General features: G+C 47.4%; 206 protein-coding genes, 7 tRNA genes, 2 rRNA genes, 1 riboswitch and 1 other annotated feature (1 of these 217 cut by a window edge). Of the genes, 114 read left to right on the top strand and 101 right to left on the bottom strand.

The features are described 5' to 3' along the window. A protein-coding gene (locus VJ579_01615; protein HXK37742.1) for a hypothetical protein crosses the window boundary here: on the bottom strand, positions 1-288 show its 5' portion. The gene continues 273 nt to the left of window position 1, outside the view; only the first 288 of its 561 coding nucleotides appear in the window; the start codon lies at positions 286-288; the stop codon falls past the left edge of the window. A 101-nt stretch (positions 289-389) separates the two neighbouring features. Further along, positions 390-743 carry a hypothetical protein gene (locus tag VJ579_01620; protein ID HXK37743.1) on the bottom strand — a complete coding sequence of 118 codons (354 nt, stop codon included), beginning with the start codon at positions 741-743 and terminating at the stop codon, positions 390-392. Positions 744-892: 149 nt separating this feature from the next. Here VJ579_01620 and VJ579_01625 point away from each other — a divergent pair. After that, positions 893-964: transfer RNA gene (locus tag VJ579_01625), tRNA-Arg, on the top strand. Between the two features lie 373 nt (positions 965-1,337). Then, the gene (locus VJ579_01630) at positions 1,338-2,090 is read left to right on the top strand and encodes a pseudouridine synthase (protein HXK37744.1); all 753 of its coding nucleotides are present in this window, start codon (positions 1,338-1,340) and stop codon (positions 2,088-2,090) included. A 36-nt stretch (positions 2,091-2,126) separates the two neighbouring features. On the opposite strand, the gene rpsT is transcribed toward VJ579_01630, so the two are convergent. Continuing rightward, on the bottom strand, positions 2,127-2,429 hold the full coding sequence (rpsT, locus tag VJ579_01635; protein ID HXK37745.1) for a 30S ribosomal protein S20: 303 nt from the start codon (positions 2,427-2,429) through the stop codon (positions 2,127-2,129). 174 nt (positions 2,430-2,603) lie between these two features. Between rpsT and ruvA the strand changes: the two genes are divergently transcribed. Both ruvA and murE read left to right on the top strand, forming a co-directional pair. After that, entirely contained in the window at positions 2,604-3,182 is a 579-nt protein-coding gene (gene ruvA / locus VJ579_01640; protein HXK37746.1) for a Holliday junction branch migration protein RuvA, read from the top strand. Position 3,183: 1 nt separating this feature from the next. Further along, positions 3,184-4,470, top strand: a complete 1,287-nt coding sequence (gene murE / locus VJ579_01645) for a UDP-N-acetylmuramyl-tripeptide synthetase (protein ID HXK37747.1) — start codon at positions 3,184-3,186, stop codon at positions 4,468-4,470. A 10-nt stretch (positions 4,471-4,480) separates the two neighbouring features. Here murE and VJ579_01650 read toward each other — a convergent pair whose 3' ends face one another. From VJ579_01650 to VJ579_01660, 3 genes are read right to left on the bottom strand one after another with little or no spacing between them, the layout of a single operon-like run. Next, the gene (locus VJ579_01650) at positions 4,481-5,062 is read right to left on the bottom strand and encodes a ribonuclease HII (GenBank protein HXK37748.1); all 582 of its coding nucleotides are present in this window, start codon (positions 5,060-5,062) and stop codon (positions 4,481-4,483) included. Between the two features lies 1 nt (position 5,063). Then, positions 5,064-5,546 (bottom strand): TrmH family RNA methyltransferase, encoded by a 483-nt coding sequence (locus tag VJ579_01655; protein ID HXK37749.1) that lies wholly within the window; start codon positions 5,544-5,546, stop codon positions 5,064-5,066. A gap of 60 nt (positions 5,547-5,606) precedes the next feature. Continuing rightward, entirely contained in the window at positions 5,607-5,924 is a 318-nt protein-coding gene (locus VJ579_01660) for a hypothetical protein (protein ID HXK37750.1), read from the bottom strand. Between the two features lie 257 nt (positions 5,925-6,181). Between VJ579_01660 and VJ579_01665 the strand changes: the two genes are divergently transcribed. Then, positions 6,182-6,254 (top strand) — tRNA-Lys (locus VJ579_01665). Positions 6,255-6,618: 364 nt separating this feature from the next. Here the strand turns inward: VJ579_01665 and VJ579_01670 are convergent. After that, complete coding sequence (locus VJ579_01670; protein ID HXK37751.1) at positions 6,619-8,271, bottom strand: tRNA uridine(34) 5-carboxymethylaminomethyl modification radical SAM/GNAT enzyme Elp3; 1,653 nt, start codon at positions 8,269-8,271, stop codon at positions 6,619-6,621. Between the two features lie 615 nt (positions 8,272-8,886). Continuing rightward, positions 8,887-9,597, bottom strand: coding sequence for a hypothetical protein (locus tag VJ579_01675; protein HXK37752.1), 711 nt, complete (start codon positions 9,595-9,597; stop codon positions 8,887-8,889). Between the two features lie 105 nt (positions 9,598-9,702). Here VJ579_01675 and VJ579_01680 point away from each other — a divergent pair, with 105 nt between their 5' ends. Then, positions 9,703-10,149: a hypothetical protein gene (locus tag VJ579_01680; protein ID HXK37753.1), complete on the top strand. Its 447-nt coding sequence runs from the start codon at positions 9,703-9,705 to the stop codon at positions 10,147-10,149. 23 nt (positions 10,150-10,172) lie between these two features. Here the strand turns inward: VJ579_01680 and VJ579_01685 are convergent, their stop codons facing one another. Continuing rightward, the gene (locus tag VJ579_01685; protein HXK37754.1) at positions 10,173-11,321 is read right to left on the bottom strand and encodes a glycosyl hydrolase family 18 protein; all 1,149 of its coding nucleotides are present in this window, start codon (positions 11,319-11,321) and stop codon (positions 10,173-10,175) included. Between the two features lie 57 nt (positions 11,322-11,378). Then, positions 11,379-11,921: a hypothetical protein gene (locus VJ579_01690; GenBank protein HXK37755.1), complete on the bottom strand. Its 543-nt coding sequence runs from the start codon at positions 11,919-11,921 to the stop codon at positions 11,379-11,381. A 149-nt stretch (positions 11,922-12,070) separates the two neighbouring features. Between VJ579_01690 and VJ579_01695 the strand changes: the two genes are divergently transcribed. Next, positions 12,071-13,168, top strand: coding sequence for a glycosyl hydrolase family 18 protein (locus tag VJ579_01695; protein HXK37756.1), 1,098 nt, complete (start codon positions 12,071-12,073; stop codon positions 13,166-13,168). 101 nt (positions 13,169-13,269) lie between these two features. Here VJ579_01695 and VJ579_01700 read toward each other — a convergent pair whose 3' ends face one another. After that, positions 13,270-13,857: a hypothetical protein gene (locus VJ579_01700; protein ID HXK37757.1), complete on the bottom strand. Its 588-nt coding sequence runs from the start codon at positions 13,855-13,857 to the stop codon at positions 13,270-13,272. Between the two features lie 365 nt (positions 13,858-14,222). Between VJ579_01700 and VJ579_01705 the strand changes: the two genes are divergently transcribed. Further along, positions 14,223-14,381 carry a hypothetical protein gene (locus VJ579_01705; GenBank protein HXK37758.1) on the top strand — a complete coding sequence of 53 codons (159 nt, stop codon included), beginning with the start codon at positions 14,223-14,225 and terminating at the stop codon, positions 14,379-14,381. Between the two features lie 223 nt (positions 14,382-14,604). Here the strand turns inward: VJ579_01705 and VJ579_01710 are convergent, their stop codons facing one another. Further along, on the bottom strand, positions 14,605-17,001 hold the full coding sequence (locus tag VJ579_01710) for a DNA polymerase (protein ID HXK37759.1): 2,397 nt from the start codon (positions 16,999-17,001) through the stop codon (positions 14,605-14,607). 115 nt (positions 17,002-17,116) lie between these two features. On the opposite strand from VJ579_01710, the gene VJ579_01715 reads away from it, so the two are divergent. After that, positions 17,117-17,620, top strand: coding sequence for a tRNA (adenosine(37)-N6)-threonylcarbamoyltransferase complex ATPase subunit type 1 TsaE (locus tag VJ579_01715; GenBank protein ID HXK37760.1), 504 nt, complete (start codon positions 17,117-17,119; stop codon positions 17,618-17,620). Positions 17,621-17,654: 34 nt separating this feature from the next. On the opposite strand, the gene VJ579_01720 is transcribed toward VJ579_01715, so the two are convergent. From VJ579_01720 to tyrS, 8 genes are all read right to left on the bottom strand, one after another. Next, positions 17,655-19,271 (bottom strand): fibronectin type III domain-containing protein, encoded by a 1,617-nt coding sequence (locus VJ579_01720; GenBank protein ID HXK37761.1) that lies wholly within the window; start codon positions 19,269-19,271, stop codon positions 17,655-17,657. Between the two features lie 324 nt (positions 19,272-19,595). Then, positions 19,596-21,254, bottom strand: a complete 1,659-nt coding sequence (locus VJ579_01725; GenBank protein ID HXK37762.1) for a GspE/PulE family protein — start codon at positions 21,252-21,254, stop codon at positions 19,596-19,598. Positions 21,255-21,348: 94 nt separating this feature from the next. Continuing rightward, complete coding sequence (locus VJ579_01730; GenBank protein ID HXK37763.1) at positions 21,349-21,960, bottom strand: AAA family ATPase; 612 nt, start codon at positions 21,958-21,960, stop codon at positions 21,349-21,351. A 143-nt stretch (positions 21,961-22,103) separates the two neighbouring features. Then, positions 22,104-23,105, bottom strand: a complete 1,002-nt coding sequence (gene ruvB, locus VJ579_01735; protein HXK37764.1) for a Holliday junction branch migration DNA helicase RuvB — start codon at positions 23,103-23,105, stop codon at positions 22,104-22,106. 637 nt (positions 23,106-23,742) lie between these two features. Next, a complete protein-coding gene (locus VJ579_01740; GenBank protein ID HXK37765.1) occupies positions 23,743-24,057 on the bottom strand; it encodes a hypothetical protein in 315 nt (104 codons plus the stop codon). Between the two features lie 99 nt (positions 24,058-24,156). After that, positions 24,157-24,660, bottom strand: a complete 504-nt coding sequence (locus VJ579_01745; GenBank protein ID HXK37766.1) for a crossover junction endodeoxyribonuclease RuvC — start codon at positions 24,658-24,660, stop codon at positions 24,157-24,159. A 301-nt stretch (positions 24,661-24,961) separates the two neighbouring features. Then, the gene (locus VJ579_01750) at positions 24,962-25,495 is read right to left on the bottom strand and encodes a YebC/PmpR family DNA-binding transcriptional regulator (GenBank protein HXK37767.1); all 534 of its coding nucleotides are present in this window, start codon (positions 25,493-25,495) and stop codon (positions 24,962-24,964) included. A gap of 19 nt (positions 25,496-25,514) precedes the next feature. Continuing rightward, a complete protein-coding gene (gene tyrS, locus VJ579_01755) occupies positions 25,515-26,918 on the bottom strand; it encodes a tyrosine--tRNA ligase (protein HXK37768.1) in 1,404 nt (467 codons plus the stop codon). Positions 26,919-26,991: 73 nt separating this feature from the next. On the opposite strand from tyrS, the gene VJ579_01760 reads away from it, so the two are divergent. Beyond that, positions 26,992-27,258, top strand: coding sequence for a hypothetical protein (locus VJ579_01760; protein HXK37769.1), 267 nt, complete (start codon positions 26,992-26,994; stop codon positions 27,256-27,258). A 36-nt stretch (positions 27,259-27,294) separates the two neighbouring features. Here VJ579_01760 and VJ579_01765 read toward each other — a convergent pair whose 3' ends face one another. The 6 genes from VJ579_01765 to rpmH form a co-directional block, all read right to left on the bottom strand. Next, complete coding sequence (locus VJ579_01765; protein HXK37770.1) at positions 27,295-29,727, bottom strand: PBP1A family penicillin-binding protein; 2,433 nt, start codon at positions 29,725-29,727, stop codon at positions 27,295-27,297. 262 nt (positions 29,728-29,989) lie between these two features. Beyond that, on the bottom strand, positions 29,990-31,093 hold the full coding sequence (dnaN, locus tag VJ579_01770) for a DNA polymerase III subunit beta (protein HXK37771.1): 1,104 nt from the start codon (positions 31,091-31,093) through the stop codon (positions 29,990-29,992). A gap of 480 nt (positions 31,094-31,573) precedes the next feature. Next, complete coding sequence (gene dnaA / locus VJ579_01775) at positions 31,574-32,953, bottom strand: chromosomal replication initiator protein DnaA (GenBank protein HXK37772.1); 1,380 nt, start codon at positions 32,951-32,953, stop codon at positions 31,574-31,576. A 287-nt stretch (positions 32,954-33,240) separates the two neighbouring features. Beyond that, positions 33,241-33,459, bottom strand: a complete 219-nt coding sequence (yidD, locus tag VJ579_01780) for a membrane protein insertion efficiency factor YidD (GenBank protein HXK37773.1) — start codon at positions 33,457-33,459, stop codon at positions 33,241-33,243. Beyond that, on the bottom strand, positions 33,449-33,799 hold the full coding sequence (locus tag VJ579_01785) for a hypothetical protein (protein HXK37774.1): 351 nt from the start codon (positions 33,797-33,799) through the stop codon (positions 33,449-33,451). The genes yidD and VJ579_01785 overlap by 11 nt, the downstream gene beginning before the upstream one ends. Before the next feature lie 59 nt (positions 33,800-33,858). Next, complete coding sequence (rpmH, locus tag VJ579_01790) at positions 33,859-33,996, bottom strand: 50S ribosomal protein L34 (GenBank protein ID HXK37775.1); 138 nt, start codon at positions 33,994-33,996, stop codon at positions 33,859-33,861. A 182-nt stretch (positions 33,997-34,178) separates the two neighbouring features. Here rpmH and VJ579_01795 point away from each other — a divergent pair, with 182 nt between their 5' ends. Beyond that, positions 34,179-34,916: a YidC/Oxa1 family membrane protein insertase gene (locus VJ579_01795; GenBank protein ID HXK37776.1), complete on the top strand. Its 738-nt coding sequence runs from the start codon at positions 34,179-34,181 to the stop codon at positions 34,914-34,916. A 22-nt stretch (positions 34,917-34,938) separates the two neighbouring features. Further along, complete coding sequence (locus VJ579_01800) at positions 34,939-35,397, top strand: R3H domain-containing nucleic acid-binding protein (protein HXK37777.1); 459 nt, start codon at positions 34,939-34,941, stop codon at positions 35,395-35,397. Between the two features lie 27 nt (positions 35,398-35,424). Here the strand turns inward: VJ579_01800 and VJ579_01805 are convergent, their stop codons facing one another. The 8 genes from VJ579_01805 to VJ579_01840 all read right to left on the bottom strand — a co-directional run bounded on the left by VJ579_01805 (position 35,425) and on the right by VJ579_01840 (position 43,526). Beyond that, complete coding sequence (locus VJ579_01805) at positions 35,425-36,840, bottom strand: hypothetical protein (protein ID HXK37778.1); 1,416 nt, start codon at positions 36,838-36,840, stop codon at positions 35,425-35,427. A gap of 2 nt (positions 36,841-36,842) precedes the next feature. Next, positions 36,843-38,150 (bottom strand): hypothetical protein, encoded by a 1,308-nt coding sequence (locus tag VJ579_01810; protein HXK37779.1) that lies wholly within the window; start codon positions 38,148-38,150, stop codon positions 36,843-36,845. Positions 38,151-38,153: 3 nt separating this feature from the next. Then, the gene (locus VJ579_01815) at positions 38,154-39,113 is read right to left on the bottom strand and encodes a hypothetical protein (protein ID HXK37780.1); all 960 of its coding nucleotides are present in this window, start codon (positions 39,111-39,113) and stop codon (positions 38,154-38,156) included. 7 nt (positions 39,114-39,120) lie between these two features. Then, the gene (locus tag VJ579_01820; GenBank protein HXK37781.1) at positions 39,121-39,903 is read right to left on the bottom strand and encodes a hypothetical protein; all 783 of its coding nucleotides are present in this window, start codon (positions 39,901-39,903) and stop codon (positions 39,121-39,123) included. Between the two features lie 72 nt (positions 39,904-39,975). Next, positions 39,976-41,739, bottom strand: coding sequence for a DUF87 domain-containing protein (locus tag VJ579_01825; GenBank protein HXK37782.1), 1,764 nt, complete (start codon positions 41,737-41,739; stop codon positions 39,976-39,978). Between the two features lie 10 nt (positions 41,740-41,749). Beyond that, a complete protein-coding gene (locus VJ579_01830; protein HXK37783.1) occupies positions 41,750-42,361 on the bottom strand; it encodes a hypothetical protein in 612 nt (203 codons plus the stop codon). 70 nt (positions 42,362-42,431) lie between these two features. Next, positions 42,432-42,839 (bottom strand): PrgI family protein, encoded by a 408-nt coding sequence (locus tag VJ579_01835; GenBank protein ID HXK37784.1) that lies wholly within the window; start codon positions 42,837-42,839, stop codon positions 42,432-42,434. A 30-nt stretch (positions 42,840-42,869) separates the two neighbouring features. Beyond that, on the bottom strand, positions 42,870-43,526 hold the full coding sequence (locus VJ579_01840) for a hypothetical protein (protein HXK37785.1): 657 nt from the start codon (positions 43,524-43,526) through the stop codon (positions 42,870-42,872). A gap of 102 nt (positions 43,527-43,628) precedes the next feature. Here VJ579_01840 and VJ579_01845 point away from each other — a divergent pair, with 102 nt between their 5' ends. Next, positions 43,629-44,189: a hypothetical protein gene (locus VJ579_01845; GenBank protein ID HXK37786.1), complete on the top strand. Its 561-nt coding sequence runs from the start codon at positions 43,629-43,631 to the stop codon at positions 44,187-44,189. 86 nt (positions 44,190-44,275) lie between these two features. On the opposite strand, the gene VJ579_01850 is transcribed toward VJ579_01845, so the two are convergent. The 4 genes from VJ579_01850 to VJ579_01865 form a co-directional block, all read right to left on the bottom strand. Further along, the gene (locus VJ579_01850; protein HXK37787.1) at positions 44,276-46,876 is read right to left on the bottom strand and encodes a hypothetical protein; all 2,601 of its coding nucleotides are present in this window, start codon (positions 46,874-46,876) and stop codon (positions 44,276-44,278) included. Positions 46,877-47,016: 140 nt separating this feature from the next. Beyond that, on the bottom strand, positions 47,017-48,642 hold the full coding sequence (locus tag VJ579_01855; protein ID HXK37788.1) for a hypothetical protein: 1,626 nt from the start codon (positions 48,640-48,642) through the stop codon (positions 47,017-47,019). A 65-nt stretch (positions 48,643-48,707) separates the two neighbouring features. Next, positions 48,708-49,580, bottom strand: a complete 873-nt coding sequence (locus tag VJ579_01860) for a hypothetical protein (protein HXK37789.1) — start codon at positions 49,578-49,580, stop codon at positions 48,708-48,710. A gap of 12 nt (positions 49,581-49,592) precedes the next feature. Beyond that, complete coding sequence (locus VJ579_01865; protein ID HXK37790.1) at positions 49,593-50,576, bottom strand: hypothetical protein; 984 nt, start codon at positions 50,574-50,576, stop codon at positions 49,593-49,595. Positions 50,577-50,677: 101 nt separating this feature from the next. Between VJ579_01865 and VJ579_01870 the strand changes: the two genes are divergently transcribed. The 4 genes from VJ579_01870 (at position 50,678) to VJ579_01885 (ending at position 56,218) form a co-directional block, all read left to right on the top strand. Then, entirely contained in the window at positions 50,678-51,901 is a 1,224-nt protein-coding gene (locus VJ579_01870; protein ID HXK37791.1) for an IPT/TIG domain-containing protein, read from the top strand. 68 nt (positions 51,902-51,969) lie between these two features. After that, positions 51,970-54,672: an IPT/TIG domain-containing protein gene (locus VJ579_01875; protein ID HXK37792.1), complete on the top strand. Its 2,703-nt coding sequence runs from the start codon at positions 51,970-51,972 to the stop codon at positions 54,670-54,672. Between the two features lie 59 nt (positions 54,673-54,731). Beyond that, complete coding sequence (locus tag VJ579_01880) at positions 54,732-55,850, top strand: IPT/TIG domain-containing protein (GenBank protein HXK37793.1); 1,119 nt, start codon at positions 54,732-54,734, stop codon at positions 55,848-55,850. 2 nt (positions 55,851-55,852) lie between these two features. Then, positions 55,853-56,218, top strand: coding sequence for a hypothetical protein (locus VJ579_01885; GenBank protein HXK37794.1), 366 nt, complete (start codon positions 55,853-55,855; stop codon positions 56,216-56,218). A 34-nt stretch (positions 56,219-56,252) separates the two neighbouring features. Here the strand turns inward: VJ579_01885 and rsmA are convergent, their stop codons facing one another. From rsmA to VJ579_01900, 3 genes are all read right to left on the bottom strand, one after another. Further along, the gene (gene rsmA, locus VJ579_01890; GenBank protein ID HXK37795.1) at positions 56,253-57,080 is read right to left on the bottom strand and encodes a 16S rRNA (adenine(1518)-N(6)/adenine(1519)-N(6))-dimethyltransferase RsmA; all 828 of its coding nucleotides are present in this window, start codon (positions 57,078-57,080) and stop codon (positions 56,253-56,255) included. A 77-nt stretch (positions 57,081-57,157) separates the two neighbouring features. Next, positions 57,158-57,673 carry a type II secretion system protein gene (locus VJ579_01895; GenBank protein ID HXK37796.1) on the bottom strand — a complete coding sequence of 172 codons (516 nt, stop codon included), beginning with the start codon at positions 57,671-57,673 and terminating at the stop codon, positions 57,158-57,160. Between the two features lie 18 nt (positions 57,674-57,691). Further along, positions 57,692-59,665: a UvrD-helicase domain-containing protein gene (locus VJ579_01900; GenBank protein ID HXK37797.1), complete on the bottom strand. Its 1,974-nt coding sequence runs from the start codon at positions 59,663-59,665 to the stop codon at positions 57,692-57,694. Positions 59,666-60,060: 395 nt separating this feature from the next. Here VJ579_01900 and VJ579_01905 point away from each other — a divergent pair, with 395 nt between their 5' ends. Continuing rightward, on the top strand, positions 60,061-61,029 hold the full coding sequence (locus VJ579_01905; GenBank protein ID HXK37798.1) for a M23 family metallopeptidase: 969 nt from the start codon (positions 60,061-60,063) through the stop codon (positions 61,027-61,029). Positions 61,030-61,059: 30 nt separating this feature from the next. Here the strand turns inward: VJ579_01905 and VJ579_01910 are convergent, their stop codons facing one another. The 5 genes from VJ579_01910 to VJ579_01930 form a co-directional block, all read right to left on the bottom strand. Further along, on the bottom strand, positions 61,060-62,397 hold the full coding sequence (locus VJ579_01910) for a type II secretion system protein (GenBank protein HXK37799.1): 1,338 nt from the start codon (positions 62,395-62,397) through the stop codon (positions 61,060-61,062). Between the two features lie 87 nt (positions 62,398-62,484). After that, positions 62,485-63,210 carry a ZIP family metal transporter gene (locus VJ579_01915; GenBank protein ID HXK37800.1) on the bottom strand — a complete coding sequence of 242 codons (726 nt, stop codon included), beginning with the start codon at positions 63,208-63,210 and terminating at the stop codon, positions 62,485-62,487. A 43-nt stretch (positions 63,211-63,253) separates the two neighbouring features. Then, positions 63,254-64,789: a YifB family Mg chelatase-like AAA ATPase gene (locus tag VJ579_01920; GenBank protein ID HXK37801.1), complete on the bottom strand. Its 1,536-nt coding sequence runs from the start codon at positions 64,787-64,789 to the stop codon at positions 63,254-63,256. Then, the gene (locus tag VJ579_01925) at positions 64,786-65,172 is read right to left on the bottom strand and encodes a TraR/DksA family transcriptional regulator (protein ID HXK37802.1); all 387 of its coding nucleotides are present in this window, start codon (positions 65,170-65,172) and stop codon (positions 64,786-64,788) included. Before VJ579_01925 ends, VJ579_01920 begins: the two co-directional genes overlap by 4 nt. A gap of 73 nt (positions 65,173-65,245) precedes the next feature. After that, positions 65,246-65,989, bottom strand: coding sequence for a hypothetical protein (locus VJ579_01930; GenBank protein HXK37803.1), 744 nt, complete (start codon positions 65,987-65,989; stop codon positions 65,246-65,248). Between the two features lie 118 nt (positions 65,990-66,107). Between VJ579_01930 and VJ579_01935 the strand changes: the two genes are divergently transcribed. Beyond that, positions 66,108-66,587 (top strand): hypothetical protein, encoded by a 480-nt coding sequence (locus tag VJ579_01935; GenBank protein HXK37804.1) that lies wholly within the window; start codon positions 66,108-66,110, stop codon positions 66,585-66,587. A 61-nt stretch (positions 66,588-66,648) separates the two neighbouring features. Here the strand turns inward: VJ579_01935 and VJ579_01940 are convergent, their stop codons facing one another. The 8 genes from VJ579_01940 to VJ579_01975 all read right to left on the bottom strand — a co-directional run bounded on the left by VJ579_01940 (position 66,649) and on the right by VJ579_01975 (position 73,317). Then, on the bottom strand, positions 66,649-68,811 hold the full coding sequence (locus VJ579_01940) for a polyribonucleotide nucleotidyltransferase (protein HXK37805.1): 2,163 nt from the start codon (positions 68,809-68,811) through the stop codon (positions 66,649-66,651). 306 nt (positions 68,812-69,117) lie between these two features. Further along, positions 69,118-69,420: a hypothetical protein gene (locus VJ579_01945; protein HXK37806.1), complete on the bottom strand. Its 303-nt coding sequence runs from the start codon at positions 69,418-69,420 to the stop codon at positions 69,118-69,120. 101 nt (positions 69,421-69,521) lie between these two features. Then, positions 69,522-70,820 (bottom strand): hypothetical protein, encoded by a 1,299-nt coding sequence (locus VJ579_01950; GenBank protein ID HXK37807.1) that lies wholly within the window; start codon positions 70,818-70,820, stop codon positions 69,522-69,524. Positions 70,821-70,933: 113 nt separating this feature from the next. Beyond that, positions 70,934-71,485, bottom strand: a complete 552-nt coding sequence (locus tag VJ579_01955) for a WG repeat-containing protein (GenBank protein ID HXK37808.1) — start codon at positions 71,483-71,485, stop codon at positions 70,934-70,936. 91 nt (positions 71,486-71,576) lie between these two features. Next, a complete protein-coding gene (locus VJ579_01960; GenBank protein HXK37809.1) occupies positions 71,577-72,191 on the bottom strand; it encodes an NYN domain-containing protein in 615 nt (204 codons plus the stop codon). Between the two features lie 205 nt (positions 72,192-72,396). Next, a complete protein-coding gene (gene rpsO, locus VJ579_01965) occupies positions 72,397-72,657 on the bottom strand; it encodes a 30S ribosomal protein S15 (protein HXK37810.1) in 261 nt (86 codons plus the stop codon). Between the two features lie 144 nt (positions 72,658-72,801). Next, complete coding sequence (locus VJ579_01970) at positions 72,802-73,017, bottom strand: hypothetical protein (protein HXK37811.1); 216 nt, start codon at positions 73,015-73,017, stop codon at positions 72,802-72,804. Positions 73,018-73,020: 3 nt separating this feature from the next. Beyond that, positions 73,021-73,317 carry a hypothetical protein gene (locus VJ579_01975; protein HXK37812.1) on the bottom strand — a complete coding sequence of 99 codons (297 nt, stop codon included), beginning with the start codon at positions 73,315-73,317 and terminating at the stop codon, positions 73,021-73,023. Positions 73,318-73,358: 41 nt separating this feature from the next. Here VJ579_01975 and xerA point away from each other — a divergent pair, with 41 nt between their 5' ends. Together xerA and VJ579_01985 are read left to right on the top strand one after the other, a co-directional pair. Further along, positions 73,359-74,297 (top strand): site-specific tyrosine recombinase/integron integrase, encoded by a 939-nt coding sequence (gene xerA / locus VJ579_01980; protein ID HXK37813.1) that lies wholly within the window; start codon positions 73,359-73,361, stop codon positions 74,295-74,297. Positions 74,298-74,460: 163 nt separating this feature from the next. Further along, on the top strand, positions 74,461-75,246 hold the full coding sequence (locus VJ579_01985; protein ID HXK37814.1) for an exodeoxyribonuclease III: 786 nt from the start codon (positions 74,461-74,463) through the stop codon (positions 75,244-75,246). 82 nt (positions 75,247-75,328) lie between these two features. Here VJ579_01985 and VJ579_01990 read toward each other — a convergent pair whose 3' ends face one another. Continuing rightward, a complete protein-coding gene (locus tag VJ579_01990; GenBank protein HXK37815.1) occupies positions 75,329-76,060 on the bottom strand; it encodes a hypothetical protein in 732 nt (243 codons plus the stop codon). 151 nt (positions 76,061-76,211) lie between these two features. Between VJ579_01990 and VJ579_01995 the strand changes: the two genes are divergently transcribed. Further along, positions 76,212-76,868: a hypothetical protein gene (locus VJ579_01995; protein ID HXK37816.1), complete on the top strand. Its 657-nt coding sequence runs from the start codon at positions 76,212-76,214 to the stop codon at positions 76,866-76,868. A gap of 382 nt (positions 76,869-77,250) precedes the next feature. After that, positions 77,251-77,583: a hypothetical protein gene (locus VJ579_02000; protein ID HXK37817.1), complete on the top strand. Its 333-nt coding sequence runs from the start codon at positions 77,251-77,253 to the stop codon at positions 77,581-77,583. Between the two features lie 67 nt (positions 77,584-77,650). On the opposite strand, the gene VJ579_02005 is transcribed toward VJ579_02000, so the two are convergent. From VJ579_02005 to VJ579_02015, 3 genes are all read right to left on the bottom strand, one after another. Next, positions 77,651-78,184, bottom strand: a complete 534-nt coding sequence (locus VJ579_02005) for a hypothetical protein (protein HXK37818.1) — start codon at positions 78,182-78,184, stop codon at positions 77,651-77,653. Positions 78,185-78,332: 148 nt separating this feature from the next. Then, the gene (locus VJ579_02010) at positions 78,333-79,817 is read right to left on the bottom strand and encodes a CCA tRNA nucleotidyltransferase (GenBank protein ID HXK37819.1); all 1,485 of its coding nucleotides are present in this window, start codon (positions 79,815-79,817) and stop codon (positions 78,333-78,335) included. A 369-nt stretch (positions 79,818-80,186) separates the two neighbouring features. Then, positions 80,187-80,258, bottom strand: a tRNA-Arg gene (locus tag VJ579_02015). 320 nt (positions 80,259-80,578) lie between these two features. On the opposite strand from VJ579_02015, the gene VJ579_02020 reads away from it, so the two are divergent. The 4 genes from VJ579_02020 to VJ579_02035 all read left to right on the top strand — a co-directional run bounded on the left by VJ579_02020 (position 80,579) and on the right by VJ579_02035 (position 84,172). Continuing rightward, a tRNA-Gly gene (locus tag VJ579_02020) sits at positions 80,579-80,649 on the top strand. 949 nt (positions 80,650-81,598) lie between these two features. Next, entirely contained in the window at positions 81,599-81,988 is a 390-nt protein-coding gene (locus VJ579_02025; protein HXK37820.1) for a YraN family protein, read from the top strand. Positions 81,989-82,823: 835 nt separating this feature from the next. Continuing rightward, on the top strand, positions 82,824-83,141 hold the full coding sequence (locus VJ579_02030; protein ID HXK37821.1) for a hypothetical protein: 318 nt from the start codon (positions 82,824-82,826) through the stop codon (positions 83,139-83,141). A gap of 11 nt (positions 83,142-83,152) precedes the next feature. Beyond that, positions 83,153-84,172, top strand: coding sequence for a hypothetical protein (locus VJ579_02035; protein HXK37822.1), 1,020 nt, complete (start codon positions 83,153-83,155; stop codon positions 84,170-84,172). Between the two features lie 18 nt (positions 84,173-84,190). Here the strand turns inward: VJ579_02035 and VJ579_02040 are convergent, their stop codons facing one another. Next, a complete protein-coding gene (locus VJ579_02040) occupies positions 84,191-84,532 on the bottom strand; it encodes a nucleoside triphosphate pyrophosphohydrolase (protein HXK37823.1) in 342 nt (113 codons plus the stop codon). A gap of 358 nt (positions 84,533-84,890) precedes the next feature. Beyond that, positions 84,891-84,963 (bottom strand) — tRNA-Pro (locus VJ579_02045). A gap of 209 nt (positions 84,964-85,172) precedes the next feature. Between VJ579_02045 and VJ579_02050 the strand changes: the two genes are divergently transcribed. Further along, the gene (locus VJ579_02050; protein HXK37824.1) at positions 85,173-85,628 is read left to right on the top strand and encodes a hypothetical protein; all 456 of its coding nucleotides are present in this window, start codon (positions 85,173-85,175) and stop codon (positions 85,626-85,628) included. Positions 85,629-85,632: 4 nt separating this feature from the next. Then, the gene (nth, locus tag VJ579_02055) at positions 85,633-86,274 is read left to right on the top strand and encodes an endonuclease III (protein HXK37825.1); all 642 of its coding nucleotides are present in this window, start codon (positions 85,633-85,635) and stop codon (positions 86,272-86,274) included. A gap of 281 nt (positions 86,275-86,555) precedes the next feature. On the opposite strand, the gene VJ579_02060 is transcribed toward nth, so the two are convergent. Continuing rightward, on the bottom strand, positions 86,556-86,984 hold the full coding sequence (locus tag VJ579_02060) for a hypothetical protein (protein ID HXK37826.1): 429 nt from the start codon (positions 86,982-86,984) through the stop codon (positions 86,556-86,558). A gap of 342 nt (positions 86,985-87,326) precedes the next feature. Here VJ579_02060 and VJ579_02065 point away from each other — a divergent pair. Then, a tRNA-Gly gene (locus tag VJ579_02065) sits at positions 87,327-87,397 on the top strand. 420 nt (positions 87,398-87,817) lie between these two features. Beyond that, entirely contained in the window at positions 87,818-88,144 is a 327-nt protein-coding gene (locus VJ579_02070) for a TfoX/Sxy family protein (protein HXK37827.1), read from the top strand. Positions 88,145-88,385: 241 nt separating this feature from the next. Here the strand turns inward: VJ579_02070 and VJ579_02075 are convergent, their stop codons facing one another. Together VJ579_02075 and rny are read right to left on the bottom strand one after the other, a co-directional pair. Further along, complete coding sequence (locus VJ579_02075) at positions 88,386-88,658, bottom strand: HU family DNA-binding protein (GenBank protein ID HXK37828.1); 273 nt, start codon at positions 88,656-88,658, stop codon at positions 88,386-88,388. A 264-nt stretch (positions 88,659-88,922) separates the two neighbouring features. Next, positions 88,923-90,455, bottom strand: a complete 1,533-nt coding sequence (rny, locus tag VJ579_02080; GenBank protein ID HXK37829.1) for a ribonuclease Y — start codon at positions 90,453-90,455, stop codon at positions 88,923-88,925. 274 nt (positions 90,456-90,729) lie between these two features. On the opposite strand from rny, the gene VJ579_02085 reads away from it, so the two are divergent. Next, on the top strand, positions 90,730-91,860 hold the full coding sequence (locus VJ579_02085; protein ID HXK37830.1) for an AAA family ATPase: 1,131 nt from the start codon (positions 90,730-90,732) through the stop codon (positions 91,858-91,860). 186 nt (positions 91,861-92,046) lie between these two features. Here VJ579_02085 and clpP read toward each other — a convergent pair whose 3' ends face one another. After that, on the bottom strand, positions 92,047-92,637 hold the full coding sequence (gene clpP / locus VJ579_02090) for an ATP-dependent Clp endopeptidase proteolytic subunit ClpP (GenBank protein ID HXK37831.1): 591 nt from the start codon (positions 92,635-92,637) through the stop codon (positions 92,047-92,049). A 143-nt stretch (positions 92,638-92,780) separates the two neighbouring features. On the opposite strand from clpP, the gene VJ579_02095 reads away from it, so the two are divergent. Beyond that, entirely contained in the window at positions 92,781-93,371 is a 591-nt protein-coding gene (locus tag VJ579_02095; protein ID HXK37832.1) for a hypothetical protein, read from the top strand. A gap of 46 nt (positions 93,372-93,417) precedes the next feature. Here VJ579_02095 and VJ579_02100 read toward each other — a convergent pair whose 3' ends face one another. The 4 genes from VJ579_02100 to VJ579_02115 all read right to left on the bottom strand — a co-directional run bounded on the left by VJ579_02100 (position 93,418) and on the right by VJ579_02115 (position 96,616). Beyond that, the gene (locus tag VJ579_02100) at positions 93,418-94,482 is read right to left on the bottom strand and encodes a quinone-dependent dihydroorotate dehydrogenase (protein ID HXK37833.1); all 1,065 of its coding nucleotides are present in this window, start codon (positions 94,480-94,482) and stop codon (positions 93,418-93,420) included. A gap of 71 nt (positions 94,483-94,553) precedes the next feature. Next, entirely contained in the window at positions 94,554-95,639 is a 1,086-nt protein-coding gene (locus tag VJ579_02105; GenBank protein HXK37834.1) for a trigger factor, read from the bottom strand. A gap of 103 nt (positions 95,640-95,742) precedes the next feature. After that, positions 95,743-96,057 carry a hypothetical protein gene (locus VJ579_02110; protein ID HXK37835.1) on the bottom strand — a complete coding sequence of 105 codons (315 nt, stop codon included), beginning with the start codon at positions 96,055-96,057 and terminating at the stop codon, positions 95,743-95,745. 25 nt (positions 96,058-96,082) lie between these two features. Next, positions 96,083-96,616 carry a hypothetical protein gene (locus tag VJ579_02115; protein HXK37836.1) on the bottom strand — a complete coding sequence of 178 codons (534 nt, stop codon included), beginning with the start codon at positions 96,614-96,616 and terminating at the stop codon, positions 96,083-96,085. A gap of 248 nt (positions 96,617-96,864) precedes the next feature. Between VJ579_02115 and nusA the strand changes: the two genes are divergently transcribed. The 4 genes from nusA to VJ579_02135 all read left to right on the top strand — a co-directional run bounded on the left by nusA (position 96,865) and on the right by VJ579_02135 (position 102,138). Next, a complete protein-coding gene (gene nusA, locus VJ579_02120; protein ID HXK37837.1) occupies positions 96,865-98,223 on the top strand; it encodes a transcription termination factor NusA in 1,359 nt (452 codons plus the stop codon). Positions 98,224-98,320: 97 nt separating this feature from the next. Beyond that, positions 98,321-98,851 (top strand): inorganic diphosphatase, encoded by a 531-nt coding sequence (locus VJ579_02125; GenBank protein ID HXK37838.1) that lies wholly within the window; start codon positions 98,321-98,323, stop codon positions 98,849-98,851. Positions 98,852-98,927: 76 nt separating this feature from the next. Next, positions 98,928-100,682 carry a GspE/PulE family protein gene (locus tag VJ579_02130; protein ID HXK37839.1) on the top strand — a complete coding sequence of 585 codons (1,755 nt, stop codon included), beginning with the start codon at positions 98,928-98,930 and terminating at the stop codon, positions 100,680-100,682. Between the two features lie 235 nt (positions 100,683-100,917). Further along, the gene (locus VJ579_02135; protein HXK37840.1) at positions 100,918-102,138 is read left to right on the top strand and encodes a type II secretion system F family protein; all 1,221 of its coding nucleotides are present in this window, start codon (positions 100,918-100,920) and stop codon (positions 102,136-102,138) included. A gap of 36 nt (positions 102,139-102,174) precedes the next feature. On the opposite strand, the gene VJ579_02140 is transcribed toward VJ579_02135, so the two are convergent. After that, entirely contained in the window at positions 102,175-102,339 is a 165-nt protein-coding gene (locus VJ579_02140) for a hypothetical protein (GenBank protein ID HXK37841.1), read from the bottom strand. Positions 102,340-102,510: 171 nt separating this feature from the next. Between VJ579_02140 and VJ579_02145 the strand changes: the two genes are divergently transcribed. From VJ579_02145 to VJ579_02155, 3 genes are read left to right on the top strand one after another with little or no spacing between them, the layout of a single operon-like run. Next, positions 102,511-103,272, top strand: coding sequence for a triose-phosphate isomerase (locus VJ579_02145; GenBank protein ID HXK37842.1), 762 nt, complete (start codon positions 102,511-102,513; stop codon positions 103,270-103,272). Continuing rightward, positions 103,265-104,413, top strand: a complete 1,149-nt coding sequence (locus VJ579_02150; GenBank protein ID HXK37843.1) for a phosphoglycerate kinase — start codon at positions 103,265-103,267, stop codon at positions 104,411-104,413. Before VJ579_02145 ends, VJ579_02150 begins: the two co-directional genes overlap by 8 nt. A gap of 43 nt (positions 104,414-104,456) precedes the next feature. After that, positions 104,457-106,115 carry an FAD-binding oxidoreductase gene (locus VJ579_02155; GenBank protein HXK37844.1) on the top strand — a complete coding sequence of 553 codons (1,659 nt, stop codon included), beginning with the start codon at positions 104,457-104,459 and terminating at the stop codon, positions 106,113-106,115. A gap of 174 nt (positions 106,116-106,289) precedes the next feature. On the opposite strand, the gene VJ579_02160 is transcribed toward VJ579_02155, so the two are convergent. The 3 genes from VJ579_02160 to VJ579_02170 all read right to left on the bottom strand — a co-directional run bounded on the left by VJ579_02160 (position 106,290) and on the right by VJ579_02170 (position 109,972). Continuing rightward, positions 106,290-108,575 (bottom strand): ATP cone domain-containing protein, encoded by a 2,286-nt coding sequence (locus VJ579_02160; GenBank protein ID HXK37845.1) that lies wholly within the window; start codon positions 108,573-108,575, stop codon positions 106,290-106,292. Positions 108,576-108,849: 274 nt separating this feature from the next. Then, positions 108,850-109,548, bottom strand: a complete 699-nt coding sequence (locus VJ579_02165) for an RsmE family RNA methyltransferase (GenBank protein HXK37846.1) — start codon at positions 109,546-109,548, stop codon at positions 108,850-108,852. A 10-nt stretch (positions 109,549-109,558) separates the two neighbouring features. Further along, positions 109,559-109,972, bottom strand: coding sequence for an HIT family protein (locus VJ579_02170; GenBank protein HXK37847.1), 414 nt, complete (start codon positions 109,970-109,972; stop codon positions 109,559-109,561). A gap of 41 nt (positions 109,973-110,013) precedes the next feature. Here VJ579_02170 and VJ579_02175 point away from each other — a divergent pair, with 41 nt between their 5' ends. Both VJ579_02175 and recJ read left to right on the top strand, forming a co-directional pair. Beyond that, the gene (locus tag VJ579_02175) at positions 110,014-110,679 is read left to right on the top strand and encodes a PHP domain-containing protein (GenBank protein ID HXK37848.1); all 666 of its coding nucleotides are present in this window, start codon (positions 110,014-110,016) and stop codon (positions 110,677-110,679) included. Between the two features lie 59 nt (positions 110,680-110,738). Next, positions 110,739-112,400 carry a single-stranded-DNA-specific exonuclease RecJ gene (gene recJ / locus VJ579_02180; protein ID HXK37849.1) on the top strand — a complete coding sequence of 554 codons (1,662 nt, stop codon included), beginning with the start codon at positions 110,739-110,741 and terminating at the stop codon, positions 112,398-112,400. A 20-nt stretch (positions 112,401-112,420) separates the two neighbouring features. Here recJ and VJ579_02185 read toward each other — a convergent pair whose 3' ends face one another. Next, the gene (locus tag VJ579_02185; GenBank protein HXK37850.1) at positions 112,421-113,152 is read right to left on the bottom strand and encodes a ribonuclease H; all 732 of its coding nucleotides are present in this window, start codon (positions 113,150-113,152) and stop codon (positions 112,421-112,423) included. 91 nt (positions 113,153-113,243) lie between these two features. On the opposite strand from VJ579_02185, the gene VJ579_02190 reads away from it, so the two are divergent. Continuing rightward, complete coding sequence (locus VJ579_02190; GenBank protein HXK37851.1) at positions 113,244-114,905, top strand: ComEC/Rec2 family competence protein; 1,662 nt, start codon at positions 113,244-113,246, stop codon at positions 114,903-114,905. Between the two features lie 2 nt (positions 114,906-114,907). Here VJ579_02190 and VJ579_02195 read toward each other — a convergent pair whose 3' ends face one another. Further along, positions 114,908-115,474, bottom strand: a complete 567-nt coding sequence (locus VJ579_02195; protein ID HXK37852.1) for a DedA family protein — start codon at positions 115,472-115,474, stop codon at positions 114,908-114,910. A 140-nt stretch (positions 115,475-115,614) separates the two neighbouring features. Here VJ579_02195 and VJ579_02200 point away from each other — a divergent pair, with 140 nt between their 5' ends. The 8 genes from VJ579_02200 (at position 115,615) to VJ579_02235 (ending at position 125,603) form a co-directional block, all read left to right on the top strand. Further along, on the top strand, positions 115,615-118,842 hold the full coding sequence (locus tag VJ579_02200; GenBank protein ID HXK37853.1) for an ATP-dependent DNA helicase: 3,228 nt from the start codon (positions 115,615-115,617) through the stop codon (positions 118,840-118,842). Between the two features lie 78 nt (positions 118,843-118,920). After that, positions 118,921-120,717 carry a prepilin-type N-terminal cleavage/methylation domain-containing protein gene (locus tag VJ579_02205; protein HXK37854.1) on the top strand — a complete coding sequence of 599 codons (1,797 nt, stop codon included), beginning with the start codon at positions 118,921-118,923 and terminating at the stop codon, positions 120,715-120,717. Between the two features lie 61 nt (positions 120,718-120,778). Then, positions 120,779-121,414, top strand: coding sequence for a prepilin-type N-terminal cleavage/methylation domain-containing protein (locus VJ579_02210; protein ID HXK37855.1), 636 nt, complete (start codon positions 120,779-120,781; stop codon positions 121,412-121,414). A gap of 1 nt (position 121,415) precedes the next feature. Further along, a complete protein-coding gene (locus tag VJ579_02215) occupies positions 121,416-122,864 on the top strand; it encodes a hypothetical protein (protein HXK37856.1) in 1,449 nt (482 codons plus the stop codon). Positions 122,865-122,961: 97 nt separating this feature from the next. Then, on the top strand, positions 122,962-123,522 hold the full coding sequence (locus VJ579_02220) for a hypothetical protein (GenBank protein HXK37857.1): 561 nt from the start codon (positions 122,962-122,964) through the stop codon (positions 123,520-123,522). Positions 123,523-123,655: 133 nt separating this feature from the next. Further along, a complete protein-coding gene (locus tag VJ579_02225) occupies positions 123,656-124,159 on the top strand; it encodes a hypothetical protein (GenBank protein HXK37858.1) in 504 nt (167 codons plus the stop codon). Between the two features lie 114 nt (positions 124,160-124,273). Beyond that, on the top strand, positions 124,274-124,654 hold the full coding sequence (locus VJ579_02230; GenBank protein ID HXK37859.1) for a hypothetical protein: 381 nt from the start codon (positions 124,274-124,276) through the stop codon (positions 124,652-124,654). Positions 124,655-124,721: 67 nt separating this feature from the next. Further along, positions 124,722-125,603: an MBL fold metallo-hydrolase gene (locus tag VJ579_02235; GenBank protein ID HXK37860.1), complete on the top strand. Its 882-nt coding sequence runs from the start codon at positions 124,722-124,724 to the stop codon at positions 125,601-125,603. Between the two features lie 27 nt (positions 125,604-125,630). Here the strand turns inward: VJ579_02235 and VJ579_02240 are convergent, their stop codons facing one another. Then, positions 125,631-127,028 (bottom strand): nitronate monooxygenase, encoded by a 1,398-nt coding sequence (locus tag VJ579_02240; GenBank protein HXK37861.1) that lies wholly within the window; start codon positions 127,026-127,028, stop codon positions 125,631-125,633. Positions 127,029-127,148: 120 nt separating this feature from the next. After that, on the bottom strand, positions 127,149-127,760 hold the full coding sequence (locus VJ579_02245) for a site-2 protease family protein (GenBank protein HXK37862.1): 612 nt from the start codon (positions 127,758-127,760) through the stop codon (positions 127,149-127,151). Positions 127,761-128,006: 246 nt separating this feature from the next. Here VJ579_02245 and VJ579_02250 point away from each other — a divergent pair, with 246 nt between their 5' ends. After that, positions 128,007-128,225, top strand: coding sequence for a hypothetical protein (locus tag VJ579_02250; protein HXK37863.1), 219 nt, complete (start codon positions 128,007-128,009; stop codon positions 128,223-128,225). 417 nt (positions 128,226-128,642) lie between these two features. On the opposite strand, the gene VJ579_02255 is transcribed toward VJ579_02250, so the two are convergent. Beyond that, on the bottom strand, positions 128,643-130,016 hold the full coding sequence (locus VJ579_02255) for an APC family permease (GenBank protein HXK37864.1): 1,374 nt from the start codon (positions 130,014-130,016) through the stop codon (positions 128,643-128,645). 112 nt (positions 130,017-130,128) lie between these two features. Here VJ579_02255 and VJ579_02260 point away from each other — a divergent pair, with 112 nt between their 5' ends. From VJ579_02260 to rpsG, 3 genes are all read left to right on the top strand, one after another. Beyond that, complete coding sequence (locus tag VJ579_02260; GenBank protein HXK37865.1) at positions 130,129-133,008, top strand: glycosyl hydrolase family 18 protein; 2,880 nt, start codon at positions 130,129-130,131, stop codon at positions 133,006-133,008. A gap of 189 nt (positions 133,009-133,197) precedes the next feature. Further along, complete coding sequence (rpsL, locus tag VJ579_02265; GenBank protein ID HXK37866.1) at positions 133,198-133,614, top strand: 30S ribosomal protein S12; 417 nt, start codon at positions 133,198-133,200, stop codon at positions 133,612-133,614. 30 nt (positions 133,615-133,644) lie between these two features. Beyond that, the gene (gene rpsG / locus VJ579_02270; GenBank protein ID HXK37867.1) at positions 133,645-134,115 is read left to right on the top strand and encodes a 30S ribosomal protein S7; all 471 of its coding nucleotides are present in this window, start codon (positions 133,645-133,647) and stop codon (positions 134,113-134,115) included. 13 nt (positions 134,116-134,128) lie between these two features. On the opposite strand, the gene VJ579_02275 is transcribed toward rpsG, so the two are convergent. Then, positions 134,129-134,257, bottom strand: a complete 129-nt coding sequence (locus VJ579_02275) for a hypothetical protein (GenBank protein ID HXK37868.1) — start codon at positions 134,255-134,257, stop codon at positions 134,129-134,131. Between the two features lie 167 nt (positions 134,258-134,424). Here VJ579_02275 and VJ579_02280 point away from each other — a divergent pair, with 167 nt between their 5' ends. From VJ579_02280 to fusA, 6 genes are all read left to right on the top strand, one after another. After that, positions 134,425-136,023 carry a prepilin-type N-terminal cleavage/methylation domain-containing protein gene (locus VJ579_02280; protein ID HXK37869.1) on the top strand — a complete coding sequence of 533 codons (1,599 nt, stop codon included), beginning with the start codon at positions 134,425-134,427 and terminating at the stop codon, positions 136,021-136,023. A 39-nt stretch (positions 136,024-136,062) separates the two neighbouring features. Next, complete coding sequence (locus VJ579_02285) at positions 136,063-136,524, top strand: response regulator (GenBank protein HXK37870.1); 462 nt, start codon at positions 136,063-136,065, stop codon at positions 136,522-136,524. 269 nt (positions 136,525-136,793) lie between these two features. Next, positions 136,794-137,825 (top strand): hypothetical protein, encoded by a 1,032-nt coding sequence (locus VJ579_02290; protein ID HXK37871.1) that lies wholly within the window; start codon positions 136,794-136,796, stop codon positions 137,823-137,825. A gap of 87 nt (positions 137,826-137,912) precedes the next feature. Then, positions 137,913-138,284 carry a hypothetical protein gene (locus VJ579_02295; protein HXK37872.1) on the top strand — a complete coding sequence of 124 codons (372 nt, stop codon included), beginning with the start codon at positions 137,913-137,915 and terminating at the stop codon, positions 138,282-138,284. 124 nt (positions 138,285-138,408) lie between these two features. Further along, the gene (locus VJ579_02300) at positions 138,409-139,194 is read left to right on the top strand and encodes a hypothetical protein (protein ID HXK37873.1); all 786 of its coding nucleotides are present in this window, start codon (positions 138,409-138,411) and stop codon (positions 139,192-139,194) included. 166 nt (positions 139,195-139,360) lie between these two features. Then, positions 139,361-141,508 (top strand): elongation factor G, encoded by a 2,148-nt coding sequence (gene fusA / locus VJ579_02305; GenBank protein HXK37874.1) that lies wholly within the window; start codon positions 139,361-139,363, stop codon positions 141,506-141,508. 480 nt (positions 141,509-141,988) lie between these two features. Here the strand turns inward: fusA and VJ579_02310 are convergent, their stop codons facing one another. Further along, the gene (locus VJ579_02310) at positions 141,989-142,510 is read right to left on the bottom strand and encodes a type II secretion system protein (GenBank protein HXK37875.1); all 522 of its coding nucleotides are present in this window, start codon (positions 142,508-142,510) and stop codon (positions 141,989-141,991) included. A 110-nt stretch (positions 142,511-142,620) separates the two neighbouring features. Continuing rightward, complete coding sequence (locus tag VJ579_02315) at positions 142,621-143,121, bottom strand: hypothetical protein (GenBank protein ID HXK37876.1); 501 nt, start codon at positions 143,119-143,121, stop codon at positions 142,621-142,623. 79 nt (positions 143,122-143,200) lie between these two features. Continuing rightward, positions 143,201-143,284, bottom strand: a riboswitch (cyclic di-GMP riboswitch). 170 nt (positions 143,285-143,454) lie between these two features. Here VJ579_02315 and VJ579_02320 point away from each other — a divergent pair. The 3 genes from VJ579_02320 (at position 143,455) to VJ579_02330 (ending at position 146,107) form a co-directional block, all read left to right on the top strand. Then, the gene (locus tag VJ579_02320) at positions 143,455-144,483 is read left to right on the top strand and encodes a hypothetical protein (protein HXK37877.1); all 1,029 of its coding nucleotides are present in this window, start codon (positions 143,455-143,457) and stop codon (positions 144,481-144,483) included. Between the two features lie 117 nt (positions 144,484-144,600). Beyond that, entirely contained in the window at positions 144,601-145,023 is a 423-nt protein-coding gene (locus tag VJ579_02325) for a hypothetical protein (protein HXK37878.1), read from the top strand. Positions 145,024-145,084: 61 nt separating this feature from the next. Beyond that, on the top strand, positions 145,085-146,107 hold the full coding sequence (locus VJ579_02330; GenBank protein ID HXK37879.1) for a PHP domain-containing protein: 1,023 nt from the start codon (positions 145,085-145,087) through the stop codon (positions 146,105-146,107). A 30-nt stretch (positions 146,108-146,137) separates the two neighbouring features. On the opposite strand, the gene VJ579_02335 is transcribed toward VJ579_02330, so the two are convergent. Together VJ579_02335 and VJ579_02340 are read right to left on the bottom strand one after the other, a co-directional pair. Beyond that, positions 146,138-147,151 carry a FlgO family outer membrane protein gene (locus tag VJ579_02335; protein HXK37880.1) on the bottom strand — a complete coding sequence of 338 codons (1,014 nt, stop codon included), beginning with the start codon at positions 147,149-147,151 and terminating at the stop codon, positions 146,138-146,140. 118 nt (positions 147,152-147,269) lie between these two features. Next, complete coding sequence (locus VJ579_02340) at positions 147,270-148,259, bottom strand: FlgO family outer membrane protein (GenBank protein ID HXK37881.1); 990 nt, start codon at positions 148,257-148,259, stop codon at positions 147,270-147,272. Between the two features lie 173 nt (positions 148,260-148,432). On the opposite strand from VJ579_02340, the gene VJ579_02345 reads away from it, so the two are divergent. From VJ579_02345 to rplB, 9 genes are all read left to right on the top strand, one after another. Beyond that, positions 148,433-148,765, top strand: coding sequence for a hypothetical protein (locus VJ579_02345; GenBank protein ID HXK37882.1), 333 nt, complete (start codon positions 148,433-148,435; stop codon positions 148,763-148,765). Positions 148,766-148,776: 11 nt separating this feature from the next. After that, on the top strand, positions 148,777-149,622 hold the full coding sequence (locus VJ579_02350) for a hypothetical protein (protein ID HXK37883.1): 846 nt from the start codon (positions 148,777-148,779) through the stop codon (positions 149,620-149,622). Positions 149,623-149,685: 63 nt separating this feature from the next. Then, entirely contained in the window at positions 149,686-150,204 is a 519-nt protein-coding gene (locus VJ579_02355) for a hypothetical protein (protein ID HXK37884.1), read from the top strand. Between the two features lie 325 nt (positions 150,205-150,529). Next, positions 150,530-151,723 carry an elongation factor Tu gene (tuf, locus tag VJ579_02360; GenBank protein HXK37885.1) on the top strand — a complete coding sequence of 398 codons (1,194 nt, stop codon included), beginning with the start codon at positions 150,530-150,532 and terminating at the stop codon, positions 151,721-151,723. Positions 151,724-152,001: 278 nt separating this feature from the next. Then, positions 152,002-152,301, top strand: a complete 300-nt coding sequence (gene rpsJ, locus VJ579_02365) for a 30S ribosomal protein S10 (GenBank protein HXK37886.1) — start codon at positions 152,002-152,004, stop codon at positions 152,299-152,301. Between the two features lie 262 nt (positions 152,302-152,563). Further along, the gene (gene rplC, locus VJ579_02370) at positions 152,564-153,178 is read left to right on the top strand and encodes a 50S ribosomal protein L3 (GenBank protein HXK37887.1); all 615 of its coding nucleotides are present in this window, start codon (positions 152,564-152,566) and stop codon (positions 153,176-153,178) included. A 1-nt stretch (position 153,179) separates the two neighbouring features. Beyond that, positions 153,180-153,866 (top strand): 50S ribosomal protein L4, encoded by a 687-nt coding sequence (rplD, locus tag VJ579_02375; GenBank protein HXK37888.1) that lies wholly within the window; start codon positions 153,180-153,182, stop codon positions 153,864-153,866. 4 nt (positions 153,867-153,870) lie between these two features. Further along, positions 153,871-154,239 carry a 50S ribosomal protein L23 gene (locus tag VJ579_02380; GenBank protein HXK37889.1) on the top strand — a complete coding sequence of 123 codons (369 nt, stop codon included), beginning with the start codon at positions 153,871-153,873 and terminating at the stop codon, positions 154,237-154,239. Between the two features lie 27 nt (positions 154,240-154,266). Then, positions 154,267-155,115: a 50S ribosomal protein L2 gene (gene rplB / locus VJ579_02385; GenBank protein ID HXK37890.1), complete on the top strand. Its 849-nt coding sequence runs from the start codon at positions 154,267-154,269 to the stop codon at positions 155,113-155,115. A gap of 646 nt (positions 155,116-155,761) precedes the next feature. On the opposite strand, the gene VJ579_02390 is transcribed toward rplB, so the two are convergent. Further along, positions 155,762-156,337, bottom strand: coding sequence for a hypothetical protein (locus VJ579_02390; GenBank protein HXK37891.1), 576 nt, complete (start codon positions 156,335-156,337; stop codon positions 155,762-155,764). 83 nt (positions 156,338-156,420) lie between these two features. Between VJ579_02390 and VJ579_02395 the strand changes: the two genes are divergently transcribed. Further along, entirely contained in the window at positions 156,421-156,696 is a 276-nt protein-coding gene (locus VJ579_02395) for a hypothetical protein (protein HXK37892.1), read from the top strand. Between the two features lie 80 nt (positions 156,697-156,776). Here the strand turns inward: VJ579_02395 and VJ579_02400 are convergent, their stop codons facing one another. Beyond that, the gene (locus VJ579_02400; GenBank protein HXK37893.1) at positions 156,777-157,274 is read right to left on the bottom strand and encodes a hypothetical protein; all 498 of its coding nucleotides are present in this window, start codon (positions 157,272-157,274) and stop codon (positions 156,777-156,779) included. Between the two features lie 131 nt (positions 157,275-157,405). On the opposite strand from VJ579_02400, the gene VJ579_02405 reads away from it, so the two are divergent. Continuing rightward, a complete protein-coding gene (locus tag VJ579_02405) occupies positions 157,406-157,669 on the top strand; it encodes an alkylphosphonate utilization protein (protein HXK37894.1) in 264 nt (87 codons plus the stop codon). 26 nt (positions 157,670-157,695) lie between these two features. On the opposite strand, the gene VJ579_02410 is transcribed toward VJ579_02405, so the two are convergent. Continuing rightward, positions 157,696-158,226 (bottom strand): cob(I)yrinic acid a,c-diamide adenosyltransferase, encoded by a 531-nt coding sequence (locus VJ579_02410; protein HXK37895.1) that lies wholly within the window; start codon positions 158,224-158,226, stop codon positions 157,696-157,698. Positions 158,227-158,248: 22 nt separating this feature from the next. On the opposite strand from VJ579_02410, the gene VJ579_02415 reads away from it, so the two are divergent. Then, complete coding sequence (locus VJ579_02415; protein HXK37896.1) at positions 158,249-159,559, top strand: HAD family hydrolase; 1,311 nt, start codon at positions 158,249-158,251, stop codon at positions 159,557-159,559. 43 nt (positions 159,560-159,602) lie between these two features. Here the strand turns inward: VJ579_02415 and VJ579_02420 are convergent, their stop codons facing one another. Next, a complete protein-coding gene (locus tag VJ579_02420) occupies positions 159,603-160,259 on the bottom strand; it encodes a hypothetical protein (protein ID HXK37897.1) in 657 nt (218 codons plus the stop codon). A 2-nt stretch (positions 160,260-160,261) separates the two neighbouring features. Beyond that, positions 160,262-161,737 (bottom strand): hypothetical protein, encoded by a 1,476-nt coding sequence (locus tag VJ579_02425; GenBank protein HXK37898.1) that lies wholly within the window; start codon positions 161,735-161,737, stop codon positions 160,262-160,264. Positions 161,738-161,929: 192 nt separating this feature from the next. Between VJ579_02425 and VJ579_02430 the strand changes: the two genes are divergently transcribed. Both VJ579_02430 and VJ579_02435 read left to right on the top strand, forming a co-directional pair. Further along, positions 161,930-162,496, top strand: coding sequence for a hypothetical protein (locus VJ579_02430; protein ID HXK37899.1), 567 nt, complete (start codon positions 161,930-161,932; stop codon positions 162,494-162,496). A gap of 104 nt (positions 162,497-162,600) precedes the next feature. Next, on the top strand, positions 162,601-163,140 hold the full coding sequence (locus tag VJ579_02435) for a hypothetical protein (protein ID HXK37900.1): 540 nt from the start codon (positions 162,601-162,603) through the stop codon (positions 163,138-163,140). A gap of 41 nt (positions 163,141-163,181) precedes the next feature. Here VJ579_02435 and VJ579_02440 read toward each other — a convergent pair whose 3' ends face one another. Then, positions 163,182-163,733 carry a prepilin-type N-terminal cleavage/methylation domain-containing protein gene (locus tag VJ579_02440; GenBank protein ID HXK37901.1) on the bottom strand — a complete coding sequence of 184 codons (552 nt, stop codon included), beginning with the start codon at positions 163,731-163,733 and terminating at the stop codon, positions 163,182-163,184. Between the two features lie 36 nt (positions 163,734-163,769). Then, a complete protein-coding gene (locus VJ579_02445; protein HXK37902.1) occupies positions 163,770-164,396 on the bottom strand; it encodes a type II secretion system protein in 627 nt (208 codons plus the stop codon). A gap of 95 nt (positions 164,397-164,491) precedes the next feature. Between VJ579_02445 and VJ579_02450 the strand changes: the two genes are divergently transcribed. After that, positions 164,492-165,097: an alternative oxidase gene (locus VJ579_02450; GenBank protein HXK37903.1), complete on the top strand. Its 606-nt coding sequence runs from the start codon at positions 164,492-164,494 to the stop codon at positions 165,095-165,097. A gap of 63 nt (positions 165,098-165,160) precedes the next feature. Here VJ579_02450 and VJ579_02455 read toward each other — a convergent pair whose 3' ends face one another. Together VJ579_02455 and VJ579_02460 are read right to left on the bottom strand one after the other, a co-directional pair. Continuing rightward, complete coding sequence (locus VJ579_02455; protein ID HXK37904.1) at positions 165,161-166,582, bottom strand: hypothetical protein; 1,422 nt, start codon at positions 166,580-166,582, stop codon at positions 165,161-165,163. A gap of 154 nt (positions 166,583-166,736) precedes the next feature. Continuing rightward, positions 166,737-167,867, bottom strand: a complete 1,131-nt coding sequence (locus VJ579_02460) for a CapA family protein (protein HXK37905.1) — start codon at positions 167,865-167,867, stop codon at positions 166,737-166,739. 79 nt (positions 167,868-167,946) lie between these two features. Here VJ579_02460 and queA point away from each other — a divergent pair, with 79 nt between their 5' ends. Next, positions 167,947-169,026 (top strand): tRNA preQ1(34) S-adenosylmethionine ribosyltransferase-isomerase QueA, encoded by a 1,080-nt coding sequence (queA, locus tag VJ579_02465; protein HXK37906.1) that lies wholly within the window; start codon positions 167,947-167,949, stop codon positions 169,024-169,026. Positions 169,027-169,072: 46 nt separating this feature from the next. Here queA and VJ579_02470 read toward each other — a convergent pair whose 3' ends face one another. Next, a complete protein-coding gene (locus VJ579_02470) occupies positions 169,073-170,794 on the bottom strand; it encodes an FG-GAP-like repeat-containing protein (protein HXK37907.1) in 1,722 nt (573 codons plus the stop codon). A 69-nt stretch (positions 170,795-170,863) separates the two neighbouring features. On the opposite strand from VJ579_02470, the gene VJ579_02475 reads away from it, so the two are divergent. From VJ579_02475 to VJ579_02525, 11 genes are all read left to right on the top strand, one after another. Further along, complete coding sequence (locus VJ579_02475; protein ID HXK37908.1) at positions 170,864-171,550, top strand: hypothetical protein; 687 nt, start codon at positions 170,864-170,866, stop codon at positions 171,548-171,550. Between the two features lie 506 nt (positions 171,551-172,056). Then, on the top strand, positions 172,057-172,401 hold the full coding sequence (gene rpsS, locus VJ579_02480) for a 30S ribosomal protein S19 (protein HXK37909.1): 345 nt from the start codon (positions 172,057-172,059) through the stop codon (positions 172,399-172,401). Continuing rightward, a complete protein-coding gene (rplV, locus tag VJ579_02485; GenBank protein HXK37910.1) occupies positions 172,401-172,874 on the top strand; it encodes a 50S ribosomal protein L22 in 474 nt (157 codons plus the stop codon). Before rpsS ends, rplV begins: the two co-directional genes overlap by 1 nt. A gap of 1 nt (position 172,875) precedes the next feature. Further along, positions 172,876-173,706 (top strand): 30S ribosomal protein S3, encoded by an 831-nt coding sequence (gene rpsC, locus VJ579_02490; GenBank protein HXK37911.1) that lies wholly within the window; start codon positions 172,876-172,878, stop codon positions 173,704-173,706. 8 nt (positions 173,707-173,714) lie between these two features. After that, positions 173,715-174,137, top strand: coding sequence for a 50S ribosomal protein L16 (gene rplP, locus VJ579_02495; protein ID HXK37912.1), 423 nt, complete (start codon positions 173,715-173,717; stop codon positions 174,135-174,137). Between the two features lie 7 nt (positions 174,138-174,144). Then, a complete protein-coding gene (gene rpmC / locus VJ579_02500; protein HXK37913.1) occupies positions 174,145-174,333 on the top strand; it encodes a 50S ribosomal protein L29 in 189 nt (62 codons plus the stop codon). A 1-nt stretch (position 174,334) separates the two neighbouring features. Further along, positions 174,335-174,628, top strand: a complete 294-nt coding sequence (gene rpsQ, locus VJ579_02505) for a 30S ribosomal protein S17 (protein HXK37914.1) — start codon at positions 174,335-174,337, stop codon at positions 174,626-174,628. 27 nt (positions 174,629-174,655) lie between these two features. Next, positions 174,656-175,024, top strand: a complete 369-nt coding sequence (rplN, locus tag VJ579_02510) for a 50S ribosomal protein L14 (protein ID HXK37915.1) — start codon at positions 174,656-174,658, stop codon at positions 175,022-175,024. Positions 175,025-175,044: 20 nt separating this feature from the next. Beyond that, the gene (gene rplX, locus VJ579_02515) at positions 175,045-175,266 is read left to right on the top strand and encodes a 50S ribosomal protein L24 (GenBank protein ID HXK37916.1); all 222 of its coding nucleotides are present in this window, start codon (positions 175,045-175,047) and stop codon (positions 175,264-175,266) included. Between the two features lie 78 nt (positions 175,267-175,344). After that, positions 175,345-175,977, top strand: a complete 633-nt coding sequence (rplE, locus tag VJ579_02520; GenBank protein ID HXK37917.1) for a 50S ribosomal protein L5 — start codon at positions 175,345-175,347, stop codon at positions 175,975-175,977. Between the two features lie 72 nt (positions 175,978-176,049). After that, a complete protein-coding gene (locus VJ579_02525; GenBank protein ID HXK37918.1) occupies positions 176,050-176,586 on the top strand; it encodes a type II secretion system protein in 537 nt (178 codons plus the stop codon). Positions 176,587-176,612: 26 nt separating this feature from the next. Here the strand turns inward: VJ579_02525 and VJ579_02530 are convergent, their stop codons facing one another. Beyond that, positions 176,613-177,161 carry a hypothetical protein gene (locus VJ579_02530; GenBank protein ID HXK37919.1) on the bottom strand — a complete coding sequence of 183 codons (549 nt, stop codon included), beginning with the start codon at positions 177,159-177,161 and terminating at the stop codon, positions 176,613-176,615. 455 nt (positions 177,162-177,616) lie between these two features. Here VJ579_02530 and VJ579_02535 point away from each other — a divergent pair, with 455 nt between their 5' ends. The 7 genes from VJ579_02535 to secY are packed head-to-tail and all read left to right on the top strand — an operon-like array spanning position 177,617 to position 181,567. Beyond that, the gene (locus tag VJ579_02535) at positions 177,617-177,802 is read left to right on the top strand and encodes a type Z 30S ribosomal protein S14 (GenBank protein ID HXK37920.1); all 186 of its coding nucleotides are present in this window, start codon (positions 177,617-177,619) and stop codon (positions 177,800-177,802) included. Continuing rightward, the gene (gene rpsH, locus VJ579_02540; GenBank protein ID HXK37921.1) at positions 177,796-178,203 is read left to right on the top strand and encodes a 30S ribosomal protein S8; all 408 of its coding nucleotides are present in this window, start codon (positions 177,796-177,798) and stop codon (positions 178,201-178,203) included. Before VJ579_02535 ends, rpsH begins: the two co-directional genes overlap by 7 nt. Before the next feature lies 1 nt (position 178,204). Further along, on the top strand, positions 178,205-178,738 hold the full coding sequence (gene rplF / locus VJ579_02545) for a 50S ribosomal protein L6 (protein ID HXK37922.1): 534 nt from the start codon (positions 178,205-178,207) through the stop codon (positions 178,736-178,738). 25 nt (positions 178,739-178,763) lie between these two features. Beyond that, the gene (gene rplR, locus VJ579_02550; GenBank protein HXK37923.1) at positions 178,764-179,117 is read left to right on the top strand and encodes a 50S ribosomal protein L18; all 354 of its coding nucleotides are present in this window, start codon (positions 178,764-178,766) and stop codon (positions 179,115-179,117) included. 14 nt (positions 179,118-179,131) lie between these two features. Next, complete coding sequence (locus VJ579_02555; GenBank protein HXK37924.1) at positions 179,132-179,824, top strand: 30S ribosomal protein S5; 693 nt, start codon at positions 179,132-179,134, stop codon at positions 179,822-179,824. Positions 179,825-179,829: 5 nt separating this feature from the next. Further along, positions 179,830-180,273, top strand: a complete 444-nt coding sequence (gene rplO / locus VJ579_02560) for a 50S ribosomal protein L15 (GenBank protein HXK37925.1) — start codon at positions 179,830-179,832, stop codon at positions 180,271-180,273. A gap of 22 nt (positions 180,274-180,295) precedes the next feature. Then, positions 180,296-181,567, top strand: coding sequence for a preprotein translocase subunit SecY (gene secY, locus VJ579_02565; protein HXK37926.1), 1,272 nt, complete (start codon positions 180,296-180,298; stop codon positions 181,565-181,567). 268 nt (positions 181,568-181,835) lie between these two features. Here the strand turns inward: secY and VJ579_02570 are convergent, their stop codons facing one another. From VJ579_02570 to VJ579_02590, 5 genes are all read right to left on the bottom strand, one after another. After that, the gene (locus VJ579_02570) at positions 181,836-182,456 is read right to left on the bottom strand and encodes a hypothetical protein (protein HXK37927.1); all 621 of its coding nucleotides are present in this window, start codon (positions 182,454-182,456) and stop codon (positions 181,836-181,838) included. A gap of 144 nt (positions 182,457-182,600) precedes the next feature. Next, a complete protein-coding gene (locus VJ579_02575; GenBank protein ID HXK37928.1) occupies positions 182,601-183,245 on the bottom strand; it encodes a hypothetical protein in 645 nt (214 codons plus the stop codon). A 150-nt stretch (positions 183,246-183,395) separates the two neighbouring features. Further along, a complete protein-coding gene (locus VJ579_02580) occupies positions 183,396-184,022 on the bottom strand; it encodes a hypothetical protein (GenBank protein ID HXK37929.1) in 627 nt (208 codons plus the stop codon). 96 nt (positions 184,023-184,118) lie between these two features. After that, positions 184,119-184,739 carry a nucleoside monophosphate kinase gene (locus tag VJ579_02585; protein HXK37930.1) on the bottom strand — a complete coding sequence of 207 codons (621 nt, stop codon included), beginning with the start codon at positions 184,737-184,739 and terminating at the stop codon, positions 184,119-184,121. Between the two features lie 89 nt (positions 184,740-184,828). After that, a complete protein-coding gene (locus VJ579_02590; GenBank protein ID HXK37931.1) occupies positions 184,829-185,425 on the bottom strand; it encodes a type II secretion system protein in 597 nt (198 codons plus the stop codon). A gap of 109 nt (positions 185,426-185,534) precedes the next feature. Here VJ579_02590 and VJ579_02595 point away from each other — a divergent pair, with 109 nt between their 5' ends. The 4 genes from VJ579_02595 to VJ579_02610 all read left to right on the top strand — a co-directional run bounded on the left by VJ579_02595 (position 185,535) and on the right by VJ579_02610 (position 189,412). Continuing rightward, a complete protein-coding gene (locus VJ579_02595; GenBank protein ID HXK37932.1) occupies positions 185,535-186,023 on the top strand; it encodes a prepilin-type N-terminal cleavage/methylation domain-containing protein in 489 nt (162 codons plus the stop codon). Between the two features lie 83 nt (positions 186,024-186,106). Beyond that, positions 186,107-186,874, top strand: a complete 768-nt coding sequence (gene map / locus VJ579_02600; protein HXK37933.1) for a type I methionyl aminopeptidase — start codon at positions 186,107-186,109, stop codon at positions 186,872-186,874. A gap of 116 nt (positions 186,875-186,990) precedes the next feature. Then, positions 186,991-189,054 (top strand): peptidoglycan-binding protein, encoded by a 2,064-nt coding sequence (locus VJ579_02605; GenBank protein HXK37934.1) that lies wholly within the window; start codon positions 186,991-186,993, stop codon positions 189,052-189,054. 58 nt (positions 189,055-189,112) lie between these two features. After that, positions 189,113-189,412: a rhodanese-like domain-containing protein gene (locus VJ579_02610; GenBank protein HXK37935.1), complete on the top strand. Its 300-nt coding sequence runs from the start codon at positions 189,113-189,115 to the stop codon at positions 189,410-189,412. Between the two features lie 66 nt (positions 189,413-189,478). On the opposite strand, the gene VJ579_02615 is transcribed toward VJ579_02610, so the two are convergent. After that, the gene (locus VJ579_02615) at positions 189,479-189,838 is read right to left on the bottom strand and encodes a hypothetical protein (protein ID HXK37936.1); all 360 of its coding nucleotides are present in this window, start codon (positions 189,836-189,838) and stop codon (positions 189,479-189,481) included. 179 nt (positions 189,839-190,017) lie between these two features. Here VJ579_02615 and VJ579_02620 point away from each other — a divergent pair, with 179 nt between their 5' ends. From VJ579_02620 to rplL, 8 genes are all read left to right on the top strand, one after another. Beyond that, the gene (locus tag VJ579_02620) at positions 190,018-190,602 is read left to right on the top strand and encodes a YdcF family protein (GenBank protein HXK37937.1); all 585 of its coding nucleotides are present in this window, start codon (positions 190,018-190,020) and stop codon (positions 190,600-190,602) included. Between the two features lie 730 nt (positions 190,603-191,332). Then, positions 191,333-194,299 (top strand): 23S ribosomal RNA (locus tag VJ579_02625). 138 nt (positions 194,300-194,437) lie between these two features. Next, positions 194,438-194,548, top strand: a 5S ribosomal RNA gene (gene rrf, locus VJ579_02630). A gap of 602 nt (positions 194,549-195,150) precedes the next feature. Then, positions 195,151-195,220 (top strand) — tRNA-OTHER (locus VJ579_02635). A 129-nt stretch (positions 195,221-195,349) separates the two neighbouring features. Beyond that, entirely contained in the window at positions 195,350-195,760 is a 411-nt protein-coding gene (locus tag VJ579_02640) for a hypothetical protein (GenBank protein HXK37938.1), read from the top strand. Positions 195,761-195,871: 111 nt separating this feature from the next. Next, the gene (locus tag VJ579_02645) at positions 195,872-196,186 is read left to right on the top strand and encodes a hypothetical protein (protein ID HXK37939.1); all 315 of its coding nucleotides are present in this window, start codon (positions 195,872-195,874) and stop codon (positions 196,184-196,186) included. A 106-nt stretch (positions 196,187-196,292) separates the two neighbouring features. Next, positions 196,293-196,425 (top strand) — a sequence feature (ribosomal protein L10 leader region). Positions 196,426-196,481: 56 nt separating this feature from the next. Further along, positions 196,482-196,970, top strand: a complete 489-nt coding sequence (gene rplJ, locus VJ579_02650) for a 50S ribosomal protein L10 (GenBank protein ID HXK37940.1) — start codon at positions 196,482-196,484, stop codon at positions 196,968-196,970. 73 nt (positions 196,971-197,043) lie between these two features. Beyond that, complete coding sequence (gene rplL / locus VJ579_02655) at positions 197,044-197,436, top strand: 50S ribosomal protein L7/L12 (GenBank protein HXK37941.1); 393 nt, start codon at positions 197,044-197,046, stop codon at positions 197,434-197,436. 84 nt (positions 197,437-197,520) lie between these two features. Here the strand turns inward: rplL and VJ579_02660 are convergent, their stop codons facing one another. Beyond that, a complete protein-coding gene (locus tag VJ579_02660) occupies positions 197,521-198,081 on the bottom strand; it encodes a hypothetical protein (protein HXK37942.1) in 561 nt (186 codons plus the stop codon). A gap of 125 nt (positions 198,082-198,206) precedes the next feature. On the opposite strand from VJ579_02660, the gene VJ579_02665 reads away from it, so the two are divergent. The 4 genes from VJ579_02665 (at position 198,207) to VJ579_02680 (ending at position 201,119) form a co-directional block, all read left to right on the top strand. Then, positions 198,207-199,661 (top strand): methionine--tRNA ligase, encoded by a 1,455-nt coding sequence (locus VJ579_02665; GenBank protein ID HXK37943.1) that lies wholly within the window; start codon positions 198,207-198,209, stop codon positions 199,659-199,661. A 29-nt stretch (positions 199,662-199,690) separates the two neighbouring features. Next, positions 199,691-200,011, top strand: a complete 321-nt coding sequence (locus VJ579_02670) for a hypothetical protein (GenBank protein HXK37944.1) — start codon at positions 199,691-199,693, stop codon at positions 200,009-200,011. 268 nt (positions 200,012-200,279) lie between these two features. Beyond that, complete coding sequence (locus VJ579_02675) at positions 200,280-200,654, top strand: hypothetical protein (GenBank protein ID HXK37945.1); 375 nt, start codon at positions 200,280-200,282, stop codon at positions 200,652-200,654. Between the two features lie 93 nt (positions 200,655-200,747). Further along, positions 200,748-201,119: a hypothetical protein gene (locus tag VJ579_02680; protein ID HXK37946.1), complete on the top strand. Its 372-nt coding sequence runs from the start codon at positions 200,748-200,750 to the stop codon at positions 201,117-201,119. Positions 201,120-201,152: 33 nt separating this feature from the next. Here the strand turns inward: VJ579_02680 and VJ579_02685 are convergent, their stop codons facing one another. After that, positions 201,153-201,770, bottom strand: coding sequence for a hypothetical protein (locus VJ579_02685; protein HXK37947.1), 618 nt, complete (start codon positions 201,768-201,770; stop codon positions 201,153-201,155). Between the last annotated feature and the right edge of the window lie 73 nt (positions 201,771-201,843).

Consider the following 201,843-nt stretch of genomic DNA (forward strand, 5'->3'; position numbering starts at 1 on the left):
TGTGGTAGGCAGATCAGCAAGCTTCTCCGCCTGGGTTGTGTAGTGATAGATGAAAGAAATGACCGGCTCCATCTCCAGAGGAGGACCTACAAGTGTCAACACTGTGTGGCAGCCCCCTTCTTGCCCTTCGAGGATCACTGCGTTCTCCTTCACTTCGGTGAAGTATGCGCCGAGGGGGAGAAATGATGTTGCGAGCGCAGCAATCGCCTCGAATGGATGTTCTGCAACGAGCGGTTCGGGTTCAAAATGCTCATCGCCTTCTTGTGAGAAGTTACTGATGATTATCATGAGGACTCCTTATGTGTTCTACTGAAAGGCTAACAAGGAAGAAACAAAAATGCAATGACCAAATAAAAAACAGAGCCTGAGCTCTGTTTGAAGCTACTTCACTACTCTCGTACTGCAACTGCAAGCAGTACATTCTCGAAACTTTTCTCGGGAGTGCGCACAAGGGAAGCAATGTTCGCAAGGACAATCTTCTTGCCCAAAGCAAACGTCATTCCGAAGTCAAAGAATGAACCCTTTGAGGCAGCATTCCACCAAACATGAACCTCATCCGCAAGCTCGATCGCACGGCGATTGTCCTCGCAGATACGAAATCCAATGGGATCATTCTGGTCAGTGTCCCGAAGCGGCCAGTGGACGATTTGACCAGCTAATTCAAGGTCACTTACATATCTTTCAATGGCAATTTTTTCTTCGTCGGTGATGTTACGGACGGGGCAGATAAGGAAGATGCGCATGAGGGCTCCAAGCCAACATAAGTATTCTAAAATGAGACTATACGCTGCCAGAAGTAGTGTCAAGAATGCAAACAAATACAAATTTCTTCAAATAGTTCACGGCTGGACAAATAGGGCAATATCTGTTAATCTATTTCCACACCAATGACGTCCTCGTCGTTCAATGGATAGGACAAGAGTTTGCGGAACTCTAAATGTAGGTTCGATTCCTACCGAGGGCACAAAATAGCAAAACCAGCGCGAAAGCGCTGGTTTTGCTATTTGCCCTCGGCAGGAATCGAACAGGAAGGGGTCGGGAAACGGGAGTTTCCCGTCTAGGAGAGCAGGTCTTCCTTTTCCTAAAGGAAGACCGTCGAGAACCGTGGGTTCTCGAAGAACTTTGCCGCGCGAGGCTCCTCCGGAGTGCGCGAGCAAAGTTCGCGAGATATCCTACTCAATTTCCCTATTCCCTATACCCTATTCCCTACCGGAAAAGGCGAGAGTGCAACTATCGCCTGAATTAATTCGCACGCCGGTGGGCGCTCATTGACCGGCAGGCCAGCCCGGTCCACAAGGTGGCTGGCCTATTCCCAATTTTTAGCGTATGCTCTCGATATGAAACCCCGAACTCCTATTACACCCGCAGCCTCAGCTCCACTCTGGCCTATGCGTATCAATAAATACCTCGCTCAAAAAGGTTATTCTACACGCCGTGGAGCCGATACCCTTATTGCGAAGGGCCAAGTAAGCATCAATGGTCGCAAGGCAGTGCTCGGCGATGTTGTGAACGAAACGGATAAGGTTATTTGCAAGAACTCTCCTACCGCACACGACTATATGTATGTCGCCTTTTATAAACCAAAGGGTATCATCACGCACTCACCACAGGGCGACGAAACAGATATTAAAGAACTCGTTTCACGCAACCGACAGCTCCGTGACCTCTTCCCTGTCGGGCGCCTCGACAAAGCATCACACGGCCTGATCATTCTCACTAATGACGGCCGCATCACTGACCGCCTCCTCAGTCCCGACAAGATCCACGAGAAGGAATATGCTGTTGAAACAGTACAGAATCTTCGTCCAAGCTTTGCGGAACACATGGAGAAGGGCGTCGAACTCGAAGACTGTGTCACAAAACCCTGCAAGGTTCACGTGAATGGTGAAAAAACTTTCCGTATCACAATCACCGAAGGAAAGAAGCATCAAATCAGGCGTATGGTTTCTGCGATGCACAATGAGGTAGCAGACATCAAACGCATTCGCATCATGAACATTAAGCTCGGTAATATGAAGCCGGGCGAGGCACGCACGATTGCAGGAAATGAGCGCAAGCAATTCCTTGAATCACTTGGACTCATCGCTTAAAAACAAAACCACCTTTAGGTGGTTTTGTTTTGCAGCTTATGCTGCCTTCTTTGTCTTTGCAGCTACCTTTGGGGCCTTTGCGGCCTTTGTGATAAATGCGTAAAGGCGAGACTTCTTGCGTGCTGCAGAGTTGTCCTTGATAACACCACGCTTTGCGGCCTTATCGATTGCCTGGTAAGCAGTTGAGAGTGCCTTCTCTGCACCCTTTGTATCTCCTGCGAGTACAAGCTTCTTGATCTCCTTCACTTCATCACGCATCGTGCTGAGGCGGCGAACATTGAAGAGGCGCTTGCGCTCTGACACGCGAATTGCGCGCTTTGCATTTGCTTTGATTGCCATAATAGAGCGATACTACACCAGAGTATACAAAATTGCAAGGATTTCATCCGTATGAAATTTCTTTGAGGGACGGAATAAACCCCTGCGAACTATGCGTAATTTCCCTATTTTACGAAGCTGTGTCACCATTTTTCATCAGCGTATCCCTCACGCTCGCTGTGCTATAATTTACAAATGATTGGCTATATTGAAGGAATCGTTATCGAAAATAGCGAGCGGGGCGTTGTCATACTCACGAAATCAGGCATTGGCTACCTTGTTTCAGTAAACCGCACGACACTCGAAAAGGCAAAAGTTGATACAGATATTGCGTTATGGATACATACTGTCGTACGTGAAGACGCACTCGACTTATATGGCTTCCATACCGAGGAAGAACTCCGGTTCTTCAAAATGCTCACTACTGTTTCAGGTATTGGACCCAAGTCCGCATGTAACATCCTTTCGCTCGCGGACCTTAAGACTATCATTCATGCGATCCAAGGTGGAGACGCGTCTTACCTCACAAAAGTTTCTGGTATAGGAAAGAAAAACGCTGAAAAGATTGTGCTTGAACTCAGAGACAAGCTTGAGAATTTCGCAATCACATTCTCAACCACCGCAAGCACCTCCACTGAGTCAGAAGTCATCGACGCTCTTGAAGCACTTGGCTATGAACCACGCGCAACAAGAGAAGTTGTCCGCACTCTTGCTCGAGAGAATCTTTCAACTCAGGAAATTATTCGCGCCGCACTACAGCAATTAGGAAAATAACATGCTTTCAACTCTCAAAAAAATCATCCCCGCTCCCCTCTTTAAAATGATAGAGCCTCTGTATCACTTCATGTTCGCAATGATTGGTGCTATTCGATTCGGCTTTCCCTCAAGACAGCTTGTGGTGATTGGTATCACAGGAACAAAAGGCAAAACCTCTACAGCAGAATTCCTTGACCACATCCTTACCGCGAACGGCGCAAAAACTGCAGTGCTCGGTACACTCCATTTCAAGATTGGCGAGAAAGATACCCGAAACATGAAGAAGATGACGATGCCTGGCAGATTCTTCATCCAAAGCTTCCTGCGCGATGCAGTCAACGCAGGCTGCACTCATGCGATCATCGAGATGACGAGCGAAGGAGCACGCCAATATCGTCAGCGCTTTATTGACATGGATGCGCTCATCTTCACAAATCTCTCACCAGAGCACATTGAGCGCCATGGCTCATTCGAAAACTATCGCGATGCAAAACTTTCAATTGCGCGCACACTCGCGCGTAGCAGTAAACACCGAAAGCTTCTTGTCGTAAATGCGGATGACGATTCTGCAGAGCTCTTTCTTGCAGTACAAGGTGTCATCAGTACCACCTACGCCAAGCATAATATGCATGACATTGTAGCGGACGCAAAACACTTCTCCTTCACGTGGAACAATAATCATATTGAGGGATATCTCCCGGGATTATTCAATGCATATAATGCGCTCGCCGCAGCAACGTGTGCACACGAACTCGCAATCCCTGTGCAGTCTATTGCAGAAGGTATTGCTGCGACGAAGCTTATCCGCGGTCGCGCAGAACACATAAACTGCTGGCAGCCTTTCCCTGTTGTCGTCGACTACGCACACACTCCTGACTCGCTTATTGCGCTCTATGAGGCATTTAAGGGATACAAAATCATTGCAGTGCTTGGTAATACCGGAGGTGGGCGTGATACTTGGAAAAGGCCCGAGATGGGAAAGATCGCCGATCAATACTGCGAACATATCATTCTTTCAAATGAGGATCCTTATGATGAGGATCCGCGAGCAATTATCAATGCGATGAAGTCAGCTATCGTGATCAAGCCTTGTGAGGTCATCCTTGATCGTCGCGAGGCAATCAAAAAAGCACTCGAGCTCGCAAAAGATATTCCGTATGCTGCAGTACTCCTTACGGGAAAAGGTACCGATCCTTACATCATGGGACCAAATGGTTCAAAGATGGATTGGGACGAGGCAACGGTCGCCCGAGAAGAACTGGAAAAATTCGGCTATACTTGTAGTACTGAAAAAACGAACGCCTAGGCGTTCGTTTTTAAATATTCTTGCAAAACGACCTGCGATGTTCTTTTGAGAGTCCGTGGGTACGAATTGCGTCCATGTGTGCCTTTGTACCATAGCCCTTATGCTTTGCGAAATCGTATTCAGGATAGGACTCCGCCAGTTGCACCATGAGTCTATCTCTTGCTACCTTCGCAACCACAGATGCCATGGCAATGATCGTCTCCTTACCATCACCACCAATGATCGTCTCCTGGTTGATATATTCTTCTGGCGCATAAAGTCCACCATCAAGGAGTACCCGACACTCAGTAGGATCCACTGCAAGCTGAACGAGTCCTTCTTTGAGCGCCTTCTTTATCGCAGGAGCAATACCGATGACATCAATTTCCTCCGCAGGAACGAAGCACACTACGCTTCTCAGGCCTTCCCCGCGTGCAGCCAATATTTTGTCGTTCCATAACTCTCTTTTCTTTTCGGAAAGTTGTTTTGATTCTTTTATTTCGGTGAATGCTTGGAGCATGTCAGGGGTCGCAAGAATAGCACCGACTGCAACCGGCCCCGCAAGTGGACCCCTCCCTACCTCATCGATACCAATGATATATTTCAGCAACATATTATCGGTCAAAAAGTCGATACATAGTAATTCCAAAAGCAACTGAGACATTCAGTGATTCCTTGTCACCCTTCATGGGGAGTTCAATGAATACGTCGCATACATTACGCAGTGCCTCTTCGATACCATTCACCTCCTCACCCATAACAATAAGTGTCTTTGCTTTGGGTACATAAGTCTTATAGTCAACAGCACGAACATCTTGTTCTACACCCACGACCGTGAAACCACTTGCTTTCGCTTGCGCAACAAAATCAAGCGCTGAGTCACCCTGCTCCCAAGGAATCGAAAGCTCAGCACCTAGCGCGGTTTTCGCGATCTCCTTCACCGGGCGCTTGAAACGATCGAGTGGTGTAGGAGTGAATCCGGAAAGCAAAAAACGAGTCACCCCAATTGCGTCACCGGTGCGAAACATACTTCCCACATTATGTGCGGAACGGATGTTGTGCAAAAGCACCCATATTTCATCTTGCGCCTTCTCCATATTGCACTGTTATAGCATGCAAAGAAAAAAGGAGCCACTGGCTCCTTTTACTACAAAGACCTAAACGCTGTACACACCGACGCCACCGAAGCGCGACTTGGTATTGTACTCGACGACGACCTCTCGGCGTCCATGCGGGGTCTCCGCGACGCCCTTCACTTCCCAGTTGTCATAATCCATGCCGATGCGACGGAGGCCGTTGACCTGCATGACCATATACATGTCGCCCTTGGTCCTCTGGTCGACCATGCTGGTGAAGTGAAAGCGGACCGTACGAGCACCCATCGCACCATCAGTAAGCGAGAGCTCGAGATCCCGAAGCGACGGTCCACCATCGACGGGAATGAGATCGGGATTTTGTGCCATACAGCACCTCAAGAAAGAACACATTCTCTGATGCGGGAGAATGAAACCGCCTGACCCTCTCTCGTGAGAGCGCGACCACTCATACAAGTGGAATTGCCTCAACCCTACACCTACGTGTTCAGGAAGTAAAGCCTATTTGAATTTACAGCTTTCTGTGTTAGTATCCCTGTACATCCCCCTATAGCTCAGTCGGCAATAAGAAATAGCCAGCAACCTGGTTGTTGCACCGAATGAACAGTTATGGAAGGTGTGCGAAAACAATTAAATATCCCCCTATAGCTCAGTCGGTAGAGCAGCAACCTTTTAAGTTGACGGTCGTTGGTTCGATTCCAACTGGGGGGACAATGACATGCCCAAGACGCGAAAGCATCTTGGGCATTTGTCATTGCCTGCCCCAGTTGGAATCAAAGGGCGGAGGCCGCGAAGCCGGCCGCTGAGGCTCCCAGCCGAAGCGGCCGTGGCCGAGCCCTGGCCCTACTCGCACACAGTATTCTGCGAGCAGCGCGGAGCAGAATACTGATGTGACGAAGGGGCGATTCCAACTGGGTAGCTAAGAATGTATTCAAAAACCGCAATGCTTACACATTGTGGTTTTCTGGAAGATTACTTCTTTACTGCAGCCTTCTTTGGCTTCTTCACTTCCTTCTTGGAGCGGTTATCACCTTTTCCCATGGTCGTATGATTAATCTTTTATAAAATAATTATATCATAATTCTTTTACCATATAGGTACCTTCGAGATAATAGCCTAACTTCTCGTAGTATTTGCGTACACCTACGCCAGCAATGATTGCGAGTTTCTTTGCACCATGTTCACGTGCGATTTCTTCTGCGCGCGCAATTAACCGTCGCCCAAATCCTACATGTTGTGACTGGGTTCCCTCTGCCCCCACACGAGTATGCTGTCCATACGTATGGAGTTCACGAATGAGTGCTGCACCAAGCAGTTCAGGAAGCGGTGCACTACCGAAATCATTCGGGATACGCAGACGTGTAAACGACGCAAGCTTCCCACCCAACGGATCATCTTTTTCGAAAGAGAGAAAATACTCCTTTCCATGCGTCGTTTCAAAACCACGTTCTATTAGTTCGTAATCATCTGCGCATACTTCCGACTCGCGCACCTCGCGGCAGCGAATGCATTTGCAGTACCATCCGTGCTCATGCATATCCTGCGCGATAACCTCACGAAGGTTCGAGATCTTGCTCCCCGCTTCGATATGTCCTGCAGGAATATCACGAACCACGCGCTGTATGCGTACATAATGTGGTACAGCTTTCTTTGCACCAATGAGCACCTTCGCGAGCTCCCCATCGGTATACGGACGAAACTCTCCTCGCAGGTATTCGTCATACAGCTCGGTGGTTTTGAGTACCATGCACGGATAGATCTTCAGCATGTCAGGCTGAAAGTCCTTGCCGCTAAATAGGTCGGCAAACATTGAAACATCGCGCTCAGGGGTTGAGCCAGGAAGATTTGGCATCATATGATACACCAACTTAAAACCCGCATCACGAAGCCGCTCAGTTGCAGTGATAACACGCTCTATCTTCATATCACGTTTAGTCTTTTGAAGTACCGCATCATCAAGATGCTGTACCCCCATCTCGACTTTCGTCACTCCAAGCATGCGCATACGCGCAATCTCGAAGTCTGTAATATAATCTGGCCTCGTCTCTATCGAAAGTCCGATGACACGGGCATGCGCTGTTTCATTACGAGATTGCAATAAGGTGATATACGCACGCATATCTTCATATTGTTCGGTACGTGAATCATTTCCCGTCGCCCAATCATTGCAGGCGCGGTATGCTCCAATGAGAAATTCTTCCTGATATACCGGATGATAAAAGCTCCAGGTTCCCCCGATGACAATCATTTCAATCTTGTCGACGGGGTGCCCATTAGCAACAAGTGCAGCAAGACGTGTCGTCACTTGCCGATATGCATCAAATTCATTAGCCAAGGCCCTGGCCGCCGCAGGCTCATCCGCCAAATAGCTCTTTGGCATACGAACATCATTCGGGCAATACGTGCAACGTCCTGGACATGCATAAGGTTTAGTGAGAATTGATACGACCGCTACACCAGAATTCGACTTTGTGCGCATCTTGCGAAGCAACTGGTCCACGAGTGGATTTGCTGACTCTACCCCATCACGCACAAGATACTCATAAAGCTGCCGCAGTTCCGCAGTCGAGGGCATCATAAATGCATCAATGCGGCGCGATCCCCCTTTGGTATACAAGGCTTTCCCCCGCACCGCAGCAAGCTGTTCACGAAGCAGAGGATCACGTGCTATACGCTTCTTGAGACGCACAACATCAGCTTCTGTCTTAAGTTCTTCAAAAATCCCCATAGATAGTTTTTAAGGTAGCATAAAATGCCATACCTGTCCCTCAGATATATCTTCATTACATTGACATATTATATATTATGTTTCATAAAGAAAAAAAACAAAACTACCAGTAAAGCGCTCAACCACAATGTCCTTTATAGAATTGTCATACTCATAAAGGACATCAAATGGTTTTATCCACAGCTATCCACAAGAAGTCCTTGATGACTTTCAATATGTCCTATATACTCTATACAGATACGAATCAGCTATGTGAACAATATGAGGCCTCAAAAATTTGGCCCAAATCATCACTAAAATAGCAACAAAAAGTTCGACCCTGTTCTTTCCACAACAAAAAAATACGTTTTCCTCCAACAATTCAACCCCGAGTACGCTTTGCGACTTGGGGTTTCTCTTATCTGCGAGCGCTCTGGCTCACCATATCCCGCGTATAGCGCGCTCACGAAACAAACTAACAGCCACCAGGGTTGCCCCAACATATCGCCCCATCCACAGTCGAGGCGTTATTACGCCCCAACTAGGCCGGGAGGCCGAATCAGACTCAGGAGCTCGAACAATTTCTCTTACGGCAGTAAAGGAAAAATCGCTCAGTTGAGCGATTTTCAATGTCCTTTACAGCTGTAAGAGAAATTGTTCGAGCGAGTATTCCAGGTCGCATTCTCCTCGATGGGCACGATGATACATGTCCTTGAGATCATCGAGGCGCGTACATATTTCCGTAGGCTTATACTTCTCCATTCCCCTGAGACCACTATTGTATGAATTTGCCTTTATTCCTGACGCAAGTGCATCAGCCTTTGGAAGCGTAGCAACCGCGGTAAGCGTCTTAAATGCCCAAAAGAGCATTCCATGAAGAGCCTCCATCGCCTCACCCTTTCGCCTACTTTTTTCAAACTCTACCCAGGCTGTCTTTCGATCGCGAACCATTGCAGCGTCCGCGAGCGCAAATGCGGAAAAATCATTCTTCTTTTCTTTTTTCGGTAGGGCAAATTGTGATATTTCTCCATACTTTTCAAGCTTTGCGAGCAATGGCTTCTTTGGAGCAACTTCACGTATAAGAACGATATGGTCACTCGTAAGATCCTGTTTACTATAAAACGCTTCTCCGGCAGGATTTGAGAGGATATCATCAAATATAATGATATTCTTGGGTGCAAACAAATTTCCCTCGACGAATGACTCCAATGCGGCCTCCTCAGTGAAGTTTTGGTCGTCAAATTTTACAAAATTAGCCCCAGGAACCTCTTCCTGTAGTCGCGCAACCGCGCTACGCAACGCCGAGCGGGCTGCGAGCGTATCATCTCCAACAAATGCGAGCAACATACGGCTATTATATAGGCTTTTAAGGGTTATGGGAATACGGGGATAACTTAAATATTCTCTCAATTACTTAAGATTTTTGAGCAAACGCCATGCTATAATCAGCACATGAATGGACACCCCATCTTACGTTTCTTTGTCTATGCACTTTTCGCACTTCTCGTCATCTCGTCAGTCATGCTCGCAATGCCTGGGGCTTTTTCTCCTGCCCGTGACCACAATAAAGACACAGCAGGAATAGCGCTCCCCGAGGGTCAACACCGCTTCCGTCTTAATCAAACGGTGAGTGTTCGCGGAATTTCATTCACGCTCACTAGAGTCGAGAGCGACGACCGCTGCCCTGAAGGCACACAATGCATGGTAAGGGGAAGCGCAACTCTTGTAATGCACGTCAATACGAGCGCAACCGAGGAAGACATTCGCATCGACACCAACATTCCAACACTTTACGCTCTATTCTCTATTCGTGTAGTGAGCCTTACTCCGATCCCCACCAATGGTGATGTGGCAACTGAAGCGGTCATTGAGATTCTCGACACCTCAACCAATCAATAAAAACTCACGCATCGCGTGAGTTTTTATATGTATTGCCTTATTTCACTCCAAATACGTTGATCCATTCCTCCATCAATCTTGAAGATTGCCACACCATAAAGACCATAACGCTCAGCAAGTAACAACTTCTTTTTCACCGCAACGGCATCGGTAAAAGTAATGAAATACTGTACATTATCTTTTTTATAACCAAACTGAAGCTCACCCGCTGCATTGCGTAGTGGTGTTGTATTGTATTGTCTCGCTCGTTTTACCGCATCACCATAATTCAAGGCACCAACATGTGTATACGTTGTATGTGCTCCATTCTTTTTTGCAGAATATACATTTCCGTATGTTGGTATACCAAGAACAAGTTTCTTGCGGTCAATTTCATAAATAGCCTCCTTGATTGTTTTTTCTACCCAAGCGTTGTCTGCAACTGGTCGATAGAAAACATCTCCATTCTCAAATACAAGTGTTTGATCATCATCTCTTTGATCATATGCCATAATTCGCACCGAATCACAGTATTTATTGAGCGTAGCATAATCACTTGCGTGAGACATACCGCGAGGAAGCTGCCACAAACGATCTTCAGCAGGTGTGCGCGCCTCAACCGTACACTGCAAAATCTTCTGTTCTTTAGCGAGTGCGATAGATAACTCTTTTATGAACAAGGAATACGCATCTCGTGTGCGCAACCATTTACCTTCATAATCGATATCAATTCCATCATATTTTTCATTTTTTACTGCTGCAAGTATCATCGCAATGTGTGCCTTTCGGAGCGTGCTACTCCCGAGTGTTAGATCAATCTGCTCTGGATTAAACCAGGCAATAGTGGGCACCACCTTTATCCTTACTCCGTGGGTGCTCGTACTCAATTGCCCCCACAAGCCACGATCGCCTGAGAACCTATCAAATAATGTTCCATCTGGGTTCACCTCGAACGAAAAAGGGCTAATTGTTGTAAATGACTCGCGATGCATCTGCACCTCCTTTACACCACCTTCCTTCGCCCAGAAAGGTACCCAGCCATGCAAAGTAAGCGTACGCAAAGGAACAACCTGCGCGACTCTGCTTTCGGGCAAGGACGTGGTGATATTTAGTTGAGAAGCCAAATTTGCTCCAGGAATTCCCACAACTGCAGCAAGTAGTAGGGTGATGATCTGCGTCGTCATACTTATCATATATATAGTATACTGCACACCCTCCCCTTTGAAAATAAAAAAGCGCACTGCGCTTTTTTATACTCGTGACTTTAGACGCTCTAGGTCAGCAATCGCCATCTTAAGCATAACCTCAATCTTGTCGAGTGTAGGTTTCTCTTCTTTTTCATCATGTTCTTGGATATCGTCGATATCTTCGGAAATCTCGTCGATATCCTTTGAGATTTCGTCGATATCTTCGGAAATCTCATCAACATCCTTTGAGATCTCATCGACATCCTCGGAAATCTCGTCGATATCGTCTCCAATTTCTCGAACCTCAGCTTGGATACTATCGATATCTTCCTCAACACCCTCCAGACTTTCTGTATGGCGATTAACCGACATCTGGATAAAAATGGAGAGGTAGATTGCCTCGAGTGATACTGCGGTTGTGAGCACAAGCATTACCGTTGAGGAATTTGCCCCGAGCATGACAAAAACAAAGGAAGCACAAAAGAGGAGGGTGTGGACCACAAGTGATGCCGGTGAACCAATCCACGTTGTTGCCTTCTCGGCGATAGAACGCACGCGGGGCACCTTTTCAGTTACTATATTTATACTTTCTTTTATTTTCACCATAAATGTATTATACTCCAATTTCAAGTCACAAAACCCGATCGGTATTGTTTCTCAATAGAGCAACAACGCATCTTAACACATTCAGCCTCTTTGGTCGAATATAAAGACGCTCGCTTGGATTTTTCAGTTAAGTACTATATGCTATGACCATGAAACGCGCACTTCTTTCACTTATCATACTTTTTTCTCTCCCCTCGCTTGCTTTTGCAGCAACAACAAAGACGGCTGCACCAAAGTTTTCCTTCCAAGCATGGGTTGCCTATTGGGATAAAGCCTCGAGTACCGCACTCGCAAGCACATACGTAAATCAGCTCGACGAGTTGAGTCCTTTTAGTTTCACCGTAGAATCTGATGGAACAATCATCGATAGCATGTACCTCCTTAAGGACCCTTGGCCAGCACTCTACAAGGCAGCTGCGACATCAAAAAAGAAGACGAAAATCATTCCATCGATTGCCTGGTTCAAGGGAAACGAAATCCACGCAACACTGAATGACAGGGTGAAGCGCACTGCGCACGTCCTCGACATCATTGGACTGGTCACGCGCAACAATTTCGATGGCATCGATATTGACTATGAAGGCAAGATCCTTGAATCTCGAGACGGCTTCAGTGCCTTCGTAAAGGAGCTCGGCGTTGGACTCCATGCAAAGAAAAAACTTCTTGTGTGTACGATTGAGGCACGTACTCCTTATACCGACCGAAAACCGAATGCAACCGATAAGCCACAGTATGTGAACGATTACAAGGTCCTCGCGAAGTATTGTGATGAGGTTCGTCTTATGACCTATGACCAGCAAGACGACGACCGCACACTTGTGAGCGCGAAAAGTAAATACGCCTTCTATACACCAGTTGCAGATCCTGACTGGGTTGCAAAGGTCGTCAATCTCGCAGCAAAGGAAATCCCAAAGAATAAGCTTGTGGTCGGTATCCCCACCTACGGCACTATCTTCAAAATTTCCATAGATAAGGGCGGAAAGCAGCATATCAATAAAATGCGCTCGATCACCTATGCAGAAGCGCTCAAACTCGCTTCTGATAAAGGTATCTACCCGGCGCGTGGTTCTTCAGGAGAACGCACCTTCCATTACACTAAAGATGGAGTGGAATATTCCGCATCATTCCAAGACGCAGAGTCCATTCGCATAAAGATCGCGAATGCGAAAAAACTTGGAGTAAAAGGTGTAGCGCTTTTCAAAATAGACGGCAAAGCAGATCAAGATTTTTGGAAATATATAAAATAGTAAAAGCCCTGTATGGGGCTTTTACTTTATAGTTTTGCGCATACTGGCTACTCTATAGCATTTTCTATATAAAAAAGGGCAAGCGAACTTGCCCTTACTGCTTAGAAATATTTGACTTCGGAATTCAGAAAGACTTCACCTTTGAGCTCCTCGGGGCTCATCGTGATGAGTGCGAAGTTGAAGCCGGTCTCTTTGACATGCGACTCATCGAGCCACCAATTCGGATGCTTCGCGAGTCCCGCGAGCATGCTGCACTTCCCTTTCTGTGCGTCACTGAAACAGAACTCGACACAGGCGGAACCGCATGTCTCGACCTTCAGCGAGACACGGTCGACAGGAAGGATGGTCTCCATCTCATCACCATTGCATTCCCAGAAGAAACGCAGACGCTTTGGGTCAGGCGACCCATCAGCAAGCGGAGGATGATCGACGAAGTAGGTGTAGCTGTTGGCATCGGTTTTACGGAGGCCATGCTTCCCCACAAGGGAGAGCTCCTTGAGCCGCTCATCGCGACTTCCCGGGAACAGCACATAGAAGGCCCAGAACCCCGAGCCGAACATTCCGAAGCACACGAGCAGCATGAGCGCGAGGCGCGGATGGAGCACGGGAAGCGGAATGAAATTCGGCACCAAGAGGGCCACGAAGAAGAATCCGAACACCTTCGCGAAGAACAGCAGACGATTACGCATAGATCCTCCTCGGATCGAATGATACTGCGGTTGAACAGTCACTACCTTGCGGTATTGTCTTTCCTGTCCAAGTTATACTACAAGCGCCTGAAATAGCAAACGCATGCAACCTGGAGAGAATAAATGCAAATCACTTACATCAGGAAGTATTTAATGGCTGAACAGAGGCCTTATATATAATGTAATAAAACTTGACATTACTAACAAATCTGTTATAATGTAGATACAAGTGAATAGGTGTTTTACTTCTCGAAGAGCATGTGAGCGTTCACCAGCGCCCTCATGTCCTCCTCGAGGGGGTGGTGCGATTAGCAATCACCAAGCACGTACATTGTCTGTATGTGTCCTCCTCAAAGAAAAAAGCTATGAAAATCTTTCAGGCTCTGGGGTGGGGATTGTTCTTTCTCATCGTTAGAAACATGATGCCTGAAGTTTTTAGCAGCTTCACGCATTCCCTCACCACGTTCTTTCATGTCTTAGACATCGGTCTTGCCAATGCTCAATCACTGAACATCGGCATGTAACCATTCCAAGAAGCGCCATCCGGCGCTTCTTTTCTATTCCAAACAAAAAACAACAGAGGTCCTGTTGTTTTTTTGAATTTGTAAAAACAAAGAATTGGGATGAAATTTGCCTTTCTGGAACCGCGCGAATTCTAGCGAGCCGTATGCATAATACGGTGAGCGAATCGCGCGGCGAAGAAAGGTAAAGTTCGCCCAATTATTTGTTTTTTGTTCGCCAAATTTTTTATTTCTTAGTGAGTGAGCCCCAGCGCTGACCACTGGCACACGTAACAAGTAAAGGTATTGATGCGCCGGGGGTGTTACGATGCACTCCCTCCATCGCCTCCTTAATGATCTCCTTTGCACGCTTCACCACCTCAGGCTTATCAACGACTTCGAAGATCAGCTCGTCATGTACTTGGAGCAAGAGCTGTATCTCCTTTTCAAGCCCAGCGGCCTTAATTGCAGTATCAACAGCAATCATCGCTTTCTTCACAAGATCTGCGGCAGTACCCTGGAGTGGCGCATTCATGGCCATACGCTCCGCCATCGCTTTAACGAATGGGATCTTCGACTTCAGGTTTTGGAATGGGCGCCTTCGTCCAAACATTGTTGTGGTATACCCCAACTTCGTCGCTTCCTTGAGTACATTCTCGAGATATGCACGAATGGTTGGGAATGCTGCGAAGTACTGATCGTGAAATTCCTGTGCCTCACTGCGCGGAACACCGAGTGATGTGGCGAGTGCAGACACTCCCATGCCATAGAGGATTCCGAAGTTAATGGTCTTCGCGCGTCTGCGCTGCATATCACTCACCTTATCCTCTGGCACATTGAATACACGAGATGCAACAGCAGCATGGATGTCCGCCCCACTTTCAAATATATCGCGAAGATGTTTATCTCCAGAAAGCATCGCAAGTACACGAAGCTCAATCTGTGAGTAATCGAATGCGAGTAAGAGCTTCCCTCTTGGTGCGATGAATGCGTCGCGAATCAACTCCCCATATCCATCGCGCACGGGAATATTTTGGAGATTTGGATCAGTCGATGAGAAGCGACCAGTGACTGTTCCGTCTTGATGCAACTTCGTATGCACACGATTCTGCTCATCAGCGAGTGGTGGTAGCGCATCGATATAGGTCGTGAGTACTTTTTGGATCTCGCGATATTCAAGAATCTTCTCAATAACGGGATGTGCATCTTTCATTTTCTCAAGCTCAGATTCTTTCGTAGAGCGCGCGCCACCTCCTGCAGTCTTACGAATCCCCTTCTCGGAAATCCCGAGCTTCTCGAACAAGACAACTCCAAGCTGCTTTGGCGAATTAATATTGAACTCCTCACCCGAAAGCGTATAGATTGTCTTACGAATACGCTCAATCTTCGTGTGATATTCTTTCGATAATTTCGCTAAGTGATCCTTGTCGAGCATAATACCACGCGACTCAAGTTCTTGAATGATAGGTATAAGCGGAAGCTCTATCTCCTCATAGAGTTTTTTGAGATCGAGCTTCTTAAGCTCTATCTCAAGTTTTTCCATGGCGGCAATAAGTGATGTTGTGTTCGTGTAGCTACAGATGGTCTCCTTTGTTGCGCCACCCTTCTCAGAATCAATAAGCCAATAGGCGATTTGCGCCTTACGTAACAGTACAGCATCATGCGGCTCATCATCAAAAGGCGCCGGAATGACTATCGCCTCTTTTTCTACAGGAACCCCTTTTACCTCAGCAGCAAGCGCCTTAAGACGTGCCCCCAATGTACGAAATTCAAGTTCTTGGAAAAGTGCAAGTGCTTTGTCGACCGTAAATGCATCGATCCAGGTATCCTTAGGTAATTCATATTTGATTGGCGCATCACGACGAATTGTTGCAAGCATCTTTGAAAATACTGCATTATCCGCCCCCTCCTTGAGGAGTTTAATGGTACGCGGCTTCAGACCTTCCTTGAGCATTCCCTCTTCGTCCTTTTCAAGTCGAGCATATATATCCTCTACTGAACCAAATCGTGAAACGATATCCGACGCAGTCTTCTCACCAATACCATCAACACCGGGAATGTTATCCGATGTGTCACCACAAAATCCCTTATAGTCAGGCAAGAGTGCAGGCACAAAACCATATCGTTCTTTGACCGCAGCGGCATCATATACGACAACATCAGAGAGTCCCTTGCGTAGTGTGAATACGCGCACGCGCTCGCCATCGACGAGCTGTAATGAATCAGCATCTCCAGTTACAATAACAACTTCAAGGTCTTTGATATCTTTTGTTTGCTCGACAATCGTACCGAGCATATCATCACCCTCGAAGCCCGGTGCATCATAAATTGGGATATGGAGCGCCGCAAAAACATCTCGAGAGCGCTGAAGTTGCGCCTTGAGTTCATCGTCTGCTTTTACACGCGTGCCTTTATAATCAGCATACTCAACATGACGAAAAGTTTTACCGGGAAGATCATAACATGCGGCGATGTAATCTGGACGGTAATCACCGATTGCACGAATGAGCATCGTGAGGAGTCCATAGAGTCCCCCTGTTGGTTCTCCTTGCTTGGTCGACATATCAGGGAGTGCATGATACGCGCGATGAATAAGTGCGTGTGCGTCAAAGAGCACTAAACGCTTTTTCCCTGTTTTCTTCATGAGGACATTATACAGGGTTAACGTAATCGGCAACAGTAAGGGAAAGTATTACAGCACATAGCCATTTTATGTATATCTCCTGTCGTATATTCCATTTTCCATATATAATAACTTCATGATAAAAGGCCATGAATATACCATTGATTCACTCAATGCACTCGACGACTTTGTTGCTCATGAATTCCTCCCCTTTCTCACCCCAAGCGACGATGGCGCAACAGTAATCGCACTCACCGGAGATCTCGGCTCAGGAAAAACTGCATTCGTGAAGTCTGTTGCAAAACAATTCGGGATTACTGACCACATCGTTTCCCCCACATTCATTATCGCAAAATTCTATCCACTTCCTGGATCCGAGAAACCCGAAGAACTCTTCGAAAATGCCCAAGAAGAACGTGCGCATCCACATTTCCATGAACTCGTGCATATTGATGCCTACCGCATGGAGGATCCGAAGGAAGCAGAAGTACTCAGACTCCCTGAGCTTCTCAATGATGAACGTAAGATCATCTTCATTGAGTGGCCCGAGCAGCTTGGTGCTGAACTCCCAAAGGGAAATATCACCCTACAATTCAAGTTTGTCGATGAAACGACACGCACTATCACACAAACAAACTAAACAAAAACTCGCCCAGTGGCGAGTTTTTGTTTAATTATGAGGATACAGTATACGCTCCCGGCAAACCAAATTCTTCAACTTCTTCACCCTTCACTGAGTCGAGCTCCTGCTCGAACTGATGAATGACCGGGCTTTCGGGCTGCATCTGTGGGACTACAACCATAACGGGTGCGGTCTGCTTACTAGCGAGATCAGCCTTGATAGAAAGTGCGGCGGCCTTTGCTTTTTCCTCTGCCTCTTTAAGACGAGCCTGCGTAGCAATGTACCACTCCTTTGCACGAATTGCACCAATAACACTTGCAATCGCAACATTGAGGATGATAAGCCACATAATCATCGTAGTAGGAAATGTTCCTGATGATGTAGTCTTGTTTGAAGATGAGTTACTAAAGAGTGATCCAGACTTTGCTGCTGCAACACCGGCAACCATCTGTTCATTATTCTTTGTCGTGAAGATGAGCTTTGCATTTACTGAAGGAATACCCTTTGCATCCGCAGTTGTCATAGTGACAATACTGAATGAACGCGCATCACCCTTCTTGATTGCACCAATCGGGAGCACGTACGTACGTGAACCATCTTTTCCTTCCTTCACGAGCAACTCGTTAGCAGTAGAATCGCCGATATAAATGAGTGTGCTTGGGAGCACCACCTCAAACTGCGCCTTCTTCGCCGCATCGATGCGGTTATATGCATAGGCGAGCTTATACTCGATAGTCTGGTGTGTGCCCGCCTTGCCTACAGCCTTCACGGAGACCGTAACATCCTTCACTGTAGAGCCAACGCTACCAGAGAGATCACTACCTGAAACCTTTGTATCGGTGGTATCCTTTTTTGTTGTGTTTGTATCTGAAGATCCGCCGAATGACCCAAAAAGGCCACCATTTGATCCTGAACTTGCACTACGTGTTGCATTTGTCTTTGTATCCACTGCTCCTGCGGTCTGGTTCTTCTTCTCTTCCACGACAGGCTTTACTCCCGTGGTCTTGAAGCTCTTGATTGAACCACGTACGATTCCTCGATCATTTTCTGCAGCAATACGATAGTAATACGTAGTACCCGGGGTAAGACCGTGGAGCTCTGTCTTCACTTCACCACCATCACGATTTGCTGCGTGATCTGAAGTAAGTGCACCGACATTCTTATCTGTTCCCCACTCAAACCAATAACGTGCAGCACCATTATGAGGAGCGACATATCCGTGCATGGTCACACCAATATCCTTAAGCGAAGTCACGCCCCTTGTCTGTGCGATAACAATCGCTTCAGCCGGAACATCATATGACTTTGTAGTAAAATATATTGTCTTACCTGCAATATGGTCCTTCTGGTTCTCTGCAACAACACGATAGAAATACTGTGTTGAAGGAGCAAGGCCGCGGAGCGTATAGGTGCCCGTACGTGTATAACGTGTACCAACGGTGCGCTCAGGTGACTTAAAGACAGTGTCTTCAACACTACCCGAAACACCCCATTCAAACCAATACACATTGTCAGGAGTATCACCAGCAGTGATGTCAGCTGAAATCTGCGCACTATTGTACGTGATTTGCACTACAGGCTTCGTTTCCACAGAAAGTGAACCAGCCGCAAAGACGGTGGCAGGAAGCACGAGAGAGAATATTGAGATAAGGTAGATTATCTTTTGCATTCAAACATTCTACCATAATTATCATAATTGTCAAGCACTCAAAGGTCCATATTCCTAGCCTCCCCCTACCCTCAAACCCCTATAAATATAGCGATACTCCGGATTTTCCTCATAAATACCTCTTCAATTAACCCTATCTCTATACTTTATATATTGAAAAAGCCTTACAAATAAAGGGAATTTGAATTTCCACCCAGCAAAAAACCGCAGATTTTGGGTGCAGGTTGCCGTGCTGGAGACATGCGAACTCAAGCGAGATGGGCTCGGTGCCCATCGAGTGAGTCGCATGCCGAAGCATGGCAAGATGCGCCAAAATATACGGTTTTACCTAGAGTCTATAAGCCCCACTGCGTCAGCGACCTCGCTGAGCGCAGTAACCCCATTTATAGCCTTTACGATTCCATCCTGTCTCATAGAGAGTAGCCCCTGTGGCTTTGCGGCCTCAACAATCTCATGCTCTGATGGATTTTTTGCAATAATCGCTTCAATTGCGCGATCCATACGGATTCCTTCGTAAATCGATATGCGCCCCTTGAATCCAATACCACTGCAAACCTCACAGCCTTTTGGACGGTAGAGTTGTCCAGAATATTTTAAATCTGGACGATACTTCGTAATCTCAGGAATCTCTCGCGCAAGTGCTTCTGCTTCATAACCCTCAGGAACATACGCCTCTTTACAATTTGGGCAAAGCTTACGCACGAGACGCTGTCCAATCATAAAGTTAAGCGATGAGGGAAGAATTTTTGGATTCACTCCAATATCAATGAAGCGTGGAATAGCTCCCGCAGCAGAATTTGTATGGAGTGTCGAAAGTACGAGATGTCCCGTAAGTGCTGCCTCTACGGCTACGCTTGCGGTTTCATTGTCACGAATTTCTCCAACCATCACAACATCAGGATCTTGACGCACTGCAGCACGAAGCCCGGCTGCGAAATCGTAACCCTTACTATGATCAATCTGCGTTTGAGCGATACCGGTAACGTGATACTCGACAGGATCCTCAATTGTTATTATTTTTATCTCAGGATCAAGCAACTTCTTCAGTGTCGCATACAGCGTCGTTGTCTTACCGGAACCTGTTGGCCCAGTTGTCACGATCATACCATTAGGCTTACTGATCTCTTCAAGCATGATCTTGTAAAAGACCTCATCCATTCCAAGCGCCTCAAGCGGAACATTAATGGATTTAGGATTAAGGAGTCGCATCACGATTGACTGATTGTATGTTGAGGGCACGATTGAGACACGCACTTCAATATTGGTATCTCCGAGATGAATAGTGAATCGTCCATCTTGTGCCTCTGCAGTAACATTGAGCTTAATACCCGACATCAACTTCAATCGTGCGAGCATTTTCCTGTATGCCTCACTACTGATGTTTGCAACATCATAAAGTATGCCATCAAGTCGATAACGAATACGCACCGAAAACTCTTCGGGTTCGATATGAATATCCGATATCCCCAATGCAACAGCACAGCCCATAACAATCTCTGCGATTTGCGAAGTTGCGTGTGGACTATTCTGCTTCTTTATCTCCTCAAGCGCTCCGGTCACATCCTTGATCTGCTTGACCACACTAGAATATTTTCGGACCGTCTCTTCAGAAATACCGAGCGCTCCACCTGTTGTCGCAGTCGTATGTTGAGTTTCTTTATATACCTCAAGGGCTTTTGTAATCGCAAACTCTGAAGCAAGAAAAATTTCTGAATCAAGACCGTGGGTCTTTAAAAATGCAATAATGCCCTGGAGCTCAGGGTTATTCGGTGTCTGTGCGGCGATATGTGCTGTATGCCCATCGAGGTCAAAAATAACAACACGCGCACGACGCGCAGTCTCTTCGTCAATGAGATGAAGGGCGGTGTTCTTAATAATGATAGCGTTGAGATTCACATAGCCAAGTTTGTAGCGTTCAGCCAAAATCTGCGCGAGGTCCTCAGCTTCGCGCTCACGGTGTTCAATAATTGGATCAATACCCATAGCTACATAATAACATACACGGAAAGATAAAACCGTCACAAGAACAGTGCTGAAGGAATAAGAAAAGGGCCCAATGGGCCCTTTTGGTCTACATCTAACCCCTCGGGATGGAGTGACATCGGCGACAACGTGCCTCGTACACCTTTTTATCTGTACCCGCGTCAGCCTCAATGCGCTCCTTCGAGAAAATATTCTTCTGGGTGAAACTTGCGGGGCTTGAGCATTCAAAACAGAATGCCTTTGTCTTCACCACTTCGTTTGCAAGTGCAAGGAAAGTTGCTACTGTCGCGAATGGACGACGCATGAAATCGAGGTCGAGACCAACAACTACGACCTGAAAATCCTTATCCTTATGCTCTTCAAGAAGGTTTGTCACCTCCTCAACAAGCCATTCCCCAAAGAACTGCACCTCATCAATTGCAATGATGTGCGGATCCTGTTCATGCACCAACCGCCTGAACGTTTCCGCATCACTTACTGTGTGAGCAGGATGCTTCGCCGCAACGATGAATTTCTCGGAATCCTCTGGATCAAGGATGCGTGTCACCACATGATCCTCATAGCGCGTATCTACAGGTGACTTGATCACCAAGATGCGCTTTTTCACGATTTGCGCCCGCTTAATAAGACGCAGCAATTCCTCTGACTTGCCAGAGTACATAGGTCCTACAATTGCGGTAAGGGTTGCTTCTTGTGAGTTTTGCATGGTGTGCTCCTTTATGTCTATGTTTACGATAACATGCCTATGTACTCAAAAGTATTTACATGCCTGTGGAGGAGATGTTATAGCACAACAGTAGAGCACATATTTTTCTAAATACAAAATAACCACCCCGAATTATTGAGTGGTTATTTTAAATCAAAACCAAGATGCGTATATGCCTTCGGGGTCACGGTGCGACCTCGCGGTGTGCGCTCAATGAACCCTAGTTTAAGTAGGTATGGCTCATACACCTCCTCAATAGTTGCCATCTCCTCTGCCGTTGCAGCCGCGAGTGTGTTGAGTCCAACTGGTCCGCCATTAAATTTTTCTATCATGACCGTCAACAATTCACGGTCGGGAGTTCCAAGGCCAAGCTCGTCCACCTCAAGTAAAGCAAGTGCCTCGCGCACCACCTTCTCATCGAGTGGCACCTTGTGTACCTGTGCAAAATCTCGAGCACGCTTCAAAAAATGATTAGCGGTACGTGGTGTAAAACGAGCACGCTGCGCGATTGCGAGCGCTGCCCCCGGCTCAAGGCTCACGCCCAAGATATCCGCAGAACGCGTTACAATGCGTGCTATTTCATCGTTCGTATAGAACTCGAGACGAAACACGCCTCCACCAAAACGGGAGCGTAGTGGGGCAGATAATGCAGCAATACGTGTTGTCGCAGCAATGAGTGTAAATGCAGGGAGTTCAAGCTGAATAGTACGCGCCGATGGCCCCTTTCCAATAATGATATCAAGTACTCCTGATTCCATTGCTGGATAAAGCACCTCTTCAACCATCTTATTTAAACGGTGAATTTCATCAATAAAGAGAATATCACCGGGATTCATGTTCGTTAGGAGTGAGGCAAGGTCGCCCACCTTTTCAATTGCAGGACCTGAGGTCACCTTGAGCTGCGACTTACTTTCCGATGCAATAAGATGTGCAAGTGTGGTTTTACCAAGTCCTGGAGGTCCATAAAACAATAGGTGTTCTGGAGGATGACCACGCTCCTTTGCTGCAGTAAGAAGGATATTCAAATTCTGTTTAATATGCTCCTGCCCCACATAATCACCCCACGACGAAGGCCTGAGTTTTTGATCAAGGAAAAGAGAATCATTCTTTCCGTTCGGTAAAATATTAGAGAGTTCACTTGACATAAAATTTGTTTATGATATACTGCTTCCGGTTTAAAGTTGCACAGAAACAGGTTGTCTTGCGCACTTCTCTCACAGTATAACAGGAGAAATAGCGATGCTCCTATCGCGCTATATTCTCTTGTCCCAAGAAAGACTTGACAACTTTAAATTATCATGATATAGTTCATGAGCAAACAAGTTCGCTGTTCTCACCCTCAAACGATTAGAGCCCCACAGGCTTCCATGATGTAGCTCCAAAGACTTATTGGTTCGGCGCGCAAGCGACCGTTGCTGGCAAACTCTTCAGGAATGCATTTCACCATAGATTCCGGTCTATGGTAATCGATTGAGGGTAAGGACCACGAAAGCAAGAAAAACTCGCGCAAGCGAGTTTTTCTTTTGTATTAACACAAATATACGCCAATGAAACAGCGAGGAATTTTTCGCAAGTTGCCTTTACTGGAATGAGCACCGCAAGCGAGGTGTATGTGTTATACATTGAGCGCGGAGCGGAATGAAGCAAAGGCAAATTGTGGAAAATAACCGCTGCTGTAATATTGCAAGCGGAACGGTGCATTTGCGCAAGCGGGTGCCAGGCACCGCTTAAAATAAAATACCAACTGCGCGCAGCTGGTATTTTATTTATCGCGCAAATGCGCTAGAATCCTTCTTCGAGCGGATCCTCGTCGGCCTTAAAGTTATAACGAGCCTCATCATCCTCGTCTGTATAGAAATCTTCCTCATCATCCTCTTCCTCATCTTCACCAACTTCTGGCTTCAAGGTATCTCCGAACTCATCAGTAAGAGAACCAAACTCATCCTCCTCTACAGGGAGCACGTCTTCATGGAGTGCATCGATATCAACCTCAACCAATTCCTCGTCTTCAAGAAAATCATCGCCCGTTGGGCCGAATTTGGTTTGCTCTTCTTCAAGCTCATCATCGGGCAAAATGCCTACTGCGTCGTCACTCATGGCGTCTTAATGTATTTAATCCTAATAGATTAATTGGAATATAACACTGAAAATTGATTTTGTGCAAGCCTAAAAATAAAGCTGTGGATAACTAACGTTTTAGAGTACCCCACTTCGGATCATTGTGGCTCGATGTGCGTTTTCGGCGAGCGCAGCAAGTCCGAGTGCAATAGCATCAAACTCATCATCAAGCCTTTTTTCCATTGGTAGTTTTGTAAGTTTTTCTACCATAAACATCATCTGTGCCTTTGTCGCTTTTCCATAACCCGTCAGCGCAATCTTCGCTGCACCAGGATGCACTTCATGAATAGGAACGTGAGCTTTTGTTGCTGCGTAGAGTAATGCACCGCGCACCTCCGCCACTTGGAGTGCAGTCTTTGCATTATTTGAAAAAAATAATCCTTCAATCACAAAAAGCTCCGGCTTATGTATTTCGATCAAGTGGGCAATAGTTTCGACGACTGTCGTTAGGCGATCAACGAATGCAGATTTTGCAGGTGTTTCAATACATGTCGAGAAGCGCACCTCTGCACCCCTTCCATCACCATCTAATACTGCGACACCACATCTCCCAAACCCTGGATCAACTGCGAGGACTTTCATAAACACAGAGTACCACAGAATCGAGTGGAATAAAAAGTTGTACTTGGTAAATTTTTTTGAAACAAAAAACCACAGATTTTGGATGAAATTTGCTTTGTTGGAGGTAAATGAACTCTAAGGAGATGGGCTCGGTGCCCATCGACTGAGTCATTTACCGAAACAAAGCAAAGCTCGCCAAAATATGTCGTTTACCTGAAAAATTAAAACAGCCACGCTTTAGTGGCAGTTTTAATTGAGTTGATTTGACTCGCGGTGGCGAGACCTCTACAGGCAAGAACGCCTGGTCCCCGAAGGGGCGTTCTTACTCTACATTCGTATATACGTCCTGGACTTCTTCGCAAGACTCCAGCTCATCCACAAGCTTCTCAAGCGCCTCCAGATCCGCATCTTCAAGATCCATTGTTGAGTTTGGACTATATTCTCCATCGGGATGACGAGTGAAAGCCCAAGTTGCTGAACCCGCTGATGCAAGTGCAAAACCATTTTTTGAAAGGATGTGCTTTATTTCTTGCGCAGCCTTGTTGCGATTACTTGTAAGTGCAACAATGATCATTGCACACGCTCCTGGTCCGTATGCCTCATAAATAAGCTCTTCTGACGCAACCATATCACTCGACTGTCCTTTCTTTAGGGCGCGATCAATCGTATCCTTTGGCATATTCTCCTTCTTTGCCTTATCAATAAGCACTTTCACGCTTGCGGCATTTACATCGCCCTTCAAACGTTTCACTTCATTAGCAATAAGGGAACCATACTTTCCGAAAATTTTACTCTTCTTTGCATCCTCTGACCCTTTTTGTCTTTTGATCTGTGCCCACTTATTATGTCCTGACATGTGTTTTGAGTTTTTGCTATTAATCGACAGTGATCTTCACGAATCGATGTTTCCCCACCTTCAGCACTAACGTCTCATGAACTATTTGCTGAGAATCTGCGAGTTTATCTTCTCCATTCCTGCGTAATGCTCCCGCTTCAATAAGTCTACGAAACTCTGTTTTTGATGGAACAAACTTTTCTCGCAAGAGAATATCCACAAGAAGCTCTCCTTTCACTGCTTTTACTTCATGAATATCATCAGGGAGTCCTCCTTTTGCAAACGTTGCATCGAATTCCTGGCGCGCTGCTTCTGCTGCGGCTCGTCCATGATAAATCTCAGTAATCTGCTGTGCGAGATTCATCTTTGCTTCCTTTGGGTGAAGTTTTCCATTCTTAATCTGTAAAAGAATCTCTTTCACCTCAGTAATAGGAGTAAATGTACACAGTGTGTAGTACGACTCCATAACAGAATCAGGAATAGACATCATCTTCCCAAACATCTCAGTAGGTCCATCAATAATGCTTACATAATTATCAAGAGACTTACTCATTTTCTCTTTTCCATCGAGACCGACGAGGAGCTCAAATGAGAGCACAGCTTGGGGTTCACGGTGATTCATCTCCATCACTCGGCGTCCCATAAGAAGGTTAAATGTCTGATCAGTACCACCAACTTCAAGATCACAACTTCCATAAATACGTGCGAGCATGTCTGAGTCTATACCCTGAATGATCGGGTAAAGCATCTCGTGCATATAAAGAGATTCTCCTTCTTTGATTCGCTTCTGAAACATATCACGCTCTGAAAGCTGTGCGAGTGTGATATGTTTTACTGTCCAGAGTAAGTTTGTAAGAGAAACAGAACTAATAAGACTGTTTCCCATCTTTGCTTGCATGCGCGTTTCTTGATACGCAGCCATTTTCCCCATCAAAGAATTTGGGGTGAATGTAATGTGCTGTCCATGTTCATTAAATTCAATAACTGCATCATCAGGAAGATTAAGGTCTGTTGCGGAAAGAAACCAGTCTGAATTTCTTATCCAAGTAAACACTTCTTTATCAGTACGAAGGATTTTTCCAACCTGAGCAAGATAGGTGTGCATGTTTTCTTCAACCGCATGCTGCTCAATCTCTGGACGGACCTTACTTTTACCTGTCGGATCTCCAATTTGTGCAGTATAGTCACCAATAAGGAAAATAACCTTACAACCAAGATCCTGCATTTGCCGTAATTTTCGTAACACTACCGCGTGTCCGAGGTGAATATCGGGGCGTGTTGGATCGACACCAAACTTGATGTAAATATCCTTATCATATTTCCCCTCTGCTTTTGCAATGAGTTTTTCTCGGAATTTATTCCCTGGATCCACAAAACTACCAACTCCGCGAGTAAGCATGTCATCGACAAGACCAAGCAATTGCTCATGAGAAAGTGTCGTCATAGACCAATACTAGCAAAAATGGCTCCATTGCGCAAAATACACGAATTTTATATGTGGGTTATAATAAATACATATGACTGGTCCGATTAACCACTTTGAAGGATTGCTTGCAAAATACAAAGAGAAATTAGACACTCTCGATAATAATCGTCGAGATATCACCCAAGTAATCAAAGAAATCACCGGGGTAACAATAACTGAAAAAGAATTTGAGGTACGCGACCATACTCTTTTTCTCCACATCCATTCAGCAAAAAGACAAGTAATCTATTTCAAAAAAGAAGAACTCCTTCTCGCACTCCAACAACTTCCACAAAAACTCATCATGGATATCAAATAAAACACCGCCCAAGTGAGCGATGTTTTATTTTTTACTTTATTGTACTGATGTCTCTAATGCTGTTTGATCAATGAAGTTCTCCTCCATTGATGTTTCACCAGAAATTCCATCTGCATCAACCGCTACAACACGTATTGTGTGAATACCTGCAGAAAGTTGGTGTTCTGCTGGTGAAAATGCAAATTCATAAGGTGGTTGTCGTACTGAACCAAGAAACTGCCCATCAAGGAAGAAGTCGACACGCTCAACCGTTTTTACTGAGGTAACCTTCGTTTGCACCTTATATTTATCAAGGAGTGAAACAACCTTATCAGCGTTCGCTTCATCAATAATTATTTCGACGGATGGTCCTGTTTGTTCACGCATTGTACTATTAGCTACAGTAATAAGTGCGGAACCAGGAATACCATTCTCTTTAAGCCATTTTTGTGCTGAAAACTCCCATCGCGCAAACTGTTCATCGTTTCCAGGATTCGAGGGAACAGGTCCTGTAGGATCATCTTTGTTTACAAAAAACAGAATATCATGTGCTTCACCAACATTTGGTATCAACTTTTGTTCCCTAAACTGTACTGGAACACTCGCATCAGCAATAACCCCTGTACGTGTATCAATATCATATGGTGTTGTACTCATCCATACTCCACGGAGCGCGGGTTTTGTATTTGGGGCAATTGGATCAGGAGGTACAAAACGTTCATCTTTTGGAAAACGCTCTGGGAATTTTTTAAACACCTCATCAAGATAGTCGCGCCAAATTGGGGCCACTGCGAAACCTGCGGCCTTTTTCACCATGGGGGTATTATCATGATTTCCTGCCCACACTACAGCAACAACTGAAGGTGTGTACCCAATAACCCAATAATCTCTTGAGTCATTCGTTGTACCTGTCTTTACTGCAACTTGCCTGTCTGAAAAATGAAGTGCTGAATCTACGCCATAAGCGGGCGTACGCGCAACATTATCAGAAAGCACATCAGAAAGTAATCGTGTAACCTGAGGAGGAAGCACCTCACGTGGTTCACTAGTATACTCTTTTATGATTTTTCCATCCTTATCCTCAACACGTTCAATCATTTGCGCTGGCTGTAATACTCCTTCATGGGCAAAAGCTCCATATGCCTGCGCCATCTCAAGTGGAGAAACTTCACCGGCTCCAAGCACTAAAGAGAGTCCGAATCGGTCTGCATGATCAAGCGTAGTAATACCGAGATCTTTTGCAAGTGCGAGTGACTTCTTTATTCCTACAAGATAAAGCATTTTTACCGCTGGAACATTGAGTGATTGTGCAAGTGCATTACGAAGTGATATTGGACCGTGATATGTTCCGTCATAATTCTTTGGTCGATAACACTCGGTATTATTTTCTGGAATCTTTGTTGCATCAATATCACAACGCGTATCAAAACTTGTCTGAGCATCAAACACTACAGTACTCGGGAGATATCCCTCACGGAAGGCTTCAGAATAAATAATTGGTTTGAATGATGAACCCGGCTGGCGTCGTCCATCATTTACCACATTAAACATTCCATAACCCTTCTCACGATAATCACGAGAACCTACCAGTGCGAGCACTTGTCCTGTTTTTGGATCAAGTGAAACAAGGGCTGAATTATCAGCATTGAAGTTTGATTGTAGTGTATTACGATGTTTTGCAATAGTATCCTCAGCAATACGCTGCAAATCAAGATCAAGTGTAGTAATAACCTTTAAACCTCCATTTTTCACATACTCCTCTCCATATTCATCCTCAAGACGCTGCTTCACCTCCATAACAAAGTGTGGGGCCTCGAGACTTCCTCCGAAATCTTGAGGGGTATCAAATCTCACCACCTCTCCTCGTGCCTGCTTTTCTTGATCTGCAGTAATCATCCCTAGTTCCTTCATGCGCTTTAGAACCAAGTTTTTACGCGCATTAAGTGCTGCTACATCGCCACCATGAGGGCGAAGTCGTGTTGGGGATTGTGGAAGAGCAGCGAGATACGCTGCCTCAGCTAAATCAACAGCACTCGCATGCTTTCCAAAATACCCCATTGACGCTTCTTCAACTCCAACAATATTTCCTCCATAAGGAGCATCATTAAGATAGAGTTCAAGAATTTCATTCTTACTTTTTACTCGCTCGAGCTTTATAGCAAGAATCCACTCTTTCACTTTTCGAGTGATTGTCTTCTCTTGAGAGAGCAGTGCGTTTTTCACCACCTGTTGTGTAATTGTTGATCCTCCTTGAGCATAACCACCACTTGTAAAATTCGCATAAACTGCACGAAGAATTGCTCGTGGTTTTATCCCTGAATGCTGATAGAACTCTGCATCCTCAATAGCGATTGTCGCTTGCTGGATGTTTGTATTTATCTTATCAAGCGGCACAATTGTGCGCTGAATATCACCATAAACATCATAAAGAACATATTGTCCTGTATGATCATAAATCTTCGTTGACTGTGAACGGAACCGGGTATCCAAGAGTTGGAAATCTGGTATCTGTAAAGTGAGTGCCCAAGCAAGAAAAACACTTGTTATGAGTGTTCCAATAAGAAAAAACCATGTGAAAAAGTACTGAAACCAATACATTTTCCCTAATTTTTTCCTCCTGTGTGGTGGTATTGCAATTGGTGAGTGCATAAGTGTAGACTGTTTTACATTATATCACTTCTCATCGCAAGTCATAAATCATGAAGTAATAATAAAACCTATAATACGTTACATATTATAGGTTTAATGAGTTTTACCCTCGCATTGGCATAAGTAGATAACGGAATGAACCATCAGCTACCCCTTCAATAACGATAGGCCTTCCGGGACCTGCACACTTAAATACCACTGAATCAGTTGCAATAACACTGAGCACATCATTTAAGTAACGTGTATTTAAAAGATATTCTACAGATTCACCAGTGAGTACGGATTCGATCTGTTGCGAAGTCTCACCAACTTCATCGTTTCGGGCTTCTACTTCAAATACCCCTTCAGAAGGCATGATTTTTAGTCTAACCTGGTGTAATTTACCCGAAAAAACAGTTGTAATCTTTAATCGATCAATAAGATCTTGTTTTAATAGCGTCGCTTCCGAAGTTACCTGTTTTGGAATAATCTGATGATAATCAGGGAAAATACCATCAACAAGACGTGTTGTAAGACGGAAACGTCCACAAACAAACGTAAGCTGCGTGCGTGAGAAGTAGATATTCACCTGTTCATCAACACCTTCAAGTGCGCGACTGATCTCAGTAACATTCTTCGAAGGAATAAGCACGCGAATCTCTTCTTCAGGTACTGACTTAAGAGGAACCTTCTTTTCTGCGAGTCTCGAGGAGTCGGTCGCTACAAAATACAGCGTACCGTGCTCTATAGTCATCAACACTGATGCAAACTCGGGTTTAACGTCAGTTACCGCTGCGGCATATGAGGTGGCCTTAAAAGCGCTAATAAGGGTCTTTGCGGGCAAGGTGATATGTGTCCCCTTTTCAAGAAAGGGAAGGGTTGGAAAATCCTCATATCCATAACCCTTAATGAGTGTGGAGTAGTTCTCACCGGTGATTGTAAGATGTTCACCAACTTGCTCGAGGGTGACATTACGTTCCTGTGGGAGATTATTTAGGAATGAGCCCAATGTATCTGCGGGGATGGCAAGTACTCCTTCACGCTCAACACGTGCAGGGAGCTCGATCTCAATACCGAGATCGAGATTCGTTGCACGCAATCGCAACGACGTATTGTTTGCAATAAGAAGTACGTAGCGCAAAACAGGAAGTGTTGCTTGCTTCGCTGTGAATCGTTCAGCAGTTAAGAGTGCGTCCTTCAGATTTAGTTTTACACATTCGAGCTTCATATTCTTTATATATAAATTCATTATTATTAAGAGCACTGTGGGTATGTGTATAGAAGTGATTTAGTGAGGCTAGTTAAGCATCTTTTTCATTTCATTACTGTGGATAAACTGCCGAGCAGAATGACTTATCAACAGTAGGGAGACATACCAACAATCTCATCCCCATTACTCTTCTAGAATACCTTAAAGTTACCCACTTGGAAACACACAGGAAAACACTCACTCTCCACCATCTCTCCCCAATGTGCGTAAGTATGTTAAAAGGTGACAGCTGAAAAACCATTACATAGCAACCTCTTTTGCAAGTATTGGAGTATATTCAATGTAGTTCATTTGTACATGAAGTTACATATAAAACTAATTTGAATTATTTCATTTCTACCACTTAGAATACTAGTATCAAGAAGATATTTTTTAAGAAAGTCCTAATATATATTTATTGATACTTTCCTTCTAATTTAAAAAGCGCTTACGCGCTTTTTAAAAGAGTGCTCTGATTTGTTCAATTTCTTGAAGAAGAATACCGTCTGTTTTCACATCGTTCTTTACCTTTTCACAACTATGGATGACTGTGGTGTGGTCCCTACCACCTAGTTTTTGTCCAATTAGTGGATATGAGATATTGAAATCCTCTCGAAGGATGAACATAAGGATCTGGCGAGGGCGGACGACTTCCTTTCGGCGCGTCTTCTCGTAAATATGTTTTTCATCGATATTATAGAAACCTGAGATAACGCGAACTATATCTTTGATTGATACAGGGCGTGTTGGCTTCGTATTGTTCTTGATGAGTGATTTAATATCCATCACCGAGAGTTCACGTTGTTTCAATTGTGCCTGGCAAATAACTAGATTCAATGTTCCCTCAAGCTCACGAATGGAAGCCTGTATGGTTTCTGCAACATAACGAAGGATTTCATCACTCAAGATGACACCTTGCTGGTGTGACTTCTCTTGGAGGATAGCGAGACGTGATTCATAGTCAGGCATTGTTATTTCTACAATCATTCCTGCACCGAATCGTGATTTTAGGCGATCCTCAAGGCCATTGATGTAGTTCGGATGCCTATCTGAAGAGAAAATGATTTGCTTATTGTTTCCATGGAGTGCTTCGTAGAGATGGAAAAGCTCCTCTTGAGTCTTCTCTTTACCTGCAAAGAATTGAATATCATCCATGATGAGCACATCGTGTTTACGATAACGCTCTTTGAATTCCGCATGCTTTCCTGATTGCACCGCAGAAACATAATCATTCGCGAAACGCTCAGAACTGATGTATTGAATGCGCTTTCCTGGAAAGTTCTTCTTAATACCATTTCCTAATGCTTGTGTAAGGTGGGTCTTTCCGATACCTGTTTGTCCGTAGATGAACAGTGGGTTGTACATGATACCGGGCTTTCGGAGGACTGCTTGAGATGCGGCGAATGCAAGCTCATTGAATGGTCCCGTAATGAAGTTTTCGAAGGTATAACGAGGATTTAAGCCGTCTTCTTTGTTTACATAAGCCTCTGCAAGAGGAAGTTCCCCCGCCATACTCATTGAATTCGCACGTGCTTTCTGGGTGAACTCAGTCTTTTCGAGCTGTAGATCACGGCCGGCCTGATTTGGAGTGATATTCTTCGCAATTACGAAATCGATTGCACGGATTTCTGGAGAAATATTGCGAAGGATACGAAGAATTGTGGAATTATACTTATTTGCGAGCCAGTCGCGTGCAAACTCATTGGTTGTGCCGATAAAAGCAGTACCCTGTTCGATTCGGGTGATCTTTGTATTTTTGAACCATGTAGTGAAGTTCGCTGGTGAAACTTCGAGTTCAATATCTACAAGCGCACGTGTCCACAATTCCTTATTCTCCATGATCATAGGTATAATTGAGTTTTGGTACCCCAACATTGATTTCTAAACACCGAGTCCAATTTGATTCAGTGGTCAAAAATTTTTTGTAAGCGTACAAGGGCCGGTTAACGTGTGCACATTATAGCGGAGGGAATGCCATTTGCGCTATGGGCGCTTTTGTTCATAACCCTGTGGATAACGTGTTGATATGAAGATTACGTGAAAAGACTGCGCATAGCAAGTTGACGCTACCGATTATGTAATTTCACATAATAAAAAACAAAACAATTTTATGTTTTGTTTTTTTTCTAAGGCATATCAACGAGATTTTTTTGCCACGGATGACAGCGGGTGATACGAAGTAACCCTTTCCCTACCCCTTTCACAGCACCATGTTTTTCTATTGCAAGCTCCATGTACTCCGAACAAGTGGGGTGCATTGCACAAGTACTTCTTCCACTTGAAAAGATACTCTTATCAGGAGAAAGAAAAGTTTGATAGAAGCGAATGATGTATTTAGTGAGCATGTTGCTTGTGAAGCACCTCGAGAAACTCTTTAAGGTCGCTTGCAATCGCTGCAAAGGTGATGTCTTGTGTGTGTACAACTGGGAACACAAGGAAAAATCCAAATGGAGTAGTGTCAAGCTTAGGAAGTTCATCGCGCAAGAGGCTGAATACGCGTCGCTTGAACACATTGCGTGTTATTTTCGTGCGATAGTATTTTTTTGCTGCAATAATAGCAATGCGTGCGCGCTCTCCCCTCTTGTGGATAGCACGAACACGGAGGACTTTACCGGTCCACTGGAAGCTTGGGAGGCGTGAATCCGGGAAATCTGCTCTTTGTATACGCCTTAATGAGGAAAGCATGGGATTAGTATAACAAATTGTCCATGCCTTGCTAGACATGGACAATGAGTAGGGTTATTTTAAACCGTTACGAGGCGCTTGCGGCCGAGTGCGCGGCGACGTGCAAGGATAGCACGGCCAGTCGGGGTTGCCTTGCGAGCAAGAAAACCATGAGAACGCATACGCTTAAGCTTCTTTGGCTGGTACGTCTGAGACATAATATGGGTACTCTATAACAAATTCTGGAAAAAAGCAAGCCCTTGGCTATAAATATAGCTATTTCAGGTACTCTTTTATAAAATCGAGGCAAAACGCATTCATTTATTATCTTTTGTGCTTACGGAGGTTTCTTTGTTTAGGGCTCGCAAAACAGCTTACTATCTGATAGTATTCACCTAACATGAAAACATTTTGGATGGCCTTTGTTTATAAGCCGATCTATAACGCATTTTTCTTCCTTTTATGGCTTACACCTGGGCATTACGTTGGTATTGCCATTATTGCGCTTACCCTACTTGTACGTTTCGCTATTTATCCGCTTACGCTGAAATCTATTAAAGCGCAGCGCGCAATGAAGGAGCTTGATCCGAAAATTAAAGCTCTAAAAGAGAAGCATAAGGATGATAAAACTGCGCAGTCGATGGCAATGATGGAGCTCTACAAGCAAGAGAATGTTTCGCCAATGAGTGGGTGTTTGCCTCTCTTGATTCAGATCCCTATTATTTCTACTCTCTTTTTCGTGCTTAAGGGTATAGCGGTGGTTAACACCGACCTTATCTACAGTTTTACGCCGCATGTTGCTCAGCCAAACTTGTATTTCCTCGGACTTGATCTTGCGGGAACAAGTATTATCCTTGCACTCCTTGTTGGACTCACCCAGTTTTACTCCACACACCTTTCAATGGGTGTAAAAGCAGTAAAAGCACCACTTGCTGCGGGAGAAAAACCCTCATTTGCAGATGACTTTCAAGATTCAATGCAGATGAATATGCGCTATTTCCTTCCTGCACTCCTTGCTTTTACAGCATATAAACTCTCGGCTGCAGTTGCGTTATATTGGGTAACGAGTAATATGTTTACTATCGGACAGGAGCTTCTCGTAAAATATAAGAGCGAGAAGAAGGTTAAAGGAAGCTAATTCTACTCATATGGAGCAAACCATGAATACAATTATTCGCACGATGATCGAAAAGATGGGTGCAACTGTGACGGAAGTTCGTGAAGAACATGATGTTACTGGTGGTGTGATTTATCACGTCGATACTCCAAACAGTGCGGTGCTTATCGGTCCTGATGGCGAAACTCTTAAGGCTATCAACTTTCTTGCAAAGCGTATTGCTGAATATAAAGAACTTCCAACAACATTCCATGTTGATATTGGAGGATACGAAGAGGCTCGTCGCAAGAAGATTGCAACTGTTGCAAAAATTTATGCAGAACGTGCGCGCTACTTTAAGGCATCAGTTCCTATGGAGCCGATGAATCCTTATGATCGTCTTATTGTACATGCCACATTGCAGGAAATTTCAGATGTGACTACTTCGTCGGAAGGAGTTGGTCTCAATCGTCATGTTGTTGTATTCTATAAAGCTCCGGAAACTGAAACCGGTTTCAATTAAAAAACACAGCAAAGCTGTGTTTTTTAATTAATATAGTGGAAAACCTTGATCGGATGCTTCTGTTTTAGGAAGTACAGGTGCCTTTATTCCTTCACAAAGTAGTTGCCCAGATACATAACCACCATTTTTGCTCGTGTTCTTAATACAACGATCATCGAGTTCCGTTTTTCCATCTGAAGCAATCTTATTGCACCACCACCAACCTGGAGTTTGATTACCATTCATACAGATATGGAAGTGAGCGCCCGTATAGTGTGCAGATGCACCTGGTGTGCTCTCGTCAGTGTACCAAACATCATCATAGAGGTAACGTACATTGTTAGAGAATGAACGAGAAATGTATTCTGCTTTTGTCTTCAAGAAGAGGTCAAGATCTGGGGTTTTATTGATGTCCATCACATCAGGGTGGTTTGGTCCATGAGTGTTGTGTCCAGGCTCTGTTCCCCCATTGACGAGTACTGGGCAGCTCCACTTATTTGACTCAGTACAGTTATCTTGTTTTGTAAACTGTCTTCCGAGGTTAATAAGTTTGTTAAGGATTTCATCATTAAGTCCTGCGAGGTTGGTGCATGAGGTAGCAACAGCGTTTGGACAAGATGGTTTATTTGTGAAAATATGCTGGCTTGCGAGTCTTTCTCTAGCATCTTGTTCCGCGAATGACATTGCGGCGCCAAAAATTTGAGAGCACTCTTTTGTTTCAATTTTTAACTCCTTTGGTTCCGGTGCATCCTTAAGTGCCTTAAGTGTGTCTTCACAACTTCTCTGATCACCGAATGGTCCCCTCCAAAAATAATGCTTTTCAGTTGAGGTAAGGAAATACCAGCCCTTACCGTTAATACCCTCTCGTATTACGCGCGGGTTTGCTATTGTTCCATCGGCATTTAAGATAGGGCTTCCATCGGGATTTACTGGTGCTCCTGTTGCAGCATCAAAGAGCTGTAGCTTGAATTTTGCTTGCGCAGTAGAGGAGGCAATAAGAAGATTCTCAGTGACTAATTTAGGGTTTAGTGTGTTAAGGAAAATCCAAGATCCTGCAATAAGTCCAAGCCCCCCAACAATTGCAATCATTTCACTGCGTACTTTTGAGAATGCGTTTACTTTTTCTGCACTTGTGATGATAGTGAAGCCTACCATGACAAGTCGGACGACACCGATCACTCCTCCGATACCAATAAGGAAGCGTACCCATTTCTTCAGATAGTCCGATAGTGCATTATCGTCACGCAGGTCCACTGTGCCACTGAAGTATCCCGTGAGGGGTGCGATATACGTATAGCGACCGTTTGCCTCATCAATTTGCTCCTGAGGTGTTCCGGGATCAGAAGTCACCTGTGTCGGTGTTCCTGGTGCACCCTGAGCATGAACTACTAGTGGTGCAAGAATGGGGATGCTCAAGGTAAACAGGAGAAGTGTTGCCGCAGAAAGTTTTTTTAATATTTTCATAACTATTCGGTTATTGTTGTTTCTGCTCCTGTTTCACTACTGGTTTGGACTGCTGTGCCATTAAGTTTATACATCCAAAGGTGATCGTTTGTTCTATTTTTGAAATATACAGCCGTTTGTGTTGGAAGTAATGAAACCATGTCGATAGAAGTCTTGAAGTTTACTGGATTGACAAGGAATTTCTCCGTGTGTGTAGGGAGGTTGTAGAGCCATAGACTATCTGATGATTGAGTAATTCCTTTATACCAATCATCAGGAGTATTTTGGTAGACAATATCTGATGCCCCGCAATAGAGTATCGTTGTGTCACTCGTCCATGCACATTTTTCTGCAATTGCCGCGAATGGGAGAATGGTTGGATCACGTGATGAGTCTGGTGTCGACTCTCTTATTTCCGCAGTGAATTGATCCCCGAAGAGTGCTGCTGAGTATGCGACATCCCCCTCAGGTGAAAGAAGAGTTGTTTGACCAGTGTTTGCTTTTACACTCAGGACTAACCCGCCTTTTTCGATACGATATGTGCCACTTTTCGCATATCGAGAAGCTTTTGCAGAAAGATAGACTGTACCATTATTTGTTATGGCAGGAATCCACTCCGTGAGCGGGAGTGTTGCCTGGCGTACGAGTTTTTGTGTAGCAACGTCAAGCACGTCAATGTTTGCGCCAAGCGGGTCTTTAATTACAAGTACTACTTTTTGTTTATTTGGGCTTGCTGCATACTCAAGTATGTTATCTGCAAGCGCTATTGGTCCATTAAGTGTTAAAGGGTACTCGTTTCCCTGCTGCTCGACGATTGTATATAACCTAGTCTTAATGGTGTCACGATTATCAAGTGAACGAAGAATGAGGCTTGCATCGCTCAAGAAGATTCCGTCGTGTACTTGGAGGATTGGTTGATCGCTCATTACTTTTGCAACACCAGTATTTATGTTGATTTCAACAAGACGCCCTTTTGCTCTGTCAAACCCGCGAATCGTATATCCGTTTGGGAGTATGGTATATCCTGCAAGGGGACCGTTGTATATTTCAATTAGTTTTGGGGCTTCAACTCCAACACCAGATCCACTACCCTGCGTGGGTGATTCCCCTTTTGGTATATCGGAAGCACCTTGTTCAATTACATTTCCACCAATTGGGAAAGTTCCTCCTTCGGGCGCCACTTTTCCTTTTGTGAGAAATATATAGAGGAAATAGATTCCACCAAGTACAAGAAGGATAAGAATACTCAGTAGTAAAATATTACGTATTTTTTTCTTACGTATATCTTGCTCACTTGGAGCCTGGTTTAATTGTGGTGTAATGTCATCCATAAATTAGTTTTCTGAGAATATCCAAGCAAATGCACCTTTTGCGAGCTGCATCACGTTGACTGTGTTTTGTGCAGTGTAGTTTATTGAAATTTTACCTGATGTTTTTTTGTCTTCTGACCGCGAGAGTGTTACTCGTTCAAATGCGCGTCCGAAGCCCTCTTGGATATTCTTGCCTCCCGCTTCCCAGTTATATTGTATTTCCCCTCGATCTCGTTCACTGAGTGCGACACCATAGGGTACTGCGAGCACTGAAAGTTCTACCCCGTTGTTTTTTACTTGTCCCTGTAACGTAGACTGCGTGCGGACCCCTTCGAGTGGAGAGATTTCATAGAAAAGCGCTGAGGGAACATATGAAGTGATGCGTATGTTCTCGGATATGGTCAATTCTCCTAGTTTCGCTTCAACAGTGATGGGTGTCGCAGTTTTTTCCCAAGCGCCAAGGAACTGGGCACTTGTACGATTCACACCCTTTGCAAGTGTAATAGTACTATCTTTTTTCCAATTGAATTCCGGAAATACTCCTGTGTTGTTTTGTCCGAAAAATGGAACAGCATAGGTGCGCACAATGCTTTCATGAGAAGGAAGTGCTTTGCCGTGAAAAAATGGCGGAACACTCGTTTGCGCCTCCCAGAGTACATCAATGATCGCAGGTGTGAGTGTGAGCGCTTCTTTGTAGGCCCTATCACCTACAGTGATTGCTGCCGTCACGTTGATGGGAACACCAACAGGGCCGAGTGTGACCGTTTGGGAGGTACGACCAAGTCCTTCGCCGAGAAGTTGTCCATTCACAGACCAAATAATCTGTGCGCCCCCAAGATCAACAAAAGATGAAGCAGCGCGTACGGTTATTGTTTGGTTTGGCGCAAGATTGCCTTCACTCGTGAGATTGATGACACCCCGGGCGAAAACAGCGCTTGGAGCGAGGAGGCCGATAGTGAGTATTGTGAGAAATATGTTTTTCATATGTATATTATGCAGCTTGTTTGAGTGGGGGCGATTTTGATTCCATGCTGTTTCTTGGAGTGAATGCAATAACGTTCCGTGTTGCGCGCTGAGCATTTGCAAGTGATGCACTTTCTCCAGCGAGCATTCTTTGGCGAGCAATGGCTGCATCCTGCTCGCTCTGCCACACTGCTTCTTGTTCTTCGAGTGCCTCTATTGCTTTTTGTTTTGCTTCTTTATTTGCAAGAATGCGTACAATAATGAATGATACCGTTCCTGCAGGAAGGAATCCTGCAATAGGAAGAAATTCAATAATTGTAGAAACTGATTGGGTCATCACCTTCTGCTTGTTCATTGGAACACCATTCACATATAAGTACAATTGAGTGCTTGCAAGTACGAGCAGGTCAAGCATTGTGCTAATACACCACACGATAATACCAAGAATGATTGTAAGGTCTGCAAAGAGTTCAATAATTTCGATGATAATATCAAGAACGTCTTTTGCGATAACAAGCAAGAGGACTCCATAGAAGCCAGGACCAGACATTGGTTTTTTATAACTGAAGTTCTCGCGTGCCTTTCGCATCATTTGCTCACGCTCCCTTATCTCGTGCCCGATCCTTGTCTGCTCGCGGTAGTTTTCTCGTTGCCCTATATCAATGTTCAGACTCTGTTGCGCAAGCATTGCCCCTCTTGTGTCGGCAATGACACCCGCAGTCTTTGGCGAGACTTGTACCGACTTCCGAGCGGTAAGCCGCTTTCCCGCAAGGTCACTGGTATTCAGTTTAGCTCCTACGGGTTGTGCCATAGTCATATTATACAGCATATTTTCACGAGTTGCCCACATATTTAAGATCAAAAAACAACACCTCGTGTTGTTTTAAGTTCCGCTAATTTGTGCTTTTGCGCGCTTGATGGCGAGCATTTGTGCGGGGTCTGACGATACGATTTGGTCCTCAGTATATGATGCATATACCTTCATTGCTACATGCTTAAGACCTGCAAAGAAGATGCCTTCTCCAACTCCCGATTCTAGGAGAAGATATTTCTCTTCGTCGGTAAGGTGAAATGCACTCTGTACAGTATCAATGGTCATTGGTGACTGTTTGAGGAGAATCTGGATCGATGAATTTGTGAGAATGGGTAGTCCGTAAGGTGACTTTAGGAAGTCATTGACGTCTTGGGTGATTGTTGCAATACCAAGGTAGTATTTACGCCCTCGCTTTGCAAGACCGAAGAGGAAGGATGCAGTATCTTCTGATTTCATCATGATCCATGCCTCATCAACAATAAGCAATCGCTTGCGAAGTTCTTTGCGCACTGCGGTCCAAATATGGTGCGTAATGATGTGCATTGCGACCGTCTTAAGCTCGTCCTCCATGTTTCGGATCGAGAAGACGGTAAAGCGCTTTGTGATGTCGACGTTTGTTGGCTGATTAAGGAAGCCAGACCATGTACCACGAGTGAATTTCTCCATGCGTTGGAGCAGGTTTTCGGTACCCTCCATCCCTGAAAGTACCATCTCGAGGTCGGTTAAGAGCGGTGGCTCAATCTCTGCCCACTGTGAATTCTCATTTATATCCTTCATCGCATAGGTCTCCGAAATCGCGCGATCCATGATTCCATCTTCAACAGGAGAAAGACCTCCAAGCATAACTCGGAAAAGTCCGATAAGGAAAATGATATTTGAGCGAAGTACGTCACCAAATGATTCATCCTCTCCAGGCATAGGAAGGTCAAACGGGTTGATGTGGTGCTCTGAGGTGAGTGAGATGTTGAAGTAGCGTCCTCCGGTTGCTTCTGCAAGATAGAGATATTCTTGCTCTGGGTCGATGACGATGACATCAGCATCGAACATCAGTGTACGGATGACTTCAAGCTTTGTGGTGTATGATTTTCCTGATCCTGAACTTGCGAACATGACCGAGTTGTAGTTTGGCATCGAGAAACGGTCAAATAGGACAAGTGATGCATTGTGTCGATTGATCCCCCATAGAATTCCTTTGTCTGAGGTTAGGTCAAATGAAACAAATGGGAAGATCGAAGATAATGGTGCCGAGTTGAGCTTGTAGTGTACTTCAAGTTCATCAGTTGCAATAGGAAGCACCGAACGGAACCCCTCTTCTTGCTGGAAGATGGTTGGTTTCACATAGACCATTTTTGCATCGAGGATAGACTTCACTTCGCCTTCAACACGATCGAGATCCGCTTTGTCATTGGCATAAATGGTGATATATAGGCCGACATCAAATAGTTTTTCTGATGCTTGCTGGAGTCCATCACGCAAATCCTCGAGATCTTGATATGCAGTATCGAGCATAGGATCACGTACGAGACCTTTTGATTCTCGGTCTGATATCTGACTCTGTACCTCAGCAACTTTCTTTTGGAATGCATGAAGCGCCTCCTCCGTTGAGATAGGGTGAATATGAATCGAGATGTCGAATGCTTTGTCGAGATTAATAATTGGTGTGAACCAGTCTTGGGTGAGATTGCGCGGGTACGAGATGACGAACATTGTACGCGCCATTTTTGATCCAATGTAGAGTTCGTTTGGGGTGATCTTGACTGCAGCGGGTGCGAGAATATCCTTGAGTGAGGCATCACTTGAGCCAAGAGCATCCTGGGAGAGCATGTTTTCCATAGTATGTATGTTATTTTACAACCGCTGTTTCAAGTTCTCCGGGGTTGAATTTTTTATAAAAGATCTCGGTCACCTCTTCTGTTCCAAGCGGTGCGGTGCGAATATCACAACCCGAAAGACCTTGCTGGACTACTGCGACGCGTTGTTCGAGCTGCATGCGTGCTTCTTCAAATGAACGTGCTGAGTCCACAGGTATTGCTCCACTTGCATTCCCTTTTGCGTCCTTCTTTACACTTGATGCAAAAGGAACCACAACGAAGAAGCTCTTCGACATGATATTCGTACGATTAGTAAAATCGCGAATGAACGCAATATACTCATGCACTTGGATTTTCATTGCGTCGACAAGTTGCGCCTTTTCACGCTCCTCAAGGAGTCTTAGGTAGGGACGAATATCAAGACGTTTACTTTGAACAACGATTTGTATCGAGAAGTCGAGACTATTGAGAAAGTTTTGAAATTGGCCGAGAAGCGCAGTCTGTTCATCTGCGGATTTAAGTCCAAAATTAAGAGTTGAGGTGATGAGAATACGACGAAGCTCGCCATTTTCAAGCACGATAATACCATCGCGAATTTCGCGAATAGGAACAAAGTTTTGTGCTGGTTTTCCTGGAACTGCCATACGAATATTATAACATGCCCTCTGGGCGCCTAATAAAAACATACCCCTTGCAAGTGAAGGGGTATGTTTTTTACATATCAACTTTCCAGTTCAGTTCACCTAGTCTGCTTGAGCTTGGGGCAGAGGCCTCGGCTGCAGTGCTTTTTGTTGTCTTGTAGCGCGACATATCAACAACACGCTTTTTTTCTGCAGTCTTCTTCTGCGGGCGCCAGATGTAAAGTCTTGGTCTGATGTAGTAGAAGAATGCAGCAGCGACGATATTGATGAATGGGCGATTGTTATATTTGTAGAAAGCGAGTAGCCCACCGAAAGAAAGTAGCCCAATTGCTACAAGTACCCCTATGGCTGAGACGGGGATCGCAGTATACGCTACATAGGCAAGTGCAACTGTTCCCGCAATATAAAGAAACTGCTTTAGGGTCAGTGGTCCAACGATCTTGTCTTCAATGTCAATGAATTGTGGTACTTGGAATTGCATGGAGGTTTACTGCCTTTTTAATGAGGTAGTTTAGATGGGTTCACGATACGCATCTGCGCGCATGTTGCCGAGCTTCGCATTGAGCGGGGATTGGAGGGGTGCCTCGACAAGTGGGTGTGGAACCGGTGCTGCTGGAGGCTTTGGTGCTGCTTGAGGGAGTGGTACCTGCGCGAAGTGGGTAGTCATCGGAGACGGGACACTTCCTTCAAGAGGAACACTCTCCCTATACTGAATCGTTGCAGCAAGTTGTTCTGCTGGGGCCGGGTCTGCAGAGGGTGCGACTGTCATTTCAGGCTCACTCATTAACTGACTTTCTTCAATGATCTGTGTTTGGCGGGGCTTATGAGGTACTTTAAGCCTACGTGCGATTTTGCTATCCTCGATACGGTGCAGTGATGCGAGTTGTGGCTTTACGGCAGAAAAAATACGCTTATTGATCTCTAGGGCGAGATGGAGTGCCTCTTCTTGGTCAAGATAGAGCTCATCCATAAGGAATGGAATAAACTCCTTCGGTTCCATAACCCCAGAGAGGACACGAATGGTGGCACGTACAATTTCACCGCGCCAGCCTTCAGGAATCTCAAATTTATCGCTCACTTCGTCGATAACATAAATGACATCATCTGCTTCGATGAGGGCACGGAGCTCAACAGGGAGAGCACTCAGTCGCGAGAGTACTGGGTTCATGTGTATATTATAGCAAGAAATACGTTACTATTTGGCCTAAATACATTGACAAATTGCTTAATATATGGTATATTGTCAAAGGATATTTCCTTGGAGGATTTCATGAATCGCATGTTGCGTTTCGTATTTGGGCCCGTATTCTTTCTGTATTACATCTTCTCGACATACTCAAGTTACAAAAGATATGCAGGTGGCGGCGATTTGCGTGGGCAAGCGTTCGAGGTGGTGGGTACGGTATGGCTTGTCGCGGCCCTGCTGGTGTTCATCATCCTGCTGCGAAATTGCCTTGGGAAGACGGCATCTGCTCGGCCGAGCTATGTAAGTCTTATCACAAGTGCGCTTCTTGTATATTTTGCGACCAAATGGCTCGCCGGACTCTGGATCTGGATGTCGGTGCGTTCTACGGGGAGCCTCACTGGTTTCCTTGGAAACATTCCCCTCCTCTTTCTTTCATTTTTCTTGCTTTGTGTTGTTCCGGTATCCTTTGGGTTTTTCATCAAGGCACACGCAGCAACAAAAGAAAAGAAGGGTGCACCAAAGCCTCCAGAGTCTCCTCGCTATGTACGCGAGGAAATCGTGAAGACCAGGAGTGGCTTAAAGATGAAAAAGATAGTGAAAGCCTTCAAGGGTAAGACGGTTATCGACTATGAGCTTGCCTCGTAGTGCGACGCAGAATTAAAGCGGGCCTTTGGCCCGTTTTTTATATCAAAAAAACATCATAATGTGATGTTTTTTTGAACAAGAATTGATTATTTTTTCTTCTTCCCGCCTTTGCCAGAAAGAGCACTGAGAAGCTTCTCCTTCTGTTTTTTGTTTGTTGTGATACTGTCGATATCCGCAATCGCTTTTTCTGCTGCTGCCTCAATCGCACTATCTCCCCTATCAGACGCGCTTCTTACGTATGCTGCAAGCGCACCAGGATGGATGTTTCTTAATACGTCGGGATCGAAGACCACATTTGGAGTAAGTTCTTTGATCTCGCGTGCATCCATTGCCTTGATTGTTTCAGTGATTGCATTTTTATCTGCATCTGACCTACTTGCTCCTGCTGCGGGAAGAGATGCAGTCACGGACTGTGTGAGGTCTTCTTTGAAATCGATATTGAAACCACTTGTGCCCTTCACCGCACTATTTGCAAGATAGGTCTTTACTGCTTCGCTTCCAGTCTTTCTCAATTCTTTTGCCATGACATCGAGTTTATCAACTTGCTCTTTTGTATAAGCAGTTTGACTGAGAATTAATTTCTCTATTGCTCCAAGGTGTGCGGCGTTGAGTGCGTTGTTCTTTGCAAGGAGGTCAAGTGTTTCTACATCAAGGGTTGCAACATCATCAGTCTTTACGTTGCGTACTGCATCGATGAGTGCCTTCTGCTTCTCTTGCTGTTTCTCGATCTGCACAAGCTTTTCTTTTGCAACCTGTTTTGCTTCAGCGGTGGTAGCTCTATTGTATGCTTCCTGCGCATCCTTATGCGCATTCTTGTCATACTTTGCTGCTTCCTTAATGTGATCTTTGTTGTTAAGCAAGCCCTTTGATTCCTCTGTGCGAATCTGAGAGTTGATTTTGTCATTAATCTCCTTGAACTCTTTCTTGCCTCCCGTGTCACCAAAGATTTGTGTAAGCGCTTCTTTTTGCTTAACGGGATTATCCTTGAACTGTTTCTCGATTGCACCAACAACCGCCTTGCGTGCATCTTTACCTTCATCGCCCTCAAAGCGTGTTTTGCCCATGCCAAGTGTTGTCTGAAGCATTGCTGCTGCTGCGCGTGGATCATCTCCATAACGAGCAACGATATCTTTAACCAACTCTGCTTCACGTGCCTTGAGTGCATTCTCTGATGCAGCCTTGCCACCGCCTGCAACCTGCAGACCGCTTCCGAGTCCGGCAGCAACGCTACCAAGTTTACCTCCCTTTGCTGTGCCATAACTTGCGACACGAGCGCCTACAGCACCGACGCCAGCGAGACCACTGCCATCCTTTGCAAAGGTTCGTGATCCGGCTTTGCCTGCGCCCATGCCACCCATTTGACCTTCTGCGAATCCATATGCACGAGATGCGCGTACGTCGAATGAAGATTGCGCCGCCTTTTCTCCGCCGCGCACCAGAAGGTTTCCTGCGGTCTTACTTATGCCTCCTCTATTGATCATGTCTCTTGTGAATTGAGACTTCGAGAGTGCTCCACCTGCTGCTCCAATAGTGCTTCTTCCTGCCCAAGCAGCACCAGAAGAAATCTTCCCCATTGCGAGTCCGCTCAACTTTGAGCCATAGCTGGCTGCCTGACCTCCAACCGCTTTGGAGTATTTGAGCGCCATTACCATAAGCAAGGTAATGATGATGTAGTTGATGATGATGGAGAAGCTGCCTGATTCGGCAGTAAGCGCCTTTGCAAGTGAGGCGCCCGAGCCCTTCACTCCGAACATGTCTGAGGTGCGTACAAAGACCACCGTTACATAGGTGATGAGCAAGAATATGATTGGAAAGAGTGCTTGAGCCTGTAGTGCGTTGGTCCACTCTGACTTAATCTTATTGATTGCAGAAAAATTGAGTGTGTACGAGAGGAAATAGAGTGGCGAGGTTAGCATGAGAATCATCAAGATTCCAATGCGAACAATGAACATAAACGCAGACGCGAAGAAAATGAGTGTGGTAATCATCATGAATAGCGCTCCTCCGAGATAGATGATGACACGATTGAGTGGAGCAAGCTTCACACCATTTTGATCAAGTGCACTCTGTAGATTAAGACCATCTGCGAGTGCATGTGCGGGTCCATAGAGGATTTGTCCCGCACCTGACCCGGTTGTTGAGCTGGAGGTCGTGGTCGAAACTTTGTAGTAGAGACCACGTGCGACCATGTTTGATGCATCAATGACGACCTTCGTGAAAAAGAGGCTGAAATTGATAAGGAGTGCAGCGATGACGAGATTCTTAAGTGCTTTCTGTGTGCCACTCGTATCAATGTCAGAGAGACTGAGTAGTTGCTTGAACGCAATGGCGAGTACTGCGAAGATGAATGTGGAGTTAACGAGGTCACGTGCGAAGGTCCAGCCGATATTGATGAACTTCATTCCCGAGTAGGTACTTCCTCTTGTGGAGAAATCTATTGCGAAATCGAAGAGGTAGGCCGAGAGTGCGAAGACAAGGCCCACAACTTTGAATATAACCCATGCGAGCCCCGCAAGTATCTCACCTATTCCATCAAGGATGCCATCAGTAAGCCAGTTCGCTTCTGCGAGTGCGGGACTGACATGGTGTTGTTGTAAAACGATAGGAATCAAGAAAAGCGCAATCATGAGAGTCGCCAACGGAAAAAATCGCGCCGGTGTGCGCGCCTTTTCTAGTGTGGCTTGCATGAATTTACGTAGCATTTCCTCCATGAGAAAGATTCCCTTCCGTGGGCTTCTTTCCTTGTTATCTATTATAACAGAGATTGTGATTATTGTTCGCGGAATAATATATTCCTGTGGAGAAAAACCACGGCATTGCCGTGGTTTTATGGTGTCGTCGGTGTTGTTGTTGCAGTTGAGTCATCCTCAATGAATGTTCCGTTTCCATCAATCATTTCCTGGTTGAGCATCGTGCGATCATAGATCTTGAGCATTGCTCCTGTTGCCCAATCAACAGTTCCTGATTGAATGTCGAAGTAGCCATTCTGTATCGAATTGAAGAAATCGCCAATCAGCTTATTGATATCCTGATCAGGGACGAAGTCTTGAGTATTTACCTCTGAGAGTCCCTTATCGAAGATACTTGTTGATTGTGCCCCGTTCTTATCTGCTGCAGTCAAGTCACCCTCTGATTTTGCCTCAATAAATTGCTTGTCTTGCTGTCCAGCATATTCAGAGATGCGATCGCCAATGACCTTGGAAGCTGTGACAATCTTTGAGTAGCGAATATCACAGTTCGGATCATCAGGATCACACTTGCGGTCGGGGAGAATACCGCCACCTGCGATATAATCGGTCTTTGTCTGCTCCTTGATTTCGGCAAGTTGTCTCGATTGTGCATTTTGGAGGGCAAGGCGTGCACCAGGGCCAGTGTTCTGGTCGTTCAGCATTAAGTCCTGCCAAATCTTGAGCCCATCCTGCTGCCCCGAATTCATATCTTTGAGGTAGGTGTTGTAGTCTGATTCCTTCGCAAATAAGCCATTTTCTGGATCAGTAGGGTCTGTGAGCGTACAGCTTACTTGTTCGCCAAGTGCATCAAGTGGATCGACTGCTTCCTGGTGGCCAGCCTGCAAGAGAGCACGTGCGGCATCGTATTTTGCAGGTGCACATATTTGGAGTGAGTCTGGTGCATCAGACTTTCCAAGAATTCGTTGCTGCAAGGTGCGTGTGCGTGATTCTGCGAGTGAGTTCGCGTATTGTGTGGGTTGTCCACCAATAAGTGAGAAGTTCTCTTCTGAGATCACATTGCCTTCACTGTCCTTGATGGTGCGTGAGAGGCCCTGTTGTGCTATTTCAAGATTTGCCTTCGCAATGATACCCGAAGTACGCTGTGCAAGGCTTGTCGCCTGTGCGGACTCAATGTAATCTCGAAGCATGCTGTGGATCTGAAGGTTGAGCGCAAGCTTATTTTGCTCAACGAGCTCTTGGAGGAGACAGGAGAGCGAGGTGGAGTTGTTGACTTGAACAGTACTGTAGTCCCCTGCTGATTCGTCGATGACACCCTTCGTGTAGAGAACGTTCCATGCACTGTTTTCATCCAGTCCTGTGGCGGTATTACTGCTTGTAATGGGGCGTAGTGAACAGCCTTTTAGGGTTGGGTCCTCATTATCAGGGTCTGCGGGATCAATCATTTTACCACCAGCACTAAATGGATTTTTGCCCGGGAGAAAGAGCTCCGCGGTCTCTCCGGGTGCCGGATTGAGCGAGAGAAGTGCGCGGAGTGATCCTTGCTCGTCGTCGTGGATCAGTTTTTCAAACTTAGTCGCATAGGCATCGAATGCAGCCTTTTGACTAGCGGTATTTTGCTGAATCGAGGCAAGTGTTGCTCCCGCAGCACCATCAACAACGGGCACATAAAGTCCGAGCGCTTCTGCCTTTTCCGGAGCTCCATATGCAAAAACCAAGCCGAGAAGCAAGGTCGAAAAAAGTATTGAATGTGCGCGTGTACGCATACGTACAGTATACCACATGAGAATAAATACGATTCACCTTGCTGTGCATAGGTGAATCGTATTCATTAGCGATTTAAGCTTGTATTGATTTTGTTGATCTGCTTCTGGCACAATGCGATTTGTCGGTTCGTTTGATCTTGAAGATTCTTGAGATAGCGCTGTCGTGCTTTGATTTTTGCATCGATGGTTTTTTCGAGATTCTTGTAACGCGTCAGGATTTTCTCTAGATGCTTGATGCGTTGAATAGTGCCACCCCTAGTGAGCAAGAGCACTGTCTTGCGCAAGCCCATTGCTACCGTCTTGAGCGAAGCAGTGTCAAGCGATAGACTCATTGATGAGTAGATATTCGCTATCGCAAGGCCATCACTAACAATATCATCGGTGAGTACGAATGCGGACTCAATGACGAATTCATAGTCCTCGACGAGCTGGTCGAACATCGCAGTAATTTCATTCACTGATTTTTCTACCATAAGCGCAACCCCATCCAAGTTATTCGCCATCATGTCGAGCGTGTTTGCAGTACAAAGGAGTGAGCGGGTGAGATTATCTCCAGGACTGATGTCACGCACATAAGGCTTAATGGTCATTTCACCACGATAGGTACCCTTCGTGCCATAGTAGATTGCAGTGATTTTATAGATATTTGGCTCGAGCGCTGTACTCCCCTTCCCTGTGCGGAATGAATAGTAGGGGTAGTTTGACTCAGGGTTTACCAACTCGTCGTTGACACGCCACTCGATAGTTGCCTCATCTGCAATTTCTCCGCGCGGAATTACTAGGGAGAGAATGACGCGCTGGAATGCTGCAGGGTATGAGGGGGAAGAGCGAATGACAAGTGGCTTTGGTTCCTGCGCAAGTGCCTTCATTGGGAATGCAAAAGCAATTGGCGCTATCGTAAGCGAGGTGGTGATGAGGAATGTGATAAGTCTTTTCATAGATGTATATTGCTATTTTGCTTTCGTGCTTGTTGCTGTGGTTGCTTGTCCTGCCCAGCGGAAGTAGTAGCCTGGTTCGCTTGCAAGAAAGGTGATGTCCTTGTCATGGAGCACATTTACGATCCCCGCGTAACCCCTGATGATTGGAAGCGTTTGTGCAAGATATGTTTGCCAACCCGCTCCTCCAATAACTGGGTTCGAGAAGAGTTTTGTGGTGAGGTAGAGTGAGCGACTCATGACGTCGTACCCATTTACAATATTGAGGTGATGCTCTGCAAATATCGAAGGTGTGGGGAGTTTGAGGAGGTCATTTGTGAAATTGCGATATGCAATTGCGGAGAGCTCAAGTCGTTGTAAGTCGCTCTGCTTCTTTGTTTCAAGCGCTTTCTTCAAGATGTCCGCTTCTGCTTCGACGTCCTTGCTTGTGTATATTTGAATAATCTTCCCGAAATCATTTGCATAGGTACGTAATGTTTCTGGAGAATTGTCAGAAATGACGGCAAGGTCGCTCAGGGTGCGCCGAGGTTGTACTTGGCTCGCATCGAAACTTTTCACGAGGTCTTGCACTGTGCTCGAGCGGATCTTTTCCACTTCTTTCGAAAGAAACTCCGAATAGAATTTTTTCTTTGCTTCGTCGACATCAGTTGTCGTTGCGTTTCCGAGTGACAGTACATACAAGATATCATCAGGGCCTTTTTTGGTAGGGTTATGTCCCGTGCGTACTTCTGCTCCGTCTTGTACACCATCACCATCGGTATCAGGGTTCGTGGGATCGGTGCCATATACTGCCTCTTCCCAATCAGGGAGCCCATCATTATCAGTATCAGTTTCTTGTTGCATCAGTGCGGTGGCAGGGGCTGCTTCATCAATCTTGCCACTTGGCTTACCTGAATCTTTTGAGGGGAGCATGTAGATACCAACACCCACGATTCCTGCGGCCACAAAAGTGCTCAAAACGAGTGGAGAAGAGAGGTGCGTGCGTATGCGCTCAATCATAGGTACAATTATAACATGTATGACTGGAGGTTGTAGTGGTTTTGTGTCCCCGCGTTACTTGTGCTGTTTCCCCGCGCACTGCAATGGAGTATAATAGATCTATGCGAAACACTACATACGCAATGATTTTTTTGATAGCAATCATGGTGGGAATCATGACCTCTCCCTTGGTGGGCGATGCGGCTTGTGCTCCAATTTCTCGTACACTACGTGTGGGAATGCAGGGTGAAGATGTGCGCGCACTTCAAAAGTTTCTAAATGATGATGTCGACTCTATGATTGCCACAACAGGTGTGGGGTCACCTGGAAATGAGTCCACGGTATTCGGGCCTGCAACATTGCGTGCCGTAATGAAATTTCAAGCAGCAAATAAGGAGCAGATCCTTATTCCTGCTGGAGTGACGGAACCTACGGGTATTATCGGAAAGATGATGCGTGGCGTGGTCAATCAGTACCTTTGTGCTAATCCAAGTCTTGGAGTTGAGGGTGCAGAAGTAAGTACCTCATCAAGTAAAACGAGTAGTGATCCACTCGATACCCCACAGAACAGGAAGAGAATTGCTGAGCTTCAAGCACGCTCTGATGCGATTTTTGCAGAAAATGACAAGAAACTTACAGACGCACTCCAATCAATAAAGCAGCGTTATGCTGTTATTGACGCAAAAATGACAGAAGCCACAAAAGCAATCGATAAGGTACACAAGATGGAAGAAGTGTTTAATGCACTCAGTGATCCTTCAACGGCGATTGTTCCTGGAGTGAAAGGAGGAGTGTTTGGTCTCGCGGATCCACTCCAAATAAGTGTTATCGTTCCTAGTGTTGCATATAGGGGTGATCGCATTGGTATTATTGGTTCAGGATTCCTTGAGAACAATAAGCTTCATATTGCAGATAAGGTGATTGACATGGAAATGCCAAATAAGGAGGGTACGGTATCCTTTGCTCGCCTTCCCGCAGATCTTCCAATGGGGCGTAATACGGCATTTGTAGAAAATAGTAAGGGGAAGAGCGATCCTGTACCGTTTTTCATAGCCGAAAAACAGACTGCAGCACCAGTTATTTCGAGTTTTACTCCTGCGGCTACAGGAATAGGAAAGACAGTTACTCTTAGGGGGACGAATTTCCTTGCAAAGAATGATATCTATACTTCCCTTGGTGTGATAAACAATGTTTCTTCATCTGATGGTACAACACTGACGTTCACTGTGCAGGCAGAGCCGGCTCTTGTTGGCACTGATGGAAAGCTTATCGATAAGCTTCCATACACTGTGCTTGTCGGAAATGATAGAGGGCTCTCAGGGGTCGTGCAAATCCCTATGGAATGATATTGGGACACCACACATACTTGTGTGGTGTTTTTATTTCACTGAGCCTATTGTGTTATAATTGCAGCATGAAATATTCCGCATTTATCATCGGACTTTTATTCCCTGTATTCGCTTTTGCGAGCTGTACAGACTTTCCTCGTGATATGAAGGCAGGCATGAAGGGGTCGGATGTCTTTGCACTCCAGCGCATACTTAATAATGATGTACGCACATTAGTCGCAAAGACTGGTCCTGGTTCTCCGGGATATGAGCAAGATGTTTTTAATGATAAGACAACCATTGCACTCAAGGCATTTCAAGAGTTTTATGGATTAACGAGTGCAATCCCGGGAGTTGCTGACGTGCCTACGCGCATCAAGCTTTCTCGATTATCGTGTGAGATCGATGTCGCTCCACCCCAGCCAGTTGTCGCGACGAGCACAAAACTTGGCTCAGGTATTTGTGCTGCAATCACACTCGCGCCACTACCAAGGCCAAAAGTCGTTTTGGAGCAGCCTATTACCATGAAGGTGCGCAGGGGGGAGACTTTTTCCCTCTTCGGAAAAAACTTCACTGAGAATAATACGATTGATGTTGATGGAAAAAGTCTCTGTTTGAAATCAAGCAGTGACGGTGGTCGTCGTATTGATATTATGATTCCTCGCGATGCTGCGCTCGGAAGTCAGTATATTCGCGTGACTAATAAATATGGTGTCAGTAATTTGATCAAGGTGCAGATTCTTGAGGCTGCTGACAGTGCGCGAGGGACAAGTGAGTGTCTCAATATCACCCGAACACTCGTTGAGGGTAGTAAGGGTAAAGACGTACTTGCACTGCAAAAGTTCCTTAATAGTGATTCACGCACGCAGATTGATGTGGAAGGTTCGGAGAGTATTGGAAAAGAGACAGAAGTTTTTAGCGCAAAGACGAAGATGGGCGTCAAGCTATTTCAGAAGCTTTACGCGGCAGATATCTTGAGACCAGCGGGGCTTGTGCAACCGAACGGTGTGATAGGTGCGCTTGCGCGAAAGAAGATTAGCGCGCTTACCGATTGTCCAGTAGAGGTTACACTTCCACCGTCAAAGGAGAGGCCGGTGCTCACTGGTGTGTCCCCTGCTACTGCTTCTGCGGGTGATCAGATTATCATTCGTGGAAATAATTTTGCATCGCAGAATACGGTGCTCTTTGGAGGAAAGGTGTTTGGTCCATATGCAAGCACAGAGGGAAAAACGATTATACTTACTCTTTCTTCAAAGGTACCTGCAGGCAAACAGGATATCAAAGTGAAGACGAGTGCGGGAACAAGTAACGCAGTTGGATTTACGGTCACTACTTCAAACAGTAAGGCTCCAAAGATCATAACGATTGATCCACTCCGTGCAAAACCAGGAGCTTCGATTCGTATTACTGGTTCTGGATTTACTGATGCAGGAAATGAGGTGACGAGCGTGGATGGAAGTATTGCGGTCAAGGGTATCGCCGCAAGCGCAGCGGGGACCGTACTCAGTTTCCAGGTTCCCACGTCAGCTACCGTAGGTACACAAGTTATCAGGGTAGTTAATAGTAATGGACAGAGTAATACACGCACCTTCTCGATTGAAGTTGAGAAAGTTATTCCTCCTCCGACGATTGACGCACTCACTCCCCCAATCACGAAGCAGGGTGGCACAGTGATGATTGAAGGTCACAACTTCTTTGAACCTGTTACGGTTTATATCGACAAGGTCCCCCTTGCGAGCGCTCAAAGAGCCGGTGGTAGTACACGTATCGTGCTTACGGTGCCACCACTTACGGCTACGGGGACGCATCAGGTAAGTGTAAGTACTGATAAGGGAGAGAGCAATCCTAAGCAGCTCGAAGTACTCGACATAAATTCAGATATGCCAGTAATCGAACGCATTGATCCCGCTTCTGGTCCCCTTGGTACAGCAATAACAATAACCGGACGTAACTTCAAGCAATCGAATTTTGTAAATCTTGATGGTGCGTTTTCTGGAAATGCTCCTTCAGGCGGTGATGGAACTCTTTCGACATTCACTTTGCGCTTTGGCACCACTGGTGCACACATGCTTACACTGACAAATATTGCAGGACAAAGTAATGCAGTTCCGTTTACAATTACTGAAAAGGAAGAAGTCGCGTTGCCACCAGTTATAAACACAATTCTTCCTGAAACGACGATTGCAGCGGGAACCTTCCAGTTGTTTGGTAGTAATTTCGGCTCAAAAGCAACGGTGCATATTGGTTCCATGACACTTCCAGAGTCGGTTACGACATCAAGTGGTGTCATATCCGTGAATACTCCAACAAGCTTAACTCCAGGCACCTACCAAGTGTGGATCGTAAATACAGGAGGAACAAGCAATAAGGTTAATCTCACAATCACGACGAGTGGTGGCGGTGGAGGTGGTGGTGGCGGTGGTGGAGGAGGTGGCTATGATCCACGCCGAAAGCCAGTCATCTACAGTCTTAATCCAAACAAGGTTGATCGCGTAAAATGCCTTGCAAGCGGAGGAATACGCTTCACGATAAATGGAACGAACTTCTCTACTTCATCAGTAAATGTCATTAAGGCCGGCCTTGGCGGAGAGCAGCAGATGGTGTCCCCAAATGGTTCAACGTTGTATTTCCAAGCAGGCGACTTCAAGGACGCAATTCCATGTATCAAGCCCTCGATGAAACCGACGGATGATCTCGATGTTTATGTTTACGTACAAAATATGTATGGTACCAGTGAGGGAAAGATCTTTACCGTAAAAGGTCTCGATCCCCTCTCGTCACCATTCTAAGGTAATGAAAAACTGCCCCATCTATGGAGCAGTTTTTCATTGATGCTATAATACGTTACATGAATACACGATATGGAATTTACTTAGGAGCGTTAGTGTTGTCTGGGGTGCTTCCAATTGTTGCCAGTGCTGCGTGCATTCCTTTGATAGGGACGCTACAGTTAGGCACAAAGAGCGAGGAAGTGCGCATGCTTCAGCAGTTTCTCAATACACGCGCTTCAACAACGGTTGCGTACATAGGGAGTGGCTCTATAGGTAATGAGACAAATTACTTTGGTCCAGCAACAAAAAATGCAGTAGTAAAATTTCAGACAATATTTGCAAATGAGGTGCTCGTTCCTGCAGGGCTTTCAGAGGCGACCGGTATTGTCGGAAAGTTTTCTCGTGAGGAAATAAATAAGCAGCTCTGTGCGCAGGGGGGTGTGAAGCCAGTAACAACAACTACGGTTACCCAAAAGGCTGCACAAGAAAATTTTGCAAAAGAGATCGCATTACGTTCGGAGGCATTGGCTGAAAAGATTAATGCACTCCGTCTGAGTGTAGCTACAAACATTGCAAAAACACAAAGCTCCTTTGCGGGAACAACACTTGTTCCTCAATCAAGTATTACCCCACCCGCACTAGACTCATCGAGTAAGGATCTCCCTCTCCAGATATTCACCATTGACCCCTTTATTGCTAAGATCGGCGATAGGGTCACAATCAAAGGGACGGGAATCGTTGCGGGCACAAGTGTACGCATTGGCGGTACTGCTTATCCACTCACGATAGTGAGTGATGGAAGTGCTGCGACATTTGAGATAAAGACAGGGTTTCCTCTTGGAAAGTACTATGCAACTCTCGAAAATAGTGGAAAGAAAAGCAATGATCGCGTGTTTGTGGTTGTGGCAGATACAACAAAAATTCCTGTGATTGAAGGCATTTCTCCCGATACAGGAAATATCGGTACGACCATTACTCTTACGGGTCAAAATTTTGCCGCAAAGAATGATATCTTCACCTCAATCGGTACGATATATGATGTACGTTCATCGGATGGAAAAACACTAAGCTTCCCTGTTACTGCAGATACGACATATCTTAATAACAATGGGAAAATAATCCCATACCTTGCGTATTTCGTTGCCGTCGTCAACGAGAATGGAATCTCTGGGTTTAAAGAGTTTAAAATACGATAATTATGAAAAAAACAATTGCACTCACGCTTGGTCTTGCCATGCTCGCACTGCTTCCCTCTGTTGCAGCAGCAACGACTGGTCTCATCCCTTTTGGGGGAAATGTGATGTGGACGATTCCTTGTACGTGCAGTGGAAATGTCCTTGTGTATGTAGGGCCACCAAACTTTGGGAGCTTCATGTATCAGCCGACGATTCCAGGGATTCCCGCAGGTACCGATGTGTTTATGAATTATCTTCCAATGAAAGTTGGTTCATATGTCCTCGGCCTTGCTGAGCCAGCGCCAATGACTTGTCTTGTGTATGCTGGGGTCTCCTGTGTAACGGCGGGTGCGGGAGGAATGATGCTTACCGTGGGGACATCACTCTAATTATAAAAAACACACCTCAGTTGAAGTGTGTTTTTTATAATTGTTCGATTTCACGAGCAAGCATTATCCAGTCTGCGAGCTTAAGATCTTCAGCGCGTACCTTTTCATTGATTCCGCAGCGTTCAAATATAAGTTGGAGCCGAGTTCGGTCTACCTTGAGAACATTCACGAGGTTTGTGAGGAGCATTTTGCGGCGACTTGCAAGGCCGGCATGGGTCAACATAAAGAATGTTTTCTCCGAGAAGCCCGAAATATTTTTGCGCGAGATGTCCTCAATAGCAATAATGGATGAATCAACTTTTGGTGGAGGGAGGAAAGCTCCTTTGGGAACCTTTGCAACAATGCGTGGTTTGCCATAAAGCATGGCCGCAAGTGCAAGGTTTCCATATTTTCCATCACGTCCCACAAGCTGCTCTGCGACTTCCTTTTGTATGAGATAGACCATGAGGGTTGGCTGTCGTACGGGCGGAGTCGTCTCGAGAAACATGCGGAACAATAGGCCGGTAATGTAGTATGGAATATTTGCGATGAGTTTGTAGGGTTTGTTTCCGATGTGTGATTTTCCGAAAAGTACACGCAATAGTTCTGGATTACGAACATCCCCTTCAAGTAATTGGAATCGCCCCTCCCCTTCCTCTTTCTTGAACCGTTCATGGAGGATAGGAATGCAACGTTGGTCCATCTCTATGGCAATGATATGTGCACCAGTCGACAGAAGTGCCTCGGTGAGGACTCCTTCACCAGGTCCGATTTCGAGAATGACATCCCCTGGGACAATGTGACCCGCTTCAACAATCTCCCTAATTGCTTTATCAGAACGGAGAAAGTGTTGGCCTAGGGTTTTCTTTGCTTCGATACTCATGGGATTACTCTAACACAAATTATCATATTGCATATAAAAATAGAGATACCATTTATCATGGGATCTCTATTCTTATCTTATCGACAAATGAACTCGGGATTGTTGTTGCTGAGTGATGATTCCGTAATTGCCACCATGTTACGCACAGGGAGTTCCTTCCAATATGCCAGCTGAGGACCCTTGGGGTTCGTGGTGTAACAATAGTAGCGGTAGGCATAGGTTCCCGCAGGTGCATTGTCACCCGTCATGTTGTTGATCGGGTCAACGGGAACTTTTTGCATAAAGGGACTCGTGCCCGTTGAGAGGAATGAGAGAAAGTCTCCCTGGGAACTGTAGTCCCACCCACCAGCATTTGAGAACGTAGTGCTTGATGCTATGCCGCAAGATGAACCATTGGTGATTGGTAAGCAGCCATAGGTGTCGTAATACAAATTGAGTGCGGTGTAGATTTGACGAATATCTGCTGCGCGGCGCGCATCACGACTTTTTGATTTTGTTGAAACTAATGTCGCGAGTACGATCGACGAGAGCAGTGCGATTATAGCGATGACTACAAGTAGTTCAATGAGTGTAAAACCAGCGCGTTTTTTCATGGTGATATTGTATCGTATTTACCACTGAAATACATCATCATCGAAAGGATCATCAAGGAGGCTGAACTTACGTTTTGGCTGTTCGAGCTTCGGCGGTGTTTCTCGCTCGATGAGTGACTCGTCGATATCGTCGAGAAATTCACTTGGAAGGGTGTAGTTGCGACTGCCGAAGATGGTGCGCATTGCTGCATGAGAAAGAAAGACTTTTTTTGCAGCGCGGGTGAGTGCTACATAAAAGAGACGGCGCTCCTCTTCTTGTGCTTCGGGTGAATCATGTTCACGCATCTTGTTTGAAGGGAAGAGATCTTGCTCCATGCCCGTCACAAATACATAATCGAACTCAAGCCCCTTGCTTGCATGGACGGTCATGAGGCGTACCGCATCGGCGTTACTCATGCGATCCTGATCGCTTTCGAGCGCAAGGTCTTCGAGGTACTGGGTGATCCCCTCTGTGCCATCAAAGATATCATAGCGCTTTGCGACGGTGACCAATTCAAGTACGTTGCCAAGTCGTTCTATATCTTCATCATCACCTGTTTTGAGCATATTTCCTATTCCACTTTCCTCGATGACAGTCATCAATAGTTGTGAGGGTTTTTGTACGAGTGCAGCCGCGCGAATACGCTCAAGGATGTCATAGAATTTTTTCACCTTGACCTGCATTGCATTGCTTAAGAGGTGCACTTCATTTGAAAGGACTTTTTCGAGTGTTTTTTCACCGATGCCACGTGCGGGGACATTGATGATGCGTGTGAGGTCGAGTTTGTTCTCGGGGTTAAGCGCAGCGCGTAGGTACGCAAGCGCATCCTTCACCTCCTTGCGATCGTAGAAGCGAGTGCCGAGGACTTGATAGGGGATGCCTGCGAATAGCATTGCTTCTTCAAGTACACGACTCTGTACGTTCGTGCGATAGAGGATAGCGATATCGCTTGCCTTGATACCGCTCCCCATAAGAGCAGCTATTTTTTGTGCAATGCGACGAGCCTCATCGATTTCATCAAATCCTTCGATAATCGTCAGCTTCTCACCCTCATTGTTCTCTGTGAAAAGTACTTTGTCTTTTCGAAGCTCATTCTTTTCGATTACACTATTTGCCGCTTGCAAAATATTCTTTGTTGAACGGTAATTTTGCTCAAGGAGGATAACCTGTGCATTGGGATAGTCTTTTTCAAAATCCAAAATATTAGCAATCGACGCCCCTCTCCAGCTATAGATTGATTGATCGGAGTCCCCCACCACACAAATATTACGTCGCTCTCCTGCGAGGAGCTGTGTGAGTGTATATTGCACCGCATTCGTATCTTGGTATTCGTCGACGTGGATATACTGCCATTTTCTATTGTAGTACGCACGGATTTCGGGATGTGTCTGCAGGAGACGTACGGTCTTCTCGAGGAGGTCGTCAAAATCGAGCGCATTCGCTTTGCGTAGTGATTGCTCGTAGAGCTTCATCGTGCGCTCATAAAGCTGTCCCCGGAAATGATCACGCACGGTGGCCGCAATAGTTTCTGCTGTGCCCATGTTCCCCTTATGCCTACTGATAGCTCCGAGAATCTTTGCGGGGTCATGCTCCTTCGGGTCGAGACTTTGCGCTTTTAGGGCCTCTTTGATGAGTTTCTTCGCATCATCTTGGTCGATGATTGTTGCCCCTTTTGCGATTCCAATCGCGGTTCCATGCTCTCTCAGGATGGCGATGCCAAGAGCATGAAAAGTGCTGACCCAGGGGATATTTGCTCCACGGTTAAAAGTGGGTACATGCTCTCTGCCAAGCATTTGGAGGACACGCTCGCGCATTTCTTTAGCTGCTTTGTTGGTGAACGTGATCGCGAGAATGGCATCTGGTGCCACGCCTTTTTCAATGAGATGTCCGATGCGATGAGTGATCGTCTTCGTTTTGCCGGCTCCTGCTCCTGCAACGATAAGCACCGGCCCCTCAGTGGCGAGGACCGCTTTTTGCTGTTGTGGGTTAAGTCCCTGCTGCATCTTATCCATTACGACATATATTCGCATAGTATGGCAAGTTTGTCGAAAATGGCTTTATAAAGCCGTTATTCTCTGGAACATTCGGAGTTATGCACTTTTCCATTATACGGCTCATATGAGCCATTTCATCGGCAGTGTTCAATTAATATGGCTTAACATAGCCATTTTTTACTCACTTTTCGAGTCCAAAAGTCATTGACTGAACGTGTGGCCTAGGATACCCTTATATAACTGACGCAGTTTTTGTTGTCTGAGAAATACCCTCTCCAATGAAATTGCTCCTACCGACCGAATGCCCCCGACTGCACGATTTAACTCAATGGCTTATTCTATCAAAGAACACAAAAATACACATCGGAAATGTATCTATCCGAAGTGTTATATTCTTCGCTCTCCCTCTTAGTTTGGCTCTTCTCATCGCACCTGTAGCACACGCAGGCATTCTCGACGAACTCGTCAAGAAGGTTTTTGCGACTTCTTCTGTGGGTGATCATAAATTTACAGCACAGAGCGTCCCTTTGCTCACTGCTGCAGTTGGTCAGACTGGAGCGGTGGAAGACTATATGATTTCAGATGAAGGAGCGCTGCTTGCCGCATCGGGTCCAGGCGGAGCCGCAGCTGAGCTCACTGATCTTCAAGTTGAGACCGCCGCTGGTGCTATTAGCACTTACGTTGTTGAGGATAATGATACGATTTCTTCTATTGCAGAGAAGTATGGTATTTCTGTGAATACAATTTACTGGGCTAATGGGCTCAATCGTAAAAGCAAGCTGAAGATTGGTCAAACATTGGTGATTCTTCCTATTACTAGTGTCCAGCACAAGGTGGTAAAGGGTGATACGATCTCAAAAATTGCAAAACGCTATAATGGCGATGCGGATGAAATCATTGCGTACAATGGCCTCGAGGATGGAACACTTACCGCAGGTGAGACAATCATCATTCCTGATGGAGAAATGCCTGCTGCGCCGCTCCCTGCAAAGGTAGCAAGTCGTATAAAGAGCAATCTCGATAGTGGTCCAGATATGGCAGGGTATTATATTCTTCCTGTGCTTGGCTGCAGAAGGTCTCAGGGAATCCATGGACATAATGGCGTTGACCTTGCATGTCCGATTGGTACTCCATTGCGTGCAGCAGCTCCTGGTACTGTCATCGTCGCAAATACGAGTGGATGGGGTGGTGGTTATGGTAAGTATGTCGTCATCAAGCATGCAAATGGTACACAAACCGTCTATGGACATATGTCGAGCGTGAGTGTTCGCCCTGGTGAAACAGTTGGCCGTGGTGAGTCTATTGGTGCGACGGGAAATTCTGGAAAATCGACGGGCCCTCATCTACACTTTGAGGTGCGTGGCGCACGTAATCCATTTTAAAAAACAATCACATTGTGATTGTTTTTTTATTTAAGGGAGATCGCTGATGCGTTCAATAGTGACCCATGTGTCAAATCCTGATGATCCAAGATTTGTTGTGCCTCCGCGCCAAATCGTGACACCCACTGCAAGTGTATCTCCTGCAGCTAGGTCGAGTGTATTTGCGCCCGTTAGGGTTACTCCCGCTGTCCCTGACATAACGACATAGTATGAGTTCAGGCGCCTATAGTCTGCACCATTTTTCATTGTATTCAGCCATATACTTGCCCCTGCATTTCCCCAGGCATACGCTGCTGTTGCGATTGCCGCACTAATGCGATAGATGCCACTCGTTGGTGCGGTGAATTTCCAGTTTGATCCGGTGGTCACCGTGTTGAGTGTGTCTGATACTTTTGAGTTGTAGTTAACAATGACGGGCACCCCATGGGTTGTTGCTTGCCCCAGCGTGCCTATGTAGTGTACGTAGACTGGTGAAGAAGTTTGGCCACCACCTGCGTTCACCCACTGTGTCCCATTACAGTATTGCATCGCATGCGCATTGTAATTGTAGCGCATGGTACCTTCTCCCCCCGCTTGCCCTGCTGCACATGTCGTAACAACATCACTTCCTCCTGCACGCACTCCACCTGCAACGTCTAGTGTTGTTCCGGGAGTCATTGTGCCAATACCTAATCGCTGGTTGAGAATGTCCCAGAATAAATTATTTGTTCCAGATATATGTGTTGCGTCGGTGTAATAGGAGACTTGGCCATTTGATGCAGTTTGCGCAAATACTATTGATGGGCCCGAGAAGATACTCCCTCCGAACTGATCTGCCACTGCGGTTGAAGTTGAACTTCCCTGTGCAACGCTTGATCCAACGCCGAAGATATAGTTGAAACCGAGTGATGATGCCGTGTTCCCATCGCACCCCGCACGAACGGTATTTTCGGGATGCTTCAAGCTGTCCTGTTCAACCTTGAGAAATACGTTGAATTGCTTACCATCGTCACAAAGTCCGACGTAGTAGTTGTCATCCTGAAAGACCTGATCAAAAAGGCTTCCCGATGAGTAGACCCCCTCGCCCTTTAGCGCAGAGACGAGCGATGTTGCATAGTCAGCCGTTCCTGACTTTGTTGCGAGTCCGCCACCACTGCTTTGATATCCCGCACCCGATACTTTGTATGTGCCCTTTGCGGATTCATGTTCTTCGAGCGCGATGCTGAGTTGTCTTGCATTCGCTATTCGCGAGGCGTCACGCGCCCGCTTGCGCGCTTCAACAGCCGATGAAAATACAGCGCTTGAGATGAGGGATACGATTGAAATGACAACGAGTAATTCAATAAGAGTGAACCCATTACTAAGTTTATTCACTAGTGATACTTTCATTTGTATAGTATAGCACAAATTAGCAATGCACCCCTAGTCCTGATGTCTACGTGAATATAACAAAACCCCTCAAGGGGGTTTTGTTATTTAGAATGCAGCTATATGTATGATTGCGTAGAGTGTTGCTGCGCCAAGTACAGTCATGATAGTGGTCAGCATCTTTGGGTGGTTGTGATGTGATTCTGGAATCAGATCCGATGCACCGATATAGAGGAAGAATCCCGAGAAAAGTGCGAGTAAAAGCCCAAGCGCACTTTCGGGGACCGTAACGAAGTAGGCAATGAAAATTCCAAGTGATGGAGTCAATGCATCTACGGCAAGCCAGCGTAGCGCTTTCTTGCGCGTACCACCATTTTTGATCACCATGGAGACAGTGTTGATACCATCAGAGAAATCATGTGCAAGAACGGCGAGTGCGACTACTGCACCGACCGCAGGTGAGACTTTGAGCGCAAGTCCGATGCCGAGTCCGTCGAGCATGCTGTGCACCGATAGGCTGCCTGCCCCGAAGTGACCCCGTCCATGACTGTGGGTATGACCCTCTTCTGCTTCGTGTGAATGTAGGCTGATTGTTCGATCGATGATGAGGTACGTCAGAAATCCGATTGCAATGTAGAGCGCAATGTGCTCTGTGGTATACGCAGCACCTGCGAGGTCAAATGATTCAGGAATAAGATCAAAGAATGCAACACCGATAACTGCTCCAGCTGCGAAGCCTAAGATGAGGTGGAGGCGATCGCGCATATGGAGCGCGAAGAGTCCTCCTATTGTGGTGGCTATTGCTGTAGCGATAGCAAGGTAAATTGGAAGCATAATTTTAAGAGTAGCAGAAACACCTATTCTCTGCAATAAAGTGTTAAAGTTGCTCAAATTTTGGCCTGTAAGAGAGTGCCTCAAGAATATGTTTTTCCTCAATGTTTTCTGTACATTCAAGATCGGCGATTGTACGTGCAAGGCGAATAGTACGATGAAGTGCACGCCCTGAAAGATTAAGCCTCAGCGCAGATTGAGCAAGTAGCGCACGGCAGCTCGAGGAGAGCGGTGCGTAATCTGTGAGATCAGCCCCACGGAGGTGCGCATTTCTGCAGCCTTCTCCTTGGCGTCGTTCTGCATGTTGGTGTGCCCGTTTTACTTTATCGCGAAGTTCTGCAAGGATTCCTTTGTCCACAGTGGTTTCATTGAGCAATTCTTCGTGATTAACTCGCGGAACTTCGATCCACATGTCTATGCGATCGACGATTGGACCAGAGAGTTTGCGCCGGTATCGCGCAAGGTGACTTGGTTGGCAAGTACAGAGCCGCTTTGTGTCCCCAGCAAATCCACACGGGCATGGATTCATCGCAGCAACAAGTATGAAGCGCGTTGGGTATTGTGCGACCCCTTTTGCACGTGCGATACGTACATATCCTTCTTCGAGTGGTTCGCGTAAGGCTTCAATGATTGCATTATTAAATTCAGGAAATTCATCAAGAAAAAGTACACCATTATGCGCAAGCGTGATTTCCCCTGGTCGCAACTGAGGGCCACCTCCGATAATGGCAACTGCTGATGCAGTATGGTGCGGCGAGCGAAATGGCGGAAATGCAATATATGAATTGCGAAGCGTGCCCGCAAGCGAATGGATCATTGTTGTCTCAAGAGCTTTTTCTTTGGAGAGTTGCGGAAGAAGTTCAATGACTGCGCGCGCGAGTAGTGTTTTTCCTGTCCCTGGTGGGCCATAGAGTGCTATGTTATGGCCGCCCGCTGCTGCGATGAGTAATCCACGCTTTGCAGTTTCTTGTCCCTTAATATCAATATAACTTTCACCAAGAGGGCGCTCTTCTTCGAGTGTGGTCGGTGTCGTGGCAATAAGTTCTCTCCTGGCGGGATTGTCTTTCATGGCAAGGTGGCGGGCAATCTCATCTAGTGTGTGTGCTCCGTAGACAGTAACGTCTTGGACAAGTGCTGCCTCCCCCTCATTTTCTTTAGGAACGAATAGCTCGGTAATTCCTAGGCGTGCTGCGGAGTGCGCAGCAGCGAGTGCACCACGAATTGGCCTGATAGTGCCATCAAGGCCAAGTTCACCAATAAATGCCATATTGTTTGTGTCGCCACGAATAGTTTTTGTACTTTTGAGTACTCCAATAGCAATAGGCAGATCGAATGCTGGTCCATGTTTTGGTAATTCTGCGGGCGCGAGTGAAATCGTCATATTTCCAATCACGCCTAGGGTGTTGAAATGGCGTGTATTGCGGAGTGCCGAGAGCACACGCTCTTTTGACTCAGCAACGGCTTTGTCCCCCAGCCCGACGATATTAAAGTGAAATTCTTTTCCGTGATTATCAACGTCTACTTGTACGAGGTGCGCTCCACCCGCATCTACTTGAAATGAAGAAGTGCGTGAAAAACTCATAGAAGAGAGGATGATTCGTTGACTGATTGCGTGTGTAATATACACGTGCGCGCAGCAGGGTTCGCTTCGAGTCGCGCGAGTGGAATTTCTTCCCCACAAAATACACAACTCCCATAGGTCCCCTCACTGAGGGAGAGTAGTGCGGCATGAATCTCCTGGTAGCGTTTTTCAAGTTCCGCCTCAAGCATTACTCGTGACGAGAAGTTCTCGATCTGGGAGGCGCGGTCAGCCTCATCACCTTGCTCGATGTGCTCTTCATCGGTACTTGCGTCGAAGTCGTATTGGTCATCAGGGTGGACATGTCCAAGGCTGAGCAGTGTATTGCGCAGGCGCATGCGTTCGTCGAGTAGTAGTCTCTTTTGCTTACTATAGTCTCTAATCATACTAGTATACTAACGTATACTTACAATCGAGCAATGCAGTATGTGGGGACAAGATGTGCATAAAAAATGACCGTTATGAGCGGTCATTTTCGAGAGCAGCACCAAAGCTTTCTTTGTCACTTGCAACGATGAGCAGGTCACCTTTCATTCCCCAAATTAGAATCGGTTCATTGCTACTTGTGGTAATAGCACGTGCGTCCACTCCTTCGATTTTTCTGGAGACAAAACGAATTTTCGAGAGCATACGCACTTCGCTAATGCTCATTGTGGGGTGCGCAAGATTCATCATTGTTGTGACCAGTAGCGACTCATGCTGGAGCATTGCGGCATAGGTAGCGTCACTACTCGGCGTGGAAATCACGATTGTTCCATGGACAGATGCGTCACGCATCACGAAGTATCGCTGTTCTTTGAGTAGGTGTCCAAGGCTTGGGGGAAGTTCTGATCCCAAAAAATGTGTAAACAATGTTTCTCCAGAAATTTCTGTATGGTTTCTTTCGAATATGATTTCTCTCGTTACTCGTTCACCAAAGTCCGAAGAAAGAATGATATTTTTGAGTGAAGGAAGATCGTTTGCTGGAGAGGTGAGCTCATGATGAACGGCGCCTTTTTGTGGTATCAGTCGAGGGAGAGGAATTGCGCGGAGTGCACTTTCGCCGACGCTTGCAACCTTTGTGCCAAGTTTTCCAGCGTATGTTCCGTAGTTGATACGGAGCACCGGGGCTCCGATAAGCGCGTAGAGTCCTACGCCAAAAGTCGTTGCGAAAATGAGCAACGCAATTCTGAAGATTTTCGACATGGCATCGTGCTCGTGCATGATCTCGTTACTGTCATTATGAGGGATAGCATATATTGCGTCAATGCTTCTTTGTTACTTGAGAAATTCCTAAATATACGATAAAATGGCGCCAGTTCAGTTCTTTTTGGAGCACCGCATGCGCGAAGCGCTGTTTTTTCTTTCACTCACGATGCTTGTGACTCTTTATGGTGTACTCGGATATCGATGGGGAGTGCTCGTTGCACTTACACTTCTTGTGTCCTCATTCTGGATATTGATCATACAAAGCAGGAGAACATTTTTCAATTTCGGTACAATGCTACTGGTCTGCCTTATTCTGTATAAGGGAGTTTCGGGCGCAGCGCTTTCAAGGCACATGCTCGTCTCTGTGACGATAGCGACGATAACACTTGTGCTTGCCTATAGTGGTACGAGTAGCGATGTGGATATCGCACCTACGTTTGCAGTATTTGTTGCAATCATGCTCTTTCTGCATACGTTTCTGCATCTTGCAATTCCTCTTAAGTTTTGCTTTGGAGCAATTATATTTCTTACGATCGCATCAGTGGTCGACGATTGGAACGCGAGGCGTCGTCTGCCTGAACTGGAAGATGAGGTGCCATGCAGGTCAGAATAAATATTACGGATCATTGATCCGTTTTTTATTATGAAAAACACGCTCGCGCGTGTTTTTTGAGTTATTCAGCCTCTGGGGTATCAGCTGTCTGAGGCTTTTCAATGACTGCATCTTTTGGCTTGCGATCATCATAGCGGTGTTCGTCGGCTCGCTTGATAGAGAGTGCGAGTCGTCCGCGTTCATCGGTTTCGCCGACATAGATTGGTACGATCTCGCCGACCATGAGGAGGTCACTTGGCTTTGCGACCTTCCATGGTGCAATCTCTGAAACATGTACCATTCCCTCTGCTCCGCGTCCGAGCTTCACAAATGCACCGAAGTCAGTGAGCTTCACAACTTCACCCTGCGCACGCATGCCACGTACCCATTCCTTGGTGAGGTCAGCGATCCACTCGTATGCTTTCTCGGCGCTCCCGTTCTTTCCGGTCACATACACTGTGCCGTCGTCTTCGATGTCAATCTCTGCTCCGGTTATATCGCGGATTTCCTTTACGGTCTTTCCGCCCGAGCCAATGACACCTCCGATCTGCTCTGGTTTAATCTTGAGGACCATGATCTTTGGAGCACGTGGAGAAATATTTTTTCTTGGCGCTGCGATCGCTTCCTCCATTGTTTTCAAGATGGTGAGACGTGCAGCCTTTGCCTTTATGAATGCCTCGCGGAGGATCGGTAGCGGAATTCCATCGACCTTCACGTCCATTTGAATTGCAGTCACTCCATCGCGGGTTCCTGCGACCTTGAAGTCCATATCGCCGTGGTGGTCTTCTGGTCCTTGGATGTCGGTAAGCACTTTGTACTTATCTTTGTTGTCCATCATGAGTCCTGAGGCAATACCTGCAACAGGCTTGGTGATTGGTACACCTGCGTCCATGAGCGCAAGGGTTGATCCACAGGTCGATGCCATCGAAGTCGAGCCGTTTGAGGCAAGTGCTTCAGAGACGATGCGAATCGTATATGGAAATGCGTCTTGCGAAGGGAGGACTGGGAGCAATGCCTTTTCTGCAAGTGCACCGTGTCCGATCATACGACGATTCGTACTTCCTACGCGTCCTACTTCTCCTGAAGAGTATGGTGGGAAGTTGTAGTGATGCATATAGCGCTTCTTGCCGACGATCTCAATGCCTTCAATGAGCTGTGCGGCATCAGGTCCGCCAAGTGTAAGTACAGAAAGGACGTGTGTACCTCCGCGGTAGAATACTCCCGTACCATGATGTACTGCAGAGATCCCTCCTGCTTGTGCAAAGAGTGGACGCACCGTGTCGAAGTCTCGCCCGTCGGGACGCAAGTTTTGATCAATCGCTTTGCGATGGAGTAACTGATTTACTTCTTCGTCGAAGTAGTATGCAGCAAGTGCTACATCCATCCCTTCTTGTGTTTTAACGAGCGTGAGCCATTCTTCCATGAGCTCGTACTCGAACTTACGTCCCGCAACATTCGCGAAAATGGTTTGTTCAAACTTTGGAAGAATATGTGCTGCGAAGAGTGCCTTGATCTCTGGCGTGACTTCTGCGAGTGTGATGACACGCTTCTGCTTACCAATCTCTGCAATGATCTTCTTTTGGAAATCTTCAAGCTTTGTTATCTCTTTGGTTGCGAGTTCAAGTGCCTCCATGATGAGATCTTCCCCAAGCTCCTTCCCTTCCATTTCGATCATGTTGATTGCGCCATCTTTTCCGCAGAGCGTGAGAATTGCATCGTAAGCAATCTCCTTTTCATCCGCGGTCTTTGATGCAGGCATCACAATCCATTGGTTGTCGTTACGTGCAATACGCACTGCACCAACAGGTCCTGCCCATGGGATCTCAGACACACAGAGTGCGAGCGAGGTTGCGTTGACTGCGAGGATGTCTGTCTCGAATTGATCGAGTGCAAGGACGGTCGCGACGACCTGTACTTCGTAGCGCATGCGCTGATCGAAGAGTGGACGAATAGTACGGTCGATGATGCGACCTGAAAGGATTGCGCTGTCTGCTGGTCGGCCTTCGCGACGAGTGTACTGACTACCCAGGATCTTCCCTGCTGCGTAGAAGCGCTCTTCGTAATCAACGGTGAGCGGAAAGAAATCTCCCCCTTCTTTTGGCTTCTTACCCATGACGCAGGTTGCGAGGACTGCGGAATCGCCGTAACGAATGATCACGGAGCCTTGAGCTTGCTCTGCAAGATCAGTAAACTCGGCAACAAGTGGCCTCCCACCAATATCAATAGAATAGGTGTGTTTTTGCATAACGTTGTTTCCACGCCATATTGCGCAACGAATTTTTTCGGTGCGATAATGACGCAGAAGTTTCTTAATTGTTAATAGTGTCATTATAGCACCACAGAAAAAAAGCGGGATGCTTGCGCATTCCGCTCTTGTGGTTCGGTGTAATTCATCTCATTTTCGGAAATGGAATCCTGCCCAAAGAATGTGCCCAAAGGCGAATTAATTCCGCGTGGAGATTGTCGATCTCACCATGGAGCTTCGTGGCCTCATCGAGGCTCCCCGTGCGTGCTTCGAGCGCCTCGACACCGTCGCGAATTTGCTGGAGTTTTACCCCGTCCTCTCCTTCGGATGGCATTTCGTGTAGTGAGCCGGGAGGCATGCGTTTTGGTTCGTATTTTCCAGGATCTTCGCGACTTCAGCGATTTGGTTGCGCATCCCTTTCAAATGTAGCCTGTTGTAGTAACGAGTCGTAACTCTGCCGATCAGGGTGATAAGCGCAATGATCACAAAGAAGATAAGTATGTTCACGGAAAGGAATATGAGCGAAGGAATGCGTGCGTTCAGTGAAAGGATGTGAAATGCAACGACGAATATACCGGTGAGGAAAAGTCTCTTTGTGACGGTTTGCATGGCAAACTCCTGTAGAAAAGTGCGACTTTCTCAACTCTAGCATTGGTGACATCTGCGTCAAGAAGTATGAAAAACTCGCCACGAATGTGGCGAGTGAAATGCTATTGCTCGAAAGGCCTACAGACCTTTGACTTTGCGACCCAAAAGCCAAGTTTAAACTTAATGGGTGTCGAAGCTTTCTTGATGACTTGTTGTATATCGACCTTCTCGGGTACGGGGAGGTTGGTCATTGAGATCGCACTCAGCTTTGCAACGAGTCTTTCGTCAGCGTGCTTCGGGCGTTCCCTCCACCACTCGCGCACCTCATCGCGTCGGCTCGCACAGAAGTTGCTCATCCCAGACTTGATCGCATTTGCGAATTTCGATTCAATGAATCGAGTGATTCCAAAGACAATCAGGAATATGACGAGAACAATAACAGTCCCGATGGCTGCCCGCAGCATTTCCCCGGGGTAGCGTCTAAAGAGATGGAACATATGAAATGGTAGCCAGATGAGGAATAGGGCTATGCATGGAGTAAGGCAGATGGGGATATGCTTCGCCTTCTCCCATTTGCCCGTTTTCTTGTTTACGCCCGCATCTTTATAGCGACGCCAATATTTGCATGCAACCATTTTCCAGCTGAACGCACTGAGGTTCATCCACGCATTCTTGATCTTCGTAATCGGGTTCTTTGGGAGAAAACCGATAAATGCGACAAGAAGCCAGAACAGAAGTGTGTAGAGCGTCAGAAAGATGCCCGTGATGGTTCTGCCGATGAGGAAAGAGATCAGAGTCGGAATGAACGCGAACCACTTGCGTTTCCGATAAGCACACTCATCAGCTGGTCCGCGTTCGAAATATCGGTTGCTCCAGTTCCAGACGAATTTCCCAAACGGTGTTTTCGGTTTTGCCTCAAGTAGACCCTCGGGGAGCTCTACGTTGATCGCGACTGCATATGCACTCAAATTTGGCTTGTTGGTCTTCGACCATCCACGCTCGATGAAAGAGGAGTTGATGGGGGCTTCATAGCCACCACCAAGGCCATTGTTCATTGGCGCGATATAGCTCTCCGCGCTTTGCTGGGCGAGCTTTTTGTCGCCACAAAGCACAATGAAGACAAGGTGGTGATTGCCAGCTCGAAAGAGTTGCAGGTACTTCGCGAACTCAGACACCCTGACAATGTAGCGTCTCCCAAAGTGGTAGCGCTCTTTCTCTTCGAATGCTTCTTGACTGATATCATGATCACAGATCACGATATACTGGGGACGTTTCGCGATCAGTGCATCAGAGAGACGCCACTCGATCGGTATGGTCGCCGACTCAAGGGTGTCCTTTCCACCGTTGACGATGATGCTGATGCCGTCTTTCCACTTACCATCTGATCCGGGCTTTTCTCCATGGATCCATTCTTCGCTCATGTAGCCTCCGTAGGGTATGTGAGGAGCTTCTGGTAGCATATTGCATTATGTATACTGGTTTGTCAAAGAAAGAAAAACCGCCCCCCAATATGCTTTTTGTGGGGGCGGTGTGGTCACTTCTCTCTACGACCAGTTTGATCGATGAGAAATTCTTCTCCATTTTTTACGACGCACGCATAGCCATCGTAGAATGGAGTTGCATAGTCGAAACGTTCCTTCGTAAGTAGTCTTCCGTCGGGGTAGATATATACGAAATGTCTCCCGATGCGCGCAACTGCAAATCCTTCTGCAAAGGTACGTGTCTCATCGAATCGCTGCTTGTACGCAGGAAGTCCATTGGGATGGATATGGAACCATCCTGAGTCGTCACACGCGAGCGCGTAGCCTTCGCAGAATGGGCCCACGAGTGAATAGTGTTCATTGTATGCAGGTCGCCCATCTCTCCTAATGTGGAATTCATGAGCACCAATGCGTGCAAGAGCTAAACTTCCATAAAAATGTCCAACAAGGGTGTAGCCCCTCCCCACTCCATAAAGTGGAGCCCCGTCAGTCCTGATGTGAAAACATTTTCCAGAATGGTCACGCGCGCACGCGATCTTGTCTATGAAATTGCTCACCCAGGCGTACATCCTGAGCAACTCTCTGCGACTGAGTTCTTTGCTCATGACGTGTCCTCCTTCTCATCTCATTCAACACTGCCATTTTTCATAATATCCGTCAATAAAAAGAATGACACGAATACATCGTGTCATTCTTTTAGAGCGCATACGCTCGCTTTGTTGTAGTGTCGTTGTCTTCTGGTCCAAGGCCTGGATTATCGGTGATGGCTATCGCCACCTCAGTCACACCTGTTCCATAATTATCCCATTCCCTAATGCGCTTCTCCCTGCGGGGGTTTATCATGAGATACTTGTCAGGATTTTCTGAAAGGTCGAAAAAGTCGTCCGCAAGTTCTTTGAGTTTCATTGAGCATGAGCGACCAAAAGCCATGACTTCAGTCTGAATACCCGTTTGCGCCTTAAGATGCTCAACGAGCGGAGCAAAGCTGCCATCGCCGGAGACGATGATGATCGCATCGAGGCGTGATGCCATGCGTATTGCATCAAGAGTCATCTCAACATCCCAGCTCGTACGCTTGAATTCCATTCCATAATCTTGAATTTCTTTTTTACGCACTTCAATTCCAAGCTGATTGAGCGCGCTAAAGAATGAACCCTCGCTTCCATTTGGAGTCGTGATGACATAGGCAAGTGCACGGATGAGTTGCCTCCCTGCAACTGCTTCCTTGAGAATCGCAGCAAAGTCTACCCTGCTTCCATGAAGATGCTTCGCACTATGATATAAGTTTTGCGTGTCTATAAAAATTCCCACACGCTGGCTACAATGTTTGATAACAGTCATACAAATAGTTACAAATGAACATTATGAATACAGGAATATTTTATCACGCAATGTTTCCTCATTGCAGCTTTATCTGAGTGCATTTATGTGGGGAAAAATGACAGTATATGTAAGCTACTTTTATGTGTGTTTGAAATAAAAAAATTACTCGCGCGGGGCGAGCAATTCTTTTTAATTATAGACCAATCTGCTTCAACACGGTGTTGTATACAGCCTCGTTCTTCTTCTTAAGATACTTAAGGTGTGTACGGCGGTCTGCAACCATCTTAAGAAGACCACGACGTGAGTGGTTGTCCTTCTTATTCTCCTTGAGGTGTGCAGCGAGCTCATTGATGCGCTGGCTGAGGATGGTCACCTGAACTTCTGGTGATCCAGTATCTGTTGCGTGGCGCTGGCTCTTCGTGATGATGACCTGCTTCTTCTTTGCGGTTAACATGGGAAGGAGTATAGCATAAAAATTCAGAATATGCAAGCCCGTGGCTGTAGTTATAGTTATTTGACCCTCCCCTCTCTTGGAGTAGCGGGTGGGGGTACACTGCGCACCTAAAACAAAGAATCACCACGAGGGGTGATTCTTGTGCTATGTTCCTGGCGCCTTTTCATTCAAAAATTGCTCGAGGAGGTGGTCTCTTGGAGAATCTGCGGGTAGGAATTCGATTCCCTCCCCCATTTCTGCAAGTTCCTTGTTGATGTCATCGATAGTGACCGGAACACGATGGGTATCAGGATTGAATTTCCCTAGTCCGTGTATGACGATGTGATCAGGAACTTTTACTTTTTGTACCTGTGGTGGCATAAATTATTCCATTGGCATATCACGCAGATAGTCATCGAGTGGAATGTTCCACTTACCGAAAAAAATGTCTGCAGAATGGGGATCGAGTTCATGGGGGAGGTCATTCGTAAAGCCTGCCAGTGCCTCAAAGTCTGCATCAAGTGTACCCTCGGTTGCAGTAAAAGCATCAGCCTCTATCGCGCTGCGCATCTCCTTTGCATCAGCAGTCTCTTCTGTGCAGGCCCCAGCATCTGCTGCGCCCACTTCACCATTGAATTTCTCCATCATCTTGAGCATATTATAGCACGATTTGAAATCCATTTCGAAATTTATCCCCCAAAGAAGTTTGCTATAATGTGTATATGCAAATTACTGACTGGATGCGACGATTCCTGGAATATACCGAAATAGAGCGTGGCCGCAGTCTGAATACGGTGCGCAATTATGAGCACTATCTCTCTACATTCATTGAGCAGTCGGGTGTAAAGACTCCTGAAGATATTACGAGTGAAAAGGTACGTGAGTTTCGTATGTGGCTTAATCGTAAGATGGTTGGCGTTGGGAAACGAGGTGTCGCAGCGACGCCGATGAAACGACGCACGCAGAACTATTACTTAATTGCATTGCGTGCAATGCTCAAGTATTTGGTGCGACAGGGCGTGCAAAGTCTCCCTCCAGAACAAATTGAATTAGCAAAAGTGCCACAAAGGCAGCTTGATCTTATTGGTCAAAATGATCTCAATAATCTTCTTGATGCCCCCGAAGGAGATAGTCTTGCTGCGCTACGCGATAAAGCAATTCTTGAAATGCTCTTTTCGACAGGGCTTCGTGTTTCTGAGCTCGTTGGGCTCGATAGGGATATTGATATGTCGCAAGAACATTTCTCGGTGCGCGGAAAGGGAGAGAAGGTACGCATCGTATTCATTTCTGATGACGCGCGTGATAGCGTAAGGGACTATCTTGCGAAAAGGACAGATGTTGATCCTGCGATGTTTATTGCTATCGGACGTGGTGGGGAAAAGTCTTTGAGTAAGAAAGAAGGGTCATTGCGCATGTCTGCGCGTTCGATCGAGCGTACCGTAAAGCAGTACGCGATTAAGTCAGGCATCACGAAGAAAGTCACGCCACACGTGTTGCGTCACTCCTTTGCTACAGACTTGCTGGAAAACGGAGCGGACATTCGTTCCGTGCAGGCGCTTCTCGGACATTCGAGCATCACAACGACGCAGATCTATACACACGTGACCGATAGAGGTCTTCAGGAAATTCATAAACAATTTCACGGGAAGCGAAGAAAATAAAACAGATTGTGAAACATCCGCGCCAGGGCGCGGATGTTTCATTACACCTTAACTGTGAAACATAAAAGAGTGCTTAGTGGACGAAATGGGCGATATGAGTTATCGCGTATATTTCACTTCATCCTACATTCCATATTTGTGAAACTCTTGCTATCATTATTTCATGAAACTTATTTCGTGGAACGTGAACGGATTGCGCGCATCCATCAAGAAAGGATTTCTTGAATGGTTACACGCACAAGACGCTGATATTGTGGGCTTACAAGAGATTAAAGCAGAAGAGTCACAGCTCCCTGAAGAAGTGCTCAGACCTCATGGAGCAAAAGGACAATGGCATGCATACTTCTCTCCTTCACGAACAAAGAAGGGGTATTCCGGCGTAGCTATGTTCTGCAAGGAGGTCCCCGATCGTGTCGACTATGGTATGGGTATTCCTCGCTTCGATGATGAAGGACGTTACATTGCTGTACACTTTAAGGACATCGTCATTATTAATTGCTACTTCCCAAATGGTGGTGGTGGCCCCGATCGTTTGTCCTATAAGTATGACTTTTATGATGCATTTCTTTTGCATATTAATGCACACAGATCTGAGGGAAAGAAGATTATATTCATGGGTGACGTGAATACTGCACATAATGAAATCGACCTCGCACGGCCAAAGGCGAATGAACAGAACACGGGATTTCTTCCTGACGAACGTGCGTGGATAGACAATGTTGTAAATTCAGGATATGTAGACACATTTCGCCACCTCCACCCAGTCCTCACTGATGCATATAGTTATTGGGATATGAAAACTGCAGCACGTGAGCGCAATGTTGGTTGGCGCATCGACTATTTCTTTATCAGCAATGACTTACTCCGCAGGCTTGTGGGTGCAGGAATCAGTAGTGAAGTCTACGGCTCCGATCACTGCCCTATTTGGGTTGAGCTGAAAGATAAATAAAACACCAACACGCTGTGTTGGTTTTTTGTATAAAAATAGACCGCCACGACACCCGAAGGTGTGTGGCGGTAGACGATAGGTACTAGCGGATTCCCTGACGGGCTTCCAGTGCGATGAGCGCAGCGTATTCCTCGAGAGAGGAAAGGTTGCGACTGCCGAGCGCGAAGGCGATCTCCATCGAGAGGCTATCGCGCTTCTTTTTCAGATCGGCGGTGATGGTGCGCTCACCTTGCGGGTCGGCCTCGATGCTCTCATCCAAGAGATGCATCATGTGACTGATTGCGAGGACTCCCGCTTCCTGATGCTGTGGGATCATCTTGATGCCGTTGTGCTCGCCCCGAAGGACGTTCGCGACCGGGATCCAGATGGGCGCACGCATTTCGGAAGCCTCGAGTCGCGTGGCGCAGGGCTGCGCGGAACTCTTGAGGAGTCCCACGAAGTATCCCTTGATCTTGCGATCGGGGCCGACGTGGTGCGTCAGGTTGATGCGCTCGAGGAGAGCGAAGCAGCCGTCCTTGCCCTCTTGAGTGTCATAGCCGGTCTCGGCCATGAACTCGCGACGAGCGACGCGTTCGAGGGTGAGTGCGTCCGCCTCCTCGGTGGTGATGGTCGCCGACTTGGTGACGACATCGACATCTTCGCAGCAACCGCCGAAGAACTTCATGCGGGACTGCTCCTCAGGCCTCTGGGGAATGCGCTCACCGCCGAGGAGGCAGGTCAGGTCTTCGTTGAAGCACTGGGTGAATGCGGCGCCGATCCGAGGATGGCTATTCGCATACAGGCGGTCTTTGTTCAACTGCTGGGGGTGGACCACGGGGGCCTCCTTGTAAGAAAGAACTCAGTCAGGTGACTGGTGCTCATATAATAGCATAGATTATCATATTTGTCTAGGCGTTGCTATGACAAAAAATGTGTGGTAGTTTCATTGCAGTTATGGCAATATTGCCAATGTTCAGGAGGAAAACATGTTCACTCTTCTGCGTAGATTTTTCTATTCGAGCGCTCTCCTCGGCCTTCTTATTGGCCTCCCCCTCACCGCCCAAGAACACCGCTTGCACGCCGGTGTCTCCCTTTCCTGGGCGATTCCCTCCGGTGCGTTCGGTGGCAGTGACGGGTCTCGTGATTCGTACTACGATTACGGCCGCAGTCGTGTTCCTGGTTTCGCATCGACGGTGGGAGGCAGCGTCTTCATTGGCGTTCCTCTTGCCGAGCGCGTAGTGATTCGGCCGAATGCGAGCTATTTCCGCTTCCGTGGCGACGAGGGAGATCACTTCGGCTATCGTGCTACGCCGATGTCTCTCGAGATGTCGAGTGTCGGTTGCGATATCCAGATCTTTTTCAGTCAGTCATGGAGGCAGTCACGCGGATATGTCCTCTTGGGTGTCGCTTACGATTCTGAGAAGCTTGCCATTGGCGGTAGGGCCTATACAGACAGTGCGCCTGATCAGTACAAGGTCAAACGCAGTGCGGCGAATATCGCCTTTGGAAGGGTTTCGCGGATGGAAGGCGTCGGGGTATTCTACGAGGTAGGCTTCCATCGGACGCTTTCTGACGACATGCCTGCGGGGCTAGAGATGCCAGGCTCTGATTTCTGGAAGCTCGGCATTGGCGTTACGTTCTAAAATCAACCACCCTTCGGGGTGGTTTTTCTTGCGAGTGGTTGTGGTGTGTGTTAGATATAGAGCAGATTGTGAGTGGGAGGAAAACTTGCGAGAAGCAATAGCAATTTTCGTAAATATATTTTGTTTTTGCTACTGTACAGCGCTTGCTTGTGGTAGTTTCGATTACTCGATTCCGAGAATCGATACACGCGGTTCTGCGCTTTCGCTACACCTTGGGCAATTTTGTTTGCATTCGAGTTCGACTCGCACATTTTCTTCTGGGTTAGTTTTTCGCGAAAGCACATCATTCGTGAATACTCCTCCCAAGCAGTATGACTTTACTTTTAAGTGCAGTGGTAATCACGCTAGTGCCCAAGCGCATGTGCACCCTTGTGTGTGTATCATGTCTAAGAAATTTCGCATCACTTTTGCACACGATTCCTTTGCCTATTTTCCGTCATCGCGAAAGCACTTCGGCACTTATGTCATTGCAGGTGCTCGTGCAGAGTCCTTTCTTCACAATGCGCAATTTCGGACTGCTCAAATTTCGCTCACCGCAGATTTTCCCTTCACATTGAATGCGGTGAATGTTGGTATGGGGCACAGCATCAGTGTGAAACATAATAAATATTTTGGGGAAGTTGCTGTGTTGCGAATGGCGGTGCGCGATGTACTCCTTGGGGAGAGCATCGAACATGTGCACGGTGTACGATTTTCTTTCGGAATAATATTTTAGCCGTCCTGTGAGGCGGCTTTTCTCTAATTAAAAAACGAGGGGGCTTCCCCTCGTTTTGGATTCGCAATTATTTGTAGCGCAAAGAGATGTAACGATCGAACCAAATTGCAGATACCTTTGTATCGGGCTCTGCATTTTTATATTCGATTGCCGCTTCGCTGAAGTCGGTGCAGGCCTCTGCTCGGAGCAATGCATCTTTCTCCTGCAGTTCAGTAAGGCGACGATGCCAAATCGTTGAGGTGGGGTCAGTCTTCTCGGTCGACTTCCAGCCGCTCACGGCGACATCAATGTTTTCGCATGCGAGGATTTCGTCCCGCAAGGACGGATTCGTAAGATCGAGGTAACGATTTGCCCAGATGTATTCGGTTTTGGTATCACGCTCTGCATTATCCCAGCGCTCCTTTGCTACCTGCCGACTCCGACAGGCGTCAGCGCGTAGGAGTACTTGTTCAAGTGTTATTTTCTCTTTGCAGGCCTTCCATATTTCGATTTCCGCAGGGTGAACTGCTTTTTCGAGAAACTGCATTGCGATCACTAGTGCGGTGCAGCGATCGGCTCGCGCCTGGATGATCACACGTGTGCTTTCGGGTATGGTATACATGAGTGCTCCTTTGTGCAACTGTGAATATTATACTATGTATTACATGGTTAGTCTAGTAACTATAATGTTATATATTAACGATGAGGACTGGATATAATTTGAGCAGAGCAAAATAAAAATACACATAATATGTGTATTTTTATTTTGCTTATTTCACACGGTATTTGTTGCGAATTTCCTTCACTTCTTTTTCTTCCTCACTTGCGCGAGTACGCTTCCCTTCTTCGCCTTTCGCAAGAAGTACCTCTTGAGGAAGCATCGCGAATTCTTTTGCGGTTCGCTCGAGCCATTCGGTTGTATTGCGCTCGGGGTCCTCAAGCACCTCATCAAAGAGTGCATTGAGGATGGCACCAATGCGCGGACCTGCAGGTTCATCGATGGTCTCCATGATTTTTGCACCATCAATCTTTAGCATCTTCACTGATACTGGCGCGCGCATCGCTTCTTCAATCATCGAGTGATATTTGCGCAAGCGATACGGTGTCTCCATTGGACGTCCAGTTCCTATACGATCACATGCGCGCACATTCATAAGGTCCCAGACTAATTCAGGTCCGACATTCGCAACAATGCGACGCACTGCGGAGAGTGTGATCGTCTCTATATCAGAGAAGAACATGTGATAGCGCACGAGTTGTGTGGACTTGAAAATGATTTCGCGAGAATATCGAAGGCGCTCAAGAATTTTCTTCGCCATCTTTGCGCCGATTACTTCATGTCCATAGAATGTCCACGTCTTTTTCTCCTCTGACCACCTGCGTGATGCAGGTTTGCCAACATCATGAAGTAATGATCCGAGTCGAACATGAAGTGGCCAAGAGCGATCGGCTGCATGTTGAAGGGCTCGAAGATTGTGCTCCCATACGTCATAGATGTGGATTCCCTTCTGTTCGCACCCTAGCCCCTCGATAAGCTCAGGGCAAACATAGGTGAGTAAACCCACACGATGGAGGACAAGAATGCCTTCCATTGGTTTCGCACTCATGAGCATTTTTGAAAATTCGTCACGCACACGTTCCATGGCTATCTTCTCGACAAGCGGAGCGTGAGAAATTACTGCTTCAAGAGTTTTCTCCTCGATAGTGAAATCAAGTTGTGCGACGAAACGCACCGCACGCATGACGCGAAGTGCATCCTCAGTGAAACGCAAGTGTGGATCACCCACAGCGCGGATGGTGCGCTTTTTGATATCGCTTACTCCGTCGTAAGGATCGATGAGCTCATCACGGACGACATTATATGCGATAGCGTTCATAGTAAAGTCGCGACGCTGCAGATCCTCATAAAGGCTCTTTGAAAATTGCACGCTGTCAGGGCGGCGAAAATCGCTATATGTAGATTCTGTTCGATAGGGTGTTATCTCAACAATGCGCAACGTTGCACGTTCGGTATCATTCTCTGGGATTGTTTCATTTACTACTCCGACAGTGCCAAAATCATTCTCATAGAATGTATGGGGAAAAAGTTCGATAATCTCAGCAGGCGTGGCATTCGTGGTAAAGTCCCAATCTTTCGGAGTCTTTCCCTCGAGGAGATCTCGGGTGCAACCACCGACGAGATAAGCTTCGTAGCCTGCGGATTCAAGAGTGGAAGCAACGGATGAGATTTCGGGTGGGATATTTAGTAGGGGCATAGTTGTGTGTTGCACGTTAAACAAGAAAAAAGCGTTTCACGTGGAACTAGTCTAATTATATAGACTAGTGATTAATTTGGTAGGTATCAAGATGCCAGAACTCGCCCCTTCGTCACATCCATATTTCATTTCGCTGTGCTCATGAAATATGGTGTGCGAGTAGGGCCAGGGCTCGGTTGCCCAGGACTCGACACCACTCACAAAGTAATTTAGGAGCAAAGCACCTAAATTACTAAGTGGTGGTCGTCACGGCTCGGCGACCCTGCGCTGCGCTTCGCGCGAGCGAGGGTGCCCGCCTCCGCCTTTCGAGTCCGGCGGGATCTCGAAAAATTGCGGCGAATAATGCTTCGCATTATTCTTGCATTTTTGTGCCCCCGCCAGGACTCGAACCTGGGATAACGGTTTCGAAGACCGTTGTGATATCCACTTCACTACAAGGGCATTAATTGTTTAAAATACTCTAACCTGGGAAAAGCAAGGCGCTCCGCGCACCAGGCTTGCTTGCCCGATAAGGAGCCGCCACCGCGGCACTGATCAACTCACGCCTTCGCTCTGCTCAGTCGCTCACGGGTAACGGATTTCTTGACTGTCCCGATATCCGCTTCACAACAAGGGCATTAATTGTTTTTTCGAATACTCAAATTCTTGAAAACTTGACTGCAAAAACTATGCTCAAAAACGAGCGTAGACACAATATACGTTAAAATGGCTCACTTGCCAAATATTTTAAAATCGGTTAATATACCTCTACAACAAAAGGCGCGGGTATGGTTTAGTGGTAGAATGCGTCCTTGCCAAGGACGAGACGGGAGTTCGATTCTCCCTACCCGCACAGCACAGAAAAAACAGAGCAAAGCTCTGTTTTTTCTTTTGTGCTTGCGGGTAGGGAGAATCGAACGGAGAGGGGTCGGGAGAGGAAGCCTCTCCCGTCTAGGAGAGCAGGAGTTTCTTGTTTCACAAGAAACCCCGTCGAGAACCGTGGGTTCTCGAAGAACTTTGCCGTGCGGGCCCCTTTAGGGTGCGCGAGCAAAGTTCGTGAGATCTCTCCCCTCCCTACCCAGGCAAAGCCTGGCTAGGGAGTCCCTGATGTTCCTGGGTTTGTTCAGTTGTCCTTTATCCCCACTCTCCACAGCCTTATACACAGACAAAGTGTGGAAAAACTCACTCAGCTCGTATCCTTCAATGAATTTTTGTTGCTATTGAGCCACTTCACAAAGGACACTGTGGACAACCCTGTGGATAGCGGGGATAACTATCATGCAAATGTGGAGTTCGATAGAAGTTTTCCCTAATTTCCGGAAATTTGGCTGTTCCCACCATTACTCAATTGTCTGCCCCCTGCCTCCTCCGATTTGGCCCATGTCTCTTTGATTTGCCATAGCTCCTTGATCTTATGTGCCTATACACATCATATGCCTAGGTGGTGGGGAAAACTCTGTGGATAGTGGGGATAAAGGACAAATTAGGGTATTTCCTCACGGAATTGCGATTCCTGGGGCTTTATGCTACAGTAGCGCACCTCTGAGTTCTCAGACAATGTGTGGAAAAATGGAGCAGCATCCTCGCTATTCCATAGAAATCTTATATTTTAGCCGATATTTTGCCTGTATCTGGGGATAACCCTGTGGATAGTGGGGATAAAGGACATTGATTATCTTTGAATTCCTCAATGCACAGTCTTTGCTATTGATATACATAGTTATCCACATAATGAATATAATTTATATTTAAAACCGCGAAATACATGTTTCACGGGAAACAAATTGATATATAATGGGTATATGGATCACAGGATGAGTAATACCGAGGTTGGCACTATGGGTGAAACACTTGCAGTCCGCTATCTCAAATCAAAGGGATTCTCCATTCTCGCGAAAAACTTTAATATCCCTGGTGTTGGCGAGATCGACATTATCGCTCACTGTGACGGCACTTTTCATTTTGTCGAGGTGAAATCCTCATATTCCTTCTCGCTAAACAGTGAATATCACTCTTCTCGTAACTTTGATGATGCGAAAAAGCAACGTATTGCACGAGTTATGCGGAAATACTGTGATTTGTATAAGATCGATAGCCCTCGAACTGTAAGCCTCTGCGTTATTTCCTTTTCACGTGAAACATATGATGCTCGCGTATTTTTTGACCCTTTTGTACTGGTTGACACTATTTGATTTCACGTGAAACGTTGGGACTTGGTTTCATACGAGTGTAATAATATATATTAATTTGGTATTCGAGCTCTGTATTTTCAGCCGGATTATTGCGCCTGCACGTTTCCCTACTGAAATAGACATTGCTCACCAGGAATCGCTGCAAAATCTGTATGTGGGTCATTACGTAACATGCCATACCCCTTCCGCTGTGTACTTGAGTATTCTGCATATAATCCAGTTTTCACGTGAAACAAATTGGATATGTGATATCCATAAACAGCCAGACGTTCATGTTCCAGCAATGTGTTACGTAGGAACATTATGGTTTCATGTGGAACATGTGATTCTTGGTATTTTGTATTTGATCACTAAGAATGTGTAATAATTACAATTCATGAATACCTATTCAGAAGCATATTGTAGCAAATGACCGTTGCGAAGTGTTCAGTACTGTTTCACGTGGAACAGGACATGTCGATCAATGCAATAGCTAAGCTGACCGTGATCATTGGTCTATGTAGTGCTATGGCTGCTCAGGTATGCATGGATTCTTATATGGCAATTGATATTCTGAATATTTTCTGGAGAACTGCGTGGTTGCAGAAAGTGATATTGCTGCAAGTTGGTCATTATGTTTCGCGTGAAACAGAAAATAGGCAATATTCATATGCATTGTTGAGTTACTACGTAACCATTGTAAACATAATTATTATTGTCTGAAAATATTCTTTGTACTATATTTTTCATTATCATTTTATAATAGGCGTAAGCAATAAAGTCTTATGTCCTTTATTTCCACTGCTGAAATTTTTGTGGTATAATGTAAGTGTCTTATAGGGAACTTGTTCCAATTATGTCACATCATCCATTACTCATTGTCAAGGCACGTCATGTAGTTCGCCATTCGCATCTTAGTGATGAGGATAAGCAGCTCATGTTTGAGCGCATTCCATATCTTGATCTTGGAATGCTCGCTCTTTTCATTGAGTCTGCTGAAGAGAATCCATTTGCACTTGATGCAATTGTGAGTAGTATGAAAAAGAAGCTTGATGCTCGAGGTAATCTCCACCGTTTACATGAGATCCTCGAGAATGAAGAAAAGGAAATCGCTGACGAGGAAGGAGATGAGACACTTCCGGGTGTTGAATTGAATAATAGCGCAGCAATCTAGCGAATATCTATATGAAAGAGCATTTAAACAATCCAGAAGAGGAAATGTTTGCAGCATATGGTGAAGACCTTGGCGAGGCTCCACAAGGGGAGTCTGTTGAGGCTGAGCAGCAGTCTGCGGGAGAGGTCCTTGAGGATTCTCCTATTTCTGACGCTGATCGATATGCAGAGCAGGTGCTCGCGGGCCATTCTCCCGAAGAGAGGGCTGCTGTGGAGAGTATAGTTTCCTCTATTGAGAACGTGTACGCAAAGGTAAGTTCTGATGACGTCTTGACCCGAGAAAAAGCTACGGAGGCTTTGCTGGGAACTGCGTTTGCAGCTGCACCAACCACAGCCATGGGGCATGAGCAGGAACCATTGTGGAAGAAGGTTCTTACAGGGGCTTCACGGGGTGCCCACGGTGCAGTGAAGGCTCTGGCACTTACTGCAACTCTTGCAGCTCCTGCTGCAGCACAGGATTACAAGCATCCTAGCCCTGAGATTACTAAAAAAGTTGATTATATATTTGGATCGAGCATTATGGAGCGATTTGGTGATAGGCGTGGTCACTATAAGAAAGCCTATACAAATCTTGAGGTGCGAAAGAAATTTCTCATCCAGCAGCTTCATGATTTAACTGATGCTCGTCCAAGAAATACTGCAGAGGAGACTCATATTTTGCGTGTTGAGGCTGATCGTGATGCGAAGCTCGCAGCCCTCCGTGTCGAGCGTACGCTTGAAACTATGTCATTTGAGAGTCTGCATTCAAATAATCCTGTAGATAAGGCACAGTATGAGGCGAATATTGCCTCGATTGCTGCAAGAGAGGCTAGGGCAATAGAGGAGTGTGAGGCACAGCTGCTTGCAGAGCATCGTAAGGCGGTTCCAGTAAAGGAGGTTGAAGACTTGCGAAGAGAAATCATTCGAATTGAGAAGAGTGAGGATGAGATTGTCCAAAGATTCCTCGCGACCCGAAATAACTCGTATAGTTACGGCTCAAGCTGGGGGTTTGGTGGTGGAAGAAACTGGACGCAGTGGGATGGGTATAAATAAAAGAGCACAAGTGCTCTTTTATTTTTTTTCGACTTCGTCAACATACTCGAGGAAGAGTCTTTCGTCGAACCCTCCACGTTTTTCGCGTTTACTAATTTTCTTTGCAGAAAGCTCCTCTTTGTCGATCTGGTGGGCAAGGATGATTGCGTCGACAAGCTCAAGTAAGTCTGAGAGTTCGCCGATGATATCTTCTTTGCTTTTTGCCTCAAGGAGTTCCATTGCCTCCTCAATAACTTTTTGTTTAAGCGCGAGTGCAAATTGTTCATCATTCAGAATCGAGATCTTTGGTGTAGCATTGTCTGCCGTAATGATTTCGGGAATTCGATCTCGGATAAGTTTGTTGTAGGTGATGCGGGGCATGAGTATAGTGTAGCATATGGAGAAGGAGAAGAGGAGAAGAGGGGAGCAAGCGTTGCTTGCGAAGAATACGAGAAGCGCACCCTTTGGGTGCGGCCGGGGAATCGAACAAACTTTTCTCGCGCACTCCAGAGGAGCCTCGCGCGGAAAAGTTAAGACCGGGCAATCGAACAATCACTTGTTCGCGCACCCCGGAGGGGCCCCGCACGACAAGTGATTTCGAGAACCCACGGTTCTCGACGCTCGAGGACTCGCTGCTCTCCTACGCAAGAGAGGTACCCTCTCTTGGCATCTCTCCGTTCGAATCCCGGCGCCCCTAATAAAAAAGAAAAACTCCCTGAGGAGTTTTTCTTTTTTATTGTCGGGGCGCCGGGATTCGAACCCGGAGTCATCCGCTCCCAAAGCGGACATGTTAGCCGTTACACCACGCCCCGATATTTCTCTTTTATACACTTCGGTCATGACAGTCATCCGCTCGCATAAACTGATATGCGGCCATTATGCCACGCCCCGATGTCTTTGTGGGCTCAAGCTCACGTTGTTGCATATTATCATAGTTTCTAAAAAACGCTAGTCCTATTTATTGCACAATAAATTCCTCAGCATGCTTGTGTGCTTTTCAAAATGCAGTACCATTATTAGTATGAAATTGAATTTTCGCATGAGTGTATGGAGCCTCTTGTTGCTCGCTGCGTTCTTCCTCGCTGCACACCCTGAGCTCTTAGAATTCAAGTTCACTCCACGTAGATATAATGTACTTCATGCTGTTGTTCGTGAAGGAGTTGCGAATGATCAATCATGGGCAATTACTCGAATTGCATTCTCTCCTGAAAAGATTCCGTTTGTAAAAATCCAAAACAGAAATCGTTCATTGCGCGCTTTCTTCTATAATGATGCGCTTTACGTTGAGCAGCACGAGCCGAGAGAAGTGTTTTTGATTTCGGGAAATTTCTGGACTGAACCAGATATAAAAAATATTCATTTTACAGATACGATGACACTTTTTGTTCGTGGTGTTACTGCGCAGTATGGAGTCCAAGTTCCGATTGTGCTGCGCATTCATCTTGATACTGGTGTTATCGAAATGATTCAGTCATAGCACTATGTCCAAATTTGCTACACAAGAATTACGAAAAAAATATGCGGGGCAGACGCTTCTGAAACTCAAGAAGCTTTTTCCGAATGCGCGCATGTTTTTGAATTACGAAACACCATTTGAGTTACTTGTTGCGGTGATGCTTTCTGCGCAGTGTACAGATAAAAAAGTGAATGAAGTTACACCAGCTCTATTTGAAAAATACAAAACAGTTGATGACTATGCGAGAGCATCCATTAAGGATCTCGAGCGACTTGTATACCAAACAGGGTTTTATCATGCCAAGGCAAAGCATATCAAAGAGGCGGCCAAGGTCGTGCGTGATGAGTTCAAGGGACAGCTCCCTCGCACAATGAAAGACATGTTGCGGATTCCTGGAGTGGGGAGAAAGACTGCGAACGTGGTGCTTGGAAATATATATGGAGTAAGCGAGGGGATTGCTGTTGATACGCATGTGCGTCGACTGTCGTATGTACTCGGTTTTTCAAAGGAAAAAGCAATTCCTGCAATCGAGCGGGATCTTATGAGGCTCTTTCCTCGAAAGGAGTGGTTTCGCCTTACCTATTATCTTATAGAGTATGGGAGACTGTATTGTCCCGCAAAAAAGCATGACCATAGTATGTGCCCACTTGGCCATATCGATGGATAAGCATTGCTTGAACTCCACCTTGCAGTTAATTTGCATTTGCAAATAAGTATCGTTAAACAGTTTCGCTCCTGTGCCGCTTGTGTAACATGTTAATTTAACTATCGAATTGCTACATATTGTGCCGTGTAACACATGTAATTACGTAGCAGAGAGTGAAAAGTGCACTTTTGTGTGCTGTGAAACACCTTTCTGAGGTTAGGGTGCATTTGAGCCATGTTTCACATTACGCAGAAGAATTTCCCTTACACGCATAATAAAAACGCGACATAGTCGCGTTTTGTTCACTTAGCATATTCAGGTGACATGGTCGATGGACGAGGGGTAATCATGTCGCCCTTACGGTCTAGGATTGATTTGAAGATTTCAGTAATAGTGAAACCAAGATGTACGACAAGCACAATGATGAGCTGAGATTCTGGGTGTGTGTAGATGTAATTCAGCTGTGCGCAGTGCGGGCAGCGCAAGGAGCAGGTTTGGGGTTCGGAGGGGTGCCATCGCCCTCTTGTCGAAGTTGGAAGGGGGCCACTGTAGAAGTGGTCTTGGACGAAGTCTGCAGAGCCCAGTGTGAAACATTGGGAGCACTGCACGCAGTGCACGGTGCACTCCTTTGCGATAGCAAGTTTTTGGGAATGAAGATTCGACCTCATCTCCTGAGGCGTGTCACCTGATGCGGTGGTAATCCTTAGAATGCGATTGAGTGTATCGGTCACGAGAGACTCCAAAAAGGTTCCGCAGTAAAACTAGCACAGTAGGAGGCTCAGTCAAGGATGTAAGTGAGACAATCTGCTCCATTGCAAAATTCGAAATTTTTGCTAGTATGACACTACATTCATGAAGTGAGTGCAGAGGTAAAACTAAGAACCTAAGGTTCTGTATCAAATAATATGCGGGTGTAGTTTACCCCAGAAAGGAAGTGCGTAGCAATTCCTTGAGTTGCTGTGAATCGCGGAGGCGATTCCTTAGGGGGCAAGAACGCCTGGTTCGCGGAGCGACGTTCTTAATCGTAAAACTTCTTGTGGTTTGAGAATCAAAGGTTCTGTATCAAATAATATGCGGGTGTAGTTTAGTGGTAAAACTCCTGCCTTCCAAGCAGGTGTCGGGGGTTCGATTCCCCCTGCCCGCACAACAAACAAAAAAGAAGCGAAAGCTTCTTTTTTGTTTTTGTTGTGACGGGCAGGGGGAATCGAAAGACGGAGCCGGGCACCGTCACCCGGCGCAGATTTTATCCGAGCTTCGCTCGTGATAAATCCAGCCGCGTGCACGGTCGGCGAGTCGGGGTCGCGAGCACTTAGTCGCAGCGAGCTTTGCGAAGCGAGACTTAGTGACTTGAGACCGATTCCCCAAATCCGATTTCGTGTGCGAAGTACTCCATGAAACTCAAGCACGCAGTGTTTTAGTTTCCCTATGCATCGCAACGGGAAACATAAAGTGTTTTTAGTTTCCTCCTGCATTACATCGAAAGCACGCAGTGTTTAGTTTCATCTGCATCGTGTAGAATTTCTATTTCCTTCCTCAACTCTATTTCCCGTGCAATAATAAATACATGTCCACCCAACGCTCTACCGCTGACTACCTCCTCCAGCTTCTCGGCTCCGACCATTTTGCAATCCGTGCTATGTTCGGCGAGTACGCATTGTATTGCGATAGTAAAGTCGTCGCACTCATCTGTGATGATCTTCTCTTTGTAAAGATTCTACCAGCAAGTATTAGACTTGAATCTCTTTGCGAAAAAGGGGAGCCATACCCTGGCGCGCGATTACACTATCTTGTAGAAGAGTCACAATGGAAATCCATAGATGACCTACGAGATATTCTGATCGATGTTGCCGCCACACTTCCTGCTAAGAAGCCGAAGACGAAAAAGGAATAAGCGAAGAAGACAAAAACAGCGTAACGCTGTTTTTCATTTTATATTTCGAATACTCAAAACAAAAAACACCCGAAGGTGTTTTCTGCTGTATGTTTTCTAACCTGCAGTTAATCGCATACTAATGTCCTTGTGCGCCTTCTTTGTGTGGAAGGAACGGAGCTTCTTTGCGCGTAAGCACGTCGCACAAAACAAAAAACACCCGAAGGTGTTTTCTGCTGTATGTTTTCTAACCTGCAGTTAATTACTTAACTGCGTCCTTGAGTGCCTTCGCTGCGCGGAACTTCGGAACCTTCATTGCAGCGACCTTGATGGTCTCACCGGTACGTGGATTACGTGCGGTGCGTGCTGCGCGAGTGTTCACTGAAAAGATGCCGAGGCCTGCGATCGAAACTTCACCCTCCTTCTTAAGGCCGTTGGTGATGGTCTCGATTACAGTCTCAACAGCCTGCTCAGCAGAAACCTTGGTGCCACCAAGTTTCTCGTGGACTGCTTCGACGATTGACTGCTTGTTCATATTTTTGGGAGCAGTATGCTACTAATTGGTGCGATGGCGCACCGTATGCAACACTACTCATCACGAATAATGCTGCATACGATGTACCACCACTCCAGCGGAGGCGACCCTCCTAACTTCATTGTACCAACTAGATTAATCCGCGCAACAGAGCCATATAATTGGAATACAAAAATTGTGGAAAACAATGGCTTAACCACAATGACTATATAAAAAATACGGCTTAGTATAGCCGTATTTTTTATATAGTAGAGAGGTACTTGACTAGTGTGCAAATTCAACGCATCGTGTTTCCCTGATAATGCACACTTTTATCTCCCCAGGATATTTCAATTCCTGTTCAATATCATGTGCAATCTCACGCGCGAGCTGTAATGCGTGATAATCATCAATACTATCTGGTCGCACGAAGACGCGAACCTCACGACCGGCAGAAAGTGCATATGCTTTCTCGACGCCTTCCTTGCTTGTTGCAATACGCTCAAGGTCTTCCAGCTTCTTGATATACTGCTCAACTGACTCACGACGGGCACCAGGGCGTCCACCGGAGATGGTATCTGCAGTTTGTACGATAATAGACTCAAGTGTTTCGTAGGGGTACTCCTCGTGGTGTGCCTGCATTGCGAGGATAATACGCTCATCGACATTGAATTTCTTCAAGATACGGCGACCAATCTCAACGTGCGTTCCTTGCACTTCGTGATCGACAGCCTTACCTATATCGTGAAGGAGGGCACCAGCTTTTGCAATCGATACATCGGCACCAAGCTCAACTGCAAGATAGCCTGCAATATGTGCCATTTCAACAGAATGTTGGAGGACGTTCTGTCCATAGCTTGTACGGAAATAGAGACGACCAATAATGGAAATGAGGCGAGGGTCGATATTGAGCAGTCCACACTCTGCGGCTGCCTGCTCACCTTTAACCTTCATGATGTGGTTAAGGTCCGCCTTTGCTTTCTCCACAAGTTCCTCGATTTTTGCGGGCTGAATGCGACCATCGAGAATAAGGTTCTCGAGCGCAATGCGAGCAATCTGACGACGAACCGGGTCAAATGCAGAGATTGTGATGATTCCAGGAGCTTCATCGACAAGGAGCTCAACTCCCGCAATGCGCTCAAAAGTACGAATATTGCGGCCTTCTTTGCCGATGATCTTACCCTTGATGTCTTCACTTGGAATGGTGACGTGGGTAGTCATTACTTCTCCTGCGTTTGAAGATGCAATACGTTGAATTGATGTAGCAAGGATGTCTTTCGCTCGACGCTCTAAGCGCTCAAATGAATCTCTCTCAAGTTTTATAGTACGTGCTTGCAAGTCGTCCGTGGCCTGCTTCTCTACTTTCGCAATGAGTTGATTGCGAGCATCTTCAACAGAGAGTCCACTGACACGCTCAAGTGCATTCTCGACTTCCTCACGCTGCGCAATGAGATGTTCTTTGATCGTGCGCAATTCAGCAGCTTGATTCTCAATCTTCTTGCGGTCATCCTCAAGTTTTTGTTCTCGATTTGCAAAAGCTGTTTCCTTTTGATAGAGATGTTCCTCGCTCTTTTGGAGCTTTTCAGTATGCATGCGCTCGGTATCACGCAGGCTTTCTGCATGCTTTTCAGCTTGCGCGGTGGCTTCTGCTATGATCTTGCGTGATTCTTTTTGGGCTTCGAGGCGGATTTTTTCTGCGTCGAGGCTTGCCGTGCTGTTCCTGCGAATAGCGAGAACGAAGTGGAGAAGGTATCCTGCGATAAGTCCCAAAAATCCACTTGCGGCGGTGGTTGCAATGATGTTTCTGAGTTGATCCATGGTCTAAAGCGACCTGTGGTTGGGGCTGAGCACGATAATAAAGGTTTCAGCCTTTACGCTGTCGACAAAATAGCGCTGCAAAAGTTTTTTGCAAAGAAAAGTTCAAAAATACGTTTTTTAGGTTTGCATCTGTCTTCTGCCACATAGGTCGGTCACTGCTGTACAGTGGTATAGTAATTGTAGCACCGGCCTAAATAAATGGCAAAAAACAGGGGATTGCGGGAGCCTTTTCGTGTGCTAGGATGACCACAGAAACAGAAAAAGGAGCTCTTTTATGGGGAATGTCGACTTAATCGCCATTGATGGTGGACCTTGTGGGGGAAAGACCACAGGAATCGTGCATCTTTCCGATGCACTTATTACTGCAGGCATGCTCCCGCTTGTGGTGCCTGAGGCTGCGACCCTGCTTATTCGTGGGGGAGCTCCTCCTTGGCAGCTTGCGCGCAGGAGTTTTCAGGAAAGCGTGAACAGAATGCAGTTTGCTCACGAAGAAGTGTGGCGGAATGCCGCCGCTGAGCTCTCCGAGAAATTCCAGAAGCGCGCAGTGGTGCTCTGTGATCGCGGGCTTCCAAGCTCAATTGCGTATATCGACGGAGATCACCCCGTTGCAGAGTTCGAAGAGATTGTGAAGCCTTTTGGTTTTCCTTCTGCGGAATCGGTTTTCGCAAGGTATACCGGCGTGCTTCATTTCGTTACGGCCGCAGATGGTGCCGAGGAATACTACACTCTGGAGAACAATGCAGCACGTACGGAGACTCCTGAAGAGGCCCGTGCGCTTGATCTCCGTACGAAGTCTGCGTGGCTCGCACATCCACACCTCTGTGAGATTGCGAATCGCATGCCTGACGGTACCGCAGTCGGTTTCGATGAGAAGATGCGACGAGCGACTGCTTCACTCTTTCACATGCTCGGCATCCCTGTGCCTGTGGAAATTGAGGACAAGTTCCTGCTTCGCTCATTCGTGCCTGAGCTCTTGCCGGTTCCTTATGAGAAGGTGTACATTACGCAGACCTACCTCACCTCCGACAACAAGGCGGTGACTGAGCGTGTGCGCAAACGCGTTTGGCGTGATGGTGTGTCCTATATTCACACAGCCAAAGAACCCGCTCGAGGAGGTGGACGAATTGAACGCGAGCGATTTATCTCTCATCACGAATACTGCACGCTGCTTGGTCGCCGTGACTCTCGGCGTCGTACGCTTGAAAAGATCAGGCATTGTTTCTTGTGGTCTGCGCAATACTTCGAAGTTGATGTATTCACAAATCTTCCCCGTCCGCTTATTCTTTGCGAAAGGGAAAAGACGACGATTAGTGAAACGACTGTTCTCCCGCCTTTCCTCGACGTCGTCCGAGACGTGACGAATGAGCGTGAGTACTCAAATAGTTCGATCGCCTTGGTAATTTGAAGATACCGCCCTACGGGGCGGTTTTTTGTATTATTAATTTTGAGCATGTAAAAAGAACGCCGCATCGGAATGCGGACCAGGCATTCTTGCCAGTAGCAGTGTGGCCTCCGCAACGCACATCAACTCAATAAAAAAGCTACTCAAGAGAGTAGCTTTTTTATTTTTCTGGTAGCGCGACGACCGCGATTAGCGGATTTTCTGTTTTACTACCTCGTCTACAAGTCCGTACTTTTTAGCTTCGTCCGCGAGCATGTAATAATCGCGATCGGAATCCTTTTCAAGTTGCTCTTGTGTCTTGCCAGTATTCTTTGCGAGGATCTTGTTGAGGTTGTCCTTTGTGCGGAGAATGTGGCGTGCAGTGATTGCGATATCTGATGCCTGTCCTTCTGCTCCACCCATGACCTGATGGATCATGACTTCAGCATTTGGAAGACAGTAACGCTTGCCCTTTGTTCCTGAAGAAAGGAGGACTGCGGCTGCAGATGCTGCGATACCGATACAGATCGTCGCAACATCAGGCTTGATGTGGTTCATCGTATCGTAGATTGCCATTGCAGCAGTCACTGATCCACCTGGGGAGTTGATATAGAGCTTGATTTCCTTCTTCGGATCTTCTGCTTCCAAGAAGAGTAATTGTGCAACGATGAGGTTCGCCATCATATCGTCGATGGGTCCCTGCAAGAAAACGATGCGCTCCTTCAAAAGGCGTGAATAAATATCAAAGGCGCGCTCGCCCATGTTTGTCTTTTCGATAACGGTTGGTACTAGGTATGACATATACGCAATTATTACTTTTCAGGACGTAATGTCAAGTAATTACATAAAATATCGAGTCATATCCGTTGGCGCAGCATTTTGACGTTATGCATCGAACATGATAGTACTAAGTCAGTTTCTTTATTCTTTTACAGGAGGCCCCTGTGGCTAGACCAAGCAAGAAGGAAGGTGTCATTTCGCAATTCGGTGCCCCCGATGATTTCAAAGACCTCGGACCGGGTGCTTTCTCGGAGAAGAAATTCACCGAAATTCAGAATCTTCGAAGGACGGTGCGTATTCCGGCTGATTATGTCTCAGCTACTCAGATTTCTCGCCATCCAGCGAAGGGTGCGATCGGTACGGACAATTACATCGACCCCCTTGTGCTCAAGGCTGCCGCCGTGGTGCCAACCGACGAATTGGTGCCGGGCGCGAAGTATGATGTGCGCTTCTACGCAATCGGCGGAAAACTCTCTTCGACTGAAGGACTCAGATTCCTTCGCGAGCAACGCTCACTCCAAATCGGAGTGCCCGGGCTTTCAATCATTTACGACTTACTCAAGGGGAATCTGCCTTGTGATCGTTGGGTGGTCGCACTCGACGACCGTGGACACCTCTTCAAGGATGAGTTCGGGAGCTATCGTGTCCCTATGATCAAGCAACCCATTGCTGCATCCTCCGCGTTTTTGCTCGGACATTTCGCAAATCCTTGGCAAAACAGACAGGTGCTCATTTCGGTTGTGCGCATTGGATGATTTCAAAACCACCCCAAGGGGTGGTTTTTACAAACATTCAAACCACTTAAGTGGTTTGAATGTTTTTTGACGCGTATGTTTCGCAGATTTTATTCACGAGTCCTGGGCCAGAGAATATCATTCCCGAAATTAGTTGCACGAGATCTGCACCTGCAGCAAACTTTTCCATTGCATCTCCTGGACTCAGAATTCCACCTACTCCGAAAATAGTGAACCGCTTCCCATAAGTTTCGCGTGTAAGGCGAATGAGTGTAGTGCTACGCTCCCTGCATGGTTTCCCAGAAAGTCCACCACGGTATGCGGTAGGGCAGTCTTCTTTGAAATCAACCTCACCATACTCCTTGTTGAGATTCCCTATAACAACTCCGTGGACATTGAACTTATCTGCAACTTTTAAGAGTGCATTGAATTGCTCCCACTCAAGATTGATCGGCATCTTTAAGTATATGGGTTTTTGGGAGGGGGTGCTCATGATGACCGTGAGCAATTGCGTGAGGAGTTGGGGTTCCGTAAAAGTCTCGCCGCCAAAAGCATTCGGACAAGAAATATTGATCGTATAGTAATCTCCAATATTCGCTGCATTGAGTTTTCGGAATGATGCTGCAAAGTCTTCGATACTTGCCTCGGTCGACTTGTTGGCATCACTATTGTTCGTGCGCGCGATGGAGATACCGAGTACGAAGTTTTTTTCTCTATTGGTGTGAGAAAGTTTTTCAATGAGTGCGTCGACACCTTTATTGCGTAGCCCTTTGAATACCACAATGCTTTGGTTTCTTGGCATGCGTATCATTCGCGGCTTCGGATTGCCTTCACAATAATGTGCAGTAATTGAACCTATTTCTTCTCCCCCGAAAGAAAGAGAGGGGAGAATGCGCGTGAGACTGCCGTTGGTATCGAAACCAGCAGAGAGTAATACTGGTGTACGATAATGAATTCCATCAATAGTCTTGCTGATGTCGGGGCCTCTATAGCCGTAGATTCTCGCAAAAAGTTTGCGCGTGAAATAGAACCTCCCTGAAAATTCTCCGATCCACATAAAGATTGCATGAGCAGTATCGGGATTCATTGCGAATAGAAGCGGCTTCAAGAGGTGGCGGTAAAGTGTGTCCATAGCGTTCGTGTATTATAGACGATAAATGAAATTTTCCAAATAACAAAACCCGCCGAAGCGGGTTGTTGTTATTATTTCTGATTCTCGAGGAAGGTAAAGACCTTTTCGTTCTCAAGGATCATACGGACGAAGCCCTCAATGCGCTCTTTTTGTGCGTTAGGATAACGCGCAGAAAGTGCAGCGACTTCACGTTCCATATCCTCTGCGGATGGCTCGAGCTTTTCCTCCTCGGCGATCTTTGCGGCAATGATCTGTGTCTTTGCACGAGCAATTGCATCATCACGCCATTCCTTGTGCATGTCCTCGCGTGTCTTTCCGACCTGTGCAAGATACTTTGGAAGTTCCATGCCCATGCGTGCAATGTCTGCACTGAACTCCTCTTCCATACGTGCGAGTTCCTGCTCGATGAGGATCTCCGGAAGCTCCATAGTCGTTTCCTTTACGAGCTCCTGCATGATCGCTACGCGTACTTTGTCACGTGCCTGTCGAGTCTTCTCAGCAAGAATATTCTCTTTGAGCTTCTCCTCGAACTCCGCGACATTCTCGAATGCGCCAAGTGTCTTGACCCACTCATCATTCAGTTCTGGGAGTGGAAGTGTTTCGTCGTACTCCTTACCTTCTTTTTGTGCATCGCTCTTGGCACGGAGGCGCTTTAGCTCATCAATGGTCTTTTGGACCTCATCTGTGGTAACAGTAACTTCTTCTTTTGTTGTAGCAATCTTCTTCGCTATTGCTTTGTACTCAGGGAGCACAAACTTTGGGAAGATAGCGGTTGTAATTGTGAAACCAAGTGGAGAACCGATTGCAAGTTTCGTAACTTTAACATCAGGGCGACCAATCACATCAAGCTTGTTGCTGATGACGATGGTTGGATACGCGCGGCCAATCGCTACTTCTGCCATCTCCTCAAGGATTGCTCCTTCTCCGATACGTGCAAGCAAGATCGATTCTGGAACCATGCCTTTTCGGAATCCAGGGAGATCCGCATGTTCTTGGAGGTGCTTGATAGCCTGTGGTCGTGCTGCAGCAAATTCATCTGCAGTGATTTCAGCAGTAATTTCGATGCGAGATCCCTCGAGATCCTTCATCGTTATATTGTAGTTCTTTTCCATAAGTACGCCGATGTTAACATGAAATTGATATTTTGGAAATGCCATGATGACCCTTGTTGTTCCTGCAATTATATATTTGGTTATAACGAAAAATCAGCACCCCTGGCGCTGATTTTCGTGTATGTTTAAGAACGGTGAGCCTCAATATTTAGATGTCCTTGAGATCATCAAGTGTCTTGAGGTTTGCATCCATGCTACTGAGGCTTTCCTCGACCGCAGGAAGATCCGCGGTGTTTGCGAGCGGTACTTCTACCATAGCTGGCTCAGTGCTTGTTGATTCAGTTGCCTGAGGAGGAAGTGTTGTGGCAGGCGTACTCTTGCTGGTATCACTAATATACCAAATTACTCCTGCTGCAATAATGATGAGTGCAATGACTCCGAAAAGCATTGGCTTGTTCTTGAATGATGCGCTGACTGCTGCTTCGCCCTTAAATGGGTTTTCTCCATGTGGTGTTTGTTCCATGATAGTGCTTTAAAGTACGAGTAATTTATGGCTTTGGTGTTGCAGCAGGTTGAGGGGTAGGTGTTGCAGGGCGTGATACCTTCACTGCCTTGAGTTTCTGGATTGCGTCAACAATGATCGTGCGACATGCACGCATATCATTTGTGGTCTTCGTGACTCCATCGCGTATTGCCTGTGTATTTGTCTTGTCAGTAAGACTGCGTGTCTTTAGAATATCCTGAAGATTTGCAATGTCCTGCTTCACTTCATCGAGCTTTGCTTTCGCTGAAGCAATGTCGACATCAGCCTTTGTGACATCTCCGCCCTTGTCTTTGAATTTAACTGACTGCTCCGCAACCTTATTGATCGCAACAGAGAGAAGCTCTTGATGGCGAGTAAGTGCGTTGATGACATTGCTGACGCGATCTTTGATAATCTTCTCGGGAAGAGCTTTAGTGACTGCAGGTGTAGCTACTGCGGGACGTGGCTTTACTGGAGCCGTGCCCGCGGTCTGAGCACCCGCGAATACTGGGACACTTATAGCGATAAGTGTCAGTGCTGTGGTGATGTGCTTGTTCATAATCAATATGTTCTAAGTAATGTCCATATTATACATCATCTTTGGGTAACATTTTAGTATTTGTGGACAATAGGGGGACATGATTGATTCTTTACTGGTGCTCGATTGAGCTCACTTGCATTTTATCTCTTACTTGCTATAGTGATATGGTAAGCGAGCTACTGTAAAGTATCTCGCAGCTTCTTTTCTAGGGCCTCTCTTGGCTCAGAAAAAAGCGTTAGCAATACAATTGAATAACAATTAAATATATGTTGGACATAAAGACAATGAAGCTCGCAATCGAGCAGCTTGAGGAGGAGAAGGGTTTGCCAAAAGGTAAGCTCATTGATGCTATTGAAGCATCGCTTGCCGCAGCCTACAAAAAGGATTTTGGTAAGAAGGGACAGATCGTTCGTGCTGTCCTTGATGAGGATTCAGGTGCGGTGGAATATTCTCAGGTGAAGATCGTTGTCGATGATACTATGGTACGTCAGGTGGAAGAGGGTGAGGAACTCGGGGATGAGATTTCGCTTCCTGTCATTCCTTCAGCTGGTGCCATTGTTGTTCCACAGGGTGAGGAGGATGAGAACGGGGAGCCTATTGACCTTCGTGTTCGTTTCAATCCTGAGCACCATATTATGATTGAAGATGCACGCCTCTTTAAGCGCGGGGCTGCACTTGGCGAGGAGATTATTTTCCCACTTGAAATGAAGGATGATTTCGGACGCATCGCAGCGCAGACTGCAAAGCAGGTCATCATTCAGAAGATTCGTGAGGCAGAGCGTGGCGCCATTCTCGAGGAGTTCTCTTCACGAGGTGACGAAGTCATCACAGGAACGATTCAGCGTATTGAGCGTGGTAATATTTTCGTCGACCTTGGTCGTGCGACTGCTATTCTTGCTCATGATGATCAGATTCCTGGAGAGCGTGTCCGTATTGGGGACCGTATCCGTGCGTATCTCTATTCTGTGGAGGAGACTCCACGAGGTGTGTCGTTGCGTCTCTCTCGCGCACACCCATCTTTTGTAAAAGCATTGTTTGCACTCGAAGCACCAGAAATCGCAAATGGCGTAGTGGAGATCAAGAGCATCGCTCGTGAGCCAGGATCACGTACGAAGATCGCCGTGACCACCACAGACGAACATATTGATCCTATCGGTACCTGCGTCGGACAGCGTGGAACGCGCGTTTCGACCATCATTAATGAACTTGGTGGTGAGAAGATCGATATCATCCAGTGGTCGCCAAATGCAGAGGATTTCATCGCGGAATCTCTTTCACCAGCTCGTGTTGGTGAAGTTGTCATCGACGAAGATGCAAAGCATGCACGCGTGCAGGTAGCAGCCGATCAGCTCTCACTTGCTATCGGTAAGAGCGGACAGAATGTTCGTCTTGCCGCCCGTCTTACGGGATATCGTATCGATATCAATTCACGTGAGGCAGAAGCAGTCCTCGCAGAGGAGAGCGCTCCGATGCATGCGGAAACCGCAGTAAATCCCGAGGAAGAGGTTGCAGAGTTCATTGCCTCTGATGACAATGCACAAGCAGTCGATCCTGAAGTATCTGCTGTAGAGGAGCGTGTTGATGACCGTTCTGTTGCAGAAGAGAACGTCAACGACGAAGCGTAATTACAAAAGAATGAGAAAGACGAGAGGAGTAAGGAGAAATGCAAGAGCATGTTCTGCTTACTCTTTCTCATCTCCGGAAAAATAATAAACTAAAACTATGCCTTTAAATCTATGGCATGATGTGCCTCGCGGAACAACGCAGGCACTGAATGCAATCATTGAGATCCCTATGGGCTCACGCGTGAAGTATGAGCTCGATAAGAAGACGGGAATAATCAAATATGACCGTGTGCTCTATTCACCTATGCACTATCCTGCTAACTATGGTTTTGTGCCACAGACCTTGTGGGATGATGGTGATCCGCTTGATGTACTCGTGCTGGGAGCCGAAGAGCTTGTGCCTGGCTGTCTTATAGAAGTGCGTCCAATTGGCGTACTCGACATGGTTGATGGCGGTGACGGCGATGCGAAAATCTTGGCGGTGCCTTGCAATGATCCACGCTGGAATAATACGAACGATATCTCGAATGTCGAAGCACATATCCTTGAGGAAATCAAACACTTCTTCAAAGTGTATAAGACACTCCAGAACAAGGAAGTTTTTGTTGGCGAGTGGCGTGACCGCGTCGAGGCTGACAAGGATATTGAAAAGTCTTTCGTTTTGTATGACGAAATGATGCATAAGTAGGACCGTATAACAACTCTCTTCTTGAGGGTTGTTATTTTTTATTACGAATGTTGTGCTGTGCTATAATATGTTTACTATGCTCGCCGAGGAGATCAAATTGAAGAAATTTATTATCGATTCCGGTGTCATTTCACGCGCGGATATTCTTGCTGCAGAAAAGGAAGCAGAAAATAGCAGCAGCACGCTCGCGGAAACACTTGTAAAGCAAGGGAAGGTTACGGCAGATGACATGCGTCGCATGCAGGCTTATGTGCTTGGTATTCCTTATGTCGACCTTCGTGGACAAAAGATCGAAGCTGAGGTGCTCGCATTGGTTCCAGAACCAATAGCGCGTAGACACAATATCGTTGCATTTCGACGCTCCGAACAGGGTCTCGAGGTTGCAATGCTCGACATCAATGACCTTGAAGCGATAGACTTTGTGCGCAAGAAGGTGGGTATTCGCATACTTACGAGACTCACGGACCGGGAGTCGATGAAATCAGTGCTTCTGCAGTATCAAAAGTCTCTTAAGGCGGAGTTTGGGGATATCATCCAACAGGAAGCAAAGGCGATGAAGGTGATTCGAGGTGAGTCAGGAGATGAGGCCGCGTCTGAAATGGACCTCAAGAAGCTTGCAGAAGATCTACCAGTGGTGCGTATCGTTGATACACTACTTAATCATGCAATCTTGCAGGGTGCGTCTGATATTCATATTGAGCCAATGGAGAACCAGCTCTTGGTGCGTTATCGTATTGATGGTATTTTGCATGACGCCATGGTGCTCCCAAAGGACACCGCTCCTGGCATTACCGCACGCGTTAAAGTGCTCTCGAACCTGAAGCTCGATGAGAAGCGTTTGCCGCAAGATGGACGCTTTAAGATCCAGCTTGATGCAGAAAAAGTTTCCTTCCGTGTATCGACATTGCCGACGCACTTTGGAGAGAAGACCGTCATGCGCCTCCTCCGTGAGTCATCAGGTGGATACACCCTTGAGGCCTTAGGCTTCCACGGTTATTCACTTGAGACATTGCATCAGGCAACGAAACAGCATATTGGACTTATTCTTGTCACAGGTCCTACTGGTTCTGGTAAGACAACGACACTCTATACAATGGTCGACATCTTGAATACTCCTGATGTAAACATTTCTACCGTTGAGGATCCTATTGAGTATCAGATGCCACGTATTAATCAGACACAGATTAGGCAAGATATTGGTCTCACGTTCGCCGCCGGTTTGCGCTCACTCTTGCGCCAAGATCCTGACGTGATTATGGTTGGAGAAATTCGTGATGGTGAAACTGCATCGCTTGCTATTAATGCTGCACTCACTGGACATCTCGTGCTTTCGACACTCCATACGAACTCTGCTGCAGGTGCGATTCCACGCTTCATCGATATGGGTGCTGAGCCATTCCTTATCGTTTCAACGGTGAATGTTGTTGTTGGACAGCGTCTTGTGCGCAGGCTCACTGCAGCGAAAGAGAAATATAATATGACCCCCGAGGAACTGCGCAATTTGTCTCGAGGAGTCAATATGGATCGTTTGCTTGAAGCGCTCATCGAGGAAAAGATTGTGCCAAAGGACACAACTTGGGAGACGATGCCATTCTACAAGCCAAAGCCTGGTGCTGATAGTGAAGACGGCTATAAGGGCCGTATTGGTATCCATGAGGTGCTCAAAATGTCTACGATGCTTCGCGAGCTCGCACTGAAGAATGCTCCAGCCGAGCAGATCGAGACGCAGGCACGTAAGGAAGGAATGTTTACGATGCTCGAGGATGGTATATTTAAAGCGGTGATGGGTCTGACAACCATAGAGGAAGTGTATCGTGTTGTGAATGAATAAAAAACATAGCTTTGCTATGTTTTTTATTTTCACATCACGAGACACTCCTCAAGTTCGCGGCACTGGCCTTTTTGCCGGGGGCTGCCTCACGCTTCGCCTTCGCCGTACCACTGTACGTCGTCAGGCTCCAGCGAGGCAGCCGCCGACAAAAATGCTCAGTGTTTCATAGTTTGGGAGATGCAATGCACTGCGACTTTGTCGCAGAGGAAATACAATTCATGGTATTATTAAGACAATGACGAAGTTCCAGTACAAGGCACAATTGATTGCGACAGCAGGAGAGGTTGGTGGAGTTGCTGAAGCGAAGGACAAGTTTGAGCTCGCCCATAAGCTCAAAGATGAGGGCAAGCTGCTTATTTCTGCTACTCCAGTCACTGGCTTCCATTTCAATATGGATGCAATCAATGCACACCTCACGCGTGTGGACTTGCGAGACAAGATTCTACTTGCGAATAATCTCGCGACAATGATTCAGGCAGGACTTCCTCTTTCTCGTGCGCTCGGTATCATCTTGAAGCAAACGACAAATCCAAAGTTGAAGCAGGTGCTCGCAAGTCTCGTCGATAGTATCAACAAAGGAATGACGCTTTCTGATGCACTGAATAAGTTCCCAGATATCTTCCCTGATGTGTTTATTTCTATGGTGCGTGCAGGTGAAGAGTCAGGTGGGCTTGTGGAGGCATTACAAGTAGTAGGTGGGCAGATGGAAAAGACCTATACCCTTACGAAGAAGGTGAAGGGTGCAATGATGTATCCGATGGTGGTCACGACAGTTATGATTGCGGTGGGTGTCCTCATGATGATCTATGTTGTTCCGGGCCTCGCGCAGACATTTGCCGAAGCGAACGTCGCACTCCCTACACTGACAAAAATATTCATTGTTACCGCAGACTTCTTGAAAAATGACAGTATCGTTGCTGCGATTTCTCTTGTCGTACTTATTGTTGGAGTAGTGCTTTTCAAGCGTACAAAGGTGGGAAACCGCACATTCGCATTTGTCGCACTTAAGGTGCCCGTATTCGGTATTTTAGTGAAGCAGTACAATACCGCTCTTGTGACACGTACGCTGTCATCACTTATTTCCTCGGGAGTAGATATTGTGCGTGCAATTGATATCACGCGAGATGTCTCGAGCAATGTCTTCTATCGTGAAACACTTGATGCAGCAAAAGAAGACGTTCAGAAGGGTGTACCACTCTCTCAGTCATTTGTGAAGAATGCACAGATTTACCCACTCATGGTTGGTGATATGATGGAAGTGGGCGAGGAGACAGGACAGCTCTCGCAGATGCTCAAGAAGATTGCTACGTACTATGAGCAGGAAGTCGAGCAAGCAACGAGCGATATGAGTAAACTCTTTGAGCCTATTCTTATGGTTATGATTGGTACGTTCGTTGGACTCTTTGCAATGGCAATGATTAGTCCGATGTACTCGATTATGTCGACCATTAATTAAAATAAATACACATCCGCAATGCGGATGTGTATTTATTTACCTTGTGGTTACGATGAACTGTGGTGAGGTATCCACTCCGTTCTGGAGTTTAGCCTTCTCGGTGCGGAAGTAGAAGGTATATGCAACAAGGGGAATTGCAGAAAGAACGATAAGGAGTGTTCCGACACTTGTGCTTATCTTGGTGGTACGTAATATTTCCATTACTCAAGAATATCATTTGCCCACGGTTTGCAAACTTGCGCAAATGGCTTAGATATTGGTCTTTTTTTATACAGACAATGCAGTGATTGCAAGTGCAATTACATATTAGTAATCAATCAATGTGTCTGTCCAGGAGAAGTATGGCATAAGTAAATGGTATAATACCCCTATATGAAATATATAGTGGGAAACTGGAAGATGTATCCTCGCAGCCTCGCTGAGGCAAAAGAGATCGTAGCTGAAGTAAAAGCTATTGCGCGCAAGGCCGTTATGAAGAAAGTCCAGCCAGTCATTTGTCCTCCTTCTGTATTTCTTGCGGGGCTTATGGGAAGTGGAAGTAGTTTGCAGTTTGGTGGACAGAATGCCGCCGCAATTGGGGAGGGACCATTTACCGGTGAGGTCTCTCCTGTGCAACTTGCCTCCCTTGGGGCAAAATATGTGATCTTGGGCCACTCGGAGCGAAGAGCGCTCGGTGAGTCTGATGCGGATGTGGCTGCAAAGGCCATTGCTGCCGTTAAGGCCGGACTTATGGTCATTCTCTGTGTCGGAGAAAAAGAGCGTGATCATGACGGGCATTATTTCGTAGAGGTAGCGAATCAGCTCCGCGGATCACTTGCGAATTTCCCAGAGTCAAAGTCTGTACAGCTCATGATCGCATATGAACCAATTTGGGCAATTGGAGTAAATGCAACACATCCTGCTACTCCAAGAGATCATCAAGAAATGAGTATGCTCTTGCGACGCACACTTGCGGAGCTCTTCGGCAAGCAGAAGGGATTTCATATTCCACTACTCTACGGAGGTTCAGTGGATGCAAAGAATGCTCAGAGTTTTCTTGATATTGGTGCTGATGGTCTTCTTGTTGGTCGCACGAGTCTGCGCGCAAAAGATTTTGCTTTGATTATTCATAATGCCGTCCAAAACAATGCATAAGGGATTCCCGCTCATGACTGCGCACGCTGACCTCTTCAAAGGTAAACGCGTGCTCCTACGTCTTGACCTCAACGTACCGCTCGCACTTAATACTATTCGTAGTGATTTTCGAATTCGAGCGTCTCTTCCAACGTTAAATTTCTTACGCACGCACGGTGCTCGCGTTATCATATTGAGTCATATTGGAAAAGGTGATCCCAAAGACTCCTTGCGACCTATTGCGGAGTATCTTTCGCGTATGATGCCGCTCTTGTTCCTTGATCGATTTGATACTGAAGCAAACAAGAGGGTTGTCGATGCAATGAATGATGGCGATGTGGTCATGCTTGAGAACTTACGACTCCATGCGGGCGAGAAAGATAATTCACCAGAATTTGCGGCAGAGCTTGCAGCACTTGGTGATTATTACGTCAATGATGGATTTGCGGTTTCACATCGAGCGCATGCCTCGATTGTTGGTGTTCCTGCGTTGCTGCCCTCATTCGCGGGTATGCGTTTTGCGGAAGAGGCTGCGGAGCTCTCTCGTGTGTTTGACCCACAGCATCCATTTCTCTTTATTATGGGAGGAACGAAAGTTGCAACCAAGCTTCCACTTTTGCAGAAGTTGAGTAAGCTCGCTGATCATATTTTTGTTGGAGGAGTAGTTGCAAACGATTTCTTGAAGGCTAAGGGATATAATGTCGGATGTTCAATTTGTGACACTGATATGGGAGAGGAGCTACTCGCGATAAGTCATGATCCGAAGCTCATTACGCCAATGGATGTTGTAGTGAAGGGTGGTGGTGGTAACCGTACTGCACTTGTAGATGATATTCTCGATGGAGAAATGGTAGCGGATATTGGACGGGAAACCGTTACTGCGCTTGAGCAGGTGCTTGGGGAATCGAAGCTCGTTGTCTGGAACGGCCCTCTCGGTTTCTACGAAGAAGGTTATACCGATGGTAGTCGTGAGCTCCTTGAGCGCATCCTTGGAAGTAACGCATATGCAATACTTGGAGGGGGAGATACTGTTGCGCTTGTTGAGTCAATGGGGAGTATCGAGCGATTCGGTTTTGTTTCCACCGGTGGTGGCGCAATGCTTGAATATCTTGCGAATGAAACACTTCCAGGACTTGATGCGCTCCGTGGGCTTCCTGCATAATAAAAGACGCCAAAAGGCGTTTTTTGTTATACAATACTGCTATATGACGAGCGAACAGCTGGCAAAAGAATTACAGACACTTATAAAAGGTGATGTTGTGTTTGATGATCAAACACTCGATCGCATGAGTCACGATATGAGTATTTTCGAGATGCGACCGAAGATTATAGTCTACCCAAAGGACGAGACTGATGTTTCGATTGTTGTGCGATTTGTAAAGATGAAGAAGGCAACAGGCGAAGATATATCTATTACCGCACGAGCAGCGGGGAGTGACATGTCTGGCGGAGTGCTTTCTACTGGAGTTGTCCTGGTGTACACAAAGTACATGAATCAACTCAAGGAAGTAGGAGTCGACTTTGCCATTGTTGAACCGGGAATGTTCTATCGCGACTTTGATGCAGAGACAAAAAAGCATGATGGACTTATTCTGCCGAGTTTCCCCGCTTCTCGAGAGATTTGCGCATTAGGGGGGATGATAAATAATAATTCTGGCGGTGAGCTCAATCTGCGTTATGGTAAAACGGATCGTTACGTCCATGCGCTCTCAGTGACCCTTTCAGACGGATCGTCCGCAGAGTTCAAGAAGATCACACTCGATGAGCTCGAGCAGAAGAAAACTGGAAATGGATTTGAAGCACAGATCTATCGAGACATGCATCGAATGCTCAAGGAGCACAAGCAAGAGATAGAAAATAGCACTCCGACAGTTACGAAGAATTCTGCAGGGTATGCATTGTGGGATGTGCTCGATGAGGAGAGGGGGACATTTGATCTTGCGCGTCTCTTGGTTGGAGCACAGGGTACCCTCGCACTTGTGAATGAAGCAAAGGTTGGACTTGTGAAACCAAAACCACGTCGCGCTATGATGGTCGCATTCGTTCATAGTCTCAAGGATGTTCCAGAAGTCATGCATCGTATACTTCCACTCTCTCCTGAGTCATGTGAGTCTTATGATGAGAATACACTCAAGCTGGCACTTCGATTCTTCCCCGAATTGTTCAAACAGCTTGGATTCATGAACATGCTCAAACTTGGTTTCTCATTCATTCCAGAACTCCTCATGTTCGTGCGTGGTGGAGCACCTGATCTTATTATTATGGTCGAGTTTGCAGAAGATACTGATGAGGAGGCGCTCCGAAAGGCACGAGCTGCAGCGTGGTCACTTCGTGATCTTAATGCAAAGACTGAGGTTATCAATACCGCGCTTGGTGCAAAGAAATTCTGGACCATTAGACGTGAGAGTTTTGCGCTCTTGCGCAAGAACCCAAAGGGGCTCAAAGCCGCGCCATTCATTGATGATTTCGTTGTTCACGTCGATGATCTTCCACACTTCCTTCCCGAACTCATTACACTGCTTTCTCCATACAAATTGACCTTTACAATTGCTGGTCATGTTGGAGATGGGAACTTCCACATCATCCCGCTTATGAATCTCGCTGACCCAAAGTCACATGATATCATCATAGAACTTTCGCAGAAGGTATACGCACTCGTTCATCAATATCATGGTTCAATTACCGGTGAGCACAATGATGGCATCATTCGTACACCATACTTGCCAATGATGTTCACTCCTGCCATGCTCGAGCTCTTCGCACAGACTAAGCATATCTTTGACCCTCAGAACATCTTGAACCCCGGCAAAAAAGTCGGCGGCACGATCGCAGACATCAAGAAGTACATGATGTCGCACAAATAAAACAAAAACCGCTTTCGCGGTTTTTGTTTTTCTAAATATGATGCTAAATCATTTAGTATTGGAATTCGGATGAAGATTGTCTTGCTGGAGGCGAATGAACTCTAGGGAGATGGGCCCGTCGCCCATCGACTGAGTCATTTGCCGAAGCAAGGCAATATTCGCCGAATTACGATACTAAATCTCGCAGACGCCTGAAGAGCATGCTAGCTCCTTCGATCCCTGTGTCTCATCAACCCTTTCGTAGGAAACAATCTTTGAGAAGTCGATGTGCTCCCACTTCTTTGAAAGCTCTTCAAACTGGGCCTTTGTAATCTCCTCGTATGGAGCAAGTTGGTAGACATGCTCACTACGTGGAAGGAATGAAAGTCCGCCAACGATATCCCAGTTCTCGTAGACCCATGTTGCGACCTTAAGCCACTCGTCTTCGCCGATAGAAACTGTAACTGATGGATTGTGCTCAGTGTAGTGCTGCTTCACAATCTTCCAGTGTTCGAGCTGGTCAATTGCAGAGAGATCATCCTTGAAAGTTGATCCTCCAGGAGCCTTGACGGGGAAGTCGATGACATAAGTGGCTGCATTTTCAACATTCTGTCCAACCTCTGGGTTGTATGGAACTCCTTGGTCGCGGAGCATACGGAAGAGACTGTCGGTTGCAGAGATGCGGATGCGGCGAATGTAATATGGAGCGTGTCGAGGGTGCATTCCTGATGATGCATCGACAAGCTGGGAGACGGTACCTGATGGTTTCACGCAGGTGACTGCAGTAGAAGCGTTGATGCCAATACGCTTTGCGTAGATCTTGTTGGTCTCAATTGCTGCATCGCGGAGTTCAGCGAGAAGCTCAGCGTCGTGCATTGGATCTGGATTATCCCACTGGCCAGTGAGCGATACGCCGAGAAGGCGCTCTTCCTCACAGTTCTTTTTCCATTCCTTCGAGAGGTACTTGAAGTTCGTGAGTGACGACTGGTAGGTACCAAGCATTGCAGCGAGACGGACCTTGCGAAGAAGTGACTCCTTCGTATCGTCAGCACGAACGACAACTTCAGAAAGGTTGCAGAACTGCTTCGAACGGAGGATGATCTCTCCACATGGGTTCACACCACATGTATCGATATAACCACTGAAGTTCTTTGCGCGACGTGCAGGAAGCTGCTTCATGAGTGAGCCGCGGTTGAAGATTCCTCGTTCACCTGAGCCTGACTTCATAAGCGCCGTCCATTCGTCGACAAACTCGGTGATGGTTGGCTTCTGCATGTATGCTGCAGAGTTGTTTGCGATCATACGCTGTGGCTCGTTCAAATAGAACTGACCACTCTTTGCATTACGCATGTCGTGATCTTCGAGCTCAGAGAGCGAGATGAGTGCACTACGACGAACACCGCCAGAAACGACTACTTCACCAATCTTACAAATGATATCGTGGACATCAATATTTGAAAGACGCTTGCCTTGCCTGCGCATAATCTTCTCTCGAGAGAAGTTGATGAGTGAGCGCAACGGCTCTGGGCCTGATGACTTGCCGCCCATCGTCATCAGGCGTGCACCTGCGGGACGAAGCTGTGAATAATCGAACTGCACATCTTCACCCTCGTACCATGTCTTGAGACCAAGAACGAGTGCCTCTGCCCATCCTTCCTTTGAATCACCGACGACGTGAATAGTTGGCTTCTTGCCCGTCTGCTTCTTGATCTGAGGAAGTTGCTGGACGGTCTGGCTCTCCACTGAAAATCCCACACCAGTACCACACATAGAGAGATACATGATTTCACCGAAGTCACCAAGTTTTGTTGGGGCAATGAATGAACAGTTGTATCCAGTGACATTTGTCTTGCGTGCTGCAGGACCTGCGCTCCACATGAGGCGCATTGAAGGCATGACTTCATGCGCAAGGATAGCCTCGCGAAGTTCTGCATACTCCTTGTCCTTAATTTTCCCATCGAGATTCTCGCGCATGAACGCCATATAGCGATCAACGGTTTCGATCCAAGTTTCGCGACGCCCCTCCTCCTCAATCCAACGTGAGTAAGAGCGATAGTAGACGAATTCTGCAAGCGCATTGCGGAAGTACTTCTTGCTTTCAACGGCAAGTTCGCGTACACGTGACGGTACAATGCCCGTTGTTTCACGAATTTTCTTGTGCTCTTCGCGGTACAAGATATAAGCTTTCGCCGTACGTGCATAGCCGCAGAGGATGAGTTCAGTCTCTACTGCATCCTGGATGTCCTCGACGTCGATGATATATCCCTTCTTGCGTGACTTCTGCATTTTTGTGAGTGAGGTCACGATGCGGTTCGCTACTTTCTGTGCGTCAGTGACGTCTCCCTCGCTTGTTGCGATCATTGCACGCTCAATCGCGCTAATGATGCGTGTCTTGTCGAACGGAACGATGACATTATCGCGCTTGCGAATACTGTCGAGTCCTCCCGCTTTCGAAGAAGTTTTTGCTGGTGTGTTCTTCATGGTGTGTAAAAGCCTGCGCCACTCATTGGACAGGCCGCTATTAAAAATGCAGGAATGTCTCTCCTCGCGGCGCAAGTTTTGCCGCAAGGAGAAACATCAATGCCTCCCAATTGTACACTACGAGCTCTCCTCGCCATGTGGATAGTAATACGGCCCTATATATAGATAAAATCGATATATTAGGTCATAATATTTGCCTCACCGCAAGTAGCAGAAAGTAACTAAAATACCACCTGAGTGTGGTGGTATTTGTGGGCTCTATACACTAAATATTTCAGGAAAGTGCCGTGGCAAGTGCGAGTGTTGCAATCGCTGCCGTCTCCGCACGCAAGATAAACGTGGGGAGTTGCAAGACTCGACCCGCAGACTGCAGTGCGTCTATCTCATGCTCTGTCCAGCCACCTTCGGGGCCGATAAATAGCGCGAGGCTTTTGTGTGCGAAAGCGTGTGCATCAAACGTGCTTCCTGTTGGGTCAAAGCCGATGATTGCTGTTGTTCCAGTGAGTCTGGTGAGTGCAGCGTCAAAGGAAAGTGGTGCTTCTACGATAGGGACGTCAACACGACCACATTGCTCAGATGCTTCTATGGTGATTCGTGCAGCACGTTCCAAATTTAATCCCTTCTTCTCGCTGCGCTCACTAATGACGGGAATAATATGTGTGACCCCAAGCTCCACTGCCTTTTGGAGGATTAAATCAAAGTTGTCTTTTTTGATGAGCGCTGCACAGAGTGTGAGCTGGCGTGTTGCTTTTCTGCCTTGTGCCTGACTCAAAATAGAAAGTGTTGCTGATTTGCGGTCAATTACATCGAGTACACAAGTGAATTCTGTTCCCGCGGTGTTAAATAGAATTACTTGATCCTCATGTTTCATTCGAAAAACATTTCGCCATTGGTGGAGCAAATCTGTATTATCAATAATTATTTTTCCATGTGTTGGAAAAAGGTCACCTATATAGAATCGATGAAGTCGCATATGTGTTTACTTAGAGTTCCTTGCGAATAGCAATACCTGCTTCGGCAATGCTTTCTTTGCTGATGTCTTTCTTTTGCCAGTGCTCATGCCCATCGCCTTCAAAGCGAGGCATGATATGCACGTGAGTATGAAAGATCACTTGACCGGCAGCTGATCCATTGTTGATGCCAATGTTTATGCCATCTGCATCGACCGCGCGTTGAATAACGGGTGCAAGCATACGCACCGTCTCCATGACTGCAGCAAGTTCTTCTTTGCGTATGGTCATAATGTTCTCTGCGTGTCGTTTTGGGATGACAAGAGTGTGCCCTCGATTGATTGGATTGATGTCGAGGAATGCAAAAGTTTGGTCATCCTCATATATCTTTTCAGAAGGGATGTTACCATTGGCAATTTTGCAAAAAAGACAGTCTTCGGGAGTCATATATATAGAGTCATTAGGATTATGCTACAATTATAGTCTATATGATACTGAAAACAAACTTACATCTACACGCGAATGATGACCCAGAGGACAATTTGGAGTTTTCATTCATTGCGGCGCTTGATGAAGCAAAACGACTCGGTATCGGATGCGTTGCCCTCACGTGCCATAACGCGTATATCGATAAGCCCGAATATCATGCAGCGGCCAAAGAACGAGGTATTCTCTATATTCCTGGAATTGAACTTTCAGTGGAGCGTAAACACGTGGTCATACTTAATGCAGATAAAAGTGTCGAGAAGATTGCGTCTTTTGTACAACTTGCACGGTATAAAGCAGAGCATCCAGAGTGCTTTATTCTTGCACCACATCCATACTTTAAGACCGTGTTTTGCCTCGGAGATAAACTCGAGCAACATAAGGAGATTTTTGATGCCATCGAATGCTCTTGGTTTTACAGTAAGCACTTTGATATGAACAAGGAGGCTGCCGCCTTCGCGAAGGAGAATAATCTTCCTTATGTAGCAACGTCTGATCTTCATGAGTTGCGTTTCATGGATACGAGCTATGCAAACGTCGAAGTTGATCAAGTGAGTATTCCCGCTGTTTTTGCAGCACTCCGTGCAGGGAAATTCACAAATACAACATCACCACGCAAGCTGTTTCGTGAGCTCATTCCTAATTTTATATATCTCGTACTTCTCTAATAGGATTTATTGTGTTGTAGCCCCCCTCTGGGGGCTTTCTGTGTGCTAAGATATGCCACATGCATCCATTGACTGAGCAGCTCTTGCGTAATAGGGGGATTATCGGCCCTGCCGAACAACAGGCATTTTTGAATCCTGACTATACACGTGATGTGCGTGATCCTTTTGGCATTCTCAATATGGAAAAAGCAGTTGATCGCATTCTTTCGGGAATGCGTGCGGGTGAGGATATTGTCATCTTTGGAGATTACGACTGTGATGGTATTCCTGGTTCAGTCATTCTCCATGATCTCTTTGTAAAGATTGGTTACGATAATTTCCGTAATTACATTCCACATCGACATAATGAAGGTTATGGGTTATCAGTTGCGGCAGTGGAGAAATTCATCAAGGAAGGTGTGCAGCTTATCATTACGGTCGACTGTGGTATTACTGATGTCGCCGCAGTCGAAGTCGCAAATGCTGCAGGAATAACGGTCATCATCACTGACCACCATTTGCCTGGGCCGGTACTTCCTCCCGCTTTCGCAATTCTCAATTCAAAGCAAGAAGGGGATACCTATCATGACAATATGTTGTGTGGGGCAGGTGTGGCATTCAAGTTGTCTCAAGCAATGCTCAAGAAAGGCGGATTTGCGGATATTCCCGATGGTTGGGAAAAGTGGCTTCTTGATATGGCGGGCATTTCGACGATTGCGGACATGGTGCCACTTGTGAAAGAGAATCGCGCGCTTGCATACTTCGGACTGAAGGTGCTTAAGCGTTCTGCGCGTCCAGGTCTTAAGGCATTGCTTGCGACCGCGAAAGTGGATCAGCGTTTTCTTACTGAGGAAGATGTGGGATTTACAATCGCGCCTCGCATCAATGCAGCATCGCGCATGGCAGAGCCTATCGCCGCATTTCATATGCTTGCAGCAGACGATGAGGCGAAGGCGATCGCACATGCAAAGGCACTTGAAGATCTCAATAATTCTCGCAAGCTCGCAACGAAGAAGATGGCCGAGGAGGCACACCGTATAGTTTCAGAACTTAAAAAGATACCAGAGGTACTCGTTGTCGGAAAGATTGGATGGTCAGTTGGTGTGGCAGGCATCGTTGCGGCACAACTCGTGGAGCGCTACCAAAAGCCCGCATTCGTATGGTGTCAGGATGGTGATGAGATCAAAGGGTCCTGCCGCTCTGATGGTTCGATTAGCGTCGTTGAGCTGATGCATGCGGTTCCTGGAGAAGTGTTCATTGCGCGGGGTGGCCATGCACAAGCGGGTGGCTTCAGTGTTCATCCTGATCATATTAATGATTTTGCAAAAGCATTGAATAAGGCACACAAAGGGGTTACTAAGAATATTTCGCCTGATAGTCTCTATGAAACAGACGGACATTTGCAGCTTGCTGATGTTTCGAGGGAGACCTATAACGCCATCACGGCACTCGCTCCATTTGGCGAAGGGAATCCAAAGCCGATATTCGCTTTCGAAGGAGTGCGTGTTGCTGATGTGCAGATGTTCGGCAAAACAAAAGAACACCTGAAGGTGGTGCTCAGCGATGAATTGGGTCGCTCTGCGGAGGCAATTGCTTGGTATAAAACTCCAGCGAGCTATCCGCATGCACATCTAGTGAAAGGTGGAAGTGTGACGATGATCGCACATGTTGAGGAGTCACGATTCCTTGGCAAGGTACAGTTACGATTACGCATTATTGATATTCTCCCGGCACGTATATAAAAAGAGGCATATGCCTCTTTTTATATTTTGACTCCCCATGTCTGGAGGATTTCCTTCTCCTCACTCGGTGACATTGCTTTTTTGTATTTCACGCCCGATTTACCCTTTACACGATCTTCACATTCTGCCCATGTTTTGTGGCGTTTTGCTTTGCCATCAACAAGTGAGAGGTATGAATATGCTGGGCCGGTACGCTTTTTCGTACTGCTCTTCTTTGATGCGGCTTCTGGGTCAATACCGATGTTGAGTACATCGACTGCATAGTCCGCAAGTGATCCATTGAAAAGTTCCGGTTCCTCTTTGCGTGCAAATGCAGTTGCGATGCTGTCGCAACGCTCATTGCCTGCAACTCCCACGTGTCCAGGGACGTATTGGAAATGGATGACTCCGTGCTTCTTGTGGTCACTAATGCGCTGATCTATTTCCTCAAACAACTCCCGGTGCAGGGCAGGCGTCTTCGTGCTCGTCATCCAATTATTTTTCTTCCAACCGTGGATCCATTTAGTGACTGCATTGATGACATATTGTGAATCGGTACAGCAGAGGATGTCACCTTTTTCTCCCCCGATACGCCTTAGCCCCTCGAGGAGTGCCATAATCTCCATACGATTATTTGTTGTGTGTTTTTCTGCACCTCCAAGTTCAATGACAACTTTTTTCGAGAGAATCACAACAGTACCCCATCCTCCAGGGCCAGGATTCCCGAGTGCGGCGCCGTCGGAAAATATGATATGGGTGTACTTCGTAAGCATGCATTGAGTATACCATAGACCATGCTCCGGCCCTTTTCTGCTCTCGTCTGTGGATATGTTGGGGATACTACTCTATTACGCTGCTAGTATCATGGAGTATACTCAACTGATGCCTCGCATCCGTGACTACTTACTGCCTTCTCTCTTTGCATTCGCGTGTGGCGCAATTATTGGCGTATACACGAATTATGCACTTATGTTTGGATTGATTATCGGAACAAGTGTGCTTATTGTGCTACCACGGATATTCAAAGGTAATTACCCGCTTACGCGCATTCTATTTATTGCATTGTTTGTATTTGTGCTTGGAGTGTTTAGGGGAGCAGCACTCCACGATCAATTTGATTGTTCTCTGCTCTGCGCAAAGGTAAATACGCTCGTTAGCGTGGTGGGTGTCGTAGATAGAGAGCCAGAGTTTCGTGATGGGTCAGAGCGTTTTGTGGTCCGACTTACAGAAGCAAATGACATACGTGTACAGGCGAACATACAGCATGCTCCAAGTCTTTCTTACGGCACAGAGGTACGCCTTACAGGAATACTTCGCGAACCCGAAGATTTTGAAGGTATAACCGGGGCCTTGTTCCGATATAAAGACTTTTTACATGCACGGGGCATTATGTATGTAATGAATAATGCACGCGTGGAAAGTTTAAGATACGATCAAGGGAATTCTGTTATTGGACTCCTGCTTTCCTTCAAGCAAAAGATAAAAGAAATTTGTGATCGGTTGCCTTCCCCCGAAAGTGGATTGTTGATGGGAATGATCTTTGGAGGAAAAAATGGACTCCCGGCAAACATACAAGATGATTTTCGTATTGCAGGAATCATTCATATTGTAGTGCTCTCCGGAGAAAATCTCACGATCATTGCGTTGCTTGTTATGTGGGTCATTCGAAAGTTTCTTGGATTCTACACGGGTATCATGGTGTCGGCGTTTGTTATATCCCTCTATGCAATTATTGGAGGAATGGAGCCCGCAACAATGCGTGCGTTAGTGATTGTGCTACTGGTATTCGTTGCGACACTTTTGCGCAGAGAGGTAAGTCTCCCGCGAATACTTTTTATTGGTGCGATGCTCCTCATTGTGTACAATCCGTTATTGCTTTTTGATGACCCGAGTTTCCAGCTTTCCGTGCTCGCAATGCTCGGGCTTATATTCATTGGACCGATCATTGAGCGCAGTTTGCTTACTCGTGGTATCCCGCTCCTGTTTACGAGTTATCTCGCGCCAATTTTTGCAGCGCAATTGGGGGTGTTGCCGTATATCATGTATACGAGTCAGTCATTTGCTTCGTATGCATTTCTTGCGAATGCGCTCGTCCTGTTCATTATCGGTTTTCTCTCAATTGGCGGAATGGTAGTCGTTGCTATTGGATGGGTGCTACCGTCGTTGCTTTCGATTATTGCGTTTCCTGTGGTAATCGCACTCAGTGCAGTACTTCATATTGCTCATGGTATCGCGCAATTGCCCTATGCAGCATTACCTCTACATATTTCAGGATGGTTCACCGCCACGGTTTATCTGTTTGTCAGCGTATGGATATTCAGAAGGTATCACGATGGAACACTTACTCCACTTGCGCTCTTTACACTCAAGGAAGAGGTAAAACAGATTGCGAAAAGAAAAATCCCTTGGGCACCTCCAATTCCAGATGTGCAAGGGATTCAGTTTAATCATCTTGATTTTGTTTTTGTGGCGGAGCAGCGGAAGGAGAAAGTCGATACGGAGCGAACCATTTGCTGGGATGATTGATATTATTTTTCTTCGGTATTTTTGTAACTTCTCCAAAGGAAAAAGACAACGAGGATGGAGATGACTGCGAGTGCTCCAGAGTATGGCTTCCAGACGTCGGTATTCTTGCCGAAGAACATGCCGATCTCGATAAAGATAAAAGCCCAGACAGTAGAAGCGAGGAACATCAGCGCTGCATAGGGGATACGAGGTGCTTTGCCGATACCGCCGAATATCGGAACAAAGACCTTGAGGGTAGGGAGCATTTTTGCGATAAAGAGGAATCCCAGCCCTTTCTTTGCGAAAAAGCGCTCCGTTTTTGCAACATGATGGGGTTTCATTGGAAGGAATTTCAGTGCAGCATTCATGCCGTGTTCACGCGCGAATTCATAAAGCGCAATATTGCCGATCGTGTTACCAATCGCACCTGCAACGATAGCAGTAGGGAGGGCAAGTGTGCCTACTCCAACGAAGTAGCCTACAATGATATAGAGGACCTGACTTGAGGGGAAAGAGAAAATTCCATTCGAAAACATAAGAATGAAGATACCCATATAGGAAAGTCCCGAGATGATCTGTTCGAGTGCCATCGTTAAATTGTAGCACAGGACTCAATTTTGTGCCTACGTAAGTAGATGTTGCGAAAGAGGTGGTAAATTTGGTTAATGGACATAAGGGAAGGCACGTGTCAACTCAGGCCTTCTGCCTGATTATGGAATATAATAGGCATATGCTATTGCTCCCAAAGTTCGAAGAGGATTATCAGCGCTTAACCTCGCTTCAGAAGGAGGTGGTGGACACCGTTGATGGACCACTTATGGTCGTTGCGGGGCCAGGTACCGGAAAGACACAGGTGCTTGGACTTCGTGTCGCAAATATTTTGAAAACGCGGGACGTTTCCCCAAACAATATTCTCTGCCTGACCTTCACTGATGCAGGTGCAGTGAATATGCGCGAACGCCTCGAGCGCTTCATCGGTGCTGATGCATATCGTGTCGGAATTTATACGTTCCATGCATTTTGTAATGCAACGATTGGAAGGCATCCAGAATATTTTTACAATGCAGCGACCTATGCTGCTGCTGATGATATTGCGCGCGCAGAAATCGTTGAACAGCTTTTCGTAAAGTTGCCACATCGACATCCGCTTGCAAGCTATCATCCCGATGAGGGATTCGTCTATCGTCGTGACGTGATGGAGCGCATTAAGCACATCAAATCAGCGGGCTTCACGCCGGACGAATATATTCGAGAAGTGGAAGCGTATGCAAAAGAGATGCCAAAAGCAAGCAAGGTGCTTGCCTCGTGGCCAGATCGTCTTGCGATCAAATCGCTCGCTCCTATCGAACAGATTCTTGGCGAACTCCTCGCAATCGGAACAAGTTATAGCCTCTTCCTCGCAAAGACACTTTCTGTCGCTTATGAGGAAGCTCGAGATTTAGGAAAGACGGGGCCGCTTGGAGATTGGAAAAAGAAATTCACCGAGAAGGGAGATGATGAGGTGGTAGTCCTCAAAGATCTCGGCCGCATCGAGAAGATGCGTGCGGTTGCAGCGATGTACAAAGACTATGAGGATGCACTTCATGAGCGTGCGCTCTATGATTATGATGACATGATCATCGATGTCCGATGCGCACTTGAGGAGAATAGTACGTTGCGTAATGTGCTTGAAGAACAATATCAATATATCCTTGTCGATGAGTTCCAGGACACCAATGAAGCGCAGATGAAATTGGTCGTCGCACTCTCTTCGAATCCTGTACATGAGGGCAGGCCGAATGTGATGGTGGTGGGCGACGACGATCAGGCTATCTTCAAGTTTCAGGGAGCTGAGCTTTCGAACATTCTCAATTTCGAGCGCATGTACAAGGATGTACAGACGATCGTGCTTGATAAGAACTTCCGCTCACACAAAGATATTCTTGATGCAGCACGTAAGGTGGTGCTTCAGGGTTCGTATCGTCTCGAAACGGTAAAGAAGATATCGAAGGAGCTTGTGCAGGGGAACAAGGATTTGAAGACCGGGAACGTGACGTATAAGCAATATGGCTCAGATATTGAAGAATTTGCCGCTGTCGCCGCAGCAATTGCTGCACAAATCGCAAGGGGCGAGGATCCAAAGGAGATTGCAGTTATTGCGCACAAGCATGCGCAGCTTCAGGATTTTCTTCCGTACCTTGAGCGCGAGGGTGTGCCGTATTCGTATATACGTCGCGCGAGCGTCTTCGATGAGCCGCATATTCACGAATTGATTACCGTTTGTGATTATCTCGCATCACTGTCGGGAGAGGGAGTGCGCAAAGATGAACTCCTTCCGCAAATTCTCACACTCCCCACATTTGGTTTGTCACGCACGATGCTCTTTCGCATTGCAGTGCGTGCGAAGGACGAGCGCAAGAGCTGGTCTGAAGTCATTGGGGAAATGGAGGATGCGCCGATCCAAAATGCATTTGCATTACTTGCAAAGCTTGGTGGTAGCGCCGAGAGCATGCCGCTTGAACATTTGCTCGACGAGTATATGCGTGAGTCGGGATTCCGTACGCACTACTTTGGGAAGGATGCACTCAAGGAGAAGCCTGCACAGTATGTCGCCTTCCTCGCATCGCTGAAGACATTCATCGAAGCACTGCGCGGTTGGCGTGAGGGTGAACCACTCTTTGCGCGCGACGTTGCACCATTCGTGGCGCTCCACAAAGAGCAGGGCATTGGCCTCGTGAGTACTTCACCATTTGTCAAAGGTGGACGAGCGGTACAGGTCATGTCCGCACACAAGAGTAAGGGACTTGAGTTTGGTAGCGTATTTATTATCGGAGCGCATGAGTCCGTATGGGCAAAGGGTGGGCGAGCGAATAAGGCTCCGGTGCCTGCACCACTTGTGCCACGCATCTCTCCAGCAGGAGAGGACGAAGATGATTTCATTCGTATACTCTATGTTGCACTTACGCGTGCAAAACACACACTCTCGGTGACGGGACATAATAAGCTAGTGAAGTATCTCGGCGAGATCAGTGATGTTCCCGAGGAAGATGCAAAACTCGATATCGACTCCGAAGAAGGAGCGCGAGCTATTCTCGCGCATGAACAAGTGCTTTCTTTGACTGCAGCCCCGTATGTCGAGGATGAGTTAGCGGTGCTTAAAGAAGCGCTCAGTGATTATCGTCTGTCAGTGACCCATCTCAATAATTTCCTTGATGTGACTGCTAATGGTCCCGCATATTTTCTTGAGCAAAACCTGTTGCACTTCCCGCAACCGATGAGTGTGGCAAGTACATTTGGTTCGGCTATTGATACTGCGCTCACCGAGCTCGTGCGCTATCCGAAATATAATGCGGGGGAGTCTGCGCCACTTGAGCGACTTATTGCGGTGTTTAAACGTGAACTCGCAAAAGGGCGACTACCTCAGGATGAGGCACGTAAGCAAATTCGCCGCGGAGAAGAAGTGCTTGCCGCATATGTTGGAGCAAAGAAGGGGTATTTCCAAATCGAGGATGAAGCGCAAGTGGACTTCCGTAATGAAGGTGTGGTGATCGAAGGCGCTCCACTTTCCGGAAAGATCGACCTTTTGCGCCAGGAAGCAGGGGAATTCCATGTTGTCGACTTCAAAACGGGGAAGGAGAGCGAGCGCTGGGATGGCCCGGGCATGGATCAGCACGAGAAGATAAAATTGCATAAATATAAGCAGCAACTTATGTTCTATCAGTTGCTCCTTAATAAGAGTGCGCGTCATGCGATTCCAGTGGCGTCGCTTGCGCTTGAATTCGTCGAGAGCGCAGTTGATGGGCCTGTCGTCAGTTTGAGTTTCAAGCCAGCTGATGAAGACCTTGAGCGACTTTCACATTTGATTGGTATCGTCTATAAGAAGATTATGGCACTTGATTTCCCTGATGTTACGCACTATGAACAGAGCGTAAGGGGTATTAATGCTTTCGAGGAAGATCTCCTTAGTGGAAAAATCTAATTCAAAACCCACCAGTATCTGCTGGTGGGTTTTATTGTCCCCTTAGGAGTGGGCAGCTTGTGGTGTACAATAGAGGTAATGAACTTTCGTGCGCAACAAAAAGGTTTTACGCTTATTGAGACAGTGGTCTCCGTTGCGATTTTTGCTTTTGTTGCCATCGGACTCTATATGTCTTACGCAGAAGTGCTCAAGGTCGTGCACCGCGCGCAATTGCGCAGCGCGACGACCGCACTCGCAACTGAGCAATTCGAAATCGTTCGTAATCTCCCTTATAACCTCGTTGGCCTTAAGAACGGAATACCGGCAGGAGTGTTGCTGCCTACGCAAACTCTTGTGCGCAGTACTCGAACCTTTAATGTCTCCACGATGGTGCGCAATATTGACCTTCCATTCGATGCTGTTGCTCCGTCAGATACAAATCCTGCAGACAACAAATTAGTTGAACTTGATATTGTGTGCACCTCTTGTACTGATTACTTACCGATGTCGTTCACTGCGCAGGTGGGTCCAAAAGACCTTGAGGCATCATCGACGCTCGGTTCACTCTTTGTGCGTACTATCGATGCGGCAGGAAATCCTGTTCCGGGCGCAACGGTACATGTCGTGCTCGCTTCCTCGACAGCACCGATTGATTATACTGATGTCACTGGAGCAAATGGCATGTTGCAGCTCGTGGGTGTAATCCCTGCAATCAATGCATATCAAGTGTCGGCAACCAAAGCTGGCTATTCTCTTGACCAAACCTATTCACCAAATGGTCCAACAACAACGCAGCCTGTGCTTCCGCACGCAACGATTGCTCCAGGGACGGTGACGCAACTCACATTTGCTATCGACCTTCTCGCACAGCTCAACGTGACCAGTGTTACTCCAGCATGTACTCGTATTCCGAATGTACCATTCACGCTGACCAGCAATAAGCTCATTGGTACCGAACCCGTGTATAAATATCAGAAGACGAACTCTACCGACGGTAGCGGGGCACTCACACTCCCTTCGATGGAGTGGGATAGTTATACAGTCGAGGCATCGAAGACAGGCTATGACCTTGCGGGCGTAAGTCCACTTTCACCATTCAATCTTCTTCCCGGGGCATCTCAGAATTTGCAACTTGTATTGGTGCCTCAAACAGGAGATCCAAATGACAATACACTATTAGTGACGGTCATTGACGGGGTGACGGGACTGCCGCTTTCGGGAGCAGACGTGTTGATTGAGAAGGGTGGCGAAACGACACAAAATCTCACAACTGGTCGCGGATTCCTCAATCAGTCTGATTGGTCGGGTGGCTCGGGACAAGAAATGTTTGTCGACCGCACTGCATATGCATCAGATGATGGAAATGTAGACGTCAGTGGTACCGCTGGATCGGTGAAGCTCAAGAAGAGTGGCGGAAACTATGCTGCAAGTGGATCTCTGGAGTCATCGATCTTTAGCGTTGATACTGCGACGAACTTCTACCAGCTTCGTTTCTCGCAAACGGTACAGCCTGCAGGAACAGAGGCAAAGTTCCAGCTCGCAACTGCGAATGCGACGAGTGGCCCTTGGGTGTTTATTGGGCCAAATGGTACAACGACTTCGTATTACACTGCAACGACAACAGATATCAGTGCGGTGTCATCAGGAAAACAATTCTTCAAATATAAACTCTATCTTACGACGACCGATTCTGCGAAGACTCCTGTCGTCGATGACGTATCGTTCACGTTTTCATCTGACTGTGTGTCTTCAGGACAGACCTATGCACAAGGACTCCATAACGGTACCTGGTCAGTCACCGTATCAAAAGATGGCTATGCGACTGAGCAACAGAACGTCGTCATGACGACGAGTAAGCCGTGGGGTACTGCAGCCTTTCAACTTGATCCGAATTAACAAACACTATCTTGCAGATAGTGTTTGTTTTCGTTTCATGGTCGTGTACAATGAAGTAGTAATGAACGTTGGCATGAAACAATCGAAGGTGTCATACAATGCCGGTGTCACAATCATCGAGCTTGTTGTCGTGCTTTTCATTCTTGGGCTTCTCTCTGCAGGAGTAATTGCCTTTCAGCGAAATATATTCAGCACTTCTCGAGTATTGCAAACGAGTCTCCGTAGTGAATCCCAAACGCATAGCGTGTTTCGTGCCTTTACTGCGGAGGTGCGTAGTGCACTTCCTGCATGGAATGGAGCTTCTATCATCGAGAGTGCGGCGACCTCAACGCTGATATTCTACACAACGATTGATGCTGATAAATATACAGAGCGCGTGCGTTATCAACTTGTAGGCACGCAACTCGTGAAAGGAATAACGAAATTCAACATTGCAACGGGGGCATATGATCTCCCCGAGACTACAACGACAATAGTTTCTGGCATCAATGCGGCACCATTTGGAAAGATCTTTTCTTATTATGACAAGAATTATGATGGATCGAGTAGTTCCACCCCGCTTGCTGCCCCAGTTGATATCGCGCGCGTGCGACTCGTTCGGTTTGATCTTCCGCTTGCTGCGCTCGGTACTACTGCATCCTCCACACGAGTTAATTCGATTCAAGTAACGTTCCGCAATCTCAAAGATAACTACTAATATGTACCGTTCCCTGCGCAATCAAAAAGGAGCAATGCTCATTCAGGTCATCGCATTTCTTGCGATAGGGGTTTTGATGCTTTCGGGAATCATGGGCTGGGGGCTCGCATCGGTGAAATTGGCCAAGCATGGTCAATATAGAGAGCAGGCACTTCAGGCTGCCGAAGCAGGAATCGACTATTATCGCTGGCATCTTGCGCATGATGCGACGGATTTTTACGACGGACAAGGTGCGACGAGTACTGGTCCGTATATACATGACTTCCTCGATAAGGATGGTGTGCGCATTGGACAGTTCGAGCTTACTATCACTCCGCCACCGCCAGGATCTTCAATTGTTACAATCAAGTCAAAGGGTGTTGTTGATGCTGAGGCGTCGGCAGCACGTACAATCGTGGAGCGAGTTGCGAAGCCATCATATGCGAAATATGCATTCGTCACGAACGCGACAAGCACCTATTACGGTGCAGGCGATGACATTTATGGAGAGCTCTATTCAAATGGTGTGTTGCGTTTCAATTCACCCGCCAAAGCGCACAGTCTTGTCTCAAGTATGATTGGGAGTACGACAGATCCATATTATGGAAAGGTGTGGGGAGCGTCGTGTACCGGTGATCCTACTCCTCCGACAATGTATACAAATGCATCATGCCCCTCAATCTTTCTTGCGGGACGCACAATCAATGCACCGCAGATAAGTTTCAATAATCTCGCTCTCGATCTTTCTTCATTGCGTACAAAAGCAATCGCCAATGGTAATTATTATGCAGACTCGGGCGCCAAGGGATATGTAATGGTCCTCAAGACTAATGACACCTATGACCTCTATCGTGTGAACACGGTGCGCTCAACTCCCGGGGGCTGTTCCAACACATATAGTGAAACAGGTTGGGGAATATGGAGTGTAAATACACGGACGCTTATTGGGAACTATCCATTTCCTGCTGATGGAATCATATTCATTACTGATGACTTGTGGCTTGAAGGGCAAATCGATGGTGCACACATCACTGTTGCCGCGGGAAGGAATGCGGGTGGCGGAGCACTGAAGCCAAATGCAAATATCATCATCAATAATAATCTGCTCTATACGAATAAAGACGGAAGTGATGCAATTGGAGTAATAGCTGAAAATAGTTTTATCGTCGGCCTCTACTCTGCGGATAATCTTGAGATTGATGCGGCGATTATTGCAGAGAAGGGTGCAACGAGGAGAAATTACTATAGCTCAAACTGTAGTGCGACATATTACAAGCGCACCTCGCTTAAGATCTTTGGTATGATGGTGTCGAATCAGCAGGGATACTTTGTGTGGACCTCGGGTGGTTTCGTAAATTCTGGATATGCAGCACAGCCAGTTCAGTATGATGGGAATCTACTTTACTCCCCACCGCCTTCCTTCCCCCTTACGACCGATCAATATCAGATTATCAGTTGGGATGAAATATAAAACCAGCAGTTGCTGGTTTTTGTTTTTTTGACAAAAGCACCGAGCGTGCTAACTTGCATTGAGAACATGTTCGATAACACTCATCTTGGAGTGAGCCATGACTCATGAGCCAAAGTTTGAAAGAGCAATTGGTTGGCTGAAAGATCAAATTGCACGTAAGGACTTTGCAGCAGCGCTCCAGACATTTATGCAGACAGGGTATTTGCCCGCGAAAGCTGTGCGCAGATTTGTGAACGAGGCGCCCGTTACATTGGCTACGTCGCTCCTTCATAATTTCAAGCTCCACTGCATGACCGGACTCACAAAGGAGAACGTGTTTGATCGGTCTTTGAATATTTCCTCCTATCTTTCCGCATGTGCAGTGCAGAGCATCATTGGGTACTTCAGAGAGAAGCAGCACTTGCTCTCGGTCATTCAGAGTTTTGGAATTCCAGTGCCGCTCGTACTTGTGCAAACGATGCGTGAAATCGAGCAGGGGATAAAGCGAAGTACTCCACACGGCAAATTTCTTGCGTCGGGTTTCGTAAGAGTATATTTCGATGCTCAGTTCTCGAAGTATACGCACCCCGAACTTGATTTCCGGCTCGTTGTACGTACACATAAGAACGAAATAAGGAAGCTGAAGCAAGATGTTTCAGAAGGTTGCACAATGAAGTGATTCGATTAGCGATAGGGCCGTCATGGCCCTATTTTTTTTACCACCACCTCAAAAGTGAATTATTGACAAAAGTGGTATTTTGTGCTATATTATCAATGTTCATTCTCAATCAACTCACTTTCAAGGAGACCTCATGGTCACTTCCGTTTCGCCTGAAATCAAGAAAGAGGAAAAGCCCGCGCTGAGCACCATTGCGCTGCGACAGGATACCATCCGCCTCGCGCTGACGGTGCGCACTGCGCCGAAGTCGCTCTGGTCGATGCCCGTCACTGGCGGCCACAGTGAGCCTGACCCTGTTCCATCTGGACAGAAGATTGTGAGGCGAGTGACCGACGTTTGTGTCGGCACGGATATTCTCCGCACGCATCGGCTTCTCTTCGTCGACCGCAAGGATGTTTCCTACAACGGAAAGCGCCGAGACAAGTTCATCTTTGTCATGGTGCCCGCTGGGGAGCTTGAGGGTGAATCTCTGGATTCCCCGTTCTTGCCGGCGGCCTTTGTCGCACTGTCCGAACATTTCGTTCACGAAGCTTTCAATGAGGCCATCGTGTACGACAATGGTGAGTCTGGACTGTGTATCGAATTTCGCGGTGAGGCTCATCGCCGGAACGCGCACAAGTCCTTTGTCATCGCTTAGTCGATGATCTATCCTTTGGGCCCCCATCTTGGGGGCCCACTTTTTTACCCTTGCGCCACGTTAGAATATGTTTTATGGTATTTACAATTTTGCAATATGTGGTATAATTATTACATGACTGAACAACATCCAAACATACAAAACGAAGCAGAAGTGCTTCCTGAGGGAGTAACTCCCCATGTAGAGGACGAAATTGTTTTGAATGCAGATGACTACAAAGAGAGCTTGAATCAGTACGCTGCAAAGCTGAATGCACATATTAGCGAGGAAGAGGCACTTTCAAAGAAAATGGAAGACGTCCTTTCGAAGATTGGAGAGGCAATCGATGCACAGCCGAAAGGAAATCGCCTTTCGGAGGAGGAGCTTAGTGCGGGCATTGCGGAATTTCAGAAAACGAAACTCGAATGGGATCGTATGAGCCCAGAGGAGCAGCAGGCTGCTATTGCCGCAGGGAAACATGAACCCGTTCTCGGTGAATTCATTAAGACTGCATAATACATAAAACACACAAGCAATGCTTGTGTGTTTTATTGTGCCATACAATGACTGCTATAATTCAGTAATGCAGGCAATAGTCGACGTCATAAAGAAGTATCCGCATCGAGCGATCGCGTGCGTTTCAATCATGTTCTTTGTTTGCGTCTTCTATTTCACGCCTCTACGGACTCCTGCAGTAATGAAGATCACTTTTCTTGATGTCGGGCAAGGTGATGCGGTGCTGGTCACTGGACCAAATGGAAATCGTCTACTTTATGATGCGGGCCCGCCTACAGGAGCCGTGCTTTATGCACTTGATAAAGAACTCTCGTATTTTGATCGACGTATCGCATTTATGGTTTCCTCACACCCGGATGTAGATCACATCGGTGGCTTCGGTGCGGTGCTTTCACGCTATACCCCACTGCTCTATCTCGATGGACATACACATACAAGTAGTGCCGATTTTGCAGGCCTTGAGGAGATGCTGGGGGCAAAGCGTATCGAACGTCGTACGCTGACGCGTGGTGCACGACTATCACTCGGGAGTGGTGTTGTGGTCGATGTACTTAACCCAGTACAGGATGCGCGCAAGGAGAGCCTTTCAACAAATGATGCTTCTGTTGTTCTGCGCATTCAATATGGATCATCAACAGTACTTTTAACTGGCGACCTGGAGTTAGGCGAGGAGTCGAGACTCGTTGATGCTTATGGTGGAGCATTGCACACAACGGTACTCAAAGCAGGACATCATGGTTCGAAATCTTCTTCAAGCGAAAAATTTCTTCAAGCAGTGCAACCAGATTATGTAGTCATTTCTGCGGGAAAGAATAATCGTTATGGTCATCCAAGTCCTGCAGCACTGGATCGCATGGGGAGGACTAGGGCACAAATTCTTGAGACGAGTCAGCTTGGGAGCATTCATTTTTCTTGCTCTCCAGAGGCATGTGTGTATTTGCGAAAGTAAAAAGGGACCCCGAGGGGTCCCTGAATGTTATTTTTGAAGAAGGTACTTCATGACATCTTCGACGCCATAGGTGCCATCTTCACTAGAAATCAATTTGCGAACGAAGGATACGTCATCGCCGAGTGTAATGACTGAGGGTGCATCTGCGCTTGCCTTTGTCGTATTCGACAAGAGGCCATTGCAGAGACATTCGGCACCAACAGTGTCCGCTTCCTTGCCACCCTTGCGCACGTAGTTGTCGATTGGTTCAGCAGGGCAGCGGAATCCGATCTTTCCTGAATCGTCCACATAGGGACGTAGGAGGAGTCCTTGATCGCAGAGGCGCTTGCGCCCTGCGAGGACTGCTCGGTCGGCTATCGTTCCTTCGAGATCGACCACCTTGAAGGGGAAGCCGGTCGGAGAAAGATTGAGATCAGTGCGCGTACGTGCTTCACCGCGATAAATTCTTCGCAGTAATTCGCGTCGCAGGTCGTCACGTAATCCCGAGTCTCGAGAGAGTGCAAAGATCGAGCCGACTTGAATTCCTGACGCGCCGTTCTCGAGTGCCCACGCAAGACCTTCCGGGGACGCGAGTCCTCCGCCGATCCAGAAGGGGATTCCGAATTCGCGCATCTTCGCGAGATTAGCGAAATCTTTCTCACCATAGATCGGTTCTCCTTCTTCATCGAGGACGATGCTGCCTCGCGGGGGAGCATTGTGTCCACCTGCGGAAGGCCGTTCGATGACGAAGGCTTGGATCGATCCATTGCTCTTCTTCATCAGGTACGATGCTGCTGCATCGGTGGTGATGATCGGGATGAAGTCGGGACGCTTGAGCCCCGCGAGTGAAGTGCCAAAGAATTTCTTGACATCGAACTCAGAGAGGTAAGAACCACCACTATCGAGCGAAATGTTGTAGGAGGGATTTCCTCCTGCAGCGATCACGTCGAGCATGCCGGGCACCTTATTGGGGAGCCCTGCGCCCATCGTTACTGCATCAACGCCCGCGAGCATTGCACCGACGATGTTGTAGGTGTGTTGGAGCTGGACCTTCTCGAGGTAGTTGATGGTGATGGGCTGATTGTGTCCCTCTTTGGCGAGCCAGACGAATGCGAAGTTCGCGCAGACCGTGAGCGCAATGAGTTTGTCACTCGGGCGCTCGAGGAACTGCTGCAGTAGTGTGAATCGTTGTCCTGGCTGCAGGCCGCCGTCGATGTAGTAGCGATTGATAATCTCTTCAGCAATCGCAGGGAAGGGGAAGTGGCTGAGGGCTCGACGGATGTGCCCACCAGGATCTCCGAGCTGGAGCGTGCGGACCATGATGCGGTCTGCCATGACGCCCGAAACGGTACCGAGGCCACCGTGCTGTGCAACTTTATTTGCGAGTCCAAACGTCGAGATATCAACGCCCATTCCGCCTCCGCGGACTTCATGATGATTATCCATGTTCGCCTCCTATAGGCAAAGAACTGCACGAAGTCTGTTTTGTAGTGCGCTGTGAGAAGCATACAACAACTACACCATAAATCAAATGTTTGTTACTAAAAAACCCTGCAGGAGGGTAGTTTAGATTCCGCGCAGAATGATGTTATGCAAGAAGTCGATAACAGGAGCAATATAGCTGGAGAGGAAGAAGACGAAGAGGAGCAAGATGATTACGCCCTGGTGCTCCATGAAGTAGACGAACTTCGCATAGCGCGCGGAGAGGAATGAGGTAAATACTTTGAATCCGTCGAGCGGCGGAATTGGAACGAGATTGAAAACCATGAGCGCAAGATTGATGTCGACGATAGCGATCAGCATGCTTTGCATAGAACCACTGATATATGGCGCTGCCATGCGCGTGATGAATCCAAAGATGATTGCGATAAGGAAATTTGTAGCAGGCCCTGCAGCGGCAACGAGTGCTTCGCCCCAGCGCTGGTTCCTCAGGTTGTATGGATTATAAGGGACCGGCTTTGCCCATCCGAATGGGACCTTAAAGAGAAGGATCGAGAAGAGGGGGACAACAAAAGAGCCGATGGGGTCAAAGTGTTTTGCGGGATTCAATGTGAGTCTTCCAGAGAGGCGAGCGGTAGGGTCCCCAAGAGAAAGTGCCATGTAGCCGTGTGCGACTTCATGGGCGATGACCGAGAGGATAAGTATTCCAAGTCCAGCGATAGCGAGTTCAGGTGTCATGGAGGTATTGTAGCAGAAGAAGGAGGAGGGGAGAAGAAGCAAAAAATACAAGGGAATAAGGGGATAAGGGGATAAGGATGGAAGAAATTCGGTTATTTCTACTTTGGTCTGTTTTGTATTTAACCTCATTCCCTCATTCCCTTATACCCTTATTCCCTGCATTGAGCATTTTCTCCATTAACGCCTTGCCTTTTTCGTACTTATGTGATAATCTGCCAAGTACTTAACGCAATTAATCTTATACGTATGGCATCAACGAATATCTGCGTGCTTTGTGCGAAGGGAACCCGCGTCGCAGGGGGTTACTCAAATCGCGTCCGCGCAACAAAATTCAATCCAACGGGGAACGTCCGCAAGTACCCAAATCTTCAGTGGGCAACTCTTCCCGAGACGATCGGTGGTGGCCGCATTAAGATCTGCACACGCTGTCTCAAGGGCAACAAGCACATTGAGCTCGCAAAGTAAAACACCCTATGGGTGTTTTACTTTTTTAGGACATATAATTCCATATATTGACAACTATAAGAATTAGTTGTATTATATATACATTACCCTTTGGGGTATTTGATAAGGAGTGCAGATGCACACCGTAGTTACGCCATCCCTTCTTCCCATCCTCCTAGTGTTCGCTTTCGTCTTCGCGATGTGGGCCGTTTACTGGGGCTTGTTCTATCTTGTTGGGCTCCTCATTCCCTGCTACCGCTGGAACGGAGTTTTCAACAATCGCTGGGAGCTCAAGGTGCTCTCGCTCGGCCTTGGGGTATTCGCGTCCTTGGGGACACTCGTGGTCCTTGCGGTGTACTATGGCCCGCGCTCGTGCTGATCAGTTCTTCTTCCTCAGGGAGGCAATGTGCCTCCCTGTTTTTCTATAAAACAAACGCCTCAAGCGAGGTGTTTGTTTGTTATGCGTTGATTGTTTATTAAATTGATGATGAATGGAATGATGCCGAGGAAGAGTCCACCGAAGCCTATTGCTATCGTGGTCTTATCAAGTGTATTAATGCTATAGAGTGACACAGAGACAAGAAAGAGTGCAGAGATGAGTGGCCACAGTATCTTCAGGAGCAAGTCGCGTACATTCCAAAGCGACTTTCGATAGTGCCAAGCACATGCGAAGCCCGTCATACTATAATAGAAGGCAACTTGAAGGACGGTTGCGTTAATCGCCGCCTTCACGACATATGCTGCGGAGTGTGAATGCACCGAGAAGATGAAGAGTGCGGTGCTGACGCTCCATATGATAAGAATCGCGAGCCATGGGCTATTCCACTTTGCGTAGATTTTTTGATAACGTTTGTGCAGCGCACCTGCTCTACTCATAGAGAAGAGTGTCTTTATGAATTGGAGGATCGATGCTTCAATCGCACCGATGCTCGAGAGAAGTATTGTCACGACGGCAATAGTGCCGAGAGGCTTTGGAAAAAGCATATTCGCGACGTCGAAGACAACATTTGTACCTGATGCAGCGATCTGTTCTGGCGAGAGGGTGGAGTAGATAGCCATCATCGAGAGCATGGTAAGCGCAGCGACGACAATCATGACTGCCGAGACACTTTTCGTAATCCCATTGTTTGCAGTTGATGTTTCCTCTCCTACGTTCATTGCAACATCCCAGCCCCAGAAGAAGAAGAGGGCAATAAGCGTGCTCGAGACAAATGATTCTCTAGTGAACGAAGAAATGAGAAAAGGAAATTCAGGAAGTGTTCCACTTTTGAACACAAAAAGGTGATAGGCCGCAGCAATGATGATCGACAGCATGGTGACCAGACTCAGGCTTGTAACGAAGGTCTCAATCTTACTTGCAAAGCGAAGTCCGCGAAGGACGATGAAATTTATAAGTGAAAGAATAGCAACGCCGAGGATGGTGATGAGTGTTTTGTTCTCTGCAAATGCAGGGTTGATGACGCTGAGTATCCCGGTTGCAGCGGGAGGCGCTGCAGAAACAAGATAGATGACCGAGGCGACGAGTACGGCCCACCCCGAGAGAAAGCCAAGTGCCTTACCGAAGATCTCAGTGACCCAAGTAAACGATGCTCCATCATCAACCTTCAGTTTGTTGAGGTGAATGAAGGACAGCGTAATTCCGAAGATCATAAGACCCGAATAGAGTATGCTCGCTGGCGCAAGATTCCCTGCCGTAGAGAGTAGTGCTGCTGCAGCAGCGGCGATGCTGAGTGCAGGAGAAGTTCCTCCGATTCCGAGAAATATTGAGTCGATTGTGGCGATCTTTCTTTCCTGTGTTTCTTGTGTATGCATAACAGTGTTTCCATTATATCGTATTTTTGTGTATCTACTTTGAAATATCGATGATGGCAGTTCCATAGAGGGAGGCGTGCGTGCAGTGTGACAATACTATATAATATATAGTATGCAGTTGAATCACAGCGCAGCTATTTTGGTGCTCCTGAGTATGCTTGCCTTCGTTGCACATGCAGAAAATTCCACGAGGCCGGTGGAGCTTTCTGGTGTGGCAACAACAAGTAATGCAGTAATCGATCAGACCGCTCCAGGACCGGTTTTCCTTGATTGGAGTATGTCGGGTGCTGACAGTATATTTGAATTTTATATGCCATGGGGAATCAATGGTATCCGTGCAGAACTTTTACAGAACGATGAAGTTATTGCAACAACATCGTTGCTTGCGCGGACGCCTTTTGTGCAGCGAGCGGAGTTTAACCTGAAAAAACCCGGTGATGGAGTGTACGCATATCGAGTTAATCTCTGTTCGGGTGAAGCGACGAGTACAGGTTGCACTACAAGTCACATGGTATCAGTCAGTGTGCGTAAGGGGGAAGCTATCCTCGAGTCAGCATTACCCGAGGATGAGCAGTCGATAGAGCGGTTGCAAGAACTCAAAGATGTAGAGCTCGATCGTACTGCTGCGCGCATGGAGGCTGAGATGGTGCGCATGCGAGGTCTTGTGCCGAGCGGTAATCAGCAACAGCTTAGCCTAGAGATGCATGCAGAGCGAAATATTGAGCGAATAAGACGTCTGATTACATCGGATGTTCGGCGTGTGCTCTTTGCACCGGCCAATACGATTTCACGCTCAGCGTTTTTTGAGGCAGCACAGAAATTTCCCGCATTTTGCAATGAGTCAAATGGTCGAGAATCACTTGATACTGCTTGTGCTCGTGAACTTTCTGCAATCATTGCCTTTATTACGTATTACACAGGTTCGGATACTTCCAGTAGTAGGTCAGGCATGCAATATCCAAGAGGGGCAGTTTCATTTCTTGGGAACGATGCATCAAGATTCATGCAAATAATTCCTGGCAAGGAGGAAACCCTAGAAGGGCGTATCAAAGAGCATCCCGACGATGCATTGCTCGCGCTTTTTTGGTGGTATATGACACCGCAGAGTCCTGAACCCGATCCGCATAGCGCGCTTCTTGGTATATGGCAACCGAATGCTATTGATAAGACGAGGAACATTGCTCCTGGTTTTGGAGCAGCGATAAATATTGCTACGCACGGCAGGAGCTGTCACGGTGGAGATGTATTACCACAAGGGTATGTATTGCGCACATTATATAAGGGATTCCTTAGCGTATTTAATGTTCGTGACGAGTACACTGATCTCTGTGAAGAACAGTCGGCGTTTGGGATTGGGGGGTCTGCATTTCTACCACAATACTGGGAACCGGGGCGAGATGGCGGATACTGTACGCTCGACTTTAGAGAAAATAAATATTTTTTGCAGAATCCTATGAGTTTTAGTCTCTGCAGCTCTACCTCGCGCGGGGTCGCCACAACAACACATCCAATGTTGCAAGAAAGTTTTGCTGCTGCGGCACATTTATTGAATGTCATGATGGATCGAATCGGCCCGGGAGAAGGTTTGCATGCAAAAAGTAGTATGCCAGACATGCGCACGCAACTTAGTGCAACAATCGTGGGGACATATCCCTACTGGAGGGCATACGATGGAGATACTCAACCCGAGCAGCTCCCACTTACAAAGCTCAATACGCTATTTTTTGAAATCGCATCTCCTGGGCAAGAAGGTGAGCTCTTGCTGCATGATGAGAGACTTATGAACAATGAAGTCTTTGCAGGAGACTGCTATCGCGAGGACTGTGCGCGAGGACTACTCCATCAATTCGCACTTATACATGAGCGTTATCCGAAATTGAATATCATAATGAGTATTGGTGGATGGGATGGATCTGCTCATTTCGCGAAATTAAGTGACACAAAGAAGCGCAATAGATTTGTCACCGAAGTGCATACTTTGCTTGCACAGCACCCTGAGATCAGGGGCGTAGATATCAACTGGATGTACCCAAGTAATCTACCCGGTAATGATTTGATAAATCCTGGAGGAGACAGGGAGACGATGAGACAAATCATGATTGCGCTTCGTGATATGGAAAATAGATTATATGAAGATGATGGGGTGGTGCGAAAACTCTATCTCGGGGTTGGTGCAGGTGCGGATAATATTAATGCAGCTGGTCTCGGCGAGGTTGCCTCGCTTGTTGATGGTGTGCATCTTGCTACTTATGATCTCCACGGACCATGGGAAAAGGAAACGGGCCATGGGGCGCAGCTCTTCGCGACGAATATTGGTACCGATGTACTTAGTGTTGCATCTGTGGTGACACTCGCACGCAAGGCAGGGGTGCCTGCAAAGAAGATATTGATTGGAATTCCCTATTACGGAAGGATGTGGAGCGGAGTAGAACCTGGCTCGAATCCACTACTCCCCGGATTTGGAACTCCAACGAATGCGACAAGTAGCGCAACGCTTATCGATTACCGAACAATTGCAACGCATGTTCTTGGGAAAGGGCAATATCAATTTTATGAGGATGCGCTGCGTGGAGCAGTGTATCTTTACGACGGAGATCGATTTATTTCGTATGACGCGCCTGAGATGATTGAAAAGAAAATGCAATATGCATGGCAAGATGGTTTTGGGGGAGTACTTCTTGCGGATATTATGGGAGATGATGGGACACTTCAGGATAAAGTGCTTAGCGTGGTTGCAGCTCAATCTGAAAAGAAGACATGTAGGCTTTCAAGAAAGCCAGATCGAAACCTTGCCGCAAATAGTCGAGGTGCTGATGTCTTTGCGCTGCAGACATTCCTCGCATGTCTTGGGAATATTCCTGAACACATCGATATCAATGGAAATTACGGAGCCGCAACAGAAGCAGGGGTTAAGTTATTCCAGAAAGCCGAAGGATTGGAAGTCACTGGTGTTGTCGGCAAGGAAACAAGGGAGCGCCTTAGCAAATTCTGATCGGAACCACCCACTGGGGTGGTTTTCTTGATACCTTGCAAAAATGCCAAAATATAGTATAGTTCCAGGACCTGATCGATTTACTGCACCGCATTACTATGTGGATGCACAGGTGAAGAAAGAAGGTGTAAGTAGTGGGGAAATCCTGCTACTGAATAAATTACTTCAATTAATTCAATAATCTGGCTCATGCCAACACTCAACCAATTGAAGCGTAAGGCCCGCAAGGCGCCTGTGCGCAAGTCAAAGACAGTGGCACTCGGTCGTGGATTCAATGCAATCCAGAACCGTCCAAATGTCTACGCATCACCTTTCAAGCGTGGTGTATGTACAAAGGTTTCTACAAAGACCCCACGTAAGCCTAACTCTGCTATCCGAAAGATCGCACGTGTTCGCCTTACCAACGGTATGGAAATCACTGCCTATATCCCAGGTATGGGACATAAGCTCCAGGAGCACTCAGTCGTCGTCGTTCGCGGTGGTCGCGTGAAGGACCTCGGTCTTCGCTATACGATCGTTCGCGGTCGTCTCGATGCAGCAGGTGTCGAGAAGCGTAAGCAGGGTCGCTCACTTTACGGTGCTAAGCGCCCTAAGGCAGCTAAGTAATTATTGGTCCATTCCTAAGAAAATAATATTATGCGTCGACCAGTAAAGAATCGTAATATCCGCCAGGCGGACTTCAAGTACAACTCACTTGATATCTCACAGCTCGTAAACTACGTCATGTGGGATGGTAAGAAGACAATCGCAGAGGCAGTCGTTTATGACTGTATGGATGAGATTGCAAAGAAGACAAAGGTGGAGAATCCATCTGAAGTCCTCAAGGCAGCTATCCAGAACGCAGGTCCTTTGATCGAAATCCGTTCACGTCGTGTCGGTGGTGCAAACTACCAGGTTCCACGTGAGGTTCGTGACGAGCGTCGCCGTTTCCTCGCTCTCCGTTGGATCATCGGTGCAGCTCGTGCAAAGAAGGGTGTCAAAATGGCAACCAAGCTTGCAGATGAGATCATCGCAGCATCAAAGAATGAAGGTGAGGCTATTAAGAAGCGCGACAACGTGCACAAGATGGCCGAAGCAAATAAGGCGTTCGCGCACTTTGCTTGGTAATAAAAATGAACCCCTACTCGGGGTTCATTTTTATTACCAAGAGCGCGAACGCCTTATTTGCTCCGCCCATCTTCGTCGTGACCATATTTACGGCACTGGTCTTTTTCGCGTGATCGTCTGCTTTTCGCTTTCGCGGTACCATTGTACCGCTTCAAGCTCCAAAGCTAGACGCTGACGCGAAAAATACTCAGTGTTTCATGTTGTTGGTTGTGTGGCTTCGAAATCTGGGCGGTTTCATAATATAGACCTTGCGTCTCAGTAAAAAAATCACATAAGTTTCAGTGAAGTCTACATGCTATAATTCCACTAATGAATTCTCGGATCAGTCTCGGCTTCACGCTCATTGAGCTCCTTGTTGTTATTGCGATCATCGCACTGCTTTCAAGTGTTGTGTTCTCTGCTTTGACGACTGCACGCGTGAAGGCGCGTGATGCGAGTCGCATCGCAAACGCACGACAGCTCTCGCTCGCGCTCGAACAATATGAAATGACCAATGGTACCTATGCAGTCGCAGGCGCGGGGTATCAAGGAACCGGATCGGGTTATGCCTCATATGTCGGTGGTATTGATTACACAACCTCGATCGTTTCTGCTTTGAAGTCTTCGGGGACATATTCGTCCTCAAAACTTTCCGACCCACTCTATGGTGATCAGAACTATTTCATCGGTCGCTGTACGACAACGCTTGCATACACCTTGTATCTCAAGGTTGAACAGGACGCATTGAAGCAAGATGCTGCAGCGCTCTCTTCGGGTTGTGATGGTGCAACTGCAGTGAGCCTCGGTTTTAATTATGTCGCAGGCGGTAGTGGAGTTGGTGCATTTGGTGGCGGAATTGCGGGAGGGGGTGGAGGAGGTGCTCCATCACCAAAAATTTCAATTGGATACTCACACGCAATGGCGCTGGTCGGAGGATCACTCTATTTGTGGGGCAATGATGATAATGGAACGCTTGGGTTTAATCGCGCAGGTACAAAATCATTTCCGACGCAGATGGGGTCTTCTACCGATTGGAAGGATATTAGTGCAACGATGTTTGATTCATTTGCGATTAAAAATAATGGAGAGCTATATGCAACTGGGTACAATAATCACGGGCAACTTGGCTTCGGCGACGTGACACAGCGCAATGTGTTTACGAAAGTCGGTGCAGATACTTGGTCGAGCATTGTTGGTGGTCAGTACTATACACTTGGAATAAAAACCGATGGAACACTTTGGGCATGGGGGTATGGACAGTTCAACTCTCTTGGTCTTGCTACAACATCAGACATTCTCTTGCCTACTCAGGTAGGTACTGCGAATGACTGGAAGTCCATATCAGCTGGATTTTACTCTTCTGCGGGAATCAAAAATGATGGTTCGTTGTGGACTTGGGGTTATAACGCTTATGGCCAACTTGGTCTCAATAATACGACTGCACAACCGGTGCCAGTGCGTGTGGGTAGTGATACTGATTGGAAAAAAATAAGTATGGGATATGGCATTCTCATGGCAATCAAGAATAATGGCACGTTGTGGGCTTGTGGTGACAACACTTCGGGAAGACTTGGATTTGGCGATACTGCAATCAGGAGCGTGCTGACACAGCTTGGCACGGACACATGGAATGATATATCGGTCGGTAATGGTTTTCAGCACGGAGTAAAATCTAATGGAACGCTTTGGGCGTGGGGAGTACAGGGGTCAAGTCAGCTCGGTCTTGGAGATGCGGTAACACGCACCGTGCCGACACAGGTTGGTAGTGCAAGTGACTGGAAGTTCGTCTATGACAATTTGTATGCAAGCGTTATTGCGCAGAAAGTTGGTGATACTCTTTATTCATGGGGATACGGTGGAAATGGGGTGCTTGGTCTCGGAAATTTCTCGAACTACAATCTTCCTCAAGCGCTCACTCCTCCGTGGTGATGAGCGTAGTACGAGCACACGTTATGCTATACTTTATATATGAGTAATCCAATTACACCTATTGTTCCAGCAGAGAAGATACATATATTGCTTGCTGATGATGATGAGATGACCTTGCGCCTGTTTAGTTCATATCTTGTCGAGGCGGGGTATGAGGTCATTCACGCGCGCGACGGCAATGAGGCTCGTGAAATGGCGAGGCGTTTGCATCCTGACGTACTCTTGACCGACAATCGTATGCCGGTCATTGAAGGACTTACATTAATCTCCACGCTTCACCACGAGAAGGAGACAATGGATTTGCCTTGCATCTTGCTCACTAATGACGACCTTTCGCTCGAAGCGGAAAAGGTAATCAATGAGATTGGGGCTCTTTATGTACCGAAAGCAGAATTTAAGACGCACATCTGGTCAGCACTTGAGACTTGTTTGCATAAGATTGGGAAGGAAATTCCAGGTCCTGCGAAGGAATTCACTGCGAACTTGCTTGGAAAACAGTAGACAAAAAAGAACCCGCGTTGGGTTCTTTTTATATTCAAGTTTTCCACAGCGAAATATAATTTTGGATGTTATACTCAAAATTCATGACCAACCCGACGCACATTTTCGTTACAACATTGCTAGGCTGTCTCCTGGGTGCAACCCATGCAATTGCGGCTACAGTTCCTGCACTCGTTTTGCCATTTTAACATTCATATCTATTGAGCGTTGACGTTACCCCTTGCACATAGTAGGGTTGCGTTAGCGCTTTTTTGTTCCTTGGAGGGAATATGGCGACGAAGCAACTCACTTTCAAATCCGGTGAAGATGAAATCACCATTTCGCTGGATGGAACCGTGGTGGCGGTCATTCGTTACTGCCTCAACAAGATCTATCAAGTCGAGCTCTCACAAAAGATCTCGAGAATACTTGAATACCAGATCCTCTGTCACGTCTATCTTCTTTCGAATGTCGATGCGGGTGAAAAGACAATGCCACTCGACGCAGTGCTCGCGCTGCCCCAGCATGAAGTGCGCAATGAATTGCGGCGTCGCGATATCGCGATGGTGCGCGTTGCCTATGAGCACCTCACTGAGGCGCTTGCGGCAGTCATGAAGCGCGTTTCGCAGCAGTACCTTTCTGTGCAGGTTGTGCCACATGGGTTCAACTATCGCGATCATGTACATCTTGTATTCGATCTGCACAGCAAGCAGGAATTCAATTTCTGGATGTGCATGTCAGTTCCGAATTCGGACGAACATGACCTTCATGTCGTTCCCGGATATCATCCGTGCATGAATGGCAAGAAGGGTATTCACATGATCAATGGTGATACCGACCACCGTACGCATGGATATGCCGTGGTAAGAGTCGAGAGTCCTCTCGAGTCGCGGGCGGAAATGGGTAAGCATAGAGCCGCTTCCACTTGGTCGAACCTCACGCACCCCTTCTGTGCGAAAGGGAGGAGTGTCGTGGTCACCGTCCGCGAAGGCCTGCTCCGCACTAAGGATGGTGTTCGCGAACTATCACGTTTTCTTCTTGCAGCACTTGGGAAGACCGATGAGTATGTCGAAGTGAGTGGAGGCTTCAGTGCCCCGCTCAAGTGCGCTCATAATCGCCTCATCGAGAAGCGCATTCCGTCGCCATCTCAGAAGAAGCACTTTGGACAGAGCGTGCGAGGTTCAGAGCAACATTGCGTGTGGGCATATCGCACACTACTCGCCGAGGGAAAACTCGAAGGCGCTTACGTACCCAAGTGGTTTATCGAGGAGGACTGGCTCGGCATCTACAAAGGCGCCGAAGAAAAGCCTGGTCTCTACTGAAATATAGCCCGTCTCCGGACGGGTTTTTCTGTTGCTTTACGGAAAAGTCAGCGATGTTATATTAAAGAGAGACAACAAGGAGGCATTATGTCGCTTACCCCAGGAGATGATTGTGTTGCGCTAACCTATTCTGCGCATTGGGTCTTCGACGCAAAGCACGAGGAAGACCTCAAGGCGGCGGGTGATGACCCTGCGCTCATTTCGCTCGTGAATCACCAGGCGAATATGCGGCAATACCTTGCCGCAAAGGAGCAGCTCGAAGGAAAGAAGATTACCATTGGTTATGCGCTTGATGTGCAAGGGAAGTACATCGGAGGCACATTCATGGTGTGCGAAGTGTTTCCCGAGATGAGTATGAAGCGCTCGTTCTTCACGATGTTCGCGTATCCTATGGCACCGGGGGCAGTACGACTCACTCGTCTCCATGTCATTCGTGCAACGACAATTATGTTTTCATAAACAATACACGCGACTCGTCGCGTGTTTTTTATTTCATGCCCCATCTTGCTTGTCTAAATGAATATTGTGCTCCATGCCCAGTATGGTAGAGTCTTGGAAGAATGTACGCTGAAAGGAGAGCTTTATGTATAACGCGCGCGAAAGAGGGCGTGCGTATGCTTCACGTCCACTCTCACCAGCATTCAAGCCACATCAAGTAATCCAGAATGAAAAAGCGGAAACGCTCGCTTACGCATGTTTTTCCCATCGACATGACCTTCTCGTGCGCCGAGAGTCGACATATGCGGGTGGACCACAGGGGTGTCCGCTCATGTTCAAGGATAGGATTCTTGTAGGAAAGCAGGCATTTGAGCGGCTGCGGACTTATGGCATTGCAATCCCATTCTTTTCCTACGTCATAGCCGAGAGTACGGCGCAGCATCGCCCGTGTCTTCTTACGGTCATTGAGCGAGTTAATGGAAAGAACGTGACTGATATTGCTCCCGCAAGTAAAAAACTAGCGCGAGATGTTGAAGGAGTGTTCATACGATTCCTGAATTACCTCAAGGATACAAAGGAGTCGGGCGGTCCATTCTGGAGCGACTTCAATATTCACCAGTTCATGTATGGCACGCTCGAAAGGGACCCCCATCCAAGGATCTATCTTGTTGATGTGGAGCCCTATGCAGGGAAGTGGCCGGCACCCGGAAGTGCTACTCCCGAGGCCGAATTGATGCTCACTCGTGGTTATCTCATGCAGCTGATGAGTGTATATTTGGGCATTGATGGATTCGAAACGCGCAATAACAACGGAATTTTGCTGAAGCGTGCACGTGTGCTACTTGAAATTGCCGTTCGCTCTATCCCTCCTGCTCCTTTGTATAACGAATTTCGGGATAATCTCCTGCTCTTGCTTACGTGGAAGGCATGAGAGAGCACCAAGGTCGATCCTTGGTGCTTTTTTGTATACGAAGGGGTAGACTCTTGATTTTTTGCGTATTTGCGCTATAGTTGGCCCATTACTCACGAGTTTTGGAGTTTTTTGGGCTCCCGAACTTTGCGACATCGTCGCAGCATTAATTGTTAAGATAATTTTTATGGATCAATCGTATCCGCTCGAGAAAACTCGAAACTTCGGAATCATTGCGCACATCGACGCAGGCAAGACGACAACGTCAGAGCGTGTGCTCTTTTATACTGGTGAGTCTCACAAGATTGGTGAGGTGCACGAGGGAGCAACGGTCATGGACTGGATGGAGCAGGAGCGTGAGCGCGGTATTACGATTACCTCTGCTGCGACCACTGCGTTTTGGACTCCAACCTACGCAGACAAGAAGGATGCTGAGAAGAAGTTCCGCTTCAATCTCATCGACACTCCTGGACACATCGACTTCACCATCGAGGTGAAGCGTTCTCTTCGCGTCTTGGACGGTGCAGTTGTCGTCTTCGACGGCGTTGCTGGTGTCGAGCCACAGTCAGAGACCAACTGGCGTTATGCTGACGATGGAAAGGTGCCACGTATCTGTTTCATCAACAAACTCGATCGTATGGGTGCATCATTTGAGCGTTCATACCAGAGTATCTTGAATCGCCTCACGAAGAATGCAGTGCGCATGCAGATTCCTGTTGGCGAGGAGGAGAATGTTTCTGGTGTCATCGATCTCTTTGAGCGCGTTTACTACACGTTCGAGGGAAACATGGGAAATACACTCGTGAAGCACGAAGTTCCTGCAGAGTACAAGGATGATGTCGAGAAGTACCGTGGTGAGCTCATTGAGGCAGTTGTTGCCCAGGATGAGGCACTCATGGAGAAGTATCTCGAGGGTGTTGAGCCAACGATGGAGGAGTTCAAGAGGGTGATGCGTAAGGCAGTTATCGCGAACAAGATTATCCCAGTGTACACTGGTACTGCTCTCAAGAATAAGGGTGTACAGCTCGTGCTCGACGCAGTCGTCGATTTCCTTCCAAGCCCACTTGATATCCCACCTACAAAGGGTATTGATCCAAACACTGATCAGGACATCACTCGTCTTGCATCGAACGATGAGCCATTCGCCGCACTCGCATTCAAGGTTGCTGCAGATCCATTCGTGGGTCAGCTCACCTTCTTCCGTGTGTACTCAGGAAAGCTTGAGGCAGGTTCATACGTCTACAATGCAACGAAGGGAAAGAAAGAGCGTATCAGTCGTATCGTGCGTATGCATGCAAACGACCGTGAGGAAGTGAAGACTGTGTACGCGGGAGAGATCGCAGCTGCGGTCGGTCTCAAGGACACCTTCACCTCAGATACACTTTGTGATGAGGATAAGCCAATCATCCTTGAGCGTATCGTTATCCCTGAGCCAGTCATCTCGATGCGTATCGAGCCAAAGACAAAGGCAGATCAGGAGAAGATGGGTGTTGCGCTCTCACGCCTTGTTGCGGAAGATCCTACATTCCGTGTTACTACCGATGAGGAGACAGGTGAGACAATCATCTGGGGAATGGGAGAGCTTCACCTCGACATCATCGTCGATCGTATGAAGCGTGAGTTCAACGTGGAGTGTACAACCGGCAAGCCACAGGTGGCATTCCGTGAGACCATTCAGGGTTCTGCTGAGCAGAATGAGAAGTACTTGAAGCAGTCAGGTGGTAAGGGACAGTACGGTCACGTAGTGATCCGTATCAAGCCTATGGAGCCACTCGCAGAGGGTGCAACCGTTCCAAAGAACGTCACACGCGAAGCAGACTTCGAGTTCATCAACAACATTAAGGGCGGTGCAATTCCTCAGGAATTCATCCCCGCAATTCTTAAGGGTGTGCGCGAGGGTCTCGATCGCGGTGTCGTCGCAGGTTTCCGCCTCGTCAACGTTTCAATCGAGCTCTTCGATGGTTCATACCATGATGTCGACTCATCAGAAATCGCCTTCAAGATTGCTGCATCGATGGCTGTTCGCGAGGCTGCTCGCAAGTCACGTCCAGTGATCCTTGAGCCAATGATGTCAGTGGAAGCAATCTTCCCTGATGAGTTCATGGGTGATGTTTCGGGTAACCTTTCATCACGTCGTGGACAGATTAGCTCAATGGGTGAGCGAGGTATGAACAAGGTGCTTACTGCACTCGTTCCACTTTCAGAAATGTTTGGATACGCAACAACATTGCGCTCAATGACACAGGGTCGTGGTACGTTCACCATGACATTCCAGGAGTATGCTCCGGTGCCTGCCAACATCGAAAAGGATATTGTTGCATCACGCGCAAAGTAAGAACGCCCCTTCGGGGACCAGGCGTTCTTGCCCGTAGATGTCTCGCCTCCGCGAGCCATATCAACTCAAGCAAAAACCACCATCAATGCATGGTGGTTTTTGCTCTTTCGGGTAAATCTTCATATTTTGGCGACCTTGCCCTCACGCTTCGGCATGCGACTCGCTCACCGTACTCCATGTACGGCTCGCTAGAGTTCGCACGCCTCCAGCGAGGGCAATCTCATCCCAAATCTGAAATTTATCGTTCAAATAAAAACGCCCCTCGGCGTTTTTATTTTTCAAGATTTGCTGAAGCGCTATGACCTTGCTATTTTATTGTACTCGATAAAATGGAAAGGGGCCGGGAAAACAGCAGTTTTCCCGTGGAGGAAGGCAGTGAGTCTTCGAGCGCCCTGAACCGTGGGTTTCCGAGGAGCAATATTCCTCGCGGTTTCATTGTTTGTTATAAGTAAAAACGCCCCACGGCGTTTTTGGGGAGGTCTAGCGGCCAGAAAAATCTTGGGTATAGATTGCGCACTTGTAAGCGCCAGGGCTACTGATGACGGTGGGGTCTGCGAAGTCTCCGTTTGGGAGACAGAGCGACATGGTGTCGGACAAATATCCCGTTTGTAGTTTATACCCCGCACCATTTGAAGCATAGTGATAGCCTTCCGTTACGCCTACTCCCGCACAGCCACTGGGGTCGATTGGCAGTATGGGGATGAATTCGGGTGCAAGGTCGGGGATGAACCCATTGCTTCCCGAGCGGTCGAGTCCCCAAGGGCCATCACCGGGATTTTTGCAAACACTAAGCCACATATTGGATGTGTTTGGGTAGGTATTGTATTTGTCTTTGTAGAGTTCGAGTGCCGTGTTGAGCTGCTTGAAGTCGCTGTAGCGTCTTGCGACACGCGCTTTCATGCGTGCACTGCTCAGTGCAGCCAGGATGACACTCGAAAGAAGTCCGATAATCGCAATCACAACCAAGAGTTCAATGAGAGTGAATCCTTTTTGATGTTTCATCAACGTATTATAGGTCAAAAACATATTTGAAGATACGGACAATTTCGTAAGTTTAATTGCTTATACTCCTCAGTAGTTCGAATGTTGTTGAGTGTGAGTAGGGAGTCAATCTAGAGGAGAAGCTTGCCGAGGCGGCCGTCGAAGACATTTGTACCTTGGCCGTCACGTGCGGTGACTTGGGAGGCGGGGAGAAGGTTGATGTAGGCTCTCCTTGGGTTGGTGCGGGCGAAGTAGATGTCGACGAACTGATATGAGCCAAAGCTCAGTCCTTTGGTGGTGCCTCGCACGATGTTAATGACACCTCGTTCTTGTTGGTTCGGTACAGCCATCTGAAAGTCAGAGTTCGCTGCATCGAAGTGATCTATTTTGAGTGCATCACTGTCGTAGGCGAGGACAAGCTCGGCGGCATTGATTACTGCATCTTCTGTTGAGATTGATATGCGCACATGCGTCAGCATGATGTCTCCGGTGTCATCAAGTTGCTGCATGTCGATGCTTGCATAATCTCGCGCCGCAAGTGCAAGGGATGGAAGAGCACCGCTGAATATTGCCATGAATACAAAACTCACGAAAAGACGTTGTACGCGAATACGTGAATGGAGGTGTAGCATAATTCGAATGAAGTATGAATTGTATAAAGAAAAACCATCGCTTAGGATGAGTCGAGAGATGTAGCACGTGTATGCGTGATACAAGGGTGACCGGTTACGCCAGTAGCTCCGCACGGTTCAGGCGTCCAAATAAGAACCGCGTTTCATTGCTTCCACCTAAGTATGTATAGTGAATTATGGTTTGCATTTTAAGTCAAGCATTTTATACTTGACTAATATAATTGTAAGTGTCATATGGGTTGTCCTAGGGCAGGTGCACAAATTCGATATTGTTCTCGTTGCATTTCTGTTTGGTTGTTGTAGTGTAACTTCAGAAAAGTATATGGAGATTCTATGTGCGTGTGTGAAAAGTATCCCGAGGTCTTGCTCTCTGTGCAAAGCGTCCAAAAACTCGCGCGAGCTGATGGTTTGAGGAACGCGTCAATTGTGCGCAGAGTACTGATTGACGATCGTCCGGTTGTGCTCGTGCAAGCTTGGAATAAATACAATCAAAAAGTTCACCTCTTGCTTTGCCCTGGTGATGTCTGCTATCGCAAAGAACTGCAGGTGCTTCCGAGCGGCGAAAAAGTCCTGACTCGCATCATAGAGGACACATACAAGTGCCAACGCAAAGAAGAACTTCGAAAACAGATTCGTACTGAAGTTGAAGCTGCGTATCGGAAGGGGAAACTCTCTTATGATCCAGTGCGACTCATTATGAATATGTTTGAGCGCGTTTCTGCGGGGGAGTATCTTGGAGAGTTCAGCCCCGGCATTATTTACGTTCAAGAAGTCGCAGAGATGCTGAATCGAATATTTCTTTCAAAGCCAGGAATTCTGGGAGCAAAGTCGTTCTGTAGTTTTAAGGAACGCAAAAAGCGTTTTGCGAACGATCGGCCACCATTCTTCCTTAGTCTTGGTTTTCCGCTCGAAAAGATCATGGGAAAACTTAGGGTCGATAATTCGCTTGCGTATGCTCCGCTCACGAACGAGGAGTGTCGTACTGCTGCATTTTTCGAAGATACGCTTGCGCTTATCGAACGTCTTGTGGAGCAGAAGAAATTGGGCCTACATGGAATGATTCTCTGTGCCCCTTACCCCGAGGAGACGCCTGATCAAGAGCGTATATTGCTCGAGGAAAATCACAGTGCGCTGCTCTATGCGCGCGTGGAAGGGATGCATGTCTTCCAGGTGCAGCGTCATTATAATCCTGAGTTCGCGTCCCTCTGCGTTTTCAGGCAGCAAGGTGAGACGCGTGCAAAGATTGTCGCTGTGAAGAAGGTGCACCTCTCCTTTGGTGCCATATTCGGGCCAGATGTTTCGGATGTGGAATACTGGAGTGAGTGTTTCTCTTACTTCCTGTTGCATGGTCGTTTGAAATAGAAAGATGGGGCACCTCGGTGCCCCTTTTCGTTAGTATCTTCAATAACTGATTTCCTTGACAGGTGTCAATATTTTATGTAGTTTAAAAACAGTAAAGCTCAAAGAAAGGGGGTCGGTATGTCCAATACCAGCGCACTTTCCCCCGACGTCCTTTCGTATCTCGAAAGTATTCGTGGGGCTCCGTGCTATCTTGAACGTTTCCTCTCTTGTCCTGATTTCAAATTCATGCGAGAAATCGCAAAGGACTTTGGCGGTATTGAAATTGCCCTCCCGAATACGCACTACACGTTTATGCTTAACGTGTATGGTGTCATCATGTTCCAACCTTCGGGCGACTATGGGTATGGTGTCACCGTCAGAGGTGTGGACGAGGATAGTGCTACTCATGAGGCGAGGGTGCGAGAGTTTCTCTCTGCGGTGCGGAAGTCCATTTATCCCGAAACGGATAGCGCATGGTGTGCATCTGTCGTTGTGCAAGCATGTTACTCCGCGATCACTGCTCGCGTGGGAAATGCCATAAAACGTAGCGTTCGTGAATGATGTGAAGCGCCGACCTGGTCGGCGCTTTTTTGTTGCTTTACCCCTCTGGTATAATACTAATATGATCGAATCCTTACATAACCATACGACGGCGTCCGACGGCAGACTTTCTCATAAAGAATTATTTAGCCTCGCAGAGCAGCTCGGAGTTGGAGTACTTGCATATACTGATCATGATGCACTTCCTGATGATAATGCACTAAAGTTTCTTGAGTCGGTGCGTGATCGGAAGACGAAGTGGATCATTGGGATGGAAATCACCGCGTCACTCCCCGATGAGTGTTACGGTCACACAGGTACGATTCATGTGGTCGGACTATTCCTTGATCCACACAACGAAGCACTTCGTGAGCATGCACGCAAGGCACAGGAGGCACGCATTGAGCGCATGCAAATAATCGTACGCAAGTTGAGTGACTTAGGTTTCATGATTTCTGAGCAAGACTGCCTCAAGGAGAGTGGTGGTGAGTCTGTAGGTCGTGTCCATATTGCAGCTGCGCTCGAGTCGCATCCGGAGAATGGCGCAGTGCTCCAGCACTTGATGCTTCAGATGGAAGTTGCTGGTCGCACTGATAAGCGTATCGGTGACAAATATGCCCGTATGATTGCAATAGGCCCGCGGCAATATATATATGATGTATGCCTTTCTCCTGATGCATTCAAACCCGCATATGTTGAGGCGCGTTATACCCCAGATATTGATGAAGCAACGACGCTCATTCGTCATGCGGGAGGTATGTCATTCATCGCACATTACTCGTACGAGCGAAAGAAGCTGCCGATGGAGACGGTACGCGCATTGCTTCGAGAGAATCGCGTTGATGGAGTAGAGGTCGTTTATGGTGCGGGGATGAAGAATACAAGTGAAGCTGCGACATTCGAAGAAGATAAGATTGCGCTACGTACACTCTGTACGTTGTATGGCAGGCAGATCTCGGGAGGAGCTGATGCGCATTCCACTGAAGACCTCGAGCGTTACGCTGCAGATAAATCTTTCTCTGGAGAGAGTAAGGGATTGGCTGCAAAGATCATTGCTACTGGTCAGGTGGAGGTGCGTAATTCATCAATCACTATTACATCATAAAGAAAATCGCCACCCTAAGGTGGCGAGTTTTTATTTCGGTTTCGGAATGCCGAGGTGGAGAAGGAACTCACCTCGATCGCTTCCATAGGAACTTGTGAGGAGGTCGAGCTTCACGGGAATTTCCCTGCTCGCATCTTTGCCATTGAAGTCAAGTGTGATCGTCGTCGATTGCTTGCTCGAAAACTTTTGACGAATCCCACTGTGCCTGTAGCTGCTAATGAGGCTTTTCTGCGTGATCGCCTGTCGGCCGATGAAAATGTCGTAGATGCGAAACTTGTTGCCATCTTTCGAGGTAACCTGCGTCGCTCCGCGACCATACTTGCTGAACAGGTGATCGCCGATCGTGAGCTCACTGTCGGCTCCGAGATTTGTTACAAGGATGTCGACATAGATGCTATTGGGCCGCTCGCTCAATATATAGAAGCGCTTGACTTCGAAGGTGAAGCCATTCTGCTTCACCATGACTTCGGTTGTGCTCCCTGCTGCACTCGTGTGCTGATCGGGCCCGAATTCCTGAAACGACATGCGCAAGAGATCAGAGACGAATTCATCTTTCAGAATCGTCGCACTTGCAACGCTGAGCACTTCGCCTGAGGTTGAGCTGATGAGTCTTGCATTGATGCGGAGCCCAACATTCGTATCGGTGATGCTACCCGTGAGGATCGCATCGATAGCGAGGAGCTTGCCGAGGCGCTGAATTGCTGCCCCATCGACGGGTCCGGAGAGCTCAAACTTTTGCTCTTTGAGAATCTTCACCAACAATTCGCGCTCAACGATTTGGAATTTCCGTGTCTCGAAGAGTTTCACGGTGAGCTCTTCGGCAAGGATCTTTCCGAATGCACTCGTTTGGCTATCGCCACCAGAAAGACTGAGAATCGCGATTTTGATAACGCCTGTCTGTCGGCTCTTGCTAGAGATGTCTGACGCGAGGTTTGTGATGCTTGCGTCGAAACGGTCGCTCGCGGGCTGCGCTTGAAGCGTGGGCCCAAACACAGTGAGCATGAAAGAGAAAAACAGAGAGAGAAGAACATTCCAAGGCTTCATGGGAGCTCCTTTGGGGGAGTGTATTCTGTGCTGAGTATGCAATATTGTCTGTGTATAGTCAAGTATTTGTTAGTTATCCCATATATAGAAAAACCGCCACAAGCTGTGGCGGTGTGCATTACTTTTTCGGCAGGTCAGTAAAGGTGATGTATCTTTGCCTGCCCGCGTCTTCGAGTCCGGTGACCGGAAGTGCGAGTGAACTACACAAATAGACATTCTTGCCCGCGTCGCGGAATTGTACGACGATAGTGATGCTTGAATGCGCAGGGAAGACGTGCGAAACGTTGTTTGCAAGCGATCGTGATGATCCAGCGATGCCAATTCTTGGATGCCCGTACGTGGTTCCCCAGTTGGTTTGGAGAAGTCCATCATCTCCGAGCCAGCCACTTTTTCCGAAGGTCAGTTCGGTTGTGGTTGGCCCATTATTCGTCACCATGATTTCAAATACTGCCGCCCCGAGTTCATCTTTGTACGAACGCGTGATTACGAATGTGAAGTTCTTGTGCTCGACAGTGAATTCGGGAAAGTGTGTGGTGAGGTGCGCAGCGGTCGAGGCTGGGGGAAGCGCACGGTAAGATCTGAGTGGAGCATGCTCGCCAAGGAGTCCGAGGACGAGCGCATCTTTCTCGAGCGTTACTGCGGCAAGACTACGTATCTCTCCCGTCATTGTGTCGACAAGGCGAGCGAATACGCGAACGTCGTTCGGTCGATTCACGAATCGTCCAGTGATGATTGCCTCAACTTTGAGCAGACGCCCGAGGCTTTTTATGGAGTCTGTATCGATTGGGCCAGTGAGTTCAAGTTTTTGCTCTTTGAGCACCTTTACAATCAGCGTGCGTTCAACGATATTGAACTTACCTGTCTGGAAAAGCCTCGTTGTCATTTCTTCGGAAAGTGTGTTCCCGAGTTCAGTCTCTTTGCCAGCCAGGTTGGTGAACCCAACGACCGCAACATGCATTTCCTTTGAGCGGTAAGTTCCATCCGCGAGCTTGCCTGCAAGGGCCGCCATCTGCATATCAAAATTACTGGGCGTGTTGGCGAGGGAGGTGTTGGCGAGAGTCAGCAGCAAAAACGTAAGAAGCAATCGCGTACAGGTAGTGATCAACATAGAATCTCCATTGCAATGTACGAGCTACATGCAGTATGCAACTATTGTTTCTGTCAGTCAAGTAATGAGAAATTTCTTCAATTGAGAGCAAAATCTAGTAATTGACATACATCATTGTTACATGTATGGTTAGCCCAGCTGTACATTCATACTTTTTGCAAAGGGAGCCAATCATGAAAGACTCTACGAAGAAAGCGATGAAATATGGCCTCTGGGCAGCGCTCATTGGTGCGCTTCTCTTTTTCTTCTATCGCGTGCGCAAGCGCATGCAGGGCCAGCAAGCAAGAAATGATGCGCGCGGCGCAAGGGTCATTGACGCTGAGGTCATTGATATGAGCGACTGCAATATCGGCGGAATCAATCAGCCCCCTCCCGACAGTAAGGTGAAAGAAGCGGCACATGCTGCGCTTGATGAACTGACAAGTTGGGCTGACGCGGCACAGCGTGCTGCGCAGACGGACTGGTTCCGCAAGCTGACCTCACTCAACTTCTTCTCCAAAAAGTGAAAGGAGTTTCCATGAATGCGATTCTGACTTTTCTCCGTGGCCTCGCCACAAGCGCAGGGAATGCGGTGAGCAACATACTCAAGACCATGTTCCTCGCGAGTATCTTCATGCTCGGACTGACGTTCGTCATGTGGCTACTCAACATCTTTGGCCTGAAGGAGCTGAACTACGTGTTCTTCTTCCTTGGTGGCATCATGATTTTCTTCATCGGATTCAATCCGGCGACGATTGTGACGAGTATTCTCGTCGGTGCCGTCGCAGGAGGGATCAATCGAGAAGGCATCATGAAGGGTGCGCTTACGGGTCCTGCTCGTTTGCTCTACTTCATCATCGGCCTCCTCTATGCCTTTTTCGCCCTTGCGGGACTCCTCGCCACGACGTCGTTCGCGGAAAGCCCGAGCTCCTTCTTTGCCATCATGGCAATGACCATGCTGCTCGGCGTCGCGACCGCTTTCGTCGGTGCAAAGGCGAGTAAGTTCGCGTTTGCGGTAGTTGCGGTGTACGCAGCCTACATCTGTGTTCGCGCAATTTGGGCGATCATTCCCGTGGAAACGAAGTACAACCTGGGAATTCCCATTTCGGCGATCCAGGACATCGACAATGTCATCGGGACGGGATCGAAAGAAGTAAAAAGAACTATCGATGCCATCGTCACGATCGAGGAGCGCAAGGCGAACATCATTCGTGAGGAAAAGCGAAGGCAGTATGAAGCTGCTGAAGCAGCCGCAGCAGTCCAGCGCGAGGAGGATGAACGCAGGGACAAAATCCGTCGCGCGAAAGAAGAGGAGCAGCGAGCTCATGATGAGCTCAAGAGAAAACTCGATAAGACCATCAACGACCTTGAAGGGGACAAGTAGCACCAAAGGCGCACCATGAGTGCGCCTTTTTTATATGTTCTTGCTTGTGCTATACTTTACTATATGGATATTCTTTCACACGCACTTTGGGGAGGGGTAGGTTTTGGTCGCAAGAATAGGAGCGATTTTTGGGCAGCATTTATGCTTGGTATGTCTCCTGATCTCCTTGCTTTCGGCATTCCCTCAATCACAAGAATCATCACTGCATTGTCAGGAAATGGCTTACCTGAAGAGTTTCACAGGAATATGGCGTATTTTCCATCGTATGTATTTACGCTGTACTCGATAGGGCATAGTTTGGTTATATTTACACTCGCTTTCATTGCGGTGTGGATTTTTCGAAAAAAGCCATATATTCCCTTGTTTGCTTGGTTTTTTCACATTTTTCTCGACATTTTCACCCATAGTATCGACTTTTTCCCAACGCCATTTCTATGGCCGCTCTCGGATTACCATTTTGATGGCCAATCTTGGGGACAACCACTCATATTTATCCCTAATGTCCTCCTCCTGTTTGCTGCCTATGGTTATTGGGCGTGGATGAGAAGGAAAGATAAAATGTTGCAGTTCAAGGATTCTTGACAGATATCTGAGATATTGTGAAATGAGCCAATGTTGCTTTCAGTATATTGTCCCCACGATATCCACGCAGTGCCTTGACTATTGCTCATGCTCTGGTATACTCCCATTCAACGTTGCAGTGTCTGTTTTTACGCGATTTGGCTGTCCTCCGCAAGAGGAAAACCAAACATACAACAGTTAAATCGCTAGGAGGAAAACGTACAGTAGCACGTGGGATTAAATAAAGTAGTAGGCCCTTCGCCTACTACCTCTTAAACTTTGCAAAATTTTTATCGAGAGATAAATTTATGTGCAATTAATAATATAAGTCATACGAATTAATTTTATGGCAGCAGAAGCATTTGATCGTTCAAAGCCACACGTTAACGTGGGCACCATCGGTCACGTCGACCACGGCAAGACCACTCTTACCGCAGCGATCCTCCACGTGCTCCACATGGCAGGTTGTGAGGTGAAGATGAAGGGAGTTAACGAAATCGACTCAGCACCAGAGGAGAAGGAGCGCGGTATTACTATCGCCCTCTCACACAATGAGTATTCTACAAAGACCCGCCACTACGCACACATCGACGCACCGGGCCACGCAGACTACATCAAGAACATGATCACCGGAGCAGCACAAATGGACGGTGCAATCATCGTCGTTGCAGCAACCGATGGTCCTATGCCACAGACACGTGAGCACATCCTTCTTGCAAAGCAGGTCGGCGTACCTCGCATCATCGTCTTCTTGAACAAGGTAGACATGGTTGATGACGCTGATCTCGTTGACCTCGTTGAGGAGGAGATCCGTGATCTTCTCGAGAAGCAGGGCTTCGATCGCAATTGTCCAGTTATCCGTGGTTCAGGTCTCAAGGGACTCGAGGCTACATCAGTTGATGACGAGTGGGCAAAGAAGATTCTTGAGCTCACTGATGCTCTCGATACCTACATCCCAGTTCCACAGCGTGATACAGCAAAGCCATTCCTTATGCCAGTTGAGGACATCTTCTCAATTGAAGGTCGTGGTACGGTTGTGACCGGAAAGATCGAGCGCGGTATCATCAAGGTTGGACAGGACATTGAGATCGTTGGTCTCAAGGATACTGTAAAGACAACAGTGACTGGTATTGAAATGTTCAACAAGTCACTCCAGGAGGGTATGGCCGGCGACAATGCAGGTATTCTCATCCGCGGTATCAAGAAGGAGGACGTTACTCGTGGTCAGGTGCTTGCAGCACTCGGCTCAGTAACTCCACACTCAGAGTTCGAGGCAGAGGTGTATATCCTCAGCAAGGACGAGGGTGGACGCCACACACCATTCTTCTCAGGCTACAAGCCACAGTTCTACATCCGTACAACGGACGTGACTGGTGAGGTTACACTCAAGGAGGGTGTTGAGATGGTTATGCCAGGCGATACTGTTACCTTCAAGGTAAAGTTGATCGCTCCAGTTGCACTCGAGGACCAGACACGTTTCGCTATCCGCGAGGGTGGTCGTACAGTCGGTGCTGGTGTCGTAACAAAGATCGTTAAGTAATAAACAAGTCTTTTTGCTCAATCTTGCAGTGGTTCGCCGCGCGACTCGCTCGATGTACTCAATGTACATCTCGCTAGAGTTCGCACGGCTCCACCACCGCAACCTTGAACAAAAATCTCTTGTTTATGAAAAACGATAAATGTTCGTAATCGTTCCCGTAATGGTGTGACGATTCGTCCCATCATTATTAGAACAAAATCCTACGTTTACTGAAATATATGACAACTGCGGAACACACAACGAAGAAGGCAGCTGCGAAAAAGGTAGAAGGAGGAGGCATGCTCCGCATCCGCGTACGTGCATACGAGTCAAAGATCCTCGACGCTTCAGTGCGCCAGATCATGGACACGGCTGCTCGTCTCGAGGCGTCGGTGCACGGACCAATCCCACTTCCAACCCACATCACCAAGTATACGGTGAATCGCGCGACCTTCGTCTATAAGGATGCCCGAGAGCAGTTCGAAATGCGCATTCATAAGCGCCTTATCGACATCTTGAATCCAAACCAGAAGATCATTGAGGCGCTCACAAACTTGACCCTTCCGTCAGGAGTGAACATCGATGTGAAGATGATGTAATCTGAGCTTGCTCAAATTACACCAGTGCTTGTAATAGCATATGGTTATGTCAGTGATGACATGCACCGCATTGAAAATTATAGGTAGTCCTCGATGATGTTGTCCGCAAGGCAACCGCTCACGGAACTACTGGAGTCCAAGACTCTTTACGCCTATGGGTTTACCCATACGCACTATTAAGTCATGGCCACGTCTACTTTATTGTAGACGTGGCCCTCTGACATGATGGTTCCCACAAATCATCATTAACTAAAATAAATTTATGAAGTATATTCTCGGAACAAAGCAGCAGATGACACAGTTCTACACCGCCGATGGCAAGTGTGTAGCAGCAACCGTCCTCGTAGCTGGCCCAATCACCGTGACTGCAGTCAAGAACGTTGAACGCGATGGCTATGTCGCAGCACAGATTGGTTTTGGTAAGCAGCTTCCTCAGCGCCTCAACAAGGCACAGGTCGGAGCACTCAAGGATCTTGGTTCATTCAAGACACTCCGTGAGTTCCGTCCAAAGAATGGTGAGCTCGATGTCACTGTCGGTCAGACGATCGGCGCAGATGTCTTCTCAGCAGGAGATGCCGTCACGGTATCCGCTACCTCAAAGGGTAAGGGATTCCAGGGAGGTGTGAAGCGCCACGGTTTCCATGGTGGTCCTCGTTCTCACGGACAGGCACACTCAGAGCGTGAAGTTGGTTCTATCGGTGCCGGTGGTATGCAGCGCGTCATGAAGGGACTCCGCATGCCAGGTCGCATGGGTAGTGACAAGGTCACGGTCAAGGGTCTCTCGATTCTCGCAGTCGATCCCGTTAATAATCTCCTCGTTGTTTCTGGTGCAGTACCAGGACGCCGCGGAACTGTTGTCGAAGTAACTGGTAACTAATATGGCAAAAACACAAATTTCGCTTGAAGCACCTGTTTACTCAGCAGCAGGCAAGAAGGCAGGTACCATCACACTCGCAGAGTCAGTGTTCGGTGCAAAATGGAATGCAGACCTTGTTCACCAGGTAGTACTTGGTATGCAGGCAAATGCACGCCAGCCTTGGGCACACACAAAGGATCGCTCAGAGATCTCCGGAGGTGGCCGCAAGCCATGGAAGCAGAAGGGAACTGGTCGTGCTCGTCACGGATCATCACGTTCTCCAATCTGGCGCCACGGTGGTGTCACGTTCGGTCCTCGCAATGACAAGGACTACTCAGTCAAGATCAACCGCAAGATGCGTGTGAACGCACTCTTCTCTGTACTTTCAAAGAAGTATGCAGCAGGTCAGGTCCTCTTCGTTAACGAGCTTGCACTCGCAGCTCCAAAGACAGCAGAGGCACGTGAGATCATGACCAAGCTTGGAACCATTGCTGGTTTCGAGGAGGTAGGAACACGTCGCAAGAATGCTCTCTACGTTGTACTTCCAAAGATGGACGTTGCAGCAAAGAAGAGCTTCCAGAACATGGGTAATGTACTCATGGGAACAGTAAGCACACTCAATCCGGTCGATGTGCTTTCATATAAGTATCTCGTGCTTGTCGCACCAGAGGAGTCTGTAAAGGCACTCGAGGCAAAGCTTGCAAAATAATCATATGGGAATTTTTTCAAAGAAAGACGCTGCAGTCGCAGCAACAGACGAGAAGGTAGTTATCGTTCCTGCTCACCAGCAGGGTGGTATCGATCTCTCTGAGGTCCTCATCGCTCCACGCATTACTGAGAAGTCAGCAAAGCAGTCGGAGGAAAACGTTTACGCATTTGAAATCAATGCACGCGCAAACAAGCACCAGGTCGCACAGGCAGTTGCTACATTCTACAAGATCACTCCAGTGAAGGTTGCTATCGTCAACGTACCGACGAAGTATGCAAAGAATTGGAAGACTGGTCGTACCCAGGTCAAGAAGCCAGGGATGAAGAAGGCAATGGTCTACGTTAAGAAGGGTGAGACGATCGCCTTTGTGTAATTAGGTATAAATAGAACATAAAATCATATGAAAACATTTAAACCAACTACACCAAGTCGTCGTAACACCGTTTTGACTCCCTACAAGGAGCTCCTCTCAGGTGATCAGACCGCAAAGCCAAAGGGACTCGTCAAGGGTGAGAAGCGCGCTATGGGCCGCAACAACGCAGGTCGCATCACAATGCGTCACCGCGGTGGTGGTAACAAGAAGCTTCTCCGTGTTGTTGACTTCAAGTTTGACAAGAAGGACGTTCCTGCTCGTGTAGAGGCCGTACAGTACGACCCACTCCGCACAGGTTTCGTCGCACTCGTTGTATATCGTGACGGTGAGCGCCGCTACATTCTTGCTCCAAAGGGCATGAAGGCAGGTGATACCATCATGGTCAGCGAGACTGCACCAATTGCTCCAGGTAACCGCCTTCCACTCCGCAAGATCCCAGTGGGTACATTCGTGTACAACATCGAGATCAAGCCAGAGGGAGGTGCTAAGGTAGCCCGCGCTGCTGGTAACTTCGTTGAGCTTATCGCTAACGACGATGGACAGGCATTCCTTAAGATGCCATCATCTGAGGTCCGTAAGGTCTCAGAGAACTGCTGGGCAACTATCGGTCAGGTATCAAACGATCAGTACAAGCTTCGTAACGAAGGTAAGGCTGGCCGTAATCGCTGGATGGGTATTCGCCCAACTGTGCGTGGTACTGCTATGAATCCCGTTGACCATCCACACGGTGGTGGTGAGGGACGTCAGGGCCGTGGACTTCGCCGTGCGAAGACCATGTGGGGTAAGCCATCAGGAAAGGGACAGAAGACACGTTCACCAAAGAAGTACTCGAATGTCTTTGTGGTCACGCGTCGCGTTGTCGGAAAGAAAAAGTAATTTTATTTCCACAAAACAAAAAGCGCCTTCGGGCGTTTTTTGTTTTGCGGAAATAAAATTACTTTTTCTTTACGTTCACCTGCTGGGTGACGGCCGCATCTTTTTGCTTGGATCGGCCTCACGCTTCGCCCACGACTCATGTCAATATTTTGTTCGCAAGGCTCCAAAATATTGTATGGTCTCGGGCCCGCCTCGCCGTCTCGAGGACTCGACATGGCTCCGGCTTACTCGCGGGAAAATGTTTCACATTTTCGATTCCCGCTCGTACTCCCTGCACCACTTTACACTATCGGACTCCAGCGAGGCCGCTGCAAGCAAAAATCTGAGCGGGTACATTTTCTTGTATTTTACAGATTAAATATTAGTGCTACTCTATTATTACAAGCGGGGTAAATGCCAGCCTAACGAGGTGCTCGCGGAAATTTCAATTTGCTGCTTATTCGAATCACTAAAAATAATCGCAATGAACATTTTTACAAAGATCGGCACGGAGGTCATCATGCGGGGGAGGGTTCTTGACTCCTCTGATGCAAGTTTTTGTAGGCATTTAGTGGGCTGTCATCATCCCTGTATGATGACAAGGCGGGTTCAACTCCCGCCCTCCGCATAATTTTTATAAATACTAAAAAACGCTAAATAGCGTTTTTTAGTTTCTTGGTGTGTTCTCGATTAATATTTCTACTAGCGACCTAAGTGCGAAATATCCATTTCGAACTAAAATTTGATCTCTTATCGAATTTGGATCTTTCGTTCCATGAAAAAGATTATTACGAATTTGATACAACACCTCAACCATATTGCTCCAATCTTCTTGGTTATTTATGTTTCCCCGATCATCGCGAACCCCTATAAACTTATTGCGGGAGGAGTTGTTCCACCAGCCAGCATCACCCTGAAGACCAGTATCATTAAGTTCATTCATGAGTTCAAGCCAGCTTCCTCTTAGTACTGAGTCCTTAGCAATTTGATTGATGTAATGCTGCTGCACGGTGGTTTCAGCCTTTAATATTTGAATCGAGCTACGCTCTTTCCCGTCCCCTCGATATAGCTGTCTTATGAGTGATACAAACGCTAGATACTCCACCATGAATAGAATGAAAAAATCAATATTTGCTTTATTGTGCCAATCAATTGCTCTTTTTAAGAAATCAACAGGAGTTGCTCCTTCAAGCATTTTCATTAAAGCATTGATTTGCATCTGCAATTCTTCTAGGGTTGCCATATAGGTATTATATTCCAAACTAACAATACTTCAATTTTATCTACTTGAGTGTGGACTGAGCTGGCATGTGCTAATATGAATACGTGACCAAGAACCCAAAAAATATATTTGTACCTGATGCGGTGCTGGATCTGCAGAGGCTGTCGATGAAACAGGCGACGGCGAAGTTGAAGAATTTGCGCAGCAGCTACAAGAAGGGGACGAAGGTGCGCATACTCATCGGGAAGGGTGGGTATGGATCAGCGCCTCCGGAGATCCCGACGCTGACGAAGAAATTTCTCACCAATGAGGGCTATGCTTGGTCCTATGCCAAGCCGGTGGATGGTGGTGATGGAGCGCTTGATTGTATTATCGAGTAGTCATAACAAACAGAATACTGTTCAATAAAAAATGGGGCCTGGCCCCATTTTTGTTTTTCTACTGAGCGATACTTATTTGTTTATGTTCTAAGGGCGGCATTACGCACGTCGTCGTCGCTCACCTCTCCAGCAAGATACTTGCAGAGCAAATTGGTGTCGGCTGGTGTGCCCGGGAGTCCTGCGTAGGGGGTAACAAAATCCGTGCCGTCTTGCAGGGTGACCGAGATGCCATGGCCGGTTACGAATCCTCTGCGCTCGGGGAGGATCCACGTTTCCAGAATAGCGAGGGTGTGTTGTTTGCTGCCTTCATCCCAGCTAAGCTTGAGGAATGTTGGGATGCGTTCGGCATCCTGTCTTTTCCGCAACGTGGGTGGATAGAGCGGGACACAGAGCGCGATGATTCCTTCTTTGCCCTCTTCGGGGTAGAAGGTGATGCGCTTATGGTCTTCGACCAAGCTTCTTCCGGGCTTCGAGCGGACGGAAGTTCCAAGCAGAAAGATCGCGTTGTGGGAATCTTTGACGCCAAGATGGATCGTGTTGCCCTCACGTTCCGTATAGAGCAATTCGTCGATACGCATACCGTCTCCAATGTGCATGAACAAACTGTGCTGATACTAGCGCATATAACACAATGGTCAAGAAAATGTAAGCAGTTACTATTTTGCTCATACTATTCTCTACTGCCCATTTATGCTATTATGCGGGCAATATGAAAAAGCCATACGAAGAGGAGGTTGATGAGGATGAGCAGGATGAGGACGAGGTCGTCGTCGATGCGAATGGTACGCCGCTCGCAAATGGCGATACTGTGCTCGTTATTAAGGATCTCAAGGTAAAGGGAAGTCCGGTTGGTTTTAAGAAGGGGACTAAGATCAAGAACATTCGCCTTACGGGTGGTACTGAAGGTATCAGTGGTAGCACTGATCAGATCAAGGGTTTCACGATTCGCGCAGAATACGTGAAGAAGGCATAAATAAAAATGGGGTCTGACCCCATTTTTTAATACGTTGGACTTTCCTCACTAATTCCTGCACGGTGATTCGACTGGCGCGCAAGGGCATAGAGGAGGCTCGAAAGACGATTGAGGTAGGCAAGTGTTGAGGGATTGAGTGCGAGGATGCCTTCGTCGTGCACGGCAACCATGCGACGCTCCGCTCGTCGCGCGATTGTGCGCGCAACATCGAAGAGTGCTCCGAGTTCGGTTCCTCCAGAAACGAAGAAAGTTTTTACTGGCGGTAGGGTAGTTTCGATGTCGTTAATGATCTGTTCTATTTCCGTCACTGACTCCTGTGCAATATTTTTGTCTGCACCAGCAGTTTCTGCTTGCGCGATGAAGAGGTTATTCTGTACATTCCCGATGAGGGTACCAAGCTCGAGGCCAACTTGTTTGTGTACTTTGATGAGTCCTAGAAACGAGTTTATCTCATCAAGTGTGCCAAGAGCCTCTGTAATCGAGGAATTTTTCGAGAAGCGTACTTTTGAGCCAAATGCGCTTGTTGTTCCGTCGTCACCTTTTCCTGTATAAAGCATAGGACAAGTGTAGCATGTTCCTTTGCATGAGAAAAAGCGCCACTTTGTGGCGCTCGCTGATTCATTCGAAAGCGATGTGGGGGACAAGCGGCTTGGTGACTGGACTCGCGAGGCACTCGGTGCACAGCGCGCCCGCAGCTTCGGCCTTGCTTGTGGAGGCAGAGCGCCAGCTGACGGAGGGCCGCACTTTCAAGAGCTTTCCGCCCTCCGTGGGCAGGGTGGTGTACTTGTTCAGGTCGCAGTTGCACTGATCGGGAATCGCGTCGGTGGTCTCGACGTTGCGTGCCTCGACGACTACGCCTACTCCGCACAGTATGCAGAGATACTTCCGCTCCTCTTTGTAGGTCATACGCACTCCTTCTGTATTGTTCGCCAGCGCGAACGAGGGTCTGTGCCTATGCTACGCTTTGCGGCACCATACGTCAAATGGCTCATTATTCTCAGATTATTGCAAAGCCTCCTTACGTACGGTAGTCTACGTGTAGAGCCATTGTATTGCAGTATTTCTGAAAGGGAGCACATGCAGAAGTCACTGTTATCGCGTCACTTTGAATTTGGAATTTGGATGTTTGATCTTGACGATACGCTCATGTGGAATTGCACGACGTACAATCAGCCCATCATCGATTTCATTCAGTACCTCACTGAGGTCTTTGGAAATCGCATTCCCTCATTGGGGACGATGGCACGCATTCAGGAAGACATCGATTGCGGACTGGGGAAGAAGCCTAACCCACGTACGGGTGAGCTCTATGGATTTGGGGCGGACCGTTTCCCTGATTCATTGATGATCACGTATCGTCAGCTCTGCACGCGTGGGTTCGGCACCTATGATGCAAATGTTGCAGAGCGGTGTCGTGAGATTGGGAAGCGTGCATTCGATGTGGAGAATTATTCCCGGCTCGGACTCGTGCCGGGAGCACAAGAGCTCTTGGACGCAATTCCCGTACAGCACCATCAGGTACTTGTCACCAAAGGTGAAAAGTGGGTGCAGGAGAACAAGATCAATGCCCTTGGTTTTCGCGATTGGTTTGATGACATCTTCATCGTCGATCACAAGGATGGCGATACGTATCGAGACATTCTCTCGAGCCTCCGCGCAAAAGCAGGGATGCAGTCTGAGCTCTATGTGCCCGAAAACTGCATCGCGGTAGGGAATTCGTTCTCATCTGATATCGCACCAGCACTCGCACTCGGCATGAACGCAATCTTCATTCCATGCCCCACATGGATAGCGGAGAGTGTAATTGTCGACGAACTCTCCGAAGATGCGAGTAGCCGCTTCGTGGAACTTGAAAACATTTCCGAAATCCATTCGCTCATTTCGTACTAGAAAAAGCGCCGCATGTTGCGGCGCTTTGTTGTATTTCCTTGAATCACTTCGGCATCTGGAGCGGATCCATGACGCCGGTTTCGTAGGCCTTCTTGGTCTGGCTGTCGAGGATGATGCGTTCCATCTTCTCGAGTGCTTCTTTCCCGTAATAGACCTTGTCGCCGATGCGGGCCTGGAGGTTGTTCGTGGGGAAGAAGTACTTGAGGATGTATGCGCGTGCGAAGCCCTTGCGACGCCAATTGTTGTAGGTGCGAATCTGGTCGAGCAGGTAGTCCTGCTTTCCCTTGAAGGCCTCGCGACCCGCTTTTACGAACGGGAGAATCTTGTCATAGATTCCGAATTCGTTCGTGCCGGGGTAGGCCTCCTTGATCATCGAGACCATGGCCGAACCATCGAATCCGCCACCTTCTTTATCGTAGCGGCCAGTGACGGCGTCGGTCATGAACTTGGTCATCTTGTCGCTCTTCATGTTCGCGATGCCGGCCTGCTCGTAGAACCCGGAGACGTAGGAGCTGAGCTCGTTCTGGTTGCTGAGGAAGAGCGCGGACAGCGCGGTCTCCTGGGGGACGCTTTCGTTGTACGTGTCGTTCACACAGGAGTAGGACAGGAGGAGCGCGATGATCGCGATCGCACCATAGACCCACTTCTTGAGCTTCTTCCAGGAGAAGCTGAATCCGTTGTCGTTCGCATTCTCGTTCATGATCACTCCTTGATGTGTATGCGCAGCTTGCGCAAGACTTCGTTGAAGAAAGAGTCTCCGTCGCACATAGCGAAGAGGACCCAGATGAGGCACGAGGTGATGAATGCGGCGATGCCGATATACCATTCCTGATCTCGCCCGAGGCGAATATCATTCTTGAGATAAAGGTAACCGCCTTGTCCGTCCTTCCCAGTCATCGAGACGCGTTTGAAACGGACGCCTTGCACTTCTTTGCCCATAAGGATACGGGGGATTATTCCCGGCTCCTTTTGCGCTTGATTCATTACGCTGATGTTCCATCGCGTTGCGACGGACGAAAAGAATGAATCATCAGCGACATTGTTCTGACTCGACTTTGCTACGCTCATCGGTTTTCCGAGGAGTAGCTCGTGCGAAAAAGGCTTTCCCGCCAATTGCTCATTGAGCGCGATGGTCAGGCGTTCGTTTCCGCGGGGCATGCCGGTAAAGGCACGTGCATAGTCGACATGCTCTCCACTATCTCGAGTGCCGATGAGCACAACAAGTGCATTCTTCGCGAGTGCATCTTTGCCGTGCTTTCCAGAATCGAGCATGTATGCTTGGAGTGCGAGCATGTAACGGTCGGGATTGCCACTAATGAGTTTTTCATTAGTGATGATCACGTAGAGGTCGCACTGCACATCGCCGAGACTTGCATTGGTATACGCAAGGGATTGCGCCCACCCATTACTGAAGGGGACGTTGCCAAAGATGAAACAGCGCTGTGGATTAATGAACCCCGAAAGATTGCGTGCAAGTTTCGGCATGAGGCCTTTCGCTTCGTACTCTGCGATATCACCAGAGTGCTTGCGCATGAGCGATTCATTGCTCGCGAGGATGTAGTTGTCGTAGGAATTACGCGTGGTGACTGGGGCAGGTTGTCCCTGCTGTAGTCGCTCGCGCAAAGCACGCCATGAGCTCGGTTCGCCGACGCCCGCACGCTGCTGGATGTAGTCCGGCACAGGCACCGACCTCCGCCAGCGATGCTGGTTGGGATTCTCGGGAAGGCGATATGAGTCGACAGTGTAATCACCGAGTGTTGTTCCCGCGTTGTAGTTCAGTTCGAACGTTGTATACGGGCACTGATGATAGCGTGTCTCTGCACGATAGCAGGTTCGCGACTGTTTGCCGTCGCCGCACTCATAAGGGACCATAACGACATACGGATCGCAGTCGTAGGTCCAGCGGCCCGGTCCATCGCGTGAAGTCTTGATGAGCTCACGCGTCGCGCTGCTTTCCCAGCCGTTCCAGTTTTCGTTGAAGGTGAGATTGCTTGCCTGTGCAATTTTCCATCCAATCCACGCAGTGGAGGGGACGAGAATGGTACAGATTGCGATCGCACCGGTCACGAACTCTATTTGCGTGATGCGCAGATAGGGGTGGAAACGCTTGAGTAGTGCTCCGGTGATGAATCCTGCGAGGAGTGCGGCGATGATGACGTAGAGTGCAATGGTAAGCACAGAGGCTCCTTTTTTGAAAGAATTTCTATGGTAACATAACCATGCAAAAGTGCTTTTGTCAATAACATCAAGTCTACATACTTAATGGAAATACTAGGAAAGAAAGAATGCACGCGATGGAATGTTACAGTCTTCGTTTAGATTGCTCAATAGTGGAATTGCTTTATACTTATGTACATAACTATTAATATCATGGCAAACCAAGAAAGTGGTGCAGGGATGGCACGCGAGCGCGTCGCCTCAGATATCGAATTAACGAAGGGTGGTGCAGATTACACGGTAGACGCAGGGGCAGACCGCCCTCGTCTCGAGGCAACACAGGAGCAGATCGAGGCTATGCGTGGGATGGAAAATAACGCAGAGCTCGGTGCAGCTGCTTTGCAGCAAATCGGCGAGCGTGTTGCTGCAGAAAAGGCTGAAGCTGCAGAGATCGAGAAGCAGGAAAAGGCAAAGGCCGATGCACTCATTGTTGTGCAGCGTGATAAGTTGAATCAACTTTATGATGCAGCGAACTACTCTCCAGAAGAGCGTAATGATACTGAGATTGGACACATCAAACTTGCCGTTGATTTGAGTAAAGATAAGTGGACTCCTCGTGATCAGCGTCCACAGAATAAGCCACCTGTTGTACAAGGTTTTGGTGATAATCGCCCACAGCGAGCGCAGGCCGCAGGCTACTATGCAGGCACATTGCCTACAACTGCTCCCCCAGTCCAAAAGCCAAAGGGTTTCCTGAAAGGACTATTCGGTGGCAACTAGTAGATATTCCTCTATTTTGCATAACAAAGAGCACCTTCGGGGTGCTCTTTACAATATATAAAATATATCGTAGGGTTTAGCGAGAAGTGCTCCAGAGGTGCACCATGCACACTGCTACGCTGAAGTTTGAGCTTGAACAGCTGCACATTATTAGTGGCATCAAAGTCTGCCGAAAGGATGACCTCGAGAACATCCATGTTTATGCAGACAGCAAGCGTATGCTTGTCCTGCCGATTACCATCGAAGATCCTCCGCTCATTATTCACCGCGGTGAGACAGAGGACGAAATGTTGTACTATCTTTCGCGCCTATCACTCGTATCCGACGGTCGAGGTGGACTCTTCGCCTCTCGCGAGGTGGGTGACAAGGAGAAGATGCTTCTCCTCATCGACACGCGAGATGAGGGAGCCCCGCTGCGAAACTCTGGTGAGTACACGATTCCGCGAATGCACGATGTGCGACTCCCGAGTAAGCGTACTTCTCGCAGGCTAGGAGAGGCTAAGTTTGGCATGATCGTGTGTGTACCTAGCGAGTCATATTTCGTGCGGTCTACTAGTGGTCACGTCGCGAAACTCACACTGGGGGCAGATGGTGTGTTCTCTTGTTCTCCTTGTGATGGGCGCAAAGTTTCATTTTCAGGCTAAGTAATAGGTTAAAGGCCCGCAACCGCGGGCCTTTTGTTATTTTACCAATCTATTGCATTTGCCGTACTCATCTTCCATGCCCAGATTCCCGCTGGGTCAGTGTAGTCGACCGTTGTCGAACTTACTCCTCCGTCGCGATAAGGGTCAATAAGCTCGGGGTGACTCGTGTAGTTAAAGTTCGAGTCAACGTCTCTCATACGGTGCGCGAGGATGGCATACCCCGTTCCAAATTGATCGACACGATAGATGTAGCATGCAGTCGTGCCATTGGTGATTGGTTGCACGGGGAAGCGAGGGAGATAGTTGGGAACGAGTCCAGGAATGACCGCATTGTTCGCTAACCCGCCATACGAAGTACACTCAGTGCGCGTTTCCACTCCCGCGTATCCTCCAGTCGGGTAGAATCCATTCGCATCATTGTAGAGTTCGAGGGCAATTTTTATCTGTTCCATATCTGAAATGATGCGCGCCTCTTTTGCTTTCCTGCGTGCAGAAGATAGTGAAGCAAGCACGACGCTCGAAAGAATGCCAATGATCGCAATGACAACAAGGAGCTCGATGAGTGTGAAGCCTTTTCGCGTGCTAATTTTCATTGGTGTATTTTATCATGAGTGAAAACTGATAAGAGCTTAATTCGGCGAAGGGTCATATATAGTGTCGACATTCTCTCCGCCGTTACACCATTTCACGAGAAGCAGTGCTATCCCTGAGCCATACGAAGTATTATTGTTTTTACAGGATTGGGGATTGTTCGCATCCTCAAGTTGCGCAATAAGGTCGTAGGTATTTGGACGCGTTGCCTGGAGGTTCACCGCATTTACTCCTGTTCTTCCGACGTTGCCATATGCATAGACATAGCAATTGGCTTGCCATGGAGTGCACTTGCCACCATTGATGACATCACTCGCAGAGCCACTATTGAGTGGGTCGACGGGGAGCCTTGGTATATAGGGAGCAAGATCAGCTTGGAGACTTGTCCATCCGGTATTATTGCTCACATCGTAACCGTGCGTGTCCCAACATGGTGGGGTAGAACATTCAGGTGCATAGGCCTGATGAATAGGTGGATAATATCCATTCGCATCATTATAGAGTTCAAGCGCAAGTGTAATTTGTGTAAAATCAGCAATGCGTCGCGCGTCACGAGATTTTTTACGTGCAGTAGTAAGACTTGCAAGCACGACGCTCGAAAGAATGCCAATGATTGCGATGACAACAAGGAGCTCAATTAATGTAAAGCCGCGTGAAGATTTCATGAGTATATCTTACCACGATAGTATAAATAATGAAGTATAAAAGATGGTGCGCGCTTGTGCACTCATTTTCTTTGTTCTCATGTTATTATGGAGTAATGGAAAGTGATTCATTTGCGCAACATCATCCACATACGCTTGGTGATTATCTCTCGCGTGGCCTCGTGCTTTTCGTATATCGTACTGCAAAAGTAGTATTCCACTCGAGCTATGCTGAACATGCACTTGTACTTGAAGCCACATTATCTTCAATGCTGACCTCAGCAGCTACACATTTGCAGTATACTGCACTGCGTAATCTTCGTGCAGATCGTGCGCGTATCGAGGATCTCCTTGGAGAGGCAAGTAGTGAACATTTGCATCTTTTGGTACTCAAGCGTGTACAGACACTCTCTTGGCTAGGGCGTACAGCCATCTGGAAGATGCAGTTCATCTATGTACCACTTTTTCGTTTGCTGTATATCATTTCGCCTTCAGCTGCGCATCGGCTTATCGCGTATAGCGAAGAGCGACTTGCGGGTATTTACGCCGACTGGTTACTCGAATTGCTTTGTGGCGCTTCGGAGAATGCTCCTGCACCCCTTGTTGCTATCCAATACTGGGAGCTTGGTGAAGAAGCGACACTTGTCGAACTCGTGAATGTACTCATTGCGGATACTGCGAAAAATCGCGATCGTAACCACGCGATTGCAGATCAAAAATAAACACCACCCGTGTTTATTTTTTTAGTGAAAAACGAGCGCCGAAGCGCTCGTGTGTTTTGTGATTCACTTGATAACTTTCTTAATTTTCAAGAACTTTCGCAGGTCTCGATATGCATCGAGGAAGCGCGTGTCATTTAGTGATTCAAGGATGTCCCTGAGTAGAATCTTATCATTTCTTTTAATGATGGTCGCATTCTTCCAGGCCACCTTGAGGAAGCGCACGATGATGTTTGCGGTGGGCCAGTCGCCGTGTTTTCCGGTAATTCGGAGATTGCGCACAATAGAGCGTGTTGTTGCGGTAATCTGCTCCCTGTACTGGGGGAGCACATTGGATAGTTCTGACCACTTGGGGCGGCCGGGCACATGGGTGTAGTCGTACAAGAGCATGATGCTCGAGAGTGCAGACTCATCCCAGATGACCTCCCCGAATGTACTTTCTGCTGCTATCGCAAGTGGAGTCTCACACACCCTTTCTTTCAGGTGCATGAGCGTCATCATTGATGCGAACTTGATCGCAAGTGGTTGGTGCTGCTCGCTACTCATGATTGCGATGCGCAAGTGCTCTGGAAGGTTCAGATAGTAATTCGCGATGGCAGTATGCATTCGGATGTTGCGCTCAACCCAGCGTCTGGAGCCTGCATCCTGCCGCTCGAATCGGTCGGTGTCGATTGCAAGCAATTTATTGCCCACGAATAAGAGGACGGATTCGGGAAGCAGTCGCGGTGCTCTCCAGCATGCTGAGTGCAGCGCTGCCGCATTGCCCGGACTCTCGATCGTTGCGAGGAGGGCGAACGGAATGAGGTCGTGTGCCGCTTCTTTCCTCTCGGAGAGCAGTTTGAATGCCGCGGCACGCAGTTCAGGGAGTAGTCGCGTATTCGCGACGAGCCGAAGGAGTTCCGTTGATTCGATCGTCGCATCAAGCTCGCTCATCAGGTCGAAGGCTGCAATGAGGATCGCATTGGAATCAGCCTCATCACCCCTCCATGTTCCCTTGAGCAACATGGTCACTTTGTACCAGTCGCAAGTTGAGTTGAGCGCAGCAGCGATCCGTAGCGCCCGAGACTCATCCATGTGCTCCCTGATGTACGAAATGTAGTGATCATGGATCGGTGAGCGATGTGCCGAAAGGATACAACCGATGCGTGACATGAGCTGTACCGGGTAGACCTTGTCATCAAGGATCCGCCGCATCTCTTTTGCGAACAAGGACCAGAGCGATTCGCCGTATTCGGCAAAAGCATCACTGAGGTCCCAGTTCTCGCAGAGGAGCTTGTGGCGCAGAAAGAGTCCGGCGCGAGTACTGCCTGTCTCGACTTCCGCGAACGGAGTCTGTTCGATCAGGAGGCGGAGTATGAGTCCACCCCAGTTGTAGGTCTCACCGGACATTGCGTCGAGTAATTCATCGACGCCTGCCGCGAGGATACGGTCACCGACTTCTTGGTAGGTGCCGGTGAAGAAGGGGGGAGGGGTAGATATGGCGACCATTGTCGCTCCCGTTGCTCGGCGGAGTATTCTCCGCAGTAAAGAAAGAACGCAGCTTTGTACATCACCCACGATGGGTGATGCGCGCTGTTTCATTATTGTTATAGCACGCAGGAGGGTTGCGTCAAACAAAAACCACCAGAGGTGGTTTTGGAAATTATTGAACAGTAGAGAGTGAAAACGCGCATCCGCTTGGGCTGATGTTGGGCATCACTCCAAGGTATTTTGTGCACCACTGATTTGCCTCAACGGGAGAGAGGAACGTTGGTACTGCGCGTACTATCTTGTAGGGATAGAGCATGAACTCACTACTTCCTGAGTAGAGGCTCATGCCAACGCCGACTCCTTCGTTTTGTTTTTCTCCAATTTGATCGAAGATAAAATTACCGACTGCGTAGAATATTGCATGTCCCTTATAGACCTCAATATTTTCTATGACGTGCGGATGGTTGCCGATGATGACATCTGCTCCTGCATCGATCCAGCGATGCGCAAGAATTTTTTGAGTGTCATTCGCACGAGGTGCATATTCGTCACCCCAGTGTACGGTGACAAGTACGAGGTCATGTGAACCTTTAAGTTTTGCGATGAGCGTAGGGATTTTCTCGAGTGACATGGCGCCTATTGTTGCATCGAGTCCGACAATCGCGATACGGGTTCCGCTCGCATTGCGAGACTCGACCCACGTACTGTCGATTTGTGGGTAACCCGCTGCAAGTATTTCCGCATTGAGTAAATACTTCATGCTCGAATCAATCCCGGCTTGATTGCAGTCGAGCATGTGATTGTTTGCAATGGTCACCGCATTGAATCCCTCAGACTTGAGTAGCTTTGCGGTTGAAGTAGGGAATTGAAAATTCAGCTCCTTTTGCTGGCATTCACTGCGCGGCATTGCAATGATAGGTCCCTCAAGGTTGAGCATGCGGATATCATAGTCACTCATGATGTCCATAGCGCGAAGACTGGAGAAGAGGTCGGTGCCATTGTCAACGGTTTTGCGCACTGCACGATCGAACATCGCATCACCAAAGTGAAGGAGTTTCATTGGAGCAAAATTGGTACTCTTTTTGAAAGGTGCAACGACCTCAGTGGTTGTGGCCTCGTCTGTTGTTGTGGCGACATTAATGATTGGATTTGTGGGAGTAGCAGCAAGCATGCCCCCACTGAATGTTATAGGACCCGTGCGCCCAATGACTTTGCCAAGTGCATTTGAGAAGATAAAAACGTTTACCGTTGATATAACTACGATAAGAAGTCCTATATAGAGGTGATGTTTGCGCGCCTGCATAGAGTTATAGTACCGCTAATTAACAAAGAGTAAAGCGTGTGATTGTTGCAAAAGAGATGACTTCTTGTACTATGGGTTTATGATTTCGCTTGATGATTACGACTACGATTTGCCGGAAGAACATATCGCAAAAGATCCTGCGCAGCCGAGGGAGAGTGCGCGACTTTTCGTCTACAACACTGCTACGGATGAGATTACTTTTGATACCTTTGCAAACATTCGTGCGCATCTACCGAAGGATACATTGCTCGTATTCAATAATACGCGCGTGATTCCTGCGCGTCTCTGGCTCAAGAAGGAGACGGGGGGAAAGATCGAGGTATTGCTTATGATGAATGAGTATCGCGAGGGAGATAGTTATATCAAGGGTGTAGTGGATCGTAAGATCGTGCCAGGTGCGAAGCTCTATTTCCAGAATGGTGCTTGGCTCGAAGTACATCACCAGGAAGAACAGTTTTTCTTCTTTAAACCAAGTTTCCCGATTCTAGAGATTTGGTCACTTTTGGATGCTGAAGGGGTAACACCAATTCCTCCGTATATCAAGGGGTCTTCACTGAATGAGAAAGCGCTCCGAGAAGAGTATCAGAGCGTGCTCGCAAAAGTCCCTGCATCTGTTGCTGCTCCGACCGCATCACTCCATTTTTCTGATGGACTCCTTGAGACTCTGAAAGAAGAAGGTGTGCAGCGCGCAGAAGTGACGCTCCATGTGGGCGCGGGAACGTTTGCGCCAATCGGTCCGGAGAACTTCGCATCGAAGAAGCTTTTCACCGAATATTTTTCCGTCGACGGAGATAATGCTGCACTTATCAATGCGGCAAAGTCCGATGGGGTTACGGTAATTCCTGTGGGCACTACTGCACTGCGTACTATTGAGTCTGCGGCGGTCATCGATCATATTGATGCGCAAGGGAAGACTCATTACCGTATCGCCGTAGAACATGGCAAGCCAACGGATATATTCGTATATCCTCCGTACCAGTTCAAGATAGCTGATGCACTCATCACAAACTTCCATGTGCCGCGCTCATCACTCATGCTCCTTGTGGATGCAATGCTTGAAGCGAAGGGTGCACGTCGTCGTATTAAGGAGCTGTACGCAATTGCAATGAAAGAGGATTTCAAATTCTTTTCTTTTGGGGATGGAATGTTGATTTTGTAGAAAATAAAAAACACTCACCATCTGGTGAGTGTTTTTGCGTTTTTTGCTACCTGTTTATATATACAGAAATATTTGCAGAGTTATGGTTTGTGAGCACAATATCTGGACGGCCATCGTTATTAAGGTCACCAAGCACAACATCAACGGGATTTGCATTTGTCGGGAAGTCGACTTTTGTGGCAAAGGTGCCATCCCCATTATTTATGAATAACGAAATAGTATTTGAAACATAGTTTGCTGCGACGAGGTCTGGCTTGTTGTCTCCATTAATATCTTTCGCTGAAACCATATATGTATTCACCCCTGTAGGATAATCAACTTTTGAGGGGAAGGTACCATCACCTGCATTGGCGAAGATAGAGATAGAGTTAGAACCATAATTTCCTATCGCGAGGTCAATCTTTCCGTCACTATTGAAGTCATCGGTTGCAACCGATATCGGAGTATTACCTGCTGAGAATGTTACTTTTGGTGCAAAGGTGCCATTGCCATTATTCATCAAGACTGATACATTGTTCGTCGCGATAAAACCTACAAGTACAAGATCTGGCTTATTGTCACCATTGAAATCCTGGATAGCGACGCCCGCAGGGTTCCCTCCTGCGGGATAGGTGACTCTTGCTGCAAAAGTGCCGTTGCCGTTATTCATAAGAATGGCTACGTTTCCACTGCAGTAATTCGCTACCGCGATGTCGAGAAAACCATCACTATTAAGGTCGCCACTTGCGAGATAGCGTGAATTGCAGGTTGCGGTCTCTGTTTGGTAGATTACTCGTGTATTAAATGTACCATCTCCTTTATTTGTAAGAATGGAAATTGTATGATCTCCATAATCTGCGGTGATAAGATCGAGCTTGCTATCATTGTTTACATCGAGAAGGATTATCGAGTCGGGCTGAGTGCCTGATACATAATTTACCTTTGCGTTAAAAGTGCCGTCTCCTTTATTGAGCAGCACCGAAGCATTATTTGATGCGTAGTTCGCTACTGCGAGGTCTTGTGCTCCATCACCATTCAAGTCACCGATGACCACTGCGCGTGGTTGCGTATTTACTCCATAATCTACTTTTGCATAGGGGTTAAATGCGTATGCTATTGGTCCACCACCGCTACCTCCTCCGCCTGTAGTTGAAGTTGCTCCGGTTGCTGCGGCAAATGATGCGAAAGCTCCGACCGTAAGACCTCCAGTGCTGTTGATGTCCATTGTTGCGGTTGGTGCCTCAATGCTCGAAGCTCCTAGGACATGTAGTTGATTATTTTGCGGCGCAATGTAGGTGTAGTAATTATTTTTATTATTTATGGGGTCAATGGGGAGGGTTTTGATGAATGCATCATTTGCTGTACCCGAGAGGTTGATGGGGAGCCAACCTGTCCCGTCTGTGTTTTTGAGTGTCGTGGCGAGCACGCAGTTGTATGACCACCCCGGCTGTAATGATGGGAGTCCTAGATTGTCACAGGTTGATGATGTGTCAGGGAGTGATGTATAGACAGTATTTGCTGCTCCATAGCTTGGATTTGAGGCAAAAGTTTCATATATACTGATCGCTTTGTGCATCATGAAAAGATCCGCAAGTCTGCGTGCGTCACGACTTTTTGCTTTTGCCGTTGTAAGTGCAGCAAAAACAATTGATGAAAGCAACGCAATAATCGCGATGACTACGAGAAGTTCGATGAGCGTAAAACCTCGCACCCGAGAATCTCGTGATTGAGGATGAGGGGAAGTCATTGTTGTCATTATATTAGTACTTGAGAATTGTGTGGAGCGCATACTATATATACTATAGTATAACATATGAGATTCTTTCAGCTGATCGTGGCTTCTGCTTCTTTACTTTGAATGCGTTCAGTGTTACTATCCGCGCAGAATCTGTTCAAAAATCTTGATGGCATCTGTCCATCGCTTGATCCGCGAGAGCGCGCGGGGGAGGTTAGTGCAATGCGTATTGCCGCGACCCTTGAGGTTGACGAAGGTGCACGAATCGTAAGCACGATCGAGCGCGCCATTTCTTCTGCGAAGTTGTCTCCTGATTACTCTGCGAGTTTCACGATGAGTGGAGTGACCATCACCGTTCGCGACGACTCAAGTCCGCGTCTCATCTTCGATGAATTCCTTCGTGCGCTCAACGGGCGCCTCGAGGGCGAAGTTGGTCCGTATCCCAAGGATATTCCTATCGAGGATCTCTCTGTCCCGCTTTTGCGTGCCGACATTGAAGCACTCCTCGCGGAGGCGCCTCCCATAGAGGTGGTCGATGAGGAACGCTGGCTTTTGATGAAGGAGACGAATGTCGACAATTGCGGCTATGGCCAAAGCATGGTTGCGTACGCTGAGCGTTGGGCTCGGTTGATGCAGCTGCGCCTTGCCAGCGGTCGCAAGATTGATGATGTCGCAGGTCGCGCTTCATTCGAAGTGGACTTCGATGGTATTCGTCCACTTGTGGTGCGTCGTGCAGTCATCGAACTTTCATTGCACTGGAAATATGGTCGTGAACTGCTTGCTGAGAGCTGGCACGCACGCGGGAAATAGTACACTGCTGAGCCTCGAACGAATATGTTCGGGGCTTTTGTTTTTCCTATATGGCTTAAAATATGAGTAAAATATTGTGTCCTTTAGCCAAGAAGGCAATTTTGCTAATAGAATCTATAGGACATTTGGTCCAATACTATACTTTGCGGAAAAAATTCAATAAATAGTGCTAAATAAGGCTAAAATCGATTGACAAAAGCAAAAAATGGGAGTAGTATCGTATCCAAGCAAATTGAATAAGGAAATTTCTTACGCCGTGGGAGGATCAGGGGCGTTAGATTTCTATGTCAATACGCGGTCTTAGGTCTCGGTAAAGGTTCAGGTTTTGGGTGCACGCATCCTTCCTACTCGTCCCTGTCCGTCCTCAGGCATTTATAAGTATCGTTAAACTCCGGGTCTTCTTAGAGAAGCTATACGACATCCTCCCTCGTGTCGGTGATCCTTCGTAAGATTCGGCAGGAACATACAGGTGTTCGATTTCGATCGAACATCTTCATTCAACAAATATGTCGCGTTCACTCAAAAAGGGACCATACGTCTACGACCGCCTCCTCAAGAAGATTGAGGGTAAGCGTCCAGAGGATGTAGGTACCATCAAGACATGGGCACGTGCGTCGGTCATCTCTCCAGAGATGCTCAACTTCACGTTCGGTGTCCATAACGGAAAGGACTTCATTGAAGTCAAGGTTACTGAGGATATGGTGGGCCACCGTTTCGGTGAGTTCTCACAGACTCGTAAGTTTACTCGCCACGGAGGTAAGATGCAGAAGGAACTTGAGCAGAAGCAGAAGCTTGCTGAGGTTACTGCTGCAAAGGCAGCAAAGGCTTCCGGTGATGCTAAGAAGAAGTAATGACTATGCAATACGCTACAGCAAAACTTTCTGCTTATCGCACCTCACCACGTAAGATGGGTCTCGTCGCAGGTCTCATCCGCGGAATGAAGGTTAAGCAGGCTACCGCAGAGCTTGAGCACCGCGCAAAGCGCGCAGCTCCAGTGATCGGCAAGCTCCTCGCATCTGCAGTCGCAAATGCAAAGGCACTCGGCATGAATGTTGAGGCGCTTCGCGTCGCGGAGATCCGCGTCGACAAGGGCTCAGTACTCAAGCGCTCAATGCCACGCGCTTACGGTCGCGCATTTCCTATCCACAAGCACACGAGCCATGTCATCATCAAGCTCGCTGAGGATGTTGCAGCTATCAAGCCAGCAACAAAGGAGACAAAGGCAGTAAAGGAGGTTAAGGCAACCAAGGTTGCAAAGACCACAGTAAAGAAGGAGGCAAAGGTCGATGCCCCAGCAAAGAAGACTGTTAAGAAGACCAAGTAATATGTCACATCACGTACATCCCTATGCACATCGTCTTGGCACCATCCGCGGATGGCAGTCACGCTGGTTCGCCGACACCAATCGTGGTGACTATCAGGCAAACCTTCGCGCAGACGTTCTTCTCCGTCAGTACATGGAGAAGCGCCTTCGCGGTATGCACATTGCAGCTATCGAAATGGAGCGCAATGACAAGCAGTGGAAGATCATCATCAAGACCGGCCGTCCAGGTTTCGTAATCGGACGCCAGGGTGAGGGTGCAACCAAGCTTAAGGCAGATATCCTCAGTAAGTGTGCTCGTTGGAAGCTTCAGGCTCCAAAGGACATTCGTATTGAGATCGAGGAGGTTCGTTCTCCAGAGGCAAATGCCGCAATCGTCTCACAGATGGTTGCAGAGGGTCTCGAGAAGCGCCTTCCTTTCAAGCGCGTCATCAAGCAGACGCTTGAGCGTGTCATGCAGACCTACGGAGTTAAGGGAGCTCGCATCGAGATCTCAGGACGCCTTGGTGGTGCAGAAATGTCACGCCGCGAATTCGTGAAGGGTGGAAATCTTCCACTCCAGACTATCCGTGCAGACGTCGAGTTCGCACGCGAGAAGGCATTCATGACTTACGGTGTCATCGGTATTCAGGTTTGGATTTACAAGGGTGAAGTTTTCGATGGAATGGAGCAGCGCGAAGAGCGCGCACCACGCCGCGATGACAACCGTCGCGATGGTCGTCGCGATAGCCGCCCTGCACGTGATTCACGCGGTCCCCGCGCACCACGAGCAGCAGGAGCGGCAGCACCACATGCGCCACGTGCTCCACGAGCAGCAGCCGCAACAACTAATTAATTCGGCCTATGTTATTTCCGAAGAAGGTTAAGCATCGTAAGTGGCAGAGTAATCGCTGGAATCCTCGCTTTACGCACACGGAGTCTCGCGGTATCACTCTCGCTTACGGTCAGTACGGTTTGAAGGCTGAGAGCGCAGCGCGCATCACTTCAAATCAGATCGAGGCAGCACGTCGCGTGCTCTCACGCACGATTGGTAAGACCGGTCGTATCTTTATCCGCATCTTCCCAGATCGTCCTTACACCGCAAAGGGTGCAGAGACTCCCATGGGTAAGGGAAAGGGAGATCCACAGGGCTTCGTTTGCGAAGTTCTTCCTGGACGCGTCCTCTTCGAGCTCGATGGAGTTGATCCAGTGCTCGCTAAGGAGGCAGTTCGTAAGGCAGGCACAAAGCTTTCCGTGCGCTCTCGTTTCGTCACTCGCGTAATCTAAATCACATATGAAGAAATACGCAGAAATTTCAAAGTTCACTCCAACCGAGATCACGAAGGAGCTTGCTGAGGTTCGCCTTAAGCTTCGCGAATTCCGTGTCGGTATGGCAGGGAGCCGCGTGAAGAACGTTCGCGAGGGCCGCACGCTCCGCAAGACGATCGCACGTTTGTTAACCGCACGTAAGGGTGCCAACTAATATGGAAAACACAAAAAAGCAATCACTCAATGGTGTTGTTGTTTCCGACAAGATGGACAAGACACGCGTTGTCTTGGTCACCCGTTACGAGCAGCACCCAAAGTACAAGAAGTACATTAAGCTCCAGAAGCGCTACAAGGCGCATGATGCAACCAACACCTACAAGATTGGTGATAAGGTGCGCATGGAGGCTATCGCTCCAGTTTCTCGCCACAAGCAGTTTGCTATCGTGGAGAAGATTGGAACACAGGACGTTGAGCAGTACCTTAAGGTGCGCGCACAAGTTCGCAACTAATTATCCGCAACATAACATTTCGAACATATGATTCAGCCACGTTCAATTGTAAAGATTGCGGATAATACTGGTGGAAAGATCGGTCGTGTCTTCAAGGTCCTCGGTGGCTCAAAGCGCCGCTACGCAGGTCTTGGTGATATCGTCGTACTTTCTATTCAGACCGCAGAGCCTCGTAAGCCAGTGAAGAAGGGTGACGTCTGTAAGGCCGTTGTCGTTCGTCAGGCAAACGCACAGCGTCGCGCCGATGGTTCATATATCCGTTTCGACGAGAATGCAGTTGTGCTTCTCGACGCAAAGGGAGAGCCTCGCGGTTCTCGCGTCTTCGGTCCAATCCCACGTGAACTCGTGGAGAAGGGATACCAGAAGATCGGTACACTTGCCCCTGAGGTAATTTAATCAATCGTAAGTACATCACTATGGCAAACTTCAAGAAGGGAGACACTGTTGTTGTTCTCGCGGGAGATGACAAGGGTAAGAAGGGAAAGATTGTCCGCATGTTCAAGGCAGATGGCAAGGCACTTGTTGAGGGAATCAACCTCAAGAAGGACCACATCAAGCCTCGTCAGGAGGGCAAGAAGGGACAGACGGTAGATAAGGCACACCCAGTGAGTCTTTCTAACTTGTCTGTTGTTGCATAAGCAACATCATTTTAAGGACTAAATCCATTGCGGAATGGTACATGTGATTCATCGCATAATCTCCGCAAAAACACATATATGGCAAAAGTATTATCTATGAAGGAGAAGGCAGTAGCTGCTTATCCTCTCATGAAGAAGGAGTTCGGTTACACGAACCCAATGCAGGCACCAAAGCTCGAGAAGGTACTCGTATCTATCGGTACAGGTAAGAATGGTCGTGGTGACAAAAAGCGCGCTGAATTTATCGTCAGCCGCCTCGCGAGCATCACTGGTCAGAAGGCATCTCCACGCAAGGCAAAGAAGTCGATCGCTACATTCAAGCTCCGTGAGGGCGAGATCATCGGTCAGCTCGTCACCATGCGCGGTGCTCGTATGTACGCGTTCCTCGACAAGTATCTCAACATCGCTATCCCACGTACGAAGGACTTCCGCGGATTTTCCGTCAAGTCAATCGACGCTATGGGTAACGTAACATTCGGCGTCAAGGAGCACACAGTGTTCCCTGAGTGTGCCGATGAGAACCTTGCAGACGTCTTTGGTATGGCAATCACGATTGTCACCAACTGTAAGACAAAGGCAGAGGCTGAGGCATTCCTCACGAATCTTGGTTTCCCATTCCGTCCTGAGGCTGAGCTTGCGACACGTCGCGGACTCAAGCGCACAAAGAAGGGTGCAACCAATATCACTCGTAGTGCAAAGAAGAAGAAATAATCTTTTTCTCAAAAAGAACCCGAATGGGTTCTTTTTGTTTTACTCTAAATTTGCTCATGTTATACTATGCAAATGAAAGTATCATCTCGCAAAGGTTTCACGTTGATCGAATTGCTCGTGGTTATCGCAATCATTGCACTCCTCTCAAGTGTGGTGCTTGCTGCACTTTCTTCCGCACGTGCAAAGGCGCGTGACGCACGACGCATATCGGATATAAGGCAGATCCAGCGCGCGGTTGATTTGTATGCTGATGATCACGGGGGACTTTTTCCGAATTCAGTGAACTTCGTTACGTTCAGTGATCCTGCATCTACGACCTCATGGGGCGCTAAGCGTCTTACGAGTTCTGGGCTTGCAACGTGGGATAGCGATTTTCTTCCTTTGCTTGCACCATATATGACGAGGCTACCGAGGGACCCAATCAACGTTGCTCCATATTCTTATGACTACATTCCGGAGGGATACGGACAGTGTCCATCCTCTGCTCCGGTCGGCAGTACAACGCGATACTCCATTATTTTCTCATCTGAGGTCAGTGTGTTCAATCTTCCGTTACTGCAGGCGCCGAATTACTCTGGAGCAGCAGGGCGATATTGTATTACACCATAAGAAAAACCCGCCGAAGCGGGTTTTGTTTATAAATAGGCAGCGAAGTTGTCCATCTCCGCCTTCGCGATTGCGCAACGACGGTAGGTGAAGAGGAGTTCGTTTTCGTCCGCATCTCCAGCGTCGAGCGCAGTCTGCTCCGCATTTTCGATTGCATGCGCGAACGCCTTGTTCTGGTCGGGCATGTGCGCTTTCGCTATGTTAATCGCACGGGGTAATCCACTTGCAATGAGTTCATTGCACGCGAGTACGAATCGCTCATTCCCGAGATGCGAAAGCAAGAGTGGCGAAGCAATGTGTTCGACTTCGGCACAGAACTGTTGCATCGCAGGAAGTTTCGAAAGCAGTGCAGAGAGGGGAAGTGTGCCTTCCTCGAAAGACTTACGTGCTTGGGTAATCATTGCATACATGACCGTCACGCTCCCGACCGGAAGGAGGGGATTTTGTGTGAATTCACGGCACGCTTCTTCGCATTTCACGAGGTCGTTCAAAAATGACTTGATGATGTGCCGCTTTATCGACACGATGAGTAGCCACGCCAGGACGAAGCAGACAAGAAGGGCGAGCTTGAGGAACATGGGGCCTCCAGGGAACTCTATCTATCCTCATACTACTCCTTGTCACTGTTGTGTCAAAATGGCTAGTGGGAAGGATATTTGCACATTTATCGAGAAACGGAGAAATCTATCTATTTGGCAAGAATTTTAGCCATAAATATCTTGACTTTTCGTCATATTTCCTGTAGATTAATCGAACGGAGAAGTCATCCGCCACTCTCCTTTTGTGCCCTCTTTGGACGCAAAAGAAGTGTTGCGCGATATGCTCCCCGTATTATTCAAAGCCACTTAGTAAGTGTGCTTATTGCTGTATGCAATCTGCATTTTTATTTAAGTAGTAATTTTACAAAGCGAGGATTTTTCGCTGCGGTTGTCGCGCTGGACCACGTGAGACGAGAGAGGTGTATACGATATACATTGACCGAGTCTCGCGCGGGAAGCGCGGTAACCCCAGCAAAAAAGTCCGCTTTCAAAGTATGGCAAAAAAATCAGTCATCGCGCGTAGCAAGAAGACTCCAAAGTTTTCTACACGTGCAGTGAACCGCTGTTTCAAATGCGGTCGCAAGCATGGTTTCATTCGCGACTTCGGTCTCTGTCGCATCTGTTTCCGTGAATTAGCAAACGAGGGAAAGATCCCAGGAGTAACTAAGTCATCATGGTAGTCACCGATCCTATCGCAGATATGTTGGTGCGTATCAAGAATGCAGGTACAGCAGGCAAGCACATTGTTGATGTCCCACATTCTGATATCAAGCTCCGCATTGCAAATGTCCTCATCAAGGAGGGATTCGTTGAATACGCAACGAAGAAGATCAAGAAGATTGGTAACCGCCAGGTACGTGTGATCGAAATCGGTCTCAAGAGTCAGGCAGGTGCACCATTCATCCGCGGTATCGAGCGTGTTTCACGTTCATCCGTCCGTGTGTATATGGGAGCCGCAGATTTGCGCCCCGTAAAGAACGGTTATGGCATCATGGTCGTCTCGACGCCAAAGGGAATTATGAGCGACTCACAGGCACGCAAGGAGCATGTCGGTGGCGAAGTCATCTGTAAGGTCTGGTAATATGTCACGTCTCGCAAAAAAGCCGTTGATCCTCCCAAAGGGAGTTGAGGCAAAGCTCGATGGTACAAAGCTTACCATCAAGGGTCCTAAGGGTGAGCTCTCACGTTCATTCCCTGCATTCGTTAAGTTCACCATCGCAGACAATGCGATCACTGTAGCTATCGAAACAGAGGAGCGTAAGGAGAAGCCAATGCTTGGAACCGCAGCAGCACTTGCTCGCAACATGGTCGTCGGTGTAACCGAGGGCTTCAAGAAGCAATTGCTTATCGAAGGTGTCGGCTTCAAGGCTGATGCAAAGGGTGACGAGCTTCACATGGCGCTTGGATTCTCACATCCCGTCATCGTTCCTGTATCAAAGGGTCTCAAGGTAACCACAGGTAAGGGTACTATCGACATCGAGGGTATCGACAAGGAACTTGTCGGTGCATTCGCCGCAGATGTACGCGCACTCAAGAAGCCAGAGCCTTTCAAGGGTAAGGGTATTCGTTACGCTGGTGAAGTTATCCGCCGTAAGCAGGGTAAGAAGAGTGCATAATGCATTCGTCTCCTAACATAAACTTATGATGAATAAAACACAGCAGAAGCAGTATAACCGTATGCGCCGTGGTAATCGTATCCGCGCAAAGGTATCAGGTACTGCAGACAAGCCACGCCTCGCCGTATTCCGTTCAGCGGTACACGTACAGGCACAGCTCATTGACGATGTGAAGGGCATCACTCTTGTAGCCGCTCATGACCTCAAGGACATGAAGGGTACCAAGATGGAGCGCGCTCAAGCAGTTGGTAAGCAGCTTGCAATTGCCGCAAAGGCAAAGGGAATCACAACAGTAGTCTTTGACCGTGGAGGTTTCCTCTACGCAGGTCGCGTCAAGGCACTCGCAGATGCAGCCCGCGATGGTGGTCTCGCATTCTAAACAGCAATACTTATATGGAAGCAAACAACAAGCCAGCAGCAGCGCCAGCATCAGCAGGTGCTCGCCCCGCAGCACGCCCATTTAGCCCACGAGGAGCAGCCGGTGCACGTCCAAGTTTTGGAGGAGCACGTGGAGGAGCTCGCGGAGGAGCAGGCGCACGTGGTGGCCGTGATGGACAGCGTGGTGGCCGTGATGGTCAGCGCGGTGGACGCATGGAGCGCCCAAAGCCAGAGTTCGACCAGAAGTCAATCGATGTTCGTCGTGTGGCCCGTGTGGTCACCGGAGGACGCCGCTTCTCATTCGCTGTAGCTATGATCATCGGTGACCGCAAGGGTCGCGTTGGTGTAGGTACAGGTAAGGCAGGTGATATCTCACTTGCTATGGAGAAGGCAGTGAAGGATGCAAAGAAGCACATGATCACTGTACGTACAACAAAGACGCATTCAATTGCGCATGATGTTCGTGCAAAGAGTTCATCTGCAATCATCGAAATGCGTCCCGCACCAGAGCGCGGTCTCGTCGCAGGTTCAGCAGTACGTAACGTACTCGAGCTCGCTGGCGTTACTGACGTGACGGCAAAGATTTTGTCAGGTAGCAAGAACAAGCTCAATATTGCTCGCGCAACTATTGTCGCTCTCTCTGATCTCCGTGCCCCAAAGAAGGCAGCGGTAAAGTCTGAGGAAGTTCTCGCAGAAGCTAAAGCGTAAATCATATGCAGTTAAACGAACTCAAGCGCACCAACGCCAACATGGGCTCTAGCCGTGTTGGTCGTGGTGGTAAGCGCGGTAAGACCGCAGGTCGCGGTACGAAGGGTCAGAAGGCGCGTGCTGGTCACCGCATTCGCCCAAACATGCGCGATATCATCAAGAAGTATCCAAAGCTTCGTGGTTACAAGTTCTCTTCAACAGAGACAAAGCCAGAAGTGATCAATCTTGCTACTATCGAATTGCATTTCGAGAACGGTGCTACGGTTTCTCCAGCAACGCTCGTCGAAAAGAAGCTCATCCGTACGTTCGCAGGTCGCACACCAGCAATCAAGATTCTTGCTACTGGTGCGCTCACAAAGAAGCTTAACGTAACAGGCTGTATCCTTTCAAAGACTGCTATTGCAGCATTTGAGAAGGCAGGCGGCACGGTTACTGTTCTCGCTGCTTAATTAACCTTGTTAACTTACGCGTATGACCAACTTCTTCAATAAGGTCCACGCGATCTTCGCGGACCCAGTGCTTCGTCGTCGAATGCTCTTCACGATCGGTGCATTGGTACTCTTCCGCCTCGCAGCATCAGTGCCTATTCCAGGTGTTGACGCTGCCCGCCTCGCGCGCGTCCTCGAGCAGAACCAATTCCTTGGTTTGCTCAATGTGTTCTCTGGTTCCGGTTTGGGCAATCTCTCTATCGTGATGCTCGGCGTCGGTCCAAGTATCACTGCATCGATCATCATGCAGCTCCTCACTATGCTCTTCCCTAAGTTGAAGGCAATGTATCACGAGGAGGGCGAGATTGGTCGTAAGAAGTTCTATCAGGTGAGTCGTTTGATCACCGTACCACTTGCACTCATTCAAGGTTTTGGACTCCTCGTCCTTCTCCAGAATCAGGGCGTCTTGGGCGCATCAACACCATTCACCTTGTTCATGAACGTGCTCATTGTGACGGCAGGATCACTCCTCCTCATGTGGCTCGGCGAACTCATTACGGAATTCGGTATTGGTAATGGCTCATCGCTCATTATCTTTGCCGGTATCGTGGAGCGTATCCCAAGTATCATTGCACAGGTTGCGGCGAACTATACCGCAGCAGACATTCCGATGTACCTCGGCTTCGCTGTGGTTGCATTCGGTGTGCTCGCATCAATTATCTTGATGTCTGAGGCAGAACGTCCTGTTCCGATTACGTATGCAAAGTCTGTTGCCGGCGGCCGCCAGGTTGGTGGTGTCGCAACGTACTTGCCACTGCGTGTGAATCAGGCAGGTGTCATCCCGATTATCTTTGCTTTGTCGATGTTCCTCTTCCCACAGCTCATTGGGGGTTTCCTCAAGGGCATGGCAAGTCCAATGGCGCAGAGCGTTGGTAATTTCTTGGTGACGTACATCTCAGGCGGTTGGGTTCATGCAATTCTCTACTTCTTGCTTGTGCTCTTCTTCACGTATTTCTACACCGCGGTCACTTTTGATCCCGATGCAATCGCGAAGAATCTCCAGCAGAGTGGTGCATTCATTCCCGGCATTCGTCCTGGAGTTTCGACTTCAGAATATCTCGCAAAGGTAGTTGCGCGTACGACGCTCCCTGGAGCAGTCTTCCTTGCAGTCATCGCCGTGTTGCCATTCGTGATGCAAAGCCTCACGGGTAACCAGGCACTTGCTATTGGAGGTACAGCAATCTTGATCGTTGTGTCTGTGGTCACCGATTTGGTGAAGCAGCTTAATGCTCAGCTCTCAATGAGAGAATACTAAAAACAAACCCCGCAAGGGGTTTGTTTTTAGTATTCCTTCCGTGTACCAAATATCCGCACTGGTCTTTTTGTCTGGGGCGACCTCACGCTTCGCCCTCCATGTACCACTGTACATTATCGGGCTCCAGCGAGGCCGCCGCAGACAAAAATACTCAGTGTTTCATGGTTGTTTATGTGTGAATAGTATTTCTACATAGTTCATTTGTTTCAGCAACAATCCCTCATTAGAATCTTAAGCATAGAAAAACCACCCCAAGGGGTGGTTTGTGCTATGCGTAGCGTGCAGAGAGCGATTCGCACATTTTGCGTGCTCTGCATTCGAGATCTTTCAGCGTCTTGACGTTGTCCTCGAGCTCGTCAAATGTTTCGCCGCTGGAGAGGTCATTGAAAAGTTTTCGAGATGCAGGAATAAGTGCAAGCGCGCTGAGAATATTTGGATCTTCCGCGCGAATTTCAGTGAAACGAGTCTGGACTATTTCATTAATGCAATGGTTGTAATGTTTAATGCGCACGATGTGTGCATGCATCATCTCGCGAAGGTTTTGTTCCCTTTGCGAGCTCGTATGCTCTGCGAGCACGTGCTTCCATGCAAAGATTGCATTGATGAGTCTATTCCACTCCTCCAGGATCTCATGGAGTTTTTTGTTCGACATATAAAATCGAACAGCAGAAATCTCTTCCCGTATCGCGTGGAATTTTTCAACGAAAGCCATGTACTGCGACTCCACAGCATCTGCGGTGGCATTGAGTGGAATCTGCCTAAGGAATTTCACTTTCGGATAGCACTCTTTGTCGTAGAATATGACGACGCTGCTGAACTCCTTTTGTGCCTCATCGCCTTTTTCTGCAATTGCTTTCTTGAGTTCTTCGCGCGACATATTCGCTTTCATGTACACCCCTTTTTCGTCTCTCTCGCCATACTGCCATAATCGTCATATATTGCAATGGGGCCAGATTATAGAGTCAGTGCTATAGTAACAAACATAGCGTAAGTAAAAGAAAAACCGCCACTATTGTGGCGGCGATTTTGTAAGTCAATGCAGATCCTCAAGTGTTCTTTTGAGTTCGTGCATGCGACCCCCGAGCTTTGTGAGTGTATGGAGGTGCTCATTGAGTCCCGCAAAAGTATGGATCCGAGGTGAGCTCACGAGATCCGACCAGTCCTTGATGATCATTGCGAAGTCGAGGATGGGCGCGGTGTCGTGGACGGTGAGCATGCCAAGTTTCTGGAGCATGAGGACGGTGATGTCAGCCTTGAGGTGGTCGACATTGCGCACCTTGTCTCCGATTTCACGACGCAGTGCTGTCTCTTGTGCGCACATTGCTTCCCAGTCGATTTCGAACACCTTGGTACTAAGCTCTTCGCAGTACTTGTGCACATCTGTGATTACCGCGCGTAGCATGCGTTTGTTTGCAGTCATAGCGTTAGCAGACCAAGGACCCGAAAGGATTTGGTGTTGCCGTTCAAGCGAGGACTTGAAATCGCGTAGCAAGTTCGCAGTCGCGGTATGTCCCTCAGCTTTGGCTTCGGCAGCTGCCGGCCTGTGCGCAGCAGCTTTTGTGATTGCTTCTTTGAGTATGTCATTTGCCCGAGTAAGAAGATCCTCGAGTTGTGTTTCGAGATACCACTTTGGTCGGTAAGTGAACCATGTAAAGAGTGTAGAAAGCTTGTGCAGCATAAGCACCTCACAGGGGGTTGTTGAAAAGAGCGTTAGTTCAAGCCGGATTTTAACACATATCATGGTAAATAGCAAGTTACTACACACATAGCTTCCGAATATTACGAGTGAAAAAGCCCGCTGAAGCGGGCCTTTGAAGTACGGGTTGTGCTATTTGGCTAATCCGTCAGTGTAATTCGTGACGAGATGGATACATTCGGTGATGAGCACCTTTGCATTTTCGATTGACTCGGAGAGCTTCTCGAGCTCTGCAAAGGTGTGCAGTCGACCACAGTGTTCGATGCCATTGTAGATCTCGAATGCTATGGCGATCTTCTTGAGAATGAAGGGCTCCTTGCGCAGGATCATTTGCAGTCCGAAGTCGAGATGCTTGGCAAGTTCATTGCGCAGGCAAAGAGTCTCGCTGTAGCGTTCGCCGATGAGGCGGCGCAGAGCGATCTCGGGTTCAGGGTCGGCCTCATAGGGTTCCTTGAGTTCCTGGAGTCCATTGAGCGTCTTGATGAGGCCCTTGATATGCTTGATGGACTTATGGAGAATCGTGCGGCTTTTCGCATCGAGTAGTTCGATGAGGTCGCTACGGTAGACTTCCCAGTCCTTAAACATCGTGTCGATGGGCTTGGTCATCTGGCTGGCCGTTGCGGAGTGACCCGCATCAAAAAGCTTGTCTGCCGCGGCGTAGTAGGGAATAAGGCTTACTTTGGTCTTCGCCATGGCAAGATTCGCCTCGCCAACAAGATCCTCGATCTCGTTACGGAGTGTGCAGCTCAGTTTGTACATGTAACCTCCTTAGGTAACCGTACATATATTAACATAGTATATTATGTTTGTCAATGTTAAAGGATTATAAAAATAGCCATAAATATGGCTATTTCTTTAATCATTTGTTGTCTTGAAGACCATTGCGATTATAGCATTATGGACCTCCTCGATACTCTGCTCTCCATTAATCTCTATGAAATCGTAGTCACGGTCGCGGCGGTAATGTTCAACAACAGGGAGGACATCACTTTCGTACCACGCAAGGCGTTTCTCAATAGCCTCTTTCGTATCATCGGCACGGCCCTCTTCCTTTGCGCGGCCGAGCATGCGGGCGAGTGCCCAATCATGAGAAACGTTCATATAGATGACAACAGGCTGCTCACGCTTGAAGAACTTCAGTGCAATGTCGAGATTCTGTTGTTCATTCATTGAGCGTGGTGAGCCGTCGATAATGAGATGCTCATGTCCATGGAGATTTGCAATAAAGGTATTGGACCAGATCCACATTGCGAGGAAGTCGGGCTGTCGTTCGCCATTATTCAGCGCATCACGAGAGATATTTGCAGCGTACGTATTTCCTTTTACGAATTCTCGGAAGTAGTTTCCTGATTGATGATAGAAAATTTCACAACCTGGGTCTTGTTCTCTTAGGTAGTTCTGTAGCAGTTTGACTTGAGTACCTTTACCACAGCCTGATGGCCCGATAAAGATGAATGTTCGTTGCGGTGTATTCATAGGAATATCATAGCATAAATACAAAAAGAAAATGCAGGATGGACATATGTTTATGAAAAATAACAGCCAACTTGTGTAATTGGCTGCTATTAGTCTCCGAGGCGATACGCACAATACCATCCGCCTTCGCTATCACATGGACCATATCCGCAACACGCGCTTACTCCTACACCCATGCAATCTGCATCGGTCCACGGAGTTTCTTCTGGTCTCCATGCAATGTATTTTCCTGTACTTATGGCGACGGTGCAGCCCGCATTGATCTGCCCATCGATATACATATAGTGGTCGCCCCACCCACGTTTCGTGTCGGGGTCCTTGGGAATCGTAATGTAGGTGCTGAGAATATTTTTGAGAAATGTATTTCCGGGTACAGCGCGGTCTCCCCAGCATGTAGTTGCATCAGTTTCTCCAATACAGAACCCATCACCCACAACGGGAAGAGTTCCTGAAGCGTCCTCAACCATTCGGAATGCCATTTCGAGTTGGTGAATATCCGCAAGTCTTCGCGCATTGCGCGCCTTCACCTTCGCGCCCTTGAGGCTTGCAAGTACAACTGATGAGAGGAGTCCGATAATTGCTATCACTACAAGGAGCTCGATGAGAGTGAAACCCTTGATCGTTGAAGCACGATTTTTTCCTACGCGTGCTACGTCATCTTTGCTACTTTCATTTCTGCGAACCATTGAAATATTATAGCAGATACATTTGGTGCCGCTGGGGATGTTATTTATTATCCATATTTCGCTTGTGAAAGCAGATTTCGGTCATAGCAAATGATGCTATACTATTTATATGAACAATGGACGACGTGGCTTTACATTAATAGAATTACTGGTCGTGATTGCGATTATTGCGTTACTTTCAAGCGTGGTGCTTGCCTCACTCGCAACTTCGCGTGCAAAGAGTCGTGATGCGAAACGTCGCAGTGACCTCGATCAGATTCGTATCGCACTTGAGATGTATTACGATGCAAAGGGGAAGTATCCTGAGGCAGCCGACGGAAATTGCTCCGCAGTCGATGGACGTAGTTTCCAGGCAGGTGGTTGCTTGCTCGTGCTTGTTAGTGGCGGATATATTTCAAAGCTTCCTGCAGACCCACTCGCAACATCGACCGACCCACTCTATCGTTATGATTCGTGGTGTGCGCTTCCTCCTCCTGCGCAGAATAGCAATCAGCGTTATCGCTTCATCGCGAACACCGAATTGCCTGCGGGTGGCCTGGCGAATAATCTCTGGGCGGACAATCAAATCATGGTTGCCTCATGTGCGGATCCAAAATAATCGGATAGAATTCGTGTTTTGTGCACATAAAAGAAAAAGCGAGAGCACTCGCTTTTTTTGCATCTTTTTGATAGTATGGGCAAATGTCTTTAATAAAGTCTCCAGGTGAAATAGAACTACTTCGTGAGGGCGGTAAGCGTCTTGCGAAGGTTTTGCGCATGACGCGCGACTATATCAAGCCAGGTATGACGACTCGTGAGGTCGATGCCTATGCCGAAAAACTTATCCGAGATATGGGGGACACTCCTCCATTCAAGAACTATCAGCCACGCGGAGCTCGCAGGCCTTTTCCCGCAGCACTGTGCATTTCGGTCAATGATGAGATTGTGCACGGCATTCCCGGTGACTATGTCATCAAGGATGGCGATGTGGTCAGTATCGATCTTGGGCTGACCCATAAAGGGCTGGTGACCGATCATGCACTCTCAGTAATCGTAGGTGATGCTCCACAGCGTGTAAAAGATCTTTTGCGCTATACCGAGGAGGCACTTTGGAAAGGTATTGATGCTGCGAAGATTGGAGGACATATTGGTGACATTTCTGCAGCTATTGAAGAAGTACAGATTAAGCATAAATACGGAAATGTGCGCGAATTAGGTGGCCATGGTGTTGGCCACGGAGTGCACGAAGATCCTTATGTGCCTAATTACGGACGCAAGGGTACGGGCCCTCGACTCCAGCAAGGGATGGTGCTCGCGATTGAACCAATGTTCATCCTCGATGGCACTGAGGATATTCGTCAGATGCCTGATGGTTGGACCATAGTGTCGCATTCTGGCGCTACTGCCGCACACTTCGAGCACACAATCGCTTTTACCGATAAGGGTGTCGAAGTCCTTACAATGGAATGATTGAAAAAGACCCCTTGGGGTCTTTTTGTTTGCACACAGGAATTTTATTGCACCTATGTTGCACATGCTATAATTATAATGCGCGCTTGCGCCCATTTAAAATTTAATTCTTCTCCATGATTAAACGTGCACTCCTTGGTTGCGGCACTCTGCTTCTCACATTTTTCACCTTGCTCTCCATGAGTCAGGTAGCATCTGCCGCGGTAGCTCCAGTGATTACTCAAGTCACACCGCTCAGTATTCCCGGTGGTGAACCTGCGGTCATCACGGGATCGGGTTTTGATTCTCATTCTGTTGTGTTATTTGGAAATTATGAAGTAGTCCCTAGTGCTTCAAGCCCAACGGTACTTTCATTTAATACTGTGCTCGGCATGACGTGCGGCGGGGATTACTATGTCCAGGTCAAGCAAAAAGATACGGGTGTAGTGAGTAATCAGTTCCTTGTACATTTTGTGAAGCCTCTCCCTGTCGATCCTCCAGAGATTAATGTGACCAATAGGCCATGGCATAAGCTTCCTCCGGGATTTCGCATGGTGATTGACGGGCCCGGAAACACCTTCGGGTGCGGACAGGGTGTACGTCCAAATTTTGGCCCCGGCCTGAAGATCGTCTTCGATGGTAATACAGCTGCGGCCATCACTCCGACAATTGATGATCTTACGCTAGAAGTTGTTCTTCCGACATCGCTTGCGCTCGGCAACCATTACATGCAGGCTTTATATAATGGACATTTGAGTAATAAGATTAATTTTGATATTGCCGAGCCATATGCGCTCAAGACACCTATACTTCGCACGCTGAAGATCTATTCAAACGGTGTGATAAGCGATGTCACTTATAACAGCGATAATATCCAAACTGATTATATTGAGGTCGTTGCAGACAATCTGCAGCGTGGCACAACAGTGCTCACGGATGTGCAAGTATGGCTTGATGGAAAGAAGCTCGATACTGCGCAGTTTGCAGGTGGTGACCCACAGCCATTCATTTTCAATATTCCCAAAACGATAACTGCAGGGACGCATCAAGTTTCAGTTTATAATCCGAATGACACCAATCCGTCTTTACCAGGAGCTGAGAGTAATAAGCTGCAACTCATCGTGCGCAACGATGCGGATCGACCCGCAATGATTTCTGGAGTTGGTGCAAATTTTGCAAATTGGACTTTCGTTCCTATTGATAAAGAAGGAGCTACGATTCGCGTCACTGGACGAATATATCCTGACTCAGTAGCTATTATTGATGGTGTGAAGCAGCCAAGTGAGTTTTGGTCACAATATTATGTGCTCAATGTACCTATTCCTGCGAGCTTAAATGTTGGTACTCATAAAATTCGCCTTGGCAGCAAGAATGACAATAGAGCATTAAGCAATGAGATGACTTTTGAGGCAAAGAAACTTGCCGACATGACTCCTGACGATAGTAATTTGCCAAAGATAACAACGGTCGACCCAATCCGTGCTTTGCAGGGTCAGGCCATAGTTATTCATGGTGAAAATCTTAGCTGCAGCTCTTTCGTAATGTTCAGCAACATGCGCGTGACCAGCTCGGGGTGCGCGACTACTGCAGCGGGAGTAAAGTTTGCTGTTCCAGCAACTACTCCAAATGGTAGCCACAGTATCGAAATGTCTGATCCTTCGACAGGTAAGAAAACGGATGCAGTATGGATTACAGTGGGGCAAACAAGCGGTCCAGGAAGTACCAATCAAACTGGTGATAGTAAACGTACCGATACAGTTCGTCTCGGACAAGTGCCATTCCCTGTGCTTACTACGGGTACGAGTGGCGCAGGTGCGCAGCAGTCTATCAGTGATTACATTGCAAAATTGCGCGCAGACATGCAGCAGCGTGCAGCTGCTTCAAGGCAGAATGCAGCAAGTAGTGCAGTATCTGCGCCACGCACAATTAATCCCCCAATGGCAGATAAGAAGTTGGAGGCATGCGTAGGCATTGAGCGAAGTCTTGGATTGCGCTCAAAAGACGCAAAAAACAGTAGTGATGTGACAATGCTCCAGAGTTTCCTTGTCGCTGGTGATTATCTCAAGGCAGAGCCTACGGGATACTATGGCGCACTTACTGCAAAGGCGGTGAAGAGTTTCCAGAAAGCCAATGGTATCAGCCAGACGGGAACGGTTGGTCCGCAAACACGAGCGAAGATCAAGAGTTTCCTTTGCAATTAGCATTATCGAAAAACCATCTTGCGCTTGCGAGATGGTTTTTCTTGTATAGACTATAGGTATGAAGAACTTACCGATAGAGGAGTTCATTGTGCTCCAGAAGAAAGGTGCACTCCCTATGGATGCAGTCGTCATTGATGTGCGCATGGATGGGGAGTATGATCTCGAGCATCTTCCCCATGCAATAAATATTGACGTGTCGCATCCGAACTTTATGCATGCTGTGCAGAAGCTCGATAAAACAAAACCGTATTATCTGTATTGTGCAAGCGGCGGTCGCAGTCAGGTGGCGGCACAGATGATGTCTGCAATTGGGTTTACTGATGTCACCAATCTCGAAGGCGGCATGATGGTATTATAAAAACAATCCCCGAGGGATTGTTTTTTTACATTTTAGCAAACGATGAATCGGTATGAAATCAGTCGCTTAAATACCAAATTGGTTTACAGGAAGAGTCTGTTGCTGTACAGGTACCTGCTGATAGTAGTATCCACCCATCATGCCACGGCCCTGTCCGTAGTAGGTGTTGCCTCCACGCATCATTCCGCTGCGGTAACCATAGTCACCATAACCATTCATCATGCGTCCATAACCGAACTCTCCGCGGAATTCACCAACCTTAACGCCGAGCCAGAAGACGAAGAGGAGCATACCGAGTAAGAGAACGATGCGGAGCACGCGATGCTTATTCCACGCACAATGGCCATGCATGTGGTCGTGACCATGCATCTGTTCGCTCATCGTTCCATCATTGTGATGATGATCGTGATTACAAAATTCACACATAATATGAAAATATTATTATTGTTAATGTGTACACCGCAGTGGCGGCTATGACTCTATTATATGCCAATACTGTATATATGAAAGTATTAGGTGTGAAGAACTCATGAAGAGAGGCGATAATTGACAATTACATGCTCTAGGTGCAGGCTAGATGCAGCATATTGTTCCTGGAGGCGGTGATGCAGCAAGTCTATGTCCTTCTTGGAAAGAGGCTTAGTCACGAGAGGTATTTGCGCGCAAAAGGAGATAATCCCAACGCTTGGGCGCTTCACCCGGATGCGCAACTACGTGTCGATGCACTCGCGGCAATCTGTCGAGAGGCACCTGTGGATCTACTGGTGTGCAGTGGGGGAGAGACTGCAGGCTTCGGTCTTCCGAGCGAGGCCTACTCGCTTTCGCGAGGATTCCTTTCTTCGGATTTTGGACCACGGTGTCCGAAGATCCTCCTTGATGAGGAGTCGCTGAATACTGCGGAGAACGCGCAGTGCGTGAAGCGTCTTCTCCTGGACGTGCAGTACTTTACCTTGCACATCGTTACGAGCGGCTACCATGTGGCTCGCGTCAAGAAAATCTTTGCTGCACAGCATCTCAACATCGAAGTGCTTTCTGCGGAGGATGTCGTCGCCAACCTCGTCCCCGAGCGTAGGGCAGAGATGCTCACGTACAAGAAGAGCCTCCATGTGCGGCTTGAACGCATTCGTGAGTGGGTGAGTCGCAGACTTTCCCCGAGACTTCTCACAAAGCTCGCTCACTATTTCAGATAACACAAAGGCCCAGTGATGGGCCTTTTCTTAATTTGTAAAAACAGAGAGCGAATATATCCTATTTAACTGTGGATTGCATGGGGATAGGAAAGCTATTGTGTGCAGCATCATTTGGCGTCGCATGAGCGCAATAAGGTAGGTTCGACCTACGGCAAGAGATGATATTTTTGGGATTTTAAGCGCTTAAAATGGAAAATTTTCTAAAGGACAGAAATATCCATATTTTTGGGCGTATTTCTTCAAAAAGTCTTCTTGACAGTATTCTGTATTCTGCTATACTCGTCATCAGCTCAGAAGGAATTTGGAGCGCAGAAATCGACCCGAAAGGGAAAACGAAGACTGTGAGAAAATTGCTTGACAATTTTCCGAATCCGAATATACTTGAGAGCACCTGAAATATGTTTACTACGAAATAAGAAACGCCACTGCTCGGACGCCTTAAACAGGCAACCGCGCGAACCGCGCTTTTTTTATCGCAAAACATGTCGGGTACGAACTTTGAAAACTGAATCCACTGATGATTGTGAGGAGATGAGTAATCGACTTACGTGAATCATACAGTGTAACAAAAGGTGTAATCATTGAGCAACACTCAGAGAAGCGCCCTTCTAAAAAAATTAGTCGAAAGACTGGTCTTTTCGTCGGAAGGCTCGCGAAGAACTGAGAAAAAGTAGGTTATGCAGTAATGCATAGCCCACTCGATAAAATGTTGCGGTTATGGTTTCTTATGTTCCCAATGAACATAAGGGCGTATGGTGGATGCCTTGACTGTAAGAGGCGATGAAGGACGTGGCATAGCAACGATATTCTTCGGGGAGGTGCGTAGCAACCTTTGATCCGGAGGTCTCCGAATGAGGCAACTCCTGTAGTTTTAAGACTACAGATCCTGCAGTGCAGGAAGCGAACCTGGTGAAGTGAAACATCTCAGTAACCAGAGGAAAAGAGAACAAATGTTATTTCCGGAGTAGCGGCGAGCGAAAGGGAAAGAGCCCAAACCTGTATGCGGCATAGAGCGGATGAGTAATCGTTCGTTCTATGCCATGTAGAGGGGTTGTAGGGCGAGAGCGGGGGTAACCCGTAAAGTCAAAAAATAGTTATATAACTGAACGAGCTGGAAAGCTCGGCCCTAGACGGTGATAGCCCGGTAGGTGAAATGTAACTGTCTTTATGGCTCTCGTACCTGAGTACTCCAAGACACGAATAGCTTGGAGGAATCTGCCAGAACTAACTGGTAAGGCTAAATACTACTTACAGATCGATAGTGAACTAGTACCGTGAGGGAAAGGTGAAAAATAGTCCGGGAGGACGGTGAAATATTTCTGAAACCATATGTCTACAAGGAGTCAGCGAGGTCGTAAGACCTCCATGGCGTGCCTATTGAAGAATGAGCCAACGAGTTAATGTATGCGGCCTGCCTAAAGGAGTTCGTCCTGGAGGCCAAGGGAAACCGAGTATGAATAGTGCGAATTGTCGTATACATTAGACCCGAAGCGTGATGAGCTACCCATGAGCAGGGTGAAGTTCGTAGAAATACGAATGGAGGCCCGAACCGGTTGAAAGTTCGACATCATCGGATGACTTGTGGGTAGGAGTGAAAAGCTAATCGAATTACGTAATAGCTGGTTCTCTCCGAAATATGTTTTGGCATAGCGTCTAGAGTACCCTCTGGGGGTAGAGCACTGGATGGGCTGAATAGGGAGCAATCTCGTCAATCCAATCAAACTCCGAATACCAGAGATTAAGTTTCTAGGCAGTAAGACTACGGGCGCGAAGGTCCGTCGGTCAAAAGGGGAACAGCCCTTGATCGCCAGTTAAGGTCCCTAAATCTATACTAAGTACAATTGTAAGGTGGTGGGTTTTCTTCGACAGTGAGGATGTTGGCTTAGAAGCAGCCATCATTTAAAGAAAGCGTAACAGCTCACTCACTAAGAGAACCTGCGCCGAAGATAAACGGGGTTAAGTATAGTACCGAAGCTGCGGGTATGTCACTTTATTCGTAAAGTGGGGTACGGTAGGAGAGCGTTCTGATCCGCATTGAAGCTGAAGGGGTAACCCACAGTGGAGCGTTCAGAAGTGAGAATGTTGGCACAAGTAACCGCAATGGGGGTGAGAAACCCCCACGCCGAAAACCTAAGGTTTCCTATTCTATGTTAATCAGAGTAGGGTTAGTCGGTCCTAAGGGGATGACGATAGTCGGACCCGATGGACAGCAGGTTAATATTCCTGCACTTCGCGTATGTGCGATGGAGAGACGAAGGGTTGTATGTAAGGCCTCTTATTGGATTGAGGTCGCTTATGTGAGGATGTCAGATAGGAAAATCCGTCTGGCGCGTATCCGAGCATAGTCGCAAATTGGGGGTTCGCCTCCTTTGAGCTTACAAAGCACGCTTCCGAGAAAATCTTCTAAGCTTCAACATACGTGGAACCGTACCGAAAACCGACACAGGTGGGTAAGTCGAGAAGACTAAGGCGAACGAGTGAGAGGTCCTCAAGGAACTAGGCAAAAAAGCAGCCGTAACTTCGGGATAAGGCTTGCCTCTAGCAATAGAGGCCGCAGCGAAAGTATATCAACCAACTGTTTAACAAAAACACAGCTCCCTGCGAACTCGTAAGAGGATGTATAGGGGGTGACGCCTGACCAATGCCGGAAGGTCAAATATTGGTGGTGATGGGGTAACCCTGAGCTGACCGATATAAGCCCCGGTGAATGTCGGCCGTAACTATAACGGTCCTAAGGTAGCGAAATTCCTTGTCGGGTAAGTTCCGACGCGCACGAATGGCGTAATGAGTTGATAACTGTCTCGAGGACTCGCTCGGTGAAAATACAATGGGGGTGAAGATGCCCTCTACCTGCAGCTAGACGAAAAGACCCCAGAAGCTTTACTATAGCTTGATATTGAATATAGGTGTTCTCTGCGTAGCATAGGTGGGAGAGGTTGAAGCGTAGGTTTCGGTTTACGTGGACTCGACAGTGAAATACCACTCTTTGATAATTTATATTCTAACCTGGACGGAAAAAACGTTCGGAGACAGTATCTGGTGGGTAGTTTAAGTGGGGCGCTTTCCTCCTAAAAAGTAACGGAGGAGTCAATTAAGGTTAACTAGGCGCGAATGGACACCGTGCCGATAGTGCAATGGCATAAGTTAGCTTAACTGTAAGACGTAAGTGTCACACAGACGCGAAAGCGGTGCATAGTGATCCGACCATCCGCATTAGACGCGGTGGAAGCACATCTGATAAAAGTTACTCTGGGGATAACAGGCTAGTTCCGTCTAAGAGTCCATATCGACGACGGAGTTCGGCACCTCGATGTCGGCTCATCTTATCCTGGGGCTGGAGAAGGTCCCAAGGGTTTGGCTGTTCGCCAATTAAAAAGATACGCGAGCTGGGTTCAAACCGTCGTGAGACAGGTTGGTTTCCTATCTGCTGCAGGCGCAGAAATTTGAAGAGATTTGACCCTAGTACGAGAGGACCGGGTTGAACTGACCTCTGGTCTACCAGCTGTCACGCCAGTGGCACCTGCTGGGTAGCTATGTCGGGAAGGGATAACCGCTGAAAGCATCTAAGCGGGAAACCCACTCTAAGATTAGATTTCGTTATGAGACTCGTAGGAGATTACTACGTTGATAGGCTTTAGGTGTACGCACAGTAATGTGTTCAGCCGAGAAGTACTAATTTGTCCATTTATTGGGAACATAGGGAGTCATGCGGACGAACTATGTTCTGAAACACGCAACATTTTCGACACGATTTAATCGTGATAGTTGCTCAATGATTACACCTTTTGTTAAAGATTCAGTTTTCAAAGCTTCACAGTACATTGTTTGTATTGATAGAGGTGGCTCGACGTTGTGGACCCACCCGGTCTCATTCCGAACCCGGAAGTGAAACATGATAGTGCCAATGATACTCTTCAGAAGAGGGGAAAGTAGGTAGCTGCCTCGATCAATGTAAACAATGAATGAAGAAACACTCGAAAGAGTGTTTTTTCTTATATGTTAAATTCTTAATGCAAGGTCTCCGCCTTTTGCAGAGGCTTGAATTTGTCAGAAGAGGGGAAATAAAAGAACGCCCCTTCGGGGACCAGGGCGTTCTTGCCCGATAGTGTCGCGCCTCCGCGCGTCAGATCAACTCACGCCTCAGCTACGCTGAGTCGCTCACGGGTAGGTACGCTGCAAATGCGCAATCCACTGATTGCGTCGCACTCGCTCTAGCAGGTAAGCCAATGATACCGAGATGCGCTGAGTCGCTCACGGGTAGGTACGCTGCCTCAATACACAGAGTTGCTCATTGTTAAATGTGCACATATTTAAATATTTAAATGCGCATTTAAGGATGTTTAGGGCGAACGTGCTAAACGTCTTTTTGGTGAAAGAGCGAGGCAGGGATTGACTTTTTGGCACTTTCAATTAATATTATAGGGCTTTGTTCTTTCCATGGGGCTGCCTTTCGGGGCGTGTATGAGTGACTACTCCTCTGGTACGCGAAGTTTGCGTATCTCGTCGTGGGCTTACCGCCTGCCAGCTCCTCCAATTTCTTTGCTCTTTGGGGCCGTCGTGCGAGCGTCTGTTCCCTGGGGAATGGAAGGCGAAGGTTCAACTCCTTCCGGCTCCGCCAAAGAGATCTCTAAGCCCCACGTGATGGGGTTTTTCTTTATTTCGATTTTAGTTGACATATTCCCACCATGTCGTAGTGTAAATCAGTCCTGCTCTTGAATTTTCATTCACCTATTGATATGGAGGCCTTATGTCGAACCAGTCGATGTCCCGCTCTGATACTGGGGTAATGCTCAGCGCGTTACTGCTCCAGATGCTCTGCAATCTTCATTTGGCACAGCGAGCGTTGCTGCAGGGCTATCTCACACTCTGTGATAGTAGTCTGCGTAACGCCTTGCTTTCGAGCATGGGCTCCGTGCGTTTCGTTGCGAGTGAAGATGATGCAGTTGTGATGAGGCAGATGAATCATGTCACCGAGAAGCTGCGTTCCGCAGTCGATTCATTGTCGGATCACAAGCAAACGGAATCCTCGATCTTGGAAGCGGGCATCGCTATCCTTGATGCGGAGGCGGTTACCTCAGGTACTGCTCCCTCCGCTGAGTTCAGCAGTATTCTCGAGGAGATATCGAATCTGTACCTCGCACTTGATGTCCCTGCTTAGGGTAAATCTATTTGGACGTTTACGACGAGCGTCGTAAACGTCCTTTTTCTAACTCTCGACAAAACGCGAATTTGGAATAGATTGTGTGTAGACAGTCACTTTGGAGCTTTTATGTATCTACTCGTACATGAGCATTGTCTATGTGAAGATTTCATAAATATGCTTGGGAGGTTTTGTGCGCTCACGTTGATTTCTGCGCCTATTGCGGTTGTGCTCGTGCTCCTCTCCGCCAGCAATTTCTGGTGGTCGAATGCACGTGTGCTATCTCGATTGCAGCGTGAAGAACCCTCTGTTCAGCGCATCATTTCTGTAGAACGACACCTCGCCAGTCCACCAATCTATACCGTAGAGCTTGAGGGTGGAGTTCGGGAAGCGTATCTTCTCGAGACGGATATCATACAGCGCTCATACTTTTTCCGTCGCTAAAGCGCAAAGTGCCCTCGGGCACTTTTTGTTTGAAATTGTTAGAAAATGTGTCAAAGTAGCCATATTTATAGGCATATAATAGTGATTGACTTTTGGCGAATATCGGGTAGTATTTGACTCAACGCTGAAGACAGCAGGTGTTCCGACAAAGGAACTTAATCTCCTGCCGAAGTACCAACTCTACCCACTTTTTTGGGCGGTTGATCTTCTCGTTAAGGTCGATCTTTTTATTTAGCAGAACTTTCCGTTAGCACCAGCGACGCAGCAAAGTTCTTGCTAAATTAACATAATTTACATGGCAATCACAAAGCAGAAGAAGACAGAGATCACAGAGAAGATTTCTCTTGGTCTCTCAACCGCTACCGGTGCAGCATTTGTTTCAGCTCGCGGAATCACCGCAAATGAAATGAATACACTCCGCCGTGAGCTCCGCGAGAAAGGAGTCAAGTATACCGTTGCAAAGAAGTCGCTTATGAAGCGTGCTTTCGTTGCGCAGGGTATCACAGGTACTCTTCCAGAGCTCCCAGGTGAAGTTGCAATCGCATGGTCTACCGACCCTGTCGCAGCATCAAAGGGTGTCTATGCATTCGTAAAGGCAAACAAGGACAAGATGCAGCTCGTTGGAGGAATCTACGAGGGCGCATTCATGTCAAAGGCCGAGATCACGGAACTCGCATCTATTCCTTCATACAAGGAACTCCAGGGCAAGTTCGCAGGTGTACTCAGCGCCGTTGTTACACAATTCGTACGAGTTGTGGACGCAAAGGCAAAGAAGGGCGAATAATTCAATTTGGATTGGCACAATGCCTATCCGTTTGAACACAGTTTCTATTTAAAACAAATTAAATTTCAATAACATGGAAGAGAAGTCAACAGTTGAGGTTCCTGCAAAGTTTGCAGCAATCGTCACCGCAGTTGAGAAGCTTACGCTTCTCGAACTCAACGAGCTCGTAAAGCTCCTCGAGACAAAGTGGGAGGTATCAGCAGCCGCAACAGCAGTTGCTGGCCCAGCAGTAGCAGCAGCAGCGGGCGAGGAGAAGACATCATTTGATGTTGAGCTCGCAGCAGCAGGTGCAACACCAGTTCAGGTCATCAAGGCAATCAAGGAGGTTCTCGGTCTCGGACTCAAGGAGGCAAAGGATATCGTTGACGCAGCACCAGCACTCGTTAAGGCCGGCCTCAAGAAGGAGGAGGCAGATGCGCTCAAGGCTAAGATTGAGGCAGCAGGTGGATCGGTTACACTTAAGTAATTTACCTAAACAAAAAAGACCCTTTGGTCTTTTTTGTTTAGGTAAATTACTTGAGTTCACCTGCATGGTAATGGCACTGGCCTTTTAGTTGCCGCTGGTTTCGAGAGGAATGTTGCGGAGGAGTTGGTCGAGTGAGGTGATGATGGTGCTCTTTGTGTCGCGGAGCGCGTCTGCTTCGTGTTGAGGGCGCAAGGGTGCGCGCTCGATGCGAAAGGTGATGAGACGTGGGTTGCGCTCCTGTGCATCAATGAGTACTATTGGGACGTCGTCGATGAAATAGTGCATATCTTCGCCGCTGTCATACTTTGTGAGCCACTCTGCTATCGCTTCTCCCTTGAGTCCAGGTACGATTATTGTGTCATTGAGATAGTGCGCAATTCCTGAGCCATGGATTTTGATTTCCTGTGCCGTGGGGTTCTCTGCGGTCGTCATGAGTACGATGCGATAGCCATTACTGCGCAGCGTGTCGAGTGTAGGTTTAACGTCCGGGAATACCAGTGTATGGAGATTGTGTACTTCATGCTCGAGGATTGAGATAAATGAGGCCGTGCCCATTTGTTCACTGGGCTCATATTTTTGCATGAGTGTAATGAGACCATTGGTGTCAAAAAGCGTGCGGTCAAAGTCGAGAAATACCGTATTCATGGGTAAATTATCTCATGCTCGAAGCATTTGTAAATGATGATTGTTCTCTGGGCGGTCTAGCTGAGAGACATATTCTTACATGCTCTACTCTATTCTCTGTACTCTAATTATGGTATAACTTCCTTATGTCAGACGAAAAAGCAGTCTATATTACAACGACCCTCCCTTATGTGAATGCGGCGCCGCATGTTGGTTTCGCTATGGAGATCATCCGTGCCGATAGCCTCGCACGCTACTATCGTTCACTCGGTAAGCAGGTCTTTTTGAATACCGGTACTGATGAGCATGGTGCAAAGATTCATGAGGCCGCAATGGCAGAGGGCGTCTCCCCTCAGGAATATACCGATAAACTTGCGGTACGTTTCAAGGACCTTGCCCCTGCACTCAATCTCCAAATCGATAGTTTCATCCGTACAACCGATGTACATCATGTAGCTGCTGCACAGGAATTTTGGAAGATCTGCGAAAAGAAAGGAGACATCTACAAGAAGCAGTACTCCGTGAAGTATTGTGTCGGCTGTGAGCTCGAGAAGACCGACTCCGAACTCGTTGATGGTCGCTGTGCAATTCACCCGAACCGTGAGATAGAATTACGCGACGAGGAAAACTACTTCTTCAAATTCTCGAACTATGAGAAGCCACTCCTTGCATTCTACGAAGCGCATCCAGACTTTGTGATCCCCGATTTCCGTTTCAATGAGATGCGTGCTTTCGTCTCTGGCGGTCTGCAGGACTTTTCGATCTCCCGTCTCGCTACGAAGATGCCATGGGGTGTCCCAGTTCCCGGCGATGAGGAACATGTGATGTACGTGTGGTTCGATGCGCTGGTGAACTATGTGTCCGCAATCGGTTGGCCAACGGACATGAAGAAGTTTGAGAGCCTATGGCCAGTCATTCAATACTGTGGAAAGGATAATAACCGCCAACAGTCGGCAATGTGGCAGGCAATGCTGATGAGTGCAGGACTCCCGAACTCCAAGCACATTATCATCAATGGCTTCATTGTTTCGGGTGGTCAAAAGATGAGCAAGTCTCTTGGTAATGTCATCAGTCCGTTCGACGTTATCGAGCACTTCAAGCCGCTCACGCCGTTCCCTGAGGATGTCCTTCGTTTCGTATTGCTCCACGACATTCCATCATTTGAGGATGGTGATATGACGATGGAGTCGATTGCAATCTCATATGCTTCAAATCTTCAGAATGGTATCGGTAATCTCACGAACCGAATTATGAAGATGGCCACGACCTATGGTGTTGCCGCAACATTTGAAGAGCTTGATGGTGCATCGGCGACACCAGAACTCTCGATACAGATGGACGGTTTTGATCTCCAGAAGGGGATAGGGTCAGTCGTCGAACGCATGCGCGAGCTCGATCGCACGATTCAGTCGACGGAGCCATTCAAGAAGATCAAGGTGGATCCAGAGGCGGCAAAGCGCGATGTGCATGCAATGCTCATTGAGCTCTATGCAATCGGCCGCGATCTTGCAATCTTCCTCCCTCGTACGGGTAGCGCAGTCATGGATTTCGCGAAGGAAAATAAAATGCCTGAAACGCCACTCTTTGCTCGTGCTGGTTAGTAAAAACACACACAGGTGTGTTTTTTCGTATGAAAAACCTGTGCGTGAGCACAGGTGAGCAGTTAGCGAGTAGGTTTGTAGTAAATTTTCTTACAAGTCGTACAGAAGAGGCCGTTGAAGGACTTTCCTCGCAGAAGAACTATATCGCATTGTGGGCAATATGGTCTTGGAAGTGTTGCAGACTCAATGTCGGGACGTTCACCACACACTTCACAGGTTCCATTTTCCAGAAGCCTTCCTTCACAGGTTGGGATCGCATGATGGAGCACGAACACTGCGGGCTCCATGTGATGACAAATATGCAGGTGGTCATTCATGGATCCGTGGCGAATATGTTCATTGCAGAATAAGCACTGACCGGCGCAGCAGGGTGCGCAGTGTCTCACGTGCGGATTGCGATGGCAGTCACAGTTGCATCGATGCATGCATCCCATGGCATCTCCTTTGTTCGTCAGGTATCTGTATATATACAAACATATTTGAGCGATAATGCAAAGTAGTCGCTCTATCGAAAACCCCTTTTCCGTGCCCTAGATAAGTACTTTTCTGCCATATTAAAAATGCTTGCCCCTTGTTTTCTTATGCGTTATAGTGTGGCAAGAACTTTGGAGAGGTGTCATGCCTACATCAGAAAAATTGCCTGGCCTTTGCTATAGCGAATACCTGACGCATCGCGCCATAGAACAGGATCGCAAGCGTAGCCTCGAGGACGTCGGAGCTGAGCCGAAGCGCGCCGAAGCGACCAATCAGTACGCCGCACATCGTCAGTATGCATTTGCGGTGACGGCATTCTTGAATCGCCGCGTCTATGTGCGCGATGCATACACGGAGAGGAGTGCCTCAATTTTGGGAAATTTCTTCGTGCACGGCATTAAAGCCTCAGAAGAACAGGATAAGGCGCTGCTCCATATGCATATTTCACCCTCGGCAGATATCAATGCTGCGATTTGGGTGAGTGTGCATCCTGGTACCTACATCATGTCTTGCAAATAATCATCGCCCCCAGGATTCTATCCGGGGGCGCTTTCATTGACAGTCAACTTCATTGCGGTAGTATCGAGTGAGAATATTCCTTTTGGGGGCCATATGCGTCGCAACCAGTCTGATTTCGTTGATTTTTTGTGGCATAAACAGCAACATCATCTCGCGTTTTCCATTGCTGCAGGGGAGCAGAGTCCGCTGCGCTACCATGATTGCATGGAAATGCTCGACACCATTCTTGTGCATGCAGAAGAGGAGTTCGAGCTCTATCCGCTTGTCTTCGTAACGGGCGCGCGAACGGACTCCGGGGAGGAATTCGCGGGTTCATTCATTGTGACGAAGTCGCGTATCCCGAGCACTGACGAGTTCGACGAGGGTGCATTGCTTGTGCTCATTGGAAGATCAAAAGAGACTGCACTTACAGGTTCTCTTCTGCTCTTCATTCACGAAGAGACGAACATTATTTTCGAGCATTAAAAAATGCGGCATGCCTAGGCATGCCGTTTTTGTTTATTTACGCATCTGGAATTCTTCATGCGTATGGATGGTGTGCAGGAAAGGTACACGCAGGAGGCAGGTGTCACACACGAGTACATCGTGTAGGTTTGTCGTGCGATGACGCGTGATCCTCCCGCCACAATAGCGGTGCGTTCCGTCGAAGCAGTATTCATCATCGGCCTCATCAATGAGAAGCTCATTTCCCTCATTATCTATTTTTATGATCTTCGGTAGTTCGAACTTCCCCATCTTTTCCATCTCCCGGAGTCGTGTGTAAAGCAGCTCTTCATCGGTGGACACAGGCATGCCAAAGAACATTTTAAGGCGCCTCACTCCATTGTTCTCTTTGAGCAGATGATTCAAGGTGAGCATCGCTGCCTCGTGTTGCTCCCCTGATTCATTTACGACATTGAAGTAGACCTCCGTGGCATGAATGTGTTCGCGGCTTCCGCGCACAATACTCAGCCTCTGGGGTACAACAAGTGCGCAGTCGATGAACATGAGCCCGAGGAAGTCTTTGATCAAGGAGGCATCCTCCATGGTGATTTCCTTGTGGCGCCTCAGCGAGTACTTGGCCTTAATGGGAGCGAGCGAAGCAGCAATCAGGGCGAGCTTGTTGTTCGTAGTCATGGAATCCTCCAAAACCCTTTCTTTGCCTATCCTAGCGGAACTTGGGGAATGGTCAATGTTAGGGGGGTTGACG

It is taken from the genome of Candidatus Paceibacterota bacterium (assembly GCA_035583355.1).
Classification (GTDB): Bacteria; Patescibacteriota; Minisyncoccia; order Phycocordibacterales; family UBA6899; genus JAJZQJ01.

Bases quoted from the DNA above. Each gene is read 5' to 3' on its own strand.
- VJ579_01620 (HXK37743.1), bottom strand. From the start codon at position 743: ATGCGCATCTTCCTTATCTGCCCCGTCCGTAACATCACCGACGAAGAA.
- VJ579_01630 (HXK37744.1), top strand. From the start codon at position 1,338: ATGAAACCCCGAACTCCTATTACACCCGCAGCCTCAGCTCCACTCTGG.
- rpsT (HXK37745.1), bottom strand. From the start codon at position 2,429: ATGGCAATCAAAGCAAATGCAAAGCGCGCAATTCGCGTGTCAGAGCGC.
- ruvA (HXK37746.1), top strand. From the start codon at position 2,604: ATGATTGGCTATATTGAAGGAATCGTTATCGAAAATAGCGAGCGGGGC.
- murE (HXK37747.1), top strand. From the start codon at position 3,184: ATGCTTTCAACTCTCAAAAAAATCATCCCCGCTCCCCTCTTTAAAATG.
- VJ579_01650 (HXK37748.1), bottom strand. From the start codon at position 5,062: ATGTTGCTGAAATATATCATTGGTATCGATGAGGTAGGGAGGGGTCCA.
- VJ579_01655 (HXK37749.1), bottom strand. From the start codon at position 5,546: ATGGAGAAGGCGCAAGATGAAATATGGGTGCTTTTGCACAACATCCGT.
- VJ579_01670 (HXK37751.1), bottom strand. From the start codon at position 8,271: ATGGGGATTTTTGAAGAACTTAAGACAGAAGCTGATGTTGTGCGTCTC.
- VJ579_01675 (HXK37752.1), bottom strand. From the start codon at position 9,597: ATGTTGCTCGCATTTGTTGGAGATGATACGCTCGCAGCCCGCTCGGCG.
- VJ579_01680 (HXK37753.1), top strand. From the start codon at position 9,703: ATGAATGGACACCCCATCTTACGTTTCTTTGTCTATGCACTTTTCGCA.
- VJ579_01685 (HXK37754.1), bottom strand. From the start codon at position 11,321: ATGATAAGTATGACGACGCAGATCATCACCCTACTACTTGCTGCAGTT.
- VJ579_01690 (HXK37755.1), bottom strand. From the start codon at position 11,921: ATGGTGAAAATAAAAGAAAGTATAAATATAGTAACTGAAAAGGTGCCC.
- VJ579_01695 (HXK37756.1), top strand. From the start codon at position 12,071: ATGAAACGCGCACTTCTTTCACTTATCATACTTTTTTCTCTCCCCTCG.
- VJ579_01700 (HXK37757.1), bottom strand. From the start codon at position 13,857: ATGCGTAATCGTCTGCTGTTCTTCGCGAAGGTGTTCGGATTCTTCTTC.
- VJ579_01705 (HXK37758.1), top strand. From the start codon at position 14,223: ATGAAAATCTTTCAGGCTCTGGGGTGGGGATTGTTCTTTCTCATCGTT.
- VJ579_01710 (HXK37759.1), bottom strand. From the start codon at position 17,001: ATGAAGAAAACAGGGAAAAAGCGTTTAGTGCTCTTTGACGCACACGCA.
- VJ579_01715 (HXK37760.1), top strand. From the start codon at position 17,117: ATGATAAAAGGCCATGAATATACCATTGATTCACTCAATGCACTCGAC.
- VJ579_01720 (HXK37761.1), bottom strand. From the start codon at position 19,271: ATGCAAAAGATAATCTACCTTATCTCAATATTCTCTCTCGTGCTTCCT.
- VJ579_01725 (HXK37762.1), bottom strand. From the start codon at position 21,254: ATGGGTATTGATCCAATTATTGAACACCGTGAGCGCGAAGCTGAGGAC.
- VJ579_01730 (HXK37763.1), bottom strand. From the start codon at position 21,960: ATGCAAAACTCACAAGAAGCAACCCTTACCGCAATTGTAGGACCTATG.
- ruvB (HXK37764.1), bottom strand. From the start codon at position 23,105: ATGTCAAGTGAACTCTCTAATATTTTACCGAACGGAAAGAATGATTCT.
- VJ579_01740 (HXK37765.1), bottom strand. From the start codon at position 24,057: ATGAGTGACGACGCAGTAGGCATTTTGCCCGATGATGAGCTTGAAGAA.
- VJ579_01745 (HXK37766.1), bottom strand. From the start codon at position 24,660: ATGAAAGTCCTCGCAGTTGATCCAGGGTTTGGGAGATGTGGTGTCGCA.
- VJ579_01750 (HXK37767.1), bottom strand. From the start codon at position 25,495: ATGTCAGGACATAATAAGTGGGCACAGATCAAAAGACAAAAAGGGTCA.
- tyrS (HXK37768.1), bottom strand. From the start codon at position 26,918: ATGACGACACTTTCTCATGAGCAATTGCTTGGTCTTGTCGATGACATG.
- VJ579_01760 (HXK37769.1), top strand. From the start codon at position 26,992: ATGACTGGTCCGATTAACCACTTTGAAGGATTGCTTGCAAAATACAAA.
- dnaN (HXK37771.1), bottom strand. From the start codon at position 31,093: ATGAAGCTCGAATGTGTAAAACTAAATCTGAAGGACGCACTCTTAACT.
- dnaA (HXK37772.1), bottom strand. From the start codon at position 32,953: ATGGAGAATAAGGAATTGTGGACACGTGCGCTTGTAGATATTGAACTC.
- yidD (HXK37773.1), bottom strand. From the start codon at position 33,459: ATGCTCACTAAATACATCATTCGCTTCTATCAAACTTTTCTTTCTCCT.
- VJ579_01785 (HXK37774.1), bottom strand. From the start codon at position 33,799: ATGCTTTCCTCATTAAGGCGTATACAAAGAGCAGATTTCCCGGATTCA.
- rpmH (HXK37775.1), bottom strand. From the start codon at position 33,996: ATGTCTCAGACGTACCAGCCAAAGAAGCTTAAGCGTATGCGTTCTCAT.
- VJ579_01795 (HXK37776.1), top strand. From the start codon at position 34,179: ATGAAAACATTTTGGATGGCCTTTGTTTATAAGCCGATCTATAACGCA.
- VJ579_01800 (HXK37777.1), top strand. From the start codon at position 34,939: ATGAATACAATTATTCGCACGATGATCGAAAAGATGGGTGCAACTGTG.
- VJ579_01805 (HXK37778.1), bottom strand. From the start codon at position 36,840: ATGAAAATATTAAAAAAACTTTCTGCGGCAACACTTCTCCTGTTTACC.
- VJ579_01810 (HXK37779.1), bottom strand. From the start codon at position 38,150: ATGGATGACATTACACCACAATTAAACCAGGCTCCAAGTGAGCAAGAT.
- VJ579_01815 (HXK37780.1), bottom strand. From the start codon at position 39,113: ATGAAAAACATATTTCTCACAATACTCACTATCGGCCTCCTCGCTCCA.
- VJ579_01820 (HXK37781.1), bottom strand. From the start codon at position 39,903: ATGGCACAACCCGTAGGAGCTAAACTGAATACCAGTGACCTTGCGGGA.
- VJ579_01825 (HXK37782.1), bottom strand. From the start codon at position 41,739: ATGGAAAACATGCTCTCCCAGGATGCTCTTGGCTCAAGTGATGCCTCA.
- VJ579_01830 (HXK37783.1), bottom strand. From the start codon at position 42,361: ATGGCAGTTCCAGGAAAACCAGCACAAAACTTTGTTCCTATTCGCGAA.
- VJ579_01835 (HXK37784.1), bottom strand. From the start codon at position 42,839: ATGCAATTCCAAGTACCACAATTCATTGACATTGAAGACAAGATCGTT.
- VJ579_01840 (HXK37785.1), bottom strand. From the start codon at position 43,526: ATGAACCCAGTACTCTCGCGACTGAGTGCTCTCCCTGTTGAGCTCCGT.
- VJ579_01845 (HXK37786.1), top strand. From the start codon at position 43,629: ATGAATCGCATGTTGCGTTTCGTATTTGGGCCCGTATTCTTTCTGTAT.
- VJ579_01850 (HXK37787.1), bottom strand. From the start codon at position 46,876: ATGCAAGCCACACTAGAAAAGGCGCGCACACCGGCGCGATTTTTTCCG.
- VJ579_01855 (HXK37788.1), bottom strand. From the start codon at position 48,642: ATGCGTACACGCGCACATTCAATACTTTTTTCGACCTTGCTTCTCGGC.
- VJ579_01860 (HXK37789.1), bottom strand. From the start codon at position 49,580: ATGAAAAGACTTATCACATTCCTCATCACCACCTCGCTTACGATAGCG.
- VJ579_01865 (HXK37790.1), bottom strand. From the start codon at position 50,576: ATGATTGAGCGCATACGCACGCACCTCTCTTCTCCACTCGTTTTGAGC.
- VJ579_01870 (HXK37791.1), top strand. From the start codon at position 50,678: ATGCGAAACACTACATACGCAATGATTTTTTTGATAGCAATCATGGTG.
- VJ579_01875 (HXK37792.1), top strand. From the start codon at position 51,970: ATGAAATATTCCGCATTTATCATCGGACTTTTATTCCCTGTATTCGCT.
- VJ579_01880 (HXK37793.1), top strand. From the start codon at position 54,732: ATGAATACACGATATGGAATTTACTTAGGAGCGTTAGTGTTGTCTGGG.
- VJ579_01885 (HXK37794.1), top strand. From the start codon at position 55,853: ATGAAAAAAACAATTGCACTCACGCTTGGTCTTGCCATGCTCGCACTG.
- rsmA (HXK37795.1), bottom strand. From the start codon at position 57,080: ATGAGTATCGAAGCAAAGAAAACCCTAGGCCAACACTTTCTCCGTTCT.
- VJ579_01895 (HXK37796.1), bottom strand. From the start codon at position 57,673: ATGAAAAAACGCGCTGGTTTTACACTCATTGAACTACTTGTAGTCATC.
- VJ579_01900 (HXK37797.1), bottom strand. From the start codon at position 59,665: ATGGATAAGATGCAGCAGGGACTTAACCCACAACAGCAAAAAGCGGTC.
- VJ579_01910 (HXK37799.1), bottom strand. From the start codon at position 62,397: ATGAAAGTATCACTAGTGAATAAACTTAGTAATGGGTTCACTCTTATT.
- VJ579_01915 (HXK37800.1), bottom strand. From the start codon at position 63,210: ATGCTTCCAATTTACCTTGCTATCGCTACAGCAATAGCCACCACAATA.
- VJ579_01920 (HXK37801.1), bottom strand. From the start codon at position 64,789: ATGAGTTTTTCACGCACTTCTTCATTTCAAGTAGATGCGGGTGGAGCG.
- VJ579_01925 (HXK37802.1), bottom strand. From the start codon at position 65,172: ATGATTAGAGACTATAGTAAGCAAAAGAGACTACTACTCGACGAACGC.
- VJ579_01930 (HXK37803.1), bottom strand. From the start codon at position 65,989: ATGCACGAGCACGATGCCATGTCGAAAATCTTCAGAATTGCGTTGCTC.
- VJ579_01935 (HXK37804.1), top strand. From the start codon at position 66,108: ATGCGCGAAGCGCTGTTTTTTCTTTCACTCACGATGCTTGTGACTCTT.
- VJ579_01940 (HXK37805.1), bottom strand. From the start codon at position 68,811: ATGCAAAAACACACCTATTCTATTGATATTGGTGGGAGGCCACTTGTT.
- VJ579_01945 (HXK37806.1), bottom strand. From the start codon at position 69,420: ATGCAAACCGTCACAAAGAGACTTTTCCTCACCGGTATATTCGTCGTT.
- VJ579_01950 (HXK37807.1), bottom strand. From the start codon at position 70,820: ATGAGCGAAGAATGGATCCATGGAGAAAAGCCCGGATCAGATGGTAAG.
- VJ579_01955 (HXK37808.1), bottom strand. From the start codon at position 71,485: ATGAGCAAAGAACTCAGTCGCAGAGAGTTGCTCAGGATGTACGCCTGG.
- rpsO (HXK37810.1), bottom strand. From the start codon at position 72,657: ATGTTAACCGCAAAGAAGAAGCAGGTCATCATCACGAAGAGCCAGCGC.
- VJ579_01970 (HXK37811.1), bottom strand. From the start codon at position 73,017: ATGCCACCACAGGTACAAAAAGTAAAAGTTCCTGATCACATCGTCATA.
- VJ579_01975 (HXK37812.1), bottom strand. From the start codon at position 73,317: ATGGATTTCAAATCGTGCTATAATATGCTCAAGATGATGGAGAAATTC.
- xerA (HXK37813.1), top strand. From the start codon at position 73,359: ATGCAAATTACTGACTGGATGCGACGATTCCTGGAATATACCGAAATA.
- VJ579_01985 (HXK37814.1), top strand. From the start codon at position 74,461: ATGAAACTTATTTCGTGGAACGTGAACGGATTGCGCGCATCCATCAAG.
- VJ579_01995 (HXK37816.1), top strand. From the start codon at position 76,212: ATGTTCACTCTTCTGCGTAGATTTTTCTATTCGAGCGCTCTCCTCGGC.
- VJ579_02000 (HXK37817.1), top strand. From the start codon at position 77,251: ATGTCTAAGAAATTTCGCATCACTTTTGCACACGATTCCTTTGCCTAT.
- VJ579_02005 (HXK37818.1), bottom strand. From the start codon at position 78,184: ATGTATACCATACCCGAAAGCACACGTGTGATCATCCAGGCGCGAGCC.
- VJ579_02010 (HXK37819.1), bottom strand. From the start codon at position 79,817: ATGCCCCTACTAAATATCCCACCCGAAATCTCATCCGTTGCTTCCACT.
- VJ579_02025 (HXK37820.1), top strand. From the start codon at position 81,599: ATGGATCACAGGATGAGTAATACCGAGGTTGGCACTATGGGTGAAACA.
- VJ579_02030 (HXK37821.1), top strand. From the start codon at position 82,824: ATGTCACATCATCCATTACTCATTGTCAAGGCACGTCATGTAGTTCGC.
- VJ579_02035 (HXK37822.1), top strand. From the start codon at position 83,153: ATGAAAGAGCATTTAAACAATCCAGAAGAGGAAATGTTTGCAGCATAT.
- VJ579_02040 (HXK37823.1), bottom strand. From the start codon at position 84,532: ATGCCCCGCATCACCTACAACAAACTTATCCGAGATCGAATTCCCGAA.
- VJ579_02050 (HXK37824.1), top strand. From the start codon at position 85,173: ATGAAATTGAATTTTCGCATGAGTGTATGGAGCCTCTTGTTGCTCGCT.
- nth (HXK37825.1), top strand. From the start codon at position 85,633: ATGTCCAAATTTGCTACACAAGAATTACGAAAAAAATATGCGGGGCAG.
- VJ579_02070 (HXK37827.1), top strand. From the start codon at position 87,818: ATGTCCACCCAACGCTCTACCGCTGACTACCTCCTCCAGCTTCTCGGC.
- VJ579_02075 (HXK37828.1), bottom strand. From the start codon at position 88,658: ATGAACAAGCAGTCAATCGTCGAAGCAGTCCACGAGAAACTTGGTGGC.
- rny (HXK37829.1), bottom strand. From the start codon at position 90,455: ATGGATCAACTCAGAAACATCATTGCAACCACCGCCGCAAGTGGATTT.
- VJ579_02085 (HXK37830.1), top strand. From the start codon at position 90,730: ATGGGGAATGTCGACTTAATCGCCATTGATGGTGGACCTTGTGGGGGA.
- clpP (HXK37831.1), bottom strand. From the start codon at position 92,637: ATGTCATACCTAGTACCAACCGTTATCGAAAAGACAAACATGGGCGAG.
- VJ579_02100 (HXK37833.1), bottom strand. From the start codon at position 94,482: ATGGACACACTTTACCGCCACCTCTTGAAGCCGCTTCTATTCGCAATG.
- VJ579_02105 (HXK37834.1), bottom strand. From the start codon at position 95,639: ATGGCATTTCCAAAATATCAATTTCATGTTAACATCGGCGTACTTATG.
- VJ579_02110 (HXK37835.1), bottom strand. From the start codon at position 96,057: ATGGAACAAACACCACATGGAGAAAACCCATTTAAGGGCGAAGCAGCA.
- VJ579_02115 (HXK37836.1), bottom strand. From the start codon at position 96,616: ATGAACAAGCACATCACCACAGCACTGACACTTATCGCTATAAGTGTC.
- nusA (HXK37837.1), top strand. From the start codon at position 96,865: ATGTTGGACATAAAGACAATGAAGCTCGCAATCGAGCAGCTTGAGGAG.
- VJ579_02125 (HXK37838.1), top strand. From the start codon at position 98,321: ATGCCTTTAAATCTATGGCATGATGTGCCTCGCGGAACAACGCAGGCA.
- VJ579_02130 (HXK37839.1), top strand. From the start codon at position 98,928: ATGCTCGCCGAGGAGATCAAATTGAAGAAATTTATTATCGATTCCGGT.
- VJ579_02135 (HXK37840.1), top strand. From the start codon at position 100,918: ATGACGAAGTTCCAGTACAAGGCACAATTGATTGCGACAGCAGGAGAG.
- VJ579_02140 (HXK37841.1), bottom strand. From the start codon at position 102,339: ATGGAAATATTACGTACCACCAAGATAAGCACAAGTGTCGGAACACTC.
- VJ579_02145 (HXK37842.1), top strand. From the start codon at position 102,511: ATGAAATATATAGTGGGAAACTGGAAGATGTATCCTCGCAGCCTCGCT.
- VJ579_02150 (HXK37843.1), top strand. From the start codon at position 103,265: ATGCATAAGGGATTCCCGCTCATGACTGCGCACGCTGACCTCTTCAAA.
- VJ579_02155 (HXK37844.1), top strand. From the start codon at position 104,457: ATGACGAGCGAACAGCTGGCAAAAGAATTACAGACACTTATAAAAGGT.
- VJ579_02160 (HXK37845.1), bottom strand. From the start codon at position 108,575: ATGAAGAACACACCAGCAAAAACTTCTTCGAAAGCGGGAGGACTCGAC.
- VJ579_02165 (HXK37846.1), bottom strand. From the start codon at position 109,548: ATGCGACTTCATCGATTCTATATAGGTGACCTTTTTCCAACACATGGA.
- VJ579_02170 (HXK37847.1), bottom strand. From the start codon at position 109,972: ATGACTCCCGAAGACTGTCTTTTTTGCAAAATTGCCAATGGTAACATC.
- VJ579_02175 (HXK37848.1), top strand. From the start codon at position 110,014: ATGATACTGAAAACAAACTTACATCTACACGCGAATGATGACCCAGAG.
- recJ (HXK37849.1), top strand. From the start codon at position 110,739: ATGCATCCATTGACTGAGCAGCTCTTGCGTAATAGGGGGATTATCGGC.
- VJ579_02185 (HXK37850.1), bottom strand. From the start codon at position 113,152: ATGCTTACGAAGTACACCCATATCATATTTTCCGACGGCGCCGCACTC.
- VJ579_02190 (HXK37851.1), top strand. From the start codon at position 113,244: ATGGAGTATACTCAACTGATGCCTCGCATCCGTGACTACTTACTGCCT.
- VJ579_02195 (HXK37852.1), bottom strand. From the start codon at position 115,474: ATGGCACTCGAACAGATCATCTCGGGACTTTCCTATATGGGTATCTTC.
- VJ579_02200 (HXK37853.1), top strand. From the start codon at position 115,615: ATGCTATTGCTCCCAAAGTTCGAAGAGGATTATCAGCGCTTAACCTCG.
- VJ579_02205 (HXK37854.1), top strand. From the start codon at position 118,921: ATGAACTTTCGTGCGCAACAAAAAGGTTTTACGCTTATTGAGACAGTG.
- VJ579_02210 (HXK37855.1), top strand. From the start codon at position 120,779: ATGAACGTTGGCATGAAACAATCGAAGGTGTCATACAATGCCGGTGTC.
- VJ579_02215 (HXK37856.1), top strand. From the start codon at position 121,416: ATGTACCGTTCCCTGCGCAATCAAAAAGGAGCAATGCTCATTCAGGTC.
- VJ579_02220 (HXK37857.1), top strand. From the start codon at position 122,962: ATGACTCATGAGCCAAAGTTTGAAAGAGCAATTGGTTGGCTGAAAGAT.
- VJ579_02225 (HXK37858.1), top strand. From the start codon at position 123,656: ATGGTCACTTCCGTTTCGCCTGAAATCAAGAAAGAGGAAAAGCCCGCG.
- VJ579_02230 (HXK37859.1), top strand. From the start codon at position 124,274: ATGACTGAACAACATCCAAACATACAAAACGAAGCAGAAGTGCTTCCT.
- VJ579_02235 (HXK37860.1), top strand. From the start codon at position 124,722: ATGCAGGCAATAGTCGACGTCATAAAGAAGTATCCGCATCGAGCGATC.
- VJ579_02240 (HXK37861.1), bottom strand. From the start codon at position 127,028: ATGGATAATCATCATGAAGTCCGCGGAGGCGGAATGGGCGTTGATATC.
- VJ579_02245 (HXK37862.1), bottom strand. From the start codon at position 127,760: ATGACACCTGAACTCGCTATCGCTGGACTTGGAATACTTATCCTCTCG.
- VJ579_02250 (HXK37863.1), top strand. From the start codon at position 128,007: ATGGCATCAACGAATATCTGCGTGCTTTGTGCGAAGGGAACCCGCGTC.
- VJ579_02255 (HXK37864.1), bottom strand. From the start codon at position 130,016: ATGCATACACAAGAAACACAGGAAAGAAAGATCGCCACAATCGACTCA.
- VJ579_02260 (HXK37865.1), top strand. From the start codon at position 130,129: ATGCAGTTGAATCACAGCGCAGCTATTTTGGTGCTCCTGAGTATGCTT.
- rpsL (HXK37866.1), top strand. From the start codon at position 133,198: ATGCCAACACTCAACCAATTGAAGCGTAAGGCCCGCAAGGCGCCTGTG.
- rpsG (HXK37867.1), top strand. From the start codon at position 133,645: ATGCGTCGACCAGTAAAGAATCGTAATATCCGCCAGGCGGACTTCAAG.
- VJ579_02275 (HXK37868.1), bottom strand. From the start codon at position 134,257: ATGGTACCGCGAAAGCGAAAAGCAGACGATCACGCGAAAAAGACCAGT.
- VJ579_02280 (HXK37869.1), top strand. From the start codon at position 134,425: ATGAATTCTCGGATCAGTCTCGGCTTCACGCTCATTGAGCTCCTTGTT.
- VJ579_02285 (HXK37870.1), top strand. From the start codon at position 136,063: ATGAGTAATCCAATTACACCTATTGTTCCAGCAGAGAAGATACATATA.
- VJ579_02290 (HXK37871.1), top strand. From the start codon at position 136,794: ATGGCGACGAAGCAACTCACTTTCAAATCCGGTGAAGATGAAATCACC.
- VJ579_02295 (HXK37872.1), top strand. From the start codon at position 137,913: ATGTCGCTTACCCCAGGAGATGATTGTGTTGCGCTAACCTATTCTGCG.
- VJ579_02300 (HXK37873.1), top strand. From the start codon at position 138,409: ATGTATAACGCGCGCGAAAGAGGGCGTGCGTATGCTTCACGTCCACTC.
- fusA (HXK37874.1), top strand. From the start codon at position 139,361: ATGGATCAATCGTATCCGCTCGAGAAAACTCGAAACTTCGGAATCATT.
- VJ579_02310 (HXK37875.1), bottom strand. From the start codon at position 142,510: ATGAAACATCAAAAAGGATTCACTCTCATTGAACTCTTGGTTGTGATT.
- VJ579_02315 (HXK37876.1), bottom strand. From the start codon at position 143,121: ATGCTACACCTCCATTCACGTATTCGCGTACAACGTCTTTTCGTGAGT.
- VJ579_02320 (HXK37877.1), top strand. From the start codon at position 143,455: ATGTGCGTGTGTGAAAAGTATCCCGAGGTCTTGCTCTCTGTGCAAAGC.
- VJ579_02325 (HXK37878.1), top strand. From the start codon at position 144,601: ATGTCCAATACCAGCGCACTTTCCCCCGACGTCCTTTCGTATCTCGAA.
- VJ579_02330 (HXK37879.1), top strand. From the start codon at position 145,085: ATGATCGAATCCTTACATAACCATACGACGGCGTCCGACGGCAGACTT.
- VJ579_02335 (HXK37880.1), bottom strand. From the start codon at position 147,151: ATGAAGCCTTGGAATGTTCTTCTCTCTCTGTTTTTCTCTTTCATGCTC.
- VJ579_02340 (HXK37881.1), bottom strand. From the start codon at position 148,259: ATGTTGATCACTACCTGTACGCGATTGCTTCTTACGTTTTTGCTGCTG.
- VJ579_02345 (HXK37882.1), top strand. From the start codon at position 148,433: ATGAAAGACTCTACGAAGAAAGCGATGAAATATGGCCTCTGGGCAGCG.
- VJ579_02350 (HXK37883.1), top strand. From the start codon at position 148,777: ATGAATGCGATTCTGACTTTTCTCCGTGGCCTCGCCACAAGCGCAGGG.
- VJ579_02355 (HXK37884.1), top strand. From the start codon at position 149,686: ATGGATATTCTTTCACACGCACTTTGGGGAGGGGTAGGTTTTGGTCGC.
- tuf (HXK37885.1), top strand. From the start codon at position 150,530: ATGGCAGCAGAAGCATTTGATCGTTCAAAGCCACACGTTAACGTGGGC.
- rpsJ (HXK37886.1), top strand. From the start codon at position 152,002: ATGCTCCGCATCCGCGTACGTGCATACGAGTCAAAGATCCTCGACGCT.
- rplC (HXK37887.1), top strand. From the start codon at position 152,564: ATGAAGTATATTCTCGGAACAAAGCAGCAGATGACACAGTTCTACACC.
- rplD (HXK37888.1), top strand. From the start codon at position 153,180: ATGGCAAAAACACAAATTTCGCTTGAAGCACCTGTTTACTCAGCAGCA.
- VJ579_02380 (HXK37889.1), top strand. From the start codon at position 153,871: ATGGGAATTTTTTCAAAGAAAGACGCTGCAGTCGCAGCAACAGACGAG.
- rplB (HXK37890.1), top strand. From the start codon at position 154,267: ATGAAAACATTTAAACCAACTACACCAAGTCGTCGTAACACCGTTTTG.
- VJ579_02390 (HXK37891.1), bottom strand. From the start codon at position 156,337: ATGGCAACCCTAGAAGAATTGCAGATGCAAATCAATGCTTTAATGAAA.
- VJ579_02400 (HXK37893.1), bottom strand. From the start codon at position 157,274: ATGCGTATCGACGAATTGCTCTATACGGAACGTGAGGGCAACACGATC.
- VJ579_02405 (HXK37894.1), top strand. From the start codon at position 157,406: ATGAAAAAGCCATACGAAGAGGAGGTTGATGAGGATGAGCAGGATGAG.
- VJ579_02410 (HXK37895.1), bottom strand. From the start codon at position 158,226: ATGCTTTATACAGGAAAAGGTGACGACGGAACAACAAGCGCATTTGGC.
- VJ579_02420 (HXK37897.1), bottom strand. From the start codon at position 160,259: ATGAACGAGAATGCGAACGACAACGGATTCAGCTTCTCCTGGAAGAAG.
- VJ579_02430 (HXK37899.1), top strand. From the start codon at position 161,930: ATGGCAAACCAAGAAAGTGGTGCAGGGATGGCACGCGAGCGCGTCGCC.
- VJ579_02435 (HXK37900.1), top strand. From the start codon at position 162,601: ATGCACACTGCTACGCTGAAGTTTGAGCTTGAACAGCTGCACATTATT.
- VJ579_02440 (HXK37901.1), bottom strand. From the start codon at position 163,733: ATGAAAATTAGCACGCGAAAAGGCTTCACACTCATCGAGCTCCTTGTT.
- VJ579_02445 (HXK37902.1), bottom strand. From the start codon at position 164,396: ATGAAATCTTCACGCGGCTTTACATTAATTGAGCTCCTTGTTGTCATC.
- VJ579_02450 (HXK37903.1), top strand. From the start codon at position 164,492: ATGGAAAGTGATTCATTTGCGCAACATCATCCACATACGCTTGGTGAT.
- VJ579_02455 (HXK37904.1), bottom strand. From the start codon at position 166,582: ATGGTCGCCATATCTACCCCTCCCCCCTTCTTCACCGGCACCTACCAA.
- VJ579_02460 (HXK37905.1), bottom strand. From the start codon at position 167,867: ATGCAGGCGCGCAAACATCACCTCTATATAGGACTTCTTATCGTAGTT.
- queA (HXK37906.1), top strand. From the start codon at position 167,947: ATGATTTCGCTTGATGATTACGACTACGATTTGCCGGAAGAACATATC.
- VJ579_02470 (HXK37907.1), bottom strand. From the start codon at position 170,794: ATGCGCTCCACACAATTCTCAAGTACTAATATAATGACAACAATGACT.
- VJ579_02475 (HXK37908.1), top strand. From the start codon at position 170,864: ATGCGTTCAGTGTTACTATCCGCGCAGAATCTGTTCAAAAATCTTGAT.
- rpsS (HXK37909.1), top strand. From the start codon at position 172,057: ATGTCGCGTTCACTCAAAAAGGGACCATACGTCTACGACCGCCTCCTC.
- rplV (HXK37910.1), top strand. From the start codon at position 172,401: ATGACTATGCAATACGCTACAGCAAAACTTTCTGCTTATCGCACCTCA.
- rpsC (HXK37911.1), top strand. From the start codon at position 172,876: ATGTCACATCACGTACATCCCTATGCACATCGTCTTGGCACCATCCGC.
- rplP (HXK37912.1), top strand. From the start codon at position 173,715: ATGTTATTTCCGAAGAAGGTTAAGCATCGTAAGTGGCAGAGTAATCGC.
- rpmC (HXK37913.1), top strand. From the start codon at position 174,145: ATGAAGAAATACGCAGAAATTTCAAAGTTCACTCCAACCGAGATCACG.
- rpsQ (HXK37914.1), top strand. From the start codon at position 174,335: ATGGAAAACACAAAAAAGCAATCACTCAATGGTGTTGTTGTTTCCGAC.
- rplN (HXK37915.1), top strand. From the start codon at position 174,656: ATGATTCAGCCACGTTCAATTGTAAAGATTGCGGATAATACTGGTGGA.
- rplX (HXK37916.1), top strand. From the start codon at position 175,045: ATGGCAAACTTCAAGAAGGGAGACACTGTTGTTGTTCTCGCGGGAGAT.
- rplE (HXK37917.1), top strand. From the start codon at position 175,345: ATGGCAAAAGTATTATCTATGAAGGAGAAGGCAGTAGCTGCTTATCCT.
- VJ579_02525 (HXK37918.1), top strand. From the start codon at position 176,050: ATGAAAGTATCATCTCGCAAAGGTTTCACGTTGATCGAATTGCTCGTG.
- VJ579_02530 (HXK37919.1), bottom strand. From the start codon at position 177,161: ATGTTCCTCAAGCTCGCCCTTCTTGTCTGCTTCGTCCTGGCGTGGCTA.
- VJ579_02535 (HXK37920.1), top strand. From the start codon at position 177,617: ATGGCAAAAAAATCAGTCATCGCGCGTAGCAAGAAGACTCCAAAGTTT.
- rpsH (HXK37921.1), top strand. From the start codon at position 177,796: ATGGTAGTCACCGATCCTATCGCAGATATGTTGGTGCGTATCAAGAAT.
- rplF (HXK37922.1), top strand. From the start codon at position 178,205: ATGTCACGTCTCGCAAAAAAGCCGTTGATCCTCCCAAAGGGAGTTGAG.
- rplR (HXK37923.1), top strand. From the start codon at position 178,764: ATGATGAATAAAACACAGCAGAAGCAGTATAACCGTATGCGCCGTGGT.
- VJ579_02555 (HXK37924.1), top strand. From the start codon at position 179,132: ATGGAAGCAAACAACAAGCCAGCAGCAGCGCCAGCATCAGCAGGTGCT.
- rplO (HXK37925.1), top strand. From the start codon at position 179,830: ATGCAGTTAAACGAACTCAAGCGCACCAACGCCAACATGGGCTCTAGC.
- secY (HXK37926.1), top strand. From the start codon at position 180,296: ATGACCAACTTCTTCAATAAGGTCCACGCGATCTTCGCGGACCCAGTG.
- VJ579_02570 (HXK37927.1), bottom strand. From the start codon at position 182,456: ATGAAAGCGAATATGTCGCGCGAAGAACTCAAGAAAGCAATTGCAGAA.
- VJ579_02575 (HXK37928.1), bottom strand. From the start codon at position 183,245: ATGCTGCACAAGCTTTCTACACTCTTTACATGGTTCACTTACCGACCA.
- VJ579_02580 (HXK37929.1), bottom strand. From the start codon at position 184,022: ATGTACAAACTGAGCTGCACACTCCGTAACGAGATCGAGGATCTTGTT.
- VJ579_02585 (HXK37930.1), bottom strand. From the start codon at position 184,739: ATGAATACACCGCAACGAACATTCATCTTTATCGGGCCATCAGGCTGT.
- VJ579_02590 (HXK37931.1), bottom strand. From the start codon at position 185,425: ATGGTTCGCAGAAATGAAAGTAGCAAAGATGACGTAGCACGCGTAGGA.
- VJ579_02595 (HXK37932.1), top strand. From the start codon at position 185,535: ATGAACAATGGACGACGTGGCTTTACATTAATAGAATTACTGGTCGTG.
- map (HXK37933.1), top strand. From the start codon at position 186,107: ATGTCTTTAATAAAGTCTCCAGGTGAAATAGAACTACTTCGTGAGGGC.
- VJ579_02605 (HXK37934.1), top strand. From the start codon at position 186,991: ATGATTAAACGTGCACTCCTTGGTTGCGGCACTCTGCTTCTCACATTT.
- VJ579_02610 (HXK37935.1), top strand. From the start codon at position 189,113: ATGAAGAACTTACCGATAGAGGAGTTCATTGTGCTCCAGAAGAAAGGT.
- VJ579_02615 (HXK37936.1), bottom strand. From the start codon at position 189,838: ATGTGTGAATTTTGTAATCACGATCATCATCACAATGATGGAACGATG.
- VJ579_02620 (HXK37937.1), top strand. From the start codon at position 190,018: ATGCAGCAAGTCTATGTCCTTCTTGGAAAGAGGCTTAGTCACGAGAGG.
- VJ579_02640 (HXK37938.1), top strand. From the start codon at position 195,350: ATGTCGAACCAGTCGATGTCCCGCTCTGATACTGGGGTAATGCTCAGC.
- VJ579_02645 (HXK37939.1), top strand. From the start codon at position 195,872: ATGTATCTACTCGTACATGAGCATTGTCTATGTGAAGATTTCATAAAT.
- rplJ (HXK37940.1), top strand. From the start codon at position 196,482: ATGGCAATCACAAAGCAGAAGAAGACAGAGATCACAGAGAAGATTTCT.
- rplL (HXK37941.1), top strand. From the start codon at position 197,044: ATGGAAGAGAAGTCAACAGTTGAGGTTCCTGCAAAGTTTGCAGCAATC.
- VJ579_02660 (HXK37942.1), bottom strand. From the start codon at position 198,081: ATGAATACGGTATTTCTCGACTTTGACCGCACGCTTTTTGACACCAAT.
- VJ579_02665 (HXK37943.1), top strand. From the start codon at position 198,207: ATGTCAGACGAAAAAGCAGTCTATATTACAACGACCCTCCCTTATGTG.
- VJ579_02670 (HXK37944.1), top strand. From the start codon at position 199,691: ATGAAAAACCTGTGCGTGAGCACAGGTGAGCAGTTAGCGAGTAGGTTT.
- VJ579_02675 (HXK37945.1), top strand. From the start codon at position 200,280: ATGCCTACATCAGAAAAATTGCCTGGCCTTTGCTATAGCGAATACCTG.
- VJ579_02680 (HXK37946.1), top strand. From the start codon at position 200,748: ATGCGTCGCAACCAGTCTGATTTCGTTGATTTTTTGTGGCATAAACAG.
- VJ579_02685 (HXK37947.1), bottom strand. From the start codon at position 201,770: ATGACTACGAACAACAAGCTCGCCCTGATTGCTGCTTCGCTCGCTCCC.